This window comes from Parasphingorhabdus halotolerans, from assembly GCF_012516475.1.
In the GTDB taxonomy this organism is placed as follows: domain Bacteria; phylum Pseudomonadota; class Alphaproteobacteria; order Sphingomonadales; family Sphingomonadaceae; genus Parasphingorhabdus; species Parasphingorhabdus halotolerans.
The window spans coordinates 745543-976228 of record NZ_CP051217.1 but is presented as its reverse complement, the minus strand read 5'-3'; the positions used below and the strand labels follow the sequence as shown (position 1 = coordinate 976228).

Here is a 230686-nt window from a genome sequence, read left to right as displayed (position 1 = left end):
TTCCGCTCGAAACGCTGCAACGTGCATTCCAGAATGTCTATGACACGATGGATAATATCGACACATTCAATCTCAAGGCGCTGGAAAATATGAAGACCACCGTCAATTCCTTGTCGAGCGAGATCGAGAAATCCAAAGGCTATATCGCACGCTCGGAAGGGCAGGCGAAGGCGGCGCTCGAAGCCCCAGCCGATAACCCGCTCACGGCGCTGGAGGACTAGATATCCGTGTCTGAAAGCAACCAACAGGTCTATGATAACGCCCGGAATTATCTCCGCAGCTATAAATATGCGGAGTCGATTGGTGAGCGGTCCAAGGGATTGAAGAAAGGCCATTTCTACAAGAAGCTTGGCCGCGCTGCGCTCTGGACGGTCGGGGTGCTGGTGGGGGCCAGTATTGTTGGCGGCATATTGAGCGGTATCGGCTTTTGGGGAGTGATGATTTCCGCTGGCCTTATCGGTGGCGGCATTTGGGCCTCGATGAAATTCCCGAAGATGAAAATCCCGACGCCGGAAACTTTGGTGCAATCGGATCTTAAAACCCTGGCAGGCAAAACCGAAATCTGGCTGGAAAACCAGCGCCATATGCTTCCGCCGCCCGCCGCGAAAATTGTCCAGGATATTGGCACACAGCTAGATATGCTCTCCCCGCAGCTGCAAAAACTCAACGACAAAGAACCAGCGGCTTATGAAGTACGCAAACTGGTCGGTGAGCATTTGCCTGAGCTTATTTCCGGCTATCGGTCGATCCCTGCATCGATGCGAACCAAAGGCGAAAATGGTGGCAAAAGTCCGGATGAGCAGTTGCTCAGCGGTTTGCAGTTGATCGAGAAAGAGATTTCCGGCGTTACGCAGCAAATCGCCAAAGGTGATCTGGATAATCTAGAGATCCGCGGGCGCTATCTCGAAATGAAATATGACAAGAATGTTGAGAGTGAAACGTAACCCCAGTCTTTAGCGGGATCCCATCCGCTGCCTTTGTTTTGGAGTGGTTTTTGCCTTGTCATTTGCTGCGAAATGCAGCTACGCATGAAAGCTAGGCTTGGAGCCGGTGCAAGATTCATTTTCGCAATTGCGCGTTTCACATCTTTAAATTGCGTAAAATAACCTCTAGCATGCCGATAAATTACAAAAGTTTCAAAAAGAAATAGGGACGGTGAATGAACTTTCCGCCTAAGCAAGGCCTGTACGATTCAAACAACGAGCATGATGCATGCGGCGTTGGGTTTGTTGCGAATATCAAGGGTGAAAAATCCCATCTGACCGTCAAACGCGGTTTGGAGATTTTGATCAATATTGATCATCGCGGCGCGGTCGGCGCAGACCCTCTTTTGGGGGATGGCGCGGGGATATTGTTGCAGATTCCCGATGCTTTGCTGCGGGATTGGGCGGATTCAGAGGGGTATGCACTGCCACCGGCAGGCGACTATGCCGTCGCAATGTGCTTCATGCCATCCGACGTCGCGGAATGCGAATTTGCGACATCCCATTTTGAGCGTTTCATTGCCAAAGAAGGACAGGTTCTGGTGGGCTGGCGCGATGTGCCGATCAATACAGCCGGTCTCGGCAAAGCCGTGCTCGATCAAATGCCACTGATTCGCCAGGCAATCATCGGCAAAGGCGAATCGATTGCCGATCAGGACGCTTTTGAACGCAAAATTCTGGCTTTGCGCAAGCAAGTCCACAATCCGCTCGAGGATCATGCCGAAAAGCTGGGCATGCCCGGCCTTTCAGAGTTTTACATGGCATCTTTTTCGACCCGCACGATTGTTTACAAAGGGCTATTGCTCGCCAACCAGGTCGGCAGTTTTTATCGGGATCTCGAAAATCCGCTGACGACCTCTGCTTTAGCGATGGTTCACCAGCGTTTTTCGACCAATACCTTCCCGTCTTGGAAATTGGCGCACCCATATCGTTTCATTGCGCATAATGGCGAAATCAACACGGTACGCGGTAACGTAAACTGGATGAATGCGCGCCGGAGGACAATGGAATCCGAATTGCTCGGAGCCGATCTTGATAAAATGTGGCCACTAATCCCGCACGGCCAATCGGATACCGCGTGCCTCGACAACGCGCTAGAACTGCTGGTCGCTGGCGGCTATTCGCTCGCCCACGCCGTGATGATGCTGATCCCGGAAGCCTGGGCTGGTGATCCAATGATGGATGCCGACCGCCGGGCTTTCTACGAATATCATGCCGCGCTGATGGAGCCTTGGGATGGCCCGGCTGCAGTGGCGTTCACTGACGGGCGTCAGGTTGGCGCTACGCTAGATCGTAACGGTCTGCGCCCGGCGCGCTTTTGCGTGACGGATGATGGCCATGTGATCATGGCGTCTGAATCGGGTGTGCTGCCTGTCAAAGAAGATAATATTGTCCGCAAATGGCGTCTGCAGCCCGGCAAAATGTTGCTGATTGATATGGAACAGGGCCGCATCATTGAAGATGAGGAGATAAAGGCATACCTGGCAAAGGCGCAGCCATATGCGGATTGGCTGGAGGCGACCCAGTATAATTTGAAAGACCTCGACCTCGACGACCTGGATGATGTTGCAGCGCCAGATATGCGCGGTGAAGAAAGCCCCGCAGCGCTGCTCGATAGGCAGCAGGCTTTTGGTTATACTCAGGAAGACGTAAGCAAGTTCCTTGAGCCAATGGCAGCCAAGGGCGAAGACCCGATTGGTTCGATGGGGACGGATACGCCAATTGCGGTGCTCTCGGGCAAGTCGCGTTTGTTGTATGATTATTTCAAACAAAATTTTGCGCAAGTCACTAACCCGCCGATTGATCCGATCCGCGAGGAACTGGTGATGTCGTTGGTCTCGATGATTGGTCCGCGCCCGAATTTGCTCGGCCGTGATGCAGGCACCCACAGACGGCTTGAGGTTGATCAGCCAGTGTTGACCAATTCCGATCTGCTGAAAATTCGCTCGGTCGAAGAGGCGCTGGATGGCGCGTTTCGCACGGAAACCATTGATATGACCTGGGATGCTGCCAGCGGCGCCGCTGGTCTGGAAATGGCGATCAAGGAAATGTGCTGGGCCGCGACCGAGGCTGTGCTTGACGATCGGAATATTCTTATCCTTTCTGATCGCACACAGGGTCCGGATCGCATCGCGATGCCTGCCCTGCTGGCAACTGCGGCGGTCCACCATCATCTCGTGCGCCAAGGGTTGCGTATGCAGACCGGGCTGGTTGTGGAGACCGGCGAAGCGCGTGAAGTCCACCATTTCTGCGCTCTTGCTGGCTATGGCGCGGAGGCGATCAATCCCTATGTCGCGTTTGAGACCCTGGAAGAAATTCGCATCCGCCGTGAGCTGCCACTGACCACGCAAGAGGTCGAGAAAAACTATATCAAGGCGGTTGGCAAAGGCATTTTAAAGGTCATGTCAAAAATGGGCATTTCGACCTATCAGAGCTATTGCGGTGCGCAGATTTTTGACGCAGTTGGTCTGTCGAGCGCATTTGTCGACAAATATTTCACCGGAACCGCAACGACAATCGAAGGCGTTGGTCTGGCAGAAGTTGCCGGAGAAACAGTATATCGCCACACCGAGGCTTATGGAAACAACCCGATCTACAGGAATATGCTCGATGTTGGCGGCATCTATGGATTCCGGCTGCGCGGCGAAGAACATGCCTGGACGCCAGCCAATGTTGCAAACTTGCAGCATGCGGTGCGCGGCAATGATGCTAAGAATTACGAAGAGTTTGCGCAATCGATCAACGCACAAAGCGAGCGCCTTCTGACCATCAGAGGTCTGATGGAATTGACCAAGGCGGATACACCGCTCGACATCAGTGAAGTTGAGCCGGCCAGCGAGATTGTAAAACGTTTTGCCACAGGGGCGATGAGTTTCGGTTCTATCAGCCGCGAAGCACACACCACGCTGGCGATTGCGATGAACCGTATCGGCGGAAAATCGAACACCGGTGAAGGTGGCGAAGAACCGGATCGCTTTATTCCGATGGACAATGGTGATTCCATGCGCTCGGCAATCAAGCAAGTCGCCAGTGGCCGCTTTGGCGTGACTGCAGAATATCTGGTCAATGCCGACGATATCCAGATTAAAATGGCGCAGGGCGCAAAACCGGGAGAAGGCGGGCAGCTTCCTGGCCCGAAGGTGGACAAGAATATCGGCAAAGTGCGCCATTCAACGCCAGGTGTCGGGCTGATTTCACCACCGCCGCATCATGATATTTATTCGATTGAGGACTTGGCCCAACTGATCCACGATCTGAAAAACGTCAATACAGGCGCGCGGATCTCGGTGAAGCTGGTCTCCGAAGTGGGCGTTGGAACGGTTGCAGCCGGTGTTTCGAAAGCACGGGCTGATCATTTGACGATTTCGGGCTATGACGGCGGCACAGGTGCTTCGCCGCTAACCTCTCTAACCCATGCCGGTTCTCCCTGGGAGATTGGTCTTGCTGAAACGCAACAGACGCTGCTGTTAAACGGCCTGCGTTCGCGTATCGCGGTGCAAGTTGACGGTGGACTGCGCACAGGTCGCGATGTCGCCATTGGCGCGCTGCTGGGCGCTGACGAATTTGGTTTTGCAACGGCGCCGTTGATCGCGGCTGGCTGTATCATGATGCGCAAATGCCATCTTAATACGTGCCCGGTCGGTGTTGCCACTCAAAACCCCGAACTGCGCAAGCGGTTTACCGGCCAGCCGGAGCATGTGATCAACTATTTCTTCTTTGTCGCGGAAGAACTGCGCCAGATCATGGCGGAAATGGGCTTCCGTACGATTGAAGAAATGGTCGGGCGCGTAGACCGGATCAATATGAACAAGGCGCTCAGCCATTGGAAGGCGGAAGGCATTGATCTGTCGCGGTTGCTGCACTCGGTTGAATTGGCTGAAGGCGAGCCGTTGCACCAGACGATCACGCAAGATCATGGTCTGGAAGCGGCACTCGATCAGGATTTAATCGCTGCTGCATCAGCCGCTCTTGACCGTGGCGAAACCGTCAGGATTGAGCGGGATGTGAAAAACGTCAACCGGACCGTTGGCGCGATGCTGTCAGGCGAAGTGGCCAAACGTTATGGTCACGAAGGCCTGCCCAATAACACGATCCAGCTGTTTTTTAGCGGTGTTGCCGGTCAGAGCTTTGGTGCGTTTCTGGCGCATGGCATTACGGCAGAGCTTATTGGCGATGCCAATGATTATGTTGGCAAGGGGCTCTCAGGTGGTCGCGTTATCGTCAAGCAACCGAGCCATGTGCAGCGTGATCCGACTGAGAATATCATAGTCGGTAACACGGTTCTTTATGGCGCAATTGCAGGCGAGGCCTATTTCAACGGTGTTGCTGGCGAGCGGTTTGCGGTGCGCAATTCAGGGGCCGTTACGGTTGTTGAGGGCACTGGCGATCACGGCTGCGAATATATGACCGGCGGTGTCGTTGTCGTGCTGGGTAAAACCGGACGCAATTTTGCCGCTGGCATGTCGGGCGGCGTGGCTTATGTCTATGATGAAGATGGCCTGTTCCGCCAGCGTTGCAACATGGCGATGGTTGACGTGGAAGCTATTGAAGCCGATCATCCCGATGTGGAGTGCACAGTGCCACCGCAGCAACGGACGGTTGATGTGCGTGATTTTGGCATGGGTGACATGCTCTATCACAGCGAAGCCCGGTTGCGGATATTGCTCGAGCGACATCATCTTTACACCGGCAGCAAACGGGCGCGGGCTCTTCTGGATGACTGGGAAAATGCGCCGGGCAAATTCGTAAAGGTCATGCCACGGGATTATGCCGCGGCGTTAAAACAGCTGGAAGCCGAGCGCCTCGACGCCATTGTAGCTGCTGAATAATCGAAGATATTGGAGTTAGATCGTGGGCAAAGTAACCGGGTTTCTCGAGATTGATCGCAAAGAGGCGAGCTATGCTGATCCCGAGGAACGGCTAACGCACTATAAGGAATTCATCGTTCCGCTCGCCGAGCCTGAACTGAAGGAACAGGCCGCGCGCTGCATGGACTGCGGCATTCCCTATTGTCACAATGGTTGTCCGGTAAACAACATCATCCCCGACTGGAATAATCTGGTTTATGAGGGAGATTGGAAAACGGCGCTGGAAGTGCTCCATTCCACCAATAACTTCCCGGAATTTACGGGCCGTATTTGCCCGGCGCCCTGCGAAGCGAGTTGTACGCTCAATATTGATGATGCGCCCGTCACGATCAAGTCGATCGAATGCGCTATCGTTGATCGCGGATGGGAAGAGGGCTGGATTACCCCGCAGCCACCGGAAAAGAAAACCGGCAAATCGGTTGCAGTCGTCGGTTCCGGCCCGGCTGGCATGGCCTGCGCACAGCAATTGGCGCGTGCCGGACATAGTGTGACCTTGTTCGAGAAAAACGACCGCATGGGCGGATTGCTCCGCTACGGCATTCCCGATTTTAAAATGGAAAAACATCTGATCAACCGACGGTTGGTGCAGATGGAAGCAGAAGGAGTTGAATTTCGCACTAGCGCCGAGGTTGGTGTTACTGTTTCTGTCGATTCCCTCCAGGAAAACTTTGATGCAGTGGTTATGTCTGGTGGCGCGGAAAAACCGCGTGCGCTTGATATTCCAGGATTTGAAATGTCCGGGGTTCGCCTGGCGATGGAATTTCTGACCCAGCAGAACAAGCGCAATGCGGGGGATGACGAGCTGCGCGCTGCGCCGCGCGGAACCATCACCGCGACTGGCAAGCATGTAATTGTCATCGGCGGCGGCGATACAGGTTCGGATTGTGTCGGCACGTCTAACCGTCAAGGCGCGGCTTCGGTTACCCAGATTGAGATTATGCCGAAACCACCGGTGCACGAAAATAAAGCCATGTCATGGCCCGATTGGCCGATGAAGATGCGCACATCATCCAGCCACGAGGAAGGTTGCGAGCGCGACTGGTCCATCCTGACCAAACGCGTTGTCGGAACTAACGGCAATGTTGAAGGCTTGGAATGCGTCCGCATCGAATGGATAGATGGCCAGATGCAGGAAATCGAAGGCAGCGAATTCACATTGAAAGCCGATCTTATCTTCCTGGCGATGGGCTTTTTGGGTCCGCGAAAAATGGGATTGGTCGATCAATCGGAAGTCGCACTAGACGATCGCGGCAATGTCGCGGCCAATGTTGTGACCTATGCGACGAGCAAGAGCGGTATATTCGCTTGCGGAGATATGCGCCGTGGCCAAAGCCTGGTCGTGTGGGCCATCCGGGAAGGCCGCCAATGCGCGCGGGCCGTGGACCTGTACTTAATGGGCGAAAGCGCTTTGCCGCGTTGATCTGCAAAGCTGTTGTAGATGGGACGACTTACGATCAACCGACTATCACCATCTATACTATTTAAAATATTGATAAATATATATAAAGCTGGGTCCCCCGTGAGAAGTATAACTAGTGTCTACGCTGGTTTCACGTTGTTCCAAAATATCCCTGATTATGAAGGAATTGTAACGATTTCAATCCACCCTTGTCCCTTGAGGTTTCCCTAAACCCGAATAAAACGTGGGAACGAATGTGGGAGCCCGTGATGGGCAAGTTAACGGTATTATCAGCTAAGAATGCAAAAGCAGGTCGTCATGGCGATAGTCGGGGATTGTATCTGCTAGTTAAAGAAACAGGTGCTCGCTCTTGGATGTTACGCGTTCAAGTGGATGGCAGGCGTCGTGATATGGATTGGGATCGATAACGGATTTGTCATTGGCGGAAGCACGCGACAAAGCCGCCTTGTTGCGTAAGGCAGCCCGTGCGGGTGATGATCCGATAAAAGAGCGCGATAAGAACTTAGCGCATTTGGCTATCCCAAATTTCAAAACAGCTGCCGTTGCTTGTCATCAAGAAATGTCACGCGGCTGGGCCCAAGCAGCTGGCCCCCACCGATCCAGCAGCGCAATGGACCGCAGCGAGCCTCGAACGGGCCTTCTTCGCTTACTCGACCAAACATCTGATCGATCTGGATCATGCAGTCATTATGGATGTATAAGCGACGACCTCGATCCGTCAGCCCGAAGTAACCGCACAGCGTGGGATGATCGAGCGGACGCAGGAGCGCTTTGGCCTGTGGCCTGACCGGCTTGCAGCTGATGCCGGTTATGGCGATGCACCCAATCTCGCCTGGCTGGTCGAGGACAAAGGCATTGAGCCGCATATCCCAATGTTCGACAAGTCCGGTCGCCGCGACGGCACCTTTGAACGGGCCGACTTCACCTTCGATGATGAGGAAGACCGATATACCTGTCCGGGCGGCAAGGAACTGAGACGGCGGAACCGCAACTTTGCCATACCGCGAAGCGATGCCGACAAAGATGGCTTCATCCGTTACCGTGCCCGCAAGACGGACTGTGATGCCTGCCCGCTCAAACCGCAATGTTGCCCCAATGCTCCGGTTCGCAAGATCATGCGTTCCATCCATGAGGGTGCCCGCGATATGCCACGGTCCATTGCCACCACCGATGCCTATGTTACCTCGCGAAGACAGCGCAAGAAGGTGGAAATGCTGTTCGCCCATCTCAAACGAATATTAAAGCTGGACCGCCTTCGTCTCCGGGAACCAAATGGCGCAAAAGACGAGTTCCTCCTCGCCGCCACAGCACAGAATCTCCGCAAACTCGCCAAAACAATCCCGATCCCCGCCTGATAACCAGATCATATCCCGCTCGTCTCGATACCAGAAGCAACATCAAACCGCTCATCAGGCGAGTTTTTCAAAAGAATCGGGTGGGAAACGGACGTCTGCTTACAAACAATTCACCGAAAATACCGACACTAGCCTCTCAGACGACACTGATTAGTTTTTGATTGATTGTTGTTGCAACAAACAGATTGAAACGCAGGATGCAGTTTCCCTGTGAGCTACTTTCCCTTTAGCCTCTCCAAGCTGTGGGCGTTATATTACAGTTTTGTTGCATTTTGAGTCACAAAAGTGTAATATATCTTCATATCAACAGGAGATGATGCAATGAAAATGGCAAAAATGCTTGGATTTGCGACAGGTTTGCTAATCGCAACCACACCTACTCTTGCGGAAGCGCCCGAAGGTGAAATTGGTTACGCGAAAGGTTCACTGGGTTATGATGCGCTGGTTGCTGGTGACAATCAGACTGCGCTTGCGCAATTGGAGGCTGCTGATGGTGTGAGTGCCAATGACCCGGCGCGGTTTATCAATCTGGGACAAGCCTATCTTCGTATTGGACGTACAGGCGATGCGGCAAAGATGTTCATGGCGGCGATAAATAGCAATCGTAGTTTTGATTTGATTCTTGCCGATGGCACTGTGATCAATTCACGTGAAGCCGCTAAATTGGCGCTGCACAAAATAAACAATACGCTTGCTGCACGTTAAGCAAACGCGCTAGATTCCTGAAAAGGCGGTCGATTATCCGGCCGTTTTTTTGCCTTATCAAATTGTATATAGTGCGGTCCAGCATGAGAGATGGCAGCGCTCGGCGCTCCCGAAAGCTGGCTGCAATATTCCTGAAATATTTCTGTCTCTGATTAGTCATTAAAACCGCACTGACGAGTCTTTTTACCTGCCTATTGGCTACTCCCGAAGGCGATGGGGTTAAGCCGAATCGGGACCGCATCGTTTGAGCATTATGTTTCAAACCAGTTCTGCGGAGACGATTTCCATGAATAAAAAAGCATTCCAGTCCGTCCTATTTGTAAGTGCTGCGGCGCTTGTCGTCGCTGGCTGCGGTGCCGATAGCGTAGCCTCACCTGGCGAAGGCAATATCGTCGTGCTGCCTACTCCAGCCCCGGCACCTGCACCAACGCCGACACCTACCCCAACGCCCACTGCGGGCACTCCCGCTACCGATTGTCCAACCGGTACGGCAAATGTTGGCGTTATCACCACCGGTAACGGAGAACAGGCACGAAATTGTCAGGTATCAGGTATCGTTCAGGGCAATCTGGTACTGCCAAAGCGTCCTAACACTGCAAACACAGTTTACTCCCTGTCCGGCGGTGTGGAAGTCGGTGTAGATGGAGGGACAACCGGTATTCTGACCATAGAGCCGGGCGTGACCATTTTTGGTTCCTCTGGCGGCGACTTCCTGCTGGTAAATCGCGGATCACAAATTTTTGCCGAAGGCACGGCGTCAGCGCCAATCGTTTTTACCTCACGTCAGAATATCCTTGGCCAAACGACCGTGGATAGCATTGGTCAATGGGGCGGAATTGTTATCCTTGGACGCGCACCGATTTCTGATTGTGCGACCGGCGGTGCATCCAACCCCGGCGGTACGCGCAACGACTGTGAGGCGATTGTCGAAGGCCCCTCAAATGCCGTCTATGGCGGTACATTGCCAGCGGACTCGAGTGGCCGTATGTCCTATGTTCAGGTCCGCTATCCCGGCTTTGAAGTTTCTCCGGGCAACGAGCTCAATGGTATCACTATGGCCGGTGTCGGCAGTGGAACGTTCTTCCAGAATGTTCAGGTGCACAATAGCTCTGATGATGGTGTCGAATGGTTTGGTGGCCGCGTGAACGGCAAGAACCTTGTCATGACCGGGATCGATGATGACTCGGTGGATTCAGACTCCGGCTACAAGGGGCACAACCAGTTCGTTTTGGCCGTGCAACGTGCCAATGGCGGCGACCATGTGATGGAAGCGGATTCTAACGGCGACGAAGATGCCGAACCGCGCCAAGATCACAAATTGGCCAACGTTACTTTCGTTTCCAATGGCGGCGATCACGTGATCCTGCTCCGTGGTGGCGGTGACTATGCTTTTTATAACAGTGTGTTCACAAGCCGGAATGGCGGGCATGTGTTGACATCGATAGTGCTACCACCGTTCAAGCAGCGGGCGCTGGTCCTGACGAGAACGGGCCTCCCGTGTTCCAGTCGGTATTCATGAGTTGTCCGACCGCATTTGTGGATGATGGAAACATTACTGTTGCTCAAATACAGACTTTGTTCAACGCCGGAACGAATAACACGGCAAACGGCACATCATCGCTCGCCAATGTCGCAGCCGCGTTCCCATTCCTGAACGGAGCTAACGAAAGCGGAGTGACCCCATTTGCGGTAAGTGGCGTGAATAGCTTCTTTGAAAATGTGAATTACATTGGCGCAGTACGAGACGCGAACGACACCCGTTTCCAGGGCTGGACTTGCGGGCTCTATGCCAATGATTGCGCGACCGCTCCGACCATTGGTTAACCCTGAGAACACCTGCGGGATGGCGGTCGCACTGGCCGTCATCCCATTTTTTATATGCGACAAGGAAGTAATTCGATGAAAAAGCGGGCCACGTTTATCTCTAGCCTTTTGCTTACCACCGCGTTGTTGTCTCCCTCGGCATTTGCCCAAACGGCTCCAACCGATACGCCGATTGAAGAAGACGAGCAGGTGGAAGAAACACAACCCGACGCTGACGTTGATATCTCAGCACCCGGCGGCGATTTCAGCGGCGAGATTATCGTTCGCGGCAAATTTATTCCCAATCCGATCCGCGCAACATCCGAAGTGGTTTCGGTGCTCGGTGAAGCAGAAATCGCACGCGCTGCCGATGGCGACATCGCTGGCTCGTTGCAGCGCGTGACCGGTTTGAGTGTCGTTGGCGGAAGGTTCGTTTTCGTCCGTGGCTTGGGTGAGCGCTATTCGCTGGCGCTTTTGAATGGGTTACCCCTGCCATCGCCGGAACCGCTACGCCGCGTGGTTCCACTTGACCTGTTCCCAACCAGTGTCATCGCCTCGACCGTTGTGCAGAAAAGCTATTCCGCCAATTTCCCCGGTGAATTTGGCGGCGGAGTGATCAACCTGACCACCAAATCAACGCCGGATGAGCCGTTTCTCGAGATCAAAATGAGCCTTAGTGGCGATAGTGAAACAACCGGCAAACTGGGCTATACTTACGATGGTTCTGACACAGATATAATCGGCTATGATAACGGAATACGTGATATTCCCAGTGGACTGGCTCAGGCTATCGCGCGTAATATCCCGATCTCGGTTGGCACCGAATTTTCCAGCTTGGATCTCCAAAATTTTGGCGCAAGTCTGAACAATGCCAATACCAACCTGATCCAGGAGAATAGGGATATCCCTGCTAATTTTTCAGCGGAGATTACAGGCGGCACCACGTTTGACGTCGGTGATGCCTTCGTCGGTATTGTAGCGACCGCAGGATTTGAAAATAGCTGGCGCACCAGAGCCGGATTGCAGCAGACCTCGCAAGGTATCGTGAACATCAACGGTGAACCAGGTCTGTTGCCGGACCAGAATTTCAATTTCGTCACGACTGAGAATCGCATCATCGTGAATGGACTGCTTGGTTTGTCCGCTGAAATTGGCGAGCACAAGTTGCGCTTTACCAATCTCTACATCCACGACACATCAAAGGAAGCGTCGATCAAGGCCGGAATCGACGCGATAAACGTTGATGAAGAAACATTACTCAATCAGGGACGGACAAGCTGGTTCGAGCGGCAACTTTTTACCTCGCAATTCGTTGGCGAATTCAAGTTTGATGCATTTTCGGTTGATTTGCGCGGTGCCTATGCCAATTCCAAGCGCGACGCACCCTATCAACGATCATACAGCTATGCCTTTGATGACCAGATCGCCAATGATTTTGTCAATGACCTGACCTCTCCCGGGGAGTCAGCCCGAATTCAATTCAGTGATTTGAACGACGATGTTTATGGCGGCGGTATTGATTTGGGTTATGAAACCAATATTGGCATCCCGGTCAACTTGAACGCTGGCTACGCTTATTATCTCAATGACCGTCAGGCGCAGCGCCGTGACTTCCGGTTTGTTCCAGCCAATGGATTACCTAATCCGATTGATCAGGAGCGGATCGACTTCCTCCTTTCCGATTTCAATATCTTCACTCATGAAATTGAACTGCGTGAAGTGGCTGCTCAGACTTCGGTCCCGGCCTACGAAGCCCAGTTGGAAATCCATGCCGGATACGGTCAGTTAGATGCCGAACTTGCCGATGGTCTGCGCCTGAATGTTGGTGTGCGTTATGAGGACGCGCAGCAATCAGTCACACCAATTTTGCTGCAAGGCGGAGCGGCCTCTCTGGCTTCGGGTATCAGCAATGACTATTGGCTACCAGCAGGGACACTGACCTGGAATTTTGCTGACGATATGCAGTTCCGTCTGGCAGCGTCCAAGACCGTTGCCCGTCCGCAATTTCGAGAGCTCGCACCCCAGCAGTTTCTTGATCTGGAAACCGACCGTACCTTCATAGGTAATCCGTTGCTGTCCGATAGCGAACTGATAAATGTCGAGGGCCGGTATGAATATTATATCGGGCGCGGCGAGCGCATTACCCTTGCTGGATTCTACAAGAAGATCGACAATCCCATTGAAAATGTAGCCTTCGTCCAAGGTGGCGGCACCCTGTTTACCGGTTTTTCCAATGCGCCAACTGCGACGCTATATGGCGCAGAAGTCGAACTGGTAAAATATTTTCCGCTGAACGATCTAGGCGGCAGTTTTTTTGAAGACCGCCGCCTGCTGCTTGCGGCAAACTACACTTATACCAAATCGGATATAAAGGTTGGTGCGGGAGATCAGGCAATCAATCCGGTCACGCTTCAGGCGACCGACGCGTCCAACCTTTTCGATGATGGGGACCGCCTGACGGGCCAATCCACCCATGTTGCCAATCTGCAATTTGGTATGGAGCGTGAGGACGGGCCGCTATCCCAGCAAACCGTTCTGTTGACGTACAACAGCCCCAGGGTCACAGCGCGCGGACCGCAGGATCAACCGGATCTGATAGAGCGCACCGGTTGGCGGCTCGATTTTGTTTTGCGCGAGGAAATGAATATCGCCGGGCAGGATTTTGAGATGAAGTTTGAAGCAAGGAATGTCCTGGGCACCGGTTATCGGGAATCCCAGACGCTTGGCAGTTCGACGATTTTGAACAACGCCTATGAAGTTGGAACCCGCTTCTCGCTGAGCATTGGCCTGAATTTTTGATCAGAGCAATGCCGTGTTCCAACTGTAATTTATCTGTCACCCGAGAGTCTCCGTTTCGTCAACTGCTTGTGTCACAAATAAACTGCACAATTTCGCGGGGGCTAACGTGACTGAAAATTTTCCAGAACAGAGTCATCCTAATAGACAAACAGCGGGTAACGCCAAACCGGCTGTATCCATTCATCCACTGCTTGATCTGCCTTATTGCTATGCTCGCGAACATGGCATCCTGTTTCTTTCCGGAGACAGTGAACGCATCACTGTTGCATTGCACGACGGCTCGGACCCCCTGGCTTTGTTAAAGATACAACGTTATCTCTCAATGCCGCTCGATCTTAAAAAGGTTGACGAGGCGAGCTTTGAAAAGCTCTTGCAAGAACATTATGCAGTGATGGCGCGGTCGGAAGAGAATCGCGGCGGCAGTCATTAACATGGACCACACGGCAGATGCCCTCGATGCAATTGTGGCGGACATCCGAAATGCTTCAAACAAACATGAAGGCGCCAAGGATCAGCTTAGTCTTCGCCTGATCTACGGTGTTATCGCCGAGTCTGAGCGGCAAGGTGCTTCAACGATCCATCTGGAGTCAAATAGGTTTGGATTGGTGGTTCGTATGCGGATCGACGGGGTTCTCACTGAAAAACTGCGAATGCCAAAGCAATTGGCGACTGATGTCATTGAGCGTCTCAAGAAAATGGCGCAACTGGATTTGTCTGAACATGATTTTCCGCAGGAAGGAATAGCGAACCTGACTCTTCGCGGAAATTCTAAAGATATTCGCATCTCAACTCTGCCTAACGCAAATTCGGGTGAAACAGGTGAACGCATAGTGCTCCACCTGCTTGACGCGCAAAAGGCATCTATCTCGCTTGACCTGCTCGGCATGTCGGAGCAGACGCACCATATACTAACTGATGCCTTATTGCAGCCCAATGGCTTGATTCTTGTTGCTGGCCCACCAGGCTCGGGGAAAACAACCACACTCTATGCAGCAGTCAAACAGCTCAATGATGGCAACCGCAATATTCTGACGGTCGAGAACCCGATTGAATATGCGCTTGAAGGCATTGGTCAGACCCAGATTGACAGCGAGCGCGGTTTGAACTTCGCAGACGGCTTAGCGGCGATACTCCGTCAGGACCCCGATATTGTTATGGTGGGCGAGATCAGTGATCGCGAGACGGCCGAAATTGCAGTCGACGCCTGCGTCGACGGCCACTTGGTGCTCGCGGCAATCAATACCAACAGTGCTGTGAGTGCCATTGTGCGGATGCGTGATATGCAAGTTGATCCGTTCCTGATGGCATCCTCGCTTCGGGTCATTATTGGGCAGCGTATGGTTCATAAGCTCTGTGAACATTGTCGTGTGCCTATACAGGCCGACGGTTCGCTTGCTTCACTTCTGGGCTTTGATCGCGGCACTGTTGTGTTCAGGGAAATGGGTTGCAATCATTGCAACGAAACAGGCTTTCAAGGACGTATTGGCGTGTTCGAGGCTATATGCATAGATAAGACAATCCGAAAACTTATCAACGAGGGCAGCGATGAAGCCCGCTTGTCAGCTCATGCCTTTTACAAGCAACCCGGTTTGGCATCCGCTGGCCGTACCATGGTCCGAGAAGGCCTCATAACGGCGGAAGAAGGCATAAGAATATCACGGCGGGAGTCCGCTGCTGCCAGCCATCCGGACCGGATTTAGTTCCTTGTTGCTATTGGAACGGAAAGTTAATGCACAAAATGTTGCTAGATTTATTCACCGATTCCAATCGCTCGCACAAAAGGAAATTCAAGAATGGAGCTGTCGTCTTCCGGGCACCTACCAGTAAAAAGAAGCTCAAACGGGTTCACGTTTGTCGAGCTAATCGCGGTGAATGACTGTTCTATGTTTCGTTAGAGAACCGGCCTAGGCTTATATGGAAGACCGCATTGAGCAAATTCAGAACGGCCTTCGGATGCCCTAGAATGGGGCGACAGCTGAACGGCAGCTATTGAAAACTCTTATATGCGATCTTCACCAAATTCTTCGTCTCTCGCTAAAATACATCCGATAAATTGGACCAAATTTACCGGGTAAAATCCATGCCGCAATGCAATGCATTGGGCAGCAAAATAGATACACACCCTACGCACGGGTGAATTACGGTTTTCTGCGACGTTTCGAGAGTGCGATCCGCATGCTCTCGCAATAAGGATTTTCAGATTGGCGGAATTTAGCTATCCCCTGAGGATACGGATCGCATGCTCTCGCAATAAGAAAGTGCGATGTGCAGTTGCAGCAAAATTCGCCACGATACCAATGCATCATGGAAACAAATTAGGGCGGCAAAAACTCGCCTTCTATTTAAAATAGGGAGCGAATGTGGGAACGATTTAGGGATCATTCATAAATAATATTCTAAATCAATATCTTAGATATAGAAAATGGATCCCCCGTGAGGATTCGAACCTCAATTAACGGAGTCAGAGTCCGTGGTATTACCATTATACGACAGGGGAATGGGATCGCCGTCGGGCGCGGCAATAAGCGCCGCTCTGTTGCGGGTCAAGGCTTTTGCACCGCGCTACGCGAATATTAATCGGGTCATTGAACGAGGCCCGATCCTAAGCCCTTGCGCATTTTGGTTGCTGTCGTTATCTCTATGCGCAAGTACCGGCGGAATTATCCGATCCGGAGAACATAAGAGTATACGGCCATGGCGGATGAAATATCCCCATCGCCGCAGAGAAACCAAGGTCGCGGGTCCGCAGGGACACCCGGTCTGAAGCATGCGGCGACACATATTGACCGGAGGCAAAATCCGCCTTCCGCTGCCTCTAACATTACCAAAAATAATGGCCGCTGGCCGAAATTGCGATCCTATGCGGCGATTGACCTGGGTACCAATAACTGCCGTCTTCTGGTTGCCAAACCTTCTTCCGATGGGTTTATCGTGACCGATGCTTTTTCGCGAGTGGTGCGACTGGGCGAGGGGTTGGTCGAAACAGGGAAGATCAGCAGCAGGGCCATGGACAGGGCGGTTGCGGCACTTTCCATTTGCGCTGATAAGTTACGGCGTCGTAATGTGACATTGGCGCGGTCGGTGGCGACTGAGGCCTGTCGACGTGCGAGCAACGGTGAAAAGTTCATTGAACGCGTGCGAAAGGAAACCGGCATTGCACTGGATGTCATCACCGCAGAAGAAGAGGCCCGCCTCGCCGTATTGGGCTGCCAGATTTTGTTGGAACCGGGTGAAGGTCCCGCGCTGATATTTGACATTGGTGGCGGATCAACCGAATTGGTACTCGTCGACACCATGGGCAGCGCTCCGGAAATCATCGATTGGCTGAGCGCGCCGTGGGGTGTTGTCTCACTCACGGAAAGCGAAAAATTTGACACAGATAGTGCTGGGGCGCGCGCGGCCGCTTATGCCAAGATGCGCGCCAAGGTCATGGAGAGCTTTGCGCCTTTTGCCGCACGCCTGCCAATAGATAATCCATCGGATTTCCGCTTGCTGGGAACCAGCGGGACCGTTACCACGCTGGCGAGCCTGCACCTGAAACTTCCCCATTATGATCGTAAAGTGATCGACGGTTTGATTGTGCCGACGGAATCGATGCGGGATATCAGTGCCATGCTGGCGGCATGTTCACCCCAGGAGCGCGCCGATATTCCATGCATAGGCAAAGAGCGGGCTGACCTGGTGGTCGGTGGATGCGCGATTTTGGATTCCATCCTCGATATCTGGCCGGCAAATCGCGTTGGCGTCGCAGACCGCGGCATAAGAGAGGGCATATTGCGCTCGCTCATGTCGTCCAACGAACGCAGGTCAAGCCTGTGAACCATTGGCATGAGTAGGGCGGGTCTGGCGGCAAGGAGCGCGTCAAGACGGCCAAGGGCCGCAAAGTTGGTTCTACGCGCTGGCTAGAACGACAGCTTAATGATCCTTATGTAAAGCAGGCAAGGGCGGAAGGCTATCGCTCGCGCGCTGCTTATAAATTAATGGAATTGGACGAGCGTTTCAAATTCGTTCGCAAGGCGAAGGCGATCGTGGATTTGGGCATCGCGCCCGGCGGCTGGGCACAAGTAGTCAGAAAATATGCGCCAAAAGCTGATGTGGTTGGCATCGACCTGCTAGCGATTGATCCGATTGAAGGTGTTACAATTTTCGAGATGGACTTCATGGATGATAGCGCGCCGGACAAGCTGCTCGACGCTCTGGGCTGCGCCCCTGATCTTGTGTTGTCCGATATGGCGGCCAATACCGTCGGCCATCAACAGACCGATCATCTGCGGACAATGGGGTTGGTTGAAGCCGGGGCCTATTTTGCGGTGGAAAATCTGCAAAAGGGCGGTACTTTTGTAGCAAAGGTGCTGGCTGGCGGCACTGACAACGAATTGCTCACGCTGTTGAAAAAGTATTTCAAAACGGTGAAGCACGCCAAACCGCCGGCGAGCCGCAAGGGTTCCTCAGAATGGTATGTGGTGGCGCAGGGGTTTAAAGGGCGGGCCGATTAATCCGGTTATTTTGATCCACGCGCCTTCGCGATCATTTCTTTCAATCCATCATAGCCAACCGCGCCGACTTGGCTGTCATTGCCAACTACCCATGCCGGCGTGCCCGTAAACTGGAGCTTGCGGGCGATTTCGATGTTATTCTGGACTTCCTTTTGCGCTTCGGGCGTCTTTGTAAAACGCCGCGCCTCAACCAAATCCAGTCCAGCTTCGCGCGCTGCATTTTCTATTGTCGACGGGGTAGGGCGCCCAGTGGCAAACATCGTTTTGTGGAAAGCATAATATTTGCCCTGCTTGGCGGCCGCTAGAGCCATCAGGGCTGCATCATTGCTCGCTTCGCTCAAAATCGGAAGCTCACGGAACACGACTTTTACGTTCTTGTCCTCCTTGAGAACCCGGTCAATATCGGCGGTTGTCTGTTTGCAATAGGGGCAAGCGAAGTCGGAATATTCTACCACTATCACATCGCCGTTGGGGTTCCCCGCAAAAGCAGTTCCATTAAACGGTGCCTCTATGCCTGCCCGGATTTCGTTGATTGCTTCGGCTTTTTGGCGAGTTTGCAATATTTCCACCGCTTCGGGAATAATTTCCGGGTTTTTGAGAATATAATCACGAACAATCGCTTCAATGGCAGCCTGTTCCTTCGCATCAATGCCAGCAGCCAGCGCCGCCTGGCTCGCTTCTGCGGTGGCAGACGGACTACCGGATTGCCAAAACCAGACGCCAAGAGCTGCCGCTACGGCTAAACCGCCACCTGCCATAATCATCCACTTTCCGTTTTTATCTTTGTCCACGATTTGCCGTTCGTTTTTGTTCAGGCCTCAATGTCGAAGCTTGGGTGCATTGTCCAGAATTGTTGTGATTATTACTGAGGCGGTATCATGGCGTTTAACGGCGACGTTTGTTGTCGCGTTCGAACTCACTTTTCGCGATGAGTGAAATATCCTGCGCTCGGATCCAGTCCGGTGTATTTTCTGCTATACCGGCCATCGCAATTTGCGAACTGCGAATGGCGCTGCCATAGTTACGCTGCAATAAGGAGCTTTCTGCTGTGGCAAGCTGTGCTCGCGCCGTATCACCTTGCTGGGAATAGACGACGCCCAATTGATACCAGGCAAACGGGTTCTGGTTGTCTTTGGCGACCGCTGATTTCAAAACTTGCGTGGCCTCTTCAAAATGCGTTTTGTCTTCAGTGGCGATCAAAGCATGGCCAAAAAGGCTTGCGATGAGCGGTTGGTTGTTGGTGAGCCGCACGGCCTTGCGCAAGGAAGCCAAAGCTTCATCTGGTTTTCCGGACTCGAGCAATATCTGCCCCTGTAGTTCGAGGAAATAGGGGTCATTTGGCGCATCTTTCAGCAGGTTGTTCACTTCATAAAGCGCCCGATCCGGATAGGCGCTTTTGTGCCAAGCATATGCCCGGGCGTAACGACCGGGCACACTTTGGTCGCTTTCTGGATATTTACGCAATGTTGTCTTCGGTTCGCCCGTAAATCCCAAAAGCTTGGCTTTTACACGCTGGAAACGGGCTTCTATTTCGGCATCGGGCGCTTTGTCCCATGCTGGATCGGCCTGATAGACATCGCGCAGCAAGGTAACGCGTTCGCCGGATAACGGATGGGTCCTGCCGTAACTATCTTCTTGCGGGATGCCCAAACGAAACTCGTAATTTTGCAGTTTCTTGAAAAAGTTTATGGACCCCTTGCCAGTAATGCCCGCCGCGGCAAGGTAACGCGCGCCGGCAGAATCAGCGCTGCGCTCCTGCACGCGGCTAAATGCCAGAAACTTGCCAGTCGCAGCTTGCTGTCCCGCGGCTAAAATGCCCGCACCAGCATCGCCAGCTCCAGCGGCAATGGCCGCAGCACCGAGGATCAAGCTAAGGATGGTGATACCCGTTGCGGTTTTTATGCCCTCATCAAACCGGATAATATGGCCACCAGTAATATGCCCAAGTTCGTGGGCCATGATGCCCTGAATTTCATTAGCGCTATCCGCAGCAGCAAGGGTGCCGGAATAGAAATATATTCTTTGTCCACCTGCTACGAAGGCATTTATCTGATTGTCACCGATCAGCACGACTTCAACGTCTTCGGCATCCAGCTCGGAAACGGCAACCAGCGGTGCCACCATGTCCTTGAACAGCGCTTCAGTCTCGGCATCCCGCAATATGGACTGCGCTGCGACAGGTTGAACTGTCAGCGCAGTTATCGTAAAAAATGCCACGATTAAGCGCAGTAGCGCTGTCATCTTTGTTCTCACTTTTGGGGAGACTTTGGAGGCGTTCATTCTTGTCATGGAAATCCTATACTAGGGATTTCCGTCGACTGCCAGACAATGCCTGAACCTGCGATGAAACCGGGCCTGCTATCTCTACGATAATACAGGCCCGATGTTCATTCATTGACGGTTAGCCAAAAGTCCGCTGCCACCAGCCTTGGCGCGGATTGCCATCAGTTGGAGCCCGTTCACTTTTCTCAGCCACGCCGCTTTTTTTTGCTGTTGCGGTTTTTGATGCCGCTTTTGCTCTGCTCTTTGCTGGCGTTTTGGCCTTCGCTGCCAGATCTTCGGTGCCAGCGCTCTCATCGGCCGACGCTTCTACCTTCTTGGCTTTGGCCCGAGAAGCCCGCTTGGGTTTTGCTGTCGCTTCTTCCGCCGGCCTGTCACCGGTTTCCGCAGGTGCTGCCTCAGCCGCTTTTGCCTTGCGAGGAGCGCGGCGGCGTTTTGGTTTTTCTTCCACCTGTGCCTTCCCGCCCTCTTCACTAGCCGGAGTATCAGACGCAACTTCGACATCCTTTTTCCGGGACCGGCTTTGGCGTTTCGGTTTCTCAGCTGGTGCAGCGCTATCTGCCGACTCCGCCTCAACCGTCGAAACATTTGTATCTACATTTGCATCAGCTCTCGGCTTACGATTACGCCCGCCACGTGAACGACGCTTGGGTTTCGCGTTTTCATCGGAATTCTCACTCGCCGATTGATTTTCACCATGTTGTCCAGAATTATCTGAATCACTGGTGTCAGAGACGGTATCATCCCGATCTGCGCCTCGGCCACCGCGCCGTCCACGCCGCCGCCGCCGTTTTTTGGGGCGATCATCTTCATTCCGCTCCGCTGCTTCAACGATTTCATCATTTTCAAAATCATCATCGTCATCGTCGTCGATAATGGGCTCAAACTTCGGAACATTCTGCGGCGGACTACCGGAACCTTTAACCTCCATCCGCGCGCCTTCTGTCTCCCCATCCGGAACAATTTCAACGCTTACGCCGTAACGCTTTTCAATATCCTGAATCTCGTGGCGCTTGCTGTTGAGCACGTAAATCGTAGCTTCCTGGCTGGCCGTGAGAATTATCTCGCTGGCTTTGCCTTTAGCGGCTTCTTCTTCGATCAGGCGCAGCGCTGACAAGGCAGACGACGATGCTGTACGAACCAGACCAGTGCCCTCGCAATGCGGGCAGACTTTGGTCGAAGCTTCCAAAACGCCGGTGCGCAGACGCTGACGGCTCATTTCCATCAGGCCAAAGCTTGAAATCCGGCCCACCTGTATCCGTGCCCGGTCATTTTTCAACGCATCTCGCATTGCCCGCTCTACTTTGCGAACATTACCATGTCGGTCCATGTCGATAAAATCGATAACCACCAGGCCAGCCATATCGCGCAATCGAAGCTGGCGTGCAATTTCATTGGCGGCTTCCAGATTGGTTTTGACAGCAGTCGCCTCGATGCCGTGTTCGCGTGTCGAGCGACCCGAGTTAATATCGATCGATACCAGGGCTTCAGTCGGATTTATTACCAGATAGCCGCCGGATTTCAGTTGAACTTCCGGCGAATACATTGCCGATAGCTGGTCTTCTGCACCATAGCGCTGGAACAGGGAAACCGGATCGGAATAGCTTTTTACCCGCCGACTATGACTGGGCATTAGAAGCTTCATAAAATCTTTGGCTGCAGCATAGCCATCCGGCCCTTCGACCAGCACTTCTTCTATATCGCGGTTATAAATATCGCGAATAGCGCGTTTTATCAGATCGCTATCGCTGTGGATCAATTTGGGAGCAACGGCACCGAGGGTATTCTCGCGTACTTCGTCCCAAAGTCGTGCCAGATAGTCAAAATCGCGTTTGATTTCAGGTTTTGTACGGGACAATCCGGCCGTGCGGACAATGCAGCCCATTGTGTTGGGCAATGCCAAATCAGCAATAATTGATTTAAGACGCTTGCGATCACTGGCGCTGTTTATCTTCCGGCTAATGCCACCGCCATGCGAGGTGTTTGGCATCAATACGCAATAACGACCGGCGAGGCTCAGATAGGTTGTGAGAGCAGCGCCTTTGTTGCCACGCTCTTCTTTAACCACCTGCACCAGAACAACTTGCCGGCGCTGGATAACATCTTGAATCTTGTAACGCTTGCGCAGCGCCATGCGTTTTTGGCGCGCCTGATCGCTAGCCTTGGCAACATTCCGGCCACCGCGACCGCCGCGACCACCACCGCCATTGCCCTTGCCGCCGCGCCGACCCTTGGAGCGGTTATTTTTAGATGAACCTCCTTCACTTTCAGCGGTATCACCGTCGTCTTCGGCTTCATCGCTATCGTCGTCGGAATCATCATCAGGATCGTCAGAGGAATCTTCCGAAGGCAGTTCGCCTTCGGTCACATCAATTGTGTCGACGCTCTCGTCTTTTTCGACCTCGACCAGAGCCGTGTCAAGCTCTTCGGTCGCTTCGCTGCGCACCATATCGGCCGGTGCGTCTTCCTCCTCTTCCTCTTGCGCGCGCAAAGCTGCTTCTTCTGCGGCATGCTCGGCTTCTTCAGCAAGAAGACGATCACGATCTTCTTTCGGGATCTGATAATAGTCGGGATGGATTTCGCTAAAGGCGAGGAAACCATGCCGGTTTCCCCCATAATCGACAAAGGCAGCTTGCAGCGAGGGTTCGACCCGCGTTACTTTTGCCAGATATATATTGCCTTTTAGTTGTTTGTGCTCGGAAGATTCAAAATCAAACTCTTCAATTTTGTTCCCTTTTACGACCGCCACCCGGGTTTCTTCCTGGTGGCGCGCGTCGATTAACATGCGCGTTGTCATTCAATATACTCCTGGCATGGCCAAACCGGCATAAACCCGGGGAGCCATGTAATATAAAAGGGATGACGTCTTGATGCGCGCGGACCTTTGAATAGGGGCGGGCGGCGTCATCCGGTTGGTTTCAATAGTTTCTGAAAAAAATGTGTCTGCAGCAAATGCATGGCTCTGGCCGGTAGCCAAAGTCTGTCCGTTCAAGAAAGCAGCTTCTTTGCGAAGAGCTTCTGAGCCGGAGATTTCATGCCTCATGTTGCGTCAACCTGGTACGTGCCGGAATCTTTCCGGCGCTTGTAAATGTCGCTGAACTGAACTGTTCTCAAGACGACAGGTGTAGCTAGCACTGCAATCGGTGAACGGCAACATAAACTATTCTCGGATCATCAAGATTTCTGTTTCGCAGATATGGCGGAGCAAACATGCTGAATTTGCTGTTAACCTCGTCGTTTTACACCAACTTACGATTACATCCTTAATGCCTTTTTCACCGAGATTAATCGGGTGAAATAGGGTGATACGCAGTGAAAACCAAATTTGACTGGACCGACAAGGCCGCCGCATTGCATAAGCGCATTATGCCGCTCACTACGATTTTAGCCTATTCCCTGTTGGTTACGAACCCTGCCTATGCGGGATCGGTCAACCGAATTGATGCAAGCGATAGTCAAATCACAGTTTCATTTGATGATCTGGTCGAAGGGGCATCTGCCTTTTCTCTCGTGGGGCCAAATCGGATCGCTATTGATATACAAGGTGGCAAGGCAGGGCGTGGCGGAAGCGCATCGGGAATGATCAAAGCCGTTCGGCAAGGGCAATATGACCCAAATACCGCGCGTATCGTATTTGATCTTGATCGCCCGGCCGTCGTAACCAGCGGCGCGTTTTCCGCTGACGGCAAAAACCTGATATTGCGGTTGCAGCCAGCCGGCGACCATATGATGGGCAATGGACGCAAATCTTTTTTGCCGCCAGCAAGCTTTCGCGCCGAACCTCCGAAAAAATCCTACAGCGTTAAAGTGCCTTTGGGGCGACCGGCAGACAAGGTTGCGCTGCCGAAAATTCATGGCCCAAATGATAGCAGCCGTCCGCTTGTTGTGATCGATGCCGGACATGGTGGGCACGATCCCGGAGCCATTTCCCCTCACGGCAGTCAACGTGAAAAAAATGTAACGCTGGCGATTGCGCGCGCCATCCGTGACCGGCTGGTTGCCAGTGGCCGGGTACGGGTGGCATTGACCCGGGATTCTGACAAATACCTGGTTTTGCAAGAGCGCTATGGAATTGCGCGCAGACTGGATGCAGACTTGTTTATCTCCATTCACGCCGATGCTGCAGGAAACGAAGATGCCTCTGGCGCAACAGTGTACACCCTGTCCGAAGTGGCATCGGATCGTGAAGCTTCCAAATTGGCCGCGCGCGAAAATAAGGCAAATATCATCAATGGTGTCAATCTTGGCGGTGCCACACGCGAGGTGTCTTCCATTCTCATTGATCTAACCCAGCGCGAGACGATGAATGTCTCGGCAGATTTTGCAAAAATATTGCACCGCGAGGGCAGCCGGGCAATGACATTCCGCAGCAATCCGCATCGATTTGCATCATTCGTTGTTCTGAAAGCTCCAGACACGCCGTCGGTTTTGTTTGAGACCGGTTATCTAACCAACAAGAATGACGTCGATTTTCTCGGGTCGCGCGCCGGACAAGCAAAAGTCGCCAACGGTGTGGCGAACGCCATTGAAACGCATTTCGCCAGAAAACTTGCACAACGCTGAGCGCTGACGAGTAAACAACAGTATCTTTTTGTCCCAAGCTGGACCGGAAAAATATTTCGTCGATATTCGCTGGAAAATGCCCCTGATGCTGCTAAATGAGGCAGTATATGAGTGATGATACTACAAGCAGTGCACCAGAATCGTCTGGCGAGAGTTTAGCCTATAAGCTGGAGCGCAATACCGGCGGCTTTATTGAGCGGCTGGAACGGCTTTGGCAAAAAAAATGGTTTCGGCTGTTCTTGGCTTTTATCGGTTTGTGCCTTCTCGCATGGTTATTGATTTGGGCAATATTTGCCCGGGACCTTCCGGATGCCAAAAGTCTACAGAAATATGAGCCGCCGCTTCCTACGATGGTGCGGGCTTATGATGGCGAGCCGGTCCATAGCTATGCGCGTGAACGGCGTGTGCAGCTGGAATATTCTGAATATCCCGCGCTGTTAATTCGCGCTTATCTGGCCGCCGAAGACCGTACATTCTTTGAACATGGTGGCCTGGACTATCCGGGCATCGCGACAGCGATAGTAACCAATATTTCCAACAGTGGCAGGCCTGTCGGTGCTTCCACAATCACGCAGCAGGTGGCAAAAAACCTGTTGCTTACCAATGAAGTGTCCTACCGCCGCAAAGTTCGTGAAGCTTTGCTGGCTTATCGAATTGAAGAAGTGCTCACCAAAGAAGAAATTCTGGAGCTGTATCTCAACCAGATTTTTCTGGGCAGGAACGCCTATGGTGTCCAGGCTGCAGCGCAGGCCTATTTTGGCAAGGACGTCGACGCGTTAGCCCTCCACGAAATGGCCTATTTGGCGATTTTGCCGAAAGGGCCATCCAACTACCGGCCGGAGGTTCATGAGCAGCGTGCGGTAAATCGGCGAGACTGGGCGCTCAAAGAAATGAACAAAAATGGCTGGATAACCGACAGCCAATATCAAACCGCGATTGCACAGCCTTTAGGAGCGATCAGTCGATCCGGCCCTCAGTTTGAGCGTGTCGGTGGATATTTTATTGAAGAAGTGCGCCGCGAACTTATCGAACGTTTTGGCGAAAATGAAAAAGCGGGACCATATAGTGTATATTCCGGCGGGCTTTGGGTGCGGACGTCACTCAACCCTGAGTTGCAAGAGCTCACAAAAAATGCGCTTAGATCCGGTCTGCTGCGGTATAGTCAAGGCAAAGGCTGGAGCGGCCCGATCAACAAGATCGATATTGACGATCAATGGGCACAGAAACTGGCATCCACATTTATCGGTACAGATTATTCCGATTGGCGCATTGCGGTGGCGATACGTCGAACGGGGAATGGCGCTGAAATCGGATTTTCGGACGGTACTACGGGCCGTATCGGTGGTGTTCCTGCCAAACTGGCGGCTGGCGATATCATTGCGGTCAGCCCGGCTGGTGGAGACAATTACCGACTGCAAAATGTTCCGAAAATTTCGGGTGGCATGGTTGTCCAGAATCCACGCAATGGCCGTATCTGGGCGATGCAGGGCGGTTTTGATGATCGGATGAGTCCGTTTAATAGGGCAACGCAGGCCGAGCGCCAGCCCGGTTCAACGATCAAGCCCTTTGTTTATGCGACAGCTCTGGATCAGGGCATGACGCCGGCGACGATCATTGTGGATAGCCCCTTTTGCGTTTATCAATCAGCGTCTTTGGGCCGGAAATGTTTCCAGAATTTTGGCGGCGCAGGCGGGGCAGGGCCGCAGACCCTGCGCTGGGGCGTAGAGCAGTCGCGCAACCTGATGACGGTGCGTGCCGCCAATGATGCTGGCATGGATAACGTCGTCAAGACGATAAAGACCATGGGGATCGGCGACTATAAGCCCTATCTCGCCTTCGCGCTAGGTGCGGGTGACACGACTGTTGCCAAGCTGACGAACGCCTATTCCATGCTGGTTAACCACGGGCGGGAATTGAAACCCACTGTTATCGACTATGTACAGGACCGCAAAGGCAAAGTGATTTTCCGCGCCGACAAGCGCAATTGTGATAATTGCAATATGGCAGAGTGGGATGGTCAGCCGATGCCAAGGCCAAGGCCAGCCGGAAAACAATTGATGGACCCGATGACCGCTTATCAAATGGTCAACATATTGGAAGGTGTGATCACGCGCGGTACAGCGCAAAATTTGAAGAGCCTTGATCGCCCTCTATTTGGCAAAACCGGGACAACCAGCGGCCCGACCAATGTCTGGTTTGTTGGCGGTTCGCCTGACATGGTCGCTGGCGTCTATATGGGATTCGACCAACCAGGTAATTTGGGAGGCTATGCTCAAGGCGGCACCATGGCTGCCCCGATATTCAAGCAATTTGCTGAATCGGCGATGACCGGCATGCCAAAGACTCCATTTGTAGCGCCCAAAGGTATTCGGATGGTGCGGGTTGATCGAAAATCTGGCAAACGTATATTTGGCGGATGGCCCTCAGATGATCCCAAATCGGCAGTTATTTGGGATGTGTTCAAACCCGAAACCGAACCAAAGCGCTCGATCCGCAAGGATGAATTGCTAGCCAGGTTGGAAGCCAAGAAAGCGCAGTTGATTGCCCAGAGAGCCGCAGCGAGGTCTAGATCATCGAACAGTGGCGGTTTGCAAGATGGCGGCAACAATGGGCCTGCACGCAATGACAATGAATTCCTTCAGGAAGAAGGCGGAATCTATTAGTGCTTCGGAAATGCTGACCGGCTCCGATGTTGCGCTGATGGATACCGTTCGGACGGTTGGTAGTGAAAGTGTGGAACAGCTTGGCGAAATTACTGCTGATGCTTTCCGTCATGATCCGTTCAATAACTGGTTCTTTCATGATTTCGACGCGATGCAGCAAGTTTTCACATTGATGGCTAAGCATATCTACGCGCCAAATGGCTTTTGCCAGATTTGGGAAGAAAACGGGCAGGCTTGCGCAGCAACTATGTGGACCATGCCGGGTGACAAGGCTGACCTTTCCCTGCTGGCCACACTGGAATTTTACTGGAGCATCTTTTCCAGAGGCGGCCTCGCAGCGCTGAAACGCGGTAAAGCGACGACCGAGGCGATGGAGGCACATCATCCCAAAGAACCTCATGCCTATCTGTTTACGGTTGGAGTGGTGGGAGAAGCCAGAGGGCGCGGCCTTGGTCGGCAATTGATCGAACCAGTCTTGCAAGCCTGCGATCAAACCGGAACAATGGCCTATCTCGAGAATTCCAATCCGGCCAACACTCGGGTTTATAATAGCCTTGGCTTTGAGCGTGTGACCATCTTTCACCCGATGCCAGGCTGCCCACCATTGGAAGCAATGACGCGCAAACCGCAATAATCTCGCGCCGGTGGGCGTTTCCCTACTGACATCAACCAAGACCCCTGCTAATCGCGCGGCATGACAGAATCCTCCTATTCTCAAGCACATATCCGTAACTTCTCCATTATTGCCCATATTGACCACGGCAAGTCGACGCTTGCCGACCGGTTGATCCAGCATACAGGCGGGCTCACCGAGCGCGAAATGAGCGAGCAAGTACTTGATAATATGGACATTGAACGCGAGCGCGGAATTACGATCAAGGCGCAAACCGTGCGGCTCAGCTATACAGCGAAAAACGGTGAGACTTATGAGCTGAGCCTCATGGATACGCCGGGCCATGTCGATTTCGCTTATGAAGTATCGCGTTCGCTGGCGGCATGCGAAGGCGCTTTGCTGGTAGTGGACGCTGCTCAAGGCGTGGAAGCGCAGACGCTTGCAAATGTCTATCAGTCCATCGAACATGATCACGAAATAATTCCGGTGCTGAATAAAGTGGATTTGCCCGCTGCAGAGCCGGAGCGTGTGCGTCACGAGATTGAAGAGATTATCGGTATCGACGCATCGGAAGCGGTGTTGGCCTCTGCTAAGTCCGGTATCGGAATCGAAGATATTCTGGAACAACTGGTTGCAAAAATCCCGCCACCAGGTGGAGATCGCAACGCGCCGCTCAAAGCCATGCTGGTGGATAGCTGGTACGATCCATATCTTGGCGTGGTGATTTTGGTGCGGGTCATTGATGGCTTTATTACCAAAGGCCAGCGGATCAAGTTTATGGCGCAGGGGACTGAACATCTCATCGACCGTGTGGGCTGTATGCGGCCAAAAATTGAGTTATTGCCTGAGTTGGCTGCTGGCGAAATCGGGTTCATCACCGCGCAGATCAAAGAGGTTTCCCAGACTGCCGTGGGTGATACGATCACCACCGTTAAAGGAGGGGCGACGGAACCTCTGCCGGGCTTTAAGGAAGTGCAATCGGTTGTATTCTGCGGACTTTTTCCTGTTGATGCAGCCGATTTCGAGAAACTGCGGGAAAGTATTGGCAAATTGCGTTTGAATGATGCCAGCTTCACCTTTGAAATGGAAACCAGTGCTGCATTGGGGCAGGGCTTCCGTTGCGGTTTTCTGGGCTTGCTGCACCTGGAAATCATTCAGGAACGCTTGACCCGCGAATATGATCTTGATCTTATCACAACGGCTCCTTCGGTGGTTTATCGGATGGTTATGAACGATGGATCGGAACAATTTCTGCACAATCCGGCGGACATGCCGGATGTTGTTAAAATATCGGATATTGAAGAGCCCTGGATTGAGGCCACAATCTATTGTCCCGACGAATATCTCGGTGGAATTTTGAAACTTTGCCAGGACCGCAGGGGCGTTCAGAAAAACCTGACTTATGTCGGGATCGTGCACAGGTTGTTTATGAGTTGCCGCTCAACGAGGTTGTTTTTGATTTCTATGACCGGCTGAAAAGCATTTCGCGCGGTTATGCGAGCTTTGACTATCACCAGATTGGTCTACGCAGCGGACAACTCGTGAAAATGAATATCCTCGTTAACGGTGATCCCGTTGACGCCCTGAGCATGATTGTGCACCGAGATGCCGCCGAAGCACGGGGCCGTCATATGTGTGAGCGCCTCAAGGATTTGATCCCGCGGCATCTGTTTAAGATTCCCGTTCAGGCGGCGATTGGCGGCAAGGTAATCGCGCGTGAAACCATTGCGGCAATGCGTAAGGATGTGACGGCCAAATGCTATGGTGGCGATATCTCCCGCAAGAAGAAGCTGCTCGACAAGCAGAAGAAGGGTAAAGCGAAGATGCGCGAATACGGCAATGTGTCGATTCCGCAGGAAGCTTTTATTGCTGCACTGAAAATGGGTGATGAAAATTAATTTACCATAAATGGTAAATTGGGTTCAAATTGGTTGTAAACGCGTGTAAAGAACGATTCTCCGGGTCGCGCTACTGTCGGAGTCGAACAATGTTTTTTCTATTTGAGTCGTCTGAGTATCGCCGGAAAGACGCCACCGAGATCCAGTATTTATTTAGCAGATATGGCGATGAAACCCTTTCGGTTTTGCGTGAACGCGTGCATGACCAGTCCAGCACCAGCCGGGATCGCAAGCATTGGAGACGAATTCTGCGCAAAGCAAAATCGCAGACGCCAGAAACCAGCAACCAGGCTATGTCTCATTAGTCTTGCAAGAACAGGTTAACCAGCCTTGGGATCAAGCTTGCACGGCTTGATCTTGCCCGGCAGCAGCGCATCCCCTTTCGGGCGGAACCGCGCGAAATAGCCGCCAAGCTCCGGACGCTCCATAAAGCCGATCAGCTCATAACCCACCGCCTCAAACTCGCAGAACAGCTGCTTGGGCGGAATACCGTGCTGGGCAAATGGCCGGTCCACATCCACCACAATCACCTCGCCGCTGTCCTTGGAATAGCCGCCGTCGCTGTCTGTCTTGATCGCCGCCCGCAGCCGGGACAGAAATGCATAGGGCTCGCGCACCTCATGATACATGTGGACCAGGAAAATGCGGTCAAAGCTGTTTTCCGGCAATCGCGGATCATCGCCTGCTCCCAGCTTGATCGACACATTGTCCAGCGCATCCCGCGCTACACGATCAGCCAGGCGCTTGATCGCGCCCTCGTCAATATCCTGCGCCAGCACCCGACCATCTGCACCCACTTTTTCAGCCAGCCGAACGGTATAATAGCCTTCACCCGCGCCAATATCGGCCACCGTCATGCCCGGTTTCAAGCCCGCCGCGTTCATGATCTCTTCCGCCTCGCCGCGATTGTCCCGCGCCGTTTCGGTGGACCATTCATTGCCAGCAAGTTTAGCAACTGGCCGCGAAGCCGGTGGATAAGCTCGCGCGGTTTCGGGCCGTGAAGCATCAGGATATTCAACACGTTTGCAGGAAGCGAGCGGCGCTGCGAACAACAACGCGCCGATTATCGCCGATCCCGTCAGGGCGTACGGTTTTACAGTTTTCTCAAAAATAGAATGTTCAAGACGCGTCAAAGTCATGACTAACTGACTAGGGACGGCGGCAACCGGCGCAATCCCTGTCAATCCGCCACCCTTAAATTTTTGTGCCACCCTCCGCGGGATCGTTTTTCGCGAGCGGCGGGAAACCCATCTTGTCGCGCACCGCCTTACCGGGATCGTCCTTGGGTTCATGGCCCGGATCATCCGCATCCTCCCGGGCGGCCCCGTCGCCGGCCACCTCGTCATAAACCAGCATTTCCATCACGCTCGCCCGCGCCGGATTAAAGCGCTTTTTTGTTGGCTGGCCCGATCGCCAGTTTGACCATCATTTTGGCCATCAGTCTGGCCATCATTCTGGCCACCGGCCCGATCGCCGCGTTCATAGTTCGCGATCATCCGTGTGCGCATTGTCTCGATTTTTGCATGGAAATCAGCCTGATGCTCGGCCTTGCGCTTTTCCTGTGCGGCCAGAAACTCCTCCATTTGCACCTTGTCTTTAGCGGCGCGCTCTGCCTCCCATTCGGCGCGCCATTCCGCCTTCAGCGCCTTCATCTGCTGATCGGAAAGGGCAGGGGCGTCGCTGCCTTGCGCATCCTGGCGAGGGTTGAACTGTTCCGGCTTGTGATGGCGCAGCAGCCACATCATCATCCGGTAATTATAACGCCGAAATTCGCCGACCTGCACGCCACCAAACATGATCGGCTCCACCGCGCCGTTGACTGCGTGATCGACCAGCACATGATGCACCTGATCGGTCGCCTTGGCAATCGCATCGTCCCAGGCGGCGGCAAACTCCTCTGCTCCTGGCCGGTTGCGCAGATCATAGACTTTGGCATGCCCCATCCCGATGCTCCGCGCCGCATTCACCACAGACCCGCTCCGCGCCAGCGCATCAATAAAATCCCGCTGGCGTTCGGGTGTCCAGCCATCGTGGCGATAGTATTTTAGCGGGACAGGGGCGAAATCGGGCGGGGAGTCGGGTGTGGAGTCGGGGTTTTGGTCATGAGGGATGCCGGCGGGATTGTCCGTGCCGTTTTCCGGGTGATTGGGGGAGCGTTGATGGTCATTTGTGCCTCGGGTAAAGGCAGTCTGTTAACCTATATGGTTATATGTAGGAAAGGGGCTTGTGGAATTTCTGCTTTGAACGCTCAAGAGCACAAGGCAAATCAAATAGCCGGCCTACCGCTACCGCCCCAGATGCAGCAACTCGGAGACTAAATTGGATTACGTCAAAAGCTGACGTTCAAAATGAAGCACCGCAAGCCGCGTTGCGTTGATGCTAGTTTTCGTATTTGCTCAATATGCGATTAGCCCAGTCCGTTGCCGCGAGGGATTGATCTTCATTGATCCGGTAAACACGGAGCCGCGAGAACAGGCACACGTTCATAGAAAGGCTAATGCGCGATAGTGGCGCTTTCTGCTGAATCCAATTCGATCCGTTGGGGTTTTTTCATCAGGAAGACCAGCGGGATACACAAAGCGGTAACAACAGCCATTAGCCAAAAATCGTCGATATAGGCGATCATCAGCGCTTGCCGGTTTACTTCACCGTTGATCATCATCATCGCCTGTTCGCCATATTGCCCCAGCCTGCCTATGTTGGATGGACTAAGCGGTGACAGCTGGGCTTCGGTAACATTGCCTGCAATATCTGCATGGCTGGTTTGCCAGTTACGACCGAGTAAACCGACAAATACCGCTATACCCACTGACGCGCCGATGGTACGCGAAAGATTGAGCAAGCTGGCCCCATCAGTGCGCAGAGCCGGAGATAAAGTGGTGAAGGCCAGTATGTTCATCGTAACAAATAGCGCGCCCATACCCAATCCCTGAACAACTCCGCTGGCGATAATCGGCCAGTATTCCATTTCCAAACTCCATCCGGTCATCATCCAGGCAGAATAGGAGGCAAGTGCCATCCCGGTCGCCACAATATAGCGGGCATCAACTACGGTCGCCAATCGACTGCCGATTGCCATGCCAAAAAATACGCCAATGCCGCGTGGCGCTAGTAATATGCCGGCATCTATTGGTGTATAATGATAAATATTCTGGAGCATGGGTGGCAGCAATGCCATGGTCGAGAACATCGCAACGCCTGCTACAATCATTAACAACATAGCTGTAACCAGGTTTCGGTTTTGGAACAATTCTCGCGACAGGAACGTATTATTGGCAGTCGCCATATGAATTGCAAAAATCCATATGGCGCCCGCAGCAATGCCGAATTCGATAATGATTTCCCAGCTTTCGAACCAATCTTCTCCATTGCCGCGATCAAGCATTAGCTGAAATGAAGCAATAAATGTGGCGAACAGTAGATAACCGAAAAGGTCAAACTTGCGGCGGGTAATCGGACGGGAGGGCAAAAGTGTCCAAAGCATCACGAATGTTACAATGCCTATCGGCACGTTGATCAGAAAAATCCATTCCCAGCTAAAATTCTCCGTCAAATATCCGCCAATTATCGGACCCATTATCGGCGCGATCATGATGCCCATACCCCAGATTGCCATGGCTTGCGGATGGTTTTTCGGAGGATTGATATCGAGCATGACGGTCTGGGAAAGCGGCATGATGAACGCACCGGACAGCCCCTGAATGACCCGGTAAAATACCAGCAATTCGAGAGAGGACGCCGTCGCGCATAGCATGGATGAAACCGTGAAACCGATAATCGACAGCAGAAACAGGTTGCGCGAGCCGATACGGTCCGCGACCCAGCCGGTGATCGGGATGGCAATGGCTGCAGCCAATATATAGCTGGTCAAAACCCATGTTACGGTATCCAAAGTTGCTCCCAAGCCGGATTGCATGTGGGGGAGCGCGACGTTGGCGATGGTGGAATCCAATATCTGCATGATATTGCCCAACATCACAGCAATGGTCAGCAGCAGCCGATTGTCGACCGGCAACGCGGCTTTGTTGGGGTCGCTGGAAATCACTCCCGACCGGTTTGCAGATCGACAGTCACTTCTGCAGAAAGTCCGGCGATCAGTTGCCTTTTTGATTTATCCAGTATTTTGATCCGCACCGGAACCCGCTGGGTAACCTTGACCCAATTGCCATTGGCATTTTGCGCGGGAAGGACAGAAAATTCCGATCCGGTGCCTGCGCCGATGCTATCTACGCGGCCTTTTAGAATAAGGTCAGGATAGGCATCAAATGTGATTTCCGCTTTCTGCCCCACTTTCATTTTCGCAAGGTCGGTTTCTTTAAAATTTGCTTCTATCCAGCTGTTCTGGTCATCCACGATCGATACGGCGGGGAGGCCGGACACCATCATTTGCCCCATTTGCAGCCGCGTTGATTGTGCGACTCGTCCCGAAACGGGGCTCTGACGCGGGTACGTGCAAGATTGAGCAGAGCTTGCTCCTTCTCCACCTTGGCATTGGCGACGTCAGGATTTTCACCGGGTGCTGCTGGTCCGTTTGACAAGCGTGCTTTTTTTGCAAAGACATTGGCCTGTGCGGACCGCAATTCGGCACGCGCGCGGTCCACTTCATTTTGCGCCACCTCCATTTTCGCACGGGTGTTAAACCCGCGCTCCATCAATGCCGCCTGACGATTATAGTTGGCGAGCGCAAATTCGATGTCTTTTCTGGCAACTTCGATGTCCACGCCGCTGACCTGATAATCCGCCTGAAGGCTTTGAACGTCTACCTGGGCACCCGCTATTCGGGCATTGGCTTGAGATACTGCCAGTTCAAACGGAACCGGGTCAATCGCGAAAAGCAAGTCGCCCGTTTTCACCAGTTGGCTTTCACTAACGGCTACTTCAACAATTTTCCCGCCAATTTCAGGAGAAATGGATACGATATTCTGTTGGACATAGGCATTGTCAGTAGAGGCATAACGCGCACTGGTAATCCAATAATATACGCCGAAACCGGCGAGAGCGAGCGGAACAGAAAGCATGAGCAGAATTGTCAAAATCCGTCGCGAGAGCGAGCGTTTGGTATTGGACTGGTTGGCGAGCGCGATTTGCGGTTCGAGAACATCCATCTCGGGATTGGGGTTATCAGCCATTGGAGGCCTGCTTCCGATCAGCATCTGCCTCGTCAATGCTCTGCAGGGAGGCGCGAACTTGATCCAGTAAACGCTGCAATTGCTCCTGCTCCGGCGCTTCAATGCCATCGAGCGCTTCCTGCAATAATTGCTCGCCCAGCGGCTTGAGCTGCTCGGTGAGCGAGAGCGCTTTTGGCGTTAGAAAAAGTTGCCAGGCCCTCCGGTCGCGGGGTCTGATCGACGCTCTACAAGTTCTGCTGCCTCCAATCGATCAACCATCCGACAGATCGTCATTGCGTCCAGTTCCAGCAATTCTGCAAGTGCTCCCTGACTAATTCCCTCGTTTCGTTGGAGCCATGTGAGAACCCTCCACTGCGGCCGGGTCACCCCAATTTCCTTAGCGCGTTCATCAAACGTGCGGCGGATCAAGCGAGAAATGTCGCCGATCAAAAAACCAATATTGTCACTCATATCATCAAAATAATAACATTCGTTATTATATGCAATGATTATTTATTCCAGCAACCGTAAAAAGGCAGCTTTCGCTGCCAGAGTTAACGGTTTAATGTTTGTGCTTGCTGCTCACCGCCCTATTCTGTTGAAAAACTCGTTGCTGACTACTCGGGCGTGGATTTCGAGAAAGATTGATTCAAGGGCACGCTCTATTATGAACTATCATTTCATCGTTATCCCTGTTTGGGTTGGAAAATTCCACGCCAGAAAAGGCAAATGAGTTTTTCAACAGAATAGGGCCAAAACCAGCTATTCCGCTCCCCACCCAATAGTCGCCATAAAAAACCAGCAAAACGGGTGACGTATATGCATGGCTTCCTACTCCACATCCTCCACATCAACCTTCTCCCCCGTCACCTTCTGCGCCAGCGTTGCGGCGATGAATTCGTCCAGTCCGCCATCAAGCACGTCGCCAGGGGAACTGCTGGTGTGGCCGGTGCGCAGGTCCTTGACCATTTGGTAAGGTTGCAGGACATAGCTGCGGATTTGATGACCCCAGCCGATTTCTGTCTTGGCTTCATATTCGCCCGAGGCTTCGGCTTCGCGGCGCTGGAGTTCGGCTTCATAGAGACGCGCTTTGAGCATGCCCATCGCGGTGGCGCGGTTTTTGTGCTGGCTGCGGTCGTTTTGCGAGGCGACGACGATACCGGTGGGCTGATGGGTGATGCGCACGGCGCTGTCGGTGGTGTTGACATGCTGGCCGCCGGAGCCGGATGCGCGGTAGGTGTCGATCTTGAGGTCACCTTCGTTGATTTCAACCTCGAACGTGTCGTCGATCACCGGATAGACCCAAACGCTGGAGAAGCTGGTGTGGCGTTTCGCGGCGCTGTCGAACGGCGAGATGCGGACCAGCCGGTGGACGCCGCTTTCGGTTTTTGCATAGCCGTAAGCATTCTCGCCTTTGACCTCGAGCGTGGCGGATTTGATTCCCGCCTGATCGCCCGCCTGATAATCGACCATGCTGATCTTGTAACCGCGCCCCTCGGCCCAGCGCTGGTACATACGCAGCAGCATTTCGGCCCAATCCTGGCTCTCGGTCCCGCCAGCGCCTGCGTGAATTTCTATATAGGTGTCGAGCCCGTCCGCTTCACCCGATAGCAGCGCCTGAACCTTGTCGCGGTCGGCGCGGTTGGCCAGTTTTTCGAGCGATGCTGCACCTTCATTGGCTATCGCGGTATCGCCTTCTTCCTCCGCCATTTCGATAAATTCCAGTGCGTCGTCCATTTCCTGCTGGATCTCTTTTGCGGCAGTGATGCTCTCGTCCAGCCGCCGACGCTCGGTCATCACGGCTTGGGCTTGCGCGGGGTCATCCCACAAAGTCGGGTCTTCTACGCGCGCGTTGAGCTCTTCGAGACGGCGCAGGGCGACATCCCAGTTGAGCGAGGTCTTTAAAAGGCTAAGCGCGGCGTTGATCCGGTCAACGGCGGCCTGAGCGTCGGCACGCATTGATTATCTCCAATATACTGGTTGCAGCGATTAGACGATATGCAGTCGATGTAAAGAGGCGCTATAAAGCTTTCATGCGAGATTCGATTAGTCGTTACCCATTATCACAGCGGCATGATTTGCCCGGCGGCGGTTGTTTGGTGACGCGCAGGATCAGGCGCGACGATAAAAAGCATCTGCAAAGCGGGATGAAGGATTTGTCCTTGCAATCGCGGCGATACCGGTTCCTGTCGCCGATTGCGGAACTCCCCGAGGCATTGCTCCGGCATCTCACCGAAGTTGATTATTTCAATCACGATGCCTGGGTAGCGTTGCTGCTAAACCCCGATAACGACAAGGATTTCGAACCTGCCGGAGTGGGGCGCTATGTCCGGTCGGAGGACGACAGCAAACGCGCCGAGCTTGCGCTGCTCGTGGTGGATGCGCTGCAAGGGCGCGGAATAGGGAAAATTCTGCTGAAACAACTCGCCAAAGCGGCGCAGTCGGCAGGGATTACGTGTTTTGACGGCGTAGTTTTGGGTAATAACACCCCTATGCTGAGCTTCGTACACAAATTGGGCGGTCACAAGACCAGCGTTGAGGATGGACTGGTGAACGTCGAATTCCCGTTGGAGAATATATTGGAAGCATAGGCTTTCTCTTGCGCCTGCGTCGGACATTGGGTTAGGAATGTTTAACTGAACGATTAAAGGGCGATTCTTGCGATGAATTTTGATTTTTCCGACGACCAGAAATTCCTCCGCGAAGAAGCGCGCAAGTTCCTGTCTGCGCAGTGCACCACCAAGGAAGTGCGCGAGGTTCTGGATGATGAGGCGATGAGCCATCATGCCGGGGTCTGGCAGAAAATTGTGGAGATGGGCTGGCTCGGCGCGGCAATACCGGAAGAATATGGCGGGCTGGGGCTTGGCATGCTCGAAATGTGCGTCATTGCAGAGGAATTGGGACGCGCACTGGCTCCCGTGCCATTCGGATCAAGCGCGTTTTTCTTTGCCGAAGCGGTGAAGCTGGCTGGCAGCGAAGAGCAGAAAAAAGCTTTGCTGCCAGGCGTATCCGATGGATCGATCATTGGCACGATCGCTGCCTCTGAAGGCCCCGGCGCCGTAGATGCGGCCCATGTGAATGCAGCCTATAAGGACGGCGCGCTGAGCGGTATCAAGGTGCCGGTGACTGACGGTGATATCGCAACTCATGCGGTGGTACTGGTAAAAGAAGGCAGCGGCCATAGTTTGGTAATTGTCGATCTGAACGGGGACGGCGTCGAGCGATCTTCGCTAGGCACGATTGAACCAACCCGCAGTCATGCAGAGATAAAGTTTAACGCAGCTCCAGCCAAGCGTCTGGGTGATGCAGGGCAGGGGCTCGCGCTCTACGACCAGATCCTTGATCGGGCGGCTGTATTGCTGGCTTTTGAACAGCTCGGCGGCGCATCGGTCTGCCTCGATATGGCGACGGAATATGCCAAGGAGCGACACGCCTTTGGTCGTCCTATTGGTGGCAATCAGGCGATCAAACACAAGCTTGCGGATATGTATGTGAAGAACGAAGTGGCGCGTTCCAACGCCTATTATGGCGCATGGGCGCTTTCCACTGATGCGGCGGAATTGCCTGAAGCGGCTGCGGCGGCGCGGGTTGCCGCGTCGGAAGCTTATTGGTTTGCGTCAAAGGAAAATATCCAGACGCACGGCGGCATGGGCTTTACCTGGGAGGTGGACTGCCACCTCTATTATCGTCGCGCAAAATTGCTGGCGGTGCAGGCGGGCGGTCCGGCTGTTTGGAAAGAGAAGCTGGTCAGCGCGCTGGAACGGAAGAACGCGGCATAACGCACCGTTGGTCCTGCGCCTGTCAAAGGACAGATGGATGCACACACTCGTAATTCGACAAGCTCAGCACGAACGGAAATTTTGAGCAGATTTGAAAATTAGAGACCAAGAAAAGGTAGTCAAAATGGATTTTAACGACACCCCTGAAGAAGCAGAATTCCGCGCCGAAGCAAATGCCTTTTTGTCGCAGCATCTCGAACCCAAAGATGCGGCGGCCTATGGCCGAAAAGGTCGCGATAACCTGCTTGAACGCGCCAAAAAATGGCAGCGAACAAAAGCAGAGGGCGGTTTCGCGCAAATTACCTGGCCCAAAGAAATGGGCGGTCGCGGCGGGACGATCATTCAGCAGGTGATCTGGAATCAGGAAGAGAGCAAATTTGATGCGCCGACCGGGCCATTCGCAATTGGCCTTGGCATGTGCATTCCTACCGTCATTGCTTTTGGTAGCGACGAGCACAAGAAACGTTATGTGGAAAAGGCATTGGTCGGCGAGAATATTTGGTGTCAGCTATTTTCCGAACCGGCAGCCGGTTCCGATGTTGCCGGGCTAAAGACCAAAGCGGTAAAGGACGGTGACGACTGGGTTATCAATGGCCAGAAAGTCTGGACCTCCGGCGCGCATTATTCCGATTACGGCATATTGCTGGTGCGTACCGACCCTGACGTGCCCAAGCACAAGGGCCTCACGATGTTCATCGTCGACATGAAGCAGCAAGGCGTCGATGTGCGACCTATCCATCAGGCGTCCGGTGGGCGTGAGTTTAATGAAGTCTATTTCACCGATGTGCGCATTCCTGATAGCGACCGGCTCGGCGATCCCGGCATGGGCTGGAAGGTGGCGCTGGTTACATTGATGAATGAACGCCTGGCTGTCGGCGGATCGCCCGGCCCGGACTGGAATGAAATCATGGATTATGCCCGGTCTGCCGGTACCATCAGCGATGGAGCATTCCGCCAGAAACTGGCAGATTGGTATGTTGCTGCGCAGGGTTATAAGCTGACCAAATTTCGCACGCAGACAGCATTGTCAAAAGGCGAAACACCGGGGCCAGAGAATAGCATCGGCAAGATTATCAACGCCAACCACCTTCAAGATATCTGCAATTCAGCGATTGAAATGCAGGACCACTATGGCCTGATAAACGACAAAGACAAGGCGCCAGCGGACGCAATTTTTCAGGATAGCTTTATGTGGGCGCCGGGTTTGCGGATTGCAGGCGGTACCGATGAAATCTTGAAAAATATCATCGCCGAGCGCGTGCTGGGCCTGCCACAGGATGTTCGGGTTGATAAGGACAAAGCATTCTCGGCCATGTAACGATGAAGCAGCCGATAGATAGTATCTATTGAAAATATACTAAGCGATTGATTGGCTTGGTGTCCACGAACTACCTTAATGAACAGGTGGAAGCGAATGCAAATTTCGTTCCATAACGTTCGCACAACTGAAACCATATATAGGGTAAAAATATGAAATTCCGTCTTTTTTCAGGTGCCATGCTGGCGGCGCTCATTGCGACCGGTCCCGCACTGGCCGATCATCATTCCAAAGCTTATGATTACGGCAAAAATGGTCCTGAACAATGGGGCCAGCTTTCTGACAAATATGCAGTTTGCGAAAGCGGCGATATGCAGTCTCCAATTGACCTTGCTGGTGCCAATGCAAAAGGCAATGTGGCGCTGGATATAAATTATAGCGCGGGTCCGTTGACCGTTTCCAACAAGGGCCTGACCGTTCAAGCTGACTTTGCGGCCGGATCATCCATGACTAGCGGTGGCACGACCTTTAATCTGATCCAGATCCATTTTCATACACCATCCGAGCATGCGATTTCGGGTAAACGCTTTCCATTGACCGGCCATTTCGTCCATGCAACCGAAGGCGGCAAGCTTGGCGTTTTGGGTGTGATGTTTGAAGAAGGCGCGGCAAATGCCGAGCTCGCCAAGATTTTGGCAGCGGCTCCGGCAACCAAGTCTGAACCGGCCACTGTCGCGGGCACCATGATTGACCCCAATGGCATGCTGCCAGCAGACAAAGCGGTGTATCGTTATATGGGATCGCTTACCACGCCACCTTGTAGCGAAGGGGTGAACTGGCATGTGCTGCGCGATCCGATCACGGCGAGCAAATCGCAAATCGCAGCCTTTGAAAAGCTTATGGGTAATAACGCCCGTCCGGTTCGCGCTTTGAACAACCGTCTGGTTGTCGCGCCCGAGTAACCAAATGCATAGAAGCCAGCGCGCTTTCGGAAATGAGCGCGCTGGTTTTCTTAAGTAGCTTTAGAATGTCAGCCGCAGAAATACGCGTCCGGCTAGATGATTAAAATCATCGTCGGCAAATGTGGCTGTGCCACTGGCTCCAATGGTCAGTTTGCCAATTGATTTGGAAAGACTGGCCTCTGCCCGGGCATAGTCCCGATCCGCTGCGCGAACGTTTACGCTGCGGACAAAGTCAGGCAGGCTCACCAGGGAACTACTGATCCGCTGTTCACCACCGTCCAATCGAACATGGTAGAAACCGCCCAAGCTGGCATTTAATCCAGCCAGATCCAGCTGCGCTTTTGCACCGAATTCAGCAAACGTCTTGGAGAGTTTTGCCGCAGACACATTTTGCGAAAGACCTGTCGCACCGGTTTCCTGAAAGCCGTCAAAATCGGCACGGGAATAACCAACCCTTACGGTCGGCTCGAAACTGACACCGGGAAGAAAGCTGAAATCGCGAGAAGCCTGCGCGATGATGGCAAAGCTATCGCCTTCTGTTTCAGCAGAACTGACTTGGCCCGCTACGCCCGTGTTGCGGGTGAGGTTGTCATAAGAATCGATACCATAGCTAATCGAAGCGGCGAGATCGATGATCGGTGTCTCGATTGAGGCAAAAGCGCCCAGGTTAAAAGACCGTTTGTCGAAGCCGCCGGATATGAAACGATAGTCGACATCCAGATCGCTGTAGGCCGCAGATATTCCGACGGTCAGTCCGAGAGAGTTTGTCCACCCGAGCGATAACGAAGTCGATGGACCTTCCGCTTCATAGCCCGAGGCGAACGGATTACGGGCGCGGCGGAAGCGCTCATAGCCGACATGGCCCGATATCCACACAGCTTCGCCGCTTTGACCCAGCAAATTGCGAGCATAACTCTCGGTCCCGAACCGGCCCAGTTCGGCAATTGCCGGAACGGTGCGAGGTGCGTTTACCGTGTCGGCCAGAAAAGCAGCCGAGATGGCATGGCCGCGCGCGGTTGGAAAAAACGGATCCCAGAACAGGAACTGATCTTGCACCGATTGACCGGCCGAAACACAGCTCGGCACTAACGAGCACGGATTGGTCACGTCACTCAATCCATATTTACCGGGATTGGCGACAATGTCATTGGTCAGGGTGAAGCTGTCTGCGACGATCAGCATATTCTGGTTGCCGCTCAGTCCAGTCAAGGCGGTGTTAAGCGCACTGTTGGTCGTTGTCGAAAATAGCGTCGCGAGTTGCACCCCGGATAGCCCGCCCGCGCGTGCCGCCGGAGTTTGGCCGATGTTCGGCAGATTGGAAACGAGCACTGTACCTGCGCTGGCATCTAGCAGTTTTTTAGCCGATGCTGCAGTATTGACCGCATTTGCCTGCGCGCCGGAAACGACAATCTGGACAGCCTGATTTTGCGAGGGTCCAGTGAGCGCAATCGTGTTGAGGGCAAGAGCTGCGTCATTACCGGACGGGTAGAGCAGCATGAAATCATTCTGCTCCAAGGAACCAACGGCAGCGAGATAGTCATCCACCTGAGAGGCGATGTCGCTTTCGTTCAGCGGTGTCAGGCCGCGGCCGATGGGGCCGGGAATAGAACTGCCATTGCCGAGCAATATTCCGCCAGCCAGCGATACGGGAAGTTTTGCAGAAAAAGCGTTGCCGACAGCGTTGTGGCGGATGTCGGTTAGATCGAAATCCAGCAGATCCGGCAATAGCTCTGCTGCGGTCAGGCCATTGGAATAGCGGTTCTCAAATCCGGGAGGAGATGCAGGAAAATTCGTATCAAAGCTCGTGCCATCCTGGTCGTTGGATCGCTGGAGAAGCGCCGGAATGTTGCCCGGATCAGCGATGTTATCGCCAAAGGAGCCGTAATTTTGCGCCGCAGCCAATTGCGGAGAAAGAGCGATGATTGATGCAGTAGCGATTGCTGCCAGTTTAGTCGGGATGGTCATATTAAGTCCTTCAGTCTGGCGACCCAGAAAGATGGATATTTGATTAACGCCTTGCGCAATAGGATTTTTTCGTCACCCGAACCGTCTTTTCCCGGCCATCGCGCGGTGTGACATGGCCATAGTAGTGAGCTGCGCATTGACGCGGATGCAGCTGGGCATCACGCTGGCGTCTGTGACATAACAATTGGTCGTACCGTGCACGCGCTGGTTGAGGTCTACAATACCCTTTTCCGGATCTTCGTTGATCGCATTGCCGCCATGCGGATGGGAGCTGGAGAGCACGACGTCATCGGGCTCCTTGATATTCTCCTCGTAGAATGCATCAATCTCCGCGTCGCTCATATCGCGGCGCAGGGTCTGGCCTTTGAGCAGGGCGGGATAGACTTCCAGCGCGCCATTGAGGAAATGGACCTTGGTCATCGCAGCCAAGGCGCGGCGCAGCAGTGCCAGTTCCGGTTCGCCGATTTTGAGTTGCAGCTTGCCGTTTTCCATATAACCCAGACGATCCGCCGGGAATAAAACACCCGCCGAGGCCAGCCGGTTATAGTTGAGCATGCGTTGAAAATGTTCTTCAAACCAGCCCGGCACCAGCATTGCCATTGTCATCGGTGGCTGGAAATGGCTTTCGATCAAATAATCGCCGCGGTCGACATAAGTTGCCATCTGGTCCTCGTTCCAGACATTCATTTTCCTGTCTTCAGGCATCAGCGCAACGACAGGGCAGGCGATGTTCAGCGAGATGTTTCGCCCGGACCGTTCAATCCCGCTAGCGATTAGCAAGTTGCTGGAGGCGAGCGCACCGGCCGCAACCACGACACCTTCGCGCACACGGACTGTCCGCTTGCGACCATCGCGCAAGGTGATTTTTACCGCCTCTGCAATGCGCTTTCCGTTAGCACCTTCGCCCCAGATGATTTCGGTCGCTTCCGCGCGATCCAATATCCGGGCTGGCTTCTCGCGATCATCGCTCGTGGCGTGGGTGAGGAAACTCTCCGGCATCGCTTTTTTGCGGCCATAGGGGCAGCCGGTGTTGCAATAGCCGCAGTAGACGCATTCACTATCAGGCGTATTGGGACCATAGTTTTTCTGAAACCATGCGGTTATGGCTTTTTTGTCCATCGGGTCCGTCGATTGCGCGGCATATTTTTTCCAGCCTTCGATCAGATGAGGCCCATTGTTGCGGCCGGAGATCGGATCAATTTCGGAAACCTCCAGCGATTGCTCGACCGCCTCATAGCTTTTTGCCAGTTCCGCCTCGGAAATGGGCGCACCCATACTGGCCCAGGTTTCATACACGTCTTCTGCATCGGGATGGACTAAGCCTTCATGCTTCATGCGCAGACAAATGCCGTTGTTGATAACGGTCGAGCCGCCCACGACATGCCCCTGGAATACCATGATATCGCGGTCGCTGGTGGTTTGCAGGCCACCTTGCTTGAACAGTTTCGCGGTCATCCTGGCTTCTTCATGGGTAATACGCGCCGAGGGATAGTTGCTACCAGCCTCGATGATAAGGACTTCATGACCTTCATCAGCCACCGAAGCTGCTGCCACTGCGCCACCGGCACCAGAACCGATCACGATGACATCGGTTTCCTCCGGCACGGCATCGTGGCCTACAAACACGGTGGGTTTCAGATCGCGCCGGGTTTCTCTTACCACGGGTTTTTCGCCTGGGCCGGAGCGGTCCCGCTGACCTGGCAGTTCATATTTCATGCGTTGATAAACGGGATTGTCGAAATTTTCTTCCTCGTCGCCCTTTTCCCAATGGCCGTAATACCCGGCGAGGATAACGCCTTTGGTCCGCGCCATATCCTGAAAAACATCGATACGACTGCGGCGCAGGCGGCGGTTGATCAAAGTCTGCCGCATCTTTGGTGATGCGAGAAAGAAAAACGGTCCGCCCAGAACAGCGAATAATCCATAGAGCGACAGACCTACTTCACGCGTTTTATTGCCTTCAACATTCGAAAAATGTTTCTGCAGATTAAGCACCACTTGATCGGTCGAAATGGCCATCGGAACATTGTAAAATAATGCTTCGGTCAATGCCTTGATCATGCGGGCTTGAAACGGATTAAACGGCTTTTGCAATGTCTGTCTCCCATGGTGCGACCCGGGAAGTTTGCTGTTTGTCGTCTTTAAAAAGAAACCCCGGCAGAGCTGATGAAAGCCGCCGGGGTTGTCTTTAATCCTTTTGCATGGATTTAGCCATTCACTCTGCCTGTGGTGCCGCTGCGCTTGGGTCTAGCGGGAGACCGCCGAGCTGGGTCACCAACTGTGTATAAGCATCCAGATAGGCGAGCGCCATCACACGGCCGATTTGTGTGTCGTTGTAACCACCGCCTGCAGCACCAGCTATTGCTCCCCCAAGGAAGCCGCCACCACCGCCACCGAAGCTGACATCAGAGGTGCGTTTATAGCCTTCGACTGTTCTTTCGATTTCGGTCGTGCGGACATTGACCAGCGCTAGCGTAACATTGGCTTCCTTTTTGTTGACCTTGATGCCACCAAGAATGCCGCCAAATGCACGACGACCAAGGCCGCCAAGCAACGCGCCGCCGACGCCACCGCCACCGGAGTTGGCATTTGCTGAAATAATATCCGGAATAACCACATAATCCGCAGCCTTAACTTGACGCTTGCCGATATTGGAGCCGCGCTGCAATTCGCCATCATCCGCAAGCGCGCGTTCTACTGCACGTGCGGCCAGACCGGACCCGCGATCCACCAACCCAAAACAGCCGGAGCGGGCAACAAAAGTTTTGATCAAAGCTTCCGGTGATCCGATTTCATAGCTGCGCCACCATTTTACTTCCGGTTCGAGAACAGCGATTGTGCCGAGTTTCACGGTGCAAACCGGAATGGCGGCTGCGTCGCGATCCTGGGCTTTTTGGCCCTTGGATTTGCCGGCTGCCATTGCCGCGCCACCCGATAGGGCGAAAGATGAAATTGCTAATGCCGTGACGATTTTTTTCAACATTGAGATACTCCCGTTAGTGGGCCCGCAACAAACGCCGTGTTCTTAAAACCGATAGCAGCGCTGATACCAGACCCTTTTCCATGATGCCAAGTTACAAGATGATATATTTCAGTTAGCCCCTGTCTTGTGTGATCTATAGCATAATTTGGACATTTTTATAAAAAACAGCAACCTCTAACCGTAGTGCCGGAAACGAAGCGCGCTCTTTCCTTTTGAAATTATAACGTTAGCATGAGAGCCGACAACAGAATGGCGATTCTGGGGAGGACAAAGTCCATGCGGCATATTGCGGTAATCGGGTCAGGTCCGGCAGGCTATTACACCGCCGAGGCCGCCCAAAAAAAATACGGCGAGGACGTTACGGTCGACATCATTGACCGTCTTCCGGTTCCCTTTGGTCTTATCCGCACCGGTGTTGCACCCGACCATCAATCCATCAAAGCTGTGTCCCGCCGCTACGAAAAAACTGCGCTTGGCGACAATGTGCATTTCATTGGCAATGTGACGGTCGGCAAAGATGTTAGCATCGAAGAATTGCAGAGCCTCTATGATGCCGTGATTTTGGCAACCGGGGCGCCGAACGATCGGGCATTGGAAATTCCCGGAAGCGATCTCGACGGGGTGATTGGCAGCGCCGCCTTTGTCGGCTGGTATAATGGCCATCCCGATTTCAAGGATCTCGATCCGCCGCTCGATGGGGCGTCCGTGGCGATTGTCGGCAATGGCAATGTCGCGCTCGATGTCGCGCGCATCTTGGCGAAAACCGAGGCCGAATTTGCCGGCAGCGATATTGTAGCCCATGCGCTGGATCGGCTGAAGCAAAGCAAGGTCAAAAAAATCACGCTGCTCGGACGTCGCGGGCCGCATCAAATTGCCATGACTCCCAAAGAACTGGGTGAGCTTGGGCATTTGCATCGGGCGCGCCCGGTTGTCGATCCGCTCGACTTTCCCGAAGCGGGGGCGGATGTTTTGCTTGAGCCCGGCATGCGGAAATCGGTCACCCATTTGCGCAGTTTTTATGAACGCGCAGGGGAGTTGCTCGACAAACCTGTAATCATTGATTTTGATTTTTTTGCAATGCCGGTTGAAATCAAGGGCGATGGCAAAGTCGAAAAATTGATCATCGAGAAAACCGAACTTGATAAGGAGATGCGCTCCAACGGTACAGGTGAGCGTTATGAACTGGATTGCTCGATGGTCATCAGCTGCATCGGCTATCGCACCCCGCCAATCGAAGGCGTGCCCTATGAACACGGGCGCGGACGCTTTGCTAATGCGGACGGCCGGATATTGCCGGGGCTCTATTGCGTCGGCTGGGCGCGGCGCGGGCCAACTGGCACTATTGGTACGAATAAACCGGATGGCTTCGCGATCATTGAAACAGTGGCAGAGGATATCGGCACAGGCGGCGATAAAGAAGGGCGCGTCGCGCTCGATCGCTTGTTTGCACAACGCGGGGTTGATGCGGTAACTTTTAGAGACTGGAAGAAAATCGAAGAAGCGGAGATTGCCAACGCGCGCGATGGAGCGCCGCGAGAAAAATTTACCGATATTGCAGATATGATTGCCGCGCGGGATTAATTAGCTCCGCCGAGTGCCTGAATAATATATTCCGTTAGCAACTTGTCTGTTAGTTGATGCGCGTCGGGTCGGCGAAAATTGGTTGTGGTAACGACAACTACGGCATCCATAGATGGAATAATATATTGTTTGTTGCCCCCAGTGCCGCTCATCATCCAGACGGGGAATTCGACATCGCCTGATCGAAAACTCTGCAACCACCAGAGGTAGCCATAATTTTGGCCGATACTTTCGTTTATCGTAACATATGGCTGCACGGATCGGGACACCCAGTCTTCCGGTATCACCTGGGTTCCATTCCATCGTCCGCCGTTAAGATATAACTGCCCCAATTTTGCCAGATCACCGCTTTTCAGTTCCAATCCGCCACCTCCCTGCGCGATACCAAGAGGAGAGAAGGGCCATTTGACTTCCGTTATACCCACCGGCCCAAATAATCTTTGCTGAGCGTATTCTTCAAGTCGCGTTGCGCTTGCACGTTCAACAATGGCTCCCAGCGTGAATACGCCTGCTGTGCAATATGAGAATACGCGACCGTTCGGACGTTCGCTTGCAGGAGTTTCCCAAGGCGGTGGAAACCCTAGTGGCAGATCGAGAAAAAATTCTTCCCAGTCCTCGATCAGGTACATGCGTTCTTCATTGCCACGCGACGGATTATTCCAGTCATTGCACTCGAGGCCTGTAGTCATGGTAAGCAGATTTTCGAGTGTAATTTTCTCTTTGCGCGAATCCGGGTTCGCAAACTTCCTGCCACTGTAAAAAGAATAGATCGGTTGGTTCACCGACGAAATGTGGCCATCTGCAATGGCAATTCCGGCCAGCATACCGGTAATAGTTTTTGTAGCCGAGCGGGTGTTGCGCAACGCATCCTTGCCGCCATCGTCGAAATAGCGTTCGACAAGAAGCTTGCCATTTTGCCGCACAACAACGCTGGTGATCGCACCAAAATTTTCAGCCGCAATTTCGGCTTCCATTTTCGCTAGGATGGGATTTTTCTGCGCGTGAGCGGGAGCAACCATAATCGCGGTTGCCAGTATTAACATAGTCACGAACAATCGCATCACTCTCTCCCCATTTATCACGACTACATTTGGTGGTGATGAGAGTCGAGCGCCCAGTCCTTATTTTTCAACCACTCCCGCAAAATGGCATTCACTTTCTCCGGCGCTTCCTGTTGGACCCAATGGGATACGCCGGGCAGGCGGTGCAACGTGAAATCGCTCACCCATTCTTCCGTGCCCTCGGTGCATTTGATATTCAGCGCCGTGTCTTCCTCGCCCCAGATCATCAGCGTCGGTACATCCACCCGCGCTTCACCAATATCAAAGCGATGTCTCAACAACGCCCGGTAATAGTTTATCATCGACTTGAGCGCACCGGGCCGGGTCGCTGCCTGTACGTAATGATCTGTCGCTTCGTCGGTAAAGTTGGTCCGGTCCACGGCCATTTTCGTGAAAGCCTTTTTTATCGGCTCACCGCCATTTCGCGATAGCATCCATTCTGGCAGCCGCGGAATCTGGAAGAAGAAAATATACCAGCTGCGGCGAAATTGCCGCCAATGCCGGATTTCTCGCTCGGCCACTTTGGGATGCGGGACGTTCATGATAATGAGGCGCTTTAGTGGGCGCAGTTTTCGAATAGCAAAAGCCCATGCGACAATCGCGCCCCAGTCATGGGCGATCAATGTCACTTCCTCCGCGCCGCTGGCATCTATCAACGCCGCGACATCCTGCGTCAAATGGTTCAGCGCATAATTGGCGACGCCTTCCGGTTTGCTCGACCCGCCGTAGCCGCGCATATTGGGTGCCCAGACTTTATAGCCCATGTCGGCAAGCAACGGCATCTGGAATCGCCATGAATAGTGCAGCTCGGGAAACCCATGCAGGCAAAGCGCGAGTTTCCTGCCTTCGCCTGTTTGCGCGACTTCAAAGGTTTGACCGTTGGCTTCGACCCACTGTATCGAAATGTCGCTGGCTGGATCGGGGTTCCATGAAAATTGTTTTTCCATGTCATTTTCACTAGCAGCAGAGCGCTTTAATCATCTAGTTAAATCTGCTATCTCATAGCATAAAAGATGGAGAGTCGAAATGCATGATCTGGTTATTCGTGGTGGTACGGTGGTTGACGGCACAGGCACTGAGCCGTTTGTTGCCGATGTGGCAATCGATGGTGGCACCGTCAGTTTGGTTGGCACAGTTGCTGCGCAAGGCCGCGAAGAGATTGATGCGACGGGCAAGATTGTTACGCCCGGCTTTGTTGATGTGCATACTCACTATGACGGTCAGGCGACTTGGGATGACGAGATGGCACCATCAAGCTGGCACGGAATTACCACCGTCGTCATGGGAAATTGCGGGGTCGGTTTCGCGCCGGCTAGACCAGACCGTCACGAATGGCTGATCAACCTTATGGAAGGGGTCGAGGATATTCCCGGCACTGCATTGGCCGAGGGCATGACCTGGAACTGGGAAACCTTCCCGGAATATCTTGATGAGCTGGAAAGAATGCCGCGCACCGTCGATGTCGCGACCCATGTGCCGCATGGTGCCGTTCGCGCTTATGTTCTGGGTGATCGTGAGAAGCCGGGCGCAGTACCGACCGAGGACGAAGTCGAGCAGATGTCAAAGATTGTTGAAGATGGCCTGAAAGCCGGTGCATTGGGTTTCTCGACTTCCCGCACAATTTTGCATCGCTCGATAGACGGCGAATTGGTGCCCGGCACAACGGCGACCAAGGAAGAGCTGATCGGCATTGGCCGCGCAATGGGCCGCGTTGGCTATGGCGTGTTTGAAATGGCATCTGACCTCAACAAGGAGTGGGATGAATTTGGCTGGATGGGCGACCTCAGCCGCGAAACCGGAATGCCGGTGACGTTTGCCGCGCTGCAATCCATCGCAAAAGATATCTCGCTCGACGAGCAAATCGCCAATATGCGCGCGGAAAATGATAATGGCGCGAATATCGTCGCCCAAATTGCACTGCGCGGAAACGGCATTGTGATGGCGTGGCAGGGTACCGTACATCCGTTCATCCGCCACCCGAGCTGGGTTGCGATAGAGGAACTGAGCTGGGAAGAGAAATATGCCAAGTTGAAAGACCCTGCGTTCAAAGCGCAATTGCTTAGCGAGACCAGCGAACCACCCGAGCAAGTGGATATGGTTCCGGTCTTCATGGTCGTCACGCAAGGTTGGCCGATGCAGTTCGAAATGGATGAGGATTTCAATTACGAGCCGCAAGCTGATGAAAGCATTGCTTCGCGCGCCGCGGCGGCTGGTAAATCCGGCGCGGAATATGCCTATGATTTGATGATGGGGGATAATGGCAAGGGCTTTATCTATTTGCCGTTGCTCAACTATATGGATGGCAATCTCGATTTTCTTGAGGATTTGCAGCAAGCCGATGATACTGTGAACAGCCTGTCCGACGGTGGCGCGCATTGCGGCACCATCTGCGACGCGGCGAGCCCGACCTTCATGCTGGAATATTGGGTGAAGAACCGCAAACGCGGTACGCTGAAACTGGAACATGCAATCAAACGACAATGCCTCGACACCGCGCGGCTTTATGGCCTCAATGATCGCGGTGTGCTGAAACCGGGCTATCTGGCCGATGTGAATGTGATCGATATGGATCGCATTAAATTGGGTAAACCGTGGCTGGCGTTTGACTTGCCGGCAGGTGGAAAACGCCTGCTGCAAAAAGCTGACGGCTATGATTACACGATCAAGTCAGGGCAGGTGACGTTCGAGGGCGGCGTCGTTACGGATGCGCGTCCGGGGGGCTTGATCCGTGGGCCGCAGATGGTCGCGATGATGGAAGCGGCGGAATAATCTTAGTCAGGTTCACCGCCAAATTGTGCGAATAGCTCTGCGCCCGTCATGTCGTGCGTTTTTTCGGTAAAGTTGTAATAATCCGGTTTTGTATCGATAAAAACCTGACTTTCAAACGTCAGATTGCTTTGGTCTTCAAACAGGCCGACAGTGACCATATGCTCGCCATTTCCTTTGAGCCGGTAGAACAAGTGTGTGCCGCATTTGCTGCAAAATCCGCGCTCAGCCCATTCCGATGAATCGTAAACGGAGATATTCTCTTCGCCTTCAAATGTCACATCGGTTCCGCAATTGAGTTCCATAAACGGACCGCCGCCCCATTTTCGGCAGGTGCCGCAATGGCAAGCGCCGACGCTGTTACTCGCGGTTCCGGCTGATATTTTGACGCCGCCGCAAACGCATGATCCGGTTCTATTGCTGGTTCCCGTCATATCGCTCTCCATGGTTTTTTGTTTTGAGAATGATATCATGGCGCACGGCCCCAATCAAATCGGGTCCATAGAGTCCTTTCCTACATGCGGGGCGTCGGTGTATAGCTCGCTGGTAATGCGATGGGTTTACCGCCAATATCGCAAAAGGGGCCGCGTTTTTCAAACAGGGGAAAATGTGATGATACCGTTAGACTTGGATGTGCTCCGCGCAATTATGCCGCGCTATAGCAACGCCGCCATCGCCGCAAAACAGGCGTTTATCGTAGAATCTATTGCAGGATCGATGACCAATATATTGAGCGATTATCAAATCAGCACCAGGCTGCGGATCGCGCATTTCCTCGCGCAAATCGCGCATGAGTCGGCCGGTTTCCGAACCACCGAAGAATTTGCCAGCGGGGCCGCTTATGAAGGACGCCGAGATTTGGGGAATAGCGAGCCCGGCGACGGAAAAAGATATAAAGGCCGCGGGCTGCTGCAACTGACAGGCCGCGCCAATTACCGCGAGCTCGGCGGGAAAATTGGGTTGGATTTGGAAAACGACCCCGAGCTTGCGGCAGAACCGAAAACATCGCTGATCATTGCCTGCGAATATTGGCAGAGTCGGAAGATCAATCGTCTCTGCGACGAGGATAATCTGGTGGCCGTGACCAAAAAGGTAAACGGCGGACGCAATGGTCTGGAGGATCGTGCGAACTATCTGGCCAAAGCAAAAATCGCCCTCGCGCGGATTGAGGCGTTGCCGATGCCCCTTGGTGAAAAACCTACTCTGCGGCGAGGCTCTATCGGGCCTGAGGTTGACGATCTGCAAAAATTGCTGCGGGACAAAGGCTATATGATCGCCATAGATGGTGATTTTGGTCCGGCGACTGAGGCTATGGTGATGCGGTTTCAAGAGGACAAGGATCTCGGTGCCGATGGTATCGTCGGCAAGAAAACCTGGGCCGCTTTGGAGAAGTGAATTCCTTCTCCCTTGAGGGAGAAGGATATGAAGGCTCATCTGAGAGATTAGCCGCAGTTGGTTAAATTTGCTGTGCCGGATATTGGCTTCCGTTCGCGGTGAGCTTGTCGAACCACACGTCTGATCGATAGATGTCCTTCGACAGGCTCAGGACGAATGGAACTCGTTAAGCTTTGCTCACCATCACCAAGCTCCGACTAAACCCGCATAGGCATCAGCACATAAAGCGCAGGGCTCTTGTCATTTTCGCGGATAAGCGTCGGTGCGCTCGCGTCGGCGAGATGTAATTCCACCGTGTCACCCTCAATTTCGTTCAGAATATCGAGCAAATAGCGGGAGTTAAAGCCGATTTCGAAGGTATCGTCCTTGTATGAACCCGGCACTTCTTCTTCTGCCTTGCCGTTCTCTGGCGAGGTGACGGAGAGCGTGATCTTGTCATCGCCCAGCGCCATTTTTACAGCGCGGGTCTTTTCGGTTGCGATGGTCGAGACGCGGTCTACGCCTTGCGCGAAACTCTTTGGGTCGATTTTCAGCAGCTTGTCATTACCGGTCGGAATAACACGGCTATAATCGGGGAAGGTGCCGTCAATCAGCTTGCTGGTGAGGATCGCGGTGCCAAGCGTGAAGCGGATCTTGCTCGCAGAGAGATCAACCTGCACCGATGTTTCGTTATTTTCATCGAGCAATTTGCGCAGTTCATTGACGCATTTGCGCGGCACAATGACGTCGGGCATGCCTTCCGCGCCGGCCGGGCGGGGCAGGGTGACGCGGGCCAGTCGGTGGCCATCGGTCGCAGCAGCTTTCAGCACCGGTGTTTCCTCATCCTGCACATGGAGGAAAATACCGTTGAGGTAATAGCGCGTTTCTTCGGTCGAAATCGCAAATTTGGTCTTGTCGATAATCTGGATCAGGGACGCAGCGGGAAGTTCAAAGGACGTCGGCAATTCGCCCTCGGCAATAATCGGGAAATCATCGCGGGGCAGGGTTTGCAGATTGAACCGCGCGCGGCCTGCGTTGACCTTCATTTTGCCGTCTGCCGCATCCAGTTGCACCTGGCTGCCATCGGTCAATTTTCGCGCAATATCGAACAAGGTATGCGCTGAGACAGTGATGGACCCTGCAGTTTCAACCTGCGCATCGACCGTTTCCACGACCTGCAGATCAAGGTCGGTCGCCATGAGTTTGATGCCGCCGCCCTGGGTTGCTTCGATCAGCACGTTGGAGAGAATGGGAATGGTGTTGCGCCGTTCGACGACTGACTGGACATGGCCCAGACTTTTCAGCAATGCCGCGCGTTCGATGGTCGCTTTCATAAATATTCCTCTTCAATCCCCGAGGGCTGGAAATCCAGCGCCGGAGAGACTCCGCGCATGGTTGCAGCCAAATTCATAGATAGTTCATCGCTTCATTAACAATAAAGTGCGTGAGGGCAAGCCCGATGGCGGCGTGGTAGGGGATAATCTTGTGGAAAACTGTGGAAAAAACCGGCGATGCGGCTAAAGCGGCTCAAAGGACACATTTTTTTGGTCCAACGGGGGTATATTAGATCAATCAAATGAGCGGCTTAGCGGATTTTACGAGCACGGGCGGCAAGCGTCTGTTTATAGCACGGCATGGCGAAACGATTTTCAACCTCGCCGGCCGCATTCAAGGAAATGAGGCCTATACACCGCTGACCTTGACCGGTTTCGCGCAAGCGGATGAAATGGGGCGGGCTTTGGCTAGGCATTTGGGCGAAAAACCGGCGGTTGACTTGATCGCGTCTCATACCGACCGTGCCTTGCAGACATTATCTGTCATTTCCCAGCATATCGGCGTCGATTGGCACCAGGCCAAGCCGGATGTGCGGCTGGGTGAGATTGATATGGGGGAATGGACCGGCGTCTATTACCGCGATCTTGACGGCATGCTGGAAATTGACACCGAAGAAATGTTGTTCGCAACTGTTGCGCCGGGCGGCGAAACCTATGCTGATATTGCTGCCCGCCTGAACAATTGGCTCTCGGAACAAGTCTTTGTGCGTGATACGGTGCTGATCAGCCACGGCATGACCAGCCGGGTTCTGCGCGGAATGCTGACCGGCCTTTCGCCTCACGCAAGGCACGGAATACCCATTGCTCAAGGGTTGCCGCAGGGTTCGATAGTCCAAATCTGTGACGGGGTGGAAGAGGTCATCCATCTTGGTGGCGGGGAAAGGGAGAAGGCTTGAAACGGCTTTGCTTTCTCGTGGCAGCTATTATCGGCTTGTCGGCACCAGCGCAGGCAAAAGACTCACTTGGCATATTCAACAGTTGGGGCGCATTTCGCGATGCTGACATCCCGCGCTGCTACGCCATTGCGGAATCGGAAGAGATAACCGGCAAGGCCGACCGCAAATCCTATGCGTCGGTTGGTTTCTGGCCGAAACGAAAAATCCGCCGCCAATTCCATGTGCGGCTCAGTAGGGACCGGTCGAGCAATAGCCGCGTCATAGTTAGCCTCGCCGGGCGGCGTTTCCAGTTGATAGCCAGTCAAAGCGACGGTTGGTCCCAGGATAAGCGCATGGACGCCGCGATTGTTGCCGCGATCCGGTCCGCAGCTAGTATGACGGTTGAAAGTACCGGGCGGGACGGCAAGCCGATAGTCGATGCCTATCTGTTGCGCGGCGCAGCGACAGCGATTGATGCAGCGTCGCTGGGCTGTTCCCGGTTTAATCGATAGTTTTGCCGACACGCTCTGCTTCGGCAAAGACGCGCATGAAATTTCCGCTCCAGATTTTTGCGATCTGGTCCGCCGTGTAACCGCGCTTGACCAATCCGGCAGTGACATTCATCGCTTCGCTGGCGTCATTGAATCCGGCAACCCCACCTCCGTGATTAAAATCGGTGCCGATACCGACGTGATCAATGCCAATGCGCTTTACGATAAAATCGATATGATCGATCATCCGGTCGATGGAGCCCGGCCCAATCGTATCACGCATCGACATCAGAAAAGAGGTGCGCTTTTCGAGATCGGGAATTTCCCAGTAAAGCTCGTAGGGATAGGAATAAGCTTCGGGTAAGTCATGATCCACGCGGACTTTCCTGATCGCAGCCAATAGCGCAGGGTCTGACAGGTCGATTAGATATGCGCCGAATGATGCCACGTGAATGACGCCGCCGGTCTTGCCCATCGCATCAATTTCTTCATCTGACAGGTTCCGCGATACATTGGACAGTGCGCGGACATTGGAATGGCTGGCAATAACCGGTGCTTTGGATAATTTGATAGTTTGTAAGGTCGCCGCTTTGGACATTTGTGATACGTCGATCAGGCCGCCTAGCGCATTGATCCGCTGTATCGCAGCGACACCCAATTTGGATAAGCCGCCATGTTCTTCGGCAACTTCATAATCCTTCTTCTCCGCAATATAGAGCGGGCGAGAACTATCCGAAAAATCGTTATGACCCATATGGTTCAGGCCAAAAACGCGGATGCCTTGGTTATAATAACGGTCCAGAGCTTCAGCATCGCCACCCAGTGCACGCGCGTTTTGAAACCCCAGAATGAGTGATATGTGATTGTTCTTGCGATTTTGCAGCATTTCACTGGCGCTTGTCGCAACAGCAATTTCATCATGGTCACTGGCTAGCTTTTGAGCCACGCTCAGTTTTGCATTGGCCTCTTCTATAGCTATCGCATTTCCCACCTTGGTTCGCGGGCCGGGACCCACGGCAACCGACATCACCACAGCACCAACCTTACCGGCCCTTAGCTTTGAGGGATCAACTTTGGATAATCCATCGCTGGCCAAATAAGTCTTTGATGTTTCTGGCAGTACAATGTCTGCATGCGCATCCAGCACCAAAGTTCGGGCATGAATGCGTTCGGCTTTTTGCACCAATGTTTCAGTAGTGCTGGCATCGGGTGCGGACTGTAGTGGCGTGTTGGCGGCCATACATGATGGAAGCAGGCAGGCTGCAGCCAAAACCAATGCGATTTTGGTTTTATGGAAAATTCCGGCTTGTTGTGCGTGTAACATCTTCCTGGCCTCTTCTTTTTATTATGCACAGGACGGTAGTTGGTTGATGATGCCGGCACAAGCGATATAGGACAAGAACGGAACCGGTTGGCCGTTGATCAAAATGTAGCATTTGCTTCCAATCGCACCTATATGCCGTCCCATGCAGATTCCCGGCCATATTGATCCTGTTCCCTTGCCCGCAAAGGTCACGCCGCGCGACGACGGCAAGGTGGATATTATTGGGCTCAGTCAGTCTGAAATACGCGATGTTCTGATCGAAGCGGGCCTTGACGAAAAACAGGGAAAGTTGCGCTCCAAGCAGCTCTTCCATTGGATATACCATCGCGGGATTACTGATTTTGCGTTGATGACGGACATGAGCAAGTCGTTGCGACCTTGGCTGGATGCACGTTTTGTCATTGGTCGCCCGGAGATTGTCGAGGCGCATCTCTCCGAAGACGGCACGCGGAAATGGTTGCTGCGATCTGCCGACAGCCAAGACTACGAGATGGTCTTCATCCCCGATGATGATCGCGGCACCTTGTGTATTTCGAGTCAGGTTGGCTGCACATTGAACTGCCGTTTCTGCCACACCGGCACGATGCGGTTGGTGCGCAATTTGTCGCCGGGTGAAATTGTCGGGCAGGTTATGCTGGCGCGCGATGCTCTGGGGGAATGGCCCAAGGGCGTGATGGACTTCGCCGATGATGAAGACGCCGAGAACACCAAGGAATATAATCAGGCGTACAAATCTGACGGGCGCTTGCTAACGAACATCGTGTTGATGGGCATGGGTGAGCCGCTCTATAATTTTGAAAATGTCCGCGATGCCATGAAGGTCGTGATGGATGGTTCGGGACTGGCGCTTTCCCGTCGCCGGATCACGCTGTCCACCAGCGGGGTCGTGCCAATGATCGCGCGGGCGGGGGAAGAGATTAACGTCAATCTCGCCATATCCCTTCACGCGGTAAATAAAGAAACCCGCGACGAGATTGTTCCGCTGAACCGCAAATATAGTATTGAAGAGCTGCTGCAAGCCTGTGCGGATTACCCTGGCTCCAGCAATTCGCGGCGGATCACTTTTGAATATGTGATGCTCAAAGACAAAAACGACAGCGATCAAGACGCGCGCGAATTAGTGAACTTGCTGCGGCAATATGATTTGCCGGCGAAGGTCAATTTGATCCCGTTTAATCCCTGGCCGGGTTCCGACTATGAATGTTCCGAGCCCCAGCGTATCAAATCCTTTTCGAAGATCATCTTCGATGCTGGCATCAGCGCGCCGATCCGCACACCTCGCGGTCGCGACATTATGGCGGCTTGCGGGCAGTTGAAATCAGCCAGCGAAAAGAAATCCCGCGCGGAGTTGGATCGGCTGGCCGAAGAAAAGCAGGCGGCTTTGGGTTGAACGCTGTCAAACCGTAGCGATGACATCAATCTCGACCATTAACTCCGGTAGAGCGAGAGACCTCACTTCCAATGTGGTGTCGGCGGGATAGGGCGGTGTGAAATATTTTTTACGTGCCTCAACGATCTTCGGAAAATTGGTTATATCCGTGAGATAGATCGTTACCTTGATGATACGCTCCATGCGACTGCCGCCAGCATTTAGCACAGTATCAATGTTGGCAAAAACCTGAGCGAGCTGCGTGTCAAAATCATTCGCGCCAACAATCGCACCGCTGGCATCAATCGCCGCCTGACCGGAAAGAAACAGCAAATCTCCTGCCCGCCAGCCCGGCGCAATCGCGAAAGGCGCAAGCGGATCGGACTCGATTTTTATGACTTCGCTTTTTGGCGGCATATTCTAACCTCTTCAAAAACCTTGGCTTAGTGTAACGAGAAACTTTCTTTTGGCGAATACCAAACTATCATGGGCCCTGAAATGACCAATAGCACCAGCAAAATCAGGCCGAAGCACCGCCTCACAACCCGCCTGTGGCACTGGATAAACGCGCTGGCGCTGATCGTCCTATTCATGAGCGGGTTAAATATTTTCAACGCGCATCCGCGGCTTTACTGGGGAGAAGCGGGTTTTAATCCTGGCGAGGCTTGGCTCATACTGGAGCGGTTTCCGCACTGGCTCACCATTCCCGGCTATTATTCACTGGCCGATGCGCGGCTTTGGCATTTGTTTTTTGCCTGGGTGTTAGCAGTTGGGCTGACGTTGTTTCTGGTGATCTCGCTCATGAATAAACATCTGCAGCGCGACATCCATATAACACGTCCGGAATGGCGGCTTTCATCGATCAAGGCAGACATCGCGGCGCATCTGAAGTTTGATTTCAACCACGGTGACCGCAACTATAACTATAACGTCCTGCAAAAATTCGCCTATGCTCTCGTGATTTTCATTCTCATCCCGCTGATGATATTTACCGGTATCACCATGTCACCGGCAATGAATGCGAACTGGCCATGGCTGCTGGATGTTTTCGGCGGGCGGCAATCGGCGCGCTCGTTGCATTTTATTGCAGCCTGGGGCCTGTTTGCGTTTTTCGTCGTGCACATATTGCTAGTGCTTTTGTCTGGCCCGATTAGCCAGATGCGCGATATGATATTTGGCGGAAAGGAAACGGGTCATGAGTGATAACGGGATCAGCAATCCGCTCAGGATGAACGGCAATGCGCTAACGCGCCGCAAATTGCTTTCTGGCGCTGCGTTGGGCGCAGGCGGCCTGCTATCCGGCTGTGATGCGCTCAACAAAAGCCCGGCATTTCGCGGCGTGTTGGAAAGCGCAGAAGGGGCCAATATGGCACTGCATCGCTCGCTCGGTGAACGTATGGCGCTGGCGCGGGAATTTACCGAAGCGGATTTATCGCGGAGTTTTCGCGGCAACGGCAATCGCGACATTGATACGCCGGAATATCAGGCGATGGTCGCCGGAGATTTTGCCAGCTGGCGGATGGAGATAAAAGGTCTCGTGAATACTCCGCTCAGCCTATCGCTGGATCAAATTCGCGCCATGCCGCAGCGCGCCCAGATCACCCGGCATGATTGCGTGGAAGGTTGGAGCGCGATTGGCAAATGGACAGGCGTTCCGCTCAAGCTGTTGCTCGATCAGGCGGGATTGCAGGACAGCGCAAAATATATCGTGTTCCGCTGTGCCGATGATTTTAGTGGCACGCCCTATTATGAGAGCATTGATCTGGTCGACGCCTATCACCCGCAAACGATTATTGCGCATCAACTCAATGACGAGAGCCTTCCGGTTAAAAACGGCGCGCCGTTGCGGCTACGGGTCGAGCGGCAATTAGGCTATAAACATGCGAAATTTATTACGGCGATTGAGGCGGTGGAATCGCTGGCAAGCATTGGGAAAGGTAAAGGTGGTTACTGGGAAGATTCCAATAATTATGAGTGGTATGCAGGCATTTGATTTTGCCAATAAGGAGCGTCGTAAATGTCTTTAATTGGTCGTTTTCTGGGTGGTTTGATCACCCAGGGCAGTCTGCAGATCACCCATGCCGATGGGCAGGTTGAAAAATTCGGTACGCCCGCTCCCGGTTTTCCTGATGTCGCTGTTCGGCTAACCGAAAGGGGTGTTATCCGACAAATTTTATCCGACCCGCGTCTGGGCGCGGCCGAAGCCTTTATGGATGGCAAGCTGGTGGTCGAGCAGGGCGATATCATGGAATTGATTGGCCTGATCCGCGCCAATCGGCCGTGGGAGCGCGGCGGCAAGCTCAAGGAACCTGGCGCGGTCAAGCGGTTGAAAGACAATATTGTCGGCGGGCTGGACAGGATGAATGGCCTGACCCGCTCGAAATCGAATGTCGCGCATCATTACGATATCGGCAATGATCTCTACGACCTGTTCCTCGATGATGACCTGCAATATAGCTGTGCCTACTGGGATTTTGACCGGCGCGGGGCGGATATGACGCTGGAGCAGGCGCAACTGGACAAGAAGGCGCATATCGCCGCCAAGCTTGATTTGAAACCCGGCCAGCGCGTGCTGGATATTGGCTGCGGCTGGGGCGGTACGGCGCTTTACCTGCATGAGAAATTCGGGGTAGAAATACTCGGGATTACGCTCAGCGAAGAGCAGCTGAAAAAGGCGCAGCAACGCGCGGAAGCGTCTGGTGTTTCCGACAAAGTGAAATTCGAGCTGATTGATTATCGCGATCTTGCACAGCGCGAGGCGGGGGCGTTTGACCGGATTGTCTCGATCGGCATGTTCGAGCATGTCGGCACCCCCAATTTCCGCACCTTCTTCCGATCCTGCGCCAATCTGATGACTGCAGACGGGGTGATGTTGCTCCACACCATTGGCCGGATGGGAGGTCCCGGCGGCACCGATGCGTTCACGCGGAAATATATTTTCCCCGGTGGCTATATTCCGGCGCTGAGCGAGACGCTGGAAGCGAGCGAGCATTACCGGCTGATGCATACTGATATCGAGACGCTGCGGCTGCATTATGCCTTCACCCTGCGGGAATGGTACAAACGGACGGTGCAAAACCGCGAGAAGATCATCGCGCTCTATGACGAGCGCTTCTATCGCATGTGGACCTTCTATCTGGCAGGCGCGACAGCTGCGTTTGAAAGCGGGGGCATGTGTAACTACCAGATCCAGTTCAGCCGCAACCGTCGCGAATTGCCGCTGACACGCGATTATATCGGCGAGACGGAGAAGAATTTGCGCGATTGATTATTCGGGATAACGCTCATTCATCAAATCCCAGTTATTGCGGATCAGTTGCTCCAGCACGCCCATATCCACCTGTTCCAGCTGGTTGATATACAGACATGATTTGCCAACGCTATGCTTGCCGAGCAGCCCGAATAGCCGTTCCTGTTCCGCCTGTGCTTCGGGTGTGCAGTAAGCCCCCATTATATAGATGCTGAGTTTGGCTTTGCGCGGGGAAAAGCCGGTGCGGATCGAGGTGCCTTCGCGGCCGCTTTCATATTTATAGTCATAGCTGCCAAAGCCGATGATGCTTGGCCCCCACATTTTGGGTTCTTTGCCGGTGATCTTGCGGAACAGCGCGATGAGTTGATGTGCTTCCTCCTTGCGCCGCTCCGGTTCCGCTTTCGCGATAAACGCGGTGACATCGGCATCAGTGGGTTTGGTTTTCATTTCTTCTTTGGCCATTATCCTCTCCTCATGATTTCTGTATATCATATTGCGCGGAAAATTGGACCCTGTTAGGCGCGGCCTTCAATTCTCTGAAAGCAAGTTAAATGAGCGATTCTGTAAAACGTGTGGTTTTGGCCTTTTCCGGCGGCCTGGACACCAGTGTTATCCTGAAATGGCTACAACAGGAATATCAGTGTGAGGTGGTTACCTTTACCGCTGATCTGGGCCAGGGCGAAGAGCTTGGCCCCGCACGCCGCGTGGCAGAAACGCTGGGCGTTAAGGCGGAGCATATTTTTATTGAAGACCTGCGCGAAGAATTTGTGAAGGATTTTGTCTTTCCGATGATGCGCGCCAATGCGCTTTACGAGGGACTTTATCTGCTCGGCACATCGATCGCCCGGCCCCTGATTTCAAAACGCCAGATTGAAATAGCGAAGCTTACCGGCGCGGATGCCGTGTCGCATGGCGCGACGGGCAAGGGCAATGACCAGATACGATTTGAACTTGGCTATTACGGCCTCAATCCCGACGTCAAAGTGATAGCGCCGTGGCGCGAATGGGATTTGACCAGCCGGACGCGGTTGATAGAATTTGCTGAGAAACACCAAATTCCCATTCCCAAGGACAAGCGCGGTGAATCTCCTTTTTCCTGCGACGCCAATATGTTGCACACGTCGTCGGAAGGCAAAGTGCTCGAAGATCCGTGGGAAGAAGTCCCTGACTATGTCTATTCGCGGACCAACAATCCCGAAGATGCTCCCGATACGCCAGAATATATCACGATTGATTTTGAGCGCGGAGACGGCGTTGCGATTAATGGCGAAGCGATGTCTCCGGCCACGCTGCTGGAGAAGCTCAACGAATATGGCCGCGAGCATGGCATTGGCCGGCTTGATCTGGTCGAAAACCGTTTCATCGGTATGAAATCACGCGGCATGTATGAAACACCGGGCGGAACAATCTATCACGCCGCGCATCGCGGCATTGAGCAATTGACGCTCGATCGCGGCGCGGCGCATTTGAAAGATGAGCTTGCTCCCCGTTATGCCGAGCTGGTTTACAATGGTTTCTGGTTCTCCCCCGAACGCGAAATGCTGCAAGCGGCGATCGACCATAGTCAGGTGCGGGTGAACGGTACGGTGCGGCTGAAACTCTATAAAGGATCGGTCAATGTTGTGGGGCGCAAGTCACCGGACAGCTTGTATAATGAAAAAGTTGTTACATTTGAAGATGATGCAGGAGCTTATGATCAGAAAGACGCAGAAGGCTTTATCAAACTGAATGCGTTGCGACTGAAACTGCTTGGCAAGCGGAATGGTTAGTTTCGTCGTTGCGAGGAGCATAGCGACCCGGCAATCCAAGGCGGTGAATAGTAACTCTGGATTGCGTCGCTGCGCTCGCAATGACAAATAGGCTGCTATGCTAATCCCGATTATCACCCTCATTATTGGCTTTATCGTTCTCATCGTCGGCGGGGAATTGCTCGTGCGTGGCGCGGTTCGGATCGCTGAACGGGCCGGGATGTCGCAACTTTTGATCGGTTTGACTATCGTCGGTTTTGGCACGTCCGCTCCGGAACTGGTCGCCAGCGTAGAGGCGGCACGGGCGGGATCACCGGGTATCGCATGGGGTAATGTAGTCGGTTCCAATCTTGCCAACAGCCTGCTGATCCTTGGCGCAGCTTCACTGATATTACCAATGGTCGTTCCGCGCGGACCGTTGTGGCGAGATGGTGGTTTGGCGCTTGGCGTAACCATCATATTGTGGCTGGTTGCTATGAATGGCGGCGTTTCTGCGGGCATTGGATATTTGTTCATCGCTACCTTAGTTTGCTATCTCGGCTACGCTTATTGGGCCGAGCAAACGGAACCGGCGGGCGCAACGGCACTGCATGAGAAAGCCGAAGCACTGGAAGTTACGGACACGCATTTGCATGATGAACAGCCGCTTTGGCGCTCCGCGCTAATCCTGATCGCCGGTATCGTGATGATTATTGCTGGCGGTAAATGGCTGGTTGAGGGCGCGGTTGACCTTGCGCGTTTGATTGGTATGAGCGAGGCCGTGATCGGATTGACCGTGATCGCGATTGGAACATCCTTGCCTGAGATGGTGACGTCGATAATCGCCGCTTACAAAGGCGCGAGCGCAGTCGCTTTGGGCAATGTGCTCGGATCCAACATCTTCAACCTGCTGCTTATCGGCGGCGTGACAGCAATGATTGCGCCGGGTACCATCCCGGTCGAAATTACCGGATACGGGCTGCCGCTGCTGATTGCGGCGTCGGTCTTGTTGATGATCTTTGCAGCGACGGGGCGCAAGATAAGCCGCTGGGAAGGCGGGCTTCTTCTGGTGATCTATATCGTGCAACTCGTGTATAATATCGTCGCGGTCTGAAACATATATATTGCATTGTTGGGAATCACGCCCTAATTAGCAGTCATCCCGACATTGTGAGATTTTGAGGGGCTGGCGCCTAATGGGGCCGGCGCAAAAACTCATGTCATCTTATACAGGACCACATTTGACCGAACTGACTGCCATTATCGACCTGATTGAACCGGAAGCTGAAGCGCTCGGCTTTGAGCTGGTGCGCGTGCAGTTCATATCGGGCGCCGATGAGCCAACACTGCAAATCATGGCAGAGCGGCCAGATACCGGGCAATTGAACATTGATGATTGCGCTGCACTTTCTCGCCGTATCTCGCACAAATTTGATGCGATGGAAGACGAGGGCCGCGATCCGATTGATCATGCCTATCGGCTTGAAGTCAGCTCACCAGGTATTGATCGCCCGCTTACACGCGGGAAGGATTATGCAAATTGGGCGGGGCACGAAGCGCGGATCAATTTAATTGATGCGGTTAACGGCAAGAAACAATTGCGTGGCTTGCTCGCAGGCATTGAAAATGAGATAATAAAGATTGACGATCGCAAGGCAGGCAGTCAGGAGACGGCGCTGTCGAACGTGCATAGCGCGAAATTGATTCTGACCGATGCCCTGATCGCTGCAACCATCCCGGTTTCAGCAGACGGCGCGGATGAAATTGAACAAGACACTCTGGAAGAACAGGAAGATTAAACATGGCCAGTGCCATTTCTGCAAATAAAGCTGAACTGCTAGCGATTGCAAACGCAGTTGCTTCGGAAAAAATGATCGACAAGGCGATCGTCGTAGAGGCGATGGAAGAAGCGATCCAGAAAGCAGCGCGTGCGCGCTATGGTGCGGAGAACGACATCCGCGCCAAGCTTGATCTGCAAACCGGCGACCTGCGCTTGTGGCGGGTGGTTGAAGTCGTTGAAGAAGTTGAGGATTATTTCAAGCAGGTCGATCTGAAACAGGCCGAGAAGCTGGAAAAAGGCGCGAAAGTCGGTGACTTTATCGTTGACCCGCTTCCTGCCGTTGATTTGGGCCGGATCGACGCACAATCCGCGAAACAGGTGATTTTCCAGAAAGTTCGCGATGCCGAGCGTGAGCGGCAGTTTGAAGAATTTAAAGACCGCGCTGGAGAAATTATCACCGGTGTCGTGAAATCGGTCGAATTTGGCCATGTCGTGGTTGATCTTGGCCGGGCTGAAGGCGTTATCCGCCGCGACCAGCAAATTCCGCGTGAAGCGGCGCGCGTTGGTGACCGTGTGCGTTCGCTGATCATGAATGTTCGCCGTGAAAATCGCGGACCACAGATATTCCTCTCCCGCGCCCATCCTGATTTCATGCGCTTGCTGTTTGCGCAGGAAGTGCCGGAAATTTACGACGGTATTATTGAAATCAAGGCTGCCGCCCGTGATCCGGGCTCGCGCGCAAAAATCGGCGTGATCAGCCATGATAGCTCGATTGATCCGGTTGGCGCCTGCGTGGGCATGAAGGGTAGTCGCGTTCAGGCTGTCGTTCAGGAAATGCAGGGCGAGAAAATCGATATTATTCCTTGGTCGGAAGATATCGCAACATTCACGGTCAACGCATTGCAGCCCGCTACCGTGAGCCGCGTGGTGATTGACGAGGAAGAAGGACGTATCGAAGTGGTTGTTCCTGACGATCAGCTCAGCTTGGCCATTGGTCGCCGCGGACAAAACGTGCGTCTGGCATCACAGCTGACCGGCCTCGCCATCGATATTATGACCGAAGCTGACAGCAGCGAGAAACGTCAGGCCGAGTTTGCGCTTCGCACCGAGATGTTCCAGGAAGACCTGGATGTCGATGAAACTTTGTCGCAGCTGCTGGTTGCAGAAGGTTTCAGCGAACTGGAAGAGGTTGCTTACGTTGCACGCGAAGAAATCTCCAGCATCGAAGGTTTTGACGATGAACTCGCTGAGGAACTGCAAAGCCGTGCGCAGGAAGCTTTGGATCGCCGGGAAGCCGCTGCCAAAGAGAAGCGCACCGAATTGGGAGTCGAAGATTCCATCGCCGAGCTGCCACACCTGACTGAAGCCATGCTGGTGACTCTGGGTGAAGCGGGTCTCAAGACACTGGACGATGTTGCTGATCTGGCGACCGATGAACTGGTTCTCAAGCGCAGAGCAGAGCCACGTCGCCGCAATGATAATCGCAAGCCTGAGCCCGACGGCGTATTGGCCGAATATGGCCTCACCGAAGAACAGGGCAATGAAATCATCATGGCTGCCCGCGCGCATTGGTTTGAAGACGAAGACGGTTCCGATTCTGGCGAAGCTCCGGCTACAGCGAAAGAAGCTGAATCTGAAAATGGGGAGGACGCTAATGCGGAAGCTCCCCAATGAGACGCCTTCTAATCAACTAGAAAGCGCGCCACACCGTAAATGCATTTTGACTGGGAAAAGTCTTCCTCAGGATGGATTGGTGCGTTTGGCGTTGAGCCCCGATGACCAGATCGCTCCGGATGTTCGCGCGAAAGCGCCGGGACGGGGCGCATGGATTAGCGTTGATCGGGCCGCTCTAGAGGTGGCGCATGCAAAAGGTCAACTCAAAGGTGCTTTTTCGCGGGCGTTCAAGACCGGTAAGCTGGATATCCCCGATAATCTCGCTCAGCTCATTGAAAAAGCGCTGGAACGCGCCACATTAGACAGATTGGGACTGGAAGCGCGCGGCGGCACTTTGTTGACGGGTTCCGAGAAAATTGAAACAGCGGCGCGGCAGGGCGATCTGGTTATGCTGCTACACGCGTCGGATGCGGGCCGCGATGGCAATTCCAAACTGGATCAGGCTTGGCGCGTCGGGAGCGACCGCGAAGGGCAGGATATTCATGGGCAAATATTGCCGGTGGACCGGCAGGGGCTTTCTGTGGCATTGGGCCGCCAGAATGTGGTGCATATCGGGATAACCGACAAGCGCGCAGCGGGGCGAATATCGCATAATCTGGAAAGATGGCGGCACTTCATCGGTTCTGATAAAGAGAATGATGAAGACGAAAAGAAGGTTGCATAAGTTTATTGAAGTGAAGCGACCAACATATTGAAGTTTATATATTTTAAGGATTAAGTCTGTTCGATGAGTGAAGATACAAAAGATACGTCAAAACCTGCACGCAAGCCTTTGGGGCTTAAGCGCTCGGTTGAACCTGGCGAAGTCAAGCAGACGTTTAGTCATGGCCGCACCAACAAGGTGGTGGTCGAGGTCAAGCGCAAGAAACTTGTAGGAAAGCCGGGCGCGCAGGAAGCGGCCAAGGACATTATCAAGGAAACCCCTGTTCCACCACCCGCGCCGGTAGAGGCTAAAAAACCTGCGCCAGCACCTGTCGCTCCGAAACCGGATGCCCTGACTCGTCAGGAAATGCAGGCCAAATTGCTGCGTGAAGCGGAAGAAGCGCGTCTTTCGGCCAATGAAGCAGCGCGCAAGCGTGATACCAAGGCCAAAAAGGCTCAAACCGCTGAAGAAAAAGAGCGGGCTGAAGAAAACCGAAAGGCTGAGGAAGAGGCTGCTAAAAAGGCGCAGGAAGAGATAGCCGCTGCTGAAAAAGCGGCTGCCGAGGCTGCTGATGCAGCGGCAGATGCCTCAGCTGCTCCAGAACCGGAAGAAGCTGCGGCAGCGGCGAAACATCCGCCAGCGCGGAAATTTACGCCGGTTGAATCGCCAAAACGCGCGAAACCGGAGAAAGCCAAATCTGGAAAAGCGGAGCGCAATGATCGCCGCCAATCGGGCAAGCTGACTGTTACCAGTGCTCTGCGCGGTGAAGATGGTGCGGCACGCGCGCGCTCGCTAGCAGCGCTCAAACGCGCGCGCGAAAAAGAGAAGCGCGCGCAACGTTCGGGCCAACCGCGCGAACCGCGTGAAAAACAATATCGCGAAGTGATCGTGCCAGAAGCGATTACCGTGCAGGAACTCTCCAAGCGTATGGGTGAGAAGGGCGCTGACCTCGTCAAATCTTTGTTCAACATGGGTAGCATGGTCACCGTCAACCAGACGATTGATCAGGATACGGCTGAACTGTTGGTCGAAGAATTCGGCCATACGATCCAGCGTGTTTCTGCTTCTGACGTCGAAATCAAAACCGAAGAAGATGTTGATCCGGAAGAAACGCTGAAACCGCGTCCACCGGTTGTTACGATCATGGGCCATGTTGATCACGGCAAAACCTCTCTGCTTGATGCACTGCGCGGCACCGATGTGGTGAAGGGCGAAGCAGGCGGGATTACCCAGCATATCGGCGCTTATCAGGTTAAAATGAAAAACGGCGACACCGTTACATTTCTCGACACACCGGGTCATGAAGCGTTTACCGAAATGCGGATGCGCGGTGCCAATGTGACGGATATCGTAATATTGGTCGTCGCTGCTGATGATGGCTTGATGCCGCAGACGATTGAAGCGATCAACCATACCAAAGCTGCCGATGTGCCGATGATTGTGGCGATCAACAAAATCGACAAGGAAGGCGCTGATCCAACAACGGTCCGAACCCGTTTGCTCGAACATGAAGTGATTGTGGAGGAAATGTCCGGTGATGTTCTCGATGTGGAAGTGTCCGCACTCAAGAAAATCAATCTTGATGAACTCATGGAGAAAATCCACGTTCAAGCGGAATTGCTTGAGCTAAAAGCGCGTCCGGATCGGGCGGCAGAAGGTATTGTGGTCGAGGCGCAACTGGACAAAGGTCGCGGCCCCGTGGCGACTGTCTTGGTCAAGCGCGGCACATTGAAACGCGGCGATATTTTTGTCGTTGGTCCGCACACCGGTAAAGTACGGGCGTTGATTGATGACAAGGGCAAGCAGACCAAAGAGGCCGGACCATCGGTGCCGGTCGAAGTGCTCGGTCTGTCTGGCGTACCATCAGCCGGTGATAAGCTAACGGTAGTGGAGAATGAATCCCGCGCCCGTGAAGTTGCCGCCTATCGCGCCGAGCAGGAGAAACTGCAGCGCACTACCCAAGCTCCAACTTCTCTTGAGAATATGTTCTCTGCTGCGGCTGATCAGGCGGTGGAATTCCCGCTGCTGGTGAAAGCCGATGTGCAGGGTTCCACCCAGGCGATTGTGCAGGCACTCAACAAAATCTCGAATGACGATATCAAGGTGCGCATTTTGCACAGCGGTGTCGGCGCAATTACCGAGAGCGACGTGACGCTGGCGGCGGCGAGCAACGCGCCGATTATCGGCTTTAACGTGCGTCCCAATGCCAAGGCGCGCGAGATTGCCAAACGCGATGGTGTCCGCCTGAAATATTTCGATATCATCTATGATCTGACCGATGAAATCCGCGCCGAAATGGCCGGTGAACTTGGTCCTGAGAAGATCGAGAACGTCATGGGCCGCGCCGAAGTAAAAGAGGTGTTCAAATCCGGCAAGAAAGACAAGGCCGCTGGTTTGCTCGTTACCGAAGGTTCGCTCAAGAAGGGTCTATTCGCCCGTCTCACCCGCGACGATGTTATCGTCAGCGCAACCACGATCGCCTCGCTGCGCCGCTTCAAAGACGATGTCGAAGAGGTCCGTGCCGGTATGGAATGTGGTGCTGTGCTGGAGGATACCAACGATATCCAGCCGGGCGATATGCTTGAGGTGTTTGAGGTTACGGAGAAAGAAAGGGTGCTTTAAGGAAGGTCGTCATGCTGAACTTGTTTCAGCATCTCGCCCCGATGGAGATCCCGAAACAAGTTCGGGATGACGTGTTGTACGATTATGGCAAAATATAACGATACATCTCCTGAAGGCCGCTCGGTGCGTTTGCTGCGTGTGGGCGAGCAGGTTCGGCATATTTTGTCGGAGCTGCTGATGCGCGGCGAGGTGCATGATGAATTGCTCACCGCGACCAGCGTTAGCGTAACCGAGGTGCGTATGTCGCCGGATTTGCGCCATGCAACGGTGTTTGTGAAACCCTTGCTGGGTGCGAATGAGGCGGATGTGCTCAAGGCGCTAAAGACCAACACCGCGTTCTTCCAGAAGGAAGTCGCCAAGCGGGTGCAAATGAAATATGCGGCGAAGCTGAAGTTTTTGGCGGACGATAGCTTCGATACGGCCGAGCATGTCGAGAAGTTGCTGAACCATCCCAAGGTGGCGCAGGACTTGGAGCGGGATTAGAATACATCGTTCGTGCTGAGCCTGTCGACCCGGAGGGCGAGCAAAGCTCAACCACAGCCGACACGAACAATCGTCCTTCGATAAGCTCAGGACGAACGGAGCCTTTGCTAAGGATTTGGATTCCAGTCAGTCTTAGCCTCTCGTCGTTGCGAGCGAAGCGCGGCAATCCAGAGCGGCACGCACCGACGCTCTGGATTGCTTCGTCACTTCGTTCCTCGCAATGACGGTTTTTTCCGGTTAAAGACCGAATCCATGGCCAAACTCTATTTCTACTACGCCTCGATGAACGCCGGAAAATCGACCAATTTGCTGCAGGCCGCGTTCAACTATGGCGAGCGAGGCATGAAGGTGATGTTGTGGACCGCCGCTATTGATAACCGCGCGTCTTTTGGCGCTATTGCGTCGCGCATTGGGTTAAACGCCGATGCGCATCGTTTTCATGAAGGCACGGATATGTTCGCGGCGGTAAGCGAAGAACAGGCAGAAAATAAACTGGCCTGTGTGCTGATCGACGAAGCGCAGTTTCTCTCCGAAGAACAGGTCTGGCAATGCGCGCGACTGGCGGATGAAGCAGGGATTCCGGTGCTTTGCTATGGGCTGCGCACCGATTTTCAGGGAAATTTGTTTCCGGGTTCTGCCAAGCTACTTGGGCTTGCTGATAGTTTGGTGGAACTCAAAGCAGTCTGCGAATGCGGGCGCAAGGCGACGATGAATCTGCGGATTGATGCGTCGGGCAAGGCGATAGCGGCGGGCGAACAGACCGAAATTGGTGGCAATGAAAGCTATATCGCGCTGTGCCGGAAGCATTTTGTTGAGAGGCTCAATGGCTGAACTATCCGCCACACTGGAAGAAGGCTCAGTCCGCCTCGAACCTTTGCAAAAGCGTCACGTTGAACCCCTGCGCGCCGCCTGTGCAGAGGACCAGGAGATTTGGGAAATTTATCCGATCAATATGCTCGGTGATGATTTCGACAAGGCGATGGCCGCGTTTCATGATCTGAAATCATGGGTACAATTTGCGGTGATCAATACCGAGACGAACAAGGTTGTCGGGATGAGCAATTATATCAACCCCGACCAGCACGGCGTGTTGGAAATCGGCGGCACCTATATCGCGCCATCTGTGCGCGGCAGCGGGTTTAATGACATCATGAAAAAACTAATGATTGATCATGCCTTTGCCAATGGATTTACCAAAATCGAATTCCGTGTCGATGGCCGTAACAAGCGTTCGCAGGCGGCGGTGTTGAAACTTGGCGCTAAACATGAAGGCACGTTGCGCAAAAATCGTATCACCTGGACTGGATATGTAAGGGATACGTGCGTATTTGGTCTGCTGAAAGAAGAATGGAACGGTTGAACGTGGCTGATGATTTGAATGGCTGGGTAAGCTCTGCCGACGCATGGATCGCATCCATTGGTGAAGACGGCGACTGGACGCGACGTACTTTTCTGGATGCGGCGATGCTCGGCCGTGCAAAGGTACATGAAGGCCGGTTTCTGGACATTGGCTGCGGGGAAGGGCGCTTTGCTCGCAAGCTGCAAGAATTCGGTTTCAAAGGGGTCGGCATTGATCCCGTCGACCAGTTCATCAAAGAGGCTCAAAAGCGCGATCCGGACGGTGACTATCGCATTGGCATTGGTGAAAAGCTGACGTTTGAAGATGCTAGCTTTGATCTGACCATCAGTTATCTGTCATTGATCGATATCGAAGATTTCCGCGCCGCTATTAAAGAAATGACCCGCGTGACCAAGCCGGGTGGATCGATATTGGTAGCTAATTTGACGGGCCATTTTACGGCTGGAAAGTGGGAGCGCGGCGAGCATGGCGATGGCCAGAAATTTGTGATTGATAACTACCACGAAGAACGCGCCAATCGTGAAGTCTGGTCAGGGATTGATGTGATTAACTGGCACCGGCCGATGAGCGCCTATCTTGAAGCGTTTCTCACCAATGGATTGATCCTCCGTCATTTCTTCGAACCAACGCCGCCGGATCAGAATGATCCAAAGAGTGACCGCTACACCCGCGTGCCGGGATTTGTGGTGATGGAGTGGGAAAAGCCCAAAGAGATGAAAGCGTGAAACCCCACGGTTGGATCATTCTTGATAAACCGCTTGAACTAGGCTCGACGCAGGCGGTTGGGGCTGTGAAGCGGAATTTGCGGGAGGCTGGCTTGCTTGGCAAGGGCAAGAACAAGCTGAAGGTGGGGCATGGCGGGACGCTGGATCCGCTGGCGACCGGGGTTTTGCCGATTGCGATTGGGGAGGCGACGAAGCTTTGCGGACGCATGCTGGACGCTTCGAAGATATATGAATTTACCATTGGGTTTGGGACAGAGACCGAAACGCTGGATGTGGAAAGCGATGTTACAGAAGTTTCTGATCATCGGCCTACTGTGGCGGAGATTGAAGCGGTTTTGCCGCAGTTTACCGGGCCGATTGAACAGATACCACCGAAATATTCTGCGCTGAAGATTGATGGCAAGCGGGCCTATGATCTGGCGCGGGCCGGCATTGAGGTAGAGATGAAGGTCAGGGGGGTGACGGTTTACTCTATTTCACCCCTCCCCGTCAGGGGAGGGGCCGGGGGTGGGGAATCTAGTCTACAGGGCGCTGCCGACGATGAGCCCCACCCCAACCCCTCCCCTAAAGGGGAGGGGCTTAACAGCATCACCCTGACCGCCACCGTCTCAAAAGGCACCTATATCCGATCTCTCGCCCGCGATATCGCCCGCGCTCTTGGGACTTACGGCCATGTCTCGATGCTACGCCGCACAAAGGCAGGCCCATTCACCCTAGATCACGCGATTTCGCTGGACAAACTCGATGAAATTGGTAAGGGCGCGGACATTAAAGAATACCTTTTGCCACTTGAGGCAGGGCTGGACGACATCCCGGCTTTTGACCTCGCTCCTGATCAGGCAAAAATGCTTCGGCAAGGCTTAACGCTGGACGTTAGGAATTTGCCAAAGGAAATGGTCAGGAACCCCGCAATCAACGGGACTTTTCTGGCGACAGAGAACGCAGGTTCTCCGGTTGCGCTAGCAGAGATTGTTGATGGCACCGTAAAGGTGGTTCGCGGGTTTAACATGTAAGTGATGTTCGAAGGAAATTGATTACAATGACTATTACTGCAGAAAAAAAACAGGAACTGATCAAGAAATTCGGCCAGACCGAAGGCGATACAGGTTCCCCCGAAGTTCAGGTTGCCGTGCTCACCGAGCGTATTGTGAACCTGACAGACCATTTTAAAGGCCATCACAAAGACCATCACTCGCGTCGCGGGTTGTTGATGATGGTAAACAAGCGTCGCAGCTTGCTGGACTATCTCCGCAAGAAAGACGTGGAACGCTACGCCAAGCTGATTAAAGACTTAGGCTTGCGTAAGTAAGAATTTTGAGGGCGGCTCCCATAAGGGGGCCGTTTTCGTATCTCCGTTAGTCCTGAGCCTGTCGAAGGACGCCTCTCGTCTTGAAGCGTGTTTCGACAACCTCACCACTAACGGTAAAACGCCAAATTCCACAATAAGGTAGAAGTTGGCGAATGAAGGGAGCGAGATTAGCTCCCAACCGATGCTGGGCCGGATTGCTCAGCAATTGAAAGCCCCCGCACTGCATTGGGCAGGCGGGACAAAGGAAATACTAGAATGTTTGATGTAAAAAAAGTCGAAATGGAATGGGGCGGACAAACCCTCACCCTCGAAACGGGCCGTATTGCTCGTCAGGCTGATGGCGCGGTACTCGCGACTCTCGGCGAAACGGTTGTGCTGTGCGCAGTTACCGCCGCTAAATCGGTACGCGAAGGACAGGATTTCTTCCCGTTGACCGTGCACTATCAGGAAAAATTCTCGGCTGCTGGACGTATTCCAGGTGGCTTCTTCAAGCGCGAAGGCCGCGCGACAGAAAAAGAAACGCTGACATCGCGTTTGATTGACCGTCCGTGCCGTCCGCTTTTTCCCGAAGGTTTCTACAACGAAATCAACGTCATCTGCCAAGTCATGAGCTATGACGGCGTTAACGAGCCGGATATTTTGGCGATGGTTGCTGCTTCTGCGGCGCTGACCATTTCCGGTGTGCCATTCATGGGCCCAATCGGTGCGGCACGTGTTGGTTATAAAGAAGGCGAATATCAGCTGAACCCTTCCATGGAAGAAGTTGCCGAAGGCGAACTCGACCTGGTTGTTGCCGGTACGCCCGGAGCGGTGATGATGGTGGAATCGGAAGCGAAAGAGCTTTCCGAAGAAGTCATGCTTGGCGCAGTACAATTTGCCCATGATGCTTGTAAGGACGTTGCTGGTCTTATCATCGATCTGGCTGAGCAGGCTGCGAAAGAGCCTTGGGATCTGGATGCAGGTGAAGACAATAGCGAAATCAAGGAAGACCTGCGCAAGCTGGTCGGCAAAGATATTGCTGCGGCTTACAAGTTGACTGATAAATCAGAGCGTTCCGACGCGCTGAATGCGGTTCGTGATAAAGCCAAAGAAAAATATGCCGACGCAGACGGTCAAACCCAGATGACAGCCGGTAAAATGGTCAAGAAACTGGAAGCCGAAATCGTTCGCGGCGCGATCATTAAAGATGGCACGCGTATTGATGGCCGTAAACTCGATCAGGTTCGTCCGATCGAAGCTATGGTTGGCTTACTGCCACGTACGCACGGTTCAGCATTGTTCACCCGCGGTGAAACGCAGGCGATTGTCACCACGACTTTGGGAACCAAAGACGCTGAGCAGATGATTGATGGTTTGGACGGCCTTAGCTACACAAACTTCATGCTGCACTATAACTTCCCTCCCTATTCGGTTGGCGAAGTTGGTCGTTTTGGATTTACGAGCCGCCGCGAAACTGGCCACGGTAAGCTCGCATTCCGCGCGCTCCGTCCAGTATTGCCGACAGTTGAGGAATTTCCTTACACGATCCGTGTGTTGTCTGACATTACCGAGTCCAATGGTTCATCTTCGATGGCAACCGTTTGCGGTGGTTCATTGGCGATGATGGATGCGGGTGTGCCGTTGGCGCGTCCGGTTTCCGGTATTGCGATGGGCTTGATCCTTGAAGGCGAAGATTTTGCGGTTCTTTCCGACATTCTCGGCGACGAAGATCACCTCGGCGACATGGACTTCAAGGTTGCGGGTACCGAAAAAGGCATCACGTCCTTGCAGATGGACATCAAGGTAGCCGGCATTACGCAGGAAATCATGAAGTCTGCTCTTGAGCAAGCTTCCGGCGGCCGCGCACATATTCTTGGCGAAATGGCCAAGGCATTGAGCAGCGTTCGTACCGAAATGTCCGAACATGCTCCGCGCATCGAAACATTGCAGATAAACAAAGAGAAGATCCGTGAAGTTATCGGTACCGGCGGTAAAGTTATCCGCGAAATCGTTGCTGAAACCGGCGCGAAAGTGGATATTGATGATGAAGGCCTGATCAAGGTTTCATCTTCCGATAAATCCCAGATTGATGCGGCCATTGCCTGGATCAAAGGTCTGGTCGAAGAAGCTGAAGTTGGCAAAATCTATGACGGTAAAGTCGTAAACCTTGTTGATTTTGGTGCATTCGTGAATTTCATGGGCGGCAAAGACGGTCTGGTTCACGTTTCCGAGATCAAGAACGAGCGTGTCGAAAAAGTGACCGACGAGCTTTCCGAAGGACAGGAAGTCAAGGTCAAGGTTCTCGAAATCGATCAGCGCGGCAAAGTCCGTCTGTCGATGCGGGTTGTTGATCAGGAAACTGGTGAAGAGTTGGAAGACACCCGTCCTCCACGCGAAAACAAACCACGTGGTCCACGCCGGGATGGCGGCGGTGGCGGTCGTGGTCGTGATGGCGGTGGACGCGGTCGTGATGGCGGAAACGCTGGCGGTGGACGCGGTCGTAACAACGATGGCCCAAAAAATGATGGCGGCGATATTCCATTGCCAAGCTCGATCACCGAAGACTAAATCTTTGATACATAAAATTAGAAAAGGGGCCGGAGCAATCCGGCCCTTTTTTGTGCCTCTTGTTGTTTCAAAGTCTCGCTGTAAACTCGCTCAAACGAATCTCTCAGCGAGTCATCTAATATGCCAAAATATCTGTATTTCGCGATCATGCTTCTTGCTAGCGCGATTGTGACTGCTCCGGCGCAAGCAAGCGCAGATGGCGGCTGTTATCCCGAATGGAAGTTGGGAACCGAGTCCACTTGCGCCAGCGTCGTAGTGCTAACGCCGGGCAACGATACGCGGGCCAATATGTTGCTGCTGCTCGCTGATCTGGTTCCAGCGTCGCCAAAATTCAAATATCCTGAAACGGACTGGTATGAAGGGCAGGGCAATAATTACTTTCGCTGGTCCACCTTTGATCAAGCGCTCTATCCGCGCAAACCAGAAAAAGAAGATCAATCCGATTTCGGACATTCGCGATGCCAAACCTATCATAGTGGAACGAAATTATTCGTTGCGGAACTGGATGCTGCCAAAATCAAAACAAACGAACGACAAGCGCTTATCGCAGCCCGCGCCAGTTTGTTCTCGATCTGCGCTGATCCCGAACAAACCGGATATGCCTCCTACCGCTTCTCGAACGAGCAGAAAGAACAGGTGAAACTGCGATGGGAGGATCCATCGGCAAAAATCCAATCGAAACAGGGGCAGGAGTTTCTGACCTATCTGCTCGGCGCAAAAGCATTTTATGCGGGCGAGTTTGAGACGGCGCTGAATAGTTTTGCCGCGCTGACAAAGAGCTCCAACGGATGGCTCAAGGAAACCGCAATTTACATGATCGGCCGGACGGAAGTTAACCGCGCGCAGGTATCCGCCTTTGGAGAATGGGGCGACTTTGAAGGGCCAGACGCGGTCGACAAAAAGGCCATCGCCAATGCCGAGAAAGTCTTCACTGCCTATATCAAAAATTTCCAAAACGGACGCTATATCGGATCAGCAAAAGGATTGATGCGGCGGGTTTACTGGCTGGCAGGCAATGATAAGGCGCTGGCGGCGTCTTATCAGCAGATGCTACTCAATGTTAAAAACCTTGATCCCGGCGCCTTTGCCGAGGAGGCCGATAACAAACTGTTTTTCAACAACAATATGCGGGACGACATTTCTGACCCGCTGTTGCTGGCAGTCATTGATCTTGTGCAAATGCGCCAGCCTTATGGCGATGACAAGCAGATCAGCTTGCAGACACTGGAAGCGCAAAAGCCGATGATTGCCGCTAATCCGGCGCTCTATGAGTTTCTACTGGCCAGCCATGCGCTCCATGTTGAGGGTAATGCCCGCAAAGTTCTGCAACTCATCCCGGACGCGGCGCGACAGGAGAGTTTCAGCTATTTGGAATTCAGCCGCCAAGCATTGCGCGGCATGGCATTGGCCAAGCTCAAAGATCGCAATGAGGAGGGGTTCTGGCGGGATCTGATCGCTGGTGCGAAAAAGCCCTATCAGCGGCCGTTTGTTGAACTGGGGCTGGCAAGAAGTCTGGAAGCCAAGGGACAAATCAACGCCGTTTTTGCTGCCGGTTCTTTGGTTCAGGACAGAACAATCCGCGAGATATTGCTGCAGCATTCGGTTGGTCCGGATATCTTGCGCCGCGTCTCAGGTGACAACACTCGCAGCGCTCACGAACAGCAAGTGGCGCTCTTTACTTTGCTCTATAAGCAGCTCGCCAGTGGCGATTATTCCGGCTTTCTCAAAGACGCAAAATCAATCCCGGCGGATGCAGAAAGCGGCGGTTATCTGACCATGCTTCATGCCGATGAAAATGTGCCTCTGGGTCTTTTCAGCAAAGGCACGTGGCAAGACGGTTTCAATTGTCCCAAACTTTCCGATACTGTTTCAGCCTTGGCAACAAACAGCAATGAACCCCGCGCAAGACTTTGCATCGGAGATTTTATTCGCCTCAATGGCTTCGATTATTTCAGCTTTAATAGCCAAAAGCCAAAAGATGGAGCGCTAGGCAGCGCGCCTTCAAAATTCGCCAGTGATGAACTGGTGCGTCAGGACATCTACAAGGAAATTATCGCAAATCCGCGTGCTGGCGCTGACAACCGGGCTTATGCGCTTTATCGCGCGGTCTATTGCTACGCCCGCACCGGCAATAATGGTTGCGGCGGCGAGGCCGTTCCGTTGTCACAACGCAAAGCGTGGTTCCAGCAATTGAAAAACAGCTATCCCAACTCGCAATGGGCGAAGGATCTGAAATATTATTGGTGATGGGACGACACCACAATCTTTGGCTTGCCTGTTTTCTGCTACTGACCACTACCAGCGGTTGTGAGCGTAGGGATACTGGAAATCCTGTCAACGCCAGCAAATATGACAGCTTCTGGCTGTGGGCGGGCGTCAGGCCACAGCCGGTCCTCGACCAGGCGAAAACTGTTTACATATTAGAAGGTGAAGTGCGCGCGTCCGATCTGGAGTCGTTGGTATTGCTGCGGCCTGAAACACCGGAAATCAACCACGCCGATATCTGGATGGTGGTTCGCGTGGAAACCCTTGATTTGTCGCCGGACGTATATCGGCAAATATTTGCAAGGCTTGAGCGATGGTCCGGTAAAGGCAATCGGCTGGTTGGTATTCAGATCGATTTCGACGCTAATACCCGCAGCCTTGGACGTTATGCCATTTTTTTGCGGGACTTCCGTCGGCGGCTTCCAGAAAAATATGGACTTAGCATAACCGGCTTGCTTGACTGGAGTGCCAACGGCGACCCCGCCGAGCTGGCCGCCCTCTCGGATGTCATCGATGAAGCAGTGTTCCAAGTGTATCAGGGTCGCAAAACTATCGGGGGATACGACCGATGGCTCACGAAGCTTGATGCGCTGCCCATGGCTTTTCGCATCGGTCTGGTACAGGGCGGTGAATGGACCGAGCCCCAGTCCCTGCCGAAAAACCCACATTTTAAAGGATATGTAGTCTTTCTCCTCAATCCCGCCGTGCAGAATGATCCGGTGGATTAATCTCCGGTAAAGCTGGAAAGTAACATGAGCGAGAGCTTATCGCCGGTTTATTCTTGGCGGGATCGGATCAAGCGGTTATGAGGACGACAATATGAAAAACATGATAACAAAAGCGGCTCTTTTGGGCCTCTCCGTAACCGCACTGTCTGCTTGTGGAACTCTTGGCGGCGGCGATAAAGGCGCGGATACCAGCTACGTCGCTCGCGACGTTGATACGCTGTACAATGCGGCGAAAGACCGGCTGGATCGTGGTCAGGCGAAAATTGCGGCCGCGCTGTTTGATGAAGTGGAGCGCCAGCACCCCTATTCTCCGTGGGCCCGCCGTGCGCAGCAGATGAGCGCTTTCAGCTATTATGTCGCTGGCGACTATAACAAAGCAATTGAATCTTCTCGGCGTTTCTTGTCCATTCACCCCGGCAATAAAGACGCGCCTTATGCCTATTATTTGATCGCGTTAAGCTATTACGAGCAGATCGGCGATGTTACGCGCGATCAGAAAATTACCGAACAGGCGCTGACAACTTTGGGTGAAGTGGCGCGCCGCTACCCCGATACACGCTACGCTGCAGACGCACGACTCAAGATGGACCTTGTCAATGATCACCTTGCTGGCAAGGAAATGGAAATTGGCCGTTTCTACCAGCGTCGCGGACAATGGCTCGCGGCAACGATTCGTTTCCGCGAGGTTATCGAAAAATATGAAACCACAACACACTCGGCGGAAGCTTTGATGCGGTTGACTGAGAGCTACCTTGCGTTGGGTATTCCGGCTGAAGCCAAGAAAACTGCTGCCGTATTGGGCGCCAACTATCCTGGCTCAAAATGGTATGAGCGCGCTTTTGAACTGGTCAACAAGCACGCTGCCTCCGAGATTTAATATAAGTTCATCGGCACCGTTTGGGCCGTTGCAGCTAACGACAAGCTGATTTAAGAGAAGGCTGTGCTGCAGTCTTTATCCATCCGCGACATTGTGCTGATTGAAGCTCTCGACCTTGATTTCGGGGCGGGCCTCTCTGTGCTGACTGGCGAAACTGGCGCGGGTAAATCTATCCTACTGGACTCGATGGGGCTGGCGCTTGGCAACCGCGCCGATAGCGGGCTTGTGCGGCAAGGAATGGAAAAGGCGCAAGTAACCGCGACTTTTGATGCCCCTGATCCGGCAAGTAAATTGGCGGTATATCTTGCTGATAATGATATTGAAATCGAACCCGGCGAGCCACTGATTATTAAACGCTCGGTCAAGGCCGATGGCGGCAGCCGCGCATTTATCAACGATCAGCCTTGCTCTGCGGCGTTGCTGCGGGAAGCGGGTAACCGGCTGATTGAAATTCACGGCCAGCATGACGACCGCGGCCTCATAAACCCGCGCGGACACCGGGCTTTGCTGGATACGTATGCCGGCTCTGATCCTGCTAAAGTGCGTCAGGCGTTTGAAGGCTGGCAGTCAGCCAAAGTCGCGTTGGAGCAGGCAATTGCCGATCAGGAAGCAGCCGAACAGGACCGCGAGTTTCTGGAGCATAGCGTTGCGGAGTTGAGTAAATTCGCACCGCAACCGGGCGAAGAGCAGGAATTGGCTCTGGAACGCGCTACGATGATGAAGGGTGAAAAGCTCACCGGTGATCTGGAAGCAATCCGGGCTGCTTTTGATGGCTCCAATGGCGGGCTAGCCAGCTTGCGTGCCGCAGCGCGGCGGCTTGACCGGATTGGTGAGGATCATCCGTTACTGGCAGAGGCTTTGGGCGCGCTTGATCGCGCTGTTATAGAAGCCGGTGAAGCCGAAGAACTGCTAAATAAAGCGGCTGATGCCCTGATGTTCGATCCGCAGCGATTGGATGATATGGAGACGCGGTTATTTGAATTGCGCGCTCTGGCCCGTAAGCACCGGGTTGAGCCGGAAACACTGGCGAAATTGCTGACCGATATGGAAACGCGGCTTGCGGCGATCAGTGATGGCGGGCGTTCATTGAAAACCTTGGAGGCTGGATTAGCGGAAGCCAAAAGCTCCTATATTGCGGCGGCCGAAATGCTGCGCCTGAAGCGTCAGAAAGCGGCGAAGGCGCTTGATAAAGCCGTCGCGGGCGAGCTGAAACCGCTGAAACTGGATGCGGCGCGGTTTGAGACTTTAATCGAGCCTCTGGACGAGCTTCGCTGGGGCGGAAACGGGATGGACCGGATCGAATTTCTGATTTCAACCAACCCCGGCGCACCGCTTGCACCGCTTGGTAAAATTGCGTCCGGCGGAGAGCTTTCGCGGTTCATATTAGCGTTAAAAGTAGCACTGGCGGAAGAAGGCGGCGCAGGAACGATCATCTTTGACGAGGTTGATCGCGGTGTCGGCGGCGCTGTCGCAGCAGCGATTGGTGAACGGCTGGCAAAGCTGTCCAAGGCGGCGCAGCTTCTGGTTGTCACCCACTCCCCGCAAGTGGCATCCAAAGGCGATGCGCATTTCCTGATTAACAAATCGATTGCGGGCACAGTATCCCGCACTGATGTCGCGGCTCTTGACGGGGAAGGCCGGCGGCAGGAAATTGCGCGGATGTTGTCGGGTGCGGATGTGACGGATGAGGCCAGGGCGCAGGCGGACCGGTTGCTGGAGGGGGTTTAATGATTGGTCGGAGGGAAATGCTGGCGTGGATGGGCGCAGCGACGCTATCCGGTTGTATGACAATGCGAGGAGCAGAGGTGATGGAAGAAATATTAGCCTACGGCATTATCGGCCAGATGAAGGTCGCGGCGGGCAAGCGCGATGAACTGATCGCGATACTGGCCGCAGGAACCCGCGATATGCCGGGGAATATCAGCTACACGATCTCGAAGGACCAGAGCGATGAAAACGCGATCTGGATCACCGAATATTGGGAGTCTAAAGAGGCTCACGCGGCATCTCTGCAGCTTGTGTCGGTACAAGCGGCGATTGGTAAGGGAAGGCCGATGATAGAAGGCTTTGGTCACCGGTTTGAAGTAACGCCGGTTGCGGGGCTTTGAATGAGGCTTGCACTCAATTTGCTGGCAACAATGCTGCTTTTTGCATGTTCTGACCCGGATCCCGGAGCATTTGAAGTCGAAGTGCTCGATGGAACAGCACAGGGCGCTGTTTTAACTCTCTATAATGTGTCCACCGATATGCGAAAATCTGACAATGGATTCGTTGGAGAACGTGTCACGCCAACAGATGGTTCCGGAGAAATATTGGTCAATATGCGCGATGGAAGTCTAATAAATTGTAGCATTGGCTATGTTACGCACGGTTTATCTTATCAAATGAAGTATAGGATCGAGGGTGGACGTTGCGAAATGACTCAAATGTTTGAGGATGTGAATGGGAGTCTCTGATCTTTCCCAAGCAGAAGTCGCCAACGCCCTGACGCCTCTTCTTAAGCCCCTCCTTCTTGAAGGAGGGGCTTAAGATAGTGGTAGATCGAATGACCTTGTTGGACCGTGCCCGGGAAATGCGGAAAAATCCTACGGAGCCTGAAAAGCGGTTTTGGAGGCATCTTTCAAATTCGCAATTGGAAGGGCATAAATTTCGGCGGCAGGCGGTGATCCAATATTACATTGCCGATTTCGTATGTCCGCATAAAAGACTGATCATCGAGGTCGATGGTGACACGCATGATAGCGATGCGGATTTCAAAAGAGATGAGCGGTTGAAAGAGCAGGGTTATCGGACCGTTCGGTTTTCCAATATTGATGTGATGGATAATATTGACGGGGTTTTGACGGCTTTGCTTAAGGCGCTTTCTCAATCCCCGGATCGTTGGCGCAAAACCACCCCCAAACCCTCTTTTGAAAAGGAGGAGATTCAGTGAGCGCAAAGTCCATAGCAAACCTCTCCGAAGCTGAAGCTGCGAACGAACTCATGCGGCTTGCGCGCATAATCGCGAAGCATAACAAGCTTTATCATGCGCAGGACACACCGGAGATTTCCGATGCGGATTATGATGCGCTGGTGCGGCGGAATAATGAGCTGGAAGCGGCGTTTCCGCATCTGGTGCGCGATGACAGTCCGAACAAGCTGGTTGGAGCGGCGGTAGCCAATTCTCCGCTGTCTAAAGTCGCCCATGAACAGCGGATGATGAGCCTGGATAACGGATTTTCCGACGAAGACATTGCTGAATGGCTGGCGCGGGTGCGGCGGTTTTTGAACTTGGCTGAAGACGCGCCGGTTGCGGTGACGGCGGAAGATAAAATCGACGGGCTATCTTGCTCGCTGCGTTATGAGAAAGGCGAGCTGGTGCTCGCTGCGACGCGCGGGGATGGGCAAGTGGGTGAGGACGTGACCGCCAATGCGGCGATGATTGCGGATATTCCTGAGAGGATTTCACCCCTCCCCTTCAGGGGAGGGGCCGGGGGTGGGGACGTGTCTTTAGGTGGTTCCGTTGATTGCATTCCCCACCCCAACCCTCCCCTGAAGGGGAGGGCTTTATAGCATTCCCGATCTTTTTGAAATTCGCGGGGAAGTCTATATGGCTAAGGCTGATTTTATCGGCCTGAACCAGCGCCTGATGGACGAGGGGAAGGCAGATGCCGAGGCCAGGAACATTCCCTTTGACCCCAATAAAATCCGCCAGTTTGCCAATCCCCGCAATGCCGCCGCCGGCTCGCTGCGCCAGAAGGATGCGCAGGTTACGGCCAGGCGTCCGCTGAAATTCTGGGCGCATGGCTGGGGCGTTTCGAGCGATATTCCGGGCGCGACGGCTTATGACGTTATGGAGGCGATGAAAAGCTGGGGCGTGCCGGTTTCGCCGATGGTGAAACGCTTTGAAACGCTGGATGAAATCCTTGCGCATTACCGGCTTATCGAGGCGGAGCGGGCCGATTTACCTTATGATATTGATGGCGTGGTTTATAAGGTGGACCGGCTGGATTATCAGCAGCGGCTCGGTTTTGTGGCAAAGGCTCCGCGCTGGGCATTGGCGCATAAATTTCCCGCTGAACAAGCACAGACGACGCTGGAGAGCATTGACATTCAGGTCGGCCGGACAGGCAAGCTGACGCCGGTGGGTCGCCTGAAACCAGTTACAGTGGGCGGCGTGGTTGTGTCCAATGTCACCCTCCATAACCGCGACGAAATCGAGCGGCTAGGCGTGCGTCCCGGCGACCGTGTTGTGATCCAGCGGGCAGGGGATGTCATCCCGCAGGTGGTCAAAAACCTGACCCGCGATGAAAACCGCGCCCCTTATCATTTTCCCGATCATTGTCCGGAATGTCATAGCGAAGCCGTGGCCGAAGAAGGCGAGGTTGATGTGCGCTGCACCGGCGGGCTGATCTGCCCGGCCCAGCGGTTTCAGCGGCTTGTACATTTTGTATCGCGCGCGGCGCTGGACATTGCCGGGCTGGGCGAAAAGAGCATTGCGGAATTTATCGAGGCTGGTTTTATCGAAAGTCCTGCCGATATTTTCCGTCTGCACCAGCACCGCGATGAAATATTGGCGCGCGGGGGGTGGCAGGAAAAGTCTGTGGATAATCTGTTGGCGGCTGTGGAAAACAAACGCTCGGCAGATGCGGCGCGATTCCTGTTCGGACTTGGTATCCGTCATATCGGCGCGGTCACTGCGCGGGATTTGCTCAAGAATTTCACAACTTTGCAGAAACTGGCAGAGGTCGGCAAAGCGGTTCGTGAGAGTGAAGCGGTGCGCGAGGAAATTACCGCAATTGACGGCGTCGGGCCGACTGTTGCACAAGCTTTGGCCGATTTTTTCCACGAACCTCACAATGTCAAAGTATGGGACGATCTCCTCAACGAAGTATCGCCGCCCGACTATATCGTCGAAACCAAGGACAGCGCAGTGGCCGGGAAAACTGTCGTGTTCACCGGCAAGCTGGAAACCATGAGCCGCGATGAAGCCAAAGCGCAGGCCGAGGCCTTGGGCGCGAAAGCATCAGGTTCCGTCAGTAGTAAGACCGATCTGTTAGTCGCCGGTCCGGGCGCGGGGTCGAAAATGAAAAAGGCGGCGGAGCTGGGGATTGAAGTGATCGACGAAGCGGCATGGGCAGAAATTGTTAAAGCAGCGGGTTAGAGGATAGCGACGTGGCGACAAAAGCGAAAAAACCAAAACAGGGTGTGTTGAAACAACTCGCCAAAGATCTGGAAGCGCCAAAGGAAGTGCGCCGGTTCGGTAGCGGCTGGTTTGCCGGGTTTTTCGCGATTGTCATGGCGATTGCGGGTCTGGGCATGGTGGTCGCGCTACGGTTTCCCGAATGGTTTGCAACGCCGGAACTGGCGGCGGTTAAAGAATGGACCGGCTTTCGCGGTGCCATTCATATATTATTGCTAAGCTCTTACGGGCTGGCATTGCTCAGCCTGCTGCTGCGCCCGCGCAAAATTCTCGGGTTCACCGCGCTGGCGATTGGAATTTTCGCAGCCATCCTCGGCGGAGCCAATGTGCAGCCTGATGAAACCCGCAATTTCGGGATATTTTTCGGGCTGGATTTTTTCATCGTTAATCTGGTGGCGACCGGGCTGATGTTCGCTCCGCTGGAGCGGATTTTGCCGCACCGCCGAGCGCAAAGATTGTTCCGTATCGAATGGCGGGAAGATTTATTCTATTATCTCGTCAGTTCGATGATGGTGCAGGCGCTAACTTTTTTGGCTCTCGCACCGTCCAATGTTGTTGTGTCAAACACGAATAGCTGGGATGCTTTTCGCGCCGCCGTTGCCTCTTTTCCCTGGGTGATCCAGTTTGTGATCGTGCTGTTTGCAACCGATTTTGTGCAATACTGGTTCCACCGGACATTCCATCGCTATCCGTTTTTATGGGGCTTTCATGCGGTGCATCATTCATCAAAATCAATGGACTGGCTGGCCGGATCGCGAATGCATTTTATAGAGATTATTTTGCTGCGCGGAATCACGTCTCTGCCGATGATGACTTTAGGATTTAGCCCTTCGGTGTTGCAGGCCTATATCGCATTTGTATATATCTACAGCTCGCTACTGCACGCCAATATCAAGGGTGATTTCAACTGGCTGGGTCACTGGATCGCTACGCCGCGTTTCCATCACTGGCATCACGGGCTGGAGCGCGAAGCATTTGATGTGAACTATGCGATCCACTTTCCAATTATCGACAAAATATTCGGGACATTTCATTTGCCGGAATCACGCTGGCCGGAAAATTACGGTATTCCGGAAAACGTGCCCAAGGGCTATCTCAAGCAATTTGCCTATCCATTGACCCGCAAAAAACCGGAATATGAAGAATAAAAAAGGTTGGCGGATTTATAAACCCGCCAACCTTTTCTCTCTCCAAAGCTCTGTAATATCAAACTTTGGCGACAGCTTCCTTGGCGGCCAATTCTTTGACACCGTAGCCGCCTTCTTTATTCTCCGGAAATATCGGCCAGGCGAGCTGCTGGCCCAATGTGGCGGGCGCGAGGTTCTCTACGCCGTAGCTGTCGGGATAGCGGCGCGTGATTTTTGCTGTTCCGAACAGGATGTCCCAGAAAAACAGCAGGTTGCCGTAGTTACCTTTATAGTTGGTCGCGCCGTCTTCCATATGGCGGCCGTGATGGGCGTGATGCGTTGCAGGTGTCGAGATTATACGCTCAACTACCCACATGATCGGCGATAATGCTTTGATATTATAAAGCGGTTTGTCCCATGCAACATCACTATGCGCGCCGACTATCACTGCCATTTTCACGACAATATAACCGACATAGACCCAGCCGAGGCCTAGATAGATCAGGACGCCGGAAAACCAGATGCTGGGCATCAGGAAATAATAGAAAATATTATTCCGGTAAACCAAGCGAACGCTCATATATTTCGCGTCATGATGGGCGCGGTGGAGATTGTAGAGGAACGGGATGCGGTGCGAGAGGCGGTGCATCCAATATTGCGTCATGTCGTCAAATACCAGAAACAGCCCTATCGCCGCGAGAAGCGGGATATTGGCTAGTGCGCCTGCTAATTGCGGAGCAGCACTGCCCATTAAGAACTGCGCTGATAGAATAATGAAAGGCTGCGTAAATACGGTCAGTACAATCGAACCGATAATTTCAACAAGCGCGTCTTTGGGAGTCTGATCAGGCTTGCTGAACAAATTGGTGCGGAATAATTCCAACAGTCCAAATAACAGGAATATTCCTAATATCGCGAACATTTCCGGGCGCATGGCATCTCTCCAAAGATTGCTTCTGTCATGCAAAAGGCTTGCATTTGAAGGTTCAATAGCGCATCCGCTTTGCTCAGAATGCAAACTAGTTATCATTTGAAATTTTTTCGGTGAATGTTCCGCCGCCCATTGGAGCGACCGGATTTATTTCCGGTCTCCCGGACGACGTCCGGCGGGATTTGTTGGCGCGCGGTCATGTGCGGATGTTTGCCAAAGGCCAATCGATACAGCAGCGCGGTGATCAAGCCCGGGAATTCTGGTATGTTCAAAGCGGTTCGGTGCAGATTGGCCGGTACGCGACTGATGGTCGCCTGACACTCTTCGCTTTGCTGGGGCCGGGCGAGACATTCGGCGAATTGGCGTTTCTCGGAGACTTTCCGCGCACTGTGGATGCGATCGCCGGGAGTGAAACTGAATTGGTCCGGATCGGCGAAGCGGAGTTTCAAAGTCTGCTGGCATCGGATGGAGATGCCGCGCGATTGCTCTTCCGCACAATGGCGTTGACCGTGCAGGAGGCTTTTAATCTGGTAGAGGCGAGCAGAAATCTATCGACGGAACAGAGGCTGTTGCAAGCACTGGTCCGGCTGTGCGGCCATCAGGAGAGCGATATATTCCTTCCGGTTACACAGCAGGAACTGGCTGATCTCGTCCGTGTGTCCCGAATCTCTGTTGGAAAAGCGCTAGGGAGACTGGAAAAAGCATGTCTGCTTTCAAGAAGATATGGCGGAATTTTAATTGATAATAAAGTGGCAATCGAATCCATGCTGGAAATTTAAATGACCATTTTATCGTAGTGTTTGTCGCGGCGGCATTGGTTTCCTTGCTTCTTATTCCAAAAGCTACGGTAAAGTCGGTTCTGCTTTCTCCGGTACCCACCGCATTACCCCACCCTGAAAAGGTGTCCATCGCCCGGTCCTCACGCCCGCTTGCCGAAGTACATCGCTGGTCCAGCTATTGCAGGTGTAGAAGGCGTTGTAGTGACCGCGCGCGTGATAGAATAAATCATCTTTTCCGTAACCGCGCGACGGCGTCGGCAGTCCCGCGTCATTAAGCACAAATCGCGCCCGGATTGCCGCCGCGATTTTGCGATATTCCACTTCGCTGACCTTCAGGCTTCTGCGATAATGCGGATAAGCCTGTGGATACGTAAGGTGGTAGACGTGGACAAGTGTTTCATCACTGCCAAATATTGCGCTTGCGGCGTCGGACACCCGCAAATCTCTCCAGTATCGGGTGTTCCGGTAGACGCCGGCATGACCCCAGCCGACTAAAATATGACTGCCATACAGCGCAGGGTCGGTCATATGCTCCGGGCGGATAAGATCGCTCCAATCGTGCGCATCGGTTCGGATCGGCATGATGATACCAGTATGCAGACCATTGGTTTCGACGAACAGCTCAATACCATCATCGGGGCTGTTCCACGATTGGTTGGCGGGTAAAATGCTGCCGATCAAGGCTGCCAGTAAATAGAATAAAATGATGATAGCCAACGCGATCAAGCCTCTTTTCAACCATTTAAACCATGAAGTTGCCATTGAAACCTGTTTTACTGTAGAGTGAGAAAATGCTCGCTACCCCTGATCCCGCAACACATGTTTATGACAAGCCCCCTGCGCATGCAAATCCGGACTGGACGATTGATCAGGATTGGCGGTCTTACAACGCTGAGCAGCACGAGACCTGGGACATATTATATGCGCGGCAAAAGGACATGCTGCCGGACAGGGCGGCGCAGGCGTTTCTTAACGGTATTGACATTTTAAAGCTGTCAAAACCCGGCATTCCCGATTTTGCTGAACTCAACCGGATATTGATGGATACAACCGGCTGGCAGGTGGTTGCCGTTCCAGGACTTGTTCCGGACGATGTTTTTTTTGATCATCTCGCCAACCGGCGCTTCGTTTCCGGCAATTTCATCCGCCGCCGGGATCAATTGGACTATTTACAGGAACCCGATATTTTCCACGACGTCTTTGGCCATGTGCCAATGCTCGCCGATCAGCGCTTCGGTGATTATATGGCAGCTTATGGACGCGGTGGATTGCGCGCATTGGAATATGGCACGCTCAAGCAGCTCGCCCGGCTGTACTGGTACACCGTCGAGTTTGGACTAATTCAGGAACCCGATGGCCTGCGGATATATGGTGCAGGTATCGTTTCCAGCTATGGCGAGAGCATTTTTGCGCTGGAAGATCCCAGCCCGAACCGGATCATGTTCGATTTGGAGCGGATATTGCGCACGGAATATAGGATTGACGATTATCAGCAGAATTATTTCGTCATACCCAGTCTGGATGAATTGCTCAGGGTGACGGTTGAGACCGATTTTAAACCGGTTTACGACAAGATTGCTGATCTGCCGGATATCAGGATTGCGGAAATTGTGGACGGCGATGTGGTGTTGACTAAAGGCACACAGGCATATGCGCGATCGCAATCAGGTGAAGCGACCGTTGTTTAAAGAACGTTTAGCATTCGCCAAAATAGTCAGCAGCAAGCGGTGATTTGGGTTGGCGTGTTGGTCGTATTCGGCCATATCTGCGGGCCTTGACCAAAGTCAAACATGGCCATTCGCTCTCCAGTCTCGTGCCGCGCAGCCGAAATCCGGCCTTGGCGTAGGCGCTGACGACCGCAGGCTTTTGATGCACCAAAAGACCAGCGAGAATGAGTATTGTGCCCGGCTTTGCAGCAGCCGCAATTTGCGGGGCGAGACTGACCAATGGCCCGACCAATATATTGGCGATGATCAGATCAAACGGCGCGCGCCGTTTGAAGGCCGGGCTATCTAACCCATTGCTTTGGAGCAGCCGCACCGCACCGCGACGATGGCCCAACTTGATATTATTGGCGACGGCATTGGTCTTGCTGACTTCCACCGCAACGATATCAATATCGCTCGCAATAATTTTTGCGTGCGGCCACAGGTGATTAGCGGCAAAGGCCAGCAATCCGGTCCCGGTGCCGATATCGGCAATATTCCGAAAGCTGCGACCCTGCTGTTTCAGGCGATCCAACGCTTCCAGACACCCCATTGTTGTTTCATGGTGGCCCGTACCGAAGGCCTGGCCCGCATCAACGCAGATGTTGTGAATGTTCAGAGTATCCAGCGGCGGACTGTTAGAAGTGTGCACATAAAAGCGGCCAGCGCGCAGCGGCTCAAGGCCCTGCTGACTCATCGTCACCCAATCTTCATCACCGAGTTTTTCGATTGTGGGTTTCGCAGTTGTCGACGGTACAAGCTTTGCAATATTGCGCAGCATCTTTGTGTCTGGCTTGGCGTCACAATAGACGTCAATTGCCCAGGCATCAGGCTTTTTCGGGTCATCTTCCCGGGTGACAATTGTCGGCACACTATCTGTTGATGCGATAAAAAAATTATCTTCCGCTAATGCCTCCGCCTCGGCGCGGGAGCAGGGCAAGGATATTTTCCAGGTCACTGTAACGCCATCAGGCATTTTCGGATTCTACCTCCAATACATCGCTCGCTTCCATCCAGCGCGCTTCGGCCTTGTCGAGCTTCTCCTGCATCTCGGCTCGCAGTTTCATCAGTTCGGTCATCGTGTATCCGGCTAGCTGTTTTTCCGCTGTTGACGGGTCAAACATCGCGCGGTCGATGGCGGAGACGGTGACGCTATACATCTCCATGTCCTTTTCTGCCGTCTTTATCGCCTTGCGCATTTCTGTTTGCAGCTTGCGTCGCTCGGCAGCAGCGCGGCGTTCCTCCTTGCGATTGCCGCCTCCGGATTTGCCATCCGATTTCGATTCCTGATTTTTGCCGAGTACGAAATCGGTATAATCACTCAGCGTTCCGGCAAATTCTTTTGCCTGTCCGCTATCGACCATTATGAGTCGGTCGGCGGTCAGCTCCAGCATGTGCCGGTCATGGCTTACCAATATTACCGCGCCGTTATATTCGTTGAGCGCGTGCACCAAAGCCTCACGAGCATCGACATCGAGATGGTTGGTCGGCTCATCAAGGATCAGCAAATGCGGCGCATCGCGGGTAATAAGCGCTAGTGCGAGACGCGCCCGTTCCCCGCCGGAAAGCTTGCCGACTTTTATGGTCGCTTTGTCGCCGGAAAAGCCAAACCGGCCAAGCTGTGCGCGCACGGCGCCGGGCTTCGCTTCCTGCATAAGGCGGGTCATATGCTCCAGCGGCGTATCGTCGGTATCCAGTTCTTCCACCTGATACTGGGTGAAGTAGCCGACGGTGAGCTTCCCGGATTTATTGATCTCACCCTGCTTGGGTTCCAACTGGCTGGCCAGCAAACGCGCAAGAGTGGTTTTGCCATTGCCGTTCCGTCCCAAAAGCGCGGTGCGGTCATCCGGATCAAGCCGTAAATTGAGATGCGACAAAATGATATTATCACCATAGCCGACCGCCGCATCATCCAGCGTGATCAAAGGTGGCTTGAGTTCAGCGGGGCTGGGAAAATGAAAGCTGAGCGAGGGGTCGTCTATAGCGGCAGCAATCGGCTCCATCCGCGCGAGCGCCTTTACGCGGCTCTGCGCCTGTTTTGCGCTATGCGCCTTGGCACCCCAGCGGGTGACAAAGGATTGTAACTTGTCGCGCTGCGCAATTTGTTTTTCCCGCGCGGATGCCTGTTGTGCTTGCCGCTCGGCGCGCTGTTTCTCAAACGCATCATAGCCACCGGGGTAGAGTGTCGTTTTGCCGTGCTGCAGATGCAGAATATGATCGACGACATTGTTGAGCAGATCGCGCTCATGGCTCACTACCAATATAGTTGCCTGATAGCTGCGCAAGAAATTCTCCAGCCAAAGCGTGGCCTCCAGATCGAGGTGGTTGGAAGGCTCATCAAGCAGCAGCATCTCGGGCTGCGAAAACAGCAAAGCGCCCAGCGCTACGCGCATCCGCCAGCCACCGGAGAAACTATCCATTGGCTGCGATTGCGCTTCTTCGTCAAAGCCCAGACCGATCAGAATTTTGGCGGCACGGGCCGGCGCGCTATGCGCTTCGATCATGTTCAGGCGTTCGTGAATTTCGCCGATACGGTGCGGATCCTTGGTGGTCTCCGATTCATGCAACAAGGTCGCACGTTCGGTGTCTGCAGCCAACACAGTTTCTAGCGGAGATGCCAAACCGGCGGGAGCTTCCTGGGCAATATAACCCAGTCGCGCATCCTTGGGCAGGTCAATGCTGCCGTCGTCCGGCTCGAGCATTCCGGCAACCACTTTCATCAGGGTCGACTTGCCCGCACCGTTGCGGCCAATAAGGCCGACACGCGCACCGGGCGGAAGCGCGGCCGCTGCGCCGTCCAATATGGTGGTGCCGCCGAGGCGCACTGTTACATTGTTGAAATTGAGCATGGGGCGCTCGTTAGCGGAGGATCGTCGATTAGGCCAGTGATAAGGTAAGGCCGATAAGGTGGCAGCGCAGTAAGTGTGCAAATTGATTATCCTGTCTGGAGTTTGTTAAACCTTGTCGATCAGCCAAGACCATTGGACCTCGCGTAAAGTTTGCGCTTCTATTCGTGTTTGAAATAGCTATGCTCTGAAAATTGGGATGTCGGCTGGTGTGTTTTATCAGTCGGCTGCCGGTCCGAACTTTTCATCACTAGAAACAAAAGTGAGAGGAGGTCGGAAACGAAAACAGGAGTGAGGATTTGGCTGAAGCGGCAGTGGGCGACCTATCGACGGATCACGCGGGCGGGACCCCGGAAACCGGTTATGGCACAAAGAGTTACCGTAATTATATTTTGGGCATGTTGCTGACGGTCTATATTTTCAATTTTATCGACCGCACGATCATCAACATTCTGACCGAGCCGATCAAGGAATCGTTCGGCGTCGAAGATTGGCAGATGGGATTGCTCGGTGGTCCGGCCTTTGCGATCCTCTACACATTTGTCGGCATTCCCATTGCGCGCTTTTCCGAGAAAAATCATCGGGTTTGGATTATCGCTGGTTCGATAGCGTTATGGAGCCTTATGACAGCGCTTTGTGGTTTTGCGACCAGTTTCATCGCGCTTTTCGTTTTCCGTATTGGTGTCAGTATAGGCGAAGCAGGCTGCTCACCGCCAGCGAACTCAATCATCGCCGATTATTTTATTCCCAAGGAGCGTTCTACGGCAGTGTCGGTATACGCTTTGGGAATACCGCTTGGCGGGATGGTAGCCTATATTTTTGGTGGATTTATTGTCGGCAATCTTGATGGCCCGATCGTTGGGGCAATGCTGCAGAGTTGGAACTGGACATGGGCGGTAAATGCGCTCGATTGGCAGAATATCGAAGGTTGGCGTGTGGCATTTGTGGTCGTCGGTGTTCCTGGAATCATTGTTGCGATGCTTGTTAAAATGACGATCAAGGAACCACCACGCGGCTATACCGATCCCGCCGAAATGCAAAATAAAGAGCAGGTTGGCTTTGGCGAAGTTCTAAGAATCCTGACGCAAAAACCGTCCTATTGGCATGTCACAATGGGCGTCACCATTGCTTCGTTTGTGAATTACGGCGTCGGGCAGTTTTTCGTCTCTTTCCTGATTCGCACGCATGAAATGTCGATATTCGACGCGTCGGTGAAAATCGCAATGGCGCTGGCGGTGATGGCCTCTATCGGCACCTATATGTCGGGTTTTTTGGCGGACAAATATGCTGAGCGCTTTCCGAAGGCATTGGCGCTCATACCAATGTTTGCACTGATCGGCGTCATTCCAATGCATGTCACCGGATATTTGACTGATTCCTTGTGGATAGCAGTGCCACTGTTGATGGTCGGCCAGATGCTCCTCTATACCTATTTGTGTCCGCTCTATGCAGTGCCCAGCGGTGTCGTGGACAGCCGGATGAGAGCAACGGCGGTGGCGGTCACATTGTTCATCGTCAATCTGCTTGGCTATGGTCTCGGGCCGCCATTGATTGGTGGCCTTTCGACTATACTGAATGCGACCTTCTTGTCCGGTATAGATCCATCGCTGACCTTGGAAGCCTGCAAAGCGTCGAACCTTGCGGCGGCCGCTCAATCGGCTTGTGATTCCGCTAATGCTGACGGGCTGCAATGGTCGATGGTTATCTTCAAATGTCTCTATGTCTGGTCTGTTTTTCACTTCTATATGGCGAGCAAGACAATCCAGCGGGATATGGGGCGGTAAGCGGAGATCGCGGGCTTTTGCCAGTGTTGCAATATTGCGGATGCGGGATTGGTTTAAAGTCTGCTTTGTCCACATCATTACGTTGAAAAGTCGGCGTTTAAAAAGAAATTGCTTAAAGAACTAAGCGAGTGCAACAATACGGCGTCAGGATTCAAAGAGAGAACGGTATATGCGGAAATTTTTCATTGCGGCACTTGTCGCCTTTGCCTTCACATCTATTTCGACCGCGGTCGACGCCGAACCCATCAAAAAAGAAGAATTGATGAGCGCGCCCGATGACGCGCGCCATTATGCCATCAGTTCTACTGCAGGCAAGCATGGTGATATCTGGTCGTGGAAGCTGGCGGATGGATCAATAGCTTACCGTATGTCGATGTCGCTTCGGGGCTGGATTACGGAAACTGATCAGACTGTTGCTTTCGGTCCTGATGGCCAACCGGTGAAGATTGCCATTCGCGGCTTTACTGATTCCGGTGACGCAACCGAAGATTTCCATGTCGATAAAAATGGTATGGCCCATTGGAAGACTTCAGTTGATGAAGGTTCTGCACCTTTGGGTGAAAAGCGCTACAATAGCTATGGCGGACCGTGGTTAGCCGGCGAGCATGACATAGAGGCGCTCGTTGCTGCTGGTGAAAAGGGAATCGACCTTTTGCCATCCGGACGTGCCAGCATGACCATCGGCCAAGCGGTGGAAATTGAGGGACCCGATGGCCCCGTCACAGTGAAGCTTGCCTTTGTAAGAGGTTACGGGTTTTCGCCCTCTCCGGTATGGCTTGACGCGGACAACGGATTTTTCGGTTTTTCGGGCGGCATGTCACTGCTGCCAGTCGGTTATGAGGCGAACGCGCAGAAACTGAAAGATATTCAGGAGGATGCCACAGCCGAGATGGTGCGTGATGTCGCGCGCAATTTTCTTGTCCCTGAAAACGCGACCCCGACTGTCATCAACAACGTTCTCCTGTTCGATTCCATCGCGGGCGAATATCTGTCTGGTCAGTCAGTTGTCATCGCTGAGGGCAAGATTGCAGAGGTCGGTGCTTCAGGGTCGCTTAAAGCGCCTACAGATGCGACCGTGATTGACGGTAAGGGCAAGACACTGCTCCCCGGCCTGTGGGACGCGCACTTGCACGTTGGTGATGACTGGAATCTGCTCCAGAATCTGGCGACTGGCCTGACAAACTATCGTAGTCCCGGATCGCTGATCGAAGATGCGCTGAGCATCAACAAGCGCCGTGCAGCAGGCGATCTGCTGGCACCGGAGGGTAAGGTATCGGTGATCATCGACCGGAAGGATCCGCTTGCGGCGCAAGGTTCGCTCACGGTCTCGTCGGTCGAAGAGGCAATAGTAGCGGTCAACAAGGTTAAGGAAGCTGGCCTGTGGGGCGCAAAATTTTATACCTCCATGACACCCGAGTGGATTGCCCCAGCAGCGGCTGAAGCGCATAAGCTGGGTCTGCACGTGCACGGCCATATTCCAGCAGGCATGCGACCTATTGAGGCTGTTCGCGCCGGTTATGACGAGATAACCCATATAAATTTCATAATGATGCAAGCCATGCCGCAAGAGGTAGTCGACAAATCAAACACGGCGGCGCGGCTGGAGGGTCCGGCCAAATACGGGAAAGATGTCGATCTCGACTCACCTGAGATGACGGCCTTCTATGCCGAACTCGCCGAGCGCGGAACTTATATCGATCCCACATTGGTGGTATGGGAGCCGTTGATGACGTCGGACGGAAGCGATTTAGCGCCGTCTTATGCACCGTTTGCAAAGGTTGCGCCGCCCTCTGTTGCCCGTGGATGGAAGATCGCAGGTTACCCGCTATTCGATGGACTAACGCGTGACGATTTCCGCAAGAGTTTCAATAAAATGGTCGGGCTGGTTGGCCGGCTTCATGACGCGGGTGCGCCGATCGTTGCGGGTACTGATGGCTGGGGGCTGGAATTGGTCCGCGAACTTGAACTATACCAGGAAGCGGGGATGACCAATGTTGAAGCTTTGCAAAGTGCGACCATCGTGCCCGCCAAGATGACCGGCATGGACGAGAATTTCGGTTCGATCGCGCCGGGAAAGGTTGCAAATATCATTCTGGTCGATGGCGACGTGTCGCAGGATATTAATAACCTCCGCCATGTTGATACCGTGTTTTTGGATGGTTATCGCTTAAATGCCGAGGCGCTGCGCGAGGCAAGCGGGCTGTCGGGTATGCCCGAATAGACTTACTCGTTTGTCGCCAGCCAGATCGTGTGTTTCGCACCTTTGCCATTGGCACGGGCGCTAACGGTTTTTTCTTCGACTGCAAAACCGGATTTTTGCAGCCGTTTGCCAAAAGCAGCATCAGGTCCGCTGGACCAAATCGCCAGGATGCCGCCTGCGCGCAATGCGGACTTGGCTGTGCTCAGCCCGGTCATGCCATATAGTTGCTCATTGTCACCCTTGGTCAATCCATCGGGTCCATTGTCGACATCAAGCAAGATCGCATCGTATTCGCGGTCGGCGGCTGCAATAATCTTCCTGACGTCCCCGATACTGATTTTGACGCGGGTATCGTCAAGGCAATCGCTGGAGAGCTCTGCCATTGGTCCGCGCGCCCAATCCACAATGGCGGGTATCAGCTCAGCCACTTCGATATGCGCCTGATTTGGCAAAACGGTGAGTGCTGCCCGCAAAGTGAAACCCATGCCATAACCACCGATCAAAATACGCGGGTTCTTCGCTCTAAGTCGCTTGCAGGTGAGGGTGGCCAAGGCTTCTTCCGAACCGCTCAGACGGCTATTCATGAGTTCGATCCTGCCCAGCATGATCGAAAATTCATCGCCACCCTTCAGCGTTCGCCGGAATAGCCGCAACTCTTCGCCGCCAGGAATAGCCGCTGTGCCGAGCAGTTCGCGCTGGATCATTTAGCGGACCATCTAGCGAACAAAGCTCGCGCCATTGGCATCCAGCACGGCACCGGTCATGGATGGAGGCGCATCAAGGGCGCAATATTTTGCCATGCTGGCAATTTCTTCCGGCTGGGCGACGCGGCCCAAGGGAATGTCAGCAAGTAATTTGTCGCCGCCGCGGCTTGCCAGATATTCCTCTGCCATGCCCGTCATCGTGAATCCTGGGCAAATTGCGAAGGCTAATATCTCCTCACGCGCGTAGGCCCGCGCGATGGTTTTGGTCATCGCCACCATACCGCCCTTGGATGCCGCATAATGCCAGTGGTCCGGGCTATCCCCGCGATAGGCGGCGCGGCTGGCTATGTTGACAATCCGCCCGCCGCTCCCGCGCTCCCGAAAATGCAGTACGGCCAATCGGCAGAGTTCTGCTGATGCTGTGAGGTTAATCTGCATTGTCCTGTTCCAGCTATCGCGCCATGCCTCATCATCACCCGTCAGCGGGTTAGGATCAAATATACCGGCATTGTTGACGAGAACGTCAATGTGACCATCCAGCCGGTCGAGTGCATCGGCCCAAAGTTGGTTCCCTGCACCGGCTTGCGAAAAATCTGCTTTGATCAGGCCGTTGTCCCCGGAGGTGCTATGGCCTACAACGACTGCGCTGGTTTGATCAAAAGTTTCGAGAATAGATTTGCCGATACCTCTGCTGGCACCGGTCACCAGAATATGCGTTTTTTCTATGGTCATTTCGGCCCAATAGAAGGCTTTTTTTCAAACGTCCAACAGACAGTGTGTCATTAATGCCGTATCGTGAATATCAGCTTTGCCGATAAAAACTTGCTCAAACAACGCGCATCCGGTTTGCATGGCTGTTCCTTTTCGCTAAGGGATTGTCTCAATTGAGAGACTCCGCTAGGCTCTATATCGGGTCGCGGTGTTACATTGTTCAGGGGAAGACTATGGCCCAAGCACCGGGTAAGGCATCGAACCGGCCGTTATCGCCGCATTTGCAAGTATATAAATGGGGTCCAGCCATGCTGGTGTCCATTCTTCACCGCGCAACCGGAGACGGTATGGCGCTGGTTGGTATGCCGCTGCTGGTGTGGTGGCTCTACAGCATTTCCGCCGGACCTGAGAGCTACGAGTATTTCCTTAGCTGGATGAATTTCTATTATCTTGGATATATTGTTCTGGTCGGCATGAGCTTCTCGTTTTTCGAGCATATGTTTTCCGGCTTGCGCCATTTCGTGATGGATGCCGGTGCTGGCTACGAGCTGAAAGCCAATAAAATGTGGTCAGCTGCCGTTCCGCTTTTGGCGGTTTTGGCAACAGCTGCGATGTGGCTCTACATCGCTTTCAAGAATTTTTGACAGGGGTCTGATAAATGGGATCAGGAACAAATATTGGCCGGGTACGCGGTCTGGGCTCTGCCGGTCACGGCGCGCATCACTGGATCATTCAACGCGTAACCGCGATCGGCAATCTTTTGCTTGTGATGTGGCTGCTGTTTTCTTTGCTGCGGCTACCGAATTATGAACATGAACTGATGGTTGGCTGGTTGTCATCGCCACTGGTGGCTGTGCCGATGATGCTGATGCTGGTGAGCATTTTCTGGCATTTGCGGCTCGGGCTGCAAGTGCTGATTGAAGATTATGTGCCGGATCATGGCATCAAATTTGGCTTGATCATCTTTCTCAACTTTTTCGCCATTGGCGGCGCGGCGCTTGGCATTTTCGCTGTTGCCAAAATCGCATTTACAGGAGTGGCTGTATAATGACCGACACGAACGCACAGCCCGCTTACAAGATTATTGACCATACCTATGACACCGTGGTTGTCGGAGCCGGCGGCTCCGGCCTCCGCGCCACTATGGGGTCTGCGGAAGCTGGCCTGAAAACCGCGTGTATCACCAAAGTTTTTCCAACCCGTTCACATACGGTTGCAGCGCAGGGCGGGATTGCCGCCTCTCTTGGCAATAACACGCCAGATCACTGGACCTGGCATATGTTTGACACGGTCAAGGGCTCCGACTGGCTGGGCGATCAGGATGCGATTGAATATCTCGTGCGCGAAGCCCCGCAAGCGGTTTACGAACTTGAACATGCCGGTGTGCCGTTCTCCCGAAATGAAGATGGCACGATCTACCAGCGCCCCTTTGGCGGCCATATGCAGAATATGGGTGAGGGGCCGCCTGTACAGCGGACCTGCGCGGCGGCTGACCGTACCGGCCATGCGATGCTCCATGCGCTTTATCAGCAGAGCCTGAAATATGACGCGGATTTCTTTGTCGAATATTTTGCTATCGATCTGATCATGGAAAACGGTGAATGCCGGGGCGTGATTGCCTTGTGCATGGAAGACGGCTCGATCCATCGTTTCAAAAGCCATGCTGTGGTGCTTGCAACCGGCGGTTCTGGACGCTGTTATTTCAGCGCGACTTCTGCCCATACTTGCACCGGTGACGGTGGTGGGATGGTGCTGCGCGCTGGTCTGCCATTGCAGGACATGGAATTTGTCCAGTTTCACCCAACCGGCATTTACGGTGCGGGTGTGTTGATTACCGAGGGTGCACGCGGCGAGGGTGGTTATCTTACCAACTCCGAAGGCGAACGGTTCATGGAACGTTATGCGCCGAGCGCCAAGGATCTCGCCTCACGTGATGTGGTGTCGCGGTGCATGGCGACCGAAATTCGCGAAGGCCGCGGTGTCGGGCCGGAGAAGGACCATATCCATCTCCACCTCGACCATATCGCGCCGGACGTGCTGGCCGAGCGCCTGCCGGGCATTACCGAAACCGGCAAGATTTTTGCCGGTGTCGACCTGACCCGTGAAGCGCTGCCGGTTGTACCCACCGTCCATTATAATATGGGCGGCATTCCCTGCAATTATCACGGCGAAGTCGTCAATCCGACAAACACGGATCCTGATGCAGTTGTGCCAGGGCTTTATGCTGTGGGAGAGGCGGCCTGTGTGTCCGTCCACGGCGCAAATCGTCTGGGTTCCAACTCTCTGATCGATCTTGTGGTGTTTGGCCGCGCGACCGGTCTGCGGCTTAAAGACAAGCTGAAACCCAACGGTCCGCACAAGCCGCTTCCGGCGAATAGCGCCGATCTCGCGCTGGAACGCCTCGACCATTTCCGCAACGCGAAGGGCAGTATCCCTACTGCCGATCTGCGACTCGAAATGCAGAAAACCATGCAGGCGCACGCAGCCGTATTCCGTGACAATGCATTGCTTGCGGAAGGCGTGGAAGCGATGGACAAGGTCAACGCGAAACTGGCCGATGTCGGCGTGACTGATCGCTCGCTGATCTGGAACACCGATCTCATTGAAACGCTAGAGCTCGACAATCTGATGAGCCAAGCCATGGTCACGATCAAAAGTGCCGCCAACCGCAAAGAAAGCCGCGGCGCGCACATGCATGAGGATTATCCTGATCGTGATGACAAGGAATGGATGAAACATACGACCACAACCTTTGAAGGCTGGGGCGGCAAAGGCGGTAAGGTAGTGATCGATTACCGTCCGGTCCATGATTACACACTGACCGACGAAGCGGAGTATGTGAAGCCGAAGAAGCGGGTTTATTGATAGAACGGAAAGATTTTATTGCTGCGACTTTGTGCAAAACGATGCAGGGTGCATCTTTTGCTGCTGCGTCGCACAATGGAATAAAGTTGGTTTGATCAGCCGTGCCGATAAGACAGGTCAGATGTAAAAGATATTAATGCCGCACTAATCGGCGAAGTTAGCTCGCTTAGACTCGAACTCACTCATTTGCTGGGCAATCGCGTTTGATAGCATCTCCGCTACGTCCTCTGGATCCACGATCACTTCGATTTTCCGGAACAGCAACCCCACAACCACTTCCCGTAACGCCAAAACCGCGATACACGCCTGCTGATGCTTGCGCCAATGCTCCCCTCCTTCCTGCTCGTCGCTCTGCTGGTAGAACTGACACCCGGCCCGAATATGGGCTGGCTTGCTTTGCTCAGTGCCAGTGAGGGCAGGCGGGCGGGTTTTGCAGCGACCGCCGGGATCGGGATCGGGCTGGCGATTATTGCTGCTGCATCGGCGCTAGGACTCGCACAACTCGCTCATGCGTCGGACCTTGTTTTCAATTTGCTGCGCTATGCCGGGGCCGGCTATCTGCTGTTTCTTGCATGGGAGGCGTGGGTCGGCGAGCGGGAAGTTTCACCCGGAGCCGCGGGCAATAGTGACCCGCCAGCAAAGCATTTTCGCCGTGGCATCATCATAAACCTGCTCAATCCCAAGGCTGCGGTTTTCTTTGTCGTCGTTCTACCGGGGTATATTACGGTCAGCCAACCGGTTGCCGCGCAAACCCTGCAGCTATCCTTCGCTTATGTCGGGGTTGCCACGCTGATCCATATCGTCATCGTTCTGCTCTCCGGACGCGCCCACGAATGGCTTATGAACAGCCCGTCCGCGCCGCTGGTGCGACGTGGCTTTGCCCTTATGCTGGCCGCCATTGCGCTCTGGTTTTTCGTAGGTACGTTTGAGTAGGCGTTGCCGAATATAGGTTAGAAAATCGCCATCAGCTTTGGTGGGATCTAAAAGCCCTGCAAATCATAGGCCAGCACCATTTGAAAAGGTTTCGGCGGCGGCAGACAGCCCTGACTCACGGCAATCCCCTTTAAAAAGCTGCGCCGGGCGAAGCCTGCGGTCAGAGCGGTAAAATAATCGCGCTCGGCGGCATTAGCCCCGGTTAGCTCGCGCACCACGCCGCGAAAGGGTATGAGTCCGCCGATCAGTCCGCCAGCGATGCGGCTTGCGCTTTCCTCGCGCATTTCTTCGTCTGAATGGAGCTGAACCTCGTTGACATCCGGGCCGAGCATTGGCCGCAGGCTGACAATTTCTGTGACGATGGCGCGGCAACCTCTCATACCCTGAATATTATAGGGGTCATCCTGTATTTGCAGAAGTCTTGGCGGGATTTTGTCCTTCTTGAGATTTACATCGCGCAATGGCTGCATCAGCGCGTTGCCCATATGCTTTTCCATCGGATCATTGACATAGGGCGTCCGGGAACTGGCATGAGCTGTGCTCGCTATGGCAAGTCCGACGCAAGCAGCAACAAAGGATCTGGCAAAAGCCATGGCTGGTCTCTCATTCTTGCCCCCAAGATTTTTTCGTCCAAGGTTGATATCTTATGGTCGCGCCGGTGCCTTACAGCCGCGTTCGCGTCCTACGCCTTTCAGAAATCCGCGCCGAACAGTTCCTGCATAAACTGCTATATTGTACCGCCGCCGTTCTGCATTGGCGCCAGTGACCTCACCGATTATACCGCCGAAAGGAATGATCGAGCCGATGGCGCTACCCGCCACCCGGCCAGCGGTTTCCTCGCGCTTTTTGGCTTTGCTCTTGTCCACAGTCTCATTGACATCGGGGCCAAGAACATCGTTTAGTTCATTCACTTCCCGGATGATCGCCGCGCAACCACGCAGACCGCTTAGCGAATAGGGCGCATCCTGAATGGCTTGCAATTTAGCCGGAACTTCCTTGCCATCAAAAGGTTCGGTGATTTTATTACCGATTTCTTTTTCGGTCGATTCCTCAGGCTGAGCACCGGTTTGAGCTTGCGCTGGAATTGCTGCCAGAGCGATGACTGCCATGAGCGTCATGATATTGGTATGTGTTCTCATTGTCCTGTTCCCTTTTTCGCCGTCTTTTACCGCCAGCGCAATTTGTCTCGATTCAACTGATCAACGGATGTTACCCCCATAAGTTTCATGTCGCGCTCGATTTCAGCTTGCAGCAATCCGAGGATTCGCTCAACCCCCGGCTGTCCGGATGCTGCCAGAGCATAAAGATAGAGCCTGCCGCCTGAGCATGCCTTCGCCCCGACACTGAGTGCTTTTAGAATATGGCTGCCCCGGGTGATGCCGCCATCGCAGATAACATCAAGCTTGTCGCCGACTGCATCGCAAATCTCTGCAAGCTGATCAAACGGCGCGCGACTGCCGTCAAGTTGACGCCCGCCATGATTGGACACCATGATCGCGGTCGCGCCAATATCGACGGCGCGCTTGGCATCTTCGACCGACATGATCCCCTTGAGACAAAATTGGCCGCCCCAGTCCTTGCGGATTTCCTCGGCCATTTTCCAGTCGAGCGACTGGTCGAGCATATTGGTGAAATAGTCGGCGACTGATTTGGGAACGCTGGTGCCTTCCGAGACATGATCCTTCAGGTTGGAGAGCTCAAACTTCTCGCGAAACATATAGTTCAGTCCCCAGGCGGGTTTGGCGGCGTAGCTCCAGAAACTGGTAGGGGTGATTTTGGGCGGGCTGGTGAAGCCGGAACGCAGGCACCGCTCGCGATTGCCGCCTACAATAGTGTCGACAGTGAGCGTCAACGCATCAAACTGCGCCGCCTTGCAACGCTCCACCATGGATTTGTTGAGCGCCTTGTCCTTGTGAACATAAAGTTGGAACATTTTGGGTGTGCTGATGCTCTCACCAATTTGTTCGATGCTGACGGTACCGAGGGATGAGATACCGAAGAACGTGCCGAATTTCTCTGCGGCACGGGCAACCGCACGCTCGCCTTGCCAATGGAACAGGCGCTGGAGGGCGGTCGGAGAAAGGAACAAGGGCATTGCAAGCTTCTGCCCCATGACCTCGACACTCATGTCAATATCCTGCACACCGGCCAGCACATTGGGCACCAGATCGCAGCGTTCATAGGCCTCGGTATTGCGCCGCCGTGTCACCTCATCATCCGCCGCGCCGTCGATATAATCAAATATCGGAAAGGGCAGGCGTCTTTTCGCGAGGCTGCGAAAGTCGTTCACATTGTGGCAATCCGTAATATTCATAAGGGCCTTTCGATTCGGCGTACGTGTGCCTCAATTCGTCGCAGAGAGTAACAGTAACACGCGATGACTTTAGACGATCACAGGCGTCTCGCAAGCAGCGTTTGCTGCGATCAAAGAGGGAAATATCATGACTGAAATACACGAAGGAGACTCTGAATCAGAGCCCGAACTATCAAAGCCGGAGCGATCCCCCGGCGCGAAGTTTTTGCTCGTTATATTAATGGGCTTTCTGATCACCATACCTCTGCTGACGGTCTGGGCGCTCAATTATGACCGACAGAGCCAAAGCGAAACCGCCAAACAATCGATCACCTCTGCCTGGGGTGGGAAGCAGGTCTTTGCCGGTCCAAAAATCGTTTTGCCATATCAAGCCAAGATTTCGGAATCGGTCGAAGAAAACGGTAAAACGGTAACGCGGACAAATACCGTGACCCGCGAATTATTCGTTGCGCCTGACAAGATTGAACTGGCCAGTGATCTTTCGCCGGAAACCAAGAGCCGGTCGATCTATGAGGTGATCCTTTATAATACCAACGTCACCGGATCAGCCACTTTCATCTTGCCTGATGATCTGGATCGCTATGGTGTGACTAAAGACCAGATTGATTTTAGCCGCGCGGAATTGCGTTTCGGGTTGTCTGACGCGCGCGGGCTGGCTGGCGATAATAAAGTCACCGTCAACGGCGAAGCTGCCAAGCTACAGCCAGGCAAGGGATTGGGCGAAACCGGCAATAGCGGTTTCTTCGCCTTTGTGGATGGAGCGGTTCTGGCCGATGGTGAGATCAAGGCCGATTTCGATGTCCGGTTCAAAGGCCATCAAAGCCTGACGGTTGTTCCACATGCCGGGCAGACCAACTGGTCGGTGAAATCCAAATGGCCGCACCCAAGCTTTGTCGGCAGCTTCCTGCCAAAGAGCGAGGTCAAGCCAACCGGATTTCAGGCGGATTATGACATTGCCAATCTGGCTTTGGGAAAATCACTGATTTCGACCGAGCCGGGTCAGATCGTCAATGCAGTGACAGAAGCGGATCGCATCTATTATCCTGAAGGCGTGCAGAGCGGTGCCAATAGCAGCGTGACTGTAGATTTGATTGATCCTGTCGACCTTTACAGTCAGGTGGACCGGGCGACCAAATATGGCTTCCTGATCATCGGCTTTACCTTTGTGGCCTTTCTGTTGTTCGATTTGATCGGTGGAATTCGAATATCGTCGGTGCAGTATATTTTGGTTGGTGTGGCGCTGGTATTATTCTTCGTGCTGCTGCTAGCCTTTGCCGAGATAATCGGATTTGCGTTGGCATATGTGGCTGCATCGATCGGAACAATCGGACTGATCACGGCCTATTCCGCCTCGGTGTTGTCCAGTTGGCGAAAGGCATCAATCATCGGCGGACTACTGGCAGCTCTTTATGGCGCGATCTACATTCTGCTGAGCCTTGAAGCTTACTCGCTGCTTATCGGTTCACTACTGATTTTCGCAGCACTGGCTGGCGTCATGTACGTCACCCGGCGGCTCGACTGGTCAAGCTCGCTGAAGCGGCCAAAAATCGGCTGACCGTATATTAAAGACTAGCGCACCGCGCCTCGTGCAAATGTATCGCACGAGGCTGGGTCGCCAGTCTGCATACCTTTGCGGAGCCAGGCCATGCGTTGTTCGGAAGTTCCGTGGGTGAACATGCTTTCGATCGGTGTCTGGCCTGCGCCCCGCATCAGTGTATCATCACCGATAGCATGGGCCGCATTCAGGCCTTCTTCGACATCACCCGGTTCCATGCGGCTTGCGTTTTGCGCCGCCCAAACTCCGGCATAGCAATCCGCCTGCAATTCCATGCGCACCTGTAGCGCATTGCCTTCTGCCTTGCTGGCACGTTGCTGCTGGTTGCGCACTTGAGTCGCAACACCGCTCAGATTCTGGATGTGATGACCAACTTCGTGGGCAATGACGTAGGCCTGAGCAAAGTCGCCTTTCGCTCCCATGCGGGTCTGCATTTCGTCGAAAAAAGACGTGTCGAGATAGATGCCTTGATCAGCGGGGCAATAGAACGGACCGGAAGCCGAACTGGCAGAACCGCATCCATTGGAACTCACGCCGCCCTGATAAAAATTGATGGTCGTCGGTTTATATTGTGAGCCATTTTGTTGAAACAGTTTTGACCATGTCTGTTCGGTAGATGCCAGCACGCGGCCGGCGAATTGTTCCTCTGCGGTATCATAGACTGTGCCGCTTCCAGAACCGGATGGCAGACTGCCTGATCCGCTGCCCAGCATACTCGCGCCACCGCCGAAATAGAGGAACGCCGCCGCCGCACCGCCGATCAGCAGCATCGTGCCGCAACCCATTTTACGGCCAAGAAGCATGGGCAGGAAACTGAGGAGCAAACCGAGTCCGCCACCGCCACCACCGCCAAAACTGCGACCGCCACCGCTGCCGTGATCACGGGCATTTTTGCTGGGGTCCAGATCATCTAAGCGCATAATACTCTCCTGTTGCGAACAGAATTGCTCGAATTGCCCACAAAGAGCAAGTGTCAAACACACAAACGCATTGGAATGCGGGTCAGTTCCCGCTAGTCCACTATGAGTACTATTTGGAGAATATGGATGTTTCTAAAGGGTAAGACGGCGCTGATCACAGGATCCACTTCCGGCATTGGTGGTGGATACGCAAAAGCCTTGGCGGCAGAGGGTGCTACCGTGATGATCAATGGCTTTGGCGATAAAAGCGAAATTGATACGCTGTGCCAGGAGTTGGAATCCTTGAGCGGGGTCAAAGCTGCTTACAGCAATGCCGACATGACCAAACCGGAAGAAATACGGCAAATGTGTGCCGATTGCGCTGAACAGCTTGGTGTGGTCGACATCTTGATCAACAATGCCGGCATCCAGCATGTTGCGCCGGTCGACGAGTTTCCCGAAGACAAATGGGACGCGATTATGGACATCATCTGTAACAGTGCATTCCACACAACCAAAGCGGTGTTGCCAGGAATGAAAGAAAAGGGCTGGGGGCGGATCATAAACACCGGCTCCATGCACAGTACAGTCGCTAGCCCTTATAAGTCAGCCTATAACGCAGCGAAACATGCCATTCTCGGTTTTAGCAAAACCGTTGCATTGGAAGTCGCTGCACAAGGGATTACCGTCAACACAATTTCACCTGGCTACACTTGGACGCCGCTAATCGAAGGGCAGATTCCCAATACTATGAAGGTGAGGGGGTTGTCGCGCGAGCAAGTCATCAACGATGTTCTGCTTGCACCGCAACCGACAAAGGAATTTGTACAGATTGAGCAGATTGCGGCCTTGGCCGTATTCCTGTGCCAGGAAAACTCTCGTTCGATAACGGGCGCAAACATGAACATTGATGGTGGATGGACCGCGCAGTAAATTTACCTGACAAACGCGCAAAATCGCTTTAGCCTGTGAATAATATAAATTTCCGGGGAAAATGATGCTTAGAATTACAAAACTTGCTTTCGTGTTAGCAGCTTCAACGCTAGCTATCACCCCTGCGCAAGCCGATGCGCTTAACGATGCAATCAAGGCGGACTTGCCTTCATTGATGGAGATTTATCGCGATCTCCACGCAAATCCCGAGTTAAGTGGCGAAGAATTCCAGACCGCCGCAAAACTGGCTACAGAAGCAAGGCGGCTTGGCTTTGCCGTCACGGAGAAAGTGGGCGGGACCGGCGTAGTTGCAGTCATGAAAAATGGTGAGGGCCCGACGGTTATGATACGGGCCGATATGGACGGCTTACCGCTCGTAGAAAAGACCGGCTTGCCATTTGCATCAAAAGTGATGGCGAAAACGCGTCAGGGCATTGATACCGGTGTTATGCATGCTTGCGGTCATGACACGCATATGACTGGTTGGGTCGGCACGGCGCGCCAACTCGTCGCGCGCAAAGATGAATGGTCCGGTACATTGGTGATGATCTTGCAGCCGGCAGAAGAAACCGGTGAGGGCGCTAAGGCGATGCTGGATGACGGCCTTTACACGCGTTTTCCGAAACCCGATTATGCTTTGGCCTTTCATGATGCGGCAGGCGCGCCTGCCGGCTATATCGGTTATGCACCGGGCTTTGCCTTGGCGAACGTCGATAGCGTGGATATTGAGATTCCAGGCGTTGGCGGTCACGGCGCTTATCCGCATACGAGCAAAGACCCGATCGTATTGGCGTCGCGGATTGTTGGCGCGCTGCAAACTCTGGTCAGCCGCGAAATTGACCCGCAAGATTCCGCAGTTGTGACAGTCGGTAGTTTTCAAGCCGGTTTCAAACATAATATCATTCCCGACAAAGCAAATTTGCTGCTCACAGTCCGCAGCTATTCCGATGAAACCCGTGCTAAATTGCTTGATGGAATAAAACGTATCGCGATCGGCGAAGCGGAGGCGGCTGGCATGCCGAAAGATAAAATGCCGACCGTAACAACGCGCGATGACGAGTTTACGCCAGCAACCTATAATTCTCCGGAATTCAGCGTGGAGATGGCCAAGATTTTTGAAGAACGGTTTGGCAAAGATCGCGTTCGGCAATCCAAGCCCGTCATGGGCGGTGAAGATTTTAGCCGCTTCCGTCGAGCCGATGAGTCGATCAAAAGCATGATCTTCTGGGTTGGTGGTGTACCAATGGCTGAATATCTCGCAGCGGAAAAAGAAGGCACCAAATTGCCATCTCTGCACAGTCCGCTTTGGGCGCCTGATGCTGAAAAGGTTATTGCTACCGGCGCAGAAGCGCTGACCGCTGCTGCATTGAATTTGATGAAAAAAAGTCGCTGATACGATGATTTTGTCGCAAGGTTCTCTCGTGCTGATTTTGGCCGGTGTGATGCAGAACCAGAGCGCTGAATTGCCAGCCCCTGTCGCACAAATAAACGCCGACTATTTTGAAGGCCGTTGGTCTTTTGCAGAAGAGACATGCGAGATGCCAAGCAACTGGACTTTGCTGGCAGGCGGAAACTTTATTTCGGAAGATTTGACCGGAACATGGGCTTGGGGCGATGGCAAGCTGGACTTGCGCCTAAATGATTTAGCGTTGGATGAAGAGACAGGGGAACCGGGTGGTAAATTCCAGATGGAAGGTCCAGTGGAGATCAAGAGCCCCGATCAGTTTAGGATGATCGTTGAACCTGATGTCTACGAAATGCTGCGGTGTAAAACAGGCGCTCCATAAATCGTCATGGTTGCAGAGTTGCGTTTACCTAAAGCTGCTTCATTCTTCTATTGCTATTGATCAAGAGCGATTGGATTCTCGGCGCTGCCGCGCTGGCCCGGTTTGGGGCTGTCTGGGTGAACAGGACCCCTATATTCTGGTGCCCTCTCCACTTGCCTAACGGTATCATTTGATCTCGAAGCACTTGCAACGTCTTCACTCTTACTGTCGTCATTGTCGTTGTCTTCGTCACTATTTTCTTCATAATTTATGTCGGTGCTAACCATCGGTTCTCCGAACACAAACTCTTCCTCGGCATCGTCACCGTCGTCAACTTCCCATTGATAATTTTTGCTAGCTTTGGCCTTTGGCGTTTTGATGCTCTCGACTTCAACCGGAGCGGGATCATCTTCTTTTTCGACCGGAGTAAACAAATAGGTCAAAAGACCGACCGAAACGACTAGAGCTGCTGCTTCTTTGAACATGATGGAACCATTTCAATTTGATATTTGCGCCAATGTTTAGGCAATGGCGGTTAAGATAATCTTACGGGCGAAACATGCTATTGATGCACATCAGTCAAAGCAGCATTGTAAATTCCTAAAAAGGAGGGCATATACTCAGTCAATTTGTAAATTAGTTTACAGGATTTTCATGACTGATCGAAAATTATACGCCGGTGCTGCAATCAAGCGTTTGCGCAGAAGTGCTGGTATGACGCAGGTTGCGTTGTCGGCGGCGCTCGATATTTCACCGAGTTATCTCAATCTTATTGAGCGTAATCAAAGGCCGCTCAGTGCGCGCTTGATGCTGTTGCTCGCAGATCGTTTTGATTTTGATCCCCGGAAATTGGTGGCAGCGGAACCCGGCGGCGGTGTTAACGGCTTATCGCGCCGATTTGCAGACCCACTCTTTCAAGACTTGACGGTCGACCGCACAGAACTGGAGGAATGGCTTGTTGCCGCACCCAACGCAGTCGAGGCATTTGTGCGTTTGTTCGATCAGCGTGACAGCGGTTCGCCAATAAATACTTTCAAGGTGGCTGACCCTATTCAAATGGTGCGACGGGAAATTGAAAAATGGCGTAACCATTTCGCTGATCTGGACGCCATTGCAGAATCTCTGGCTGATGAACTGCGTTTGGGAGCAGGCGATCTCTACGGCGCGATCGCCGAGAGGCTTCGCGTAAAACATCAACTTACCATTCGTATACTCCCTGAAACAGTCATGCCCGACAAGCTCCGCCGATTGGACTTGCATGCACGGCAGTTGCAATTGTCGGAAATGCTGGACTCTGCCTCGCGAACATTTCAAGCAGCTTTGCTTTTGGGACAAATAGAAGCGCAATCGGAAATTGACGGATTGGTTGCGGGAGGCAAGTTTGAAGACCGCGCGGCGGAACGACTTTATCGCCGCCATTTGACCAACTATTTTGCTGCTGGGATCATGATGCCCTATGCACGTTTTTTGCGAGCCTGCGAGCAAACAGGATATCGTATTCAAGTGCTGCAACGGCGCTTTGGCGCCGGTTTTGAGCAGGTGGCACACCGGTTGACGACTTTGCAGCGGGTTGGCGCGAGAGGCTTGCCGTTCTTCATGTTACGGATTGATCGCTCGGGACAAATTTCGAAGCGATATGCCGGGGCCAGCAATGCACCGTTGGTGGAAAGCATCAATCGCTGCCCTCTTTGGAATATTCATCGCGCTTTCGAACGGCCTGCTGAGGTGCAAACACAACTGCTAGCTTTAGAAGATGGATCGCGCTGGTTTACATTGTCGCGCGCGGTGCAGGGTATAGGATCTGGCGCTGGCGGCTATACACCTGAATTTGTAATCGGGCTTGGAGTTGCCGGCGATATGGCCGCTTCGCTGTTTCATGCAAATGGAATCGATTTGTCACCGGAAAAAGCGACGCCGATAGGGCTAGGCTGTCCGGCATGCACCAGAGTGCAATGTTCCCAAAGATCAGCACCACCGGTCAGCCGCGCATTGAAATTTGATGATCGGGAGCGCGGATTGGCACCATATAGTTTCGCGGGGGACTGAAATAATTGCGCGCGACTTTTTCGTATTTTGACCAAAACGCCGTCGGTAAATTATACAATTCCACTGATTTGGTAGGAAAATTTGATTTTTCGGTGTAAAATTAACCGACAGCTTACCATTGCTTGCTACTGCTACCGTTCTGACAAGAAAGTACGCGCACGTAATGATCAGGTTGTTTAAACATTATATTCCCTACCCGGTGTTGTTTCTAGGCTTGCTGGACTTCCTGCTACTGGTGCTGGCAGCCGAGCTGGGTTGGCTGTTTCGCGCTAGCCAGATCGGCATGGCCATGGGGTCAATCTATGAACGTCCCGGCCCGGTATTCAGCTTTGCAGTCGCGATACAATTGGCGATCGTTGCGGTCGGCGTTTATGGAAATGAATCTCTTCAATCACTGCGCTTTGCTGCTGCCAGGATATTGGTTGCCATATCTTTGGGTGTCATATTTCTGTCGTTAATGGCCTTTGCTTTACCCGGCATCACTTTGTGGCGATCAAACTCACTATACGCCATGATTTTGGCGATATTTTTCCTGATGACTATCCGAATGATGCTAGGAACAATGCTCGATAGCGCCGTTTTCAAACGCAGGCTGCTCATTTTGGGCTCTGGTCAAAGAGCCCAACGAATAGCTGATCTAGCTGCGCGACCCGAAAGCGGTTTCATCGTTGCAGGCTATGTTAACATGAATGAAGGGCCTGTCAAAGTTACCGAGGCGATCAATCGATCGGATATTGATGATTTGCCCCAGCATGTGATCAATTTGGAGGTGAGCGAAGTCGTTCTGGCATTGGAAGAGCGCCGAAACAGCTTACCTGTGTCTGACTTGCTGACCATCAAAACGACGGGTGTCCATGTCAATGATATGTCGAGCTTTCTAGAGAGGGAAACCGGGCGTGTCGATCTTGATAGCGTAAACCCCAGCTGGTTTATCTTTTCTGACGGGTTTTCCTCGGGACGCAGAATTTCAACGATGTTCAAGCGCGGATTTGATATTTTCCTGAGTTTGCTGCTACTTGTCCTTACAGGTCCGGTCATTCTCATTTTCGCGGTTTTGGTTAAGCTGGAAAGCAAAGGCGGAGCCTTTTTTAAGCAAGAGCGAGTTGGGCTATACGGCCAAAAATTCAGTATATTGAAGCTGCGTTCGATGCGTGCCAATGCGGAAGTTGCAGGTCAAGCCGTTTGGGCCAGTGAAAATGACCCGCGCATCACGCGCGTTGGCAATTTCATCAGGAAGGTTCGCATTGATGAGCTTCCGCAAGCTTGGAGCGTGCTAAAAGGCGAAATGAGCTTTGTTGGTCCGCGTCCTGAACGGCCGCAGTTCGTCGATGATCTGCAAACAAAAATGCCATTTTATGCCGAACGTCATATCGTGAAGCCAGGGATTACCGGTTGGGCCCAGATCAACTATCCTTACGGAGCATCAATTGAGGATAGTCGTCACAAACTGGAATATGATCTCTACTACGCAAAAAATTACACACCGTTTCTTGACCTCCTGATTTTGTTGCAAACCATCAGGGTCGTTTTGTGGCCCGAGGGTGTCAGATAGGATGGATTCTCTACTCGGTCAGATAAGCATATTCGGGCACGGTCTCGCGGCCGCGCTTTTTGCTGCACTGGCTATTTGGCAATTCCAGCGAAAAGCTGGACGCAACAATGCGCAAACTTCACTGATCGTCGCGATCGGCCTTACCAGTTTCTGGGCTCTCACGATTGCTGTGGAAGGTGCGTTTTCACCTATTTCCAACTTTAGTGAATCGCTGCGAAACCTCGGCTGGCTCTCCTTCATGTTCGTTCTTTTGAGAGCGGGTGAGGGACGCGATGAACCGAAGACAGTCAATATTATTTATGCCGCGCTTTTTTTGGTTTTGGTAGGCCAAATTGTAGTCGACTCGCTTCTGCCAATACTTGCGGGGAGCCCCCGATTGGTTGGAATGGCGGCATATACATCGCTGGTCCTACGGATGATATTTGCCGTCGGGGCATTGGTGCTCGTGCACAACCTCTATTCGATATCGGCTCCTGAAACGCGCTGGGGAATCCGTCTGCCGATGGCTTCACTGGCCGCCATCTGGACTTATGATCTCAACCTCTTCACGATCACCTATCTCACTCAGGAATTCCCTACAGAATTAGCGGCTATGCGAGGACTTGCAATGGCATGCATTGCGCCCATTCTCGCGCTCGCATCGGTTCGCAATACCGATTGGAACCTAAAGCTTTCACGTAGCGTTGCGTTTCGTTCTCTGTCTCTTGTGGCTATTGGTGGCTATCTTTTGATGATGGTAGTCATCGCTACTGCGTTGCAGATTATCGGTGGCGACTATGCGCGCTTGGCCCAGATTAGTTTTATATTTGGTACCTCGATCGCAGCGCTATTGCTTCTTCCATCTGGAAAATTTCACGCATGGCTCAAGGTGAAACTAGTCAAAAATTTCTTCCAGCATCGCTACGATTATCGCGCTGAATGGATAAGATTCACTGATACGATCGGAATGCCTGGGGATGAAAGTGCGCCTTTTCATGAAAGGGTTGTGAAAGCTATTGCAGACATAACAGATTCCCCGGCGGGCATTTTGTTGATGCCGGATGATACCGGGCGGCTTTCTTTGCAGTCTCGCTGGAATTGGCCGACTATCAGGATCCCTGCAAGAGCATGTACCACCCAGACTATCCCGTTTTTTGAGCAAACCGGCCATATCGTGGAATTCGACGCCTTGCGCGCGGATAAAGATGATCAATGCGACGGTAGCGCAATTCCAGAATGGATGATCAACAATGAGCAGACCTGGGTCGCGGTGCCACTGGTTCATTTCGACCGACTGGCAGGCATTGTTCTGCTTGCCAGACCTCGGATAAACCGCACTTTGGATTGGGAAGATCTCGACATGTTGCGCGTCGTTGGCCGGCAAGTTGCCAGCTATCTTGCCGAGGCTCGCAGTCAGGAATCCCTGTCTGAAGCGCAACGCTTTGATGAATTTAATCGCCGGATGGCGTTTGTGATGCACGACATAAAAAATCTGGTCAGCCAGCTGAGCCTATTGGCGCGCAACGCCAAACGTCATGCCGACAACCCCGAGTTTCAGCAGGACATGATCGAAACACTGCAAGATTCGGCTGAAAAAATGAACGGACTTTTGGCGAGGCTTTCCCAGCATAACAAAGCGAAGCCAGAAGAACCGCGTCCGGTGAGAGTTGCCGTTTTGTTGCAATCAATCATCGAGAAAAAACGCTTGCTTCACGCTATTGAGAGCACCCAGATTGATGATCTTACAGTGATGGCAGACCCTGCGCGGGTTGACCAGATATTAGGTCATCTTATCCAGAATGCGATTGATGCGAGCCCGGAAGGGCAGCCAATTGTGATGAACGCAAGGCGTCGTGACCTCAGTGTCGCGATTGAAGTGCAGGATCAGGGAAACGGCATGTCGAGTGAATTTATCCGCAGCCAGTTATTCAAGCCATTTGCCTCCAGCAAAGAAGGTGGTTTTGGTATTGGGGCCTATGAAGCGCGATCGTTGGCTATGGCGATGAACGGACGATTGGAAGTGGAAAGCAAAGAGGGAGCGGGAAGCCGCTTCACTCTAATTCTGCCACTGGCAAAAGAATTGGCAGACGAGAATTTAGCAGATGAAAGGGCCGCGTAAAATGGCTGATAAGAGTCCAAACCGACGTGAAAAATTGCTGATTGTTGAGGATGACCCCGGTCTTCAGAAGCAGCTCAAATGGGCCTATGAAGATTTTGACGTGTTTATCGCCGGAGACCGTGAGACCGCGATCAACTTGCTCCGCTCGGAGGAACCAGATGTGGTGACTTTGGATCTCGGCCTGCCGCCTGATCCAGATGGGACGACCGAAGGTTTTGCCACCATGGATGCCATTCTCAGTTTGAAACCAGATACGAAAGTCATCGTCGCCTCCGGTCACGGGGAAAAAAATAGCGCATTGCGGGCAATTGCCAGCGGCGCTTGGGATTTCTATCAAAAGCCGGTTGATATTGATGAACTGGGTCTCATTGTCCGCCGGGCTTTTCACGTTCGGAAACTGGAACAGGAGAACGCCCATCTTGCCACCCAGGGTGATGGTGGTGACCGTGTTTTGGGTCAGATCATTACCGGTGCGCCGGAAATGCTGAAAGTTGCGCGCATGATCGAGCGTGTCGCCAATACCAATGCGTCAGTAATGCTGCTTGGCGCAAGTGGCACCGGCAAAGAACTGCTTGCCAAAGGATTGCACGATGCCAGTGATCGGCGCGATAAATCGTTTGTGGCGATCAACTGCGCCGCCATTCCTGAAAATCTGCTTGAATCTGAATTGTTCGGGCATGAAAAAGGCGCATTTACGGGCGCAATCAAAACGACCGAGGGCAAGATCGAGCAAGCCAACGGCGGAACTCTATTTCTAGATGAAGTGGGCGATATTCCGCTTCCGCTGCAGGTTAAATTGCTGCGTTTCATTCAAGAACGGGTTGTTGAACGTATCGGCGGACGCAAGCCAATAGCCGTAGATACGCGTATCGTATGCGCCACCCACCAAGATCTGGAATCGATGATCGTTGAAAATACATTCCGAGAAGATTTATACTATCGGCTCGCCGAGATCGTAATCAAAATACCGGCATTGTCCGAACGCGCTGGAGACGCAAGTCTTTTGGCGCGGCATTTCCAGAAGAAATTTGCGGAAGAGATTAATCCAGCGGTCAAGGGAATCGCGCCGGACGCATTGGCTGCGCTGGAAGCCTGGAAATGGCCCGGAAACGTTAGGGAACTGGAGAACCGGATCAAGCGGGCAGTGATTATGGCGGATGGGAAAATGATCGCCGCTAATGATCTCGACCTTGATTTCAGTGATGATGAACCGGTTGATTTGCTGAATTTGAAAGCGGCTCGCGAAGCGGCCGACAGAGCGGCAATCATTCGCGCGATTTCGCAGACAGATGGAAATATCTCCAATGCTGCCAAGCTGCTCGGCATCAGCCGCCCGACGCTTTATGATTTGCTCAAGCAATATCAGTTGCAGCAGGCCAGCTAAAAATGGTTTTTGGCTCGTCTCTTAAAAGTCGCGGCAAGACGATTGTGATATCCAGTTTTCTGGCGTTATCACTGAGCGCTTTACCCAGCGCTACACAGGCTGCGAGCGAAGGCAATGAGGATGCGAGAGAGGCTTTTGCCCAAGCGCAGGATTTTCGATCACGCGGCGATGTCCGGTCAGCACGCATCGCTTTGATGAATGCGATAAAGTCTGACCCGCAGTGGATTGATGCCCGGGTTCTACAGGCCGAAGTTTTGCTAAAACTGTTTGACGGGATAGGTGCACAAGCGGAACTTGATAAAGCGATTGGCCTGGGCCTTGATCCTTCAAATGTGCGCCACTTATACGGCCATGCATTGCAGCTGCAGGGAAAATTTAACAAAGCCAAAGATCAGCTTTTCGCTGATGATATTCCCGAGCAAAGCCAAGCCTATGCTGCGCGGATTATGGGTCGTACCGCTTTGCAAATGGGTGACGATACGCTTGCCAGCCAAGCGTTTGATCGCGCCATCCAATTGGATGCTACCAATCCTGATCTATGGGTAGATATTGCAAGATTTCGGGCTGGGTCTGGTGACCAGGCGGGAGCCATTGCTGCCGTTGATGAAGCGGTAAAGCTGGAACCACAGAATATCCGCGCGCTCCAGTATCGCGGTGAATTGCTGCGTTTTCAATTTGGATTGGGCGCAGCACTGCCATGGTTTGAACGCGCTTTGCAAATTGATCCTAACGATGTGGCGTTGCTCACGGAATATGCGGCAACCCTGGGTGACATGGGGCGGATGAAAGATATGCTGGTCATCGCTCGCAAAATTATCGCGCTAGATGGCCATAACCCTCGGGCCTATTTCATGCAGTCTGTTTTGGCCGCAAGGGCAGGTCAATATAAGCTGGCGCGCGCGTTGATGCTCAAAACAGAAGGCCGACTGGATAATCTGGCTTCGGCCCTGCTTGTGCAAGGCATAATTGAACATGGCGAGGGCAATCATAACGCCGCAGTCGACAAATTCCGCCGATTGGTGACGGTTCAACCGCAAAACCGTCGCGCCCAGAATTTGCTAGCGCGTGCGCTTTATTTGGCAGGAGACGCTGAAGATGCGGTCATGGTTCTAAAACCGCAAGTCAATGCTAGTGGCGCTGAGCCTTATGCTTTGTGGCTGGTAGGCAGGGCGCTAGAAGCTCTTGGAAATCGCGAAGAAGCGACTGGCGTTTTCAATCGCGCAGCGATCCATAACGTGGGCGAACCCGGTGCTTTCCAACCTGACGTGCCGATGAATGTCCTTGCCGCAGAAGCGAGCCGAAATCCCAATAATGCTCGTGTGGTGATTCCTTATATTCGCGCCCTGTATAATGCTGGAAATTTCGAAGCGGCATTTTCGCAGGCCAAGCGTTTACAAGGTAGCAATCCCGGCGCGAGCGATGCGCATATCCTCGTGGCGGACACGGCGATGGGGCGGGGAGATTATGACGAGGCGTTGAACGCCCTTGAACGGGCCCGGCAAATCCGGTTTTCCGAGCCGGTGATGCTCAGGATTGTAGAAGCTCTGCGGGCCAAAGGCGCCATGCAGCAATCCGGCGAAGTGCTGGCGCAATATCTCAATTATAACCCCAGCAGTGTCGCGGGTTTGCGGTGGATGGCCTATTCCCATCTGGAAACCGAAAATTGGGAAGTGGCACGGTATATATTAGAAAATCTGCGCAAGCGCATTGGCGAAAATGACGCGTTGATCATGGCGGGTCTGGCGCAGGCCTATACTGGACTGGGGCAAACCGAAAATGCTATCGCTGCTGGCCGGATTGCTTACCGGGTGCAGCCATCAAGTCCGGTGGTTTCCCATCTTTATGGCTTAGCTGTTCTTGCGGATGGGAAGCGTACCAAAGATGCTGTGGATCTCATAAAAAAAGCTGTCGAGATAGCGCCTGAGAACATCGCCTACCGACATAGCCTGACACGCGCTTATGCGGTTCTTCGGGAAACCGAAAAGACGGCTAAAAGTTAACAGCCGGTTTCAGGCATCGCTTTTCAGCAGATCATCGATGCTGATATCAAGCCGCTTCATCTGGCGCTCAACTGGCGGCCAGATATTTTTGACAAAATCCTGACGCTGGGCATCACGCAATTTTGAAACGGCGCCCGTAGCGACGAACATACCTACACCGCGCTTCACCGTTACGAGACCGTCTTCCTGAAATCCCTGATAGGCTTTTGCGACTGTGAGCGGATTTGCGCCCTGATCCGCAGCAAAGGTGCGTACAGACGGCAACATATCACCCTCTTTATACTCACCATCAAGGATCGATTCGGAGATAATATCCCGCAATTTCAGGTAAACAGGTTTGCTTGCGTTGTTCATACTGCATCACTGCCATAATACAGCGATGCAGGCAAGGGATAAGTCTGGATTTTCTGATATTTAGTTTTGGAAGTGACTGATTGGTTTTCAACCATCCCACTTTGACAATATCTGGCTCAGTTCCGGACGTGGGCGTTCTTTCAATTCTGCTGATGCGGTACCAATAAAAATGAAGCCTGCGATTTTTTGAGGGGTTTTTCCAAATAAATCCCGGACATCATCGTTAAAGGCTGGCCAGCCGGTAATCCAGCTTCCGACAAAGCCGGTTGCATGAACTGCATGAATCAGATTCATGCAAAAAGCACCGCAGCTTAACTCCTGTTCCCATAGCGGGATTTTGCTCGATTGATCCGGTGTGGAAAGCACGATGAGCAAGGTCGGGGCTTCATTGGATATTTTATCGAGCGCTTCCAATTCGAGGCGTCCGGCTCCCGGAGTTTCCTTGAGATAGGCAGCGGTCATGCCTTCTACTAGCCGGTCCCGCTGATCCTTTCCCACAGAAACCACACGCCATGGTGCGAGCTTGCCATGATCTGGCGTTCGCATCGCCATCTCGACGATTTTTTCGATCTGTGTGTCGCTGGGCCCCGGTGCTATCATTTCACGTGGGCGTCCCGAGCGTCGGCTGGCCAAATAGCTGGCAAGGCTGGATAGATCGTTGAACATTGTCCACACTTTGTGTGTGCCAGTCGTGATTGCAAGCAGCTTTTTAGTCTCGCTTGTAACAATATGCTTCACTTGCGACATTTTTTCATTAGGGTGCGGTTCAACTGGGCTGCATTAGATAGCTCAAAATGTAATTTTACGGGGAGCCGCTTAATGTCAGGTGCGTATCAAGAATCCGGAGATGCAAGAGGAACATTCCTTGGGCATCCAAAAGGACTGTTTGTTCTATTTTTTGCCGAAATGTGGGAGCGTTTCTCCTACTATGGCATGCGCGCCTTGCTTATCTTCTATCTTGTCCAGCATTGGATGTTTTCCGATAGTGAAGCGGGTATCATTTACGGTGCCTATACCGCGCTGGTTTATATCACGCCGGTTGTTGGTGGCTATTTGGCGGATCGCTATCTCGGGCAGCGCAAGGCTGTGGCGTTCGGTGCATTACTGCTGACATTCGGCCATTTCCTGATGGCTTTTGAGGGTGACGGAGGCGGCCAGGCCGATGCTGCAATCAATATTTTCTGGTTGGCTCTGGCATTCATCATTGTCGGTTCCGGGTTTTTGAAAGCCAACATCTCGGTGATGGTAGGACAGCTCTATACCCGTACAGATATTCGCCGTGACCCCGCCTACACCATATTCTACATGGGTATTAACCTCGGCGCTGCGCTCGGTGCAATTATCGCCGGCTGGTTGGGACAAACCTATGGCTGGTCCTATGGTTTCGGAGCCGCCGGTATTGGTATGTTGCTTGGCCTCGTGGTATTCATCTGGGGCAAGCCATTGCTTGTGGGTCGAGGAGAGTCGTCCGATCCAGCGCGTCTTGAAAGCAAAGTGGCGGGAATTAAATTCGAATGGCTGCTCTATTTGGGTAGCTTTGCCACAGTCGGGTTGATCTGGATATTAATTCAATATCAGGCACTCGTTGGGTCATTGCTCGGCATCGCGGGCGCAATTTTAGTGCTCTATGTCCTTTATACTGCCGTTGCGAAATTGGCACCGGAAGACCGTGATAGAATCTTTGCCGCGATGTTCCTGATTTTTGGCTCCATCCTGTTCTGGGCATTGTTTGAGCAGGCAGGCTCCTCGCTTAACCTGTTCACTGACCGCAGCGTTGATCGCAGTATCTTTGGTATTGAAGTCCCCGCTTCTGTGTTCCAATCGATCAATGCAATTTACATTGTGCTGTTGGCTCCGATATTCGCAATATTGTGGACATGGCTGGGCCGACGCGGTCTGGAGCCATCCGCCCCGGCGAAATTCGGATTGGGCCTGATTCAGCTCGGATTGGGCTTTCTGGTTTTGGTCGCTGGCGCTTTGGCCGCCGGAACGGGTAACTTAACGCCAGTGATTTTCATCTTCCTAATTTATCTCCTGCATACAACCGGTGAGCTTTGTCTGTCGCCGGTTGGTCTCAGCGCAATGAACCGTCTGGCTCCGGCCCATATGGCCAGTCTTATAATGGGTACATGGTTCTTTGCATCGGCAACCGGTAACTTTGCCGCTGGCCTGATTGCTGCAGCCGTTGGTGCGGAAGGGGCGGGGCCAGATCGCGTTCTTGATGTATATTCGACAGTTGGTTGGGTTGCGGTAGGCGTTGGCGTTCTGGTGATCGTGATATCGCCGCTCATCAAGAAACTGATGCACCTTGATACACTGCAGGATGCCGATGCGCATCTTGAGGGTGAGGGCGAAATCGGCGAACCAGCGGCTGCTGGTATCCATCCTGCGACAAAAGCTTAATCTTAAGGGGTAAAAATGAAGTCTGGAGCATTGCTGGCGGTATTGGCCGCGGGGTCGCTTGTGGCAGGATGCGCGGCTACGGCTGCTGAAACGGAAACCGCGAGCGCTTCGAGCGCATCATCTTCCAAACCGGTCAGGGTTGCATTCCCATCTACCTACAAGGGCTATCCCGCTGAAGAAACTCTCATCATCCCGGTCACGGTGATCGATGGTGAGGGCGGTCAATTTGAGAATGGCTGGGTCCATATGACAGACGGCAAGATCAAGGCAGTCGGCGGCCCAACTTCGATGCCACCAGATGTTGTGAACCAGATTAGCGGTGTCGGAAAATATGTAACACCGGGCATTATTGATGTGCACAGCCACCTTGGAGATTATCCGACGCCCAGTGTCGACGCGCATAGCGATGGCAACGAGGCAACGTCTCCAGCCACACCGGAGGTTTGGGCAGAACATAGTGTTTGGCCGCAAGACCCCGGTTTCTCGCGCGCTATGGCAAATGGGGGAATTACTTCGCTACAAATTCTTCCTGGCTCAGCCAATCTATTCGGCGGGCGTTCGGTCACGCTCAAAAACGTGCCGTCGCGCACAGTGCAGGGCATGAAATTCCCCGGCGCGCCTTATGGTTTGAAAATGGCCTGCGGCGAGAATCCAAAGCGGGTCTATGGTGGCAAGGGACGTATGCCCTCAACCCGGATGGGTAGCCTTGCGGTGAACCGCCAGACATGGATTGACGCGCAGGAATATCGCGAAAAGATGAAGGGCGCAAAACCGCCCAAACGGGACCTTGCCAAGGAAACGCTTGCTGGCGTTCTCAACGGCGAGATACTGGTTCATAACCATTGCTACCGCGCCGACGAGATGTACCAGGTCATCGATATGGCGAAGGAATTTGGCTATAAGGTAACGGCATTTCACCATGCGGTCGAAAGTTATAAAATTGCCGACATATTAGCGAAAGAAGGCATTTGTTCGGCAATGTGGGCAGATTGGTGGGGCTTCAAGATGGAAGCCTATGATGCCATTCCGGAAAATGCAGCGCTGGTCTATAATGCCGGTGCCTGCACGATCATACATTCCGATGACGAGAACCAGATCCAGCGCCTCAATCAGGAAACAGCAAAAGCGCTTGCCGATGGTCGCGCTATGGGACTTGAGATCAGCGATGCCGAGGCGATGAAATGGATCACCTACAACGCTGCTAAGGCCCTTGGTATTGAAGACCAGACCGGCAGCCTGAAAGCAGGCAAGATGGCCGATGTCGTGCTCTGGAACGGCAATCCATTGAGCGTATATTCCCGACCGGAAAAGGTCTGGATTGATGGCGCTTTGCTGTTTGACAGCAATGATCCTGCACGCAGGCCCGTGAGCGATTTCGAGCTTGGTCAGCCTGGTGAAGGAGACGTGAAATGATGAAATTTGGCGCTCTTCTGCTCTCATCAATTGCTCTCACGGCCGCTTCTGCTGCGGCGGAAACTATTGCGATCACCGGCGGTAAAGTTGTGATCGGGGACGGTACTGCTCCGATTGATGGCGGTACGGTGATCATGACCAATGATCGTGTTGTTGCCGCCGGTCTCAATATCGCAATTCCAGCCAATGCGCGCCGGATCGACGCGTCTGGAAAGTGGGTTACGCCAGGTATTTTTGCAGGGTTCAGCCGGGTCGGGCTGGTTGAGGTCGGAGCGGTTAGCCAAACCAATGATGTCAATGCGCGGGGCTCTGTTTTTTCATCAGCAATTGATGTGCAATATGCGGTCAATCCATTCGCTTCGGCGGTATCCGTTAACCGCGCTGCGGGCGTGACCCGAGCGGTGGTATCTCCAAGCACTGCAACGTCAATATTCGGGGGTTATGGCGCGATTATTGACCTTGGCCAGGATAATTCACCGATCACCAAGGCCAAGGCATTCCAGTTTGTCGAGCTTGGCGAAACCGGCCATAGCCGGGCAGGGGGGAGCCGCGCCGCAACGCACATCCTGTTTCGTGCACTACTTGATGAAGCAAGCAGTTACGCGCGCGCGCCAGCGAGTTTTGAAAGCGATTTGCTAACCAAGTCCGACGCGAAGGCATTGCTGCCGGTTATTAATGGTAGCGTCCAGCTTTTGGTTCATGTCGAAAGCGCGAATGATATATTAAAGGTGCTCGATATCAAAAAAGAGTTTCCGGCATTGAATATGGTACTCGTCGGTGCGAGCGAAGGTTGGCGTGTGGCGAATGAGATCGCCGCTGCGCGTGTTCCGGTTTTGGCATCAGCGCTCAATGATCTCCCGGATCGTTTTGAAAGCCTGTCTGCAACCCAATCCAATATTGGCCGGATGAAGGCCGCTGGCGTCAATGTGGCCATTGGAATGATCAATGATCGCGATGAACATCAACTGCGCTATTCTGTCCAATATGCGGGTAACTTGGTGGCGCTTAATAAAGTGCCACGGGCGACCGGACTAAGTTGGGATGAAGCATTTGCCGCGATCAGTTCGAAACCGGCTGAAATCATGGGTATGGGCGCGCAGCTTGGTTCGTTGAAAGCGGGACGCAAGGGCGATGTAGTGATTTGGACAGGTGACCCATTAGAGCTTTCGACGCAAGTCGAGATGGTGTTTGTTGATGGCGTGCAGCAGTCACTATCCAATCGTCAGGAACGCTTGCGGGAACGTTACCGTAACCCGGCTCCTGGTTCTCTGCCAAAGGCCTATGACCGCTAAGCTTTAGAGACGCACCATCGACATCATGGCTTCACCATATCGGGGGCCGGCGGTGCCGCCCATTGGTGCGACTTTTTCCAATGCATCAAGATCATCGTCGGTCAATGTCACGTCAACGGCGGCCATGCTGTCTTCCAGAGTGGCACGGCGCTTGGAGCCGGGGATCGGGACAATGAAATCGCCCTGCGCCAACAACCAGGCGAGTGCGACTTGCGCTGCGGAGCAGCCATGGTTGCTTGCAATTTCTTTGACGACGTCCACCATCTTCAGGTTCTGATCGAAATTCTCTTCCGAATAGCGCGGATCACGCAAGCGGTAGTCATCATCAGCCAGATCATCCCGGCTCGTAATTTGTCCGGTCAGGAAGCCACGGCCAAGGGGGCTATAGGGAACAAAGCCGATGTTCAAATCCTGACACAGCGGCAATATTTCCTCTTCAATGCTGCGTTCCCACAAAGAATATTCTGATTGCAAGGCTGCGATAGGGTGTGTTCTATTGGCGCGCTTGATTGTATCAGCACCCGCTTCAGATAACCCGAGATAACGTACTTTTCCTTCAGTAACCAGATTGGCCATTGCACCTACGGTTTCTTCTATCGGTACATTGGGATCGACGCGGTGCTGGTAAAACAGATCAATCGTATCAATGCCAAGGCGCTGCAGTGATCCTTCGCAGGCGCGCCGCACGTTGGCGGGGGATGAATCCACCCCGATCTTGACGGGATTGGTCAAATCAAATCCGAATTTAGTGGCAATGACGAGCCTGTCACGGCGCCCTTTTATAGCCTGACCCAATAATTCTTCGTTCCGGTAAGGGCCGTAAACTTCTGCTGTATCAAAGAAAGTGATGCCAAGTTCAATTGCGCGATCGAGTGTGGCAAGGCACTCTGCTGTGTTGGCCTCGCCATACATACCTTTGCCAATTCCCGCCATTGGCATGCAACCAAGGCCGAGTGCGGACACTTCCAGTTCAGCGCCCAGTTTACGGTATTTCATTCAATATCTCCTTCACGTGCCGCGACTGTTGCAGTTACGCTCATATCCATACTGACATTGGCCACTGTCCTCATAATATCAGGAAAGGTCTCAATCGCCAAAAGCAAAGCAAGCGGTTCAATCGGCAAGCCCATTGCCAGCGCAATCGGTGCTATGGAGGTAATGAAACTGACCGATCCCGGCAGGCTGACCGCGCCCATCGTTGTGATCGCAGCAACAACTACACCGATAGCCAGAGCGCTGACCGATAATTCTATTCCCATGAGATGGGCGACATAAATCGCGACCGCTAGGTTCATGCAAGGCCCAGTGGCTCTGAACAGCGCGACCGAGATCGGAAGCACCACATCCGCGGAGCGTTCTCCGACACCCATTGCTTTAACGCCACTCACCATCGCCGGTAGTGATGCGAGCGAGCTTTGTGTGGAAATTGCCACTGCCTGTGCCGGGGCAGAAGCCCGGAAAAATGCGACTGGGTTGCGTTTGGCTCCCACCAAGGTCAGCAGATAGCTCGCAATCCAGATCACTGCACCGATGGCACTGACGATTAAAACATAATGCAGCAGCGCGCCAAACGCTGCCGCTCCGGCTTTGGCACCAACGACGAGCGCCAAGGCAAACACACCAATAGGGGCAAGCAGCAATACCCACTGGATCAGGATCAATAAAGCATCGGCCATTGCTTCAAAAAAATCCGTGAGCAGCGTGCGGGGTTTTTCCGGTAACCGGGTTATCGCAAAAGCAAAGGCGAGTGCAAAGACCATGAGCGGTAAAACTGCATCTTCTGCGGCGGCAGCAATCGGATTTGTGGGAATGATTGCGCGCAAGAAATCGCTGAATGGTGGGACATCGCCAGCCGGTTCGACGCTGCCTAATGCGGAGCGCAATGCCTCGGCAGCGCCACTATCCAAAGGAAAAATCTCCAGCAACGCGGGCGTCACAATCGCCGCCATCGCCGAGGAGCACCATAATATGAAAATCATGAAAGCGATTGCGCGTGCGGTCATCCGGCCCGCTCGCGCCATTGATGCAGCTTTGGCGATGCCTACTACAAGGAGAGTAAAAACGAGCGGGATGACAGTCATGCGCAGTCCATTAAGCCACATCGTGCCAACGACGTCGGCGCTAGTGACCAGCCAGTCCGCGCTTGATCCAAAGCTCAAACCGGCGACAATCCCCAATATCAATGCCGCCAGTATAATAAGCGCTTTTTTCAATGAGCTTCCCCGAACCAGACCTGCGTTTGGTTAGTGATACAGCGACGATAGGTGCTGGCAAGCCCTTAGTGTGTTTGACCGTACATAGCCAAAGCCTGTGAAAATAGATTTGTCTCTTGGTCTGGGCCTAGAGGATGGTCTAAAGCCGCTTACAGGGATACGCGAATTGATGGCGAACAGATAAAGAGGGAAAACACTTGGAATGACAAAGAAATTCTTCGGTACGGACGGTATCAGAGGTCTTACCAATCAACACCCGATGACGGCCGAAATAGCCATGAAGGTCGGTCAGGCCGCCGGACGCCATTTTTTGCGTGGGGACCATAGACACCGGGTTGTGGTTGGGAAAGACACCCGCCTGTCGGGCTATATGATGGAAAATGCGCTGGTTGCCGGCTTTACCAGTGTCGGGATGGATGTGGTGCAAGTTGGACCCATGCCAACTCCCGCGGTTGCGATGCTGACGCGATCCATGCGGGCAGATTTGGGTGTAATGATTTCTGCTAGCCATAATCCATATCATGACAATGGGATCAAGCTTTTCGGCCCTGACGGATTCAAGCTATCCGACGAAGATGAATTGAAAATCGAATCTTATCTGGACGAACCTTCAAAACTGGCGGCGGCGTCTGATATCGGTCGGGCGCGGAGATTTGAGGATGCACGCGGGCGGTATATTCATGCAGTCAAAATGTCGTTACCAGACCATATCCGTCTCGACGGACTGAAGGTTGTGGTCGATTGTGCCAATGGTGCCGCCTATCAGGTCGCCCCTTCGGCATTCTGGGAATTGGGGGCGGAAGTCATCACCATCGGTGTCGATCCGAACGGCAAAAACATAAATGATAAATGCGGCTCCACAGATGTTGCAGCTCTGCAGGAATCGGTCGTCGCGAGCGGCGCACATATAGGAATTGCACTGGATGGTGATGCTGACCGGCTGATTGTGGTCGATGAGAAGGGTAAGATTGTTGATGGCGACCAGCTCATGGCTCTTATTGGCTGGAGTTGGAGTCGAAATGGCTTGCTCACCGGTGACGGAATTGTTGCAACGGTTATGTCCAACCTGGGGTTGGAGCGATTTTTAAATTCTCAAAAACTCGATCTCGTTCGCTCAAAAGTGGGCGATCGTTATGTGCTGGAAGAAATGAAAAAGGGCGGATTTAACGTCGGCGGTGAGCAATCTGGTCATATGATATTGCTCGATCACGCAACAACCGGCGATGGCACAATCGCGGCCTTGCAAGTCATGGCTGAGCTCGTGGAAAGCGGCAAGCCAGCCAGTGAATTGCTGCATCTTTTTGATCCAGTTCCGCAGCTTCTCAAAAATGTTCGTTATAGTGGTGGCGATCCATTGGCTGACGAGAAGGTAATATCTGTCATTGCTGAAGCGGAAAAGGAACTCGACGGCGTAGGTCGATTGGTTATTCGCGCATCCGGCACCGAGCCCCTGATCCGTGTTATGGCGGAAGGCGATAATTCTGATCAAGTTAACACTGTTGTGGATCGAATTTGTTCCGTTGTGGAAGAGGCTGCCTGAATATGCTGGAAATGCGCCCAGATTGCGAAAGCTGCGGCGTTGATTTGCCCGCAGATCAGCCGGGAGCAAACATCTGTACATTTGAATGCACCTTTTGTGATGATTGCGTAAAAGGCAAACTGGCCCATATATGCCCGAATTGTGGCGGTGGATTTGAACCGCGACCCATTCGATCTATTGAATTGTTGAAAAAATATCCGGCTTCGGGCGAGCGGAAATTTAAAGGATAAGCATATTGATAGCCGAGATATTCCTCATTGTTTTAGCAATAGCTGTGATGATCCTGTTCATGCCAGTTGCAATCGGCGTGGGGATAAAAATCCTCGCGCCGGAGTGGTATCTCGCCAATCGTAGAAATATTATACTGACGCTGGGGGTGATCATCGCAGTCCTGCTGATCGGTATTCTGGTAATATTTTTCGGCATGGCCATATGATCGCTCCGGCCCGCATTTTATCCATAGCAGGGTCAGACAGCGGCGGCGGCGCTGGCATTCAGGCGGACATCAAGACCATCACCATGCTCGGTGGATATGCGATGACCGCTATAACGGCGGTGACGGCACAAAATACAATTGGGTTAGATGCGGTGCATTTAATCCCGACCGAGACTGTGATTGCGCAGATAGATGCCGTGGTCCGCGATATTGGGGTGGATGCGATAAAGATCGGAATGATTGGAAGCGCCGGGACAGCGACTGCCGTCGCGGATTATCTGGAACGGGTCAGCGTGCCTATTGTGTTCGATCCAGTGATGGTTGCGACCAGCGGTAGCACGCTAGCCGATGAAGCCACAATCGCCGCTTTTGGCAGTCTGATGGCGCTAGCCAGCGTCGTTACGCCTAATATACCCGAACTTGAAGCACTCGGCGGCAAAGAGGCGGTTCTCGGTCATGGTTGCCATCTGCTTTTGAAAGACGGGCATGGTGAAGGACAACGCATTGTGGACCGACTTTATTCGCCAAAGGGCTTGGTCACCAGCCTTGAAGGCAAAAGATTTGATACCAGCGACACGCATGGAACGGGCTGTACATTAGCGAGCGCTCTGGCTTGCGGAATGGGGCAGGGCTTGCCGCTGGTTGAAGCCTTCAATCGAGCGATCCGCTTTGTCAGGCTTGCCTTGCTGGAAGCGCCTCATTTTGGTGAAGGTAATGGCCCACTGGGGCACCAGCAGGTCCGCGATTTCTGGGATGAGGATGAGGTCGTCCCGGGTATTTCCTTTAATCAGGTGACCGTAGGCTCTTCCGATTATACTGCCTCCGTTGATTTTTATAAAAAGCTCGGGCTGCGACAAATTGTTGATAGCCCGGATAACGGCTATGCCCGTTTTGAGGCAGGAAATGGCGCAACTTTCTCGATTCATTCTGGTTCAGAGTCACCCAATGATGCTGTCGTTTATTTTGAAAGCCTGGCTCTGGATGCCTGGGTAAAAGAGCTTGTTGAAACCGGCATCGTCTTTGATCGAATGCCGCAAGATGAAAGCTGGGGTTGGCGCGAGGCACGGCTACGCGATCCGCATGGCAATATCATTTGTCTGTATCATGCCGGTGAAAACCGTCGGTATCCTCCGTGGAGAATCAATTGATCGTGCAGACAATTGCAGGCGTCGACGAAGCGGGCAGGGGACCGCTGGCTGGTCCGGTGGTCGCCGCTGCTGTGATATTGCCCGATGGTCACGGCATAATCGGTCTGGATGACAGCAAGAAACTTAGTGCAAAAAAACGCGCGACTTTAGAGCTCGAAATTCTGGAAAAAACTATATTCTCCATTGCTTTATGCGATCAGTTGGAGATTGATTCCATTAATATATTGCAAGCAACCATGCTGGCTATGACCCGTGCTGCTGACGGCCTGGTGGCGCGACCGGATCATGTTCTGGTCGATGGTAATCGCTTGCCTGAATGGGATCATGAGGCGATCGCGATAATTGGTGGTGATGCCCTCCACCCCTGTATTTCCGCCGCTTCCATCATCGCCAAGGAACATCGCGACCGGCTGATGATTGAGGCGGCAGTGCAATATCCGGAATATGGTTGGGAGCGGAACAAAGGTTATGGGACCGCGGAGCATCTCGCTGCGCTCCGCAAATACGGCCCGACGCCGCTGCACCGGAAAAGTTTTGCGCCAGTTGCGCAGATCGCACTCATTTAGTCGCAAATATCAAATTAAAATCGCCAATCGAGTCCTTTTTGTCACACCACTAGGGATTGAGTCCACGACGTACGGCGGGACTCTATATCTGGTGGCGGACTCGTTTCGTTCTCCTTTTTCAATTCCCGTTAACCATAAAGATACGCCTTTAACCTAAGTTAACGGCCTTGACCGTTAGCTGCGATGGACTCACCCTGATCGCGGCTGGAAACAAAAAGGGGATGATCCTTCATGGGTATCATTGAGCGCATTGACGCGCCGACAAACAAGGTTGCACCGCACAAGAAGACTGGGCGCACCATAAAAACGGGAACGGCTAAGCCGGCGGAAAATACTGCAAAACTGCCGTTAAACAGCATTTTGAAGATGGATTGTATTGAAGCCATGGCGTCACTGCCGGATGCTTCGATCGATATGGTTTTTGCCGATCCGCCCTACAACTTGCAACTTGGTGGTGATCTTTACCGGCCCGAAGGTGGCCAAGTGGATGCGGTCGACGATGCGTGGGACCAGTTTGACAGCTTTGCCGCTTACGATGCGTTTACAAAGGCTTGGCTATCAGAGGCGCGGCGTATTCTTAAACCAAATGGTTCGCTTTGGGTGATTGGCAGTTATCATAATATATTCCGCGTTGGCGCTTCGTTGCAGGATATTGGCTACTGGATCCTCAATGATATCATCTGGCGCAAGGCCAATCCGATGCCCAATTTCAAGGGGACACGGTTTACCAATGCGCATGAAACGCTGATCTGGGCTGCCAAGAGCGAAAAGGCGAAATATACCTTTAACTACCGCGCGATGAAGAACCTCAACGATGAATTACAGATGCGCTCCGACTGGGTGATGCCGATTTGCGGTGGTCAGGAACGGTTGAAACGCGACGGTGTCAAGGCGCATCCGACGCAGAAACCTGAAGCGTTGCTCTATCGTATCATGCTGGCAACGACCAATCCGGGCGATATCGTGCTCGATCCGTTTTTTGGTACTGGAACCACCGGCGCCGTAGCGAAAAGATTGGGACGTCATTGGATCGGTTGCGAGAAGGAAGATGTTTACTGCGAGGTCGCTGAAGAGCGCATAGAGGCAGCGCTTCCGCTCGACGAGAGTTCGCTGAAAACCATGCAATCACCCAAGTCCAAACCGCGGGTTGCCTTTGGCACTTTGGTGGAAACTGGCTACCTGAAAGCCGGTACCGAGATTTGCAGCAAAAACCGCAAGTTCAAAGCTAAAGTGCGTGCAGATGGTTCGCTGCTTTGGGAGGGTAAGGAAGGTTCGATCCATAAAATCGGTGCGACGGTGCAAGATGCGCCAAGCTGCAATGGCTGGACCTACTGGTATTATCATGACGGCAAGGAACTGAAGCCGATTGACGATTTGCGTCAGACCTATCTACTGGCAACGGAACCCTAAAATGGCCGACTTCATGGAACAGATGGAGGCTCAATCGGCACATTCCAAAATCTATATGAAGCCTGTCGGGTTTCTGGATAATCCACAGTATTTTGATGAACAAAATAGTCGTCTAAACAACAGTTTGATGTGGTTTTCTCAGATTGAATGTACGACGATAGATGAAGGAAAATCCGCCCGGGCGCTGGTACCCGTTGAGCAATGGCCGCAATTGTTGGAAAAAATGGTTGAGCCGCTGGCTGAACGCGCGACGGCGCTATTTGCAAATCTCACCAGACCGCATGCGCCATTGCAATGCGGCGAGCGGGTGATCCGTTTTGATCAGCCGCATGTCATGGGTATATTGAACAGGACGCCCGACAGCTTTTCGGATGGTGGCAAGCATGCAGGAAAAAATGGGAGCGATCCGCAAGCTGCCATAGACGCTGCCTTCAATATGGCTACCGCTGGGGCCTCGATCATCGATATCGGCGGTGAATCAACCCGTCCCGGGGCCGAAGCGGTTTGGGAAGGTGACGAAATCAAGCGAGTGGTGCCAGTGATTGAAAAGCTCACGCACTGTGGCGCGGCGATTTCGGTCGATACGCGCAAGGCCGCTGTCATGGAGGCCGCCATCGCAGCAGGAGCGCATATTATCAATGATATATCAGCACTTCTTCATGATAAACGTTCGCTTGAGGTGGCCGGAGTTTCTGGCAAACCGGTGGTGTTGATGCACGCCCCTTCCAGCGGCAAAGATCCGCACAAAGGTAATGGGTATGGCAATGTTGTTACGGAGACCTTCGATTGGCTGGAGCAACGCATAGCCGATGTTGTCGAAGCCGGTTTTGAGCGCGAAAAAATCATCGTCGATCCGGGGCTCGGTTTCGGAAAGTCTCTCGCTGACAATCTGGCGTTGATGAACAATCTTGCGATGTTCCATGCGCTTGGCCAACCGCTGCTGATCGGCGCGAGCCGCAAACGCATGATCGGTGCCCTGTCAAAAGAAGCGCCGGTTGACCAGCGTCTGGGCGGTTCTATCGCGCTTGCCCTTCATGCCATCCAACAGGGTGCGCAAATCGTTCGGGTTCATGATGTGCCGGAAACGGTGCAGGCGGCGCAAGTCTGGCGCGGGATGCGCGATGCGGGGGTTACAGCGCGGGTTTAGGTAATTGGAAAATCAGACCGCTGTTCTTGTTCATGCGTCCGAGACTATGGTAATCGCCTGCGTGGCAATTCGTAAAACCGCTCGCTCAATACTGCCGTGATTGGTCCCGATAGCGGTCATTCCAAGCGAGTGACTTCCATGAGAACTGTCTCTGCGTTCAAAAATTACCATTCATGGCGTCGAAAGTAAGAAGATAGAAACTCTTTACCGTTAGCCCTTTCTGATGAATTTGCGACGTAATACTGCCAGTATTGAGCCATTACCAGCCAAATTGGCGGGTTGGACGAGTTTGGGTATTGTCCCATCGTCCGACAATGATAGCGTGTCGCAAAGAATTGCCGATGATATATTGGCTTTATCAAGTTTTTGGCCCTTGATCCCGTTGGTAAAAGTCGCTGGATTGATCTTTCTCTATCTGGCGGACCAGAACGCGACTCTATCAATGCATGCCATGACGATGTCCTTGGCCGCATCGACCTTTTTCTTCGATCTTTGTATCTGCGGTGCCGCAAAATTCAAGAAATTCAAGACTTTACAACCGTATTTGCAACTCCGATTCATGCTTGTTTTTGCCTGTCTTTCGGGAATCACATTTGCTGTTTTCCAGCTGTCATTGATTGACCTCCAATCATCGCCGCTGCTCGCAGCGTCCTGCGTCGTTTTTCAATGTTTTACCACAATGATTGTCGCCATTATTGCTGGAAAACAACGGATCGTTGGGGTTTCTTTTAGTACCGGTGTGGTAGCGGTTCTGTTTTTCGCGTTGCCGTTTTTTGCGTTTGGCTTTGCTTTCTTAATTTTTGTGTCCGCAGCCTATGTCGCGACTTTAGAACATATCCGCCGGGATCACGCTGACAATCTACGTATAATAGAAAAACGTCAGGGCGAAAAGCGGGCTAGCTTACTGCTGACGGAATATGAAAATGCGGGTTTGGGTTGGTTCTGGGAAACGGATCGAGATGGCAAAATAATCTATATTTCCGATTCTATCCGGAAATATTCAAGCGACACTTTTGAAGACCTCATTGGTCAATCATTGACCAATTTGATTGCGCCTTTTGAAGCGGCTTCCAGTTCGCCAAGCGGCGAAAGGACTTTGGGGTTCCATCTGTCCAGTCGCTCGGCATTTAAAGAAATTTCTGTTCAGTCTGTGATATTTGGAGAAGAGCGCTGGTGGTCGCTATCTGGCAATCCGATATTCTCGCCATATGGTCAGTTTCAGGGGTTTCGAGGTAGCGGCACCGACTTGACGGCTATGCGGAGGTCGCAAGACGAGGTGAAGCAGCTCGCTCAATTCGATTCTTTGACTGGATTGTCAAACCGGCTTCAAATGCTCGGGATTCTTGAAAAAGCCCTGATAGACCAGATGGGTGCTACGCGGCCCTGTGCATTGTTCCTTCTCGATCTGGATCGTTTCAAGACGGTGAACGATACATTGGGACATCCTGCTGGCGATGCGCTGTTGAAACAGGTTAGCCAGAGAATTCAACGTGTCATAGGCTCACAAGGTCATGCCGGCAGAATTGGGGGAGACGAATTCAAAGTCGTACTTCCCGATATATATGATCGGAAACCTCTGGCATCCTTGGCCGACGCGGTAATTGCAACTTTGACGCAGCCTTACATGATCGAAGGTACTCAGATTACAATAGGTGCGTCCATCGGAATTGCGATTGCTCCAGAACATGGCGGAACGACCGAATCGCTCATTCGCAATGCCGATCTTGCGCTGTACGCAGCCAAGGATGGTGGACGTGGTATTCATCGCTTTTACGATAGGACCATGCATGCTGATGCGGAAGACCGGCGAAATTTGGAACAGGAACTCAGACAGGCGCTGTCTGCGGACCAATTTCATCTGGTCTATCAGCCACAAGTTTCAACCGCGAACGAAGAGATTTCAGGATATGAAGCTCTTTTGCGGTGGAATCACCCAGTGCGAGGTTATATTTCACCGGCAGTATTTATTCCAATCGCTGAAGAGGCCGGCCTCATTACACAAATCGGCGAATGGGCTTTGCGAACCGCCTGTGATGAAGTGGCGAAATGGCCAAGGAATGTCAAAATTGCGGTCAATGTCTCACCTATTCAATTTGCCAATCCCGGGTTTCCGGCGGTTGTGATGAACGCGCTTTCGAGGTCGCAACTTGACCCGGGTCGGTTGGAACTGGAGATAACCGAAAGCGTTTTCCTGAATGAAGGTGATAATACTGACCAAATGTTTGCCAATCTCAAATCCATTGGCATCCGACTTTCATTGGATGACTTTGGCACAGGCTATTCCTCTCTCAGTTACTTGAAAAAAGCACCATTTGACAAAATCAAGATCGACCAGAGCTTTGTGCGAGGCGCTTCCATTGCTGGCAATCGAAATGCAGCGATTATCAGATCCATTGTTTCCCTGGCCGAAGCCCTGGATATGGAGACAATCGCAGAGGGTGCCGAAACCCATGACGAACTGGCACTGATTCGGGATTTGGGCTGCTCTCACGTTCAGGGGTATATCTACAGTAAGCCCCTCGTCGCAAATGAAGCTGTAGCCCTTTTGGCTGAAGGCAGAGGGCCATTGGTTCCAACCGGACTCAAATCCAGCCGCCACCCGCGACGCACTGTGCTGAGATCTATTGCCGTCATTCATGACAACTATAGATATGATGCGCAGCTCCGGAATATTGCCATTAACGGCGCATTGGTTGTTGGGCTTTGGGATGTTCCGCCTGGCACCGAACTGATGCTGGAATTGGCCCCAGATTACGCCTGCTTTGCCACAGCTTGCTGGTCAGAAGGCGACAAGACCGGTGTTCAATTTGCTGAAGCCATAGATTTTAAGCGGTTAAGCAAAACCACTCCCAGCGTAAAGCGAAGTCTAGCGCGTGATCCGAAAGCAGCATAGAATCGGGTATCAAATCTAGTCTGCCAGTTCCACTTGCCGCACATCATAGCCCGATTTGTTCAGCGCTACGATCAGGCCCTCCAGTTGCTCGCGGTCTTTCGCTTCGCATTCAATATCGGTGATCAAGCCTTTGGCAGGAAGATTGGTGAATACCCGCTGGTGATAGACCTCAATGATATTCACTTCATGCTCAGCAAATTCGCGCACAACATTGTAAAGCGCACCCGGCTGATCGCGCAGGTGCAATCTCAGCCGTGCGAGACGGCCTGAGCGGGCGAGGTCGCGTAACAGCACATTTGCTAAAAGGCGCGTATCGATGTTGCCACCGCACAGGATCAGGCCGACTTTTTCTCCGGCGAATTTCTCTTTGTTAGCGAGCAATGCAGCCAATCCAGCGGCGCCTGCACCTTCGACGACCGTTTTCTCGATCTGGAGCAGCAAGCTAACCGCTTCTTCCAGCTGCGCCTCGCCAACAAGCAATATTTCATCGACATGTTCTTTGATGATCGCTGCGGTAAACTCTGACGGATTGCGCACCGCAATGCCTTCGGCCAGAGTATCGCCGCCTGCGGTCACTTCTTCGCCTTTGAGCTTGCCATACATGCTGGGATAAAGCGCCGCCTGTACGCCGGTTATTTTAATATCAGGATTAATCGCATGGGCCGCCGTTGCCATGCCGGAACACAGGCCACCACCACCAATTGGAATGATCAGGCGGTTGAGGTCGGGAACTTGTTCCAGCATCTCAATTGCGACCGTGCCTTGGCCAGCGGCAACATGGGGATCATCAAAGGCATGGATATAAGTCAAACCGCGCTGCTCGGCGAGTTCCAGAGCGTGCGCATAGGATTCATCATAATTGCCGCCAAAAATCACGATTTCCGCGCCGTGTCCGCGTGTTTGCTCCACCTTCACCATCGGTGTGGTGCTTGGCATGACGATGGTTGCGGGAATACCAAGGTTCTTTGCGTTATAGGCAAGTCCTTGCGCATGGTTACCAGCGGAAGCGGCGATCACACCGGCCTGGCGTTTGCTTTCATCCATTAACAATAAAGCGTTAAGCGCCCCGCGTTCTTTATAGGCCGCCGTGAACTGCAGGTTCTCGAATTTCAGGAAAACCTCCGCGCCTGCCATTTCAGACAAGGTAATGCTTTTGAGCGTCGGTGTTTGTACAATGCGGTCACGGATGCGGGCATGCGCGGCCTTGACGTCTTCATAGTCGAAGCTCGGTATAGTGGTGCTCTTTAGGGCGGTGCTGTTTTGGTCTGTCATAATGCCAGAGGCCCTAACGCATCTGGCCAATCAGGGAAACAATGATTATGGCCAATGACAATCCGCAGGTAAGGACAGGATTCATATGGCAAAAATAACATTTATCGGAATTGGTGTGATGGGCGGGCCAATGGCAGCGCATCTCGCCAAGGCAGGGCACGATCTCACTGTTTACAACCGGACCAAGGCGAAGGCAGAAAAATGGGTTCAAGCCAATGGTGGAAAGGCAGCCAGCAGTCCGGCGGAGGCCGCAAAAGATTCTCAGATTGTAATTACTTGCGTTGGCAACGACGATGATCTGAGCGCCGTGACCATGAGTCGCGATGGTGCGTTCAGCACAATGGCGAGCGGCAAATTATTTATTGACCATACCACCGTTTCGGCGCGAATTTCCCGGCAATTGTCGGTGGAAGCGGAAGGGCGCGGCATCCATGTTGTCGATGCGCCGGTATCGGGCGGACAGGCTGGCGCGGAAAACGGCGCGCTATCGATCATGTGTGGCGGCAGCAAAGAAGCGTTCGCCGCAGCCGAGTTGATCATGACGGTCTACGCATCGCGCATTGTTCATGTCGGGCGGACCGGGGCAGGGCAGACCACCAAGATGTGCAACCAGATCGCAATAGCCGGTGTGCTTGAGGGGCTGTCAGAAGCCTTGCGGTTTGCCCAGGCGAGTAAGCTCGATCTCGATAAAGTATATGAAGCAATTTCAGGTGGCGCGGCTCAAAGCTGGCAGATGGATAATCGTTGGAGCACGATGGCAAAGGATGAATTTGATTTTGGCTTTGCGGTAGACTGGATGCGCAAGGATCTGGGACTGGCGCTTGAAGAGGCGCGCACCAATGGTTCCACTTTACCGGTCGCCGCGCTTGTCGATCAATTTTATGCCGAGGTGCAGCAAGCTGGAGGTGGACGCAAAGATACCAGCTCCCTGGTATCGCGGATCGCCAAGGCAAGAGGATGAATAAGCATGATGAGTAAGTTCAGTTTGCGGGCGTTAGCGATTAGCTGCGCTTCTCTATCGGCAATTGCGGCAAGTCCGGCACATGCAGACAGCCTGATTGAAAATGTCAACGGCATGACTCTAACGAAATCGGGTGAAGTTATCCGTTTCACCGGCATGGTCATTGATGATGATGGCAAGGTGAAGGAGTTGCTTGATCGAAAGGACAAACGCCCCAAGCAGGTTGATTATCAGTTTGACGGTAAAGGCAAAAACCTGATTCCCGGATTTGTCGATGCGCATGGCCATGTGATGGGCATGGGTTTTGCCGCTTTGACGCTGGACTTATCCGACACCAAGTCGCTCGCCGAGGCACAGCAGAAACTGGCGGATTATGCCAAGCGCTATCCCGAGCGGCAGTGGATAATCGGGCGCGGTTGGAATCAGGAAGTCTGGGGTTTGGGGCGGTTCCCTAATGCTGCAGAGCTGGATGCGATCATCCCGGATAGGCCCGTGTACCTTTCCCGAGTGGATGGTCACGCAGCGTGGGTGAACAGTGCGGCAATGAAAGTTGCGAATATCACAGCAGCGACGAAGGCTCCTGCTGGGGGTTCGATTGAAAAAATTGACGGCAAACCAAGCGGCATTTTCGTCGATAATGCCGAATCTCTGTTTAGTGCCGCGATCCCCGCGCCGCGGGCCGTGGAGCGGGATCTCGCGCTGCAGAAAGCGCAGGAGATTTTGCTTGCGAACGGAGTGACGGCTATTGCCGATATGGGCACGACGATGGAAGATTGGCAGAGCTTCCGGCGCGCCGGCGACAAAGGCCAGCTCAAAGTCCGGATTATTTCTTACGCTGCCGAGATCGACAATATGGTTGCCATAGGTGGCCCGGGGCCATCCCCTTGGCTCTATGACGACCGCCTCAAATTGGCCGGGGTTAAACTCTATATGGATGGTGCGTTGGGTTCGCGCGGGGCGTTATTGAAAAAGCCTTATGCTGATAAGCCCGGCGAGACAGGTCTGGCTTTGCTAAGCTCTGCGCAACTCAAGAATAAAATGAGCCGGGCGGCGATGGATGGTTTCCAAGTCGCCACCCATGCTATTGGTGATAGTGCCAATGACGAAGTGCTGTCGGCGATTGAGGAAATGCAGGGAACCTTCAAGGGCGACCGGCGCTGGCGAATTGAGCATGCGCAGATTATTGATCCTGCGGATCTGCCGCGCTTCGTTGCCAGTGGAGCGATCGCTTCGATGCAGCCGGTACACCAGACTTCCGACAGAGTGATGGCCGAGGCACGACTGGGTCCGAGCCGTTTGATTGGTGCCTATGCGTGGAAGTCGATCCTCGAATCGGGCGCACATTTGGCCTTTGGAACCGATGTACCAGTGGAGTCATCCAATCCATTTCCTGGAATAGCGGCTGCAATGACACGCGAAGATGCCACCGGCGCGCCGTTCGGCGGATGGTATCCCGAGGAAAGATTATCGCGTGAGGAAGCGTTTAAAGCTTATACTATTGGTGCGGCATATGCTGCTTTTGCCGAAGACCGATTGGGTAGTCTGCAACCCGGCAAGCGCGCAGATTTCCTGATTTTGGATGAGGATTTCATGCTTGCTTCTCCATCCACAATCCGAACGATGACGGTGAGCCAGACTTGGGTTGGGGGAGCACCCGTTTTTGTACGCAGCCGCTAAGCCATTCAACTGTCCGCGGAATTATCTCACCTAATCTGAAACTATCCAAAAATAGCCAAGCCTTTACTTGCGTTTTTATCGATCTTGTTGTAATCCCAACTCTCGATATGGTTCAAAAAGACAAAAGTGTCTGGGACTATATCGTGATTTGGGCGCATTGGGGCTAAATTTTGGCCTCACTCAATGACACTACCACTGATTGGAGTACATAATGAAGTTCAATAAACTAGCATCGGCTACGGCAGCCGCAGCTCTGGTAATCGCACCTGTAGCTGCACAAGCGGCAGATAGCGTTGCACCAGCAGTTGAGCGTGTAAGCGCTTCGACAACTGCAAAAGGCGAGAAGTTGGAAGGCGAAAATGGCATTCTGATCGCTGTCTTGGCCGCAGCTGCTGTAATCGCTGGCATTATCATCATTGCTGATGATAATGATCCAACAAGCCCTTGAGCTTTTTTGGTAAATAAATTTGAAAACGGGGCGTTTATCGTCCCGTTTTTTTTGCGTCTGAGTTTGTCGAAACACAGCATTAAAATCCGTGATGGATTTATGTGGTAAACCGCCTTTCAATTTTGTCCCGCAACCGTCATATTAGCAAAATCGATTCTTGAGAATTCTAACCAAGGCTGGCTTTTGTGACTGCTCCTGTTCGCTTCCCGCGATTTTTTGTGACCAATCCCAGTCCATGCCCGTACTTGCCCGGTAAAAGCGAGCGCAAGGTATTTACCGAACTCAATGGTCCACATACCGACGAGCTTAATGATGCCCTCGGCCGGATCGGTTTTAGACGTAGCCAGAATGTCGCCTATCGCCCCAGCTGTCTGGACTGCAAAGCTTGTATTTCAGTGCGGGTGATTTCGGATGAATTCAAGCCGAATACTACCCAGCGGAAACTCATCAAGCGTAATCAGGATCTGGTGGTGCAGGCATGTGAGCCTTGGGCGACGGAAGAGCAATTTGCCTTGCTTCAGAAATATCTTTCCAAGCGTCATCCCGGCGGCGGTATGACCGAGATGGATGAGATGGATTATTCCGACATGGTTGAGCAATCGCCAGTCAAAAGCTTCGTCGTCGAATATCGCGAACCGACTGAAGATGGCAGTAAAGGCGCTTTAGTCGGCGCATGTCTGACCGATCAGCAGGGCGATGGACTATCAATGATATACAGCTTCTTTGATGCTGACCATCCAGATCGGGTTGGTTTGGGAAATTATATAATCATGGATCATATCATGCGTGCCCGTAAAGCCGGGCTGCCTTATGTTTACCTCGGCTATTGGGTAGAGGGCTCGCCGAGGATGAACTACAAAGTTCGTTTTCGCCCGTTGGAGCGATTGGGACCAGACGGCTGGCTCCGGTTCACGCCTGAAAAATAGATATTTTTAGTTCATTTCCGGCATCTTTCTGGTTGCTGATGTGACAAAAAGAAAACCCGCCAATCTCTCGATTAGCGGGTTTTTTTTGATCTAATCCAGACGGCCTAGCAATGAGCTTGCTGGCAACCTTTCAAAATGGGCTGCGGCGCTGGGCGTGGTTTCCAGACCCTTTTGGCTGCTGGTTTATACAGTTTCTTGGATGGGGCCCGATGAGCCTTTTCGTAGATCACTTCTTCCTCGATATAGGTCGTCGTGGTCGTGGTTGTGACAGGCTGGGCCTGAACGGTAATTGTTGTTATCGTTGGAGCCTGTTGCTGGTAGTAATAAGCCGGATAATAATATCCACCCTGCCAACCGCTTGGGTAACGTTGCTGCGGATAACCCTGCGGGTAGTGCGGGCGAGTATGATGCTGGACCTGCCCACTGTGGTGGTTATTGCCCTGATGGCCGCGATCATAGCCATATTTCTTCAGCAACTTCCGGCAGCGGTCCGTCCCTTGATCAATTGCCGCACCTGCGACCGCACCGAGACCTCCACCGATAAGCGATCCGCCGAGGCGATTTCCGCGACCTGCAATCCGGTTACCGGCCAGCGCGCCAATGGCTCCGCCAACAACCGCGCCGCCAATGCCGCTACTCGTCTTGCAACGTTCCAGATATGCAAGTTCGTCAGGGTCTCCGCGATCGATATCCGGATAGGTTTGGTACCGAGGAGGTTCGGTCCGAAATCCGCATGCTTCCGGGCTAAATCCGGGGTCGATATCGCAGCCCGATGGCCTTTGCGCGCTATTGCCCCAATGTGGCGTCATATTGCCTTCACCGATAAAGGTTCCGGAATATTCGCCCTCATAGGTGCGACCGTCAGCACTACGATAGGTTCCCTGCCAGTCGCCTTGATAGCTGCCATCTTCACGATAGGCACCATTCCAGTCGCCTTGGTAAGAGGCACCGCTATGGTATCCGCTTGGCGATGCTAAAACGCGATCATCGCCGTAAAACACGTTTTGATCGTAGGTTGCCTGACCGGCTTGATAGCCGTCGTTATAGCCCTGGTTATATCTATCCCAGTCGATATCGCGGCGCGTGTCATAAACAATACCGCGACGGTCGGTCAAAACCGCATCATCATAATAGCGGGACCAGCCATAGCCCACCGAAGGCTGACTAAGGCCATAATAACCGAAATTGCCGATGAAATAGCTCGGCTGCACAAATGTCTGTGGAAGCTGGAAGCCGCGATGCGGGCGCTTGTATCCATTGCCATAGCCCATCCGCCCTTGACGGACATATGATCCGCCGCGGTTGCCACCACCATATTTCATCTGCTGGCCGCTCATTTTATGTCCGCGCATCTGATTCATCTGGCCCATGCGCTTCATTTGGTGACCGCCCATATGCATTCCGTTCATTCCCTGGCCGCGCATTCTCTGCCCACCCATTTTGGGCATAGGCGTCTTAGCGCCCTGGCTAGCAGAGGCGAGCGCCGCAGGTGATGCGAAGCTCAGGTCCACGAGAGCCTCGGCTCCAGAGAGTGGTAAGGCCGAGTCGCCAGCCGCATTTGCTGCGCCGGGTGCCGCAGCCAAAAAGCCTGCAAGGCCAGCAAATAAAAGGGTCTTCATGGTTAACAACTCCCTGGTTCCAGACGCGCGACAGGCGCGTCCATGCGTTCAATGGTTAACAATTTATTACCATTTTTTGAGGGCTTTGACCATTAGGGGCTTGTAAAATAGAGGTGATTTTATGTGATGTCTCGAAATGGGGCAGGTTAGTTACCGGTTTGTTAACCCCGCATGGTGAGAAACCGTTAACTTGCCGGTTAACCGAGCTGGCCTGAAATTGCCAACATCAACCGCTCCAGCCCGTCCTGATCCGCTTGCGAAAATCGATCCGGGTTCGGGCTGTCAAGATCAAGAACGCCTATTACTTCTCCGCCTTTGGTAAAAGGAATGACCAGCTCCGACCGGCTATCCGCATCGCAGGCGATATGGCCGGGAAACGCGTGGACGTCGGCAATCCGCTGCGTTGCGCCGCTCGCCGCAGCCGTCCCGCAAACCCCTTTGCCGATCGCGATACGGATGCAGGCGGTTTTTCCTTGGAACGGACCAAGCACCAGTTCGCCGGCGATCACCCGATAAAATCCCGCCCAATTGAGGTCTGGTACATATTGCCAGATCAGCGCGGAGATATTGGCCATATTGGCGATAGCATCAGTTTCGCCATCCACTAAAGCTTTGGCGGCGGAGACAAGATCGTCGTAAAATTCACTGGATGCAGGGCTGGTTGCGATTGCAATGGTTTCCATAAGGGATCCGTATCGGGGGGATGATTAAATTCAAGTGGTAGCAGATCAGTGATGGAGTAGGAAAGCGAAAGAGGTCAGGAAGGCGGAAGTAGAAAAAGGGAAAGGTGAGATGCACCGGGAAATGGGGCTTTGGAGTTAAAACAACCAATGTTGGAAAACTCTTCACTGGGCTTGTTGAACCGGATTATGGGCACGGCTGAGGACAGCGGAACGCATTTTATCGACTGTCACCGCAATCACGATATCACTTCCACCAAATGATTTGCTTGCCATCCAACAGGTGATGCTCGGCATAATTATTTCTGTCAGCGAACGCCCCAGAAGCGGACGATCCCGCGTCCGCCGGAGTTGCCTGAAAGCTGTCGCCCGCAGTTGTTAGTCGATGCTGCAATGAACTACTTATGTAAAACTTGTGGATTGGAGCGCTACTCTCAGCACAACATTCATCTTTGACGCTGCTTCGCTTGATAGCTCAACAGACAAATTGTCCTCGTTTTCAAACATAAATTTTTCTTTGAGAATACCGCAATCAAGTAGACATTTTATCGTCCTCATGCCCGTACTCTTTGGAATATCATTGTTGGCAAACAGACGACTTAGAGAAAGTTCTTTATCGGCTTTATAATAAACGAAAAGCTCAAGCAGAATAATCCACCCATATTCACCAAGAGCCGCGACTTCGGGTCCCAGGACTTCGTTTCTGTGCTTACGAACTGATACTAGTTGTTCAGCGATTTTTATTGGATTCACGCTGTGCCCCTTAAATTAAATACTTGTCTACCCGTTAGAACGCGTAACGGTCGATAACGTTGCTTCCTCTCAACTCAGTCTCAACGATTTCTTCCCGCTCGGACAAATCTCGTATTCTCCTGTATCAACGCCAATTTATGGTCTTCAACTTTTAGGTTTGACAATTCCAGAGGGCCGATCTCCTCCCACTTACCTTCTGGGCGGACTGTTCGCATTGGATCCCCACCGATGCGAACACGGTCCAACATTGGTTCAAGGGTTGCCTCCATTTCGACATAGTCAACATTTGCAAAGCTGAATTTCGGACGGCCCGGTATTTCCCGAAATCCAAATACGCGCCAAAATCGAACTAGGTCAAACCTTGAATGACCATACGCTTTAGTAACACCTTTTTTGCGGGCGTGATCAAGGGCTGCGCGAACCAGTTTATAAGCTAATTTGCTTTTTCGATATTCTTTGCGGACGGCTAATCTTTCCACTTTGCAGAAATCGCCGAAATATCGTACTCGGACGGTTCCTGCTGCATCGCCGTCGGAAGTTCCCAGAAACTGCGAGGCACAAAGGTCATTGCCATCAAATTCCTCGTCAAAGGTACAAAACTGCTCCGCCAGATATGTCGCTGAGCGAACAGCGATGACCTTTGTGAAATCATTGAAGTCAAGCACAGGCCGCACTTCGAGCAAAGGACGTTTAGGTTGATCATTTTTTGATGGAAGAGCAATTAACAAATTATCAGGTGCACTCGGATAGAACTTTTTTGCTGACTCTAAACCGCAGGCTTTCCACAATTTTTCCGTGGCTCGCGAATGACCACACGTGAAAAACGAGCATCCTGGCGGACAAATGGTGTTCCAATCGCTAGCCATTGCAGCAAACATAGAACTCAGTCTTTTTGGGCTCCAAACCAGCCAACAATATATTGCCACCGGCGATTGTCCGGGTGAGCAAATGAAATTCAAATCCGGCCTTAATCCATCAAACTCTCCACTTACGATAGCCAGAGCACCGACTTCTGTGAGTGGCAAATAGGCGAAAAGTCCAAATTTTGAACCATTTTCATCGACAGCAAATTGCACCGTGTTTGGATTATGTTGCCAGACAGCTTTGACGGTGTCTTTTTCCGCAATGACCATTTTTGCCGAGATTTTGTCGATATAGTCTTCAATCTCGCGGATGCCAGAAATACGTAACCAGGCCTTACCTTCACTGCGTTCTGATATCTCTCGCGTTCGTTCGAGAAGGTCCAGTGAGGAGAAATGGCGAATGTTTTCATGGTTTTTGTTGGAATAATGCATTAGAACTCCAATTGGGGGATTTTATGGCTAATCGAACTTCCAATACAGTATTTCGTGAACCTCACATGGATCAAAGTTCCGTCCACACTGATCATGGGTTGGATCACAAAAGCTACCAGATGGATTGGAAAGATGCTGAAATCGTTTTGGCTCTCTGTAAAACCGGAGCGATCAGAGCCGCCGCTCGAGAATTACGTTTGTCTGTCAATACCTTACGTACCAGACTGGAGCGCCTTGAAGCCAATTGTGGTCAGATCTTATTTCGGCGAACAAGGACAGGGGTATCGCACACTGCTCACGGCTGGAAGGCCATCGAAGTCGCAAAACGGACAAAGGAGTTTGGAAAGTTGGTCGTTGACGATCAAGAAGTGTTGGTGCGCCCAAATGTAATTTCGATCGGTTGCACAGAGGGATTGGGAACGCATTGGCTCGGTCCGCGCATTGGCGAATTGAAGGATCGAATGGGCGATATCGCAATCGATCTCAATCTTAGCTACGATTATAACAGGAAAAATAGAGGGGATTTCGACATTGTCCTCAGCTATTCAGATGAGCCTGATCTCGACAGGATTTGCGCGCGCATCGCCACTGTCCACGTCAGGTTGTTTGCATCTCGTCAATATCTCCAAAAAAATGGAAATCCGCAAAATTGGAATGAAGTTCTTGATCACACGTATATTGAGCAAGAGGCGCAAGGCGTTCACAGTGAAATCTCCGGTTTCATCCTGGGGCCGAAAAATGCTGAAAAGATTATGTCTATTAGAACAAACTCCAGTGTTGTGCATTTCTGGTCTATTATTTCTGGACTCGGCTTCGGAGCCCTGCCCACTTATAGCGCCTTGCTATCGCGCCATCTGGAAATGATCAATATTCCAATCCCCATCAAGTTTGATCTATTTGCCAGCTATCAAGTAAGTGCCCGTGGGTCAGCAAGTATCAAAAGGGCAATGGATTGGTTGAAAGAAAAGTTCGACCCGGTTAAATATCCAGCCTTTGCTGAGATGTTTGTCGATCCTGCCCTTTACCCAACAATGGCGGAACAAGAAGTTGTCAGCATGCTGGGCACTCCGATTGAAGGATTGCAAAGGTCCAGCGCCAATCGGCAATGAATCCCGGAAACCAGCCCAGCTTTCTAACTTGGCATATTAGGGTCCAGACTCATTATAGCCACCAGATTACGGTAGCAGCTATGGCGATGGTTGCCATAAAGGTTTTGATATTGCGGTCGAAGCGTGTTGCGACACGACGCCAGTCCTTGAAGCGGCAGAACATGCGCTCGACGACATTGCGCTGTTTGTAGATGGCGGGATCGCAGTCAAGTTTGACCTTGCGATGCCGCTTGGGCGGGATAACGGCGGTGGTACCACGAGAGGCGAGCCAGTCGCGCAGATCATTGCTGTCATATCCTTTGTCGCCAACCAGTTCAGCAGACGGTGGCATTGCCGCGATACACTGCTTGGCGACCTTCATATCGTGCACGTTCCCGGGCGTTAGCAGGAGGACACAGGGTCTTCCTTTTATATCGCAGATGGCGTGGAGCTTGGTGTTCCGGCCGCCCCGTGTCTGACCGATACCATTGGCCAAGGCCCCCTTTTGCGCCTCCGGCAGTCCGGTGGACCTTGATGCAACTGCTGTCGATGAACAGCCTGTCTGGTACGCCCTCGGCTCCAGCCAGAGCACTGAAGATATCTTCCCATATCCCGCGCTCGGCCCAGCGTACGAAGCGGTTATAGAGTGTCTTCTTCGGCCCATAAACCGGCGGACAATCACTCCAGCGCCCGCCGCTTTGTAACGCGTGGACAATCCCCGAAAGCACGCGCCGGTCATCGACACGCAGTATGCCGCGCGTCTTCGTCGGCAAAAGCGGCTCAATCCGCGCCCACTGCTCATCCGAAAACCAAAAGAAATCAGACATATCCAATACCTCCTTGCTCAAGGCATTGAATCACAATTATATCACTTTGGGAATCCCGTTAATGGGTCTGGACCCTAGTCCAGTGGAATGTTGATTTGTGTGAACGTTTGTCAATCACAAACTCTTGGCGCGCGAACAGACACTCTGTATCCAAACCTGATCGCTATTTAAAAGTACGGACGCCGGAATATTTGACCAAATTCTTTCAGGCTGATTTTTCGAGCGGAGCAGAATTGCGACTATATTATGCATTCAAAACACCCCAAAAATGAGGTTCAAATTTCACAAAATAACGCTCATAATTCAGAATCAGGCCTGAGACCCAAGGCACAAATAGTGTCATCTAGCTTGGCAGCTACTAAATGCTCGCCAGCAAGATCGAGAAGTTTTAGTGCTTCTTCCATGAGGGAATGAGACTGTATTCTCGCTTCGGAAATTTGCAAGTCGCTGGCCTCGTCTTCTGGCGGCATTTTGTTCTCCTCGGGAAAAAATTGTTTAGCACATTAATTTCGATGAGCAATCAAATTAACATCAATGTTAGTAGAGCTTTGACAAAATATCTGAGAAGACGCCATTACTATACTAGGGTCCAGACTCATTATAGCCACCAGATTACGGTAGCAGCTATGGCGATGGTTGCCATAAAGGTTTTGATATTGCGGTCGAAGCGTGTTGCGACACGACGCCAGTCCTTGAAGCGGCAGAACATGCGCTCGACGACATTGCGCTGTTTGTAGATGGCGGGATCGCAGTCAAGTTTGACCTTGCGATGCCGCTTGGGCGGGATAACGGCGGTGGTACCACGAGAGGCGAGCCAGTCGCGCAGATCATTGCTGTCATATCCTTTGTCGCCAACCAGTTCAGCAGACGGTGGCATTGCCGCGATACACTGCTTGGCGACCTTCATATCGTGCACGTTCCCGGGCGTTAGCAGGAGGACACAGGGTCTTCCTTTTATATCGCAGATGGCGTGGAGCTTGGTGTTCCGGCCGCCCCGTGTCTGGCCGATACCATTGGCCAAGGCCCCCTTTTGCGCCTCCGGCAGTCCGGTGGACCTTGATGCAACTGCTGTCGATGAACAGCCTGTCTGGTACGCCCTCGGCTCCAGCCAGAGCACTGAAGATATCTTCCCATATCCCGCGCTCGGCCCAGCGTACGAAGCGGTTATAGAGTGTCTTCTTCGGCCCATAAACCGGCGGACAATCACTCCAGCGCCCGCCGCTTTGTAACGCGTGGACAATCCCCGAAAGCACGCGCCGGTCATCGACACGCAGTATGCCGCGCGTCTTCGTCGGCAAAAGCGGCTCAATCCGCGCCCACTGCTCATCCGAAAACCAAAAGAAATCAGACATATCCAATACCTCCTTGCTCAAGACATTGAATCACAATTATATCACTTTGGGAATCCCGTTAATGGGTCTGGACCCTAATAGCAAGGCTTGTTTCACAGAGATCATACAGCATTCAAAACCAGAAAAATCTTTTCCAAAACATGGCTTCTCATCCTCCATAGTGGGCCGCGCAACAGAAAATATATTCCTCTCGGCAGGTATCGCCGGTTACACCGATGATGGCACAACCGTTGGCAGAGTGAGGGTCACGTTCGGCTTGTGATTACCAGCAACAATGCGGGTGGTAGACAAATCTGCCGCCGGCGAAACGACCGCATTGTTCTATTTGCCGCCTAATAGCAGACGGTCAGCAAACCACCCAAATGCGGTCGTTAAAAAAGACCGTAACTGGTATCCGCGTCCCGAGTAAGTCAGCGCTCACTCCAGCTTCGGCTTCCCGCGCATCTTCTTCACCGATGATTTTTTCTTCTTTGCATCCACCCGCCGTGCTTTAGCGGCGCGGCTCGGGCGGGTCTTTACGCGGTAGGCGTCGCGTTGATGCGCTTCTTCCACGATATCTGCGATACGTTTGCGGGCTTCGATCCGGTTGGCTTCCCGGGTACGATATTTGCGCACAGTGAATATGAGCTCGCCGCCCACCGTCATTTTACTGCCGGCCAGGGTTTTCAATTTGCGCAACGCATAGGGCGCGAGGTCCAGCGCCCGGATATTGACCCGCATCTGTACGGCGGTTTCCACCTTGTTTACATTCTGCCCACCAGGACCGGATGCGGCCAGGAAGGTTTCGGTGATTGCGCTTTCGGGAATCTCGACCATGACATCGGCCATATCGATAACGAAACGATAACAACAGTGTTGCCGTTAAGAGATGTTGCCAAACGCAGTTTAAAATTGGTTTCGTTACGGACGAGATCGATCAAAAACACCCCCGTTTTCGATCAAAAAGAGCATTTCGGGTATTGAAAACAACAAAAAGTTAATTTTTTTTCGGCAGAGTCCAGACTCACGAAACGACTCATTTCTGCGGGTTACAGAGTCAAACTACCCCTCGCGACTCGTGCTGAGTCCTGCCTTAACGCAAAATTAACCTTTTACGTTCATCTATTTCATGGTTAATAAATGATCCATCGGGTCGGCAGAATAGCCGGTTCGGGGGGAGTAGATTTAAGAGAAGGGGTTACCCGATGCGAGTTTTGTTGATTGAAGATGAGCCAACAACCGCAAAAGCGATTGAGCTTATGCTGACGACTGAAGGCTTTAATGTTTACACAACTGATTTGGGTGAAGAAGGCCTCGATCTGGGTAAGCTCTACGATTATGACATCATCTGTCTCGATCTTAACTTGCCAGATATGCATGGTTATGATGTTCTGAAAAAGCTGCGTGTCGCCAAGGTGCAGACGCCAGTACTTATTCTTTCCGGTATCAGCGAAATGGACAGCAAAGTGCGTTCATTCGGTTTTGGTGCCGATGATTATGTGACCAAGCCTTTCCACCGTGAAGAGCTGGTTGCCCGTATTCACGCAGTCGTCCGCCGCTCAAAAGGCCACTCGCAATCTGTTATCCGTACCGGCAAGCTTGCCGTGAACCTTGATGCCAAAACCGTCGAGGTTGATGGCAATCGCGTGCATCTGACCGGTAAGGAATATGCGATGCTCGAGCTGCTGTCCCTGCGCAAAGGCACAACGCTCACCAAGGAAATGTTCCTCAACCACCTTTACGGCGGAATGGATGAGCCAGAACTCAAAATCATCGACGTATTTATTTGTAAGCTTCGCAAGAAACTGGCTCTGGCCTGTGGCGGCGAAAATTATATCGAGACTGTGTGGGGTCGCGGTTATGTTCTTCGTGATATCGAGGAAGACAGCGGACCGGAAGCGCAGGTTGCGTAAGCGTTCCAATCAGTAGTTTTTAGTTCACTACCCAAAAATATCGGCGGAGCCTAATAAGCTCCGCCTTTTTTTTGTTTTGCGGAGACCAGATCAGGCACCGGTATCAATATACCAGCGCTGGTCACCCTCCAACCCAATGGCAGTCAGTTTTTCAGTATAATAGGCGCCGGTATCAATACCAATGCGGTTGCCCGCTTCTACCACGTCATCGTTGATTGTGTGGCCGTAGATAATAACTTTCTCATGGGCCTTGCGTACGGCGAGAAATTCTTCTCTGATCCAGCGCAGATCTTTGGGATCTTGCTCGGAAAGCGGAACATCCGGTCTGACACCGGCATGGACAAATGCATAATCGCCGATGATTATCATATCTTCAAAGTCATTGATAAACGCAACGTGGGAAGCGGGAAATAAATCCGGTAATCGCGCGGCCAATTCTTCGTTGTCGAGTTCCATATATTCTTTGATACTAATGTCGTAGCTGAGAATGGTTTCCTTGCCGCCGATACGATTGAAGAACCGTGCCGCTTTTTCGTTACCCTCGGCGGCCTTCAGATATACTTCTTCGTGATTGCCCATCAGGAAACGGACATCGCCAAGGTCTTGCTTCAGTTGCATGGCAGTTTCGATGACGCCGGCGCTATCGGGGCCACGATCAACCAGATCACCAAGGAAAATAATTTCGCTCTTGGCGTCTCCACGATCAGCGTCATCCTGAACGATTTTTTCAAGCAAGATATTGAGCAGGTCATTTCGCCCATGAATATCACCAATAGCATAGACGCGGCGGCCCTCAGGAATTCGCGCTTCATCCAATGGGCGCCTGGATTTTTTGCTGAACAGACGTTTTAACATGGAGGCCTATATTTGAATGGGATGAACGATATGCAAGAGCCGATACCGCCCTTGCATATAATCTATCAACACAAGCTGAATGGCTTTTTTAGGGCCTTAACTTTCAACCGTAAAGCTGAGACCGGCCTTGGCTTCCAGCCGCTTTACCAGTTTCTTGCCCATTAACGCGCCTGGTGTCCAAACACCGCCACCATGCTTGATTTTGTCCTGTGCGAGACAAAGCGCGGCTTCCGCAATCATCTTGGAGGTCGAGCCATAGCCGGGGTCTTTGTCACCCTTGACGCAGAGGCTGCCGGTTTCACCATCATCGGTTTTGCCAAGAAACAAAACGTCATAAAAGCCGTTTTCGCGTTCTTCTTTGGTTGGCCCTTCGCCCGGTTTCGGAGCATCATCGCCGCCCAAGGGATTGGCCTTGGCCATCATTTCTGCAGCTTGCTTGCCGAGATCCCCCGCGCTGGTGACGACCATTTCATCATAGCGGAAATCTTCGCCATACGGGAAATCAGCCAAAAAGTTTGTGCGATGGACGTTCTTCGTATTGATCGGTGCCATGATGAACGGAGCAACCCAGCTGTCGATGGTGCTGTCATGCTTGGGAATCAGCATATTGGGTTGATCCGGTCCTTCAAATCCCGGCGTCAGACCAAAGCTGCTGGCGAGGATTTTTACCAGCGACGGGTTTTTCGCGATCGCCTTCATGGTTTCCTTGAGACTGGCTGCAGTGCCGCCCGAGAATGTGCCTTGCATCGCCCGCACACGGCATTTGACGCGGCTCGCTGGCTTGCCGTAGCGCTTCTTCATATCTTTTTGCAGCATCAGCACGCCAAGATCGAACGGGATGGAATCGAAGCCGCAAGAGAAACAAATCTGCGCGCCTGATTTTTCGGCCGCTGCCTGATGCTCGTCAATTTTTGCACGCATCCAGCCGGGTTCGCCGCATAGATCAACATAATGGGTACCGTTTTTCACGCAAGCTGCAACGACTTCGTCACCATATAGCTGATAGGGGCCAACGGTCGTGCAGATCACCTTGGCGCGACTGGCCATCATGTCGATTGAGGCGGCATCATCGGAATCTGCAACAACCAAAGGTGTTTCTTTCGGCGCGCCGATAAGGTCGCGCACTTCTTCCAATTTATCGATAGAGCGTCCGGCCATCGCCCATTTCGGCGCGTCGCCTCCCACACCGTATTCGTTCGCCATATATTCGGCGACAAGACGACCTGTATAGCCCGTTGCGCCATAAATAATGACATCAAATTCGCGTGCGTCGGACATAGGGGATGCTCCTTGTTGGTCTGGTTATAATATCAATTAATGCCTGCTTATGGCCTAGAGTTTGGGTAGAGTCACACCCTTTTGCCCCATATATTTGCCAGCGCGGTCCGCGTAGCTGGTCTCGCAGGGTTCGTTGCCCTTGAGGAACAGAAACTGACAGGCTCCCTCGTTGGCGTAGATTTTGGCGGGCAGGGGTGTGGTGTTGGAAAATTCGAGCGTGACATGACCTTCCCAACCGGGTTCCAGCGGCGTCACATTCACGATGATCCCGCACCGCGCATAGGTGGATTTGCCGAGACAGATCACCAGCACATCGCGCGGAATGCGGAAATATTCCACCGTGCGGGCAAGGGCGAAGCTGTTCGGCGGAATGATGCAGCAGTCGGTCTTGCGGTCGACCAGACTGTTGGAATCAAATTTTTTCGGGTCAACCACCGCGCTGTTGACGTTGGTGAATATCTTGAATTCATCGGAAACCCGGGCGTCATAGCCATAAGAGGAAAGTCCGTAGCTGATGCAGCCATCACGTTTTTGCGCCTCGACAAAAGGCTCTATCATGCCGGTCGACTGGGCGCTTTCGCGAATCCATTTATCTGAAAGTATGCTCATAAAAACTGTCTTAAGTTGTTTTGAAAGTCAGGCAAGTGCGCTTAGGGTCGCACAACATTCCAGTTCACTGGCCCGTCAACGCCGCTGACCCGCCGCATGTCGGAGGCGCGCCACATCACCCACGGTTTGGTCGCATAATCCGGCGGGAAGAAATTGCCTTCCAGCCACAAGGTACGATTGATGCCGCTTCCCAGATCATAGAGTTCCTCGAAATCGGGTGACACCGCGATAATTGCGGTCTTGCCGCTATGGGCCTCAATCTGATTAAGGAATGTGTTAAGTTCGCTCAGCACCAGCGCCCGGCCCGGCTGTTCGTTGCAATCATCCCCAAAAGCCAGCCTGACGGCAGGTGGCAGGATATTCTCGGCCCTTGGCACGGTGGTGACAAACAGCGTGGCCTGGTCGCTGGCCAGTTTGCACAAGGAATATTCGTGCAGCGCGCCAAATCGTATGCCCGCTTCCCGCGCGCCCTTCATATTCGCCGCGAAATTGGCGTCACGCACATCGGCGCCCCTGGTCGCCGTGATATAGGCGAAATCAACACCGGTCGCACCGGCTATATGCCAGACAATATCGCCATTGCTTTGCGAGACTGAAATACCCTGCACCGGATATTGATCGCGCGGGGGTGCCCAACCGACAGCAATGTTGCGCAAAACCAATGCAATGATCAGCAGCGCTAGGGTGATTAGCCCAAAGCGTATCGCTGTTTTCTTATAGTCCCGGTGTGCCACCCAAATTCCCTGCTACTATACTAAGTGCGTTACTCGACGGGGGAATCGATCAACTTTTGATATGTAATACACAGATTAATGTGAAGAGGCGACGGGCGGTTTTGAAATCGACATCGATTTTACCTTCCAGACGTTCCTGTAACAGTTCCGCCCCTGATCATGCACACCGCGCCGCGCCATATCGATGGTTTCAATCTCTTGCGCAGAAGCCTTGCGGATGGCCTGATAATAGCTGTCGCAGATCGCAAAATAGTCCCGCACCGGCCTGCGGAAGCGGCCCAGTGCCAAAATCAGTGTCTCTAGAGGTTCATCATTTTCGCGCGCGATAGAGATGACCAGCCGACCTTCCTGCACGCTTAGTTTCAATTTATATGGCCCTGCGTAACCATCATCATGCTCACGCAGCGGCTTGAAATGATTTTCCTCAATCAGATCAAAAATCGCAATCCGGCGCTCCTGTTCAATATCGGCATTGCGCCAGATGATGGTCGCTTCGTCGAGATCGACTTCTATGATGCGCGGATCGGTCATGAAAGGCTCTGTTGCCGGACTAGGTGCGTTTCGACAAGAGTTTTTGCAGTGCAGCAATTGTTATCAACGCTCATCCACAGATCACTCCCCGCCTGATTTGAAATTTTACCTCTAAGCTCTTGCCGAGAATCACGAGATGATGCCATTAGGACTGCATGGCCCAATTGATGCGTTTCGATAATGATGAAGATGGTGAACAGCGCCTGCCGCGCAATGTCGAGGCCGAGGCAACGTTTCTTGGTGCGCTGCTGATCGACAACCGCGTGGCGGAAGACGTGCAGATCAGACTGCGACCGGAACATTTCTATGAACCATTGCACGGCCGCATCTATGAGCAGGCGCTCAAACTACTGGATCGCAATATGGTCGCGACTCCGGTTACGCTGAAACCCTATTTTGAAGCGGACGAAGCGATGAAGGTCCTCGGCGGGCCGTCTTATCTCGCCAAGCTGACCGGCGACGGGGCAGGGCTGATCGGTGCGCGTGATTTTGCCAACCAGATTTATGATCTCGCGCTGTTACGCGAACTGGTGAGCGTGGGGCGCACTTTGGTTGATAGCGCGCTGGATACCAGCGAGAGCGTTGATCCCAAAGAACAGATCGAGGAAGCCGAAACGGCGCTGTACCGCGTGTCGGAAGGCGATGCGCAGGAAGGCGGCGTGAAGTCGTTCCTGATGGCATCGACGGAAGCGCTGAACAATGTCGAACGGGCGTTTAACAGCGGCGGCAAGGTTTCCGGCATCACAACCGGTCTGACGGACCTCAACGCCAAAATGGGCGGTCTGCACAAGTCGGATTTGCTGATATTGGCGGGACGTCCCGGCATGGGTAAAACCTCGCTGGCGACCAATATCGCGTTTAACGCGGCCAGCCGTTACATGCGCGATATTGCTGATGGCATTGCACCGGAAGATAGTCTGGGTGCGAGGACGGCGTTTTTCAGTCTCGAGATGTCCGCCGATCAGCTGGCGACGCGTATTCTTTCGGAGAATGCCGAGATTAGTTCTGAAAAGCTGCGGATGGGGAGCATCAGCCGCGATGAAATGCACCGGCTCGCGCTGGCCTCGCGGGAATTGCAGGATCTGCCACTCTATATTGATGACACGCCTGCGCTCACCATTGCGGCCCTGCGAACCCGCGCGCGGCGGTTGCAGCGGCGCAATGATATCGGCCTGATTGTGGTCGATTATCTCCAGTTGCTGCAAGGCTCCGGCCGCGCCAACGACAACCGCGTCAACGAGATTTCGGAGATCAGCCGTGGCCTGAAAACGCTGGCGAAGGAACTGAATTGCCCGGTGGTCGCGCTATCCCAGCTGAGCCGTGCGGTGGAAAGCCGCGAGGACAAACGTCCGCAGCTATCGGATTTGCGCGAATCCGGTTCGATTGAGCAGGATGCCGATATCGTAATGTTCATTTTTCGCGATGAATATTATCATCTCGCGGTGAAGCCTGATGATCCGGACGAAAACTCGACCGAAGAGCAGAAAGCGAAATATCTCGCGTGGGAGACCGATCACCAGAGCAAGGTCGGCAAGGCGACCGTGATCGTCGCGAAAAACCGGCAGGGTTCGACCGGCAATATCCAGCTGAGCTTCCAGAGCGAGTTTACCAAATTTGGCGATCTGGCGTACGGAGATGCGCCGGAAGGGTATTGAGGTAGGGTGCCCGTTTTGGGCGCGATTGTGTTGAAAAACTCGGGGTTGGCAGGACTGGCGATCAATTTCAGCAATATTGATTCATCATCGCTTGATCGCGTGAATCATTGTTGCGCTCGTCACTTTATTCAAGGTCAAATGTTGCTGACGAAAATCGGTTGTGGAGTTTTTCAACACAATCGGGACAATACAGACATTTGTGACAACGAAACCAAACCCTAAAATATCGGATCATTCGCTCCATCATCACCCTTACCCGGCAATGGTGTCACGTCCTCGTGAATACCGCATTCCGTCTTGTCCCAGCCGCGCCAGCGCCCGGCTCTTGGGTCTTCTCCGGGTAACACCTTGGACGTGCAGGGCGCGCAGCCGACGGATAGATAGCCTTGGGCTTCCAGTGGGTGACGCGGCAGATCATGCTCTGCGAAATAGGCTTCAAGATCATCCTTCACCCAATCGCCGAGGGGATTGATTTTCAAGCGCCCGTCGTCAATTTCGAAGCGTGGGATATTGTTTCGCGTGACTGACTGAAAAGCCTTGCGACCTGAAATCCAGCTATCGAGACCGGATTTGGCGCGGGCGAGCGGTTCCACCTTGCGGATTTCGCAGCAGCCATCGGGATCAAACGACCAGCGCAGGCCGTTTTCGTCTTTTTCCGCGAGCACTTCTGGCTTGGGCTGAACCACATTGGCGTTCTTGATGCCAAGCTGACGGATCAAAGTGTCGCGATAGTCCAGCGTCTCGGGAAACATCTTGAGCGTATCAACAAACGTCACCGGTATGGTCGGATCAACGCTCGCAACCAGATGCAACAACACTGCGCTTTCGGTGCCAAAGGATGATACCACGGCGACTTCACCAAGCTGGCGTTCGTCAAATAGAGCAGTAAGCATCGCGACCGTATCAACGCCTTCAAACCGGGTGTTAAGCGCGTCGGCATCCGCCTGCGTATAGGCAGGGCGCGTATCGATCACGTCAATTTTGCGAGCAGCTTCACCCATGACGTTTCGCCCAAATTGGTGTACGTCCATCGCTAGTTCCTTGATATACATCGTCATAAAGCGCGAGTGATGCTTCCATCACCTGGCGGTTAATTGGCGCGTCGGGGGCAAAGGCATCAAAGCCGCAGCGCTTCATATAGGCGATCTGGTCAACCAGCACGTCGCCGCTCGCCCGCAATTCGCCCTTATAACCATTTTCGCGCAAAATCTGCGCGGCGGAATAGCCCCGGCCATCGCCGAATGCGGGAAAATCAACTTCGATCAGCGCCAGCCGGTCCAGGAAGGGCAAGAGCGCGCGCGCGTCTTCGCCCGCTTCAACGCGGACAGCGGTGGCGTTAGATTGATCGAGAAAAGCATCGAGCGATACGGCTGGCTCTTCATGCGCTTCATCTTCGCGGAAACGGATTGGGTCGGTCATGAGAGAATTCCGTTCATGCTTAGCTTGTCGAAGCATTGTTGCAAAACTGCCGGATCCTTCGACCGGCTCAGGACGAGTGGGTGCAGGATAAACTCAACCATAGATAGCCTCCTTGAACCGTTCCATGCCGACACGGCGATAGGTGTCGATGAAACGCTCGCCCTCTGCGCGTTCTTTCAAATAGAGATCGGTTACGGTCTCAATCGCGTCGATAACGCCGTCTTCGGTGAAGCCCGGTCCGGTAATTTTGGCGAGACTGGTATCCTCCGCCGAGCTGCCGCCGAGCAGCAATTGATAATTTTCCGTGCCTTTGCGGTCCACGCCCAATATACCGATATGGCCGGCATGATGGTGGCCGCAGGCATTGATGCAGCCGGAGATTTTTAGCTTCAACTCGCCGAGTTCCCGCTGGCGGCCGAGATCAGCAAAGCGTTCGCTGATTTTCTGGGCGAGGGGGATGGAACGCGCGTTGGCGAGACTGCAATAATCCAGACCGGGGCAGGCGATGCTGTCAGTTATCAGATCCAGATTGGCTGGCGCGAGACCGGCTTCGTCGAGCTTTTGCCAGAGCGCATAGAGATCGCTTTTCCTGATATGCGGCAGCACGATATTCTGGCTGTGCGTGACGCGCAGTTCGTCAAAACTATATTGCTCGGCAAGGTCGGCCATCAGGTCGATTTGCGCAGACGAGGCATCACCAGGAATACCGCCGCGCGGTTTCAAGCTGATTGTTGCAATCGCATAACCGGATTGTTTGTGCGGATGGGTGTTTTGATCGACCCAGAGCGCGAAATCAGGATCAGACAGATCAAGATCATCGCGATCGTCCGTCTCAAACGCAGGATCAGCAAAATAAGCGCTTATCCGCTCTAGCTCTTCAACCGGCGGGTTGAGGCCGAGCGTCTTCATATGCGCAAATTCTTCTTCGACCTGGCGCGTATATTCGTCTTTGCCGAGTTCGTGGACGAGGATTTTGATCCGCGCTTTATATTTGTTATCGCGCCGCCCGTAGCGGTTATAAACCCGCAGACAGGCTTCTGCATAGCTGATCAGCTCGTCCGCTGGTACAAAGTCGCGAATTTCCGGTGCAATCATGGGTGTGCGGCCCATACCGCCACCAACAAAGAATTTCGCGCCGAGTTCGCCAGCATCATTGTGGACCAACTGGATGCCAATATCATGCAGCTTCATAGCCGCGCGGTCCGTATCGCTGGCAATCACGGCAATCTTGAATTTGCGCGGGAGGTACGAAAATTCGGGGTGGAAACTCGACCATTGCCGCAGGATTTCGGCCCAAGGACGCGGATCGGCGATTTCATCGGCTGCCGCTCCGGCAAATTGATCCGAAGATATATTGCGTATGCAATTTCCGCTGGTCTGGATCGCATGCATTTCGACGCTGGCCAGATCAGCGAGGATATCGGGCGCATCCTCCAGCTTGATCCAGTTATACTGGATATTCTGCCGCGTTGTGAAATGCCCGTAGTCACGGTCATATTTGCGCGCGATATGGGCCAGCATCCGCATTTGCTTGCCGCTCAGCGTGCCGTAAGGGATGGCAACGCGTAGCATATAAGCGTGCAGTTGCAGATAAAGCCCGTTCATCAGGCGCAGCGGCTTGAACTGGTCTTCGGTAATGTCGCCAGCCAAGCGGCGTTTCACCTGATCGCGAAATTCTTCGACGCGGATGTCGACCATTTTCTGGTCATATTGGTCATATTGATACATATTAAATTACCCAGTTTCCGGCTTCTGGATCAGCCGGTTTTAATGTGAGGTCGGGGCGCACGGTTGGTCCCAATGCGCGGATACGGTCCTTGATATGGGCAGGACGAGGGCCATCACCGGTTAGTTCGCCATCGATGATATAAGGGGCGTTGACCCTCCGTGCGGACTCTTCCTGATGAAGAATGGAATCAGCATGTTCACCAGCATCTGCGGCGTTTTCGATGTGGCGGGACCAGTCGCTTCCGGTCCACCAGATCACGTCGCCGGTTTTGAGATCATTGCCCGTTAGTATTTTCATGCGAACACTCCCGCAATTGCAGCAAATTCAAGAAACTTGTCCTCAGCATCGCCATACCGCGCGACTTCCCCGACAACTAGAAGCGCGGGGCTTTTGACGTTTTCACGCTGGACCATGTCGCCCAAATCCGTGAGCAATGTGCGCAAGGCGCGGAAATTTTCGCGGGTGCCGTTCTCCAGCACGGCGACAGGAATAGCGGGAGATGTGCCATCTGCGATCAGTTTTTCAACAATCGCCTCGGCATTGGCCACGCCCATATAAATTACCAAAGTGCGTCCGACTCCAGCCAGGCCAGACCAGTTCTGGTCCGACAGGCCTTTGCACTGGCCAGCGACAAAAGTAACGGCACTGGATGCATCACGGTGAGTGAGCGGCATCCGCGCTTGTGCCGCGCAGCCCAGCGCCGCGCTAATGCCGGGCACGACTTCAACTTCTATTCCAGCATCGACGCAATCTGACGCTTCTTCTCCGCCACGCCCGAAAATGAACGGATCTCCGCCCTTTAGCCGCACAACCTGTTTGCCAGCGCGTGCTTCTGCAATGAGGATGGCATTTATGCCTTCCTGCGAAACGCTGTGTTTCGAGCGCTTTTTGGCGACCGAGATTTTGCGGGTTTGTTGTGGAGCCAGTGCTAGAATATCTGTGCTGACCAAGCCATCATGTACGATGACATCAGCGGTTTTGAGCAAGCGCGCCGCCTTCATCGTCAATAGTTCAGGATCACCGGGGCCAGCGCCGACAAGATAGACTTTGCCGCTTGATACGCTGCGACCCGCATAGGATGTATTTGTGTTTTCCATGAATTGGATATGCGCGGCACAGCCAAAAGGATCAAAGCAGAAGTTTTTTCAGCGCCCTAAGTTCAGCTATCGGCAGCGGGACACTAAATCAGAATTTCAGGCTTCGGCTTTGTCTTCGTCCTTCAGGCCAATGCCTATAGACGCCCGTGTTTGCTCGGCTTCCATTGAAACCACCGGATAGGCGCAATAATCGGCTGCATAAAAAGCGCTGGGGCGGTGATTGCCTGACAGGCCAATGCCACCAAATGGCGCATCGGAGGAGGCTCCAACTGTCATTTTGTTCCAGTTTACGATGCCGGCACGGCTATTGGACCAGAATTGGTCATACTGCTGCGCTGTTCCCCCAATGAGTGCTGCAGACAGGCCATAGCGAGTATTATTAGCCTCGGAGATTGCTTCTTCAAAATCACCGACACGGATCACCTGCAATATCGGCCCGAAAAGCTCGATATCAGGACGTTCAGCCATGTTGGTAACATCAATGATGCCCGGCGTAAGGAACGGGCGATTATCAATTGGCCGCGCCATATGCTTCAAAGGCTTTCCGCCATTGCTCATCAGCGCAAGGAAACTTTCGGTCAGGCCGTCGGCAACCTCATTGTCGATCACCGGCCCCATGAACGGCGCTGGTTTGCTAAAGGGCTCATCGATGATTAGCCGGTCCGCGATCCGCTTCACTTCTTTGGTAACGCGGTCGTAGAGTTCGTCTTTTACAATTAACCGGCTGGCCGCAGAACACCGCTGGCCGGCGGAAAGAAATGCAGATTGGACCACCAGGACCGCTGCGCTGTGAACATCATCGGTATCCCAGACAATGATTGGATTGTTACCACCCATTTCGAGAGCCAGAATTTTGTCCGGTCTTCCGGCGAACTGGCGATTCAGGGCGATGCCGGTTTGCGCTGATCCGGTGAACAGCACACCGTCAATATCTTCATTGGCGGTCAGAGCCTTGCCGACCTCCGGCCCGCCCTGCAATATGTTGACAACGCCAGCGGGCAGACCGGATTTTGCGAATGCATCGACCAAAAATTCGCCCACCGCCGGGGTTTTTTCTGACGGCTTAAACACCACCGTATTGCCGGCAATCAGGGCAGGCACAATATGGCCATTAGGCAGATGTGCGGGGAAATTATAGGGACCAAGCACAGCCAAAACACCGTGCGGTTTATGCCGCAAGGCCGCGCGCATATTCGGCTGGCTTGGCAATTGCCGCTGCGAAGTGCGTTCGGCATAGGCGCTGACGGAAATATCAACTTTTTTGACAACAGACTCAACTTCGGTCCGTGATTCCCAGATGGGCTTTCCCGTTTCCCTTGAAATCAGTTCGGCCAGCTGATCTGCTTGTCCGCGGATGCGGTTTGAATAGCGGCGTATGGCTTCGATCCTGCTGGTTAACGGCATTGCCGCCCAAGTCGGCCATGCGCGCCGCGCATTTGCCACAGCAGCGCCAGCATCACCCGTTGTTCCGGTCCACAACACGGCGCCGGTTGCCGGTTCGATGGAAATTAGTTCGCTCAAAATTGCCCCACAGGAATTTTCAAATTCAAAAATAACTTATTTCGGCTGGTCGGTTCGATGAATAGCCAATACACCTTAAAAAACTTGTAACAACATGGTTAATTTTTGGCGGAAAACAAGCCTTGGTGTTTTAGGCGCAGTTACTGTCCGCGCAGAGCTTTGGCCATATCGCGAATCTTGTCGATTTTTCGGGTCAATGGAGACCAGTCATCCTTCTGTGCAATCGCGTCCCAGATCGCTTCCACTTCCTCTATATGCGTGGAGCACGGGGCATCTGCGGTCCAATAACTGTGGCCCGCTGTCCGTGATCGGCTGCGGTTCGACAATTCCCTGGTGAAATCAACGAAGGGGTCGTCTTGATAGACTGGATTATCGGTTGCTTTCTCTTGGCCCCAATCAAAGAAAAACTGGTCGATCGTCACAGACTTGGCTGCCAGCGCTTTTTCAGCTGCTATGACAAGCGGCTTGTCAGCCTCAAAACCTTCAGATTTTAAACCCAGTCGCCAGCAAAAATGCTCCGTGAATGCGGTGCCATAGGCTTTGGGGAAACCTTCAAGCGTGGCGACCAGAGGCTCGCTATCGCAAATTAGCCGAAGCGCGCTGGCTAGCTGAGCCAGATTCCAGTGCAATGCTTCAGGTTGTCGGCCAAAACAATATAGGCCTTCATGATCAAAATAGGCGGCGGTAAAGCCCGGTTCCCAATAAGGTGTGAAGCGCCACGGGCCATAGTCGAAGCTCTCGCCGGTAATGTTCATATTATCTGTGTTGAGAACGCCGTGGACAAAGCCCGCCGTCATATAAGCGCCAGCGAGTTTCGCAATCTTTTGTGCAACCTTCTCGAACAGTTCTACCGCAGGGTTGTCGGTTTTGATGCCGCCATAATAGTGGGTCAGACAATATTCAACGAGGCGGTGCATGAGCTCTTCGTTCTGCTCAAAGGCGATCCGCTGGAAGGTACCGAAGCGGATGTGGCTGTGGCTGAGCCGGGTCATGACCGCCGAACGGGTAGGAGAAGGTTCGTCGCTCCGCATCAGCTCTTCGCCGGTTTCAACCACCGAGAATGTTTTGGAGGTATCGACACCCAATGCTTCCAGCATCTCGGTCGCCAATATCTCGCGGACTGCGCCTTTCAGAGTCAGCTTTCCGTCGCCTTCGCGGCTCCAGGGCGTGGTTCCGGAACCTTTGGTGCCTAAATCCATCAGCCGCTTTTGTTGATCGCGAAGCTGGGCATACAAGAATCCCCGCCCGTCGCCGATTTCGGGATTATAATTGCGGAACTGATGGCCATGGTAACGCAGCGCCAGCGGCGGATCGAGATTGTCGGCGAGCGGCTGGAATTTTCCGAAATGGTAGAGCCACTCGTCTTCCGAAAGAGCTTCCAATCCAACCGATTGGTCCCACCGATCATTGCGAAAGCGCAAAATATGCTGGGGAAAACTGGCTGCTTTCACCGGATCCCCGATCATTTCTCCCAGAGAGTGTATCTGGACGTCAGCTTGGTAAAGCGCGGCTTGCGGTTCGGCTTGTGGTTTATATGGCATTTTTCGATAGTGACGGCTAATCAGCTTTGCAGCAAGAGAGAACCAAGGGCAGGGGCGCATAAATGATGGACCAGAAAAACTACGAAGACCGATATTGGGAATCGGATGATGGTTTGAAGTTGCACTATCGCGATTATGCCTCAGATAGCGCCGCCACCCCTATTATCTGCGTCCCTGGCCTGACCCGCAATGCCCGGGACTTTGCGCATCTGGGCGATTGGCTGGAGGGCAAGCGGCGGATCATCATGGTCAATTTGCGCGGTCGCGGCAAAAGTGAATATGCCAAAGAAAGTGCGACCTATAATCCCAAAGTCTATGTTGCTGACATCGTAAAGCTGATGGATGAACTGGAATTGCCCAAAGCCATATTTTTTGGCACTTCGCTCGGCGGGATTGTGACGATGGTTATGGCCTCGGCCCATTCCGAACGGGTCGCGGGCGCTTTGCTGAATGATATAGGGCCAGAGGTTGATACCAAGGGTCTGGAGCGCATCGGCAATTATGTCGGGCAGGGGCGCAGTTTTGATACCTGGGCGCATGCGGCAAGAGATATGGCGGAAGAGAGCTCGGATATTTTTCCGGATTTTACGCTCAACGATTGGATTGCTTTTGCCAAAAAGATTTACACGATGAACAGCTCTGGCAGGATCAAGCTGGATTATGACATGAAAATCGCAGAGCCATTTGATTCCAAAGGCGGCGGGAGCGGCGCCTTGTGGAAGGCGATGGAACAGATGGAGGCTATTCCAACGCTGATTATTCGCGGAGAGTTGTCGGATTTGTTCAGCGACGCAACGGCGCGTCAAATGTTGGAAAAACTTAAACATGGCGAGCTGGTGACGGTTCCGCGCGTTGGCCATGCGCCAACTTTGCAAGAGCCTGCATCGCTTGACGCGATTAGCGCTTTCCTGCAACGGGTTCGTTGATCAATCTTACGAATTGAAGCGGCGCAAAACACTCCATGAAAACCATCAGATGAAACCAGCAAAAATCCTGCATTTGCACAGCACGTTCAATCTGGGCGGCAAGGAAGCGCGTGCGGTGCGTCTGATGAACCATTTCGGTAGCGAGGCAGCGCATACTATCGTGTCAGCCGAGCCGAAAAGCCTGTCGGCACGCGAGGCAATCGACAATAATATCAAGGTCGAATTCCCAACCGATGCGCCGCTGTTGGCCGGAAAACCATCGTTGGCGCGCTACCGCGAATTTGTTTCGTACTTCCGCCGGTTTGATCTCATATTATCCTACAATTGGGGATCATTGGATGGGGTGATGGCGCGGACATTATTTGCCCGCGTGGAAGGTTTGCCGCCGCTGATCCATCACGAGGACGGGTTTAACGAAGATGAGCAGCATAAGCTCAACTGGAAACGTAACCTGTTCCGCAAATTCGCGCTGGGTGGAAGCCGGGCGCTGGTTGTTCCTTCCGAGCGGCTTGAAAATATTGCCAAAGATGTCTGGAAACAGCCAGAGGGCAAGATCCAGCGCATTCCCAATGGTATTGATGTGAAGCGTTACGACAAGAAGCCCCAGCGCGGCACGATCCCGGGATATAAAAAAGCCAGGGATGAAGTTGTCGTGGGCACTGTCGCCGGCTTGCGCGCAATCAAGAATCTTCCTCGTCTGGTGCGCGCTTGCGCTGCGGCTGGCGACAATGTGCGGCTAGTGATTGTCGGTGAGGGCCCTGAGAAAGAGCGGATACTGACGGAAGTGCAAAATTGTGGTATGGCTGACCGGCTGCTGATGCCCGGCTTTATGGCAGATCCATCGCGCTATATCGGTTTGTTTGATATATTCGCCTTGTCTTCCGACAGCGAACAATTTCCGATATCACTGATCGAAGCCATGGCGGCGGGTCTGCCGGTTGCAGCGACCGATGTTGGCGATATAAAATCGATGGTGGCGCAGGCTAATATGGGCTTTGTCAAACCGGTTTCCGATGAAGCGCAATTTATCGAAGCGCTGACGACACTGGTCCAGCATGAGCAACTGCGGCAAGATATTGGCGCGCAAAACCGGACGAAAGCGCGCGCGGAATATAATGAAAGCAGGATGTTGGCACGCTACGCTCTGCTTTATGGCAACGCTCTTGGCCGCCCGAAATTTGGTGGGACCAAATAGAGCGCAAAATAGTTTCGCCAGTGAAACCGTTTTTTGGAGCAATTTTTGATCGTGTCGTCTATAATCGATGGCATATATTTTTGGGGCGGGGACGACAGGAGATTTTATTGTTTAAAGGGCTAAAACCCATCCAATATGGTGGCCAGGAAGTTTGGCCGCTGATCGAGGGTGGAAAAGGTGTCGCAGCCACAAATCACGCAAGTTCAGGCGCATGGGCCGCTGCTGGCGGTATCGGCACGGTTTCTGCCGTAAATGCCGATAGCTATGACGAGGACGGCAATGTTATCCCGCAAATCTATCATGGCAAGAAGCGCGAAGATCGCCATCAGGAGCTGATAAAATATGCGATTGAGGGCGCTGTAACTCAAGTCACAAAGGCTTACGAAATCGCCAATGGCAAAGGCGCGATCAACATAAATGTGCTTTGGGAAATGGGCGGTGCTCCGGAAATCCTGCATGGCGTTTTGGGCAGAACCAAAGGCATGGTTGCAGGTGTAACCTGCGGCGCAGGCATGCCCTACAAACTTTCCGAAATCGCGCAGCAATATGGCGTGAATTATTTACCGATTATAAGTTCCGCTCGGGCGTTTCGTGCGCTTTGGAAGCGCGCATATCATAAGGTTCCTGATCTGATGGCCGCTGTGGTTTACGAAGACCCGTGGCTGGCTGGCGGGCACAATGGCCTGTCTAACGCAGAAGACCCGCGCAAACCGGAAGACCCATATCCTCGCGTGCAGGCTTTGCGCGAGACCATGCGCGGCGAGGGAATATCCGATAGCGTGCCGATCATCATGGCAGGTGGTGTCTGGCATTTGCGTGACTGGGACGCCTGGATCGACAGCGAAGAACTCGGCCAGATCGCCTTTCAATTCGGGACGCGGCCTTTGCTGACCAGGGAAAGTCCTATTCCGGAAACATGGAAAGGCGAGCTTACCAAGATTAAAGAAGGCGATGTGCTGCTGCACAAATTCTCGCCAACGGGTTTTTATTCCTCTGCCGTGCGCAATGAATTTCTGCACAGTCTGGAATCGCGTTCCGAGCGTCAAATCCCTTACTCGACCGAAAAAGCAGGTGAGCATACGCATCAGCTTGATGTTGGCGTAAAAGGCAAGAATTTCTGGGTAACCCGCAATGATCTGCTGCGCGCCCGCGAGTGGGATAGCCTTGGCTTTACGATCGCCATGAAAACTCCGGACAACACCATTATATTTGCAACACCGGATGAAGCGAAAACGATCCGCAAGGACCAGGCCGATTGCATGGGCTGCCTTTCGCATTGCGGTTTTTCGTCATGGAAAGATCATGACAATAACAGCACCGGCCGGCTGGCTGATCCCGTAGTTTCTGCATCCAGAAAAGTCTGCAGGAAATTGTCCACGGTTCGCCGGTTGAGGAACATCTGATGTTTGCCGGGCACGGCGCCTATAATTTTGGCACCGATCCGTTTTACAGCAACGGCTTTGTACCAACGGTAAAGCAGTTGGTCGACCGGATCTTGACGGGGGACTAGCTTGGATATTCGGCTCGACGATCTTAGTGACCGGCGCGTTCAAGATCTGCTGGCTGCGCATCTCGCCGGGATGCACGAAAGCTCTCCCCCGGGAACCGTATATGCGCTGGATTTATCGGGATTGAAATCTTCTGATGTGTCTGTCTGGACGGCGTGGAACGGCGATGAACTAATGGGCATCGGAGCGCTCAAACAGGTATCGCCAGCCGCAGGCGAGATAAAATCGATGCGAACCGACTCGCAGCACCTGCGCAAAGGCGTTGGCTTGTCAATTCTCAACCACATAATTGCCGAAGCACAGCGCCGTGGGTATCAACGGCTGAGTTTGGAAACAGGTTCAGGCGAAGCGTTTGAGCCCGCGCTGAATATGTACCGGACCAGCGGATTTAAAAATGGCGAGGCGTTTGGCGGATATACGCCGAGCAGGTTCAACCAGTTTCTGCATCTGGAATTATCGTAGGGGGAAAACTGCAATGCTGGAACGGATTAGCTGGTTGATTCTCGCGCTGCTGATCCATCTGCCGCCTTTTTCCGCCTTCTTTGTTCCCTCCTTGATAAGCAAACTTTATAATGTCGTGCCCGACGATCCAAATTTCGCATTGCTGCAACATCGCTCGGCGCTATTCGGTGTGGTCATGATCGCCTGCCTGTGGGCGGCTTTTGATCCGGATGTTAGAAAGCTGGCGGTGGTTTTGACCGCGCTTTCGATGTTGAGTTTCCTGGCAATCTATTTCGGCTACGGGCAACCATCATCGCTCAAGACCATCGCTCTGGTCGATGGCATCGGATTGCCATTTCTGGTTTTCGTTGGCTGGAAGGCCTTTCTAGGATAGACCTTCTCCCCCAAGGAAGAAGAAAAGCCCTAATCCAGATCCCAGGCCCGTTCGCCGTGGCTGGCGATATCCAGGCCATCACGCTCATCATCTTCACTCACCCTCATTGGCAGAACGAATGAAATACCAAAGGCCAATATGAATGTCGCAAAGGCCGACCACAGAGCCACGGCGCCAACGCCGATGAGCTGCGCAACAAACTGGCTGCCAAATGCCATGCCTTCACCGTAGCCAGTGCCGCCGAAACTTTCGCTGATGAACACGGCTAAAAGCAATGATCCGAGGATGCCGCCAACGCCGTGAACTGCGAAAACATCTAGGCTGTCATCAATTTTGAAGCCGTTTTTCACCAGTCCGACAGCGAAGAAACAAACCATTCCAGCGGCAAGGCCAATGATGATGGAGGCTCCCGGTCCAACAAAACCAGCCGCCGGTGTAATCGTTGCAAGTCCAGCAATCGCGCCGGTTGCAATGCCAACAGCAGTCGATTTGCCTACTTTAATTTTCTCGATCAACGCCCAAATCAAAGCTGCTGTTGAGGCAGCGAGATGGGTGTTGATGATCGCTGCGGAGGCATCGTCGGTTGCGGTTAAAGCGGAACCGCCGTTAAATCCAAACCAGCCAACCCAGAGAAGCCCAGCGCCCGCTACAGTGAGAGCGGGGCTATGCGGAAGCATTAGGGTTTTCGGCCAACCCGCACGTTTGCCGATCATGATCGCCGCGACCAATGCTGAAATACCTGCCGTCGTGTGCACCACAATGCCGCCTGCAAAATCGAGTGTGCCAAGGCCGGCAAGCCAACCGCCGCCCCATACCCAGTGGGTTACCGGTGCGTAGACTACGAGTAACCAGAGTGCAGAAAAAGCAACGACCCAGCCGAACCGGGCGCGATCCACCCATGCGCCGACCATCAGGGCAGGGGTAATGACCGCAAATGTCATCTGGAACATGGCAAATGTCGATTCCGGTATCGTGGTGCCTTCACGAATATTGCCAAGGTTGCCGAACATCCAGTTGATACCATTGCCCAAAAATCCGTTTGTGACACTACCGAATGCCAGGGTGTAACCGACAATCACCCAAAGCACGGAGGTAATGCCGGCAATGGCCATTATCTGAATCAAAACCGAGAGGAAGTTTTTCGAGCGGACCAGTCCGCCATAGAATAGCGCGAGGCCAGGCAGTGTCATCAAAAGAACCAGCGCGGTGGAAGTCAGCACCCAGGCGGTATCGCCGGTATCACTGAGAACGGCATTGGCATCAATCGCATCTTGCGCGAATGCCGGAGTGGCTGCGAGCAATGCAGAAAGGCCTGCTCCGCATAATTTGGTCAAAGTCTTCATTTCCTCCCCGGCGAATCTGATTTTGAGAACTCTTAGTGTAAGCGGACTGGCGAAACAATAAGCTGACTGTCAGAGCCAGCCTTCGAGTACCTGATCGGGCGGGCGGTGGCCATCAGCCCACACGCGGATGTTGGCGATAACCCGCTCGCCTGAGGCCTCGCGGCCTTCAAACGTGGCGCTGCCCATATGCGGTAGCAGTACGGTGTTCTTGAGCTTGAGGAAGCGCGGGTCGACCGCAGGTTCTTTCTGATAGACATCAAGACCCGCACCGCCGATTTTTTCTTGCTGCAGCGCTTCAATCAATGCATTTTCGTCAATCAGGTCACCGCGTGCAGTATTGATCAGATAGGTCGATGGCTTCATCATCGCGATGCGCGTAGCATTGATCATTTCGTGCGTGTCCACCGTATGTGGACAATGCAGGCTGATAATATCACAGTCGCCAATAAGATCATCGAGATTTGCAACAAAACCTGCGTTCAGGGACTCTTCTACCGCTGGCGGTAACTGGCGCCGGTTATGATAGACAATTGACATGCCAAAGCCGGAAGCGCGCCGCGCCACCGCCTGACCGATGCGGCCCATGCCAATAATGCCAAGTTTCTTGCCGCCAATACAATGGCCAAGCATGCCAGACGGTTTCCAGCCTTCCCATTCGCCCGAACGCATCAGCTTTTCACCTTCTGACAATCGGCGCGGCACTGACAATATGAGCGCCATGGTCATATCGGCGGTATCTTCAGTGAAAACGCCAGGCGTGTTGGTTACTATAATGCCCTTGGCCCGCGCGGCGGCGAGATCAATATGATCTACGCCGGCACCAAAGCTCGCAATGAATTTAAGCCGGTCCGGCGCGCTTGCGATCATTTCGGCATCGATATGATCGGTTACGGTGGGCACGAGAACATCACAATCCGCCATCGCGGCAATCAGATCACCGCGCGAAAATTCGCGGTCCGTAAGGTTCGGGACAACATCAAATAACTCTGCCATCCGGTCATGAATGGAATCGGCAAGCTCGCGCGTAATTATGACTCTGGGTTTCGCAGGGCGGATGGAATCGGGCATATCGCGATTGCTATGCCTGAAATTTACAACAGGTCAAGCAGGTGGCGCTTGATGCAGATGCGCGTTTCTGTTTATGGGTATGATTGTCGGGGGACAGTTAAAAGTTTGAACCATGCGTAAGACTATTGCCACTACACTCCTATTCTCTTTGGCCGCGCCTGCCTTGGCGCAGCAAGAGCCACCCTATTGGGCGTCGATTGACGAACCCGAGGCGCGCATGCGCACTGGTCCGAGTACCGAATATCCAACCATGTGGATTTATAAGCGCGAGCGGATGCCGATCAAGGTTCTCGCCCGTTACAAGGCTTGGCGCAAGGTGGAAGACAAAGATGGTGCGCAAGGCTGGATGCATGCGCGGCTCCTAAGTGCGACCCGCACGGCGATTGTCGGGGGCGAGGAAGTGCTCGGGCTGCGAGCCAAACCCGAGGCGAATGCGAAGATCACCTGGCGGGTGGAACCGGGTGTCGTGGGCAAGATTACCCAATGCGAAAAGGGCTGGTGCCTGTTTGATGTAACCGGGCGGCTTGGTTATATCAGCATGGATCAGATTTGGGGCGATGAACCTCTGAAGTAAAAGGGCTGATCTCGGTATTTGAACTGGGCCGGAAAACTCTAACCGTTCGTGCTGAGCTTGTCGAAGCACCTCGTATGTCTATGCGCCGACGGTAGTCTCGTTCGACAGGCTCAGCACGAACGGAACTAAACGAGCGCATCAAACCCTACAACATCCGCATCAAGTGCAAATCGCAGCTTATTTAATCCACCAGTTCGATCGCAACTGCCGTCGCTTCACCGCCGCCAATGCAAAGCGCCGCGACGCCTTTTTTCAAACCGCGTTTTTTGAGGGCTGCAATAAGCGTGACCATGATCCGCGCGCCGCTGGCTCCAATCGGGTGGCCCAGAGCTGTCGCGCCGCCGTTTACGTTGAGCTTGTCGCGTGAAATGCCGATATCCTGCATGGCGAACATCGCGACACAGGCGAAAGCTTCATTCACTTCCCATAGATCAACATCATTCACTTCCCAGCCCGCATTTTTGAGAACCTTCTGGATTGCGCTAACCGGGGCCGTCGTGAATTTCGCCGGTGCATGGGCGTGGGCCGCGTGCGCAACAATCCGCGCCACCGGTTTCAGACCTTTTTCTTCAGCAACACTGGCGCGGGTAAGCACCATCGCCGCTGCGCCATCTGAAATGGAAGAGGCATTGGCTGCTGTTATCGTGCCGTCCTTCGCGAAGGCTGGGCGCAGTTGCGGGATTTTCTCAGGATTTCCCTTGAGCGGCTGCTCATCCTTGTCCACGGTCACATTGCCCTTGCGGGTCTGCACTTCTACCGCAACGACTTCGTCATCGAAGGCATCACCCTCGACTGCCGCTTTCGCGCGGGCCAGCGATTCAATTGCATATTCGTCCTGTGCTTGGCGGGTCAGCTGATATTCACCAGCGGTTTCTTCCGCAAAACTACCCATGGCTCGGCCCTTGTCATAGGCATCTTCCAAACCATCAAGGAACATGTGATCCATTGCCTGTGCATGGCCTAGCCGCGCGCCGCCGCGCATTTTCGGGAGCAGATAGGGCGCGTTGGTCATGCTTTCCATGCCGCCGGTTACGATTATATCGACTGAACCAGCTGCCAGCGCTTCCGCGCCCATAATCGCAGTCTGCATACCAGAGCCGCACATTTTGTTGACAGTTGTTGCTTCTACCGATTCCGGCAATCCACCGAGAATACCGGCCTGGCGGGCAGGGGCCTGACCTTGACCCGCAGAAAGGACGTTGCCCATGTAAATACGTTCCACATCCGCGCCGTTTATGCCCGCGCGCTCGACGGCGGCTTTGACAGCAACAGCACCAAGTTCTGCGGCCGTCACTTCTCCAAGAGCGCCCTGCATACCGCCCATGGGAGTGCGTGCGTAGGAAAGGATAACGACGGGATCAGGGTTGGTCATGGGAAAGGGCCTTTCAAAAATCGCTTAGCGCGGACTTCGACTTTGTTGATCGTCACATAGGTGGCAGCTTCAGCTTTTTCAATCGCAGTATTCATGCTGAACTTGTTTCAGCATCCCCTAACGGTTAGCGCTTCTGTTTGGAGATCCGAAACAGGTTCAGGATGACGAATGCGGGACAACTCACCATGGCGTTTTTTCTTTATCCATTGGCCGGTGTCATCTTGGGCCTTATAATCGGCAGCTTTCTGGCGACGCTGGTGATCCGCTGGCCGCAGGGCCGTTCGGTTGTTGCTGGACGTTCCCATTGCGACCATTGTAATACGCCATTGGTTGCGATCGATTTGATACCTGTGCTTAGCTTCATCCTAGCAACGGGGAAATGCCGACAATGCCACCATCCCATTAAGCCGGATCATCTCGCGATAGAATTGGCAGCCGCCGCTATCGGCGGCCTAGCGCTCTATATATCACCGGATTGTGTCGGGCTGACCGGCGCGATATTCGGATGGCTTTTGATAGCGCTGGCCGCTTTGGATACGCAGCATCATTGGCTGCCGGACGAGCTTACATTCCTGCTGGCGGCGTCAGGTTTAGCGGCTTCTTTGGTTATCAACGAACCCGAATTAATCTCCCGATTGATCGGTGGAGTGACCGGTTTCGGGTCATTATGGCTGATCGCACTCGCTTACGGAATGCTGAGAAAAAGGGAAGGTCTGGGCGGTGGCGACCCGAAAATTCTCGGAGCAATTGGTTGCTGGCTTGGCTGGTCAATGCTGCCGTTCGTTTTGCTTGGCGCAGCTCTTATCGGTTTGGCGGCAGCTCTCACGATGCGATGGCGCGGAGAAGCGATTGCGGCCGATAGCGCCTTACCGCTGGGCAGTTATATGGCCATTACCGCATTCCCGCTCTGGCTCTATCAAACCGGATCCGGCGGTTTTCCGTTTTAACCAGTCATTTCCCTAAAAAGCGTTGCCAGCGCCCGGACCCTTCGCTAACAGAGCGCCTGCTTTTACCGCGATTGTCTACATCGCGGCGTAATGTGCCCCTGTGGTGGAATTGGTAGACGCGCTGCACTCAAAATGCAGTTCCGCAAGGAGTGCCCGTTCGAGTCGGGCCAGGGGCACCACTTCATAATAGTACTCATAACAACGAAACTTTAGATCGTTTCAGAAAACCATTGATTGGTTTGCATGGCGGATGAAGCGAATATATATTGATCTGATCCACATCTTACCCGTTTCTGTTCCAGCTTGTCGTGAAAACCGGATGTTAGACTGAAAGGGAGGGTGAGTTAAACGCAGCATTTTTAGCAATTTCTCTGCAAATTATCAGATTATGAACCATCTCTTGTTTCGATAATTGACACCGGTGTCTTTTTATGACACCGGTAGCAATTATCGAAGCGGAAGCTTGCACGCCGTTTACAGGCAGGGAGTCTTGTCGAGCCGGAAAATAAGGCAAGCTGCGCAAGAGGGAGAGATGACATAACTGCCGAATCCAAGAAAATAAACCTGCGCTTTTTTCAAGCCGCATTATTCTGTTCAGGGGCAGCTATTCTCTCGCCGGGCGTCGCGTTTGCGCAATCCGGGAACGCTGGCGCAGAAAGCGATGAAAATGTAATCGTTGTCGAAGGCATTCGCGCAACCTTACCTAACTCAATGGAAGTAAAGCGGCAATCCAACGTTATTGTAGACGCGCTGGTCAGCGACGAGATCGGCGCAACTCGCGATCAGTCAGTCGGCTACGCCCGCACCGATGAAGCGGCTCCGGAAGATTTCTACTCTGAACGCTCCAGTGTTCGTCCCTTTAATTCGGTAGGCGGAGGCAACTGTTCATTCAGCCCAAACCGCACCACGCCGACTTATTTTGTGCCCAATAGCGTCCTTTGGCGGCAAATGAATAACCAGCTTACTCGCGATGCTGTAATGGGTACTATTCAGTACAAGCCGCGGCCGGAACTCGATATCAATATTGGCGGCCAATTCTCCCGTCGCAAATGGGTTGAGAATCGCAGTGATATTGTTCTTGCCGAGGGCCGCCGGGGTATCACTCCGACAGTTAACGGCGTTCTGGCCGACGGTCCTTTGCTCGAATGGACGGCCAATAGCCGGCTTGAATCGCAAACCCGTATACGTCAGCGTGACGAAGATTATTATGGTGGCGGCTTTTCTGCTGAATGGACTGATGATGCTGCTAGAATAGCGATTGATATTTCCTATTCGGCAACCCAGCGTGATGCCGAGTACCGCACGGACTCGATTTTTGCAGTTCATTTGGATGGCGAGGCTTATATTGCGGATGGTTTCTTGCGCTCTACCCAACAAACAAGCGAACCAATAATATGACTGGTGTAAATAATGTTGCAGCCATATCGCAAGTATTTGTGGAGGCGCGCCTCTCGGGAAAGCGAGTTGATATTTATCCCGGTGAAATGCCGCAGAGCATGGCGGCGGCTTATGAGATTCAAGACGCGGCCATCGCGCTTCATCCATTTGAAATCGGAGGATGGAAAGTCGGCCGCATTCCGCTCGATCAGGTTGAGAAACTGGGCGCTGAACGTCTCGCAGGTCCTATTTTTTCTCATCAGATCGAGCATGCTACTAAAGGCGGCTTGGTTGAGATGCCTGTACTGCCGGGCTTTGCAGCCGCCGAAGCAGAAATGCTTTTGCGCATCGGCAAGCAGCCACTCCCCTTTCTGGATGCGGCAACAGCACATGACTACGTCGATGAAGTGCGCTTTGGTTTGGAAATTGCAAGCTCTCCCTATGCGGATATTAACCTTGGCGGGGCTGCTGTCACAGTATCGGATTTCGGCAATAATTTCGGTCTTGTCCTTGGGCCAGAAATTACCGGCTGGCAGCATATTGATCTGATGAAGGCGAAGGTCGAACTATTCATTGATGATAAAATAGTCGGAACAGGCCGCCTTGCCGATATGCTTGATGGTCCTTTTGGTTCGGTCGCTTTTGTGAATAATTTATTGAACGAGCGCGGCATGACTTTGAAACCCGGCGACTGGATTTCAACCGGCGCTATAACCGGTGTGCATGAAATCGCAGTCGGTCAAACCGCGCATGCGAGCTTTGACAAAACACTCACAGTCGGTTGCAAGACTATCGCCTATAACAAACCGCAAGACGGATAATACCATTACCGGTTTTGCGCAGTTAATTGAGACGTGTCTCAATTCTGCACCGGTGGTCCCGTTAATTCAGGCGAGCGAACCGGTCGTTGCGGTTCCCATCTGTGCCACAACCGGTCTCCAAATTGAGATATTTCAATTTGCAACGATTTGTAGTGCACATAAAATATGTCTGAATTTATCTGACAAACACCCGGACTTCTTTATAGAAGGCTGCAAGAAATCGTGTTTTTTTGAAGGAAAGCCATCCATGTCAGACAGTTTATTTTCCATGCATGACAAAGTCTGCGTGATCACAGGCGGATCTCGAGGCTTGGGGAAGGCCATGGCACGTGCCTTTTTGAATGCGGAGGCGAGCAAAGTTTATATTACTGCCCGCAAACCTGAAGAATGTGCGCAGACTGCCGATGAACTGTCCAATCTAAACGAGAACGGCGAATGTATTGCTCTGCCCAGCGACATGAGTAGCGGTGAAGACATAGGCCGTTTCGCCAAGGAACTGGCAGATCGGGAAGGCCATATCGACGTTCTGGTCAACAATGCCGGGACTGGCTGGCTGGCGTCCGTGGAAGAATTTCCTGAAATAGGCTGGGACAAGGTGATGGATCTTAATGTGAAGACGCCTTTCTTTCTCACGCAGCAGCTTTTGCCGTTGCTTAAAGCCAATGCTACCCCGGAAAACAGTGCGTCCGTGATAAACATTGGATCGGTCGCCGGGTTTATGGGTAGCGCCGGAAGCGGAGTGAGCTATGGCACCTCGAAAGCCGCTATCCATCAACTGACCCGCAATTTGGCCAGCCTCCTTGCAGAGGATAATATACGCGTCAATGCCATTGCGCCGGGCCGGTTTCATTCAAAAATGACCAGCTATGTTGAGCAGGATAAAGCGCAATATGATAAAGAAATTAAAATGATTCCGCTCCACCGCTGGGGGCAGGATGAGGATATCATGGGGCCTGCACTGTTGCTTGCAAGCCGCGCAGGAGCATATATGACCGGCGAAATTATAACCGTCGATGGCGGTAGCCTGCTTATTTGGTAAGCTGGGCTAGTATATGCGCGGTATCTGTATTCCGTCTATTTGCGAAGTACCATATTGTCGCTCCGCCACCACCCCGATAGCGATATGCGCCGCGCAGCAGAGCTTCCGGCAAGCACCAAAAGGCCCGCCATGATGCCAAGATTTTTAACGAAGTTTTGGGTTTCGTGGGCGACGCTATCACCTTCCATCGTCCAAAAGTCGTGGAGCAGAAAATTCACCATCAATATGTAAATGACAAAACCATAAGCAACGAACTTGACGTGGCGTCCAAAAATCAGAAACAGCCCGCCGACAATATTCACAATGGTTGCAAACCACATCAGCGCCGCCGTGAACGGGATATCATGTGATTGCATATAGGCAATTGTACCCGCTGGCCCGGCGGCCTTCATCAATCCCGGCATTAAAAAATAGAGTCCGAGAAGGACCCGACCGACCGTCACTGTCATTGATGATGTCATTTTTTTCTCCTGTCGTTTGACGCATGACACAACATCGCAATCCATGTAAAGTTAACCGAGAATGGATTGGTCGCAGTGATCCACAATTCCCGCTTCCCAAACAATAATTGCCATTCGAGCGCGATTAAATAGCGCGCGCAGAATGGCTGCTGTCAGGAACAAGGTTCGAATTCTCAAAAATGCCGAAGCTCCACCTGGGTTTGTTTCGCGACAGTCTTTAGATAGGCTGGTATCGGTTTTCCAGTTTGAAGCATGGGAAGGAGGCCAGCCGTTGGGTTGTGCCGCTATCAGACAGTGACAGGTTCCTATCCGAGTTTCAACAAGCTGAGCATATAATTTGGGAGTTAAAGAAAATTTTTTGTTATGGAACATGGTTAATGTTACGAAAAATTCAGCATTTGACGTCATTGAAGTTTCAGTGGGTTGAAACGCACTCTTTTAGGAAAGCTGAACTATGAAAGTTGTAATACTGGCAGGCGGACTGGGGACGCGTTTGAGCGAGGAGACATCTGTGCGCCCTAAGCCGATGGTGGAAATTGGCGGGATGCCCATCCTTTGGCATATAATGAAGATATATTCGTCTTACGGATTAAATGATTTCATTATTTGCTGCGGTTATAAAGGCTATATTATCAAAGAATATTTCGCCAATTACTTCATGCACATGTCTGACATAACATTCGACATGAGCAATAATGACATGCGCGTTCATCAGCAAAAGGCCGAGCCTTGGAACGTAACATTGGTACATACTGGCGATGAAAGCATGACCGGAGGGCGCCTGCGCCGTGTTCGCGAATATCTTGATGGTGAAGAGGCATTTTGCCTGACTTATGGTGATGGTGTTGCAGATATTGATATTGGCGCACTGATTGCGTTTCACAACGCGCATAACCGCGATGCCACCATTACCGCAGTACAGCCACCGGGCCGTTATGGAGCCTTAATGCTGGAAGAGGATACCGTAACAGGGTTTTTAGAAAAACCCCGTGGGGATGGCGGCTGGATTAACGGCGGCTTCTTTGTTCTCTCGCCCAACTGTATCGACAGGATCGCTGGCGACAGCACAGTTTGGGAAGATGAGCCGTTAACCGGTCTTGCCCGGGATGACTGCCTATCCGCCTATAAACATCACGGCTTCTGGCAGCCGATGGATACTTTGCGCGACAAAGTGCAGCTTGATAAGATGTGGGCGGATAATGTGGCCCCTTGGAAGGTTTGGGAATGATTGTTGCAACCGGGCAAATACCGGAGCCCATGACCTTGCGAGGCCGCAAAATTCTAGTGACCGGACATACCGGGTTTAAGGGCAGTTGGCTCAGCATGATGTTGCAGGAACAAGGCGCAGAAGTTTCCGGCTTTGCTCTGCCGCCGCCAACATCACCTGCGCTTTTTGATATCGCGCAAGTAGAGGCTGAACTCGTCCATCATATCATTGGCGATGTGCGCGATGCAAACGCGCTGTTCGCCGCTCTAGAAGTTGTTCAGCCCGAGATAATTTTCCACTTAGCAGCGCAGCCTTTGGTGCGTGCGTCTTATGCGGAGCCGATTGATACTTTTGCTGTCAATATTATGGGCACAGCCAATCTGTTAGAAGCAACCCGGCAATGCGAATCCGTGCGTTCGGTCGTAAATGTGACGACCGACAAATGCTATCAGAACAATGAATGGCCATGGGCTTACCGCGAGAACGAGGCGCTGGGCGGGCGCGATCCTTATTCGGCGAGTAAAGCCTGCTCAGAAATTGTTACGAGTGCCTATCGTGAATCCTTCCTTGCGCACGCCGGTGTTGCTATCGCCAGTGCGCGGGCGGGCAATGTTATCGGCGGCGGCGACTGGGCAGAGGACCGTCTGCTTCCTGATTTTTACCGGGCACTACAAGCAGGGCAATCGCTGGAAATCCGTTCGCCGGATGCTATCCGTCCTTGGCAACATGTGCTTGAGCCGCTTAGCGGTTACATTGCGCTTGCAGGAGCAGCGCTTTCAGCTCCTAATGATTTTGCAAAAGCTTGGAATTTTGGTCCCTATGATGTTGATGCGCAGCCTGTGCGCTGGATACTCGACCAGCTATGCCATCGACATGAGGGTGCAAAATGGCATTTGAGCAAAGGCGAGCATGTGCACGAGGCGCATTATCTAAAGCTTGATAGCAGCCTTGCCATCGGCGCGCTAAATTGGTCGCCCAAATGGTCATTGGCACAGGCGTTGGAAAAAACCGCATCATGGCATGAGGCTCTGAACAAAGGCGCGGACATGCGGGCGTTTTCACGCGCCCAAATTGCCGAGCACAAAAGTTGCTAAAACTGTGCCGAAGCTAACTCCAATCCCTACGTCAATTGCCGGCCTAATGCGCATTGACCGGCATGTTCACGCCGACAGCCGGGGTCATTTTAGCCGGCTATTCTGCGAAGAAGAACTGGCCGCATGCGGCTGGGACACGCCGGTACGCCAGATTAACGAGACTATGACGCACGAGCAAGGCGCAGTTCGCGGTATGCATTTTCAGCATCCGCCCGCCGCCGAGGACAAGCTTGTTACCTGTCTTTCGGGTGAGATATTTGACGTTGCCGTTGATATGCGGCGCGGGTCGCCAACATTCCTGAATTGGCACGGCGAGATACTGTCCGCGCAAAACAAACGCAGCCTATTGATCCCAAAAGGCTTTGCACATGGTTTTCAAGCGTTGAGTAGTGATTGTCAGCTGGTCTATTTGCACTCGGCACCGTTTGATAGCGAGAGCGAAGGGGCTTGCATCCCGTCGACCCTGCACTGGCGATCAAATGGCCATTACCCATTGCCCAGCTATCATCGCGTGATGCTGCGCACCCGTTAATCGAAAATGATTTTACAGGAATAACGATATGAAATGTCGCCACTGCCACAATGAAGATGTGCAGCTATTTGCCGATCTCGGCTTTTCCCCGCCATCAAATGCGTATTTGACGGCAGATCAATTGAGCGTGCCAGAACTGCATTTCCCACTCAGGGTTTTTGCATGCCGCCAGTGCAGGCTAGTTCAGACCGAGGATTTTGCGCAACATGACGAACTGTTTGCAGATGACTATGCGTATTTCAGTTCCTTCTCTCCGGCATGGTTGAGACATGCACAGGCCTATGTCGATGCGATGATTGCGCGCTTTCGACTGGATAACGCGTCGCATGTTGTGGAGGTGGCGGCCAATGATGGTTATTTGCTACAGTATGTTAAAAGTGCAGGGATAGGTTGCCTTGGCATCGAACCAACCACCAGTACCGCCGATGCTGCACGTGAAAAGGGAATTGATATCGTCGAAGAGTTTTTCGGTGTTGCTCTTGCTGAAAGGCTTGTGAGCGAAGGTAAATCCGCTGACCTGACAGCCGCGAATAACGTGCTTGCTCATGTGCCCGATATCAATGATTTTGTTGCTGGTTTTGCGCGTTTGTTAAAGCCGCAAGGTGTTGCTACTTTTGAATTTCCGCATTTGGCTGAATTGGTCAAACATGGCCAATTTGATACTATTTATCACGAGCATTACTCTTATCTGTCGCTGCATGCCGTGGCGCGCATTTTTGCGGCAAATGGACTATCCGTTTTTGATGTCGAAAAATTGCCAACCCATGGTGGTAGTCTTCGGATTTTCGCGCAGCGTAGCGACTTAGGCGAAAAACCCGTAACGGCAAATGTTGCAGCGATAACGGCGGCTGAACAGGCCGCAGGCATGGATACTGATGCCTATTATGGTGCGATGCAGCCACGAATTGAAACGATCAAAAATGATCTGGTTGCTTTCCTGATCGAGGCCCGCCGCAAAGGTCAGAAAGTTGGAGCATACGGCGCTGCTGCAAAGGGTAATACACTGCTAAACTTCGCCGGAGTTCGGCCCGACCTCGTGCCCTATGTGGTCGATCTTAATCCAGCAAAGGCAGGCAAGTTCATGCCGGCTAGCCATATCCCGATTGTCGATGAGGCCTATCTCCGAAATGACCGGCCTGACCTGATCGTAATCCTGCCATGGAATTTGAAAACCGAGATCAAGCAGCAGCTTGGCTATGCGCGCGAATGGGGAGCGAAGTTTGTAACAGCTGTGCCCGATTTGCAGGTCGATTGAAGCCCAAATGGCGCGCATTCTCCTCACCGGTGCATCGGGCTTTATTGGACGCGAAGCATTGCGTTTGCTATGCGATACCGGGCATGAGGTGCATTGCATAGGCCGTAGTCCGGCAATAGACCCTCGGGCGCATAACCATACTTTAGACCTGATGGACAGCGGGCAGATTGCTCCGCTGGTTTTGGCGATAGGAGCCAGTCATTGCCTGCATCTGGCATGGTATGCTGTGCCGCGGAAGTATTGGCATGCGCCTGAAAATCTCGATTGGCTGGCCGCTTCAATCCATCTCACTCGCGCATTTGCCGCTAGCGGCGGAAAGCGATTGGTGGCGGCAGGCACCTGCGCTGAATATGACTGGGCTGTTCCTGTGCTCGATGAAGCAACTACACCTGTTAGTCCGGCGACATTGTACGGGAAATCAAAGGCTTCGTTCTGCCAAATGCTTATGTCCTCGGCCCCTATACTTGGCCTGTCTGCCGGATGGGCACGGGTATTCAATCCTTACGGCCCGTTTGACCGGCCTGAACGGCTGCTCGGCACGGTCATTACAGCCGCGCAAAACGGGCAGGGAGCTAAGTTTTCAGCAGGTACACAGAAACGGGATTTTATTCATGTTGACGATGTCGCTGCTGGATTGATCCACTTGCTGCATAGCGACATTGAAACACCAGTTAATATTGGCAGCGGGACTGCCGTCACGGTGAGGGCCTTTGCCGAAATGGCGGCGCATTATGCCGGAATTTCAGATCGCTTGATCTTCGGCGAGGCAGTTGCGGCTGCGACAGAGCCTGATTTGATTGTCGCCGATACGCGCAAGATGACTGAGGAACTTCGCTTTACACCGCATTTCTCAATAGAAACCGGCATTCAAGATGCCGTTTCGCGCGCGCTCAAATCATAATATCAAACCGAACGGCCTAACAAGATCGCCCAGCGCGCTGAGGCATAGTTCCATAAAAACAGCAATATTGTTGCTATCGGCGTGGCTACCCAGGTGGAAAAGCCGAGGTAAGAGCAGAGCACCACCATAATCGCAAAGGAGATTGGGAATCCAACTGCGACGCCGCTGGTAAAGCGAGCAAATTGCCGCCAACTATAACCCTTACCAAAGGTGTAGGCGGTATGCAGCGCATAGCCGGTGGGCGTGACTATCGCGAAGGATAAGATCAGCGCGATCATATAGTGCATGCCCATATGGCTGGCACCGATGACGACGACATTATGAATAATCGCACAAATCAAACCTACCGAAACATAACGGCGCGGTTCGGCCAGTACGGATAATAGGTTCATGCCTTTATCAGCATCGCAAAATTGTTACGCCACGGGCGCACCCATGCCTCGTCAGCGACTTTTGCATCGGGAAAGGATTTGCCGATCATGGCATCAGCTTCTTTCTTGTCCAGATAGCGGACCTTATCGCCGGTAAGCCAGCGGTCACCAGCATGGCACATCCAATGAATAGGTGTGCGGCTATGCTTCCAGTCCTTGAAAATAAATGTGCCGTTGGGGGCAAGCGCCGTACGAACGGAATCAAGTATCTCACTGCGCAATGCTTCGGGCACATGATGGATTACGTCGGACAAGATAATGAAGTCAAATTGATGTGGCCTGCTTGCAGCAACTTCCTGCACGGTGGTTTCTTCGAACGCAACATTGCTTCTATCGCCTCGGTACAGGCGGCCAACGCGCGGTGTAATGTCGATCGCGGTAATTTGCGCCTTGGGATAAATTTTTGCCAGATGCTCGGTTACTGCGCCCTCGCCGCAACCAACCTCCAATATATTAGAGGCGCCGGGCACCCATTGCGCAATCCGGTCTGCATAGGCGCCAATATCGACAAATATCGCGCGGTATAAGGCAGCAATGTGGTGTTCGAACGGGCCAAACATCTGGCGGACAATGGGGCCGATAGGCATATTATAATGCTCCTGCTAGTTTAGCGCGCACCCGGGGCATAACGCGTTCAATAATCCGGGAATATTTAATTAAGTTCCAGGCACCAATGGGACCCAAGGCGATGATCGCCCAAACGGTTTTGAATCCCCCCGAAGCATCGCCATTGGCGGCTGAGGCAAGCGCGCAATTGATATCAATTGCGGCATCAGCCAGCTTGCGCACATCGGACTGGCGTGAAGGATCGATCACTCCTATGTGGCGATCTATTACTATCTGCAATTGCTTGCGGAAATCCTCTGCATCGCGGCTGCCAGTGCTGGTGGCGCTTTCACCATGGATGCGAAATGCGGCGGTTACTTCGTTATGATAATATACACGGCCAGCTTGCGCCAGCTTAAGCCATAATTCCCAATCACCGCTATACCACAAAGCTGGATCAATTCCGCCGCATGCTATCCAAGCCTCGCGCCGGATCACCGGGCTGACGACAGCGATAAAATTTTGCACCAGTAACCGTTCACACAGCATATTGGGATCAATGGGATCTTGTGTTTCAGGCAGAGGGCAGTTCCAATCGCCTAGCCTTTCTCCATCTTTGTCGATAATCGCAGTTGGGGCAAGGTGCAGTACGGCGCTGGTATCCTTTTCAATCCAGCGGCGAATGGCAGCCGCACGGCCTGGCAACCAAAGGTCATCCTGACAAAGCCAAGTGACATAATCCGCCTTGGCCTGCGCCACACCAAAATTAGTTTTCAGTGAGCAGCCGTCAATATCTACGGGCTGATAAATGGCTAGATTGAGTGTATCTGCATACCGTGCAACTATCTCGAGTGTTTCTGGACCTCTACTCGTATCGACGACAACAATTTCAATGCCCGGATCAGGGTCAACCGCGATGGCATCCAGCGTAGTAGCCACCCATTTTTCGCCGCAATAAGTTGGCAGAACGACCGAGAGCCAAGGCTGCGCCAACACGCCGCCCGCTGTTTCCTTCTCGCCGTTATTGACCGAAACCATATTTTTTGTCCCTAGTATGTAATGAGGCAAAAGTAACCACAACTGGTTAACAAGGTGTAAAACTCTCGTCCTTGTGAAGTCTTGGTTTCTGATTGCTGGATAAGGGTGTTGAGGGTCCCGCGCCACGGTTTTTATCATGTCGTAGGCCGGGCTGACGGATCGGCCAATCCCAAAATGTCGCCATCGCGATACATCAACTTTCCATCCAATAGCGGAACAGTGGCTTGTAAGTGGTCGGCTGGCCAGATCAGTCCCGTCCCAGCATATGTAGACAGAAAATGGATATTGACGACAATGCACCGCCGTAGATGCACTAAAGAATGACCCAGCTTGATATCGAAGGGATCGTGAAAACGTACACTGCTACGCAGCACCAAATTCAGACGCCGAAGCGGTTCCTAAATTCGCTCGCCTTGCGGATATGCCAGAAATGACAGTTGTTAACCTGAAGTTTTGCGCTTTAATTCACAGCCAAGTCTGGAGAAACTTGGTTATCCCGGTCATCAAACGCGGTGGCGTGGTTATTTTGAGATCAGGGTCCAGCAAATGCAACTGGCCCCAAGAATAAGAAGTTCTGGCGGATTGCCGAATTCAATGACGCCAGCACTATTTTGGAAGAGGTGATATGCGTGGCAGGCCAGACCGCAACAACTCGTGTTGACATCAGCAGCCCTGATTTGAAGGAATGGCTCGAAAAGGTTTCGATTCACTCAACCGATAATATTCGGGCAGCGGCAATAAATTTCAGCGATATCGCCGAGCGTATCGGTCTGCGTGTCGCGCTTTGCGCCGACATCGCTTCAGGCAAGCCAATGCTGGATAATGAAGGGAATTCGCTCAATGCGGATATTTTCGGATGGGTAAAGAATCGGGAAAGATGGTGGGAGGATCCCCGCTATGCGCTACACTCTCCAATTCCTCGGGCTTGTCGATATGAGAGTGAACCGTTCTGGTGTGACAATAGGGGTTTCATAGTTATTCATCCAACGGATTTCTGGATGATATCGATCTCAGCACATATTTTGACAATGTTGCAATCAGATATAACGCATTGATAATCGTACCCGTGCACCTCCCATTTGGTCAAATATCAGCCAATAGTTTTCCGCTGATTAATGGTGGATCAGAGCAAGCGGAATATGTATTTTCCGAATATGGTTTTATTTTGGGCGCGCTCACACGCAGAATGATTACCAGCTATGTTTCTGTGGCATCGAAATCCAACTGTATACCTTCGGACTGTGGCTTATCACAACGGGAAGCTGAATGCATAAAATGGGCTTCAATCGGCAAAACTGATGAAGAGATCGGAGCTATAATGTCCGTTTGTCGATCAACAGTGCGCTATCATGTGAAGCGTGCCGGGGAGAAACTCGGATCGGTTAATCGTACGCAGACTGTTTTCAAAGCGGCGCAGCTTGGCTATCTGGGCGCAAGCAAATGGTAGCTCAACAGCTGCTACAGTATTTTACGGCAGCGCGTGCCGCAACCTTTCCTCTGGAACCTTATCAAAACTAGTAGCGCAAAATATGCTCTATCTGCCAGATTACCGAAATTCTTGACCTTTTGGCCAGTTGAGTAAGGTGCAACCCCTCCTAATATCGAATTCACAAAATATGACGGAAAACCGTCGAGCAATGAGGATGTGTCTTAGCCCGATGGGCTGGCACCACTAGGGAGAGGACTATGACCATTTTTTCTTTACGCAACGATTCGATTTTCGAACGGAAATCCGCTCGTTTTGCCCTTATGGGTTCAGCCGCCGTTTTTGCTCTTTCGGGACTAAGCGCGCCGGCTTTTGCCCAGACCGAAGCTGCGGAGGAAGATGATAGCAAAATCATAATCGTTACTGCGCGAAGCCAGGCTGAATCGCTGCAGGAAACACCGGTGAATATCACGTCGATTGGTGAAGATACTCTGGATACATATCAGGTGAACGAAATCGCTGATGTTGTTGGCCGCATCCCGACTTTGAATGTTCAGATTGGTGGTTCGGGAGCAGGCGCCCAAATCAGTTTGCGCGGTATCGGTTCCAGCAATATCTCTTCGGCATTTGATTCGGCGGTTGGCATTGACATCGATGGCGTACAAGTGAGCACGCAGCGGTTGCTACAAACAGCTTTTTTTGACGTTCAGCAAATTGATGTTCTCAAAGGTCCGCAATCGCTTTTTTTCGGGAAAAGCGCATCTGCTGGCGTATTTTCACTTCGTTCCGCGAACCCGACTACGGATTGGGAAATTGGCGGCAAGGCATCATACGAATTTGAGGAAGAAGGCTATACCATCGGCGGATATATTTCCGGACCGATTAGTGACACGCTAGGCATCCGCGTCGCTGCCCAATATCAGGATATTTCCAAATATGTCGAACTTGAGCCGCAGGTAGCAGCACGTGACAAGGATAAGGGCATCAAGAATTTCATTGGTCGGGTGACATTGCAATGGGATCCCACCGATAATTTTAGCGCAAATCTCAAGTTAAATTATAACAATCAGGATAGTGAAACTATTCTTGGTCATTCCGACCTTTCGTGCGCCAATGCTACGCCAAACCCGACATCCTCTGTTTTTGGCGGTGCCTTTGCTTCCAGCCACAGTTGCAACATAAATGACGGCCTCTATCCGTTTTCTGATGGCAATCCCGCGCTGAATACTGTTTTTGCAGGAACCACTGGGGACGGCCGTGACCTCTCCCAACCCTATAATGAAACCGAGATTATTTTTGCACGGCTCGCTATGGATTTGGATCTGAGTGATACTTTGAAATTGACATCGGTATCGGGTTATGTCGATTTGTTTAACGAGTATAATGGCAACTTCAATTATACCGGCAATGCAAATGGCACTCCTGCGGGCTTTATGGCCCCATTCCGGAATGAGCTAACACAATTCACGCAGGAATTCCGCTTAATCAGTGATTTTGATGGCATGTTCAACTTCATGGTGGGTGCATTCTGGGAAGACAGAAACATTCCTTACGGTACGTCGCAAAATGCGTTTACTGCAGGATTAGCCCGGCCATCTGTTCCGGGAGGAGAAACATATGATTGGTATGCCGAAAGAAACAGTAAGGCCGAAGCCCTGTCGTTCTTTGGTAGTGTAACTCTGGACATTACGGATCAGCTAGAGTTATCGGGAGGCGTGCGCTGGACGGACGAAAAGAAATCTACCACGATTGCTTTTCCCTACGTGCATGACCTTATAACCACCGCATTTGGCTTTGTGTCATCGGGATTCTTTGCAGGCCCCGTTCGTTTCTCTGACAGCAATGTGTCGCCGGAAGTTTCATTGAAATATAAAGTTTCCGATGATGTGAACATTTATGCAGCTTACAAAACCGGCTTTAAATCAGGCGGGGTTGACAATAACGCACTGCCATCAAATCTGGTTACGCAGCTTAACAGTACCAATCCAGCTGTCGTTCAAGGGGCGGGGGATGCTTTGCGTTTCGATTCCGAAACATCCCAAGGTGGAGAAATAGGAGTAAAAACGCAATTTGCTGATCGCTCGGTTACGTTCAACGCAGCAGCTTTTTATTATGCGTTTGATAATTTGCAGATTCAAGAATTTGATATCAGAATTTTCAACTTCCAAACGTTCAATGCCAGTAAAGTGAGTACAAAAGGTATCGATATTGATTGGGCGTGGCAAACGCCTGCCGAAGGATTAACATTGTCGGGTGCCGCCTCCTACACCGATACCAAATATGGCGAAGATATCGTCAGGCCCGATGGTTCGGTGGCATTGGTGAACGGTCGCGCAACTGCTCGCGCTCCCAAATTCTCCGGCAATATTGCGTTTGATTGGCAGATACCGATGGGCGATGCACTGGAATTTGGGTTAGGCGGCAATGCCAGCTACTCGGACTCCTACTGGACCAATTCGACCGACACAATCTATCGGCAACCATCTTATGTAACATTGGACGGTTCGATTTCGGTCGGCGATCCTGACGGAAAGTGGAAATTGTCTTTGATTGGTTTGAACCTGACAGACGAGATATGGACGAACACGAACGGCGCAGCTCCTTTCACGGCGGGTGACAGGGTCAATACACAAAACCGCGGACGCCAAGTGTTCGTGGAAGCCGCCTTCAAGTTTTGATTGACACTCTCCCGTTGATCAAATCCGGTCGGAATCGTCGGGGGCGATTCCGACCTAATTTTTGGAGGCTCGGGCGAATTTGCTTTTGAGTAGATCGAATCCTCCGGATAGCGGTTTGCCCCGGCAAGAGAAGCCAATACAGGCTAAAGAAAAAACAATTTACCCGGTATTTAGACGGCATATTGTGATTGGAACGAATGGTCTTCAGGCCATCACGGGAGCGTTCAGAAATGAATTCCGATCAATTGAAGCTGCAGCTTGATAAGTTGGCGATCATGGAACTTCCCGCGCAATATTTGCGCGCGTTGGATCGCTTGGATCGGAACCTTTTGCGGGCCCAATTTTGGGATGATTCCTACATGGACTATGGCATCTATACCGGTGATGCAGATGGTTTTGCCGATTTTTGCATGACGGCTTTGTCCAGCCACGTCCGCAATCACCACTTGATCGGGCAGCATTTAACTGAAGTGGAAGGGGATGGCACGCTTGGCGATGACCTTGCACCGACGCGGATAATCCCGTGGTGGGTTGACCATTGCGGTCCAGAGGATACGGCCAATTACAAGAACAACAAATCCTGCCGATCAATCTTCTCATCCAAACGCAATTAGTCCGATATCTCAGAACCTTTTGATGCAGCTTGACTTGTGGCACTTATGTTTACAGTCTGAATTGTAAAAACTACATCTGGAGAAAGGACTGTTTAGAGAGATGTTCAAGCTTGGTGCCTAGCAAATTGAAGATCTTTGGCCATGCGGCCGTCTTATTGTTGTCCTTCGTCACAGCGGCGCCGACTCTTGCGCAGAGCGCCGATCACGGTCAACTCAAACCTGAAATTATCTTGCAACTGGGACATCAGGCACCGGTGAGCGCGGTGCGGTGGGTTAATGACGGCAAGCATCTGGTTTCGCTGGCTGAAGATGGTTCCATCATATTCTGGGACGCGAAAAGCGGGATAATACTTGATCGCGTGCAAGTCCCGGGCAGGTGGCCAAATGAGCCGAATTCGAGACGACTATACTATTATAATTTTGATGTGCGCAGGGATGGTAAAACCGCTACACTGATCTTTACTGAAGATGGCAAAAATAGGGTAACCGAACCCGATTTCTGTCCTTTAACAGCAAATCGAGGCGGTTTTTGGTGCAGTTTTTCCCTCAACTTGGAAACGCGCGAAATCGCAGGTGATCAGACGGTAATCGTTCCGGATGATATCCAAGGTCCAGGTGATGAAGAACCTTTTCCTTTATCTCCGGATGGGTTGCTTCGGCCCGGACCTAATCATGACAATGGTATTCCCGGTCTTATCGATCCAAACGATGAAAATTACGCTTTCAACGATTCCACATGTACCTCCCGCGCGCGCTGTCGCTATGGTGTCAATCTGGTGCCACAGGACGACGATAAGCAAACCATTGCTTTGACCGGCAGTCCGCGAAGCTACTTGACGGATGTGGATGTCACCGCAGATGGACGCTATCTGGTTAAGATTGAAAGCCTGAGAAATGACACGGAATCACGGATCGAGACGTTAGATCTCTTCGGCAGCACCGAGACGAATGGCTTTCTTCCTGGCCGACCCTATCATGATGTGCGCTGGCTGGATGAAGGTCGCTACATGCTGTTTAGCAATGGGTACTTCGCCACCAACGATATGCCTAAGGCACTGGAAGGTTTTCCGCCTGCACTTATTGTAGATCAGGATTGTGCGAAAGAAGATAGTTGCTCAGCCGTTGAAAGTTATGGTGATATGCAAGCACTTAGTGGCGACAACCAATTTTTGGGTGTCGGCAGCCTTTCTGGCTGTTTTAAATCGGGTCTGCGTCATGAGTGCCCGGTCGAATTCGAGGAGATGAGTAGCAACGGGAGTGCCACGCATTTACCATTAGCCGCTAGCGTGTCGATATATACATCTGCAGGGAAATGGCGGTTGATGAAACAGCCGGACTGGGACCGACAGACCATCACAGCGATCAAGCTTTCGCCCAACTTAAAGCAGCTTGCAGTGGCAACCAGGGAGCGGGACGATGATCTAACCAACCCGGATTCAGAACAATTGCTTCGGGTGTGGCTATTTGACGTTTCGGGCGAAACTCTGGTCTCTCCACCGCGAGAGATAGCAAAATTCGTTCATCCTTTGTCCGCCACCATTGAGAATCTTTTATTCGATACACCTGATGGCATGAGAAGAGAGGACCATTTTGCGGAAATTATCCGTGAAGGTGGAATATCTTTCGACAATGACAGCACTATTGAAAATTTATATTTTACTCCCGACGGAAGAAAAATTCTGTTTACACAGTCCATTTCCGCTCACTATCAGGATTCAGATCTGGTTGTAGTCGATAGTTCTGGCACAGCAGAATTGATTAGGGTTTCAGACACTTCTACCGACATTGTCCCGATCAGCAACGACCGAGCGGTTGATCTCTACAAACGGCAAATAATTGACATCGGAAAAGGGGAAGTCGTCGCCAGTATCGCCGGTAGCTTTGCACTCACTACGGGCGGGCCTATCGAACAGGCGAAATTATTTTGGGCCGCGACCGAGGACGGCGCTATTGAATTCTGGGATAGCGAGAATTTCACAAAATTGCTCACTTTCTACACTTTCCCGGATAATCGCTTTTTTGCAGTCACACCCGAAGGGCGGTATGATACCAATCTTTCGCCGGACACCGACATGGTCCGCTGGATAGTGCCTGATGCACCATGGCAAAGTCTGGCTCCGCAGACATTCATGCGTGATTTTTATCAGCCGGGATTATATCGGAAATTGCTGGAATGCCGCGCTGCCGGTGATTGCGCAACCACGTTTAAGTCACTGCCTTCATTCGCCGATCTGACGCGGGTTTTGCCGCAAGTCAAAATTGTGGACGTAAGCGAAAACAAAGACGGTAGGCAGGCGACGGTCACTTTCGAGGCAATAGAAGGCTTTGACAAGAACGCGGTCAATGGTGGAACCAGGTCGGGGCTTTTCAGCCCCAGACTATTCCTGAACAACCGCCTGATCGGTCAATATCCCGATGAACCCTATGTCGTTGGTGCGGACGTCAGCGACGCCAACGAAACGCTCGATCAATGGCGGAAGAAAAACCGGATCAAAATCAAGCCCGACGCTGACGGCATATATCGCTATGCTTTGACGGTTCCGCTGCCAACCAGGCCGGGTACGGAACAACTGAATTTTTCGGCCTATGCGTTTAACGAAAGCCGGATCAAGAGCGATACGGCAACATTCGTCTATCAGCGGAAAATAAAGCCAGCCCCGCGCAAACCCAGAGCTTATGTCATCTCGACTGGCATTAATGACTATCATGAGGACCGTCTGGATCTGAACTATGCAGAGCCGGATGCGCGTCTGATTGCCGATCGCCTGAAAAATATCCCGGGATATGAGGTGCGGCAGCTGGTTCTGGCTGGAAACGGTTCGGCTGATGGCAGACCTAAACCGACAGACAAACTGAGTGTACAAAGCGCCCTCGCATTGGTGATGTCTGAACGGGATCGCGGCAAAAATCTTGCCCGGCTCCGCAGGGCCGGGGTTGACGCACAAATGCTCGAAGCATCCACCGCCGATGATATTGTGATCATTTCCTTTTCGGGACATGGCTGGGCGGATAAGGATGGCGATTTCTACCTGCTGCCTTCTGATGGAAAATGGCCCGATAGCCAAAATCTACCCGATGTATCAACCTTGTTGTCGACCACCGACATCACCTATTTGCTCCGCGCTACGCAAGCTGCGGACATTAGCCTGATCATTGATGCCTGCCATTCGGGCGCCAGCGTGGATAGCGGAGATTTCAAGCCCGGTCCTATGGGCGACCGGGGGCTTGGCCAACTGGCTTTCGACAAGGGGATCAGGATATTGACGGCGGCTCAGGCCAGCGATGTCGCGCTGGAAGATGCTTCGCTCAGCCATGGTCTATTGACCTATGCTCTGGCAGGAGACGACGGCGGTGGGATTACCGCAGATTCCGGTCATGCAGAGCGTGATGAAAATGGCAGAATATTGTTGGACAAGTGGCTCTCATACGCGGTTAAACGATTGCCGGAACTCGCTACCGATAAACGTCTTTCAGGGCTGGGTAGCGCTGACCGGAGCAATGGTAGCAGTTTCTTTTTTCCGGGACGGACAGCGTCAAGAAAACAAAAGATCCAGCAACCCGTCCTGTTTGACTTTAATAGCAGGCCCAGCTTCATCGCTCTGCGTGTACAGCTTGAAGGGCGGGATACGGCCAGCGACAAACGGCAATGATCTGTATCATTTTACAATGGTTTAAGTTGTGCTTAGAGTCGTCGTTCGGGCTTCGCAAATCTTTGCAGTAGGAAAATCAGCTGATGACTGATGGTGACCAGATATACGGGAAAGCGGAACACACAGTTTTCTTGAGCTACTCCCATGCTGATCGCGACCGTGCAATGCCGATCATCAAGGCGCTTGAGGATGCCGGGTTTCGCGTCTGGTGGGACGGCCTTATCAAGGGCGGTGTGCATGCCGCAAAGGAAACCGCCGAAGTACTGGAAAGGGCGAGGGCGGTTGTCGTGCTCTGGTCTGTAAATTCCGCAGCATCTCACTGGGTTCAGGATGAAGCCACGCGCGGTCGGGATCGTGGATGTCTGGTCCCCGTATCCATTGATGGTCACGTGCCGCCACTGGGTTTCGGCCAATTCCAGTTTATCGATATTTCCGGTAAAAAGAACCGGGTAGCATCACCGGAAATGCAAAAAGTCCTGCATGCCGTCGCAACGTTACATGATATTTCCGATTTGCCGGCACAGGCACCCACATCGGCATTGCCTTCGGTCAGCCGCCGTAGTCTGATCATTGGCGGCACATCGGCGGTGCTAGTTGGCGGTGCGGTTGCTGCCTGGACCAGCGGAATTTTGAGTGGCGGGGCAGAGCAAAGCAGCATTGCGGTTCTTCCCTTTGCCAATATCGGGGGTGATCCATCACAAAATTATTTCTCCGATGGTCTTGCTGCAGAAATCAGGGCGGAACTTTCACGCAACAAACTGCTGCAAGTGGTTGGCCAGACGTCATCGAACAATTTCCGCGAGCAATTGGAAGATGCAGCAGACGTTGCTGCCAAATTAGGGGTGTCATTTCTACTAGCGGGAAATGTCAGGCAGGCGAGTGATCGGGTCCGAATATCTGCTGAGCTCATTGAAGGAGCTAGTGGTTTCAACCGATGGTCAAAAAGCTTTGAAAAACCGCTGACCAATATATTTGCCGTGCAACGGGAAATCGCCGCTTCTGTTGCCACTGCACTGTCTGCACAAATAGATGATCGTGGTTCCAGCAAAGAAAAGCAGATTGGTGGAACCGATAGTGTGGCAGCATTTGATGCCTATTTGCGGGGAAAGGATTTATACGAAGCCGGTATCAGCGAAGAAACCGACCGTCAGGCTTTGGCCAAATTTGAAGAGGCAATTGCGACAGATAATAAATATTCTGCAGCCTACGCCGCTCACTCGCGCTCATTAGCAGTATTGGCCAATCAATACGCCGTTGGCGTTGAACGCAAGAATCTATATTCCGAAGCTGTAATTGCGGCCCGAAAAGCTGTTGAAACCGCTCCCGAATTTGCCGAAGCGCATTCATCGCTGGGGTTCGCTCTTGGGCATGGTCAGCTTGATATGCGCGCTGCTCGCCAACCTTATGATAGATCCTATGCGTTGGGCGCTGGAGATGCGGACGTTCTTAGTCGTTATGCGATGGCGCTCGCTCGCTTTGCCGAGTTTGACCTTGCCGACACGATTATCAAGCGTTCATCTGCATTGGACCCGCTCAATTCCAGAACCTTCCGTTCGATCGGCGATATCAGCTATCGGGCACGCCGATTTGAAGATGCGATCAAGCCTTACGAGCGTGCGCTGGAACTCAATCCCAAATTGAGCGGTGCAAACGCCAATATGGGTTCCGCGCATTTGATGCTAGGAAACGAAGATAAAGCGTTTGAATTTTTCTCAAAGGAACCGAATAATCTTTTCGGACTGCCGGGCATCGCCATTATCGAGAAACGGCGGGGAAATGATGCCGCAGCACAAGCGGCGTTGACAAAATTTTCTACTGATCATGGAGAGAACAGTCTTTACCAGCAGGCGCAGGTCTTTGCGCAATGGAATGATCGGGAGAAGGCAATAAACGCGCTGCAGCAAGCTTATGCGACGGGCGATGCCGGGATGGTCAATATGTTTGTCGATCCGGCGCTCGACCCGGTTCGCGAAACGCCTGAATTTTCCGGTTTGCTAAAGAAGATAGGTTTCGTTTAGAGTATGTTGTTAAAACAAAAGTGGGGATGATATAATGCGAAAGTTATTAATGATATTGCTGGTGTTGACAACACCGATTGCACTGCAGGCTTGTTCTGCGGAGAAGACGGAGCGCGGTGAAACCGAACGGGGTGAAACTGAACGCGGTGAAACTGAGCGGGGTGAAACTGAGCGCGGTGAGACTGAACGCGGTGAAACTGAGCGCGGTGAAACTGAGCGCGGTGAAACTGAACGCGGTGAAACCGAACGCGGTGAAACTGAACGGGGTGAGACTGAACGATAATCTGTGTAAACAGCTCGGCAAGCTACTCTGAGAATTCTAACCTGTTCTCAATCAAATTATCGTTTCCAAACGCCTGATTTAACGTTCTGTTTCGCCGTTTCAATCCAGATCGAGTAATAGGATATGTCGGTGTAGACACCCGGCATGTTGGCAATGCCGCAACCTTTTCCCCAGGAGACAACGCCTACCAAACGGATAGTGCCATTGGGCTGACGACGAACCAACGGTCCACCACTATCCCCGACGCATGAATCGCCAATCACATCATCAGGCTTCGACTTTGCCCAACCCAAAGCACAGACCATACCTTTCGTCAGGTTTTTCCTGAGAGCGGGATATTTCTTGCAAGATCTTCGCGATACATGGTTCACGGGGACATAAAGTAGCTGGGCTGGTGATAGTTGTAGTTTCCCGTCTTTATCGAACCGAATATTTTCAGCATCAACGTTCAGTGGTCCGGTTAGTCCCCAACCGGATATCTCCAACATGGTTCCGTCTGTGATAGGTAAATGGCCGCTGGGTACGCTATGAAGCCTGATAGATTTTAGCCGGCCTGATCCTATGCTTCCGACTTTTCCCCGCGTCGAAATGCGAAGCAAGGCTACATCCGCTTTGTGCTTCCCGGGTACATAGTCCCGGTGGATGACAACCGCATCAATGGGATAGGTCGCCCCGCCATTTGTGAGATTTTGAGTACCCATTCGCACACGGCGCAACGCGCGAACATTCTTTGCGCTACCATCTACATAGACGCAATGGGCTGCGGTGATTATCCAAAGCTCTCCCAGATAAGCTCCGCCGCATCGATGCATGCGTCCATATTCACCGCGCTCTTTGAGAAATTTCTTTCGTTCGCCGCCGGGATTCTGAGACGCGATTGACGATAGTCCGGCATCATGCGCAATTTCTGCTTCAGAATAAGATTGCGTTGAATAGATTTGCACCTGCCAAGGCGCGTGACCTGGCGGCGCCTGGGACCCCCTGATTATCGGTGCACCATCGCCCGGCTTTGGTTTTGCCGGGTATTCATCGCCCTCATCTTCAGGGAAGGAACCAGTTTCCTCCAGCTCGCCTTCCGATTGAGATGGATCAGGCTGCATCGCCCCGGTAAGCATGAAAAACAAAGAGAATATGGCTATGGACTTTGTATTATTCATCAACATCTTTCTGCAATTTAACAATTTGGACGTATCACGGATATGCCTGTCCTAGAATATTTTATGTGTACCTCTGGGCATTGTTTTCGCTCTCTTTATCCAATCCGCATATTGAGATACGCGCGTGTAAATCCCCGGAAGGCCTTTGATGCCGCATCCAACGCCCCAAGACACAATGCCAACCAGCACCCATTTATCCTGATATCGAACCAGCGGCCCTCCGCTATCGCCTACACAGGTATCGCGGCCGTCCGACGATCCTGCGCATAGGATTGTTGGATGCACTTTTCCTTTGAACTGGGAAAACTTCTGGCATCTTGTGGGCGAAAAATAAGCCAGATCGACTCGCAGTAGATTGGGTGGCCGAAATTGAATGCCACCGGACCGGTCCAGCCGCAGTGTGGTGCCGGGCATTTTTGCACCGGTCATACCCCAGCCTGTGGCGCGTAATGTCTCGCCATTTCGCATCGCGGGATCAGCGGGACTTTGGAGAGTGATTTTCTCGACACCGCTGGGCAAGGGTCTGTTCTTGGTGTTGATGTGAATTAATGCGATATCATGTTTGTTCTGACTCTGGTATCCTTTGTGCAATACAACGGTGTCTATGCGATAGGTTTTCCCGCCACTCGCAACATTCTGGGTCCCGATGCGAACCCTGCGATAAGTGATGGCGTCATCGTTTACACAATGTGCCGCCGTGATGCTCCACCCATCTCCAATATAAGACGCGCCGCAACGGTGAGAGATATCATAGCTTGCACGCTCATTTAGAAACTTTTTCCGGCTATCGGTTCTAGGAAGTTTTGCGTCTGCTTTGCGTTCCGCGTCCGAATAGATAGTTGGGGAAAAAAGCTGAACTTGCCAGGGAGCAGATCCGGGGGGCGCTTTCTTGCCACCGATTATCCGGCCGCCATCATCGTCCTCTTTCTCTCCATTATCTTCGGATTGTACGGTATCGGGCGCAGCTTGCTCGATTTCCTGTGGCGCAAAAGGATCGTCATCTGCATCCGGATCAACAGGTTGGGCTGCTGCAGTCAGCAGACCTATAACGATTATCAATGGAGTCTTTTTCATCGCTACTCCCCAGGTTTATTCAACAAGGACGGTTTCCATTGTCGCAGACCATTCTCCGACACGCGGTACAGGATCGCCCCGCTTACCTTCATTGGCATTGCAGAGCAGTTTTTCGAGCGCACTCTGACAAATATTGCTTCCACGAGCCGCTATTCCGGTCTGTTCCAGGGCTAGAGGATTAATCGGTTTTTCTGATGCGATTGTAAGAAACCGATACGTACCCGGCGTTCGCATGATGACCGGATCATCGTTGGAGTCACTGGCGTTACGATAGGCGCGCCCTTCTGGCAGAGCCGAATCCTTGGCGCCCGGCGGCGGCATAATGACCGCTATTCCAAAATTGGGGTCAATGCCGAAAACGTAAAAATACCGAGGCTTTTGGTTTCTGTTGGTAATTGTCACCTGCGCTTTCTCATCGACTTTAATAAGCCGCATATTTCTGCGCTCGGGTTTTGGACAGGTCAGGACACCATATTTGCTATCATCAATACAAAAGTCGATGCCTGCTTCATTGACGGGTGTTAACAGGCCGAGCATTTCGTTGACGCGCGCCGCTTTTTTCAATTTTGTCTCGAGATTTTTTTGAAATCCAGAATCTTGCGGGCTTCCCAAATTTGCTATTACGGTGCCGTCTGTGCGGACCAGCACCAGTTGATCTGCGCTCTCTTCGATCTTCGCAATATTTAGCTCTCCTGCATCTGCCTGCTTGATAAATTCGAATGAATCCAGGAATTTGTTGACGGCATCATGATCCGGTCCGGGCGGGATCCGGTTGCCGATTTTCAATATATCTCGCGTAAAGGCGTGAGTTGTCTCGCGGGCGGTCAGCGCCGGCATATTTGTCAACTTGGCAGCCATATCAGGCTGCTTAAGTGTCAGCTTGGTCTGGTCCGAACCAACCTGTGAAACAAAGGCCGTTGCAACTGGTGTGGCATCAGCTTCACGCGCAGTCGTTTCATCCGCGAACAATGAAAAAACCGATCCCTCTGTTATTCCAGACGTCCGGCCATCATCGGGAAGCATCAATGTCGAACCGGCAACCGATGCCTTGAACAAAGCAACACTCGCGGATTTGCTACCAAGCGACGATTGTATGCCATCGCCTTCAACCGAAGGTGTTTGATTGACATTGACTATACCCACTTGTGCCTGAACGTGGCGCATAATGTCACTGAAACTTGCCTTGGGCATAGCCTTCAAAGTGTCGATGAGGGCGGTCGTGAACACACCATTGCGAACCCCGTCGATACCGCCGCTGGGCAATTCCTTCGCAATTTGTCCATCCTGCGCGGCGGCCATGTGCACCCAATATCCTCCATTGGCACCGCCGCCGCCTTGGTCGCTGATTATGTCGGAATTCGGTAAACTCTGGCCAGATCGAAGAGCCAGGGGTGGCGCACTGCGCGAACCTCCAATAGCTCCACTTCGGGTAGCCGTCCCGGAATTGCAGGAATCAAAAATGGAAATAAAATACACGCCCCTGGCGACGGCGCGGAGCTTGTAATCTTTCAGTTCATAGTCGAAAATTTCTTTCACTTCATTCGAATCGGGATCGCGGGCATCAAAAGGGAGGATGGTTCCGCTATATCCGGAAGACTGGTCCGCGCGGACGATAGCTGAATATTGAGCGCCATGGCCTGCAAAGTAAAACAGGAGTGTATCACCCGGTTTTGACATTGTGATTAGCTGGTCAAGCGATTTCAAAATTTTCGCACGGGTCGCGCATTTGTTGAATAATGTGATGGACACAATATCGCCAGCGGTTTCCGAAGGGCAGGCATCTGGCGCTGTTTTGTCGAGTGCGATTCGGTAAAGAGGCCGCAAAGCGTTTTTAATATTGATCGTGTCGTTGACAGCGCCTCTCAGGTTTCTGAATTCGTTGTCGCCGCCATTATCTTTCGAAAACTGGTAATCATCGATACCGACAAACAGGCCGCGCGTAGTTGCAGCATCGGTCGCGGTCGCTAGAGATGCTATTATGACGAAGGCAATTAACTTCTGAAATATCATTGTTTTGCCTTTACAGTGAGTTACATTGTCTCAAACTACAGCATAGCTGTCAAGTTTGTGGCGCTTGGCCAGCTTGATTGATTGTGGTGCTAAAACGGAGCGGTAACTATGGAAGAATTGATCGTCGCATTTTCCGTTTCGGCATTGCTTATTGCTGCCTGCCTTTATTTGCATTTCAAGGCTTTAAGGAACGGTGCGCGGATAATTTCAGAGTTGGGAGCAGGTGTTCGCCGGCAAATGCTTCTGGTGATGACCATGATATTTTTAACGCATCTTTTGGAGATCGTAATCTTCGCAATTGCGATCTGGGCCATGGCGCATAACGGTGTCGGCAGTCTCTCGGGCGCGCATACATCTACCGTCGCTGATTTCTTCTATTTTTCGATCGCATCCTACACCACATTGGGCATCGGAGATATTACGCCCGAAGGGCCCATTCGCGTGGTAGTGGGCATAGAAGCCTTGACAGGCCTGCTGCTAATAGCGTGGAGCGCATCGTTCACATATCTGACCATGGAACGCATCTGGGCCCCTGAAACCGATTGATTTGATTAAAATTAAACCGGAACTGTAATATGCTTGCCGCTAAAGACGGCCTGCCAGTTTTCGATTTCCGCTATAACGACTTCGTCGGTTGCATGCACCAGTTCGGCTACCTGGTCGTAGCTCAGCGTGTCATCAGGAGCGGTTTGCAACAACTTGATGCGCCCGGCAATTGCCTCAAGCCTTTCTGCCGTCACTTCCGAAATTGCCGCAAAACGCTCAAAATCCCCGAAAAAGCGGATGCCGGCTATTGCGCCACCGAACGTCGGAAACATTACGCCTAACAAGGTAAATGTTTTGGACAGCTTTGCTAACAGCCCGGCATCAATCAAATGCAGGGCTGATCCGCCTTTCAACACCAGATAGGCTGCGACAGAAATAATCGCGAGCTTGAACAGAAGTTCGGAAAATCGGTCGAGATTATGATGGACAGTCTTCAGGCGCTGTGCCTTGTCAAAATGATAGTCGCGTTGCGGCACCACATGGCCGTCGAGCAGGGTTGAAAGACAGGACCGAAGGTACCCATCGCTTATTCTTGCATTGGGCAGTCCGATATCCCTAAGAGCGTGAAGAACATACCATTCCGGCCAACTGGTGTCCGTTCCCTTTGGCCAGCGTCCTGGCGCGCGGGCCACGCCCATCATCAGCAACAAAGGGCTGTGACGAAAATATTCAGCCACACGGCGGGTTTCAAACCAGCGACCATGCCAGCGATATTTCTGACCGCGCCATGTGATGACGACAATCGCGATCAGGAGTAAGAATTCAAATAGAGCAAAACCCCATTTATGATCAGCAGGGACTAACGGCAAATATGCGATGCCGCCAACAATAGCGAGGCTGGATAGTAAGAAATTGACCACCATACCGCCGCGATAATGATCGGAAAGCCGTGCGGATATACCGTCAGCCCAGGCAAAATTTTGCATCGCCTGTTGCTCTATTTTTCCAGCCAGTAAAGGGTCGGCACCGGGCAAAGCGCGGGCAGCGTTTAATATTTCTGCGCCGCTACCCTTGCCGATGTCTTCCGGTTTTTCATAGGTCTGCACAATCGACCTAAATGGCGGACCCCCGCCAAACAATGCTTCAATACGGCGATACCCATGCGTGAGACTCGCGCTGCGATCATACCAGCGGCCATTCTGCAGTGCAGCGAGACCGTGATGCGCAGAGCTACGATCAATCGGCTCCTCTTGCGGACAGATAACATTGCGGACTATCGTCTGTATTTGCGCCTCACGGTCCCGGCTCGGTGAATTGCCTTGCAGAACCGCTAATGATTCCGGTGAATGTAAAATTTTCCAACCTTCAGGCTCCGTTGGATCAATCCATATTACCGGTGCACCCAGGTCGAGGGCGGTTGCAATTGTGTGGCCGGTTCCCCCTAAACTGGCTGTTGATTTGCCATCCCATACACCAATGATCAGGTCTGATTGCTCGATTAAAATCCGTCCGGCAAGTGCGGCGCGAGTGGCGCTTTCAAGCGCAAAAGCCTGCGCCTTGGCAAAATCTTCCGGCGCGTCAAGTTTTGTTAGATAGAGCTCAGCAATCGCATCATCCTGATCGGCGAGTTCAAAAGTTTTTGCTTTGCCCGTAAGGCTAAGGATTGCCTCAGCTCTTTTCCGGGTCTCGGTATCGGCGGGTTGGTCGCCCGAAAGCAATGCACGGGCATCAGCAGCATTGGTTGGCATTGCATTAATGGCTGCATTTAACCGCGCGCCGAAGGGCAGGGGGCTGATCAGTTCCCAATTACGCGCGAGTGCCATTTCCGCCGCAGCCTGATCCGTGCCATCCACCATCAGGGTATGTAACCGGGTTGGTGCCAGCATTTCTGGCCCAAGCGATGAGCCTGCGCCTTCCACGGCCTGATCAATATGACCAAAAATTTTCTCGATCACCGATTTGACCTGGCCATTATTGGCTGCGAAGCTCGCATGCGCAGCCCGGTGCCCCGTGACGCCAATACTGAAGCGAAATTTGTTCGGTACCGGCGGAGATGTCATAACAATCGATCCAATGCGTTCTAAACTAAACCTATAGATAGACTTTGAACCACATCAAGGTTCTGTTTCCCGATGGGAGCAAATTGAGTCCGTTTGCTGACGAAGAGTCAAAGCATTTGTTGCTTGAAAAAGCCCATCGCATATTGCAGCAAATCTCGATCCGATGAGATGCTTCAATTGCCTGCCCGCCATCGACAGCGTTTCGGAATGTACATCCGCATGGCTTGTAAAGCTGTCGTGAGGATCGAGGAGGCACACATCTTTGGAATCGGTATCTCTTTTCACTTTTTTATCAAACATTTATAATAGTCTCATCTCACTAAAAATGAGCTGGTGCAAGGAGTGCCTGTTCCAGTCGGGTCAAGGGCACCGAAGCGCTATCAGAATAGATAACTGTTGCAGAGAAACCACGTTTCTCGGGTGACTTTTCGAAATGTAAGTGAACGTCCGGTTGATCAAGCAAAATTGCTGGACGGCTATCTGTTGATCGACCAATGGCCGTGCGATGAGGGACTAAACTTTATAACAGATCGACCCCCGCGAAAGGGATGCAGGAGATTAAAATGAGAATTTCAAAATATTTGGCGGCTACCGCTTTGAGTGGCCTTGTTTCATTCGCGCCAGCTTATGCGCAGGATGCACAAGACGAAGACGCATTTGATGACAATGTCATTATTGTTACAGCGTCCAAACGTGAAACCACCTTGCAGGAAACGCCTATCGCGGTTTCGGTGACCAGCGGCGAAACGCTCGAAAATGCGCAAATCCGTGACGTACTCGATCTGCAGACGGTCACGCCTTCGCTGCGTGTCAGCCAGTTGCAGACCTCTTCTGCATCGACTTTCATTATTCGTGGCTTTGGTAACGGCGACAACAATTTCGGTATCGAGCCATCGGTTGGCGTATTTATTGATGGCGTGTTCCGTTCGCGTTCCGCCGCGGCTCTGTCAGATCTTCCCAATGTTCAGCGCATCGAGGTGCTGAACGGCCCGCAATCTACGTTGTTCGGAAAGAACGCATCTGCTGGTGTTATTTCGGTTATCACACGTGAGCCGCAATTCGAATTTGGCGGAGCGGTTGAAGCCGTTTACGGCAATTATAATAATATCGTGGTCAAAGGTGATATTACCGGCCCGATAACTGAAAATATCGCCTTTTCAATCGACGGCAGCTATAACCGCCGCGATGGTTACTCCAATATTGTCAATTTGAACGAAGAGCAGAATAACCGCAACCGCTGGGCAGCTCGTGGCCAGCTTTTGTTTGAGCCAACATCGGATTTGAAGATCCGTGTGATTGGTGATTACTCGCGGATTGACGAGATTTGCTGTCAGGTGACGACCGTTGTCGCCGGACCGACCGCCGGAGCGATACGTTTGCTAGGCGGCAATTTCTCGACTGATCGTTTCAGCTATGACGCGTTTCTTAATCAGGTTCCGATTAACAAAGTCGACAATTACGGCGGCTCAATCCAGATCGATTATGATGCCGGTCCACTTTCTTTCACCTCGATTTCATCCTACCGGGAACTGAAGAACCTGTTCATTTCGGACATCGACTTCAGCAGCCTGGATGTTGCGAACGAAACCCGCAACCAGAGCGTAAAGGCGCTCACCCAGGAATTCCGCGTCGCATCTGACTTTGATGGCCCGATCAACTTTTTGCTCGGCGGCTATTATTTCGACGAAAGCATCTCGCAGATCAGCCAGATCGAAAACGGTACTCAAATCCGGGACTTCTTCGAAGTTCTGGCTGGCGGTAACCCGGCAGATATCATCGCCGGCAGGCCGAGTGTTTTTAATGCGGTTGAAGCGGGTCTAGGCCTGACGCAGGAAACCATATTCCTTACGCCGCTGCTTACGGCCGAGCAGTTTTCGATGGATAACCAGTCCTATTCGATCTTCGGTACAGTTGATTTTGAACCGGTTGATGGCCTCGTCTTTACGGGTGGTTTCAACTACACCGATGATAAGAAAGACTTCGCGCTCGCGCAGCAAAGCTTCGATCCACTGGGACAGGTCAATCTGGTCGATGCCTTTATTATCGGCGCAACCGGGGGAAATGTAACCAACCGGGCGCAATTCCAGGCGCTTCCGGCGGCTAACCAGGCGGCTCTGCTCGCCGCAGCGCAGTCCGCTGCAAACCCACTGATCGGTCTGGCTGGCTTCCAGTTCCAGCCGCCGTTCCTGACCATCCCGAATGCTATCGAAGATGGCAAGACCCGCGATGACAAGTTCACCTACCTGCTACGTGCGTCCTACCGGATTTCAGAAGAAGTCAACGTTTATGGTAGCTATGCAACAGGCTTCAAAGCGAGTTCAGTTAACCTGTCGCGCGATAGCCGGCCTTCCAGTGCCGATTTTGTTGCTGGCCCGGGCGGATCAACTTTCGCGGCTCCATCATCGCCAATCCTAGACGCCGGTCTGGCGCTGCCAAATCTGAGGAGCGGTTCGCGCTTTGCAGGTCCAGAAAATGCCACGGTGTATGAAGTTGGTATCAAAGGTCAGTGGCAAGGCTTCGGCTTCAACCTCGCCTTGTTCGACCAGACCATCAAGGGGTTCCAAAGCCTTGCCTTCACCGGCACAGGTTTTGCTTTGCAAAATGCTGGTCAGCAATCGGTTAAGGGTTTCGAGTTTGATAGTACCATTAGCCCGACTGAAGGGTTGGTTTTCACATTTGCAATGACCTATCTTGATCCGTTGTTTGATGACTTCCCAGGTAGTGTGCTGGGCGATCTGAGCGGTGTGACACCAGCTGGCATTCCTCAAATCGCTATTTCGACCTCCGCTACCTATTCGCACGAATTTGGTGCCAGCGGGAACAAGTTGATTACGCGGATTGATTATAGTCATGAAAGCAACACGCCGATCAACAATGGCTTGCCGACTTTCAACGCTGCGTTGGGCAATACCCAGATTTTTGATCGAGAGGTCAATCTGGTCAACGGCTCAATGACGTTCAAGTTTGAAAACGGACTGGAAATTGGCGGGTACGTTCGCAACCTGCTTAACGATCAGTTTCTTACGACGGTATTTGATGGCGTTGCACAGGCAGGAACAGTTTCCGGTTATCCGAGTGCACCACGCACTTATGGAGGCGTCGTCCGCTTCAAATTCTAGTCGCGTAACAATATTTCAGGAAAAAGCCCTGCCGGGGAACTGGCGGGGCTTTTTTGTTACATATTTGCATCAATTCAAAGCCCAGTGCTGCAAATTTGCTAAGAATGGACCGCATTTTTGCATTTCACGCTGGACTAATTGATCGATTAGTTGAACACTATGGCAGTTGAAGGGCGACCGACAAAAGTTTGCGCCCTTCTCTTGAAACAAGGGATTGGGAGAGAATTATGCGTAAATCTGTTTTGCTTGCGGCTACTGCTATGACAGCGATGGCCTCACCGGTTTTGGCTCAGGACGCGGATGAGGTTGATGACAACATCATCATCGTTACCGCGCAGCGCCAAGCGCAAAGTCTTCAGGAAGTGCCAATTGCCGTTTCGGCCTTTGATGCAAAAGCGCTGGATGCGCAGCAGATTGAAAACGCTTCGGATTTGCAGCTTACGCTGCCAAACGTATCCTTTACCAAAAGCAACTTTACCGCCTCCAGCTTTACCATCCGCGGCATCGGCGATCTTTGCGTTGGCGTTTCCTGTGATTCGGCAACGGCAATCCATCTTAATGATTCGCCGCTATTTGGAACACGTCTGTTTGAAACGGAATATTTTGATCTGGAACGCGTTGAAGTTTTACGCGGACCGCAAGGCACATTGTTTGGCCGAAATGCAACTTCCGGTGTTGTGAACGTTGTGACTGCAAAGCCAGAGCTTGGCGAATTCAAAGGCGCACTTGAAGGAGAATATGGGAACTTTGATTCCATCAAAGTTAAAGGCATGCTGAATTTGCCGGTCGGTGATACTCTGGGCGTTCGTCTTGCCGGGTTTTACTTGAAACGTGATGGTTATACCGAAAACCTGTTCGATAACAGCCGGATTGATGGCCGCGATATGTACGCAGTGCGTGGCTCCATCAAGTGGGAACCTACTCCTGACACAACGGTCAATTTGATGGCCTATTATTTCCGCGAAGACGATAATCGTGCTCGTATCCAAAAGCAGCTCTGTCAACGCGATCCAACTGGCGTGCTGGGATGTTTGAATAGCCGTCGCGATTTCGGAAAACTTAATGCCAATTCCACCTTTACCGGCACGTTGGGATCATCTGAGTTCTTCGCGATTAACGGTCTTCCCGCTGCATTAGGTTTAAACAGTCTCTATGGTCCCGATGGATATGCAGGTTTTGTTGAACCAACGGATGTTCGGCAGGTCAGAACAGCTTTTACACCCGAATATTTCACGGACGAATTGCAGTTGCAAGGGCATCTTGAGCATAATTTCGGAGCGATCAAAGTGGGATTGACCGGTACTTACCAGAAAACAAGGGTCGATTCGCGGCAGGATTACAATACCGGAGTACAGAGCCGCACGACACTCGATCCGGCAATCGCATTTCTGGGTGCTCTTTCTGGCGTGGGCGGACCACTTGCGGCATTCCGTCCTGTGTTGAATGCAGTAACCAGTGGCACTCAGCTTTGTACATCGGACACTGACGAAACCGGTCTGGGCTCGTTCGGTGGAAACCGCCTTTGTGCTGATACGCCGCTTCAGTTTGATAGATCAAATCAGGATCAGGATTCATGGTCTGCCGAGGCTATCGTCTCGAGCGATCTTGATGGCGCATTTAATTTCCTCCTTGGTGGAATTTATGCCGAGAGCAAGGTCACTGAAAACAGCTATTATGTAAATGCCTTTCAGATTGACTATATCACCGGTATATTGGGCGGCGGCGCTGGTTACCTCGGCACCCCGTTTTTCCGTAACAACACCACGAATTTCAAATTGAAGTCATACGGCATCTTCGGGGAAGTCTATGTTGATGTCTCAGACCGACTGAAATTAACCGGGGGATTGCGGTATAACAACGATAAGAAATCGATTACTGCTCGTTCAACGCTGGCGAGCTTCTTGGTTCCTTTCGGACAAACAGGTAATGTGTTTGACTCGCCGTTTGTTGGGAGCTTTGATGCAGACCCTGGAACAGCAGGGAACCAGTTGTTTCAAACACGCAATGTTGCGTTTGACGAAATCACCGGCCGCTTTGTTGTTGATTATCAACTGACACCGGACAATCTGCTCTATGCCTCTTATTCTCGTGGCTATAAATCAGGTGGTATCAATCCGCCATTGCAGCCGATCTTCGCCGTATCGGAATCATTTGGTCCTGAGCAAATCGATTCCTTTGAAGTTGGTTCCAAAAATGTGTTTGCCGATGGTGCTTTGGTTCTCAATGCCACTGCCTTCTATTATAAATACAAAGGGCTCCAATTAAGCCGGATCATTGCGCGAACTTCGGTGAATGATACAATCGACGCTGACATTTATGGTGTCGAGTTGGAGGCTGTTATTCGGCCCGATCCGGACTGGCTCGTCAATATGGGCTTCAGCTATCTGAAAACAAAGGTTGTTGGCGATCAGCTGTTTAGCAACCCACGTGACCCAGGCGGCGGACGTGCAGACGCCGTAATTGTTAAGGATATAACTAACGGCGCGAACTGTGCAGTAGTTCCTGGAACGGCTGGTAATGTAGCAGGCGTCAATGCCTTTGTCGGAGCGGTCAATGGAGGACTGGGACTGCGAGCTCCTACGGCTTTCCCTGCTGATGGCGGAATTGCGTCGACCGGTGCCTTTAGCATCTGTAACGTGCTGACTGCTCAGGGCGCAAACCCTGCGTTCGCCGGGCTGGATGCTCTGGGCTTCCAAGTGCTGAGTCCGGGTGTTCAAGTGAACTTGCGTGGCAATGAGCTGCCTCAGGCTCCTGTTGCGAAAGCATCAGTGGGCGTTCAATATACAAAGAACTTCAGCAATGACATGAATTTGGTACCGCGTGTCGATTTAACTTACACTGGCGATCAGACGGGCAGTGTCTTCAACGGCAACGTCAATAAAATTAAAGGATTTGTGCAAGCAAATGCTTCGATTCAGTTGAATGGTACGGACGATAAATGGTTTGTAAGAGCCTTTATCCAGAATATCTTTGACAGTAATTCAACGACAGGTCTCTATCTGACTGATGCATCATCGGGACTGTTTACGAACATCTTCACGCTTGACCCACGCCGGTTTGGCATTGGTGCTGGCATCAAGTTCTAGTAACTTGAAAAGAGGTTGAACTATAAACCCTGCCGGGAAACCGGCGGGGTTTTTTGTTGGGAAATTTGGTGACGCAGAGAGTGCGCAAGATATTTTCCTACATTTGGAATAATCCATCCAACATGACCGGTTACTGCGCTTCCTGGGCCCAAACTTTGACAAACTTTGGATGTATATTGATGATCATCGACAGGGCTGGCTGGCCAGCCGGAGCTCACATAATAGTGGCAGATACCCTTGCTTGCGCTGCGGGATTTTTTCGGATCATCGTCCCCCGGATGATGATTATATCAAAAAAATGGTGCCGAATATCCGACTCGAACGGATGACCTACCGCTTACAAGGCGGTTGCTCTACCAGCTGAGCTAATTCGGCATACTGGCTATATGCGGCGCTATTAGCGTCAAACTACGCCAAAGGTCCAGCCTTCTTTTTGTGCTATCTCGTCCGTCAGTTTTGACGGCTCCCAGAGGCGGGTATCACCAGCGACCTGTTTCATCCAGGCGGCGGTAATCAGGGCATCGGTGCTATGATCGTCATAAGACAGCAATCGTGGCGGGCAGGGTGTACCGAGATTGCCAAGCGCCTGTTTCAAGCCGGTTCGGTCGCGAACCTTGCTTTTGCCTTTGGGTAACCCCGCAGCAAGTGCCGCAATGGTTGTATATATTTCAACAATCACCGGACCGCGTTGCGGTAAAGGATCAAACGGCCATATAGGAATGGCGCCGGTGAGTTGGTGCAACATTCGCATGCCTGTGAGGCTGGACTTGCCGACTTGGGACGCGCCGACAAGATTGAAGCAACTCGCGCTATTGCCTTGTCCTGTCTCACGCTGATGCTGTTCAACCACCCGCAAGCGCCCGGTTCCACCGCGAAACAAATCCCCGAGATAGCCTTTGCCATGACGGAAATGGCGCGAAGCCTGTGGGTGATCCAGAAAGCTCGCAACGCCGAAGAAAGGGTCAGTGGCGCAAATACCATCTACCAACTCCCAAAGCGCTCGAGCGGAAGTTGGGCTGGAGTGCCATTCCGGGAAATACGTATCTTCATCAAGGAAAGGAAAGCCCATGGATAAATCGAAACCAATCAATATATCCTGATGGTTACCGGCAAGGGTGATGAGCCAACCGCGAATGTCATCCCGCGACCATCGGGGATTCGCTGATCCCGTCTGAGAGGCGGGGACAAGGGCTGGCGGTCCTACTGATCCGATTGTCGCAACGGCTATGCCTGCGGGGCGCTCAATATTGGCACCCGACCAGTCGACACAGGCATATTGCGAAAATCTACGCATGAGGGTTCTTACGGGATAGCTAGCACAAAATAAAAGGGCGGATCACGCGGACCCGCCCTTTTATGTAATTTGCTTTGCCGAGGCTATTTCTTGGCAGAAGGCTTGCGTGCTGCTGGTTTGCGAGCCGCAGGCGCTTTCGGTTTTGGTGGATTAGCGTGGAGGTCTTCCAGCACTTTTCCGGCTACATGGCGACCACCCCAACCAAACGCGAGAGCCGCTGCCGCAGCGCCGCCGATAACCAGTGCGGTAAACGCAGTTTGAACGATTTCTGCGCCCACACCCATGAACTGAAGGCCCATAAAGGTGAAGAGAATGATCGTTGCATAACGAACAATCGTTGCAGCCATGCTGCCTTCATCCGCGCCGCCGATGACCCGCGACAGAAGGTTAGCAATCAGGAAGCCTGCTGCGATGACAACACCACCGAAGATCACGCTTCCGCCGAGTTCCAGAACTTTATCAAGAATTTCGGTCAGCTCTGCAAAGCCCAGCATACGGGTTGCCGCGATTGCGAAGAACAGCATGATTGCAATCTGCAACACTCTTGCAATAATTGAGGTGAGTGTGGTTTTCTCCGGAAGAATGTCCAAAGCTGCAACCGACTGATCAACGCCAAGACCAGGCAGGATTTCCGTTACAATCTGGACAACAAATTTGCTGATCAGATAGCCGATGCCCAAGATGATCGCTGCGCCGATAATGTTCGGGATAGCCGCCAAAATCATACGAAGCATATCGCTCGCCGGACCCGAAACAGATTCGAGTTTCAGCGCTTCAAGAGCGAGTATCGCAACCGGAATGATAATCAGTACATAGACAATTGTGCCAATAGTCTTAGTGATCGCATTGTTACCGGTAACGGTATCGATACCGCCGCGATTGGCCCATTTGTCAAGGTCGACGGTCTGGAAGAACGTGACAACGAGATCGCGTACAATCCGTGCCACAACCAGGCCGATAAAGAATATTGCGCCTGCTCCGATCAGATTAGGAACGAATTCCATAATGCTGTTGAGCAACGTCTGAATCGGAGCGTCCACGCCGCCAAGCCCTAGTACGCGCAGGATAATCAGCAGGCCAAACAACCAGATCAACAGTGAAACAATTTTACCAAGTGATTCACCCACGGATGCACCGGAAGATGTGTCACGTTGCAGAAAGCTGACATTGTCGACCAGTTTTGCAAAAGCCCATTTTGCGGCCTTTGCCAATACCCATGTGCCGAGGAGCACGATCAACGCGATGCCGATTTTTTCTCCCCAGACCAACATGAGCTCCGTGTCGAGCGCATAGTCCCCAATTCTCATTCCATCCATTTCTGCATTCCCCTGTTTGTATGAATTGCGAGTCCGCAATCCTTCTCCAACGGGTTACCACAAGGTCAATCGAAAAGCTATTGGCGTGTGATTTTTGCAGCCGCAATTTTACGAATGTTTAATTTCGGAAAACGAAATTCAAAGGGTCAGTTTGCTCGAAATCTGGTTTGTTCAATCAAAATCAATGACAGCGCGTCCGATGACTTTCCGGTCTTCGATAGTGCGCAATCCGGCGGTGGTATCATCCAGACTGAAATGGTGGGAAATATGTGGACGCATTGCGCCTATCTCTGCGAGTTCCTGGAGCGCATCGCTTTGGCGTTTTGCCAGCGCAGGATCACGGCGTGGAGTTTCCCCGGCGCGAACGCCTATCAGGCTATAGGCTTTGATCAGCGCATGATTGGCTGGAAATGAAGGGATTGTTCCGCTGGCAAATCCGATGATCAAATAGCGTCCTCCAAATGCGATTGATCGCGTTGCGGTGATAGCAAGGTCGCCGCCCACAGGGTCGTAAACAACATTGGTCCCAGCGCCTTTGGTCAGTTCTTTCACCTTCGCTGCCAGGTCCGGATCGACAGGGTCAAGCGCATGATCTGCACCCGCATCCAATATTACTTTGCGTTTGGCGGCATTGGAGCCGGTGCCAATCACTATAGCGCCAATATGCTTCGCCATCTTGATCGCAGCCATTCCGACGCCGCCACTGGCTCCAAGCACCAATACGCTCTCACCCGGTTGCAAGTTTCCTTGCGCCACTAGAGCATGCCATGCGGTTGAAGCAGCGGTCTGCCAGCAAGCGCCTTCCGCAAATGAGAGGGCGGGGGCCAGGTGATTTGCGTTTTTGGTTGGCAGGACAATCTGCTCGGCAATGCAGCCCCTTTTGATCCTGCCAGAACCCGGTCACCAACGGCAAAATCCTCTACGCCATCAGCAATTTCAATCACCACTCCAGCAACTTCCAGGCCCGGTACAAATGGAGGATCGGGACGAAACTGATACTTTCCATAAGTCATCAACAAGTCGGGAAAATTGAGACCAGCGGCTTTGACTGCGATCCGAATTTCATTTGAAGCAAGTGATTTTGGCGTCAGGTCTTCAATAACTATTGAGTCCGGACCGGTTAGTGCTGTGCAGACAGCAGCGCGATATGTTGGGTTCATGACTGTATCGCCCGCACGATATCCTGCGTGAAGGCTTCAATATCGAAACGCGTTTCCGATGTGTCGTAGCCACGGCGCACAATCACAACGTCAAGCGAGGGAATGATGACCAGATATTGCCCGCGATTGCCGAAGGCTGCAATTGTATCTTTGGGAATTCCTTCGGATGTGTTCATCAGCCAGAAGGACGCACCATAGCCAAATTTTCCATTTGGTTGCGGACCTGACGGTGCGCTGACATATTCGCGCCAATTCTCGGGCAAAAGCCGTTCGTCGTTCCACATTCCGTTGTTCAGGTAAAGTTGACCAAGCCGCGCCAAATCGCGGGCTGTGGTCCACACCTGGCTGGAGAGAATGTAATTATCCTGCCAGTCGGTCTCGACATAAGTCCGCGTCATGCCCAGCTTCTGGAAAAAGGCAAAAGGATCAAAATCATGTTCTGCGGGGATGTAGTTTCCAAGCTTGAATTTCCAATCGAGATGCTGCGCGCGCGCGGCATGAACGGCCAGCATCGTATCATTATTAGCATAGCGATAGCGCGACCCAGGTTTGTATATTAGCGGCCAGCTAGTAGCCCGCTCAGTGACGCTTGCGCCGCCCATATAAATGGGGTCGGTGCGATTGCCCGCTGTGTCGCTGACCAGTCCGCTGCTCATACGGAGCAAATTATCGATGGTGAGCGATGAACGCGGATCACCAAATTTCTGCCATTCGGCAATTTGCACCGGCGCGCTGAAGTCAACCATTTTCTGCTGGACGGAGTGGCCTATCAACGTGCCGGCCATAGATTTGGCGACCGACCATGTGCGCTGGGCGGTGTGAAGGTCGTGGCCTGATTTATAAGTTTCGGCAATGATCTGATTATTTTGGATAACAAGCGCTGCGCTGGTTTTGTTTCCGGGGCCATAGCTTTGCGCGTCAAAAGCCGCGGTGACAAGATCACGGACCGCCGTCGTTTGATTCCCAGCGCGCACTGAAGGTGTCATATCCCCCATCGGCCATGGACGATCATCATTAAACTCGCGTGTTCTTATGGGCGCTCCGATCTTCAGACCACCAAAGCCGATCGGCATGGCCGTGCAGCCGCTTTTGCGATTCCAGATAGCGGTCCGCGGGGGGGTATTATCGGCAAATGATACACGAACTTGTCGTTCCTCTTGATCGATCTCTGTCGTCAGCGTGGGTACGATTTTGGCGATCCGTTCATAAATTCCATTGAGTTCATCCGCTTCGATATCAGCGAGAGATTTGCCGCCGTTCCACAGCCCCGAGCAAATAAACTGCGCTTTATACCCTGCCGCCAATGCGCGATTATAGGTTTCCGCATCGCTATCAGTCTGCGCATAAGCGGGACCAGCGATAAAGAGCGCAGCGGCCATGATATTAGCGAGATTTTTCACTTTTCAACTTCTCCCAATATTCCAGTCGTTCGCGGATCTTGTGTTCGAAGCCGCGATCTACCGGTGCGTAAAATTGTTGCGGCTCCATTTCTTCTGGCCAGTAATTATCACCGGAAAAGCCTTCATCGGTTTCATGGTCATAGCTATAGTCCGCGCCATAACCAATGTCCTTCATCAGCTTGGTCGGTGCGTTGAGAATATTCTGCGGCGGCATAAGCGAGCCGGTTTGTCTGGCGGATCGCCAAGCTGATTTTTGAGCGGCATAGGCGGCGTTAGATTTGGGCGCCGTGGCACAATAAAGGCAGGCCTGCGCAATCGCGAGTTCTCCCTCGGGACTACCGAGAAACTGATAGGCATCTTTGGCGGCCAGCGCCTGCACAAGCGCCTGCGGGTCTGCGAGACCGATGTCTTCGCTGGCAAATCGTACAATTCTGCGCAGCACGTAAAGCGGCTCTTCTCCGGCCACCAGCATCCGCGCCAAATAATATAGCGAGGCTTGTGGGTCTGATCCACGCATCGCTTTGTGGAGCGCTGATATCAGATTATAATGGCCTTCACGGTCCTTGTCGTAGACCGCCATGCGCCGGTGCAGTAGCTTGGCGAGTTCCTGAGGATCGAGCGGCTCATCAATTTGCAATGAGAACAACGTCTCGGCCTGATTGAGCAAAAATCGTCCATCACCATCAGCGCTGGCGATCAATGCTTCCCAGGCGTTGGTCGTTAGGGGCAGGGTGGTGCCCTCCAGTTCTTCCGCCTTGCACAAAAGCTGCGATAGCGCAGCGCTATCGAGACGGTTGAGTATGAGCACTTGTGTCCGGCTGAGCAGTGCAGCATTGAGTTCAAACGAGGGATTTTCAGTCGTCGCGCCGACTAGTGTCACTGTGCCCTTTTCTACAAAGGGTAAAAAGCTATCTTGCTGCGAGCGGTTGAAACGGTGGATTTCATCCACAAACAGCAAGGTTTTTTGACCGGTCTGTTGGCGCTGCTCGGCCTCAGCGAAAACTTTCTTGAGGTCTGCCACACCTGAGAATACCGCGGAAATAGCTTTGAAACGAAGATCGGTTTCGGTGGCCAGCAACCTTGCAAGCGTGGTTTTGCCGGTTCCGGGCGGTCCCCAGAAAATGATGGATGAGAGTTTCCCCACACCAATCATGCGGCTCAAACTACCTCCTTCGCCAACCAGATGATCTTGGCCAACTACTTCGTCCAGTTTGCGCGGTCGAAGCCGTTCGGCAAGCGGCGCGCCGGGAGCCACTTCGTTTACCGCTTCGGTCGGATCATCTGTGGTGAAGAAATCGTCCATCGCCCAATCCTATGCCATCTTCTGGCGGCAAAAACAGTATGTTCGTCGAAAGATTCTTGAAATTTGGGCGAAGAAACAGATCATGCTATGACGTGGGCCAAATATTGGGGGAGAATAATATGGAAACGATCAAACCAGACACACCTCGTCACCTTTGGGTCGTAGGTATAATCGCAACATTGTGGAACTCTGGCGGTGCGCTGGACTATACGATGACGCAGACCAGAAACGAGTCTTACATGGCTTCTTTTACGCCGGAACAACTGGATTATTTTTACAACTTTCCCGCATGGGCAGATGGCGTTTGGGCGCTTGGTGTCTGGGGCGCGTTCATTGGTTCGCTATTGCTGTTGTTTCGAAGTCGTTTTGCCGTACCGTCGTTCTGGATTTCTCTGGCTGGTCTGATCGGATCAGTGATCTACCAATTGACCGCTGATATGCCAGCCAGTCTGAGTTCGCCATTCATTTGGCTGTTCACCGCTGTCATCTGGCTTTCGATACTGTTTCTGATCTGGTATTCGACAAAAATGCGCGCAAAGGGTGTGTTGCGCTAGACCTATCTTATCGCCTTTGATTGTATTGGTCCCTGGCCCGACTGCCGCTGGCGAATGAGGCGGATATAGGTGTCGGCTACAACCTGATTGATAGTGTCCCAGTCATATTTGTTACTTTCGGCCAGGGCGGCATTGCCATGCTTTTTACGCAATCCGGGATCGTTACAATAGTTCTGCAATCGGTCGGCAAATCCGGTGATAGAACCCGGTTCAACCAGATAACCGGTAACTCCGTCTTTAACGATACTGGCGCTTCCCGTTGCCCTTGCCGCAACAACCGGTTTGCCGCATGCCATTGCCTCCAGCGTTACGTTTCCGAACGTCTCGGTGACCGAAGGATTGAACAGCATATCGGACGATGCCATGGCGCGCGCCAAATCCTTACCTGACTGAAAGCCGACAAATTTTGCATTCGGCATCCGTGATCGGAACCAGTCACCGGCAGGGCCTTCACCGATAACAATCACTTCATGCCTTACCTTTTGTCGCTTTAGCTGATCAATAGTGTCGGCAAAAACATCTAACCCTTTTTCCATCACTAGACGGCCGAGAAAGGCGATCGCCGGCTCGTCATCCGCCAGTCCAATGCTCCGACGCCACTCCATATCACGTCGGTCGGGACTAAATATGTCGCGTTCGACGCCGCGGGTCCAGATGCCGATGTCGAAATTCATCCGCTGTTCGCGCAGTACTTGGGCAAAGCTTTCCGAAGGGGCAATCAGGGCGTCACATCTGCGGTATAGCTTTCGTATCCAGGCGACCATCAGCGGTTCAACAAAGGACATATTATAATAGCGAAAATAGGTTTCAAAGCGAGTATGGACCGACGCAATCACCGGGATATTGCGCCGTCGTGCCCAGGCAGCCGCCTGACGCGAAACCCGGTCCGGGCTCGAAATATGCAGAACATTCGGATTAAAGGCTTCAATATCCCGCTGAACCCGGCGGGAAAATGATAGCGGTATCCTATATTCTGGACGGTTCGGGATGACCATGGAAGGTACGCTTACGAGCTCACCAGTTGGTTGGAAGCCGGGATTGTCAATTGTAGGGGAGTAAACACGAACCTGTGCGCCCTTGCTCAACAAATAGCCCACAAGCCGGTTCAGCGCCTTATTGGCGCCATCTACCGTCATATTGTAGTTGCCGCTAAATAGCGCGATGCGAAGGTCACTCATTTCCATTCGCGCCTTCAAGCATAATCGCGTGGAAATTGCCATTATGAACTTGTTGGTTTAGCAATCGCGGATGATTGAAACTATAATTGATACTTTACTGATCGGCAAACCGCAGGTTTTTACTGATGATGGTCAGTTGAGCGCTATCGTAAAGACACCGATATTTGATGACATTTGGCTCGGTGAGTTTGGATTTGAAGGCAATGAAGTGGCAGATATGTTACATCATGGCGGGCGCGATAAAGCGATACACCTTTATCCGATCGAACATTATGATTTTTGGCAGGAAAAATATCCCGATGTCGATGCTTTAAATCAGCCGGGCGCTTTTGGCGAAAACATAAGCTGTGCCAACATGACCGAAGACAAGCTTTGTCTGGGTGATATTTTTCGTATTGGTGATGCGCTGATCCAATGTAGCCATGCGCGGCAACCGTGTTGGAAATTAGACCATCGGTTTGGCAAGCCGGATGTGTTAAAAACGGTGTTGAAAACCACCAAATCCGGTTCGTATTTTCGGGTGCTTGAGCCCGGTAAGGTGCAGGCTGGAGACAGCATCAGTCAGGAACATCGACCATTTCCGAAATGGCCTTTGGATGAAGTTTTCCGGCTCATTATCGGCGGTGCCCACAAGGGCAGGGAAGATGATCTTAAATATCTCGCGAATATGAGCGTCTTGGCAGATAGTTGGCGGAATCGTGCACGGCAAATGCTTTGAGGTGACAGTCTGGCCGGTTTGGAGGGTTATGCTTCGGTGCCCACAGGTTCTTCCGGTGGATGAAGTCGCAGTTTTCTAACCTTCCTGTCATCCGCTTCGCGAATTTCGAGTCTCCAGCCACTAGGATGCTCAAGAATTTCGCCTTGGGTAGGAATATGACCCGCCAAAACAAATGCCAAACCGCCAATCGTATCGACATCCTCGTCTATTTCTTCCAGTGCGGGATCAATTTCCTTGCCCACATCATCAAGTTCGGCACGTGCGTCAACTTCCCAGATGCCGCTTGCGCGCTGCACTAGCATGGGAATGGGTTCATCATCATGTTCATCTTCGATTTCACCAACGATTTCTTCGACAATATCTTCAATCGTCAATAGGCCCTCGGTGCCGCTATATTCATCAATGATAATGGCCAGATGGGTTCGCGTTGCCCGCATTTCGGCGAGCAGATCCAAGACACCCATCGATTCCGGAACAAACCGCGGTTGCCGCAGAAGCGGTGTAATATCCGTTGGCGGAGTGCCGCCTTTGGCGACAATTGCGAAAATATCCTTGATATGGATCATACCTATAATCGTGTCGAGATTGTCTCGATAGACCGGTATCCGACTATGACCATGTTCTGAGAATATATCGACAAACTCGCTGAACGGTGCGCTCACCTCGATGGCGATTATGTCGGCTCGGGGAACTGCAATATCATCAACCCGATTGTCACTAAAATGTAGCAGATTGCGGAGCATTTCTACTTCAACCGGAGAAATATCTCCGTCTTCGCTGCTATCGCTCTCTGCATCATTCTCGTGTTCGTCGATAACCTCTTCTATCTGGGCCCGGAGACTATTGTCTTCCTCTCCACCAAAAAGCAATGCTTTCAGCTTGCGCCATATCTGGCCTGGTTCATCTGCTTCCCTGTTAGCGGTTCCATTTGAACGGACTGTATTTTCAGTCGCTCCGCCGTTGCCATTATCGTCTGTCATTTTTCGTTCTATTACTCTTTATTGGCTCTGATCAGCATAGGGATCAGCGATACCTAAGTTCTTGAGTGCACGCACTTCCAAGGCTTCCATAATAAGCGCGTCGGCTTCGTCATCATGGTCATATCCCAGCAAATGCAGGGTGCCATGGACAAGAAGATGAGAGACGTGGTCGGACAATGTTACATCTTTGTCCTTTGCTTCGTCGATGCAAATATCCCGGGCCAGAATCATGTCGCCGAGCAGGATTTCTCCATCATCGCTATTGGCTAAGCCGCTCAGTAGATCCCGTTGAACCTGTGGAAACGACAATATGTTGGTCGGCTTATCCTTGTGGCGGTAGTCCTTGTTCAATTGCTTCACTTCGCCATTCTCAGCGAATTTTACGCTAATTTCCAAGGCAAACGGTTGCTCTGCCATTTTTGCAAAGGGGGTTATCGATATGGCTGCCGCTGAGGCTGCTTTGCTGATTGCTTCCCAATTTATGTCAGTTGGCCATTTTGGGCTGCGATCTATTTCAACCTCCAGCATCTTTGCCCTCATAGGCTTCGACAATCTTGCCGACGAGCGGATGGCGCACAACATCAGCGGCGCCAAATTCGACCATACTGACTTTGTCGACGTCCTGCAGCTTGCTCACTGCATCAGCGAGGCCGGATGTTGCATGGGCCGGGAGATCGACCTGTTTGGGGTCTCCGCAAACCACCATGCGGCTGTTCATGCCAAATCGGGTGAGAAACATCTTCATTTGAGCTGGCGTCGTGTTTTGCGCTTCGTCGAGAATAACAAACGCATCTGCCAATGTGCGCCCGCGCATGAATGCAATTGGCGCAATTTCGATTTCACCACTTTCAATCCGGCGTTCTACCTGTTCGGCAGGCAAAGTGTCGTAGAGAGCATCGTATAGAGGGCGAAGAAACGGATCGACTTTCTCCTTCATATCCCCAGGAAGGAAACCGATTTTCTCGCCTGCTTCAACGGCTGGCCGGGATAAAATAAGCCGATCCACTGAACCGCTGACCAGTTGTGATACCGCTTGTGCTACTGCGAGATAGGTTTTGCCCGTACCTGCAGGGCCAAGTGCAAAAATCAGATCATCGCGTGCGAGCGCTTCCATATAGTGGGCTTGGCGAACAGAACGCGGGAATATGGTTTTTTTGCGCGTTTTGATCATCACTTTTGGTGCCTGTGAAACATCAATCTGAGATGATTTTAAATTAGGATTGGCTATCTTTGCGACCCGTGGGTCCGCCACCATTGTGATGATTGCTTCGACGGCGCCTCCGTCGATTTCTTGTCCGTTTTCCAGTCTGTTATAGATGCCGGCCAGAACATCACGCGCCTGATTGGCAGCTTCCTCCTGACCCTCGATTTTCAACCTTTGACCACGTGCTGCAATGTAGACTCCGAGCCGGTCTTCAATGGTGACGATATTCCTGTCATATTGACCAAATAATTCACCAAGCAGTTGTGGATCATCAAATTCAATATCAAGCGTTACAAGATTGGTTTCCGCTTTACTCGTAGTTTTGCGCGGCATCAGGCAGCGATTCTTTCTCTAATTCGACCGGTCATACTATTGGGACCAGCGGCTTCAATTTCCACATCAACCATATCGCCGATTTTCAGCCCGGGTGCGATGACGTGAACCGACTGCAACCAAGGCGTCTTGCCCACAAGCTGCCCGTCCAGCTTGCCGATACGTTCAAGCAGGATTTCGGTCTCGCGACCAATGGTTTGAATATTAAAGTCATGTTGCTGTTCATTGAGTAGAGCCTGCAATCTCTGGAGTCGTTCGTCCATGATTTCCGGTGCGATTTGATCGTCCATCGTCGCGGCAGGCGTGCCTGGGCGGGGGGAATATTTGAATGAATAAGCCTGCGAATAGTTGGCTTCGCGCACGATGCTCAACGTATCTTCAAAATCTGCATCAGTTTCGCCTGGAAATCCGACGATAAAGTCACCAGAGAGAGCAATGTCGGGCCGCGCATTCCTCACGCGGTGTAAAATTTCGAGATAGCTTTCGGTGGTGTGCGAGCGGTTCATCGCCTTTAAAATTCGATCGCTGCCAGATTGTACGGGTAAATGCAGATAAGGCATAAGCTTGCCGACGTCCGCATGGGCGGCAATCAGCGCGTCCGTCATGTCATTGGCATGGCTGGTAGTGTAGCGGATACGTTTCAAGCCCGGAATATCGTCCAGCGCTCGGATCAAACCATCAAGACCGTGTGTTTTGCCGTTGTCATCTTGGCCGGTCCAAGCATTCACATTTTGCCCGAGCAGTGTTATTTCTTTAGCGCCGCCATCGACAAGCGCCTTGGCCTCGTCAATCAAATCAATCCAGGGACGAGATATTTCAGCACCGCGGGTATAGGGCACCACGCAATACGTGCAAAATTTGTCGCAACCTTCCTGCACGGTAAGAAAGGCATTTGGGCGTGCCTGCTTTCCTCGGGTTGGCAGTGCATCAAATTTTGATGCGGCGGGCATGTCGGTGTCGAGCGCCTTCTTGCCTGTTTTTGCCCGGGTGATCAGTTCAGGAAGGCGGTGGTACGCTTGCGGGCCAACGACGATATCGACGCTGGGCGCGCGCCGCGAAATTTCTTTGCCTTCCGCTTGCGCGACACAACCGGCCACCGCAATCATCGGGCTGGTGCCATCTTTTTTGCGCAACCGTCCAATATCGGAATAGACTTTTTCTGCCGCTTTTTCGCGAATATGGCAGGTGTTGAGAACTACCAGATCCGCCTCTTCGCCATCGGCGGCATCAGTCATGCCTTGGTCGATCAGCATTTCGAACATACGTTCGCCATCATATACGTTCATTTGGCAGCCAAAGGACTTGATACGGAATTTTTTTGGATCGGGTCTCGAGATTTGGTTTTTGGACATAGCGCGCGCCTATACTACGGCCTCGCCTGACAGTGAAGCGGAAAGCGCTCTGCTTATCCGCCTTTCGGCTTCCGCACAAATCGACTTTCGGTCGCCGAAATCAGCGGGATCAAATGGCTCCAGAAAATGGAGAGTGGCCTGTATCGCTCCAAAACGCGAAAATAGTCGGACCGCGTTTGCAGCAGCGCTTTCTTCGCCGATCCAAGCTATATCTTTGCTGACCTTACCGTAATTCAGTAACATAGGTTGAACCATGATGGGCCTTGGCGGCGGTGCCATTGCCTGAAAAAGTGACGGCTTAAAAGGAAGCAGGCTATGACCATCCGTGGTGGTACCTTCGGGAAACACCGTAATCGGATATTTTTCTTCTAGGGCTTCGCGAACGATTTCGATTTGACCACCAACATTCATGCGGCTGGTCCGCGAAACAAAGATAGTTTTATTGATCCGGCAAAGTGTGCCGATAACCGGCCAACTGGCGATCCCGTCCTGTGCGATAAACGTACACCCGGTTTGCCCGGCGATGATGGGAATATCAAACCATGTTATATGATTGGAGACGTAGAACACGTCGTTTTCGAGCCGCTTTCCGCTGGTGCGAACGACCGCACCGCAGTTCAAGCCTACAAGCCAAAGAAAATATCGCGGCCAAGGCGATGGCAAGCCAAGCAACCGCCAAAGACCGTGAATGGGCAGGAGAATAAGTAGACTGAGGATTATAGCAAGTGCGCGAATCGCGAACAAAAAATATCTGAGAACGGCCAATTACTGGGCCAATATCTTATTTATCCCGTTCAGAGGAGACACCATATAATTCCATTCGGTGATCGACGAGACGGTAGCCTAATTTTTCCGCAATTTGTTTTTGCAAAGCTTCTAGCTCCGGGTCAACAAATTCTATGACTTTGCCAGTTTCCACATCAATCAGATGATCATGATGCGCTTCCGGTACAGCTTCATAGCGTGCCCTTCCATCGCCAAAATCATGCCGGTCCAATATTCCGGCTTCTTCAAATAAGCGAACAGTGCGGTAAACGGTGGCAATTGAAATGCGGGAATCGACGGACGATGCGCGTTCGTGCAGCGTTTCTACATCAGGATGATCTTCGGCGTCAGAAATTACGCGGGCAATCACACGACGCTGGTCGGTAATACGCAAGCCTTTTTCCGCGCAAAGCGCTTCGAGATCGATTTTTTGAGCCATTTGCTCCTTCCATATTGAAGCCCTGACTCTATTCGTGGTGGCTGATGAAGCAAAGGGAAAATTGTGGAGCAATGTCCACAATTTTCCAATTTAATTCTATTCCAAAAGTTTGGCTATTTTTTGCCACGCTTTTTACCAAGTCCAATTGCCTTGGCGAGTTCGCGGCGTTTTTCAGCATAGTTGGGCGCAACCATGGGGTAGCTTGCAGGGAGTCCCCATTTTGTCCGGTAGTCATCTGGTGTCATTTTATAGTGGGTCATCAGGTGGCGTTTAAGCATTTTTAGTTTCTTGCCATCTTCCAGGCATACAACGTAATCTGGCTTGATTGATGACTTAATCGGTACGGCTGGTTCAGACCGTGCCGCAGCAACTGAATTTCCGGATAACTCTGCTAACGCACCATGCACGTTGCTGATAATTAACGGTAAATCTGAAACGGCTACGCTGTTGTTGCTCACATGAGCTGCTACTATGTCTGAAGTGAGAGTAATGAGTGTCTCATTCAGAGCAATTTCTTCCTCTGTCATAAATACCTCTTTTGCGACCATTATTATGGTTTTAGCAGTTTTCTGCTGTAGACGTATTTACACGATTGTAAGGACGCTGCAACAAACATCTATTATGGATGTATAGGCTGGAACCATAATTTAAAGATCAAGCCGATAGCTAATAGCATCAAACTTTTGAGCGTCGTTTCCGGTATAATAAGCTTTTCGAAAACCAATCTTTTGAAATCCGAATTTGCCGTATAATATTTGGGCTTTATTGGTCGATCTGACTTCCAAAAAAATTGACGTAATGCCACGATTTCGGGCATTCTCGATAAGTTTTTTGAGCAATATTCGGCCTAATCCTTTTTTTTGATAACCGGGGCTTACCGCAATCATCAATAATTCTTCCTCATCAAGCACTGTTCGACTGATTATAAAACCGCAATAATCTTGATTAGTCTGAGCGAGAATGAGTTTTGTGCCCGGAAGGGACAGCATCGATCGGCACTGATTCTCGTTCCACGATTCTCCAAACTCAGGGGAAAATGCTTCTGTCATTATCTCCATCACGATTAGAAGATCGTTGAGGCTGCCTTCCGACAAAACAATCACTTAGTATCGCCTAGGCTGCACATGGAAGGACCGAATTTCATTGTGTTGTCGCTCTGTCATCGGGTCTGGTAGCTGGGTTTGCATCGGGCGCTCTCCCATAAATTGGACTCGTCGCCAATTCCCGATCATCAATGGTAAGCAGTTGCGTTTTTGAAGCATCTGGAAACATGAATGCATAGGTGATCCTGGCATTTTCTGCTGCCAGTGATTGCGCTGCAGACCCGACGAAAAATTCCGATTGCGCGTTTTTCAATGCCGCTTCTTTACCCAATGATTGAAGCTCATCTTGTGCCATTCCATCAGCGCCATAATTCTGAACAAAATACTCGCCATGTCCGCCATTCATGACAACATATAGGCCGCTTTTCTGCTTCATCCCTCAAGTGCCTGTGCTGCGATCAGATGGAGGCATTGATATGCCGAAACCTTTGCGTTCCAGGCGAGAGCCAATGCCTTCGCAGCCGATAGGCCAATTCTCACACCCGTAAAACTGCCCGGGCCGCAGTTGACGATTATTTTTTTTGCTCGCCCATTGTCAGGCAATGCCTTGATCATCGGGATCAGTCTTTCAGCATGGCCGCGACCAATTTCTTGATAGTTGCTAGCAACAATCTCACCATGATCAAAAAGCGCGACAGAGCAAGCCGGTGTAGCCGTATCTATCGCAAGAAGCCTGTCCACCACTTTAAACTAAATGATGCTATTGAATTTGCCAAAGTCAGGTCGTGGGCTGCGATCAAAGATAGTTGATGGATCTCCGTAACCCAAAGTCGAGATAAAGTTGGATTTCACATTGGGTTGATCGCCGAAAAACTCTTTGTCGACCGCGTCATTATCAAACCCGGACATTGGGCCAGTATCAAGACCAAGCGCACGGGCGGCAATAATAAAATAAGCGCCCTGTAGCGAGCTGTTACGCATTGCATGTGTGACCCTCGCTTCCGGGTCATTTTCAAACCAGCTTTTCGCATCGGCGTGCGGGAACAGCTCTGGTAGATATTCGTGGAAATTCTGATCCATGCCAATGATCACAGCGGCGGGAGCCGTGCGAATTTTTTCCTGATTACCTTCAGATGAGCGATCAGCTAAACGGTTTTTTGCTTCTTGACTGTGACACCAGACCATTCTTGCGGGAAGCATGTTAGCGCTGGTCGGCCCCATCTTCATGAGATCCCAAATACCATGAAGCTGGCCTTCGGTTACTGGCTTATCATGATATCCATTGTAAGTGCGCGCCTCGAGGAATATTTGATCGAGGGCTTTGTCATCAAGGGGAGTATTCATATGATTCCTGCTTGTTGCGTTTCAGACCTAGCGGCTCAGGCCGCTCTCACTTCAACGACTTCGGGCACATAATGTTTCAATAAAGATTCGATCCCTTGTTTTAACGTCGCGGTTGACGAAGGACAGCCAGCGCATGCACCCTGCATCTTAAGAAAAACCACGCCCTCGTTAAAACCGCGATAAACAATATCACCCCATCATTGGCAACTGCTGGACGCACGCGCGTTTCGATCAATTCCCTAATTTGTGCCACAATATCCGCATCTTCGGGATTATCGTGAACCTCTTCTTCCGGCGGGATATGGATATCGCCAGCCGAGCCGGGTTTGAATAACGGCAGATTGGCGGAGAAATGATCGAGTAAAATGCTGAGGACCTGTGGTTTCAAATCGGTCCACTCCGAACCGGGGCCAGCGGTTACCGAAACAAAATCGGAACCAAAAAAGACACCTGTTACATCACCAAGAGTAAACAGGGCCTCTGCCAGCGGTGAAATATCCGCATCCTCTGGTGAAGCGAAATCGCGCGTACCATCGGTCATGACGGTTTGTCCCATCAGAAACTTCAGAGTGGAGGGGTTCGGGGTTTTTTCTGTTTCAATAAGCATAAACCTTATTTGGGAGCTTATCACGGTGCTATCAAGGGAAAATTAGAAGCGGCTGCCGCAAATCTGTAGTCTGGTGACGCAATATTCACTGGCCAGTCAGATTCCTCCTGCTTATATCCTTGGCATGAAAATCAAAACACGCGGCCGTAATCGCCTAATCGCTTTGTTATCCTTCATCATCGCTGCGCCGCTCTTGGTCCCGCCGGCGCTGGCTCAAAACAGCGACAATGATAAGCCTCAGACAAAGACGGTTAAAGAAATCAATCAGGATGCCAATCCGCTGCCATGGCTTTACAAAGGTAGCGACGTTCCAGTCGATAAAAGCTGGACCTTTGGCGAACTGAAAAATGGGCTGCGGTATGCAGTGAAGAAAAACGGCGTGCCACCAGGGCAAGTTTCTATCCGCGTGCGTGTTGATGTCGGTTCATTAATGGAAGAAGAGCATGAACGTGGTTTTGCGCATTTTATGGAGCATCTTACCTTTCGTGGTTCTAAATATGTGCCGGACGGCGAAGCCAAAAGGGTTTGGCAGCGTTTGGGTGCTACCTTTGGCAGCGATAGCAATGCAGAAACAACCCCGACGCAGACCGTTTACAAACTTGATTTACCAAATGCCAATCGCGAGAGTCTTGGCGAAAGTCTGAAAATCATCTCAGGCATGGTCAGCACTCCAGGCATGGAGCAGGCTTCTATCGATGCCGAACGGCCTGTGGTTATCGCTGAATTGCAGGAGCGGGCAGGGCCACAAACCAAATTGCAGGATGCGACGCGTGAATTATTTTTTGCAGGTCAACGGCTTGCTACCCGCTCACCTATCGGTACGATCGAAACGCTAAACGGTGCTAATGAAAATACTGTACAAACCTTTCATCAACGCTGGTACAGGCCAGAAAATACCGTGGTGGTCATTGCCGGCGATGGTGACCCTTCCGTTTTTGAGGCGCTAGTGCAGCAGCATTTCTCAAATTGGAAGGCGAAGGGAGTGGCTGGCACTATTCCTGATTTTGGTAAGCCGGAAGAGACTGCAGATAGCAGCCGTGTTGTGATCGAACCTACTTTGCCGCGCTTTATTTCCATGGTTACAGCGAGGCCCTGGGAGCTAGTCGATGATACGATTGCCTATAACCAGCAGATATTAATTGATTTACTGGCATTGCAACTGATTAACCGGCGGTTGGAAGCGCGGGCTCGCGCAGGCGGAAGCTATCTTCAGGCCAACGTCAATCAAGATGATGTAAGCCGCTCGATCGATGGCACTTTCGTTAGCATAGTTCCGTTGACCGAAGACTGGGAGGCCGCGCTAAAGGATGTTCGCGGTGTAATCGCAGACGCTACGGCGAATGCGCCATCGCAGGCTGATATTGCGCGGGAAATCTCCGAGTTTGATTCAGCACTGGCGATTGGTGCGGAAAGCTATGCCACCGAAGCTGCGCGCAAACAGGCAGATGATATTGTCAACGCAGTCGATATCCGTGAGACAGTTGCAACCCCCAAGTCGCTCTGGATGTTTTTCGCGCAATGCGCGATTTATATACGCCGGAGAGGCTCTTGTCCTCAACACGAAAATTGTTTGAAGGTACGGCAACCCGCGCATTATTAACCTCTCCAGTTGTTGTTGATCAAGGAAAGCAAAGGCTTGCAACGGCTTTGGACGCCGATGTTAAAGCGGCGAATGGTGTGCGCGTCAAGCAAGCACAACTTGGTTTTGATGCACTGCCAAAAATTGGAAAGAAGGGTAAGATAAAGTCAGCTGAGAAAATCGACCGGTTCGATGTAGAAAAGATCATATTGCAAAACGGCGTCCATGTGCTGCTTTTTCCCAACACCGCCGAGCGTAGCAAAATCATGGTCAATGTCAGATTTGGTAAAGGCTATAGCGGTCTGTCTCCCAATCAGGAAAGTCTGGTTTGGACTGGGGCATTAGCACTTATGGCGAGTGGAGTTGGTGATCTTGGTCAGGAAGAGCTGGATAAAATTACCACCGGTCGTCGGATTGGATTGGGCTTTGATGTCGATAATGACGCCTTTGAAATTAAGGCCGATACACGGGCCGCAGATCTTGAAGATCAACTTCATCTCATGGCGGCAAAACTCAAATATCCTCGGTGGGACGCTGCTCCTGTTGTGCGTGCACGTGCAGCCTCCCTGATCGGTTATGATAGCTTCTCTGCATCGCCGCAAGCCGTCTTGCAACGTGATTTGGAATGGCTGGTTCGCGGCAAAGATCCGCGCTGGAAAACGCCCGATAAGGAGGCTTTTTCTGCATTGACAGCTGACGATTTCAAGAAGTTTTGGGAACCTATTTTGGAAGACGGACCTATCGAGTTGATGATATTTGGCGATTATAATCGCGATGAAGCAATAGAATCTGTGCTCAAAACATTTGGAGCACTAAAGCCGCGCGAAGCGCGAGCGATCGTTCCCGGTGCGACATCTCCTGAATTTCCAGCAGGCAAAGCGGGACCGGAAATATTGGTCCACAAGGGCGACAAGGATCGAGCAGCTGCAATGGTCGCATGGCCGACAGGTGGCGGTCTGGATGGTGTCCGAGAAAGCCGCAAACTTGAAGTTTTGGTATCAATTTTCAACGACCGAATGTTCGAGATTCTGCGCTCCAAAGAAGGCGCGAGTTATAGCCCGCAAGTCGTAAATAGCTGGCCAGTAGAGTTTCAAACGGGCGGATACATAAGCGCTGGCAGTCAATTGACCCCTGACAATGTGGATCGATTCTTTAATGTCGCGGATTTGATTGCTAATGACTTACGGCAGAAGCCTGTTAGCGAAGACGAGTTGAAGCGTATTGTGGAGCCGCTTCGTCAGCTCATTTCCAGGGCAAGCAGCGGCAATAGTTTTTGGATGAGCCAGATGGAGGGGGCGAGCTTTAATCCAGCAAAATTCCAAGTTTTAGGGACATTATTGAGCGATTACACTGTGATTACACCAGCAGAAGTGCAGGCGCTTGCGCAGAAATATCTGGTTGATTCCACCAAGTGGAAACTGGTGATATTGCCGGAAGGTGATCAGGTCGCTGCGAATGACAACCGTCCGCTTTCTTTAGCTGATATTAAATCGAATCAACAATAGCCAAAATCTGTGCATTGGTTGGCCGCTTTTTATAATCGTTTGAAACGGATTTGGCCAAAATTGTTCCGTCAGAGCCAACTACAAAAACGGCTGCATAAGGCACACCCATTGCCCGTCCTTCGGTATATTGTGGATCACGGATGCCAAAGGCGTCAATCACAGCAGACGGTTTGTCTGACAGCATTTTATATTGGAGCATCTGATTCATTGCAAAGCGATCTTGCGGGCCTGGATCGTCGTAACTCACGCCATGAATTTGATATCCGCGCTCGCTAAGGTCGGCGACGATACCGTTTATCGCTTTGAGCTGGGTTTGGCAAAAAGGACACCATTCCACAGAACGCGTAAATACCAGAACAGCCGGGCGACCAGCCACTATTTCTGCAAGCGTGGTTTTCCCCTCGACTGTTGCAAATGCGGCATCCATCGGGGCCTTCTCACCAACGGCAAGTCCGGCATCAATAGTGCTGCTTTCGTCGATGGGTTCGACGATAACAGACTTTATTGGTTTTGTTTCACTGATTTCCGTCGATTCTTCCGTTTTTGCGGCGTCGCTGTTTTCAGCGCCAGAACACGCGCCCAAAAGCAGAGCAGGGGCTAAGGATATCATCAATATGGTCTGTTTGGTCATAGCTATTCCCTATAAGATACTCGCCCTATTCGCAGGATAAATTTGCGTGGTTACAGCTCACTATTCTATTCGATAGAGGACTTCGTCCAGCCCTGTAAAATCTGTGAATCGATTTCTACTATAGCACATATTTTGACAAGTCAGTGTCCTTAGCGACGTCTGACAATTGCTTATCTACAAAGGCTGCATCAACCAAGATCGTTTCACCTTTACGGTCTTCCGCTTCAAAGCTTATGTCTTCCAGCAGTTTTTCCATCACTGTTTGCAGACGTCTAGCGCCGATGTTTTCGACGGTTTCGTTCACGTCAGCAGCAATTTTTGCAAGCTTTGCGATGGCGTCCTCGGTTATTTCCACTGTGACGTCTTCGGTGCCAAGCAAAGCAATATATTGTTTTGGCAGATTGGCTTTGGTCTCGGTTAGAATTCGAACGAAATCGGCCTCAGTCAATGCTCGTAATTCGACGCGAATTGGCAAACGCCCCTGCAATTCAGGAAGCATATCGCTTGGCTTGGAAATGGAAAATGCACCGGAAGCAATAAACAAAATATGATCGGTTTTCATCGGTCCATATTTTGTGGCAACTGTCGTGCCTTCAATCAAAGGCAATAGATCGCGCTGGACGCCTTCACGGCTAACGGAACCACCACGCACGTCACTAACTGCAATTTTATCAATTTCATCAAGGAATACTATGCCATTGGATTCTGCATCTGTGATCGCAGACCGGGCAATGTCATCATCCTCAAGGCGTTTGTCAGATTCTTCCTCGATCAGCTTGTCCCATGCATCCGCAACTCTCATTTTGCGGCGCTTGAGGTTGTTTTGTCCGAAAGCCTTGCCCATCATGTCGGAAATATTGATCATGCCAACCTGGCCTCCCATGCCGGGAATTTCCATCGGTGTATTGGGTGTGTCTTCCACTTCAATCTCGATTTCTGAATCATTCATATGGTTATCGATCACACGCTGGCGGAAGCTTTCCCGCGTTGCCTCGCTTGCATTCTCTCCGCACAGAACATCCAGCAGGCGTTTCATTGCCGCTTCTGATGCCGCTTCACGAACGGATATCCGACGACGTTCTCGTTCGAGGCGAACAGCTTCCTCAGCCAGATCACGGGCGATTTGCTCAACATCCCGGCCGACATAGCCAACCTCGGTGAATTTTGTCGCTTCAATTTTGATAAACGGAGCGTCCGCGAGCTTTGCAAGCCGTCGCGAAATCTCGGTTTTGCCGCAGCCAGTGGGGCCGATCATCAATATGTTTTTGGAGTCACTTCTTCGCGTAATTCTTTTGGCAATTGCTGCCGCCGCCAACGATTGCGCAATGCCACCGCAACGGCCCGTTTGGCTTCCTTTTGACCGACAATATGTTCATCAAGCGCTTTGACAATGGCTTTGGGTGTAAGGTCGTTGTTCATAGATATCCGATATTTGAGACATGTTAAGCAGCAAATCTGGTGTTTATTTTGGAATGTTCAAGCGCACCGCATCGCTTTGGAAATGGAACTGTGGCCGTTAATAATGTTTCTCGCAGTTTCTGGATCAGGCGTCAGGTCGGTTTCTCCTTGATCATATGTTCCGCCTAGAACAATCCCGTCTGAGCGCGGAAACATATAGAGCCCGTTTCTGGTGGTATAGGCATAATCGATTTCCGGCTGCGGCAGCAACACTTCGAGCTGGCCCCGGACGGGCACGAGTTCGTCGTCGCCAAACAGTTTCGCAGAGCCCAAACCAGTACAATTGCAAATCAGCTTTTGCGGTAGCTCCTGTATCTGTGATTGATCAGCAAAGTGACGAACGCCTATTTTTCCGCCAGAAATGAGTATATCGCGTTCAAGTTGACGCAAAAAACGGGATGGCTCAATATACATCCCGTTCCAGCGCCGAAGATGTTTTGTTCCGAACGGATTCTGATCCGGCGGAATTTCCCGTTTTGCCGGGACCATCGAAGCGATCAGCTGATCTGTCAGACCACCCCCTATCGGACTAGACGACAATTCATAATTCTGGAGCCAGCGCACCCCATATTGCTCGCCGACGAATATCTGATAGCGCTTATAACTATAGTTCGCCGCAGCGATAAACTGCTGCTGGAACCCCGATGTTACAAGCGAGCGCCGAAAAACGCTACTTGGATACCATTGCCCGCCGGCGATATTGGATGTTGTGTTGGGCGGAAGCTGACTCGTGTAAATTGTTACTGAACGGCCAGCTTCTTGCAGCAAACGTGCGGTAGTCAGTCCCATGATACCGGCTCCAAGCACGGCAACCGGCCCTTGCGTGTCCTGTAATGC

Annotated in this window: 203 protein-coding genes, 3 tRNA genes and 8 pseudogenes (2 of these 214 running past the window's edge); 119 read left to right on the top strand and 95 right to left on the bottom strand. The window is 52.5% G+C overall.

Going from position 1 to position 230686, the window contains the following annotated elements; all coding sequences use genetic code 11:
• The 12 genes and pseudogenes from HF685_RS04670 to HF685_RS04630 all read left to right on the top strand — a co-directional run.
• Nucleotides 1–221 carry the final stretch of a toxic anion resistance protein gene (locus HF685_RS04670; RefSeq protein ID WP_168818499.1) on the top strand. The gene continues 985 nt to the left of window position 1, outside the view, so only the last 221 of its 1206 coding nucleotides appear in the window; its start codon lies off the left edge, out of view; the stop codon is at nucleotides 219–221.
• Between the two features lie 6 nt (nucleotides 222–227).
• Nucleotides 228–944, top strand: a complete 717-nt coding sequence (locus tag HF685_RS04665) for a hypothetical protein (protein WP_168818498.1) — start codon at nucleotides 228–230, stop codon at nucleotides 942–944.
• A 215-nt stretch (nucleotides 945–1159) separates the two neighbouring features.
• Nucleotides 1160–5812: a glutamate synthase large subunit gene (gltB, locus tag HF685_RS04660; protein WP_168818497.1), complete on the top strand. Its 4653-nt coding sequence runs from the start codon at nucleotides 1160–1162 to the stop codon at nucleotides 5810–5812.
• 22 nt (nucleotides 5813–5834) lie between these two features.
• On the top strand, nucleotides 5835–7271 hold the full coding sequence (locus HF685_RS04655; RefSeq protein ID WP_168818496.1) for a glutamate synthase subunit beta: 1437 nt from the start codon (nucleotides 5835–5837) through the stop codon (nucleotides 7269–7271).
• 233 nt (nucleotides 7272–7504) lie between these two features.
• Nucleotides 7505–7678 (top strand): Arm DNA-binding domain-containing protein, encoded by a 174-nt coding sequence (locus HF685_RS16695; protein ID WP_425500175.1) that lies wholly within the window; start codon nucleotides 7505–7507, stop codon nucleotides 7676–7678.
• Nucleotides 7679–7846: 168 nt separating this feature from the next.
• Nucleotides 7847–8626: pseudogene (locus HF685_RS04650) on the top strand (transposase); the annotation flags it as partial.
• 321 nt (nucleotides 8627–8947) lie between these two features.
• Nucleotides 8948–9331, top strand: coding sequence for a hypothetical protein (locus tag HF685_RS04645; protein ID WP_168818495.1), 384 nt, complete (start codon nucleotides 8948–8950; stop codon nucleotides 9329–9331).
• Nucleotides 9332–9617: 286 nt separating this feature from the next.
• Nucleotides 9618–10850 (top strand): hypothetical protein, encoded by a 1233-nt coding sequence (locus tag HF685_RS04640; RefSeq protein ID WP_246218752.1) that lies wholly within the window; start codon nucleotides 9618–9620, stop codon nucleotides 10848–10850.
• Nucleotides 10847–11155 carry a hypothetical protein gene (locus tag HF685_RS16275; RefSeq protein WP_246218751.1) on the top strand — a complete coding sequence of 103 codons (309 nt, stop codon included), beginning with the start codon at nucleotides 10847–10849 and terminating at the stop codon, nucleotides 11153–11155. Before HF685_RS04640 ends, HF685_RS16275 begins: the two co-directional genes overlap by 4 nt.
• A 75-nt stretch (nucleotides 11156–11230) precedes the next feature.
• Complete coding sequence (locus HF685_RS04635) at nucleotides 11231–13933, top strand: TonB-dependent receptor domain-containing protein (RefSeq protein ID WP_168818494.1); 2703 nt, start codon at nucleotides 11231–11233, stop codon at nucleotides 13931–13933.
• A 106-nt stretch (nucleotides 13934–14039) separates the two neighbouring features.
• Nucleotides 14040–14363 carry a GspE/PulE/PilB domain-containing protein gene (locus tag HF685_RS16610; protein ID WP_343040084.1) on the top strand — a complete coding sequence of 108 codons (324 nt, stop codon included), beginning with the start codon at nucleotides 14040–14042 and terminating at the stop codon, nucleotides 14361–14363.
• A gap of 1 nt (nucleotide 14364) precedes the next feature.
• Nucleotides 14365–15633: a GspE/PulE family protein gene (locus HF685_RS04630; RefSeq protein ID WP_343040083.1), complete on the top strand. Its 1269-nt coding sequence runs from the start codon at nucleotides 14365–14367 to the stop codon at nucleotides 15631–15633.
• Between the two features lie 723 nt (nucleotides 15634–16356).
• Here the strand turns inward: HF685_RS04630 and HF685_RS04625 are convergent.
• A tRNA-Gln gene (locus HF685_RS04625) sits at nucleotides 16357–16430 on the bottom strand.
• 197 nt (nucleotides 16431–16627) lie between these two features.
• On the opposite strand from HF685_RS04625, the gene HF685_RS04620 reads away from it, so the two are divergent.
• Nucleotides 16628–17752 (top strand): Ppx/GppA phosphatase family protein, encoded by a 1125-nt coding sequence (locus HF685_RS04620; protein ID WP_168818493.1) that lies wholly within the window; start codon nucleotides 16628–16630, stop codon nucleotides 17750–17752.
• Nucleotides 17753–17769: 17 nt separating this feature from the next.
• A pseudogene (locus tag HF685_RS04615) lies at nucleotides 17770–18429 on the top strand (RlmE family RNA methyltransferase); the annotation flags it as partial.
• Between the two features lie 5 nt (nucleotides 18430–18434).
• Here the strand turns inward: HF685_RS04615 and HF685_RS04610 are convergent.
• From HF685_RS04610 to HF685_RS04600, 3 genes are all read right to left on the bottom strand, one after another.
• Entirely contained in the window at nucleotides 18435–19220 is a 786-nt protein-coding gene (locus HF685_RS04610) for a DsbA family protein (RefSeq protein ID WP_246218750.1), read from the bottom strand.
• Nucleotides 19221–19314: 94 nt separating this feature from the next.
• The gene (locus HF685_RS04605) at nucleotides 19315–20718 is read right to left on the bottom strand and encodes a M48 family metalloprotease (RefSeq protein ID WP_484555884.1); all 1404 of its coding nucleotides are present in this window, start codon (nucleotides 20716–20718) and stop codon (nucleotides 19315–19317) included.
• 112 nt (nucleotides 20719–20830) lie between these two features.
• Complete coding sequence (locus HF685_RS04600) at nucleotides 20831–23506, bottom strand: Rne/Rng family ribonuclease (RefSeq protein WP_168818491.1); 2676 nt, start codon at nucleotides 23504–23506, stop codon at nucleotides 20831–20833.
• A gap of 569 nt (nucleotides 23507–24075) precedes the next feature.
• Between HF685_RS04600 and HF685_RS04595 the strand changes: the two genes are divergently transcribed.
• From HF685_RS04595 to lepA, 4 genes and pseudogenes are all read left to right on the top strand, one after another.
• A complete protein-coding gene (locus HF685_RS04595; protein WP_168821254.1) occupies nucleotides 24076–25272 on the top strand; it encodes an N-acetylmuramoyl-L-alanine amidase in 1197 nt (398 codons plus the stop codon).
• Between the two features lie 107 nt (nucleotides 25273–25379).
• Nucleotides 25380–27935, top strand: a complete 2556-nt coding sequence (locus tag HF685_RS04590; protein WP_168818490.1) for a penicillin-binding protein 1A — start codon at nucleotides 25380–25382, stop codon at nucleotides 27933–27935.
• The gene (locus HF685_RS04585; RefSeq protein WP_168818489.1) at nucleotides 27895–28569 is read left to right on the top strand and encodes a GNAT family N-acetyltransferase; all 675 of its coding nucleotides are present in this window, start codon (nucleotides 27895–27897) and stop codon (nucleotides 28567–28569) included. The genes HF685_RS04590 and HF685_RS04585 overlap by 41 nt, the downstream gene beginning before the upstream one ends.
• 60 nt (nucleotides 28570–28629) lie before the next feature.
• Nucleotides 28630–30446: pseudogene (gene lepA / locus HF685_RS04580) on the top strand (translation elongation factor 4).
• Between the two features lie 320 nt (nucleotides 30447–30766).
• Here the strand turns inward: lepA and HF685_RS04575 are convergent.
• From HF685_RS04575 to prfB, 9 genes are all read right to left on the bottom strand, one after another.
• Entirely contained in the window at nucleotides 30767–31585 is an 819-nt protein-coding gene (locus HF685_RS04575) for a class I SAM-dependent methyltransferase (RefSeq protein WP_168821252.1), read from the bottom strand.
• A gap of 55 nt (nucleotides 31586–31640) precedes the next feature.
• Nucleotides 31641–31808: a hypothetical protein gene (locus tag HF685_RS04570; protein ID WP_168818488.1), complete on the bottom strand. Its 168-nt coding sequence runs from the start codon at nucleotides 31806–31808 to the stop codon at nucleotides 31641–31643.
• A complete protein-coding gene (locus tag HF685_RS04565; RefSeq protein ID WP_168818487.1) occupies nucleotides 31808–32389 on the bottom strand; it encodes a hypothetical protein in 582 nt (193 codons plus the stop codon). The genes HF685_RS04570 and HF685_RS04565 overlap by 1 nt, the downstream gene beginning before the upstream one ends.
• 551 nt (nucleotides 32390–32940) lie before the next feature.
• Complete coding sequence (locus HF685_RS04560; RefSeq protein ID WP_246218749.1) at nucleotides 32941–34491, bottom strand: DHA2 family efflux MFS transporter permease subunit; 1551 nt, start codon at nucleotides 34489–34491, stop codon at nucleotides 32941–32943.
• Nucleotides 34488–34841 (bottom strand): HlyD family secretion protein, encoded by a 354-nt coding sequence (locus tag HF685_RS16270; protein ID WP_246218748.1) that lies wholly within the window; start codon nucleotides 34839–34841, stop codon nucleotides 34488–34490. Before HF685_RS16270 ends, HF685_RS04560 begins: the two co-directional genes overlap by 4 nt.
• Nucleotides 34829–35575, bottom strand: coding sequence for an HlyD family secretion protein (locus tag HF685_RS04555; protein WP_246218747.1), 747 nt, complete (start codon nucleotides 35573–35575; stop codon nucleotides 34829–34831). The genes HF685_RS16270 and HF685_RS04555 overlap by 13 nt, the downstream gene beginning before the upstream one ends.
• A complete protein-coding gene (locus HF685_RS16605; protein ID WP_343040082.1) occupies nucleotides 35568–35699 on the bottom strand; it encodes a hypothetical protein in 132 nt (43 codons plus the stop codon). Before HF685_RS16605 ends, HF685_RS04555 begins: the two co-directional genes overlap by 8 nt.
• 53 nt (nucleotides 35700–35752) lie before the next feature.
• Nucleotides 35753–36025 carry a MarR family winged helix-turn-helix transcriptional regulator gene (locus HF685_RS16600; RefSeq protein ID WP_343040081.1) on the bottom strand — a complete coding sequence of 91 codons (273 nt, stop codon included), beginning with the start codon at nucleotides 36023–36025 and terminating at the stop codon, nucleotides 35753–35755.
• Nucleotides 36026–36385: 360 nt separating this feature from the next.
• Nucleotides 36386–37513 carry a peptide chain release factor 2 gene (gene prfB, locus HF685_RS04545; protein WP_168818486.1) on the bottom strand — a complete coding sequence of 376 codons (1128 nt, stop codon included), beginning with the start codon at nucleotides 37511–37513 and terminating at the stop codon, nucleotides 36386–36388.
• 74 nt (nucleotides 37514–37587) lie between these two features.
• On the opposite strand from prfB, the gene HF685_RS04540 reads away from it, so the two are divergent.
• The 4 genes from HF685_RS04540 to HF685_RS04525 all read left to right on the top strand — a co-directional run bounded on the left by HF685_RS04540 (nucleotide 37588) and on the right by HF685_RS04525 (nucleotide 41553).
• Nucleotides 37588–38145 (top strand): GNAT family N-acetyltransferase, encoded by a 558-nt coding sequence (locus tag HF685_RS04540; protein ID WP_211051349.1) that lies wholly within the window; start codon nucleotides 37588–37590, stop codon nucleotides 38143–38145.
• Nucleotides 38146–38217: 72 nt separating this feature from the next.
• A complete protein-coding gene (locus tag HF685_RS04535) occupies nucleotides 38218–39333 on the top strand; it encodes an acyl-CoA dehydrogenase family protein (RefSeq protein ID WP_168818484.1) in 1116 nt (371 codons plus the stop codon).
• A 124-nt stretch (nucleotides 39334–39457) separates the two neighbouring features.
• Nucleotides 39458–40651, top strand: coding sequence for an acyl-CoA dehydrogenase family protein (locus tag HF685_RS04530; protein ID WP_168818483.1), 1194 nt, complete (start codon nucleotides 39458–39460; stop codon nucleotides 40649–40651).
• 152 nt (nucleotides 40652–40803) lie between these two features.
• Complete coding sequence (locus HF685_RS04525) at nucleotides 40804–41553, top strand: carbonic anhydrase (RefSeq protein WP_246218746.1); 750 nt, start codon at nucleotides 40804–40806, stop codon at nucleotides 41551–41553.
• A gap of 60 nt (nucleotides 41554–41613) precedes the next feature.
• On the opposite strand, the gene HF685_RS04520 is transcribed toward HF685_RS04525, so the two are convergent.
• From HF685_RS04520 to HF685_RS04510, 3 genes are all read right to left on the bottom strand, one after another.
• Nucleotides 41614–43518 (bottom strand): autotransporter domain-containing protein, encoded by a 1905-nt coding sequence (locus HF685_RS04520; RefSeq protein ID WP_168818482.1) that lies wholly within the window; start codon nucleotides 43516–43518, stop codon nucleotides 41614–41616.
• 72 nt (nucleotides 43519–43590) lie between these two features.
• Nucleotides 43591–45612, bottom strand: a complete 2022-nt coding sequence (locus HF685_RS04515) for a GMC family oxidoreductase N-terminal domain-containing protein (protein ID WP_246218745.1) — start codon at nucleotides 45610–45612, stop codon at nucleotides 43591–43593.
• 121 nt (nucleotides 45613–45733) lie between these two features.
• Nucleotides 45734–46501, bottom strand: coding sequence for a CsgG/HfaB family protein (locus tag HF685_RS04510; protein ID WP_168818481.1), 768 nt, complete (start codon nucleotides 46499–46501; stop codon nucleotides 45734–45736).
• Between the two features lie 276 nt (nucleotides 46502–46777).
• On the opposite strand from HF685_RS04510, the gene HF685_RS04505 reads away from it, so the two are divergent.
• A complete protein-coding gene (locus HF685_RS04505; RefSeq protein WP_168818480.1) occupies nucleotides 46778–48082 on the top strand; it encodes an FAD-dependent oxidoreductase in 1305 nt (434 codons plus the stop codon).
• On the opposite strand, the gene HF685_RS04500 is transcribed toward HF685_RS04505, so the two are convergent.
• Nucleotides 48079–49125: a serine hydrolase domain-containing protein gene (locus tag HF685_RS04500; protein WP_246218815.1), complete on the bottom strand. Its 1047-nt coding sequence runs from the start codon at nucleotides 49123–49125 to the stop codon at nucleotides 48079–48081. The genes HF685_RS04505 and HF685_RS04500 overlap by 4 nt on opposite strands.
• A 41-nt stretch (nucleotides 49126–49166) precedes the next feature.
• Nucleotides 49167–50090, bottom strand: coding sequence for an alpha/beta fold hydrolase (locus HF685_RS04495; protein ID WP_168818478.1), 924 nt, complete (start codon nucleotides 50088–50090; stop codon nucleotides 49167–49169).
• A gap of 79 nt (nucleotides 50091–50169) precedes the next feature.
• Here HF685_RS04495 and HF685_RS04490 point away from each other — a divergent pair, with 79 nt between their 5' ends.
• Nucleotides 50170–51912: an N-acyl-D-amino-acid deacylase family protein gene (locus HF685_RS04490; RefSeq protein ID WP_168818477.1), complete on the top strand. Its 1743-nt coding sequence runs from the start codon at nucleotides 50170–50172 to the stop codon at nucleotides 51910–51912.
• Between the two features lie 2 nt (nucleotides 51913–51914).
• On the opposite strand, the gene HF685_RS04485 is transcribed toward HF685_RS04490, so the two are convergent.
• Entirely contained in the window at nucleotides 51915–52343 is a 429-nt protein-coding gene (locus HF685_RS04485) for a GFA family protein (RefSeq protein ID WP_168818476.1), read from the bottom strand.
• A 178-nt stretch (nucleotides 52344–52521) separates the two neighbouring features.
• Here HF685_RS04485 and HF685_RS04480 point away from each other — a divergent pair, with 178 nt between their 5' ends.
• On the top strand, nucleotides 52522–53304 hold the full coding sequence (locus HF685_RS04480; protein ID WP_168821243.1) for a peptidoglycan-binding protein: 783 nt from the start codon (nucleotides 52522–52524) through the stop codon (nucleotides 53302–53304).
• A 197-nt stretch (nucleotides 53305–53501) separates the two neighbouring features.
• Here HF685_RS04480 and dnaN read toward each other — a convergent pair whose 3' ends face one another.
• A complete protein-coding gene (gene dnaN / locus HF685_RS04475) occupies nucleotides 53502–54617 on the bottom strand; it encodes a DNA polymerase III subunit beta (protein WP_168818475.1) in 1116 nt (371 codons plus the stop codon).
• 242 nt (nucleotides 54618–54859) lie between these two features.
• On the opposite strand from dnaN, the gene HF685_RS04470 reads away from it, so the two are divergent.
• Nucleotides 54860–55513 carry a histidine phosphatase family protein gene (locus HF685_RS04470; protein WP_168818474.1) on the top strand — a complete coding sequence of 218 codons (654 nt, stop codon included), beginning with the start codon at nucleotides 54860–54862 and terminating at the stop codon, nucleotides 55511–55513.
• On the top strand, nucleotides 55510–56004 hold the full coding sequence (locus tag HF685_RS04465; protein WP_168818473.1) for a hypothetical protein: 495 nt from the start codon (nucleotides 55510–55512) through the stop codon (nucleotides 56002–56004). The genes HF685_RS04470 and HF685_RS04465 overlap by 4 nt, the downstream gene beginning before the upstream one ends.
• On the opposite strand, the gene HF685_RS04460 is transcribed toward HF685_RS04465, so the two are convergent.
• Nucleotides 55994–57307, bottom strand: coding sequence for a dipeptidase (locus HF685_RS04460; protein WP_168818472.1), 1314 nt, complete (start codon nucleotides 57305–57307; stop codon nucleotides 55994–55996). The genes HF685_RS04465 and HF685_RS04460 overlap by 11 nt on opposite strands.
• 142 nt (nucleotides 57308–57449) lie before the next feature.
• Between HF685_RS04460 and rlmN the strand changes: the two genes are divergently transcribed.
• Entirely contained in the window at nucleotides 57450–58697 is a 1248-nt protein-coding gene (rlmN, locus tag HF685_RS04455) for a dual-specificity RNA methyltransferase RlmN (protein WP_168818471.1), read from the top strand.
• Between the two features lie 6 nt (nucleotides 58698–58703).
• On the opposite strand, the gene HF685_RS04450 is transcribed toward rlmN, so the two are convergent.
• Nucleotides 58704–59093: a RidA family protein gene (locus tag HF685_RS04450; protein ID WP_168818470.1), complete on the bottom strand. Its 390-nt coding sequence runs from the start codon at nucleotides 59091–59093 to the stop codon at nucleotides 58704–58706.
• 81 nt (nucleotides 59094–59174) lie between these two features.
• On the opposite strand from HF685_RS04450, the gene HF685_RS04445 reads away from it, so the two are divergent.
• Genes HF685_RS04445 through HF685_RS04435 form a run of 3 tightly spaced genes read left to right on the top strand, consistent with a single transcriptional unit; the run spans nucleotide 59175 to nucleotide 61944 of the window.
• Nucleotides 59175–59879, top strand: a complete 705-nt coding sequence (locus HF685_RS04445) for a cytochrome b/b6 domain-containing protein (protein WP_168818469.1) — start codon at nucleotides 59175–59177, stop codon at nucleotides 59877–59879.
• On the top strand, nucleotides 59872–60669 hold the full coding sequence (locus tag HF685_RS04440) for a molybdopterin-binding protein (protein WP_246218744.1): 798 nt from the start codon (nucleotides 59872–59874) through the stop codon (nucleotides 60667–60669). The genes HF685_RS04445 and HF685_RS04440 overlap by 8 nt, the downstream gene beginning before the upstream one ends.
• A gap of 24 nt (nucleotides 60670–60693) precedes the next feature.
• Nucleotides 60694–61944, top strand: coding sequence for a class I SAM-dependent methyltransferase (locus HF685_RS04435; protein ID WP_168818468.1), 1251 nt, complete (start codon nucleotides 60694–60696; stop codon nucleotides 61942–61944).
• Here the strand turns inward: HF685_RS04435 and HF685_RS04430 are convergent, their stop codons facing one another.
• Entirely contained in the window at nucleotides 61945–62388 is a 444-nt protein-coding gene (locus HF685_RS04430; RefSeq protein WP_168818467.1) for a DUF1801 domain-containing protein, read from the bottom strand.
• 89 nt (nucleotides 62389–62477) lie between these two features.
• Between HF685_RS04430 and HF685_RS04425 the strand changes: the two genes are divergently transcribed.
• From HF685_RS04425 to HF685_RS04315, 23 genes and pseudogenes are all read left to right on the top strand, one after another.
• Nucleotides 62478–63695 (top strand): argininosuccinate synthase, encoded by a 1218-nt coding sequence (locus HF685_RS04425; RefSeq protein WP_168818466.1) that lies wholly within the window; start codon nucleotides 62478–62480, stop codon nucleotides 63693–63695.
• A gap of 97 nt (nucleotides 63696–63792) precedes the next feature.
• On the top strand, nucleotides 63793–64767 hold the full coding sequence (locus tag HF685_RS04420) for a calcium/sodium antiporter (protein WP_246218743.1): 975 nt from the start codon (nucleotides 63793–63795) through the stop codon (nucleotides 64765–64767).
• Nucleotides 64768–64894: 127 nt separating this feature from the next.
• On the top strand, nucleotides 64895–65452 hold the full coding sequence (rimP, locus tag HF685_RS04415) for a ribosome maturation protein RimP (protein ID WP_246218742.1): 558 nt from the start codon (nucleotides 64895–64897) through the stop codon (nucleotides 65450–65452).
• A gap of 2 nt (nucleotides 65453–65454) precedes the next feature.
• The gene (gene nusA / locus HF685_RS04410) at nucleotides 65455–67107 is read left to right on the top strand and encodes a transcription termination factor NusA (RefSeq protein WP_168818464.1); all 1653 of its coding nucleotides are present in this window, start codon (nucleotides 65455–65457) and stop codon (nucleotides 67105–67107) included.
• On the top strand, nucleotides 67088–67771 hold the full coding sequence (locus HF685_RS04405; RefSeq protein ID WP_168818463.1) for a DUF448 domain-containing protein: 684 nt from the start codon (nucleotides 67088–67090) through the stop codon (nucleotides 67769–67771). The genes nusA and HF685_RS04405 overlap by 20 nt, the downstream gene beginning before the upstream one ends.
• Nucleotides 67772–67834: 63 nt before the next feature.
• A complete protein-coding gene (infB, locus tag HF685_RS04400; protein WP_168818462.1) occupies nucleotides 67835–70372 on the top strand; it encodes a translation initiation factor IF-2 in 2538 nt (845 codons plus the stop codon).
• 84 nt (nucleotides 70373–70456) lie between these two features.
• The gene (rbfA, locus tag HF685_RS04395) at nucleotides 70457–70855 is read left to right on the top strand and encodes a 30S ribosome-binding factor RbfA (protein ID WP_168818461.1); all 399 of its coding nucleotides are present in this window, start codon (nucleotides 70457–70459) and stop codon (nucleotides 70853–70855) included.
• Nucleotides 70856–71107: 252 nt separating this feature from the next.
• Nucleotides 71108–71686 carry a thymidine kinase gene (locus tag HF685_RS04390; protein WP_168818460.1) on the top strand — a complete coding sequence of 193 codons (579 nt, stop codon included), beginning with the start codon at nucleotides 71108–71110 and terminating at the stop codon, nucleotides 71684–71686.
• Nucleotides 71679–72215 (top strand): GNAT family N-acetyltransferase, encoded by a 537-nt coding sequence (locus HF685_RS04385; RefSeq protein WP_168818459.1) that lies wholly within the window; start codon nucleotides 71679–71681, stop codon nucleotides 72213–72215. The genes HF685_RS04390 and HF685_RS04385 overlap by 8 nt, the downstream gene beginning before the upstream one ends.
• Nucleotides 72203–72940 carry a class I SAM-dependent methyltransferase gene (locus HF685_RS04380; RefSeq protein WP_168818458.1) on the top strand — a complete coding sequence of 246 codons (738 nt, stop codon included), beginning with the start codon at nucleotides 72203–72205 and terminating at the stop codon, nucleotides 72938–72940. Before HF685_RS04385 ends, HF685_RS04380 begins: the two co-directional genes overlap by 13 nt.
• Complete coding sequence (gene truB, locus HF685_RS04375) at nucleotides 72937–73953, top strand: tRNA pseudouridine(55) synthase TruB (protein ID WP_168818457.1); 1017 nt, start codon at nucleotides 72937–72939, stop codon at nucleotides 73951–73953. The genes HF685_RS04380 and truB overlap by 4 nt, the downstream gene beginning before the upstream one ends.
• A 26-nt stretch (nucleotides 73954–73979) precedes the next feature.
• Entirely contained in the window at nucleotides 73980–74249 is a 270-nt protein-coding gene (gene rpsO / locus HF685_RS04370) for a 30S ribosomal protein S15 (RefSeq protein ID WP_168818456.1), read from the top strand.
• Nucleotides 74250–74504: 255 nt separating this feature from the next.
• Nucleotides 74505–76796, top strand: coding sequence for a polyribonucleotide nucleotidyltransferase (gene pnp, locus HF685_RS04365; protein ID WP_168818455.1), 2292 nt, complete (start codon nucleotides 74505–74507; stop codon nucleotides 76794–76796).
• A gap of 120 nt (nucleotides 76797–76916) precedes the next feature.
• Entirely contained in the window at nucleotides 76917–79043 is a 2127-nt protein-coding gene (locus HF685_RS04360; RefSeq protein ID WP_168818454.1) for a PA5441 family protein, read from the top strand.
• Nucleotides 79043–79789 (top strand): DUF3142 domain-containing protein, encoded by a 747-nt coding sequence (locus tag HF685_RS04355; RefSeq protein WP_168821237.1) that lies wholly within the window; start codon nucleotides 79043–79045, stop codon nucleotides 79787–79789. The genes HF685_RS04360 and HF685_RS04355 overlap by 1 nt, the downstream gene beginning before the upstream one ends.
• A 100-nt stretch (nucleotides 79790–79889) precedes the next feature.
• Nucleotides 79890–80666, top strand: a complete 777-nt coding sequence (locus tag HF685_RS04350; protein ID WP_211051456.1) for an outer membrane protein assembly factor BamD — start codon at nucleotides 79890–79892, stop codon at nucleotides 80664–80666.
• A 63-nt stretch (nucleotides 80667–80729) separates the two neighbouring features.
• The gene (gene recN / locus HF685_RS04345) at nucleotides 80730–82394 is read left to right on the top strand and encodes a DNA repair protein RecN (protein ID WP_168818452.1); all 1665 of its coding nucleotides are present in this window, start codon (nucleotides 80730–80732) and stop codon (nucleotides 82392–82394) included.
• Nucleotides 82394–82774, top strand: coding sequence for a putative quinol monooxygenase (locus HF685_RS04340; protein ID WP_168818451.1), 381 nt, complete (start codon nucleotides 82394–82396; stop codon nucleotides 82772–82774). Before recN ends, HF685_RS04340 begins: the two co-directional genes overlap by 1 nt.
• Nucleotides 82775–83122 carry a hypothetical protein gene (locus HF685_RS04335; RefSeq protein ID WP_168818450.1) on the top strand — a complete coding sequence of 116 codons (348 nt, stop codon included), beginning with the start codon at nucleotides 82775–82777 and terminating at the stop codon, nucleotides 83120–83122. It begins immediately after the preceding gene.
• Nucleotides 83123–83211: 89 nt separating this feature from the next.
• A complete protein-coding gene (locus HF685_RS04330) occupies nucleotides 83212–83598 on the top strand; it encodes an endonuclease domain-containing protein (RefSeq protein WP_168821235.1) in 387 nt (128 codons plus the stop codon).
• A 50-nt stretch (nucleotides 83599–83648) separates the two neighbouring features.
• A pseudogene (locus HF685_RS16690) lies at nucleotides 83649–84108 on the top strand (NAD-dependent DNA ligase LigA); the annotation flags it as partial.
• Nucleotides 84109–84255: 147 nt separating this feature from the next.
• Nucleotides 84256–85809 (top strand): NAD-dependent DNA ligase LigA, encoded by a 1554-nt coding sequence (ligA, locus tag HF685_RS04320; protein WP_168818449.1) that lies wholly within the window; start codon nucleotides 84256–84258, stop codon nucleotides 85807–85809.
• Between the two features lie 11 nt (nucleotides 85810–85820).
• Nucleotides 85821–86996, top strand: coding sequence for a sterol desaturase family protein (locus tag HF685_RS04315; RefSeq protein ID WP_246218741.1), 1176 nt, complete (start codon nucleotides 85821–85823; stop codon nucleotides 86994–86996).
• Between the two features lie 58 nt (nucleotides 86997–87054).
• Here the strand turns inward: HF685_RS04315 and HF685_RS04310 are convergent, their stop codons facing one another.
• Nucleotides 87055–87909, bottom strand: coding sequence for a sterol desaturase family protein (locus HF685_RS04310; RefSeq protein WP_168818448.1), 855 nt, complete (start codon nucleotides 87907–87909; stop codon nucleotides 87055–87057).
• 110 nt (nucleotides 87910–88019) lie between these two features.
• Here HF685_RS04310 and HF685_RS04305 point away from each other — a divergent pair, with 110 nt between their 5' ends.
• Complete coding sequence (locus tag HF685_RS04305) at nucleotides 88020–88685, top strand: Crp/Fnr family transcriptional regulator (RefSeq protein ID WP_168818447.1); 666 nt, start codon at nucleotides 88020–88022, stop codon at nucleotides 88683–88685.
• 63 nt (nucleotides 88686–88748) lie between these two features.
• Here the strand turns inward: HF685_RS04305 and HF685_RS04300 are convergent, their stop codons facing one another.
• Nucleotides 88749–89411, bottom strand: coding sequence for a TIGR02117 family protein (locus tag HF685_RS04300; RefSeq protein ID WP_168818446.1), 663 nt, complete (start codon nucleotides 89409–89411; stop codon nucleotides 88749–88751).
• A gap of 65 nt (nucleotides 89412–89476) precedes the next feature.
• On the opposite strand from HF685_RS04300, the gene phhA reads away from it, so the two are divergent.
• Complete coding sequence (phhA, locus tag HF685_RS04295; RefSeq protein ID WP_168818445.1) at nucleotides 89477–90373, top strand: phenylalanine 4-monooxygenase; 897 nt, start codon at nucleotides 89477–89479, stop codon at nucleotides 90371–90373.
• A gap of 7 nt (nucleotides 90374–90380) precedes the next feature.
• Here the strand turns inward: phhA and HF685_RS04290 are convergent, their stop codons facing one another.
• A complete protein-coding gene (locus HF685_RS04290; RefSeq protein WP_168818444.1) occupies nucleotides 90381–91367 on the bottom strand; it encodes a 50S ribosomal protein L11 methyltransferase in 987 nt (328 codons plus the stop codon).
• Nucleotides 91360–93240 carry an ABC-F family ATP-binding cassette domain-containing protein gene (locus HF685_RS04285; RefSeq protein ID WP_168818443.1) on the bottom strand — a complete coding sequence of 627 codons (1881 nt, stop codon included), beginning with the start codon at nucleotides 93238–93240 and terminating at the stop codon, nucleotides 91360–91362. Before HF685_RS04285 ends, HF685_RS04290 begins: the two co-directional genes overlap by 8 nt.
• Nucleotides 93241–93536: 296 nt before the next feature.
• Between HF685_RS04285 and HF685_RS04280 the strand changes: the two genes are divergently transcribed.
• A complete protein-coding gene (locus HF685_RS04280) occupies nucleotides 93537–95021 on the top strand; it encodes a spinster family MFS transporter (RefSeq protein ID WP_246218740.1) in 1485 nt (494 codons plus the stop codon).
• Nucleotides 95022–95190: 169 nt separating this feature from the next.
• The gene (locus HF685_RS04275) at nucleotides 95191–97242 is read left to right on the top strand and encodes an amidohydrolase family protein (protein WP_168818442.1); all 2052 of its coding nucleotides are present in this window, start codon (nucleotides 95191–95193) and stop codon (nucleotides 97240–97242) included.
• Between the two features lie 2 nt (nucleotides 97243–97244).
• Here the strand turns inward: HF685_RS04275 and HF685_RS04270 are convergent, their stop codons facing one another.
• Both HF685_RS04270 and HF685_RS04265 read right to left on the bottom strand, forming a co-directional pair.
• A complete protein-coding gene (locus tag HF685_RS04270) occupies nucleotides 97245–97925 on the bottom strand; it encodes a spermidine synthase (RefSeq protein ID WP_168818441.1) in 681 nt (226 codons plus the stop codon).
• A gap of 12 nt (nucleotides 97926–97937) precedes the next feature.
• Nucleotides 97938–98657 (bottom strand): SDR family NAD(P)-dependent oxidoreductase, encoded by a 720-nt coding sequence (locus HF685_RS04265; RefSeq protein WP_168818440.1) that lies wholly within the window; start codon nucleotides 98655–98657, stop codon nucleotides 97938–97940.
• Between the two features lie 212 nt (nucleotides 98658–98869).
• Here HF685_RS04265 and sdhC point away from each other — a divergent pair, with 212 nt between their 5' ends.
• The 4 genes from sdhC (at nucleotide 98870) to HF685_RS04245 (ending at nucleotide 102434) form a co-directional block, all read left to right on the top strand.
• Nucleotides 98870–99280, top strand: a complete 411-nt coding sequence (gene sdhC, locus HF685_RS04260) for a succinate dehydrogenase, cytochrome b556 subunit (RefSeq protein WP_168818439.1) — start codon at nucleotides 98870–98872, stop codon at nucleotides 99278–99280.
• Between the two features lie 14 nt (nucleotides 99281–99294).
• Complete coding sequence (gene sdhD, locus HF685_RS04255) at nucleotides 99295–99684, top strand: succinate dehydrogenase, hydrophobic membrane anchor protein (protein ID WP_168818438.1); 390 nt, start codon at nucleotides 99295–99297, stop codon at nucleotides 99682–99684.
• Nucleotides 99684–101501 carry a succinate dehydrogenase flavoprotein subunit gene (gene sdhA, locus HF685_RS04250; protein WP_168818437.1) on the top strand — a complete coding sequence of 606 codons (1818 nt, stop codon included), beginning with the start codon at nucleotides 99684–99686 and terminating at the stop codon, nucleotides 101499–101501. Before sdhD ends, sdhA begins: the two co-directional genes overlap by 1 nt.
• Before the next feature lie 312 nt (nucleotides 101502–101813).
• The gene (locus HF685_RS04245) at nucleotides 101814–102434 is read left to right on the top strand and encodes a LysE family translocator (RefSeq protein WP_168818436.1); all 621 of its coding nucleotides are present in this window, start codon (nucleotides 101814–101816) and stop codon (nucleotides 102432–102434) included.
• A gap of 47 nt (nucleotides 102435–102481) precedes the next feature.
• Here the strand turns inward: HF685_RS04245 and HF685_RS04240 are convergent, their stop codons facing one another.
• From HF685_RS04240 to HF685_RS04230, 3 genes are read right to left on the bottom strand one after another with little or no spacing between them, the layout of a single operon-like run.
• Entirely contained in the window at nucleotides 102482–103027 is a 546-nt protein-coding gene (locus tag HF685_RS04240; protein WP_168818435.1) for a hypothetical protein, read from the bottom strand.
• Nucleotides 103028–103078: 51 nt separating this feature from the next.
• Entirely contained in the window at nucleotides 103079–103573 is a 495-nt protein-coding gene (locus HF685_RS04235; protein ID WP_168818434.1) for a hypothetical protein, read from the bottom strand.
• Between the two features lie 26 nt (nucleotides 103574–103599).
• Complete coding sequence (locus tag HF685_RS04230) at nucleotides 103600–104748, bottom strand: alpha-hydroxy acid oxidase (protein ID WP_168818433.1); 1149 nt, start codon at nucleotides 104746–104748, stop codon at nucleotides 103600–103602.
• Nucleotides 104749–104875: 127 nt separating this feature from the next.
• Here HF685_RS04230 and creD point away from each other — a divergent pair, with 127 nt between their 5' ends.
• Nucleotides 104876–106303, top strand: a complete 1428-nt coding sequence (gene creD, locus HF685_RS04225; RefSeq protein WP_168818432.1) for a cell envelope integrity protein CreD — start codon at nucleotides 104876–104878, stop codon at nucleotides 106301–106303.
• A gap of 14 nt (nucleotides 106304–106317) precedes the next feature.
• On the opposite strand, the gene ypfJ is transcribed toward creD, so the two are convergent.
• On the bottom strand, nucleotides 106318–107223 hold the full coding sequence (ypfJ, locus tag HF685_RS04220) for a KPN_02809 family neutral zinc metallopeptidase (RefSeq protein ID WP_168818431.1): 906 nt from the start codon (nucleotides 107221–107223) through the stop codon (nucleotides 106318–106320).
• 126 nt (nucleotides 107224–107349) lie between these two features.
• Between ypfJ and HF685_RS04215 the strand changes: the two genes are divergently transcribed.
• The 3 genes from HF685_RS04215 to HF685_RS04205 all read left to right on the top strand — a co-directional run bounded on the left by HF685_RS04215 (nucleotide 107350) and on the right by HF685_RS04205 (nucleotide 109922).
• The gene (locus HF685_RS04215; protein ID WP_168818430.1) at nucleotides 107350–108135 is read left to right on the top strand and encodes a 3-hydroxybutyrate dehydrogenase; all 786 of its coding nucleotides are present in this window, start codon (nucleotides 107350–107352) and stop codon (nucleotides 108133–108135) included.
• A gap of 64 nt (nucleotides 108136–108199) precedes the next feature.
• Nucleotides 108200–109528: an amidohydrolase gene (locus HF685_RS04210; protein ID WP_168821228.1), complete on the top strand. Its 1329-nt coding sequence runs from the start codon at nucleotides 108200–108202 to the stop codon at nucleotides 109526–109528.
• Between the two features lie 4 nt (nucleotides 109529–109532).
• Complete coding sequence (locus tag HF685_RS04205) at nucleotides 109533–109922, top strand: hypothetical protein (protein WP_168818429.1); 390 nt, start codon at nucleotides 109533–109535, stop codon at nucleotides 109920–109922.
• Between the two features lie 53 nt (nucleotides 109923–109975).
• On the opposite strand, the gene HF685_RS04200 is transcribed toward HF685_RS04205, so the two are convergent.
• On the bottom strand, nucleotides 109976–110386 hold the full coding sequence (locus HF685_RS04200) for a hypothetical protein (protein WP_168818428.1): 411 nt from the start codon (nucleotides 110384–110386) through the stop codon (nucleotides 109976–109978).
• A 169-nt stretch (nucleotides 110387–110555) separates the two neighbouring features.
• Between HF685_RS04200 and HF685_RS04195 the strand changes: the two genes are divergently transcribed.
• The 5 genes from HF685_RS04195 to HF685_RS04175 all read left to right on the top strand — a co-directional run bounded on the left by HF685_RS04195 (nucleotide 110556) and on the right by HF685_RS04175 (nucleotide 118981).
• Nucleotides 110556–111947: a helix-turn-helix domain-containing protein gene (locus HF685_RS04195; protein WP_168818427.1), complete on the top strand. Its 1392-nt coding sequence runs from the start codon at nucleotides 110556–110558 to the stop codon at nucleotides 111945–111947.
• Between the two features lie 163 nt (nucleotides 111948–112110).
• Nucleotides 112111–113499, top strand: coding sequence for a TIGR03013 family XrtA/PEP-CTERM system glycosyltransferase (locus HF685_RS04190; protein WP_168818426.1), 1389 nt, complete (start codon nucleotides 112111–112113; stop codon nucleotides 113497–113499).
• A gap of 1 nt (nucleotide 113500) precedes the next feature.
• Nucleotides 113501–115597 carry an XrtA/PEP-CTERM system histidine kinase PrsK gene (gene prsK, locus HF685_RS04185; RefSeq protein WP_168818425.1) on the top strand — a complete coding sequence of 699 codons (2097 nt, stop codon included), beginning with the start codon at nucleotides 113501–113503 and terminating at the stop codon, nucleotides 115595–115597.
• A 1-nt stretch (nucleotide 115598) separates the two neighbouring features.
• Complete coding sequence (prsR, locus tag HF685_RS04180; RefSeq protein ID WP_168818424.1) at nucleotides 115599–116981, top strand: PEP-CTERM-box response regulator transcription factor; 1383 nt, start codon at nucleotides 115599–115601, stop codon at nucleotides 116979–116981.
• A gap of 2 nt (nucleotides 116982–116983) precedes the next feature.
• Complete coding sequence (locus HF685_RS04175; RefSeq protein ID WP_168818423.1) at nucleotides 116984–118981, top strand: tetratricopeptide repeat protein; 1998 nt, start codon at nucleotides 116984–116986, stop codon at nucleotides 118979–118981.
• Between the two features lie 9 nt (nucleotides 118982–118990).
• Here HF685_RS04175 and HF685_RS04170 read toward each other — a convergent pair whose 3' ends face one another.
• Together HF685_RS04170 and HF685_RS04165 are read right to left on the bottom strand one after the other, a co-directional pair.
• Complete coding sequence (locus HF685_RS04170) at nucleotides 118991–119335, bottom strand: GntR family transcriptional regulator (protein WP_168818422.1); 345 nt, start codon at nucleotides 119333–119335, stop codon at nucleotides 118991–118993.
• A gap of 87 nt (nucleotides 119336–119422) precedes the next feature.
• Entirely contained in the window at nucleotides 119423–120001 is a 579-nt protein-coding gene (locus HF685_RS04165) for a nitroreductase family protein (protein WP_168818421.1), read from the bottom strand.
• 153 nt (nucleotides 120002–120154) lie between these two features.
• On the opposite strand from HF685_RS04165, the gene HF685_RS04160 reads away from it, so the two are divergent.
• From HF685_RS04160 to HF685_RS04150, 3 genes are read left to right on the top strand one after another with little or no spacing between them, the layout of a single operon-like run.
• Nucleotides 120155–121738, top strand: a complete 1584-nt coding sequence (locus HF685_RS04160; RefSeq protein ID WP_168818420.1) for a peptide MFS transporter — start codon at nucleotides 120155–120157, stop codon at nucleotides 121736–121738.
• Between the two features lie 15 nt (nucleotides 121739–121753).
• A complete protein-coding gene (locus tag HF685_RS04155) occupies nucleotides 121754–123151 on the top strand; it encodes an amidohydrolase (RefSeq protein ID WP_168818419.1) in 1398 nt (465 codons plus the stop codon).
• On the top strand, nucleotides 123148–124443 hold the full coding sequence (locus tag HF685_RS04150; protein WP_168818418.1) for an amidohydrolase family protein: 1296 nt from the start codon (nucleotides 123148–123150) through the stop codon (nucleotides 124441–124443). The genes HF685_RS04155 and HF685_RS04150 overlap by 4 nt, the downstream gene beginning before the upstream one ends.
• A gap of 3 nt (nucleotides 124444–124446) precedes the next feature.
• On the opposite strand, the gene HF685_RS04145 is transcribed toward HF685_RS04150, so the two are convergent.
• Together HF685_RS04145 and HF685_RS04140 are read right to left on the bottom strand one after the other, a co-directional pair.
• Nucleotides 124447–125439, bottom strand: coding sequence for an aldo/keto reductase (locus HF685_RS04145; protein ID WP_168818417.1), 993 nt, complete (start codon nucleotides 125437–125439; stop codon nucleotides 124447–124449).
• Nucleotides 125436–126656 (bottom strand): dicarboxylate/amino acid:cation symporter, encoded by a 1221-nt coding sequence (locus HF685_RS04140; RefSeq protein ID WP_168818416.1) that lies wholly within the window; start codon nucleotides 126654–126656, stop codon nucleotides 125436–125438. The genes HF685_RS04145 and HF685_RS04140 overlap by 4 nt, the downstream gene beginning before the upstream one ends.
• 202 nt (nucleotides 126657–126858) lie before the next feature.
• Here HF685_RS04140 and glmM point away from each other — a divergent pair, with 202 nt between their 5' ends.
• The 8 genes from glmM to HF685_RS04100 all read left to right on the top strand — a co-directional run bounded on the left by glmM (nucleotide 126859) and on the right by HF685_RS04100 (nucleotide 135796).
• Nucleotides 126859–128196 (top strand): phosphoglucosamine mutase, encoded by a 1338-nt coding sequence (gene glmM, locus HF685_RS04135; RefSeq protein ID WP_168818415.1) that lies wholly within the window; start codon nucleotides 126859–126861, stop codon nucleotides 128194–128196.
• 2 nt (nucleotides 128197–128198) lie between these two features.
• Entirely contained in the window at nucleotides 128199–128426 is a 228-nt protein-coding gene (locus HF685_RS04130; RefSeq protein ID WP_168818414.1) for a DUF1272 domain-containing protein, read from the top strand.
• 5 nt (nucleotides 128427–128431) lie between these two features.
• On the top strand, nucleotides 128432–128632 hold the full coding sequence (locus HF685_RS04125; protein WP_168818413.1) for a hypothetical protein: 201 nt from the start codon (nucleotides 128432–128434) through the stop codon (nucleotides 128630–128632).
• On the top strand, nucleotides 128629–129780 hold the full coding sequence (gene thiD / locus HF685_RS04120; protein WP_168818412.1) for a bifunctional hydroxymethylpyrimidine kinase/phosphomethylpyrimidine kinase: 1152 nt from the start codon (nucleotides 128629–128631) through the stop codon (nucleotides 129778–129780). The genes HF685_RS04125 and thiD overlap by 4 nt, the downstream gene beginning before the upstream one ends.
• The gene (locus tag HF685_RS04115) at nucleotides 129777–130346 is read left to right on the top strand and encodes a ribonuclease HII (protein WP_246218739.1); all 570 of its coding nucleotides are present in this window, start codon (nucleotides 129777–129779) and stop codon (nucleotides 130344–130346) included. Before thiD ends, HF685_RS04115 begins: the two co-directional genes overlap by 4 nt.
• Nucleotides 130347–130577: 231 nt before the next feature.
• Nucleotides 130578–131756 (top strand): site-specific DNA-methyltransferase, encoded by a 1179-nt coding sequence (locus tag HF685_RS04110; protein WP_168818410.1) that lies wholly within the window; start codon nucleotides 130578–130580, stop codon nucleotides 131754–131756.
• Nucleotide 131757: 1 nt separating this feature from the next.
• Nucleotides 131758–132903: a dihydropteroate synthase gene (gene folP / locus HF685_RS04105; protein ID WP_246218738.1), complete on the top strand. Its 1146-nt coding sequence runs from the start codon at nucleotides 131758–131760 to the stop codon at nucleotides 132901–132903.
• Between the two features lie 223 nt (nucleotides 132904–133126).
• A complete protein-coding gene (locus tag HF685_RS04100; RefSeq protein WP_168818409.1) occupies nucleotides 133127–135796 on the top strand; it encodes an EAL domain-containing protein in 2670 nt (889 codons plus the stop codon).
• A gap of 15 nt (nucleotides 135797–135811) precedes the next feature.
• Here the strand turns inward: HF685_RS04100 and HF685_RS04095 are convergent, their stop codons facing one another.
• On the bottom strand, nucleotides 135812–137068 hold the full coding sequence (locus HF685_RS04095; RefSeq protein ID WP_168818408.1) for a threonine ammonia-lyase: 1257 nt from the start codon (nucleotides 137066–137068) through the stop codon (nucleotides 135812–135814).
• An 85-nt stretch (nucleotides 137069–137153) separates the two neighbouring features.
• Here HF685_RS04095 and HF685_RS04090 point away from each other — a divergent pair, with 85 nt between their 5' ends.
• The 4 genes from HF685_RS04090 (at nucleotide 137154) to HF685_RS04075 (ending at nucleotide 141080) form a co-directional block, all read left to right on the top strand.
• Nucleotides 137154–138029: an NAD(P)-dependent oxidoreductase gene (locus HF685_RS04090; RefSeq protein WP_168818407.1), complete on the top strand. Its 876-nt coding sequence runs from the start codon at nucleotides 137154–137156 to the stop codon at nucleotides 138027–138029.
• Nucleotides 138030–138035: 6 nt separating this feature from the next.
• Nucleotides 138036–139706 (top strand): amidohydrolase, encoded by a 1671-nt coding sequence (locus HF685_RS04085; RefSeq protein ID WP_425500174.1) that lies wholly within the window; start codon nucleotides 138036–138038, stop codon nucleotides 139704–139706.
• Nucleotides 139707–139917: 211 nt separating this feature from the next.
• Nucleotides 139918–140154: a hypothetical protein gene (locus HF685_RS04080; protein ID WP_168818406.1), complete on the top strand. Its 237-nt coding sequence runs from the start codon at nucleotides 139918–139920 to the stop codon at nucleotides 140152–140154.
• 185 nt (nucleotides 140155–140339) lie between these two features.
• Nucleotides 140340–141080: an arginyltransferase gene (locus tag HF685_RS04075; protein ID WP_168818405.1), complete on the top strand. Its 741-nt coding sequence runs from the start codon at nucleotides 140340–140342 to the stop codon at nucleotides 141078–141080.
• Nucleotides 141081–141184: 104 nt separating this feature from the next.
• On the opposite strand, the gene HF685_RS16265 is transcribed toward HF685_RS04075, so the two are convergent.
• The 4 genes from HF685_RS16265 to HF685_RS04055 form a co-directional block, all read right to left on the bottom strand.
• Complete coding sequence (locus HF685_RS16265; protein WP_246218737.1) at nucleotides 141185–142699, bottom strand: RcnB family protein; 1515 nt, start codon at nucleotides 142697–142699, stop codon at nucleotides 141185–141187.
• Between the two features lie 197 nt (nucleotides 142700–142896).
• On the bottom strand, nucleotides 142897–143382 hold the full coding sequence (locus HF685_RS04065) for a GAF domain-containing protein (RefSeq protein WP_168818404.1): 486 nt from the start codon (nucleotides 143380–143382) through the stop codon (nucleotides 142897–142899).
• A 399-nt stretch (nucleotides 143383–143781) separates the two neighbouring features.
• Complete coding sequence (locus HF685_RS04060; RefSeq protein WP_168818403.1) at nucleotides 143782–144132, bottom strand: hypothetical protein; 351 nt, start codon at nucleotides 144130–144132, stop codon at nucleotides 143782–143784.
• Between the two features lie 80 nt (nucleotides 144133–144212).
• On the bottom strand, nucleotides 144213–145427 hold the full coding sequence (locus tag HF685_RS04055; protein WP_168818402.1) for a GNAT family N-acetyltransferase: 1215 nt from the start codon (nucleotides 145425–145427) through the stop codon (nucleotides 144213–144215).
• 23 nt (nucleotides 145428–145450) lie between these two features.
• Between HF685_RS04055 and HF685_RS04050 the strand changes: the two genes are divergently transcribed.
• On the top strand, nucleotides 145451–146536 hold the full coding sequence (locus tag HF685_RS04050; RefSeq protein WP_168818401.1) for a LysR family transcriptional regulator: 1086 nt from the start codon (nucleotides 145451–145453) through the stop codon (nucleotides 146534–146536).
• A 52-nt stretch (nucleotides 146537–146588) separates the two neighbouring features.
• Here the strand turns inward: HF685_RS04050 and HF685_RS04045 are convergent.
• The 4 genes from HF685_RS04045 to arfB form a co-directional block, all read right to left on the bottom strand.
• Nucleotides 146589–147342 (bottom strand): IS5 family transposase gene (locus HF685_RS04045; protein ID WP_168818399.1). Its coding sequence is split into 2 segments (ribosomal slippage): nucleotides 146589–147012 and nucleotides 147011–147342, totalling 756 coding nucleotides; the frame shifts between segments, so codons are not numbered across the junction.
• Between the two features lie 296 nt (nucleotides 147343–147638).
• A complete protein-coding gene (locus HF685_RS04040) occupies nucleotides 147639–147812 on the bottom strand; it encodes a hypothetical protein (protein ID WP_168818400.1) in 174 nt (57 codons plus the stop codon).
• 128 nt (nucleotides 147813–147940) lie between these two features.
• A protein-coding gene (locus HF685_RS04035; RefSeq protein WP_168818399.1) for an IS5 family transposase occupies nucleotides 147941–148694 on the bottom strand; the annotation gives its coding sequence in 2 pieces (ribosomal slippage) (nucleotides 147941–148364 and nucleotides 148363–148694; 756 coding nt in all).
• Between the two features lie 417 nt (nucleotides 148695–149111).
• On the bottom strand, nucleotides 149112–149522 hold the full coding sequence (gene arfB / locus HF685_RS04030) for an alternative ribosome rescue aminoacyl-tRNA hydrolase ArfB (RefSeq protein WP_246218736.1): 411 nt from the start codon (nucleotides 149520–149522) through the stop codon (nucleotides 149112–149114).
• 356 nt (nucleotides 149523–149878) lie between these two features.
• Between arfB and ctrA the strand changes: the two genes are divergently transcribed.
• The gene (gene ctrA / locus HF685_RS04025; protein WP_168818398.1) at nucleotides 149879–150586 is read left to right on the top strand and encodes a response regulator transcription factor CtrA; all 708 of its coding nucleotides are present in this window, start codon (nucleotides 149879–149881) and stop codon (nucleotides 150584–150586) included.
• 90 nt (nucleotides 150587–150676) lie between these two features.
• Here ctrA and HF685_RS04020 read toward each other — a convergent pair whose 3' ends face one another.
• The 5 genes and pseudogenes from HF685_RS04020 to HF685_RS04000 form a co-directional block, all read right to left on the bottom strand.
• Nucleotides 150677–151402, bottom strand: a complete 726-nt coding sequence (locus HF685_RS04020) for a metallophosphoesterase family protein (protein ID WP_343040080.1) — start codon at nucleotides 151400–151402, stop codon at nucleotides 150677–150679.
• A 135-nt stretch (nucleotides 151403–151537) separates the two neighbouring features.
• The gene (locus HF685_RS04015; protein WP_168818396.1) at nucleotides 151538–152719 is read right to left on the bottom strand and encodes a saccharopine dehydrogenase family protein; all 1182 of its coding nucleotides are present in this window, start codon (nucleotides 152717–152719) and stop codon (nucleotides 151538–151540) included.
• A 54-nt stretch (nucleotides 152720–152773) separates the two neighbouring features.
• Entirely contained in the window at nucleotides 152774–153328 is a 555-nt protein-coding gene (gene dcd, locus HF685_RS04010) for a dCTP deaminase (RefSeq protein WP_168818395.1), read from the bottom strand.
• A gap of 41 nt (nucleotides 153329–153369) precedes the next feature.
• A complete protein-coding gene (locus HF685_RS04005; RefSeq protein WP_246218735.1) occupies nucleotides 153370–154062 on the bottom strand; it encodes a GH25 family lysozyme in 693 nt (230 codons plus the stop codon).
• 49 nt (nucleotides 154063–154111) lie between these two features.
• A pseudogene (locus HF685_RS04000) lies at nucleotides 154112–154593 on the bottom strand (UPF0262 family protein).
• Between the two features lie 155 nt (nucleotides 154594–154748).
• Here HF685_RS04000 and HF685_RS03995 point away from each other — a divergent pair.
• Nucleotides 154749–156248 (top strand): replicative DNA helicase, encoded by a 1500-nt coding sequence (locus HF685_RS03995; RefSeq protein ID WP_168818394.1) that lies wholly within the window; start codon nucleotides 154749–154751, stop codon nucleotides 156246–156248.
• Between the two features lie 218 nt (nucleotides 156249–156466).
• On the opposite strand, the gene HF685_RS03990 is transcribed toward HF685_RS03995, so the two are convergent.
• The 7 genes from HF685_RS03990 to HF685_RS03960 form a co-directional block, all read right to left on the bottom strand.
• Nucleotides 156467–157249: a phosphoadenylyl-sulfate reductase gene (locus HF685_RS03990; RefSeq protein ID WP_168821218.1), complete on the bottom strand. Its 783-nt coding sequence runs from the start codon at nucleotides 157247–157249 to the stop codon at nucleotides 156467–156469.
• Nucleotides 157242–157667, bottom strand: a complete 426-nt coding sequence (locus tag HF685_RS03985) for a DUF934 domain-containing protein (protein WP_168818393.1) — start codon at nucleotides 157665–157667, stop codon at nucleotides 157242–157244. The genes HF685_RS03990 and HF685_RS03985 overlap by 8 nt, the downstream gene beginning before the upstream one ends.
• Before the next feature lie 93 nt (nucleotides 157668–157760).
• Nucleotides 157761–159395, bottom strand: coding sequence for a nitrite/sulfite reductase (locus HF685_RS03980; protein WP_168818392.1), 1635 nt, complete (start codon nucleotides 159393–159395; stop codon nucleotides 157761–157763).
• A 1-nt stretch (nucleotide 159396) separates the two neighbouring features.
• Nucleotides 159397–159693 carry a DUF2849 domain-containing protein gene (locus HF685_RS03975; RefSeq protein ID WP_168818391.1) on the bottom strand — a complete coding sequence of 99 codons (297 nt, stop codon included), beginning with the start codon at nucleotides 159691–159693 and terminating at the stop codon, nucleotides 159397–159399.
• Nucleotides 159690–160493: a uroporphyrinogen-III C-methyltransferase gene (gene cobA / locus HF685_RS03970; RefSeq protein ID WP_168818390.1), complete on the bottom strand. Its 804-nt coding sequence runs from the start codon at nucleotides 160491–160493 to the stop codon at nucleotides 159690–159692. The genes HF685_RS03975 and cobA overlap by 4 nt, the downstream gene beginning before the upstream one ends.
• A gap of 96 nt (nucleotides 160494–160589) precedes the next feature.
• Nucleotides 160590–162017, bottom strand: a complete 1428-nt coding sequence (astD, locus tag HF685_RS03965; protein WP_168821216.1) for a succinylglutamate-semialdehyde dehydrogenase — start codon at nucleotides 162015–162017, stop codon at nucleotides 160590–160592.
• 137 nt (nucleotides 162018–162154) lie between these two features.
• A complete protein-coding gene (locus HF685_RS03960) occupies nucleotides 162155–163555 on the bottom strand; it encodes a protein adenylyltransferase SelO family protein (protein WP_168818389.1) in 1401 nt (466 codons plus the stop codon).
• A gap of 62 nt (nucleotides 163556–163617) precedes the next feature.
• On the opposite strand from HF685_RS03960, the gene HF685_RS03955 reads away from it, so the two are divergent.
• The 5 genes and pseudogenes from HF685_RS03955 to HF685_RS03935 all read left to right on the top strand — a co-directional run bounded on the left by HF685_RS03955 (nucleotide 163618) and on the right by HF685_RS03935 (nucleotide 168019).
• Nucleotides 163618–164481, top strand: coding sequence for an alpha/beta fold hydrolase (locus tag HF685_RS03955; protein ID WP_343040079.1), 864 nt, complete (start codon nucleotides 163618–163620; stop codon nucleotides 164479–164481).
• Between the two features lie 49 nt (nucleotides 164482–164530).
• On the top strand, nucleotides 164531–165676 hold the full coding sequence (locus HF685_RS03950) for a glycosyltransferase family 4 protein (protein ID WP_168818388.1): 1146 nt from the start codon (nucleotides 164531–164533) through the stop codon (nucleotides 165674–165676).
• A 107-nt stretch (nucleotides 165677–165783) separates the two neighbouring features.
• Nucleotides 165784–167186, top strand: a pseudogene (locus tag HF685_RS03945) (NAD(P)H-dependent flavin oxidoreductase).
• Between the two features lies 1 nt (nucleotide 167187).
• Nucleotides 167188–167646, top strand: coding sequence for a GNAT family N-acetyltransferase (locus HF685_RS03940; RefSeq protein ID WP_246218734.1), 459 nt, complete (start codon nucleotides 167188–167190; stop codon nucleotides 167644–167646).
• A 13-nt stretch (nucleotides 167647–167659) separates the two neighbouring features.
• Nucleotides 167660–168019 carry a hypothetical protein gene (locus HF685_RS03935; protein WP_168818387.1) on the top strand — a complete coding sequence of 120 codons (360 nt, stop codon included), beginning with the start codon at nucleotides 167660–167662 and terminating at the stop codon, nucleotides 168017–168019.
• 29 nt (nucleotides 168020–168048) lie between these two features.
• Here the strand turns inward: HF685_RS03935 and HF685_RS03930 are convergent, their stop codons facing one another.
• Together HF685_RS03930 and HF685_RS03925 are read right to left on the bottom strand one after the other, a co-directional pair.
• Nucleotides 168049–169353 (bottom strand): ammonium transporter, encoded by a 1305-nt coding sequence (locus HF685_RS03930; RefSeq protein ID WP_425500173.1) that lies wholly within the window; start codon nucleotides 169351–169353, stop codon nucleotides 168049–168051.
• A 78-nt stretch (nucleotides 169354–169431) separates the two neighbouring features.
• On the bottom strand, nucleotides 169432–170430 hold the full coding sequence (locus HF685_RS03925; RefSeq protein ID WP_168818385.1) for a 2-hydroxyacid dehydrogenase: 999 nt from the start codon (nucleotides 170428–170430) through the stop codon (nucleotides 169432–169434).
• 112 nt (nucleotides 170431–170542) lie between these two features.
• Here HF685_RS03925 and HF685_RS03920 point away from each other — a divergent pair, with 112 nt between their 5' ends.
• Nucleotides 170543–171004: an SH3 domain-containing protein gene (locus tag HF685_RS03920; RefSeq protein ID WP_168818384.1), complete on the top strand. Its 462-nt coding sequence runs from the start codon at nucleotides 170543–170545 to the stop codon at nucleotides 171002–171004.
• A gap of 181 nt (nucleotides 171005–171185) precedes the next feature.
• Here HF685_RS03920 and HF685_RS03915 read toward each other — a convergent pair whose 3' ends face one another.
• The gene (locus HF685_RS03915) at nucleotides 171186–172376 is read right to left on the bottom strand and encodes an acetyl-CoA C-acyltransferase (RefSeq protein ID WP_168818383.1); all 1191 of its coding nucleotides are present in this window, start codon (nucleotides 172374–172376) and stop codon (nucleotides 171186–171188) included.
• Between the two features lie 185 nt (nucleotides 172377–172561).
• On the opposite strand from HF685_RS03915, the gene HF685_RS03910 reads away from it, so the two are divergent.
• The 5 genes from HF685_RS03910 (at nucleotide 172562) to HF685_RS03890 (ending at nucleotide 176560) form a co-directional block, all read left to right on the top strand.
• Nucleotides 172562–173323: a prepilin peptidase gene (locus HF685_RS03910; protein WP_168818382.1), complete on the top strand. Its 762-nt coding sequence runs from the start codon at nucleotides 172562–172564 to the stop codon at nucleotides 173321–173323.
• A 94-nt stretch (nucleotides 173324–173417) separates the two neighbouring features.
• Nucleotides 173418–173502 (top strand) — tRNA-Leu (locus HF685_RS03905).
• 532 nt (nucleotides 173503–174034) lie between these two features.
• On the top strand, nucleotides 174035–174721 hold the full coding sequence (locus HF685_RS03900) for a PIN domain-containing protein (protein ID WP_168818381.1): 687 nt from the start codon (nucleotides 174035–174037) through the stop codon (nucleotides 174719–174721).
• Nucleotides 174718–175521 carry a 2-keto-4-pentenoate hydratase gene (locus tag HF685_RS03895; RefSeq protein WP_168818380.1) on the top strand — a complete coding sequence of 268 codons (804 nt, stop codon included), beginning with the start codon at nucleotides 174718–174720 and terminating at the stop codon, nucleotides 175519–175521. Before HF685_RS03900 ends, HF685_RS03895 begins: the two co-directional genes overlap by 4 nt.
• A gap of 247 nt (nucleotides 175522–175768) precedes the next feature.
• Complete coding sequence (locus HF685_RS03890) at nucleotides 175769–176560, top strand: SDR family oxidoreductase (RefSeq protein ID WP_168818379.1); 792 nt, start codon at nucleotides 175769–175771, stop codon at nucleotides 176558–176560.
• Nucleotides 176561–176595: 35 nt separating this feature from the next.
• Here HF685_RS03890 and HF685_RS03885 read toward each other — a convergent pair whose 3' ends face one another.
• Both HF685_RS03885 and HF685_RS03880 read right to left on the bottom strand, forming a co-directional pair.
• A complete protein-coding gene (locus tag HF685_RS03885) occupies nucleotides 176596–177021 on the bottom strand; it encodes a DoxX family protein (protein ID WP_211051340.1) in 426 nt (141 codons plus the stop codon).
• Between the two features lie 51 nt (nucleotides 177022–177072).
• The gene (locus HF685_RS03880) at nucleotides 177073–177429 is read right to left on the bottom strand and encodes a hypothetical protein (RefSeq protein WP_168818378.1); all 357 of its coding nucleotides are present in this window, start codon (nucleotides 177427–177429) and stop codon (nucleotides 177073–177075) included.
• A gap of 46 nt (nucleotides 177430–177475) precedes the next feature.
• Here HF685_RS03880 and rfbF point away from each other — a divergent pair, with 46 nt between their 5' ends.
• From rfbF to HF685_RS03855, 5 genes are read left to right on the top strand one after another with little or no spacing between them, the layout of a single operon-like run.
• Nucleotides 177476–178249: a glucose-1-phosphate cytidylyltransferase gene (gene rfbF / locus HF685_RS03875; protein WP_168818377.1), complete on the top strand. Its 774-nt coding sequence runs from the start codon at nucleotides 177476–177478 to the stop codon at nucleotides 178247–178249.
• Nucleotides 178250–178278: 29 nt separating this feature from the next.
• A complete protein-coding gene (rfbG, locus tag HF685_RS03870; protein ID WP_168818376.1) occupies nucleotides 178279–179322 on the top strand; it encodes a CDP-glucose 4,6-dehydratase in 1044 nt (347 codons plus the stop codon).
• Between the two features lie 46 nt (nucleotides 179323–179368).
• Complete coding sequence (locus tag HF685_RS03865) at nucleotides 179369–179854, top strand: dTDP-4-dehydrorhamnose 3,5-epimerase family protein (protein ID WP_211051339.1); 486 nt, start codon at nucleotides 179369–179371, stop codon at nucleotides 179852–179854.
• Between the two features lie 28 nt (nucleotides 179855–179882).
• On the top strand, nucleotides 179883–181109 hold the full coding sequence (locus HF685_RS03860; protein ID WP_168818375.1) for a class I SAM-dependent methyltransferase: 1227 nt from the start codon (nucleotides 179883–179885) through the stop codon (nucleotides 181107–181109).
• A 7-nt stretch (nucleotides 181110–181116) separates the two neighbouring features.
• A complete protein-coding gene (locus tag HF685_RS03855) occupies nucleotides 181117–182010 on the top strand; it encodes an NAD-dependent epimerase/dehydratase family protein (protein ID WP_168818374.1) in 894 nt (297 codons plus the stop codon).
• A 2-nt stretch (nucleotides 182011–182012) separates the two neighbouring features.
• Here HF685_RS03855 and HF685_RS03850 read toward each other — a convergent pair whose 3' ends face one another.
• From HF685_RS03850 to HF685_RS03840, 3 genes are read right to left on the bottom strand one after another with little or no spacing between them, the layout of a single operon-like run.
• Nucleotides 182013–182402 (bottom strand): GtrA family protein, encoded by a 390-nt coding sequence (locus HF685_RS03850; protein WP_168818373.1) that lies wholly within the window; start codon nucleotides 182400–182402, stop codon nucleotides 182013–182015.
• Nucleotides 182399–183028 carry a class I SAM-dependent methyltransferase gene (locus tag HF685_RS03845; protein WP_168818372.1) on the bottom strand — a complete coding sequence of 210 codons (630 nt, stop codon included), beginning with the start codon at nucleotides 183026–183028 and terminating at the stop codon, nucleotides 182399–182401. Before HF685_RS03845 ends, HF685_RS03850 begins: the two co-directional genes overlap by 4 nt.
• A 1-nt stretch (nucleotide 183029) precedes the next feature.
• On the bottom strand, nucleotides 183030–184025 hold the full coding sequence (locus HF685_RS03840) for a glycosyltransferase (RefSeq protein ID WP_168818371.1): 996 nt from the start codon (nucleotides 184023–184025) through the stop codon (nucleotides 183030–183032).
• Between the two features lie 611 nt (nucleotides 184026–184636).
• Here HF685_RS03840 and HF685_RS03835 point away from each other — a divergent pair.
• The 7 genes from HF685_RS03835 to HF685_RS16260 all read left to right on the top strand — a co-directional run bounded on the left by HF685_RS03835 (nucleotide 184637) and on the right by HF685_RS16260 (nucleotide 194694).
• The gene (locus tag HF685_RS03835) at nucleotides 184637–185080 is read left to right on the top strand and encodes a hypothetical protein (protein WP_168818370.1); all 444 of its coding nucleotides are present in this window, start codon (nucleotides 184637–184639) and stop codon (nucleotides 185078–185080) included.
• An 11-nt stretch (nucleotides 185081–185091) separates the two neighbouring features.
• Nucleotides 185092–185472: a helix-turn-helix transcriptional regulator gene (locus tag HF685_RS03830; RefSeq protein ID WP_168818369.1), complete on the top strand. Its 381-nt coding sequence runs from the start codon at nucleotides 185092–185094 to the stop codon at nucleotides 185470–185472.
• 239 nt (nucleotides 185473–185711) lie between these two features.
• Entirely contained in the window at nucleotides 185712–188129 is a 2418-nt protein-coding gene (locus HF685_RS03825; RefSeq protein ID WP_168818368.1) for a TonB-dependent receptor, read from the top strand.
• Between the two features lie 230 nt (nucleotides 188130–188359).
• Nucleotides 188360–188743: a nuclear transport factor 2 family protein gene (locus tag HF685_RS03820; RefSeq protein WP_168818367.1), complete on the top strand. Its 384-nt coding sequence runs from the start codon at nucleotides 188360–188362 to the stop codon at nucleotides 188741–188743.
• 158 nt (nucleotides 188744–188901) lie between these two features.
• The gene (locus tag HF685_RS03815; RefSeq protein WP_211051338.1) at nucleotides 188902–192393 is read left to right on the top strand and encodes a caspase family protein; all 3492 of its coding nucleotides are present in this window, start codon (nucleotides 188902–188904) and stop codon (nucleotides 192391–192393) included.
• Nucleotides 192394–192476: 83 nt separating this feature from the next.
• Nucleotides 192477–194411: a TIR domain-containing protein gene (locus HF685_RS03810; RefSeq protein WP_168818365.1), complete on the top strand. Its 1935-nt coding sequence runs from the start codon at nucleotides 192477–192479 to the stop codon at nucleotides 194409–194411.
• Between the two features lie 34 nt (nucleotides 194412–194445).
• A complete protein-coding gene (locus HF685_RS16260; protein WP_246218733.1) occupies nucleotides 194446–194694 on the top strand; it encodes a hypothetical protein in 249 nt (82 codons plus the stop codon).
• A gap of 56 nt (nucleotides 194695–194750) precedes the next feature.
• On the opposite strand, the gene HF685_RS03800 is transcribed toward HF685_RS16260, so the two are convergent.
• From HF685_RS03800 to HF685_RS03790, 3 genes are read right to left on the bottom strand one after another with little or no spacing between them, the layout of a single operon-like run.
• A complete protein-coding gene (locus tag HF685_RS03800) occupies nucleotides 194751–195851 on the bottom strand; it encodes a serine protease (protein ID WP_168818364.1) in 1101 nt (366 codons plus the stop codon).
• A gap of 51 nt (nucleotides 195852–195902) precedes the next feature.
• Nucleotides 195903–196925 carry a S1 family serine peptidase gene (locus HF685_RS03795; protein WP_168818363.1) on the bottom strand — a complete coding sequence of 341 codons (1023 nt, stop codon included), beginning with the start codon at nucleotides 196923–196925 and terminating at the stop codon, nucleotides 195903–195905.
• A 15-nt stretch (nucleotides 196926–196940) separates the two neighbouring features.
• Nucleotides 196941–198935 carry a caspase family protein gene (locus tag HF685_RS03790; protein ID WP_168818362.1) on the bottom strand — a complete coding sequence of 665 codons (1995 nt, stop codon included), beginning with the start codon at nucleotides 198933–198935 and terminating at the stop codon, nucleotides 196941–196943.
• A 108-nt stretch (nucleotides 198936–199043) separates the two neighbouring features.
• On the opposite strand from HF685_RS03790, the gene HF685_RS03785 reads away from it, so the two are divergent.
• Entirely contained in the window at nucleotides 199044–199481 is a 438-nt protein-coding gene (locus tag HF685_RS03785) for a two pore domain potassium channel family protein (RefSeq protein ID WP_168818361.1), read from the top strand.
• Nucleotides 199482–199492: 11 nt separating this feature from the next.
• Here HF685_RS03785 and HF685_RS03780 read toward each other — a convergent pair whose 3' ends face one another.
• Nucleotides 199493–201481 (bottom strand): hypothetical protein, encoded by a 1989-nt coding sequence (locus HF685_RS03780; protein WP_168818360.1) that lies wholly within the window; start codon nucleotides 201479–201481, stop codon nucleotides 199493–199495.
• A 54-nt stretch (nucleotides 201482–201535) separates the two neighbouring features.
• Nucleotides 201536–201781 (bottom strand): hypothetical protein, encoded by a 246-nt coding sequence (locus HF685_RS03775; protein ID WP_168818359.1) that lies wholly within the window; start codon nucleotides 201779–201781, stop codon nucleotides 201536–201538.
• A gap of 263 nt (nucleotides 201782–202044) precedes the next feature.
• On the opposite strand from HF685_RS03775, the gene HF685_RS03770 reads away from it, so the two are divergent.
• Complete coding sequence (locus HF685_RS03770) at nucleotides 202045–204600, top strand: TonB-dependent receptor (RefSeq protein ID WP_168818358.1); 2556 nt, start codon at nucleotides 202045–202047, stop codon at nucleotides 204598–204600.
• A 227-nt stretch (nucleotides 204601–204827) separates the two neighbouring features.
• Nucleotides 204828–207686 (top strand): TonB-dependent receptor, encoded by a 2859-nt coding sequence (locus HF685_RS03765; RefSeq protein ID WP_168818357.1) that lies wholly within the window; start codon nucleotides 204828–204830, stop codon nucleotides 207684–207686.
• Nucleotides 207687–207985: 299 nt separating this feature from the next.
• On the opposite strand, the gene HF685_RS03760 is transcribed toward HF685_RS03765, so the two are convergent.
• From HF685_RS03760 to HF685_RS03730, 7 genes are all read right to left on the bottom strand, one after another.
• Nucleotides 207986–208061 (bottom strand) — tRNA-Thr (locus HF685_RS03760).
• A 28-nt stretch (nucleotides 208062–208089) separates the two neighbouring features.
• Nucleotides 208090–208980: a hypothetical protein gene (locus HF685_RS03755; protein ID WP_168818356.1), complete on the bottom strand. Its 891-nt coding sequence runs from the start codon at nucleotides 208978–208980 to the stop codon at nucleotides 208090–208092.
• Nucleotides 208981–209063: 83 nt separating this feature from the next.
• The gene (locus HF685_RS03750; RefSeq protein WP_246218732.1) at nucleotides 209064–210296 is read right to left on the bottom strand and encodes a mechanosensitive ion channel; all 1233 of its coding nucleotides are present in this window, start codon (nucleotides 210294–210296) and stop codon (nucleotides 209064–209066) included.
• A 171-nt stretch (nucleotides 210297–210467) separates the two neighbouring features.
• Nucleotides 210468–211052 (bottom strand): zinc-binding dehydrogenase, encoded by a 585-nt coding sequence (locus HF685_RS03745; RefSeq protein ID WP_168818355.1) that lies wholly within the window; start codon nucleotides 211050–211052, stop codon nucleotides 210468–210470.
• Entirely contained in the window at nucleotides 211052–211456 is a 405-nt protein-coding gene (locus tag HF685_RS03740) for an alcohol dehydrogenase catalytic domain-containing protein (protein ID WP_168818354.1), read from the bottom strand. The genes HF685_RS03745 and HF685_RS03740 overlap by 1 nt, the downstream gene beginning before the upstream one ends.
• Entirely contained in the window at nucleotides 211453–212856 is a 1404-nt protein-coding gene (locus HF685_RS03735) for a serine hydrolase domain-containing protein (RefSeq protein ID WP_246218731.1), read from the bottom strand. Before HF685_RS03735 ends, HF685_RS03740 begins: the two co-directional genes overlap by 4 nt.
• Nucleotides 212840–214159 (bottom strand): replication-associated recombination protein A, encoded by a 1320-nt coding sequence (locus tag HF685_RS03730; RefSeq protein ID WP_168818353.1) that lies wholly within the window; start codon nucleotides 214157–214159, stop codon nucleotides 212840–212842. Before HF685_RS03730 ends, HF685_RS03735 begins: the two co-directional genes overlap by 17 nt.
• 119 nt (nucleotides 214160–214278) lie before the next feature.
• Between HF685_RS03730 and HF685_RS03725 the strand changes: the two genes are divergently transcribed.
• The gene (locus HF685_RS03725; RefSeq protein ID WP_168818352.1) at nucleotides 214279–214713 is read left to right on the top strand and encodes a hypothetical protein; all 435 of its coding nucleotides are present in this window, start codon (nucleotides 214279–214281) and stop codon (nucleotides 214711–214713) included.
• Between the two features lie 2 nt (nucleotides 214714–214715).
• Here the strand turns inward: HF685_RS03725 and HF685_RS03720 are convergent, their stop codons facing one another.
• Complete coding sequence (locus HF685_RS03720) at nucleotides 214716–215897, bottom strand: glycosyltransferase family 4 protein (protein ID WP_168818351.1); 1182 nt, start codon at nucleotides 215895–215897, stop codon at nucleotides 214716–214718.
• A 64-nt stretch (nucleotides 215898–215961) separates the two neighbouring features.
• Between HF685_RS03720 and HF685_RS03715 the strand changes: the two genes are divergently transcribed.
• On the top strand, nucleotides 215962–216609 hold the full coding sequence (locus HF685_RS03715; protein WP_168818350.1) for an MOSC domain-containing protein: 648 nt from the start codon (nucleotides 215962–215964) through the stop codon (nucleotides 216607–216609).
• A gap of 26 nt (nucleotides 216610–216635) precedes the next feature.
• Here HF685_RS03715 and HF685_RS03710 read toward each other — a convergent pair whose 3' ends face one another.
• The 12 genes and pseudogenes from HF685_RS03710 to HF685_RS03660 all read right to left on the bottom strand — a co-directional run bounded on the left by HF685_RS03710 (nucleotide 216636) and on the right by HF685_RS03660 (nucleotide 224676).
• Nucleotides 216636–217589 (bottom strand): hemolysin family protein, encoded by a 954-nt coding sequence (locus HF685_RS03710; RefSeq protein WP_168818349.1) that lies wholly within the window; start codon nucleotides 217587–217589, stop codon nucleotides 216636–216638.
• Between the two features lie 18 nt (nucleotides 217590–217607).
• Nucleotides 217608–218006, bottom strand: a complete 399-nt coding sequence (ybeY, locus tag HF685_RS03705; RefSeq protein ID WP_343040078.1) for an rRNA maturation RNase YbeY — start codon at nucleotides 218004–218006, stop codon at nucleotides 217608–217610.
• 97 nt (nucleotides 218007–218103) lie between these two features.
• Nucleotides 218104–219126, bottom strand: a complete 1023-nt coding sequence (locus tag HF685_RS03700) for a PhoH family protein (RefSeq protein WP_168818348.1) — start codon at nucleotides 219124–219126, stop codon at nucleotides 218104–218106.
• Nucleotides 219126–220478: a tRNA (N6-isopentenyl adenosine(37)-C2)-methylthiotransferase MiaB gene (gene miaB, locus HF685_RS03695; RefSeq protein WP_168818347.1), complete on the bottom strand. Its 1353-nt coding sequence runs from the start codon at nucleotides 220476–220478 to the stop codon at nucleotides 219126–219128. The genes HF685_RS03700 and miaB overlap by 1 nt, the downstream gene beginning before the upstream one ends.
• A 9-nt stretch (nucleotides 220479–220487) precedes the next feature.
• Nucleotides 220488–221099 carry a lysophospholipid acyltransferase family protein gene (locus tag HF685_RS03690; RefSeq protein ID WP_246218730.1) on the bottom strand — a complete coding sequence of 204 codons (612 nt, stop codon included), beginning with the start codon at nucleotides 221097–221099 and terminating at the stop codon, nucleotides 220488–220490.
• Between the two features lie 160 nt (nucleotides 221100–221259).
• Entirely contained in the window at nucleotides 221260–221682 is a 423-nt protein-coding gene (locus HF685_RS03685; RefSeq protein WP_168818346.1) for a Fur family transcriptional regulator, read from the bottom strand.
• A 113-nt stretch (nucleotides 221683–221795) separates the two neighbouring features.
• Nucleotides 221796–222209: a Ros/MucR family transcriptional regulator gene (locus HF685_RS03680; protein ID WP_168821195.1), complete on the bottom strand. Its 414-nt coding sequence runs from the start codon at nucleotides 222207–222209 to the stop codon at nucleotides 221796–221798.
• Nucleotides 222210–222329: 120 nt separating this feature from the next.
• Entirely contained in the window at nucleotides 222330–222785 is a 456-nt protein-coding gene (rimI, locus tag HF685_RS03675) for a ribosomal protein S18-alanine N-acetyltransferase (protein ID WP_211051337.1), read from the bottom strand.
• A 37-nt stretch (nucleotides 222786–222822) separates the two neighbouring features.
• A complete protein-coding gene (locus HF685_RS16255; protein WP_246218729.1) occupies nucleotides 222823–223161 on the bottom strand; it encodes a hypothetical protein in 339 nt (112 codons plus the stop codon).
• On the bottom strand, nucleotides 223158–223466 hold the full coding sequence (gene tsaB / locus HF685_RS16250) for a tRNA (adenosine(37)-N6)-threonylcarbamoyltransferase complex dimerization subunit type 1 TsaB (RefSeq protein WP_246218728.1): 309 nt from the start codon (nucleotides 223464–223466) through the stop codon (nucleotides 223158–223160). The genes HF685_RS16255 and tsaB overlap by 4 nt, the downstream gene beginning before the upstream one ends.
• Nucleotides 223467–223475: 9 nt before the next feature.
• Nucleotides 223476–224069, bottom strand: coding sequence for a malonic semialdehyde reductase (locus tag HF685_RS03665; protein ID WP_168818344.1), 594 nt, complete (start codon nucleotides 224067–224069; stop codon nucleotides 223476–223478).
• Nucleotides 224070–224104: 35 nt separating this feature from the next.
• Nucleotides 224105–224676, bottom strand: a pseudogene (locus HF685_RS03660) (NifU family protein).
• Between the two features lie 124 nt (nucleotides 224677–224800).
• Here HF685_RS03660 and HF685_RS16245 point away from each other — a divergent pair.
• On the top strand, nucleotides 224801–226276 hold the full coding sequence (locus HF685_RS16245) for a M16 family metallopeptidase (protein WP_246218727.1): 1476 nt from the start codon (nucleotides 224801–224803) through the stop codon (nucleotides 226274–226276).
• Nucleotides 226195–227760, top strand: coding sequence for a M16 family metallopeptidase (locus HF685_RS16240; RefSeq protein ID WP_246218726.1), 1566 nt, complete (start codon nucleotides 226195–226197; stop codon nucleotides 227758–227760). Before HF685_RS16245 ends, HF685_RS16240 begins: the two co-directional genes overlap by 82 nt.
• On the opposite strand, the gene HF685_RS03650 is transcribed toward HF685_RS16240, so the two are convergent.
• The 3 genes and pseudogenes from HF685_RS03650 to HF685_RS03640 form a co-directional block, all read right to left on the bottom strand.
• A complete protein-coding gene (locus tag HF685_RS03650) occupies nucleotides 227741–228391 on the bottom strand; it encodes a peroxiredoxin family protein (protein WP_168818343.1) in 651 nt (216 codons plus the stop codon). The genes HF685_RS16240 and HF685_RS03650 overlap by 20 nt on opposite strands.
• Before the next feature lie 118 nt (nucleotides 228392–228509).
• Nucleotides 228510–229810: pseudogene (gene hslU, locus HF685_RS03645) on the bottom strand (ATP-dependent protease ATPase subunit HslU).
• Nucleotides 229811–229867: 57 nt separating this feature from the next.
• Nucleotides 229868–230686, bottom strand: partial view of an FAD-dependent oxidoreductase gene (locus HF685_RS03640; RefSeq protein WP_246218725.1) — the 3' portion only. Its footprint extends 318 nt past the window's final position; the window shows 819 of its 1137 coding nt (coding positions 319–1137); its start codon lies off the right edge, out of view; it ends in the stop codon at nucleotides 229868–229870.

What these genes read in the sequence shown, in the direction of transcription:
- HF685_RS03995 (WP_168818394.1), top strand. Translation starts at nt 154,749, where the DNA reads ATGGCCCAATTGATGCGTTTCGATAATGATGAAGATGGTGAACAGCGC.
- HF685_RS03750 (WP_246218732.1), bottom strand. Translation starts at nt 210,296, where the DNA reads ATGGATGGAATGAGAATTGGGGACTATGCGCTCGACACGGAGCTCATG.
- HF685_RS03990 (WP_168821218.1), bottom strand. Translation starts at nt 157,249, where the DNA reads ATGGGTGAAGCTGCTCGCAAAATTGACGTGATCGATACGCGCCCTGCC.
- HF685_RS04130 (WP_168818414.1), top strand. Translation starts at nt 128,199, where the DNA reads ATGCTGGAAATGCGCCCAGATTGCGAAAGCTGCGGCGTTGATTTGCCC.
- HF685_RS03920 (WP_168818384.1), top strand. Translation starts at nt 170,543, where the DNA reads ATGCGTAAGACTATTGCCACTACACTCCTATTCTCTTTGGCCGCGCCT.
- HF685_RS04490 (WP_168818477.1), top strand. Translation starts at nt 50,170, where the DNA reads ATGCATGATCTGGTTATTCGTGGTGGTACGGTGGTTGACGGCACAGGC.
- HF685_RS04265 (WP_168818440.1), bottom strand. Translation starts at nt 98,657, where the DNA reads ATGACCATAGAAAAAACGCATATTCTGGTGACCGGTGCCAGCAGAGGT.
- HF685_RS04270 (WP_168818441.1), bottom strand. Translation starts at nt 97,925, where the DNA reads ATGATCCAGCGCGAACTGCTCGGCACAGCGGCTATTCCTGGCGGCGAA.
- HF685_RS03710 (WP_168818349.1), bottom strand. Translation starts at nt 217,589, where the DNA reads ATGACAGACGATAATGGCAACGGCGGAGCGACTGAAAATACAGTCCGT.
- HF685_RS04525 (WP_246218746.1), top strand. Translation starts at nt 40,804, where the DNA reads ATGAAATTCCGTCTTTTTTCAGGTGCCATGCTGGCGGCGCTCATTGCG.
- HF685_RS04175 (WP_168818423.1), top strand. Translation starts at nt 116,984, where the DNA reads ATGGTTTTTGGCTCGTCTCTTAAAAGTCGCGGCAAGACGATTGTGATA.
- HF685_RS04210 (WP_168821228.1), top strand. Translation starts at nt 108,200, where the DNA reads ATGCTTAGAATTACAAAACTTGCTTTCGTGTTAGCAGCTTCAACGCTA.
- HF685_RS03740 (WP_168818354.1), bottom strand. Translation starts at nt 211,456, where the DNA reads ATGAACCCAACATATCGCGCTGCTGTCTGCACAGCACTAACCGGTCCG.
- HF685_RS04575 (WP_168821252.1), bottom strand. Translation starts at nt 31,585, where the DNA reads ATGACTTTGACGCGTCTTGAACATTCTATTTTTGAGAAAACTGTAAAA.
- HF685_RS04430 (WP_168818467.1), bottom strand. Translation starts at nt 62,388, where the DNA reads ATGGCCAAAGAAGAAATGAAAACCAAACCCACTGATGCCGATGTCACC.
- HF685_RS03895 (WP_168818380.1), top strand. Translation starts at nt 174,718, where the DNA reads ATGACTGGTGTAAATAATGTTGCAGCCATATCGCAAGTATTTGTGGAG.
- HF685_RS04445 (WP_168818469.1), top strand. Translation starts at nt 59,175, where the DNA reads ATGACCAATAGCACCAGCAAAATCAGGCCGAAGCACCGCCTCACAACC.
- HF685_RS04275 (WP_168818442.1), top strand. Translation starts at nt 95,191, where the DNA reads ATGCGGAAATTTTTCATTGCGGCACTTGTCGCCTTTGCCTTCACATCT.
- creD (WP_168818432.1), top strand. Translation starts at nt 104,876, where the DNA reads ATGACTGAAATACACGAAGGAGACTCTGAATCAGAGCCCGAACTATCA.
- dnaN (WP_168818475.1), bottom strand. Translation starts at nt 54,617, where the DNA reads ATGAAAGCGACCATCGAACGCGCGGCATTGCTGAAAAGTCTGGGCCAT.
- HF685_RS04645 (WP_168818495.1), top strand. Translation starts at nt 8,948, where the DNA reads ATGAAAATGGCAAAAATGCTTGGATTTGCGACAGGTTTGCTAATCGCA.
- HF685_RS03765 (WP_168818357.1), top strand. Translation starts at nt 204,828, where the DNA reads ATGCGTAAATCTGTTTTGCTTGCGGCTACTGCTATGACAGCGATGGCC.
- arfB (WP_246218736.1), bottom strand. Translation starts at nt 149,522, where the DNA reads ATGGCCGATGTCATGGTCGAGATTCCCGAAAGCGCAATCACCGAAACC.
- HF685_RS04510 (WP_168818481.1), bottom strand. Translation starts at nt 46,501, where the DNA reads ATGTTGAAAAAAATCGTCACGGCATTAGCAATTTCATCTTTCGCCCTA.
- HF685_RS03925 (WP_168818385.1), bottom strand. Translation starts at nt 170,430, where the DNA reads ATGCCCGATTCCATCCGCCCTGCGAAACCCAGAGTCATAATTACGCGC.
- HF685_RS03890 (WP_168818379.1), top strand. Translation starts at nt 175,769, where the DNA reads ATGTCAGACAGTTTATTTTCCATGCATGACAAAGTCTGCGTGATCACA.
- ligA (WP_168818449.1), top strand. Translation starts at nt 84,256, where the DNA reads ATGGCTAAGGCTGATTTTATCGGCCTGAACCAGCGCCTGATGGACGAG.
- dcd (WP_168818395.1), bottom strand. Translation starts at nt 153,328, where the DNA reads ATGAGCATACTTTCAGATAAATGGATTCGCGAAAGCGCCCAGTCGACC.
- HF685_RS03650 (WP_168818343.1), bottom strand. Translation starts at nt 228,391, where the DNA reads ATGACCAAACAGACCATATTGATGATATCCTTAGCCCCTGCTCTGCTT.
- HF685_RS04380 (WP_168818458.1), top strand. Translation starts at nt 72,203, where the DNA reads ATGGAACGGTTGAACGTGGCTGATGATTTGAATGGCTGGGTAAGCTCT.
- HF685_RS03840 (WP_168818371.1), bottom strand. Translation starts at nt 184,025, where the DNA reads ATGGTTTCGGTCAATAACGGCGAGAAGGAAACAGCGGGCGGCGTGTTG.
- HF685_RS03885 (WP_211051340.1), bottom strand. Translation starts at nt 177,021, where the DNA reads ATGACATCATCAATGACAGTGACGGTCGGTCGGGTCCTTCTCGGACTC.
- HF685_RS04170 (WP_168818422.1), bottom strand. Translation starts at nt 119,335, where the DNA reads ATGAACAACGCAAGCAAACCTGTTTACCTGAAATTGCGGGATATTATC.
- HF685_RS04390 (WP_168818460.1), top strand. Translation starts at nt 71,108, where the DNA reads ATGGCCAAACTCTATTTCTACTACGCCTCGATGAACGCCGGAAAATCG.
- HF685_RS04085 (WP_425500174.1), top strand. Translation starts at nt 138,036, where the DNA reads ATGATGAGTAAGTTCAGTTTGCGGGCGTTAGCGATTAGCTGCGCTTCT.
- HF685_RS04450 (WP_168818470.1), bottom strand. Translation starts at nt 59,093, where the DNA reads ATGCCGCCAAAAAGCGAAGTCATAAAAATCGAGTCCGATCCGCTTGCG.
- HF685_RS03725 (WP_168818352.1), top strand. Translation starts at nt 214,279, where the DNA reads ATGGAAACGATCAAACCAGACACACCTCGTCACCTTTGGGTCGTAGGT.
- HF685_RS04330 (WP_168821235.1), top strand. Translation starts at nt 83,212, where the DNA reads ATGACCTTGTTGGACCGTGCCCGGGAAATGCGGAAAAATCCTACGGAG.
- HF685_RS03715 (WP_168818350.1), top strand. Translation starts at nt 215,962, where the DNA reads ATGATTGAAACTATAATTGATACTTTACTGATCGGCAAACCGCAGGTT.
- HF685_RS03810 (WP_168818365.1), top strand. Translation starts at nt 192,477, where the DNA reads ATGACTGATGGTGACCAGATATACGGGAAAGCGGAACACACAGTTTTC.
- HF685_RS03730 (WP_168818353.1), bottom strand. Translation starts at nt 214,159, where the DNA reads ATGGACGATTTCTTCACCACAGATGATCCGACCGAAGCGGTAAACGAA.
- HF685_RS04435 (WP_168818468.1), top strand. Translation starts at nt 60,694, where the DNA reads ATGTCTTTAATTGGTCGTTTTCTGGGTGGTTTGATCACCCAGGGCAGT.
- HF685_RS03910 (WP_168818382.1), top strand. Translation starts at nt 172,562, where the DNA reads ATGGCGTTTTTTCTTTATCCATTGGCCGGTGTCATCTTGGGCCTTATA.
- HF685_RS03795 (WP_168818363.1), bottom strand. Translation starts at nt 196,925, where the DNA reads ATGAAAAAGACTCCATTGATAATCGTTATAGGTCTGCTGACTGCAGCA.
- HF685_RS04340 (WP_168818451.1), top strand. Translation starts at nt 82,394, where the DNA reads ATGATTGGTCGGAGGGAAATGCTGGCGTGGATGGGCGCAGCGACGCTA.
- HF685_RS03845 (WP_168818372.1), bottom strand. Translation starts at nt 183,028, where the DNA reads ATGCCTATCGGCCCCATTGTCCGCCAGATGTTTGGCCCGTTCGAACAC.
- HF685_RS16275 (WP_246218751.1), top strand. Translation starts at nt 10,847, where the DNA reads ATGAGTTGTCCGACCGCATTTGTGGATGATGGAAACATTACTGTTGCT.
- HF685_RS16265 (WP_246218737.1), bottom strand. Translation starts at nt 142,699, where the DNA reads ATGAAGACCCTTTTATTTGCTGGCCTTGCAGGCTTTTTGGCTGCGGCA.
- thiD (WP_168818412.1), top strand. Translation starts at nt 128,629, where the DNA reads ATGATCGCTCCGGCCCGCATTTTATCCATAGCAGGGTCAGACAGCGGC.
- HF685_RS03860 (WP_168818375.1), top strand. Translation starts at nt 179,883, where the DNA reads ATGAAATGTCGCCACTGCCACAATGAAGATGTGCAGCTATTTGCCGAT.
- rpsO (WP_168818456.1), top strand. Translation starts at nt 73,980, where the DNA reads ATGACTATTACTGCAGAAAAAAAACAGGAACTGATCAAGAAATTCGGC.
- HF685_RS04165 (WP_168818421.1), bottom strand. Translation starts at nt 120,001, where the DNA reads ATGTTCAACGATCTATCCAGCCTTGCCAGCTATTTGGCCAGCCGACGC.
- HF685_RS04635 (WP_168818494.1), top strand. Translation starts at nt 11,231, where the DNA reads ATGAAAAAGCGGGCCACGTTTATCTCTAGCCTTTTGCTTACCACCGCG.
- HF685_RS03935 (WP_168818387.1), top strand. Translation starts at nt 167,660, where the DNA reads ATGCTGGAACGGATTAGCTGGTTGATTCTCGCGCTGCTGATCCATCTG.
- HF685_RS04500 (WP_246218815.1), bottom strand. Translation starts at nt 49,125, where the DNA reads ATGTTAATACTGGCAACCGCGATTATGGTTGCTCCCGCTCACGCGCAG.
- HF685_RS03665 (WP_168818344.1), bottom strand. Translation starts at nt 224,069, where the DNA reads ATGAATACTCCCCTTGATGACAAAGCCCTCGATCAAATATTCCTCGAG.
- HF685_RS03790 (WP_168818362.1), bottom strand. Translation starts at nt 198,935, where the DNA reads ATGATATTTCAGAAGTTAATTGCCTTCGTCATAATAGCATCTCTAGCG.
- HF685_RS03960 (WP_168818389.1), bottom strand. Translation starts at nt 163,555, where the DNA reads ATGCCATATAAACCACAAGCCGAACCGCAAGCCGCGCTTTACCAAGCT.
- HF685_RS04505 (WP_168818480.1), top strand. Translation starts at nt 46,778, where the DNA reads ATGCGGCATATTGCGGTAATCGGGTCAGGTCCGGCAGGCTATTACACC.
- ybeY (WP_343040078.1), bottom strand. Translation starts at nt 218,006, where the DNA reads ATGGCAGAGCAACCGTTTGCCTTGGAAATTAGCGTAAAATTCGCTGAG.
- HF685_RS04055 (WP_168818402.1), bottom strand. Translation starts at nt 145,427, where the DNA reads ATGCATTATTCCAACAAAAACCATGAAAACATTCGCCATTTCTCCTCA.
- HF685_RS04600 (WP_168818491.1), bottom strand. Translation starts at nt 23,506, where the DNA reads ATGACAACGCGCATGTTAATCGACGCGCGCCACCAGGAAGAAACCCGG.
- HF685_RS04520 (WP_168818482.1), bottom strand. Translation starts at nt 43,518, where the DNA reads ATGACCATCCCGACTAAACTGGCAGCAATCGCTACTGCATCAATCATC.
- HF685_RS04050 (WP_168818401.1), top strand. Translation starts at nt 145,451, where the DNA reads ATGGCTAATCGAACTTCCAATACAGTATTTCGTGAACCTCACATGGAT.
- HF685_RS04360 (WP_168818454.1), top strand. Translation starts at nt 76,917, where the DNA reads ATGCCAAAATATCTGTATTTCGCGATCATGCTTCTTGCTAGCGCGATT.
- HF685_RS03980 (WP_168818392.1), bottom strand. Translation starts at nt 159,395, where the DNA reads ATGTATCAATATGACCAATATGACCAGAAAATGGTCGACATCCGCGTC.
- HF685_RS04495 (WP_168818478.1), bottom strand. Translation starts at nt 50,090, where the DNA reads ATGGAAAAACAATTTTCATGGAACCCCGATCCAGCCAGCGACATTTCG.
- cobA (WP_168818390.1), bottom strand. Translation starts at nt 160,493, where the DNA reads ATGGAAAACACAAATACATCCTATGCGGGTCGCAGCGTATCAAGCGGC.
- HF685_RS03880 (WP_168818378.1), bottom strand. Translation starts at nt 177,429, where the DNA reads ATGACGTCAAATGCTGAATTTTTCGTAACATTAACCATGTTCCATAAC.
- HF685_RS04150 (WP_168818418.1), top strand. Translation starts at nt 123,148, where the DNA reads ATGATGAAATTTGGCGCTCTTCTGCTCTCATCAATTGCTCTCACGGCC.
- HF685_RS04110 (WP_168818410.1), top strand. Translation starts at nt 130,578, where the DNA reads ATGGGTATCATTGAGCGCATTGACGCGCCGACAAACAAGGTTGCACCG.
- miaB (WP_168818347.1), bottom strand. Translation starts at nt 220,478, where the DNA reads ATGTCCAAAAACCAAATCTCGAGACCCGATCCAAAAAAATTCCGTATC.
- phhA (WP_168818445.1), top strand. Translation starts at nt 89,477, where the DNA reads ATGCTCGCTACCCCTGATCCCGCAACACATGTTTATGACAAGCCCCCT.
- HF685_RS03755 (WP_168818356.1), bottom strand. Translation starts at nt 208,980, where the DNA reads ATGCGTAGATTTTCGCAATATGCCTGTGTCGACTGGTCGGGTGCCAAT.
- HF685_RS04190 (WP_168818426.1), top strand. Translation starts at nt 112,111, where the DNA reads ATGATCAGGTTGTTTAAACATTATATTCCCTACCCGGTGTTGTTTCTA.
- HF685_RS04565 (WP_168818487.1), bottom strand. Translation starts at nt 32,389, where the DNA reads ATGGGGCATGCCAAAGTCTATGATCTGCGCAACCGGCCAGGAGCAGAG.
- HF685_RS04405 (WP_168818463.1), top strand. Translation starts at nt 67,088, where the DNA reads ATGCGGAAGCTCCCCAATGAGACGCCTTCTAATCAACTAGAAAGCGCG.
- HF685_RS03720 (WP_168818351.1), bottom strand. Translation starts at nt 215,897, where the DNA reads ATGGAAATGAGTGACCTTCGCATCGCGCTATTTAGCGGCAACTACAAT.
- HF685_RS04620 (WP_168818493.1), top strand. Translation starts at nt 16,628, where the DNA reads ATGGCGGATGAAATATCCCCATCGCCGCAGAGAAACCAAGGTCGCGGG.
- HF685_RS04540 (WP_211051349.1), top strand. Translation starts at nt 37,588, where the DNA reads ATGCGAGATTCGATTAGTCGTTACCCATTATCACAGCGGCATGATTTG.
- HF685_RS04570 (WP_168818488.1), bottom strand. Translation starts at nt 31,808, where the DNA reads ATGGAAATGCTGGTTTATGACGAGGTGGCCGGCGACGGGGCCGCCCGG.
- sdhD (WP_168818438.1), top strand. Translation starts at nt 99,295, where the DNA reads ATGGGATCAGGAACAAATATTGGCCGGGTACGCGGTCTGGGCTCTGCC.
- sdhA (WP_168818437.1), top strand. Translation starts at nt 99,684, where the DNA reads ATGACCGACACGAACGCACAGCCCGCTTACAAGATTATTGACCATACC.
- HF685_RS03770 (WP_168818358.1), top strand. Translation starts at nt 202,045, where the DNA reads ATGAGAATTTCAAAATATTTGGCGGCTACCGCTTTGAGTGGCCTTGTT.
- HF685_RS04200 (WP_168818428.1), bottom strand. Translation starts at nt 110,386, where the DNA reads ATGTTCAAAGAAGCAGCAGCTCTAGTCGTTTCGGTCGGTCTTTTGACC.
- gltB (WP_168818497.1), top strand. Translation starts at nt 1,160, where the DNA reads ATGAACTTTCCGCCTAAGCAAGGCCTGTACGATTCAAACAACGAGCAT.
- HF685_RS16255 (WP_246218729.1), bottom strand. Translation starts at nt 223,161, where the DNA reads ATGAAGCAGAAAAGCGGCCTATATGTTGTCATGAATGGCGGACATGGC.
- folP (WP_246218738.1), top strand. Translation starts at nt 131,758, where the DNA reads ATGGCCGACTTCATGGAACAGATGGAGGCTCAATCGGCACATTCCAAA.
- HF685_RS03825 (WP_168818368.1), top strand. Translation starts at nt 185,712, where the DNA reads ATGACCATTTTTTCTTTACGCAACGATTCGATTTTCGAACGGAAATCC.
- HF685_RS04640 (WP_246218752.1), top strand. Translation starts at nt 9,618, where the DNA reads ATGAATAAAAAAGCATTCCAGTCCGTCCTATTTGTAAGTGCTGCGGCG.
- nusA (WP_168818464.1), top strand. Translation starts at nt 65,455, where the DNA reads ATGGCCAGTGCCATTTCTGCAAATAAAGCTGAACTGCTAGCGATTGCA.
- HF685_RS03680 (WP_168821195.1), bottom strand. Translation starts at nt 222,209, where the DNA reads ATGACAGAGGAAGAAATTGCTCTGAATGAGACACTCATTACTCTCACT.
- rfbF (WP_168818377.1), top strand. Translation starts at nt 177,476, where the DNA reads ATGAAAGTTGTAATACTGGCAGGCGGACTGGGGACGCGTTTGAGCGAG.
- HF685_RS04065 (WP_168818404.1), bottom strand. Translation starts at nt 143,382, where the DNA reads ATGGAAACCATTGCAATCGCAACCAGCCCTGCATCCAGTGAATTTTAC.
- HF685_RS03900 (WP_168818381.1), top strand. Translation starts at nt 174,035, where the DNA reads ATGGAAGTAAAGCGGCAATCCAACGTTATTGTAGACGCGCTGGTCAGC.
- HF685_RS03950 (WP_168818388.1), top strand. Translation starts at nt 164,531, where the DNA reads ATGAAACCAGCAAAAATCCTGCATTTGCACAGCACGTTCAATCTGGGC.
- HF685_RS04285 (WP_168818443.1), bottom strand. Translation starts at nt 93,240, where the DNA reads ATGCTCAATTTCAACAATGTAACAGTGCGCCTCGGCGGCACCACCATA.
- HF685_RS04485 (WP_168818476.1), bottom strand. Translation starts at nt 52,343, where the DNA reads ATGACGGGAACCAGCAATAGAACCGGATCATGCGTTTGCGGCGGCGTC.
- HF685_RS04235 (WP_168818434.1), bottom strand. Translation starts at nt 103,573, where the DNA reads ATGAGAACACATACCAATATCATGACGCTCATGGCAGTCATCGCTCTG.
- HF685_RS16240 (WP_246218726.1), top strand. Translation starts at nt 226,195, where the DNA reads ATGCGCGATTTATATACGCCGGAGAGGCTCTTGTCCTCAACACGAAAA.
- HF685_RS16695 (WP_425500175.1), top strand. Translation starts at nt 7,505, where the DNA reads ATGTGGGAGCCCGTGATGGGCAAGTTAACGGTATTATCAGCTAAGAAT.
- HF685_RS04310 (WP_168818448.1), bottom strand. Translation starts at nt 87,909, where the DNA reads ATGCGCCCGGAAATGTTCGCGATATTAGGAATATTCCTGTTATTTGGA.
- HF685_RS04440 (WP_246218744.1), top strand. Translation starts at nt 59,872, where the DNA reads ATGAGTGATAACGGGATCAGCAATCCGCTCAGGATGAACGGCAATGCG.
- HF685_RS04090 (WP_168818407.1), top strand. Translation starts at nt 137,154, where the DNA reads ATGGCAAAAATAACATTTATCGGAATTGGTGTGATGGGCGGGCCAATG.
- HF685_RS03700 (WP_168818348.1), bottom strand. Translation starts at nt 219,126, where the DNA reads ATGCCGCGCAAAACTACGAGTAAAGCGGAAACCAATCTTGTAACGCTT.
- HF685_RS04590 (WP_168818490.1), top strand. Translation starts at nt 25,380, where the DNA reads ATGAGTGATGATACTACAAGCAGTGCACCAGAATCGTCTGGCGAGAGT.
- HF685_RS16600 (WP_343040081.1), bottom strand. Translation starts at nt 36,025, where the DNA reads ATGAGTGACAATATTGGTTTTTTGATCGGCGACATTTCTCGCTTGATC.
- prsR (WP_168818424.1), top strand. Translation starts at nt 115,599, where the DNA reads ATGGCTGATAAGAGTCCAAACCGACGTGAAAAATTGCTGATTGTTGAG.
- HF685_RS03865 (WP_211051339.1), top strand. Translation starts at nt 179,369, where the DNA reads ATGCGCATTGACCGGCATGTTCACGCCGACAGCCGGGGTCATTTTAGC.
- HF685_RS04040 (WP_168818400.1), bottom strand. Translation starts at nt 147,812, where the DNA reads ATGCCGCCAGAAGACGAGGCCAGCGACTTGCAAATTTCCGAAGCGAGA.
- rbfA (WP_168818461.1), top strand. Translation starts at nt 70,457, where the DNA reads ATGGCAAAATATAACGATACATCTCCTGAAGGCCGCTCGGTGCGTTTG.
- HF685_RS04350 (WP_211051456.1), top strand. Translation starts at nt 79,890, where the DNA reads ATGATAACAAAAGCGGCTCTTTTGGGCCTCTCCGTAACCGCACTGTCT.
- ypfJ (WP_168818431.1), bottom strand. Translation starts at nt 107,223, where the DNA reads ATGCGCTTAGATGATCTGGACCCCAGCAAAAATGCCCGTGATCACGGC.
- infB (WP_168818462.1), top strand. Translation starts at nt 67,835, where the DNA reads ATGAGTGAAGATACAAAAGATACGTCAAAACCTGCACGCAAGCCTTTG.
- HF685_RS04470 (WP_168818474.1), top strand. Translation starts at nt 54,860, where the DNA reads ATGAGCGGCTTAGCGGATTTTACGAGCACGGGCGGCAAGCGTCTGTTT.
- sdhC (WP_168818439.1), top strand. Translation starts at nt 98,870, where the DNA reads ATGGCCCAAGCACCGGGTAAGGCATCGAACCGGCCGTTATCGCCGCAT.
- HF685_RS04555 (WP_246218747.1), bottom strand. Translation starts at nt 35,575, where the DNA reads ATGGCTGATAACCCCAATCCCGAGATGGATGTTCTCGAACCGCAAATC.
- HF685_RS03850 (WP_168818373.1), bottom strand. Translation starts at nt 182,402, where the DNA reads ATGAACCTATTATCCGTACTGGCCGAACCGCGCCGTTATGTTTCGGTA.
- HF685_RS04420 (WP_246218743.1), top strand. Translation starts at nt 63,793, where the DNA reads ATGCTAATCCCGATTATCACCCTCATTATTGGCTTTATCGTTCTCATC.
- HF685_RS03955 (WP_343040079.1), top strand. Translation starts at nt 163,618, where the DNA reads ATGATGGACCAGAAAAACTACGAAGACCGATATTGGGAATCGGATGAT.
- HF685_RS04290 (WP_168818444.1), bottom strand. Translation starts at nt 91,367, where the DNA reads ATGCCTGATGGCGTTACAGTGACCTGGAAAATATCCTTGCCCTGCTCC.
- HF685_RS03685 (WP_168818346.1), bottom strand. Translation starts at nt 221,682, where the DNA reads ATGGCTCAAAAAATCGATCTCGAAGCGCTTTGCGCGGAAAAAGGCTTG.
- HF685_RS04230 (WP_168818433.1), bottom strand. Translation starts at nt 104,748, where the DNA reads ATGAATATTACGGATTGCCACAATGTGAACGACTTTCGCAGCCTCGCG.
- HF685_RS04530 (WP_168818483.1), top strand. Translation starts at nt 39,458, where the DNA reads ATGGATTTTAACGACACCCCTGAAGAAGCAGAATTCCGCGCCGAAGCA.
- HF685_RS04015 (WP_168818396.1), bottom strand. Translation starts at nt 152,719, where the DNA reads ATGTCCGACGCACGCGAATTTGATGTCATTATTTATGGCGCAACGGGC.
- prfB (WP_168818486.1), bottom strand. Translation starts at nt 37,513, where the DNA reads ATGCGTGCCGACGCTCAGGCCGCCGTTGACCGGATCAACGCCGCGCTT.
- HF685_RS04355 (WP_168821237.1), top strand. Translation starts at nt 79,043, where the DNA reads ATGGGACGACACCACAATCTTTGGCTTGCCTGTTTTCTGCTACTGACC.
- HF685_RS04195 (WP_168818427.1), top strand. Translation starts at nt 110,556, where the DNA reads ATGACTGATCGAAAATTATACGCCGGTGCTGCAATCAAGCGTTTGCGC.
- HF685_RS03780 (WP_168818360.1), bottom strand. Translation starts at nt 201,481, where the DNA reads ATGACATCTCCGCCGGTACCGAACAAATTTCGCTTCAGTATTGGCGTC.
- HF685_RS04535 (WP_168818484.1), top strand. Translation starts at nt 38,218, where the DNA reads ATGAATTTTGATTTTTCCGACGACCAGAAATTCCTCCGCGAAGAAGCG.
- HF685_RS04335 (WP_168818450.1), top strand. Translation starts at nt 82,775, where the DNA reads ATGAGGCTTGCACTCAATTTGCTGGCAACAATGCTGCTTTTTGCATGT.
- HF685_RS04425 (WP_168818466.1), top strand. Translation starts at nt 62,478, where the DNA reads ATGAGCGATTCTGTAAAACGTGTGGTTTTGGCCTTTTCCGGCGGCCTG.
- rlmN (WP_168818471.1), top strand. Translation starts at nt 57,450, where the DNA reads ATGCAGATTCCCGGCCATATTGATCCTGTTCCCTTGCCCGCAAAGGTC.
- HF685_RS16245 (WP_246218727.1), top strand. Translation starts at nt 224,801, where the DNA reads ATGAAAATCAAAACACGCGGCCGTAATCGCCTAATCGCTTTGTTATCC.
- HF685_RS04095 (WP_168818408.1), bottom strand. Translation starts at nt 137,068, where the DNA reads ATGACAGACCAAAACAGCACCGCCCTAAAGAGCACCACTATACCGAGC.
- HF685_RS04385 (WP_168818459.1), top strand. Translation starts at nt 71,679, where the DNA reads ATGGCTGAACTATCCGCCACACTGGAAGAAGGCTCAGTCCGCCTCGAA.
- HF685_RS04480 (WP_168821243.1), top strand. Translation starts at nt 52,522, where the DNA reads ATGATACCGTTAGACTTGGATGTGCTCCGCGCAATTATGCCGCGCTAT.
- HF685_RS16270 (WP_246218748.1), bottom strand. Translation starts at nt 34,841, where the DNA reads ATGGGGCAAATGATGGTGTCCGGCCTCCCCGCCGTATCGATCGTGGAT.
- HF685_RS04630 (WP_343040083.1), top strand. Translation starts at nt 14,365, where the DNA reads ATGGACCACACGGCAGATGCCCTCGATGCAATTGTGGCGGACATCCGA.
- HF685_RS04605 (WP_484555884.1), bottom strand. Translation starts at nt 20,718, where the DNA reads ATGACAAGAATGAACGCCTCCAAAGTCTCCCCAAAAGTGAGAACAAAG.
- HF685_RS04205 (WP_168818429.1), top strand. Translation starts at nt 109,533, where the DNA reads ATGATTTTGTCGCAAGGTTCTCTCGTGCTGATTTTGGCCGGTGTGATG.
- HF685_RS03985 (WP_168818393.1), bottom strand. Translation starts at nt 157,667, where the DNA reads ATGACCGACCCAATCCGTTTCCGCGAAGATGAAGCGCATGAAGAGCCA.
- HF685_RS04160 (WP_168818420.1), top strand. Translation starts at nt 120,155, where the DNA reads ATGTCAGGTGCGTATCAAGAATCCGGAGATGCAAGAGGAACATTCCTT.
- HF685_RS03800 (WP_168818364.1), bottom strand. Translation starts at nt 195,851, where the DNA reads ATGAATAATACAAAGTCCATAGCCATATTCTCTTTGTTTTTCATGCTT.
- HF685_RS04245 (WP_168818436.1), top strand. Translation starts at nt 101,814, where the DNA reads ATGCTTGCGCCAATGCTCCCCTCCTTCCTGCTCGTCGCTCTGCTGGTA.
- pnp (WP_168818455.1), top strand. Translation starts at nt 74,505, where the DNA reads ATGTTTGATGTAAAAAAAGTCGAAATGGAATGGGGCGGACAAACCCTC.
- HF685_RS04155 (WP_168818419.1), top strand. Translation starts at nt 121,754, where the DNA reads ATGAAGTCTGGAGCATTGCTGGCGGTATTGGCCGCGGGGTCGCTTGTG.
- HF685_RS03915 (WP_168818383.1), bottom strand. Translation starts at nt 172,376, where the DNA reads ATGACCAACCCTGATCCCGTCGTTATCCTTTCCTACGCACGCACTCCC.
- HF685_RS04595 (WP_168821254.1), top strand. Translation starts at nt 24,076, where the DNA reads ATGCCGCTCACTACGATTTTAGCCTATTCCCTGTTGGTTACGAACCCT.
- HF685_RS04100 (WP_168818409.1), top strand. Translation starts at nt 133,127, where the DNA reads ATGAATTTGCGACGTAATACTGCCAGTATTGAGCCATTACCAGCCAAA.
- glmM (WP_168818415.1), top strand. Translation starts at nt 126,859, where the DNA reads ATGACAAAGAAATTCTTCGGTACGGACGGTATCAGAGGTCTTACCAAT.
- HF685_RS03820 (WP_168818367.1), top strand. Translation starts at nt 188,360, where the DNA reads ATGAATTCCGATCAATTGAAGCTGCAGCTTGATAAGTTGGCGATCATG.
- HF685_RS04460 (WP_168818472.1), bottom strand. Translation starts at nt 57,307, where the DNA reads ATGTTACACGCACAACAAGCCGGAATTTTCCATAAAACCAAAATCGCA.
- rfbG (WP_168818376.1), top strand. Translation starts at nt 178,279, where the DNA reads ATGACCTTGCGAGGCCGCAAAATTCTAGTGACCGGACATACCGGGTTT.
- HF685_RS04145 (WP_168818417.1), bottom strand. Translation starts at nt 125,439, where the DNA reads ATGAAATACCGTAAACTGGGCGCTGAACTGGAAGTGTCCGCACTCGGC.
- HF685_RS04080 (WP_168818406.1), top strand. Translation starts at nt 139,918, where the DNA reads ATGAAGTTCAATAAACTAGCATCGGCTACGGCAGCCGCAGCTCTGGTA.
- HF685_RS16260 (WP_246218733.1), top strand. Translation starts at nt 194,446, where the DNA reads ATGCGAAAGTTATTAATGATATTGCTGGTGTTGACAACACCGATTGCA.
- HF685_RS04585 (WP_168818489.1), top strand. Translation starts at nt 27,895, where the DNA reads ATGACAATGAATTCCTTCAGGAAGAAGGCGGAATCTATTAGTGCTTCG.
- HF685_RS03855 (WP_168818374.1), top strand. Translation starts at nt 181,117, where the DNA reads ATGGCGCGCATTCTCCTCACCGGTGCATCGGGCTTTATTGGACGCGAA.
- ctrA (WP_168818398.1), top strand. Translation starts at nt 149,879, where the DNA reads ATGCGAGTTTTGTTGATTGAAGATGAGCCAACAACCGCAAAAGCGATT.
- prsK (WP_168818425.1), top strand. Translation starts at nt 113,501, where the DNA reads ATGGATTCTCTACTCGGTCAGATAAGCATATTCGGGCACGGTCTCGCG.
- HF685_RS04215 (WP_168818430.1), top strand. Translation starts at nt 107,350, where the DNA reads ATGTTTCTAAAGGGTAAGACGGCGCTGATCACAGGATCCACTTCCGGC.
- HF685_RS04240 (WP_168818435.1), bottom strand. Translation starts at nt 103,027, where the DNA reads ATGGCTTTTGCCAGATCCTTTGTTGCTGCTTGCGTCGGACTTGCCATA.
- HF685_RS03975 (WP_168818391.1), bottom strand. Translation starts at nt 159,693, where the DNA reads ATGAAAATACTAACGGGCAATGATCTCAAAACCGGCGACGTGATCTGG.
- HF685_RS03785 (WP_168818361.1), top strand. Translation starts at nt 199,044, where the DNA reads ATGGAAGAATTGATCGTCGCATTTTCCGTTTCGGCATTGCTTATTGCT.
- HF685_RS03775 (WP_168818359.1), bottom strand. Translation starts at nt 201,781, where the DNA reads ATGTTTGATAAAAAAGTGAAAAGAGATACCGATTCCAAAGATGTGTGC.